The sequence below is a fragment of the Arthrobacter sp. YD2 genome, assembly GCF_030410475.1.
GTDB lineage: Bacteria > Actinomycetota > Actinomycetes > Actinomycetales > Micrococcaceae > Arthrobacter_B > Arthrobacter_B zhangbolii.
In genome coordinates this window covers 344,670-573,210 of the sequence record NZ_JAUHHB010000003.1, presented here as the reverse complement: position 1 = coordinate 573,210, position 228,541 = coordinate 344,670, and the positions used below count along the sequence as shown (strand labels likewise).

Genomic DNA, 228,541 nt, shown 5'->3' with positions numbered 1-228,541 from the left:
GGAAGAAAATAGACGTTACGGCTTAGGGCCCTAACGGGTGATTCTTTGGGCTGTTCCTTAAACCACCGGCGCATGAAAGATGTCGCCAGTTTTTCCTCCTGCCCAGATTCTGCCCAGGCCTTACGGCCAGCTTCTAGGACCTCGTGCAGGCCGGCTTTTTCTTCACGCCAACGGACCCCTGACTCGTCCAACGATGACATGTTGCGTGCGTACACGAGCATGTAGTCAGCCCCGTTGGATATGTAGAGCGAATCGTTTTTTCGCCCACCTTGCCACACAACGTCTGAGATGAAGTTTTGATCTCCAAAAACTTGGTCCATCAGCATCCGAAGGCGATGGTGTTCATCGTCGCCGATGGCGACGATGATGACCCCGGTTGGCTTGAGCAACTTCTTCGCGAGCGTCAGCCGGCGTTCCATGAAGCTCAACCACTTCGAGTGTCTGAAGCTGTCCTGTTCAGCTACGTAGTGATCGTTGTATAGCCATGTCTTGTTCCCAGTGTTGTAGGGGGGATCGATGTAGATCAGATCCACTGATTCCGCGTGGGTGTACCGGAGCATTTCGAGGGCGTGAAAGTTCTCCCCGTTGATCACCACATGAGCGGGATCTTCAGGATTGCCGGTGCGCACGGACCCCAAGGTCTTCAGGCCAGGGAAGACCACTTCACCAAACTGTCGAGCCGAGGTCACGTTCGAAAGCTCTTCTTCGACAAGGTCGCCGTGCTCATCGGCGAGACTCACCGCATCACCACTGATGGCACGGACCTTATAGAATTTTCCGTCTACTTCGCGGATAACAGTGTGGCCCCGTCGAACCTCAGACTTGGGCATCCGTATGCCTTCAGGAGAGTGGCGCTCAAAGACTAGACCGAACTTCTTTGTGGTGCGCTCGAACTCAGCTTTCAGTTTTGCTCGGAGCCCTTCGTCCGCCACCTCGTTCAAGTAGACCTCGAACATGCTTTTGGACATGAGAACCCCTTAGGAAACGGAGGGGCATGGACACCCCATCCTATTTCTACCAGCAAGTGGCTCGTGTAGATCAATTGTCCCGCTGTTGGAGCCGATGGCCCGCTCTGAGCGGCTTCCGATGGCTAGGCGACCAGTCTCATAACCCAGCACCTGCCCAGGTCAACTGCCACGGGAGAAGCTAGGATTCTGGCACGGCGGGGAGGAATCTGTTACCGCTGCGTTACCGCGCGGGCGCTTGGGGGCAAAGCAAAAGACCCCAGTTCCCTTGAGTTACAAGGGAACCGGGGTCTTTCTTCATTGGCGGTGACGGTGGGATTTGAACCCATTGTGCCGATCCTCGGCAAGAGAACCTTGACGTCATCGACCCGGTCGTCCAATAAGCGGACCTGGGACCACAGGAGGGTGGATGACCTTCGATTCGGCCCCCGCCCCGCCGTCTGGAAGGATACTGGTAAGCCTGCTGATAAAGGAGTCACCCATGCCTTCCCCCGCCCCTGCCGCCCCACAAGGCATCGCCTCCACCTACGGCGTCCACTCCGAGGTCGGCAAGCTCCGCAAAGTCCTGGTCTGCGCCCCGGGCCTGGCCCACGAACGGCTCACCCCCACCAACAGGGAAGACCTGCTCTTCGATGACGTGATGTGGGTGGAGAACGCCCAGCGCGACCACGCCGACTTCGTCAGCAAAATGACCGACCACGGCGTCGACGTTGTCGAACTGCACGACCTGCTCGGCGCCACCATGGACATCCCCGAAGCGCGGGCCTGGCTGCTGGACCGCAAGATCATCGCCAACCGGGTCGGCCTCGGGCTGGTCCCCGGCACCCGGGCGTTCCTGGATTCCCTCACCGGCGCGGAGCTGGCCCGCTACCTCATCGGCGGGCTCACGACGTCGGACCTCCCCGTCGACTACCTCAGCGGCTACGTGGGCCTGGTCCGCGAATCCACCGGCCGGCCCGAATACCTGCTGCCGCCGCTGCCCAACACCCTCTACACCCGGGACACCACCTGCTGGATCGGCTCCGGGCTGACCCTGAACCCGCTGTACTGGCCGGCCCGGCACGACGAAACCCTGCTGATGCAGGCCATCTACCGCTTCCACCCCGACTACGTAGGCTCGAAGATCTGGTGGGGCGACGCGGAGAAGGACTGGAGTCAGGCCTACCTGGAGGGCGGCGACGTCATGCCGGTGGGCAACGGCACCGTGCTGCTGGGCATGGGGGAGCGGACCTCGCGGCAGGCCATCACCCAGCTCGCGCAGGCCCTGTTCCAGGACGAAGCCGCGGAACGGATCGTCGTCGCCGGCATGCCCAAGCTGCGCGCCGCGATGCACCTGGACACGGTGTTCACCTTCGCGGACCGGGACCTGGCCACCATCCACCCGGCCATCGTGGACGGCATCCACCCCTTCACCATCCACCCCTCGGACAAGGCTCCCGGCCTGGAAATCCGCGACCACCGGGACCACCGCTTCACGGACGTCGTCGCCGAATCCATGGGCTACAAGAAGCTGCGCCTGGTGGAGACCGCCGGGGACTACCACGCCACCGAACGCCAGCAGTGGGACAGCGCGAACAACGCCGTCGCCCTGGAACCGGGCGTGGTGTTCACCTATGATCGCAACACCCAGACCAATGCGGCGCTGCGCAACGCCGGTGTCGAGGTTATCCCGATCGTCGGTGCCGAACTGGGCCGCGGCCGCGGCGGCGGGCACTGCATGACCTGCCCGATCATCCGGGATCCGCTGGACTGACCGGACGACGGTGGCGGCGGGCGCACGACGGCGGCGTGCCGGCCGCGGCGGCTGGCACTTGACGGGTACACGTTTTTCCACTCCAGGGCCCCTTCGGCAACTGTCCCGGTGTGCTGGCCGCCGATTCGGAGCCCGCCGTCTCCCTCTGAGAGGATTGTGGTGAGCCGCTGACGGAGGAGTTCCCCGCAGGAAGCGGTCGGTTTCTCCATCTGAGCGGTGTTGCCTAAGTGACCGCCACATCCGATTGGAAAGAACCGTGTCTAATGCGCCTGCTTCGGGGGACAAAGCCCCAGCGGCCAAACTCTCCCTGCTGACCCTCACGACGGTAGTGATCGGGTCCATGGTCGGGGCCGGGGTATTTTCCCTGCCCCAGCGCTTCGCCGAGGAAGCCGGGGTATGGGGTGCGCTGGTCGCCTGGCTGATTGCGGGGTCCGGCATGCTGATGCTGGCTTTTGTGTTCCAGCGGCTGTCCATGCGCAAACCGGCGCTTGATGCAGGGGTTTTCGCCTACGCCAAGGCCGGCTTCGGAAATTACGTGGGGTTCTTCTCCGCCGCGGGGTACTGGGCCAGTGCCTGTGTTGGAAACGTCACCTACTGGGTGCTCACCATGTCCACGCTGGGAGCCCTGTTTCCGCAGCTGGGCGCAGGGGACACGCTCCTCGCCGTCGTGCTGTCCTCGGCCGGGCTGTGGGGATTCTTCTTCCTGATCAGGCGCGGCATCAGGGAAGCCACGGCCATTAACCGGATAGTCACGATCGCCAAGGTTGTTCCCATCCTGGTCTTTGTGCTGTTTGCCGTCTTTCTGTTCGACCCCGCCGTCTTCGCGGGAAACCTGACCGGGGCGGACTCTACGGGGCCGCTGTTCGAGCAGGTCAGCAACACGATGCTGGTGACGGTGTTCGTGTTCCTCGGTGTTGAAGGTGCCAGTGTGTATTCGCGCCATGCCCGACGGCGGGAGGACGTTGGCCGAGCCACCATCCTCGGCTTTCTGAGCGTTTTTGCCATCTTTGCCTCGGTCACGATCGTTTCCTACGGCGTCCTGCCGATGGAACAGCTCGCCGAGCTGCGCCAACCGTCCATGGCGGGTGTCCTGGAAGCGGGAGTGGGGACCTGGGGGCTGGTGTTCGTCAGCGCAGGCCTGATCATTTCGGTGATGGGCGCTTACCTGGCCTGGAGCCTGATGGCAGCGGAGGTTCTGTATGTGGCCGCCCGGGAGAAGGACATGCCGCGGTTCCTGTCCCGGGTCAGCGATGACGACGTTCCGGTTAACGCCCTGCTGCTGAGCACCCTGCTCAGCCAGCTGGTCATGGTCATCACCTACTTCTCCGAGGACGCCTTCAACTTTGCCCTGGACATGACCGCGGTCCTGACGCTGTTTTCCCTCCTTTTCGCGGCCCTCTACGCCCTCAAGCTCGGCTGGACCGGCGAAACGTATGAAGGAGCCCCGAGCCGCATTCGACGGGGCGACCTGGCCATTGCCCTCATCGCCACCATTTACTCGGTGTTCCTGGTCTACGCCGCCGGACTGTCCCTGGTGCTGCTTTCGATGATCTTCTACGCCCCCGCCACCGTCCTGTTTGTGATCGCGCGCCGTGAACAAGGCAAACGCGTCTTCCGGGGAGGGGAGCTGGTTCTTTTCCTTATTACGTTGGCAGGAGCCGTCGCATGCGTGCTCGCCCTGGCCCGGGGCTGGATAGAGCTCTGAGTCAGCGGACTCGCGGGCTGGCCACACCATGAGGGCGGAGAACGCCCAGCGCTCCTGCGCCAGCGTCGACGTCGTGTTCACCTATGGCCGCAACGATTGTCGGCGCCGAGCTCGGCCGCGGACACGGGGCGGGCACGAAATGAACTGCCCGATCATCCGGGACGGGATCGAGTGACGACGACGGACGCCGGCGCCCGGTAAGTGGGCTTTGGGCGCCGCAGGATGGACAGAGGTTATTTAGCCCCGTACTCCCATTCCCAACCGGTGCCGCCGCCATTGCTGTAAACCAATGTCCCTGTTGCGTCCGGAACGTCAAGGACCACCTTGCCCACAACCTTTTCAGCGGCGCCGATCATTGCTGGAATGTGTTCGGCCGGGGTCAGGCAATAGCTGGAGGCATTGGAGACGACGGTGTTGACCGTCGTTCCGTTGGCTGCGATGACTTTCCAGGAATGAGCGTTAAAGGTGAGGCTTCCAACGACCTCCGAGAATATTGGTTCGGGAGCGGTGGCCGCTTCGACGCTTATCGCAATGAGATGCCCGTTCTCCGACGGTTCGGCCTGAGGAGAAGTGCACTGCGGATCAAGCTGAATATCTGTGACGGTGAAATTGACGGCCCAGTCGTCACTGCCTTCTTTAACGAGGATCCGTGAGGGTTCGCCGACTTTCTTCATCAGGGCGCCACGGGGACTGCGAGGAGCCTTGGTCGCGGTCGGAACTGCCGAGGCCGTTGTGGTGTCGCCCGTCGCAGGCTCTACCTGTACGCCGGTCAGTTCGGGTTCAGAGCCGCCGCAACCGCTGAGAGTCAAGGCGGAGGCGAGAAGAGCGGCGGTGATGACAATATTCTTTTTCAAGGTGATCTTTCGAGATGTCGCTCGGCGGTGTCGAGCTGAGCAATAGCGGGTCGAAAGGGTGAGAGGCCGATAACTGGACAACGATGAGCCAACGGTGGTTCGTTACCTCTCCCCAAAACGATTACCAAGGATATCTGCTAGAAGCAGCTGACTCGACCCATACATCCACGTTCGCGCAGCTGGTCACCGGTAGGCTGCATGGGTGGCCGAATACGCAGACGTAGACACTTTCCTGAAATGGGCAGCAGAACTTTCCGAAGAGATTCCTTGGAAAGAGGAGGAACGCCCGTACAAGATCGATCTGGCCGGACGGCTCGCGGCCGTCCGCCAGGATCTGATTGCGGGGGAATTGGGATGGCTCGACTCGCTTCTGGAGGCACTCGCTAACGGCAACCTCCTGGATTGGCGGTTCCTCGACAACCTGCGGAATACCGCCGCAAACCATAAGGATGATCTGCAGTCAGCGATCACCCAGCTCTGGGTTACAGATCCGACTTCTGCCGCTCTCTCCTCCTTCGTGGACCGCATTCGAGGATTGAATGACGGCCTCGCTCCCGGAAATGTGCTGGCGTTGGGCGTTGTCCTGCTGATGGGCGTTAGCCCTGAAGTATTCCCGCCGTACCGGGCCGTGCCTGCCACCAATTTCCTGAAACTTCTCGGGGCCACAGAAATCCCCTCCAACCGTGCCCCGGCCACTGAGCGCTATGAAGCCTTCCTTGCAGGCCTGGATGCGCTACGGAAAGCGGCTCCCGCTGCCGGCCTGGACCTGGCCGACCGGCTCGATGCGCAGGGCCTTGTCTGGCTCGTCACCAACTATTCGCCTCCCGACGCTTGGAGCCCTGCCCGCAAGCGGAAGTTCCTGGCCTGGCGAAACCATGAGCAACCGCTGGGCGAGGACGCTGAGGACCTGCGCTCAGGTCCCTACCCGCTTTTGGAACAGGCAGCCGCCTCCATCCTGACCCCCGGTGTGGCTGGCGAACCCTCTCTGTTCGACCCAGCCGTCGTCTCGTGGACGGAAGCCAACGCACGGGAACTCTACCGACGGGTCTACGAGGATTACGACGCCGGCGCGGGCAGCTTTATGCAAAAGCTCGAGAAACAGCTCGCCGGGGCGGACCGAGGTGTCGTGCTTCTCACCGCAGAGCTACTCGCACTCCAATGCTTGCCGTTGATCAATCTCAGACCGGACACCAAAATAGCGCGCGTTTCAACCGCATTGTCGTGGCTGGACGATGCTCCGGCCATCCCTGAAGTCCTCAAGGCCGGGCTGCTTGCCACCGGGGCATTCCACGGCGGCACCGGCTTCAACCAGCAGCAGTGGCGCCATCTGTGCTGGCTGTCCGAGCTGGTGGCCAGTCTGCGAGGCAGCGAGGAAACCGCGGCCCGCGCTGCGGCGAGCCCGCAGGGCTTCCACGACGTTGCCGAAGCAATCCCTGGCAACCTGCCCGCCATCAGGTACTCCATGGAATATTTGAGCTGGCCCGGCTTTTTTGAACCCATCGTCAGCTGGGAGCACCGAAAGAGAATCCGCAATGCCTTCGCACATGAAATCGAAGGCGCCTCGGGCGACGACGAATACTCAACGGCCAAGGACCTGCACCTGATTCGCAAGGCCCAGGAGGCCCGGACGGGCAGCCGCGTGGAATGGTATGAGGAACCCTATGTCAGCCAATGGCGTCCCAAAACCGAGCGCGCACCCCGCGCCTGGCTGGTCCGTCAGTCGCAGTCCGGGATCTCCTTGGCCGGGCAGTGGACCGAGGAAGGCAACGTCACCGTCGAAGCACAGCACCTGGACGGGGTGGAGCCCGAGGCCACCTTGGCGGAGCTACAGGGAGCTGTGGACGCCGGGTATAGCCACCTGGACTATTCAGAACGACGGTTGAGGGCACGTTCGTACCACCTGTTCCTGGCCCAGATGAAACCCGATGATGTAGTGGTCACGGTGGTGGGTCAGCGCCTGAAGCTAGGAGTTGTGACCGGTGCGCCGGAATACGTTCGCAACGGCGCTTCCTCGGCCACTCTGGTCTGCGACGTGGCATGGCAGACCAACGAGATCGCCACCGAGGGCCTACCGGCACCGTTTCCGCGATTGTTCGAGGAACAGGGAACAGTAATCGATATGACAGAGGCACTGCCGCTGATGCGATCCTGGCTGGAGAACGAAGATCCGGACGACGTCGACCCCTCATTTACTGTCCCCACCACTCTCGGCGTCCCCGCGCTCCCGGAAGCCAGCGACGAGTTGGCGGAGAAACTCTTTGTGGGCAGGAACGACCTGCAGGAAATCATCGATCTGCTCCAGTCCCGAAACCAGATTGTCTTCTACGGCCCGCCCGGAACCGGCAAAACGTTCCTTGCCGGCAAGCTGGCGCGGCACCTGGTGGGGGAGGAGCACGCCAATCACGTGACCACTGTGCAGTTCCACCCGTCCTACGCCTACGAGGATTTCTTCGAGGGGTACCGCCCCGTCAAGGGTACTGACGGGCAGGTGGCCTTCTCCTTGGTCTCGGGCCCGCTGCGTCGGATTGCCGGAGCTGCTGCGGCAGAGCGGGACAAACCGTTCTTCCTCATCATCGATGAAATGAACCGCGGCAACCTCGCCAAGGTCTTCGGTGAGTTGTACTTCCTCCTTGAATACCGGGACCAGAGCATCGATCTGCAGTACAACTCCGAAGAGAAGTTCGTGCTGCCACCCAACCTGTTCATCATCGGCACCATGAACACCGCCGATCGGTCCATCGCCACCGTGGACGCAGCTATCCGACGTCGTTTCGCTTTCGTGGAACTGCACCCGCAAGAGGGGATGACAAAGGGGGTACTGGAACGCTTCCTGGCGGCAAACGGCAGGGACCAGAAAGCGGCCCAACTCCTGAACGCGCTCAACAACGAAATAGACGCAGAAAAGCGGGACCTGATGATCGGTCCCTCCTACTTCATGAAGCCCGACTCCGTTTCTCCCGCCGGGCTGAAGCAGATCTGGAAATATGAGCTGCTGCCGCTGCTTGAAGAGCACTACTACGGCTCGATGAGCCGGCAGGACATACATGCCAAGTTCGGGCTTGAAGCAATCGAGCGCAGGATCGACAGGATCTCCCCGGTCGAACCGTGAGGCACATCCAAATAGGGGAATTGGAGAAGAATCACCGTGTCGGTGATCTCTCCGAGGTAGAGGCCGCCGGCCTTGGGAGCACTGGTCTGGTCCAGACCCAGCCGATAGGCAACGGTGAATGGCTGCTGACCCCCACCGATTTCGTGGGAGCAGCCGAGGTTGGGGACATCCTGCTGGATATCCAGCCGAAGGACAAAGTGGGCGTCAGCCAGCTGTTGTTCCTGCTCGGATATGCACGGAATCCCGGATTCCGCCCGGAAAACGTAGCGGGGAAAAGCACTTCCGATTTGTGGTCGGCGTTGGCAGAGTCCTTCGCGCGCCAGTGCGAGCAGGCGCTGGCCCGGGGCGTTTTGCACGGCTACGTTTCAGTAGACGACGCGCTTCGAACCGTTCGGGGACGTATCCGGATGGCGGACCAAATTTCCCGCCGGCCGGGCATGCTCCTGCCCCTGGAAGTGACCTACGACGACCACACCGCGGACATCGCCGAGAATCGCATCCTGCGTGCGGCGCTCCGACGGCTTCTGGGACTCAAGCGTGTGAGCCCGTCGGCGCGGCAGCGGCTCGCCCATCTGGACCGCACGCTCGACGGCGTTGTGCTCCTTCGTGCGGGTGTCCCACTGCCGCGGTGGCAGGAGAGTCGTCTGAACCAGCGGTACGTTCCTGCATTGCGGTTGGCCGAAATCATTCTCGAGAACTCGGCTGCTGAAACGAAGGACGGCCAAATCCGCGTCGCGTCCTTCAAGGTAAACATGGCCAAAGTTTTTGAGGACTTCGTTGAAGTGGCTCTTGCCGAAGCTGTCGCGGAGCTCGGTCTTGCGGGCAGTATTGCCGGGCAGCTTCCAGCAGGGCTGGACGCTCTGGACGCAGGCAGCAGGCACCGCATCAGTATGAAAATCGACGCCGTGTACCAATCAGCGGACGTCCCGTCGGTAGTGTTTGACGCCAAGTACAAGGTCGCTTCGCATACCGGCAATTACGCCAACGCGGATCACTACCAGATGCTGGCGTACTGCACGGCCCTGAACGCCCCCACTGCCTGGCTGGTGTTCGCCGGTGCTGGGAAACACCGTTCCGTGTCGATTGTGAACACCGATTTCACCGTCCATGAGTTTCCGCTGGACCTGTCCAAACACCCGGACGAGGTGCTGAAAGGCGTCCGGCGGTTGGCAGAACTGGCTGTGACGCCCTCGTCCTAGGTGGCAGGCTAATCCGAGTGGCACGCATCTGGCACCCAGCAGCCGCAAAGCGAGCCGGAGGTGCGTTCCTGCAGGAAGCGATCGGCCCTTCCCTTGATCGCTTGGGGCGGCCTACCTTGTTGGGTAAGGGCATCTGCTGGGGACGCTGAGCCCCCATTCCTTAGACGGCAAGGACACCCTTCGAGGAGGGGCAGTCAGGGCGACTTCCATAAGACTCCGGCGATGATGCTTCATCCGAGCCCGTCCTGTGGAGGCAGGCCGCCGGGCCAGTCCGGAATGAGGTAGATCATGAGCCACGAACCAGACTTCCCGCAACCCGATCCTTCATCTGCCCGTTCCAAACGACCCCGGTCGACCTGGATTGTTGTGGCAATTGCAGCAGTTTTTTTAGTTGCATTCGCCCTCACCGGCACGGCTGGCGTGGCAGTTTGGCTCATTTTTACCGGGCTAGCGGTGCTCCTTACCGCCGGCTACGCGTTGATCTTTAAGCGCCAAACGTGGGCCCGCGTTTCGAATGGCAAGAGGCGCCGCCAGCTACTTGCAGTTGGCGGAGGCCTTCTTATCGTCGGCTTCGTGGTTGCCGCAATTTCCGTTCCTCCGGACGCGTCGAGACAAGCAGGCAATGATCAATCACCTAGCGCCAGCCAGACGTCTCCGTCCGTTTCACCGTCTCCGACAGAGGAACGGCTAGCCAACAAAGAATGCACGGAGGAAGCCGATACGAGGTTGCAGGGGGACGTTGAGTACGTCTGCACACCGGACGACGGCGGAAAACTCATCTGGATGGATAAAGAGTCCTCGGCAAAGCTGGTGGAGGCACGGAAACAGGCAGATGCTCAGCGTCAGGCGGAGGAGGCTGCGGCTGCTGAGGAGGCTCAGCGTCAGGCGGAGGAGGCTGCGGCTGCTGAGGAGGCTCAGCGTCAGGCGGAGGAGGCTGCGGCTGCTGAGGAGGCTCAGCGCCAAGCAGAGGAGCGCGCCCGTCAACAGCAACAACAAGGTCAGCCGCCGGTGGATACTTTCACCTACCAGAATTGCACCGCAGTCCAAGAGGCCGGAGCCGCGCCCATTCGGAGAGGGGACTACGGCTGGCAAGATGGCTTGGACCGGGATGGAGACGGAGTGGCATGTGCCGGTGACTAAAGGTCATGTGCCGATCCACCCTACTGTCCGGCTTTCCGCCTAGGGTTCCTGGCACGTTCTCAGGGCGGAGGAGGGAGAGCTTGATTGGCACCCCGGATCAGCTCCCCTTGGAGCTAGAGCCCATCCGCGCGCTGCGGATGCACCGCAAATCAAGGTAATGAATGGTGAATCTCAATTGATATAGATTCGCAACATTGACCATCCCGAATATCAGAACAATGCGCGAGAAGCAAAAGGATCACATTTGGGATGCAGAATTTTGGAATTCGTTCGTTGGCACGTCCGCACTGACATAAAGTGGCCCGATGACTCAGACAACATCGAAAACAATTCGTATAGGTACGGTCATCACCATCATGGGTGCGATTGTCGCCTACCTGATCGGGTCCGGCTTCGCCACAGGCCAGGAGGGATTGCAGTACTTCGCGTCCTTCGGTGCAGCCGGAGCAACCGGTGCGCTGGTCATTACGTTTATTCTCTATTGCTACGTGGCCGCCGTAGTCCTCCGCGATGGACGCAACCTTCGGTTACAGTCGGGCAACAAAATCTTTGAGTATTACTGCGGCAGGTACCTTGGTAAATTCTTCGGTGTTTTCGCGCCATTGTTCTTCTTTTGCCTGTTTGCCGTGATGCTCTCCGGGGCCGGGGCAACCTTGAATGAGCAGTTCGGTTGGAACGGTCAGGTGGGAATCATTGCCATGGCGGTCGCAGTACTCGTGACAGTGATGCTGGGGCTGGACGGCCTGGTGGCCATTCTGTCCAAACTCGGCCCTTTCATCGTTGCCCTGTGCCTCATTGTTGGAGTCATAGGCATCGTCCGGACCCCGCAGGGCATCGCGGATTCAGCGGAAACCCTCCCCACTATCGATGTACTGGAGGCGGCACCGCACTGGGCAATTTCGGGATTCAACTTCCCGGCACTGGGAATCCTTATGCTCGTCCCGTTCCTGGCCAGTCTGGGCAGGAAGGTCCGCAATGACAGGGAAGCCGTCACTGCCGGTCTGGCCGGAGCCATCACGCTCGTGGTAGCCGTTGCGGTGGTGGCGTTCGGGCTGCTGGCAAACATTGGTGATGTCTATGACAAGCAGATCCCGATGCTGTGGATGGCAGACCAGGTCTTCTCCGGCGCCGGCAACATCTACTCAGTAATCCTCTTCGCGGGCATCTACACCACCGCCGTTCCGCTGCTCTGGGCCGTGGTGAACCGGATCGAGACCAATGACAAGAGCAAGCGGGCAAAGGTCTTGGCACTCATTGCGACTGTGATTGCGGTGCTGCTGGCACAGGTGCCGTTCGCGGAACTCGTCAACTTCCTCTACCCGGTTGCCGGCTACATGGGGCTGCTCCTGCTGGCCAGCATCATGGTTCGGCACATCCGCAACATGCGAAACAGTAAACAGGGAATCGATGTCTACGCCGTCGGGTTTGAGCAGCTGCCCGAAGAAACCCCGGCAGCGGCTCTCAAATAGGTCAATCAAATAGTGCCAGGGCAGCGCGTAGCCGGGCGCCGATGTGCCGCTCCTGCAAATCGCTGATGGGACCAGCAATCTAGCATGCCCATGTCACCGGGTCCTGCCGCGGCAGGACCTTCCTCCGGGGCCGCGGCCCGGCCGCCGGCCTGCTCCCGGCACAATTGTGCCTCCCAGTACAATCGACGGATGCCCGAAACCCTGCAGCCCGCCACATCCAGCGCACCGCGCCCCACCACCGCCTCCACCCGCCTGGCGCGCATCGTTACCGAGGTCACCGCACCAACCGTTCTTGTGGGAATCCTCCTGCTACTGCAGCCACTGCTCAGCCAGGACGTGACCTGGCTGCAGGGCATCACGGCGGCACTGTTCACGGTGGGGCTGCCCTTCGCCGCAATCCTGGTGCTGAAGCGGCGCGGCCGAGTGACCGACCATCACGTGGGCGTGCGGACCCAGCGGGCACCGATCCTGGCCGCCTCCGCGGTTTCCATGGGCATCGGCGCCCTGCTCCTGGTGCTGCTGGACGCCCCGGCGGCCCTGTTCGGCGAAATCGGCGGCGTGTTCATCGGCATGATGCTGTGTCTGGCAGCGAACCTGGTGTGGAAGCTGTCGGTGCATTCCGCCGTCGCCGCCTACGTCGGGCTGGCCCTGATCGCGCCCATCCCCACAGTCGGCGCGGCACTGGCCCTGCTGCTGGCCTCCGCCACGGGATGGTCCCGCGTGAAGCTCGGCGACCACACGCCCAGCCAGGTCCTCGCCGGACACCTCGCCGGCTGTCTGGCCTTCACCCTCGCCCTGCTGCTGCCCTAAGCCTCGCCGAAGCATCCCCGGATTGCGATAAAGTCAGGACAGTCTCTTCACACCAACGCAGCACGAAAAGTGTGGAAAACAACGATGGGGAAAGAATGACAATGCGTTTCGGGAAGTCCGCCGGGGAACGGGCCACCTCAAAAGCAGTAGTCGACGCCCTGAACCTGGGCGAGTACGTCACCTTTGATGACCTGCTCGCAGCCGTCACCAAGACACACGGCAAACCCATTGAACTGCGGGACATTGACTCCGCCGTCATTCCCTCCGTGACCGGGCTTTGGATCGAAAAGGACAAAAAATCCATCATCCTGCTGCCCTCCGGCGACAATAAACTGCACCGCACGCACGCGGCGTGCCACGAATTCGGCCACATCCTGCTGCGCCACCAGGGCTGCGGCGGCGTGGAAACCACCATGCCCTCCCTGTTCCAGCACATCGGCAGCCGCAAGGGCATCCGCCGGATGCTCGCCCGGTCCCTGACCTGGAACGAGACCGAACGCGCCGCCGAACAGGTGGCCTACCTGCTCTCCCTGGCCCTGCTGCCCAAGGAACCCGAGAGCCCCAGCAGCTTTGAACGGACGTTCCTGTGATCACCCTGCAGATGCTGCCGGCCGCTGCGCTCTGGACGCTCGTGGTCATCCGGCTGATCGGCCTGCGCTTCGGCTGGAAGCCCGGCATCCTGCCCGGCATCGCCGCCGTCGCCACCGGCGCAACCCTGAACATTGACCAGGTATACCTCTACGTTGATTCCCTGCTGGGGGAGCGGAACCTGCTCAACCTGATCGTGCACCTGATCATGGGCGCCGGCATGACCGAACTGTGCCGGCTGCTGCTCAAGGCCACCGGCAGGACGGACGACGACGGCGGGCGGCACGTCAGGGTACTGGTCGGCCTGGGTATTGTCCTCGCGGTGATCCAGACGACCCTGCTGCTGGTGTCCGAGACCCCGGGCTCCGCCACCAACTTCACCGACGCCTTCGCGTCCATCCCCACGATCGCCCCCTACCAGGCCAGCTTCTTCGCCTGGATAGGCGTGGTGCTCGGCTACACCGGCATCGAGTGCCTGCGCCGGGACAAGGCCGGGGAATCCCGGGAATTCGGCATCGGCGTGCGCATCCTCAGTGCCGGCTGCCTCGCCGGCGTGGGCGCCGTGGCGGTGAAGATGGTGCTGATCGGGATGGAGTTCTTCGGCGTGCAGGCGCCCTTCGGCCTCTACATCGGCTACCGGGTCCTCATGGCACTGACCATGCTCGGCTTCGCCGTCGGGTTCGCGGTGCCGTCCTACGCCCGGATGAAAAACGCCGCCGCCGCCCGCCGTCGTCGTGCCGAGGACCTGGACGCCCTGCGGCCCATCGTGCGTCGCCTGATGACGACCTGCGAAGGCACCCGGGCGCTGGAAGCAGCCAACGTGTCCCTCGCCGCCCGCACCTCCAAGACCCAGCTCTACCGCTGGTTCATCCTCATCGGCGATATCCGGGTCCTGGAACCCGGGCTGCTCTCGCCGGAGGAGACCCGCATTGTTGATCAGATAGGCAGAAGAATTGAAGACACTGGAACACCGGCCCGCCGCGCAGCGCTCTCCGGCGGCTAGCTGGTACTCCAAAATCCTGCCGCCGGCCCTGGTGCTGGCGGTCCTCATCATCACAGCCGGCATCGAGGCCGGGCTGCGGCTGCCGGGCGTGCTCCTGCTGCTGGTGGGCATAGTGGTGGTGCCCGGGGCGATCTACAAGGGCACCAAGGGATGGTTCCGGCGGCGCGGGATCTCGGACCGGTGGCGGGCCGCGATAGTGGCTGCGCTGATGCTGGCCGGCGCCGTGGTCTGCTACCTGCTGCCCGTGGCTTCGCCGGTGCCGCAAACGGTGACCGGGCTGCTGCTCGGCAACCTGGGGCTGGTGTTTTTCCGGCGCTGGCTCAATGTCTCGGCGCATGTGTCCGTGCTGACCTTCGGCGTGCTCTGGATGATGGCGACCTACGGGGCGGGCTGGGCGTGGCTGTTGATATTATCGCCGTTGATGATCCTCAGCCGGGTGTCCCTCGGCGAACACAGCCTGCGGGAGGCGCTGTCCGGCGCCGCCCTGGGGCTGGCAACCTTCTGCTGCTTCCTTGCAGTGATGACTTGGAGCTGACGCATGAACGATTTTGATCTTCCCCCGGAGCGCACTGCGGGCCTTCGGCGAGCCGAAACGCTGGCCCGGAAGATCAACCTTCTGCTGGACGTCATCATGTCCGAGTCCGGCAAGCCCTTTGACTACCCGGCTATCCGGGACGGGGCGCAGAAGGCCGGCTACTACCTCTCCCGCACCCGCTGGTCGCTGCTGAAATCCGGCAAGGAGCAGGTGGTCCCGGACGAAGCGCTGCGGGCCATTGCCGCCGTTTTCGATGTGGACCCGGACTACCTGCTGCTGGAGGACGGCAACCTGCCCGAACGGGTGGAGGCCGAGCTGGAACTGCTGCGCAGCATGCGCCGGGCCGAGGTGCGCAACTTCGCTGCCCGTGCCCTGGGCCCGGTGGACCCGGAGGCATTGAAGGCCATTGCGAAGATTCTGGACGAGAGCGACTAGGCCTTCCTTTCCCGGCGGGGATCAGGCGCGGATCAGCGGAATCGGCCCCAGCGAATAGTTACAGCCGCGAGAAAAACTTTGACGCCCCGTAAAGGGCAGTGGTACGCTCACAAACATGTTTCACACATGTGTGAGACGTGTTTGATAACTCGATAAACGCTGGACGGGGCAATCCTGGTCCGGGGATGTTCGTGCACCGTGACTGGGGGGTCACCGCCGAATCTCTCCGCCGCAGGAGTTCCGCTGGTTTCCGGTTGGTGGCTCGGTCCTTGATCGGGAGTGAATCAGCGGGGCGTGCCCCGTACGGCGTTTGTTGCGGATCGGATCAGGTGCCTCGGCGCCCCCGAGTCCGGATCATCCGCTGCCTGTGGGGGGACAGTGCGTGATGACAACAGAAGCCAGCGGATACCGTCCGCTGGCTTCGCTGTTTTCCGGCCGTAACTACCGCGAGCTGAAGGCCGCATCAAAGGCAGCGTCCGGCGGATCCATCGCCAGCGACTTCACAAAGGCCAGCGCCTCCGGGGCACCCACCAGCCGGTCCATCCCGGCGTCCTCCCATTCCACGGAGATGGGCCCCTCGTAGCCGATGCTGTTGAGCATCCGGAAGGCATCCTCCCACGGCACGTCTCCATGCCCGGTGGAAACGAAGTCCCAGCCGCGCCGCGGGTCCGCCCAGGCCAGGTGCGAGCCCAGCCGGCCGTTGCGCCCGTTGGACATGCGCTTCTTCGTGTCCTTGCAGTCCACGTGGTAAATCCGGTCGGCAAAGTCCCAGAGGAAGCTGACCGGATCCAGGTCCTGCCAGACAAAGTGGCTGGGGTCCCAGTTCAGGCCGAAGGCCGGCCGGTGCCCGATGGCTTCCATGGCCCGCTGCGTAGTCCAGTAGTCATAGGCAATTTCGCTGGGATGCACCTCGTGCGCAAACCGGACGCCTACCTCGTCAAACACGTCCAGGATGGGGTTCCAGCGGTCGGCGAAGTCCCGGTAGCCGGCGTCGATCGCTTCGGCGGAGACCGGCGGGAACATGGCCACGTATTTCCAGATCGAGGAACCGGTGAAGCCCACCACGGTCTTCACCCCCAGGGCGGCGGCGAGCCGGGCGGTGTGCTTCATTTCCTCGGCGGCCCGCTGCCGGACACCTTCGGGCTCCCCGTCGCCCCAGACCTGGTCCGGCAGGATGTCCCGGTGCCGCTGGTCAATCGGGTCATCGCAGACTGCCTGGCCCTTGAGGTGGTTGGAGATGGCATAGACCTTCAGGTGGTACTTCTCCAGGATGTCGCGGCGGCTCTGTACGTACTCTTCGTCATCCCACCGCCACGGGTCCAAATGATCGCCCCAACAGGCGATCTCCAGGCCGTCGTAGCCCCACTCCGAGGCAAGGCGGGCCACTTCCTCCAGCGGCAGGTCGGCCCACTGGCCGGTAAACAGGGTGACAGGACGAGGCATGGCTGGCTCCTTCGGGACGGGGATTATCGACGGTGACTAACTGGGTCAGGCGACGGGGGTCCAGACACTGGACTTGCCCGCACTGCGGGATACGGCGTCCAGCACTTCCTGGATCTGCAGGCCGTCAGCGAACGACGGCGACGGGTCGGTTCCGGCGGCAACGGCCTCAACAAAGTCCTTCGCCTGGTGCACAAAACCGTGTTCGTAGCCCAGCGAATGTCCGGCGGGCCACCAGGCCTCCATGTAGGGATGGGTGGGTTCGGTGACCATGATCCGGGTGAAGCCCTGCCGGTCAGCCGGAGCGGTGTAGTCGTAGAAGTCCAGGAAGTTCAGGTCCTCGAGGTCGAAGCTGAGCGCCCCGCGCGTGCCGGAGATTTCCACGCGCAGTGCGTTCTTGCGCCCGGTGGCCATCCGGCTGGCTTCAAAGCTGCCCAGCACCCCCGTGTCGAAGCGTCCGGTGAACAGGGCGACGTCATCGACGGTCACCGGACCGCGTTCTCCACTGCCACCGGCCGTCCCGCCCAGCCCGCCGCCGCGTGCCTTCCCGCCGGCGTCGTCTGTTGCAGAGGAGTCCACAGCGGGGGAGTCCGCAGCGAGCGGGCGGGTGGGCACCAGGGTGTCCAGGGTGCCGCTGACCTCGGACAGCCGGAGCCCGGTGATGTACTGGGCCAGGTCCACGGCGTGGGCGGCCAGGTCTCCGAGCACGCCGGAGCCCGCCTGCTCCTGCTGGAGCCGCCAGGTCAGCGGCGCGTCCTCGTCCACCAGCCAGTCCTGCAGGTAGGCCGCCCGCACCTGGCGTACGTCGCCAACGGCCCCGGCGGCCACGAGGTTCCGGGCATGGGTGGTGGCGGGCAGCCGGCGGTAGGTGAATCCGACCATCGCCCGTGCACCGGAGGAGGTCCGGGCAACCCCAGCTGCCTCGGCCATGGCGCGTGCCTCATCGGCCGTGTTGGCCAGCGGTTTTTCGCACAGCACGTGCTTGCCTGCCTGCAGCGCCGCAATGGCGATCTCCGCGTGCGAGGCGCCGGGGGTGACAATATCGATCACGTCGATGTCCTCCCGCGCCACTGCCTCGCGCCAGTCGGTGGCGGTTTCCGCCCAGCCCCATTTCGCGGCGGCAGCGGCGGTGCGGCCGGCATCCCGGCCCACCAGCAGGGCAGGCTCCGGCTGCAGCGGCAGGTCAAAGAACCGCGGTGCCACCCGCCAGGCCTGTGAATGGGCGGCACCCATAAAACCGTGCCCGATCATGGCCACTTTCAGGGGCTTGTTCTCCTGCATGGATTTCCTCTTTCCGGGCCGTACGGGTGCGGCTGGGTAGTGCGGGCAGTGCTGGGTACTGCGGCCGACGGCGGGACGCGTGTGTCGGGGCGTCCCGCCGTCGGGCTCTCCGGGTCTGGCCGGGATCAGGCAGTCTCACGATTCGAACGGTCAGGATTCGAACGCGGTGGGCAGGTACTGCTCCACGTTCTCCGAGGTCACCACCGGGGCGTTGAGGACCACCCGGTTGGGTACTTCGATTTCCACCAGATCGCTCATCGCCTTGTCCTGCACCAGCAGCCGGGCCAGCCGGATGCCGTCCGCTGCCTGGGTGTGCGGATAGATGATGGTGGCCTGCATAACGCCGTCGCCGGACTGGATCTCGCGCATCGCGTTGGCCGAGCCTGCGCCGCCCACCATGATGAACTCGTCGCGTCCGGCGGCGTCGATGGCGGCCAGGACGCCGATGCCCTGATCGTCGTCGTGGTTCCACAAGGCATCGATTTCGGGTGCGGCGGAGAGCAGCTGGGATGCTGCGGCCTCGCCGCCCTGGACGGTGAAGTCCGCGGCCACCCGGTTGCTGACCTCCAGCCCGCAGCCGGCCAGGGCGTCCTCGAAGCCCTGGCTGCGGTCCTGGGTGAGCGGCAGCGAGTCGATGCCGGCAATCTCCGCCACAACGGCGTCGGGGTTATCGCCCACCTGTTCACAGATATAGGTGCCGGCGCTGACGCCCATGCCGTAGTTATCACCCAGCACGGTGGCGCGGGCGGCAAACGGGCTGGAGAACTCCCGGTCCACGTTGATCACCGGAATCCCTGCCTCCATGGCCCGCGTGGCGACGTCGGTCAGGGCGGCTCCGTCCGTTGGCAGGAGGACAATCGCGTCCACCTGGTCATTGATGAACTGTTCCACCTGGCTGATCTGGAGGTTGGCGTCATTGGTGCCCTCCGCCACGCGCAGGTCAATGTCCGGGTATTTCTCCGCTTCTGCCAGGGCCGCCGAGTTGATGGCGCCCAGCCAGCCGTGGTCTGCCGCGGGGCCGGAGAACCCGATGACGGCGGTTTCGCCCTCAGCCTGGTTGCCCTCGGCCGAGTTGTTGGTTGGTTCGCTGTTGCTTTCATCGCCGCTGGTACATCCGGTGAGGACCAGCGCGCCGGCGGCAATACACGCCGCGGTGGCCGCGAACTGCCTCCTGCCCGTCATGCGTCCATGCATGGTGTTCTCCTCTGTCGATAGAGCACTACTGGGGTGACATGCGTCACAGTAACAGAAGTCCGGCGATAAAGCGCCAAGATACTACTGGCAATCGACATAAGTGTGTAAGCTCCGTCACATGGCCGCATCCCACGTCTCCTCCGAGCCCGCAGTTGCGCTGCTCGAGGTTCACAATCTCAGCAAGAGTTTCGCCGGAGTCCGCGCGCTCAAAGGAGTGAATCTGCAGGTACTTCCCGGTGAGGTGCACTGCGTGCTCGGCCAGAACGGTGCCGGCAAGTCCACCCTGATCAAGGCCCTCTCCGGTGTGCACCAGCCGGATTCCGGCGAGATCCGCTGGAACGGGGAACCGGTGACGCTCTCCGGCCCGACGGCGGCGCTGGAGCTGGGCATTGCCACCATGTACCAGGAACTGGACGTGGTGGACGGGCTGAGCGTCGCGGAGAACATCTTCCTCGGCCACGAGGACTCCCGGGCCGGCGTACTGCGCGTCCGGGACGCCCGCCGCCGGGCCCGGGAACTGCTCGCCCGGCTCGGGCACACCGACATTTCACCGTCCGCCGAAGTGGGCAGCCTGTCCGCGGCCGGCAAACAGATGGTGAGCATGGCCCGGGCCCTCTCCCGCAACGCCCGGCTGATCATCATGGACGAGCCCAGCGCCATCCTGGATGTGGGGGAGGTGGCCAACCTGTTCCGGGTGATCCGCGAACTCACCGGCCAGGGCATCGCCATTGTCTACATCTCGCACCGGCTGGAGGAGATCCGGCAGATCGGCGACCGGATCTCGGTGATCAAGGACGGCTCCAGTACCGCCTCCTCGCTGCCGGTGGAGGGCACATCCCGGGCGGACCTGGTTCGGCTGATGACCGGGCGCGACGTTGCCCACGCCTTTCCGCCGCGGATCCCCGTGCCCGGTGCGGCGCCCGTGGTGCTCGAGGTCGAGGACCTGGGCCTGGCCGGCTCCTTCACCGGGGTGAGCTTCACCGTCCGCGCCGGCGAGGTGTTCGGCCTGGCCGGACTGGTGGGCTCGGGCCGCTCGGAAATCCTGGAAACCATCTACGGTGCCCGCCGTGCCACTGCGGGAACGGTGCGCGTCAACGGCACCACCCTGCAGCCCGGCTCCGTGCCGGCGGCGATCGGCGTGGGCCTCGGCCTGTCCCCGGAGGAACGCAAAAGCCAGGGCCTACTGCTGGAGGAGCCCATCTACCGCAACGCCACGCTCTCCACCTTCGCCCGGTTCGCCCGGCGCGGGCTGCTGAACGAGCGGCGGGAGAAGGAAGCCACCCGCACCCAGGCGGCCGCAGTGCAGCTGCATCCGGCGGACCCGGACCGGCCCGCCCGCACCCTCTCCGGCGGCAACCAGCAAAAGGTCCTCCTGGCCCGCTGGCTGCTGCACGGCACTAAGGTCCTGCTGCTCGATGAACCCACCCGCGGCGTCGACGTCGGCGCCAAAACAGAGATTTACGCACTGATCCGCAACCTGGCCGCCGACGGCGTGGCCGTGGTGGTGGTCTCCAGCGAACTGGAGGAGGTGCTCGGGCTGGCGGACCGGGTGCTTGTGCTTGACGCCGGCCGGGTGCTCGCCACCGGCAATGCCACTGATCTGGACGAGCACGCCGTGCTTGACCTCGTGCTGAAAGGAAACGCGCAGTGAGTGAGTCCAAAACGGCGGCGGTCCAGCCGCCCCCGGCCGACGGCGCCACCGCCCCGGCCATCCGGCAGAACCCGATGCGTACCTGGCTCGGCGGCTCCGCCGGGCGCAACCTGGGCCTGGCGCTGGCCGTGGTGCTGCTGTGCGTAGTGGGCGCGGCAACCAGCGGGGACCGGTTCCTGAACCTGGAAAACATGCTGACAATCCTTCGCTACGCCTCGATCACCGGGGTGATCTGCATCGGCATGACGTTTGTGATCACCGCCGGCGGCATCGACCTCTCCGTGGGCTCGGTGATGGGCCTGACCACCGTGGTGGCGTCGCTGACCGCGGTGCAGCGCACCGCCGGGGAGACCAGCTGGCTGCTGATGGTGGCGGTGGCGCTCGCCGTCGGAATGTTTGCCGGGCTGATCAACGGGGTGATCATCGCCTACGGCAACGTGGTGGCGTTTATGGCCACCCTGGCCATGCTGGTGGCCGCCCGCGGCGCCGCGGAACTGATCTCCGGGCGGCGGACGCAGATTGTCATCGAACCGGACTTCCTGTCCGTAATGCGCTCAAACTTCCTGGGCGTGCCCCTGCTGATCTGGATCTTCGCGCTGGTGGCTGCCGCCGGCTGGTTCCTGCTCAACCGCACCACCTTCGGCCGCCGCACCGTGGCCATCGGCGGCAACCTGGAGGCAGCCCGGCTGGCCGGCATCAAGGTCAAACGGCACATCGTCTGGCTGTACGTACTCTCCGGCACCACCGTGGGTATTGCCGGGGTGATGATGATGGGCCGCACCACCGCAGGCACCTCCACCCACGGCCTGCTGTTCGAGCTGGACGCGATTGCCGCCGTCGTGGTGGGTGGCACGCTGCTGATCGGCGGACGCGGCACCATTGTGGGCACCGTCCTCGGTGTGCTGCTGTTCAGCATCCTCATCAACGTGTTCACACAGAACAACCTGGACACCTCGGTACAGCAGGTGGCCAAGGGCGCCATCATCGTGGCCGCCGTCCTGCTGCAGCAGCGCTTCGCGGTGCGCGGCACCCGGCGCAAGGGCGCCCTATGAACCGCCGGGCCGGGAACACGGGGGAGCGCCCGGCGGGAACTGCGGGGAGCTGCGCCCCGGCTGCCGGGTTACGGACGCTGCCGGGTAACGCCGGTCACTATGCTTCAATTGGCCAGTGGTCGATATAAGGAAAACCGCGTCGGCTCCGGCCGGCGCCAGCGAACTCTTCCAGCTGCTGCGCGACGGGCAGCCCCGCACCCGGACCGAGCTGGCGGACCTGGTGGGAGTGGCCCGTTCCACCGTGGCCCTGCGGCTGGATGCGCTGATGGACCTGGGCCTGGTGGCCCCGGTGGAGGACGCCATTTCCACCGGCGGCCGGCCCTCGGCGCAGGTGGCGCTGCAGACCGACACCCGGCTGGTCCTGGGCGTGGACATCGGCGCCTCGCATCTGCACGTGGGACTGACCGATCTCTCCGGCACCGCGCTGGCGGACGCCTTCCGGGACGGACTGCTGGTCAGCGCCGGCCCCCGGACCGTCCTGGATGCCGTGGTGGAACTGGCCACCACCGTGCTGGCGGAGGCCGGCCGGTCCGCCGCTGACCTGCTGGCGGTGGGCGTGGGCCTGCCCGGACCGGTGGAACACAGCACCGGACGCCCGATCAACCCGCCCATCATGCCCGGCTGGCACGGTTTCGACGTGCCCGGCTACCTGCACGGGCACTTCGGCGTGCCGGTGCTGGTGGACAACGATGTGAACGTGATGTCGGTGGGGGAGCGGGAAACCGCCTGGCCCGACGTCGAAAACCTGATCTTCGTGAAGGTGGCCACCGGCATCGGCGCCGGGATCATCTGCAACGGTGAGCTGCTGCGCGGCGCCGACGGCGTGGCCGGGGACATCGGGCACATCCGGGTGGCCAGCGGCGAGGAACTGCTGTGCCGGTGCGGCAACGTCGGCTGCCTGGAGGCACTGGCCTCCGGACCCGCGGTGGCCCTGAAACTGCAGGCCGCCGGACACGACGCCGAGGACAGCCGCGACGTCGTGGACCTGGTAAACCGGGGCGACCAGGACGCGGTGCGCGCGGTCCGCCAGGCCGGCCGGGACGTGGGCGAGGTGCTCTCGGCCTGCCTGAGCATGATGAACCCCGCCGTCATTGTGATCGGCGGGTCCATGGCCCTGACCGGCGAGCACTTTATTGCCGGGGTCCGGGAAGCGGTGTACTCACGCAGCATGCCGCTGGCCACCCAGCACCTGCAGATAGTCCAGTCCGCCTCCGGGCCGGATGCCGGCATGCTCGGAGCGAGCATGCTGGCCATCCACCACGCCCTCTCACCGGAGAGCGTGGACGGCATGCTGGCCGCCCGGGTGGGGTAGGGTGCGCCCGCGCGGGGCCCTATAGTTCCCCTCATGACAAAACCCTCGAATTACGAGATCCACGCCTGGCGCCGGCTTCAGCGGGTCCGGTCCCGTCCGGTCTCGCGGGTGATGAAACAGGCCAGCGGGCAGGTGGCCGACGGCGCGGAAGGGCTGGGCCGGCGCGCCGCCAAATACCTCGGGGACCGCCCCGGTGCCAAGGCGGCCGTCTCCCGTGGACAGGAACTCTTCGGCCGGGGTGCCGAGGCCCTGCGCGCCGGAGCACGCAGAACCGCCGGGTCCGTGCCCGAGGCCGTGGCCGGCTGGGGCGGAAGCGCCGTCGACTCCGTGAACCGGGTGCTGGCTCGTGCCGGGCGGGCGGAACTGAATCCGCGCTGGGTGCTCGAGGCCCACCGCAAACGCGGCCACGAAGTGTCCTCCCTGGCGGACCTGCGCCGGCTGGACCTGGCGCAGATCGACGCCGTGCGCGGACGGGGAGTGAACCTGTACTACCCGATTGCCGCCGCAGTGTCGGGGATGGGCGCCGGACTGGTGATGTCCGGCGGGGCACTGTTCGCCGCCGCCACCGGTACCGCTGCGGTACCTGCCGGGGGAAATGTTCCCGGCGCCGAAGGCGACGCGGCAGTGCTCCTGAAACTTGCGCAGCGTTCGGCGGGGCATGTGGGGCTGTTCTACGGCTATGACCCCGAGGAGCCGGCCGAAAAGCTGTTCATCCTGGCAGTGGTGAACGCCGGCACGGCCCTCTCCGCCAGCGCGAAAACCGCCGCGGTGGCTGACGTGTCCCGGCTGACCCAGGCACTGGTCCGCCGCACGGCGTGGGCGGACCTGCAGGCGCCGGTGGTTGACCGGGTCTCCGCGGAGTTCACGAAGGCCTTCGCGATGCGGATCAGCAGGCAGTCCCGGGGCAAGGTGGTGCCGGCGGCCGGCATCCTGGTGGGCGGCGGCTTCAACTGGGCCACCCTGGAATCCGTGGTGGACGCGGCCGACGCCGCTTACCGCCGCCGCTTCCTGCTGGAGAAGTACCCGCAGTTCGGTGCGGAGGACGCCCCCGGCGTGGTGATTGACCCGGAGGCGGACGAGGACGCCGACGAAGCCATCAGCGTGCTCGCCGAGCTTGCCCGGGTGGGCGGGCCGGAGCTCACCTAACCGGCTTATCCGCTGGCCCGGACCACCAGTTCCGGGGCCAGCCGCAGGCTCTCCGCGGTCCCGCCGCCCATCAGCGACTGCAGTGCCAGCAGTCCGCGCCGGCCCATTTCATGCATGGGGGAGCGGATGGTGGTCAGGTTGATCCCGCCGGCCAGCGGGGTGTCATTAAACCCGCCCACGGCCACGTCCCCGGGAACGCTGAGCCCGCGCTCGCGGAATACACCCATGGCGCCGATGGCGGCAAAGTCATTCACGGCAAACACGGCCTCGGGCACCCGGCCGGAGGCAAGGATCCGCCGGGCGGCGTCCTGGCCGGCGGCCGCGTCAAAACCGTTGTGGATGATCCACTCTTCCGGAACCTCCATGCCGGCCTCGGACAGCACGTCCAGGAAACCGCCGGTACGCCCCTGCGAGGTGGAGGTATTCGCGGAACCGGCCACCAGGGCAAAGGACCGGCGGCCCGAGGCCAGGAAATGTTCGGCCATCAGCCGTCCGCCGGCGTAATCGTCGCAGGTCACGCTGACATGCCCGGCGGAGGACCGGCTGACCAGCACCAGCGGCACCCCGCGGCCGGCCAGCTCCTGAAGATACGGCTCATGCAGATGGGCGTCGCCGAAAATCAGCCCGTCGGAACGCCGCCCCAGCAGCATCTCGGCCTTGGCCCGCTGCTTGCCGGGATCATCCAGCGAGTTGGCCACCACGGCGAACAGCCCGTTTTCGGCGGCGGCCTCGTCAACGCCCTCGTAAATGGTGGCCAGGACAAAGTCCTGCAGTCGGGGAACAATCACGCCCACAATGTCCGAGCGGGAGGTCCGCAGCGAGGCCGCATGCGGATTACGGCTGTAGCCGCGCTCCCGGGCAAGGCTGAAAATCCGCTCCGTGGTGGCCGGCGCAGCCCACTTGGACTCGGTTCCGGCCGGATCATTCAGGACGCGGGAGACGGTGGAGACGTTCAGGCCGAGCTCCTTGGCCAGCAGCTTCAGCGTGACCTGTCCTGAGGATGGCATGTTTCCGTTTCGTTTCGTATGTCGGGGAAATGTAACGAGTGTGTGAATGTGTTGCGCTTCACATGATCTGCCCCATAGTATCTCTTCCAGCGGTTACACAAACGTTTGCGGCAATCGTATGCGGCAATCGTTCGGCCGGCCAGAGGCAATCAACGAACGGAACTGGGCAGTGGCTTCAATTGTGGTTTTGGGTACAGGCGGCACCATCGCCTCCCGCGGACAGGGTCCGGAGGGAGCCGTGGCTGCCGACGGCGCGGCGTCACTCGCCGCGTCCCTTTCCGGCCGGCACACGGTGACCACCCGGGACATCCTCACCACGGGCAGCTACCGGCTGGACCTGGGCAACCTGCGGACCATTGCCGAAGCGGCCTCCGCCGCCGTGGCGCAGGAGGACGTGGACGGCGTTGTGGTCACCCACGGCACCGACACCATGGAGGAAACGGCGTTCCTGCTGGACCTGGTGCATGCCGGCTCCAAACCCGTGGTCTTTACCGGCGCCCAGCAGCCGGCCGACAGTGCCACCCCGGACGGCCCGCAGAACCTCGCCGAAGCCGTGGAGGCCGCTGCCGAGAAGCAGCTGCACGGCACCGGAGTGCTGATCAGCTTCGCCGGAACCGTCCGCACCGCCCGCGGCGCCCGCAAGGCACACACCACTGCGGCCAGCCCCTTTGCCGGCGGCACGGAGGTGGCGCACCTGGCCGGGAACGACGTCGTCGTCGCCGCCCGCCCGGACCGCTGCCCGCCGCTGCCCCTGCCCGGCGCCGCCTTTGATGCCGCCCGGGTGGAGATCATCACCGCCTACCCCGGGGCCACCCCGAACCTGCTGCGCCATGCGGCAGCCGACGGCGCGCAGGCCGTGGTGCTGGCCGGGACCGGCATCGGCAACGCGGGACCCGGCTTCGCCGAAGCCGTGGCGGACCTGACCGGGGCAGGCGTCCACGTGATCCTGGCCAGCCGCACCCCGTGGGGCCCGGTGATCCCGACCTACGGCAACGGCGGCGGCAAGGACCTGGTCCGCGCCGGAGCCGTCACGGCCCGCACCCTGAACCCGTTCCAGTCCCGCATCCTGGCCGCGCTGCTGCTGGCCCTGGACCCGTCGCCGGAGACGTTCCCCGAACGCTTCTCCGCCTACGCCTAGACCACCCCGTCCCTACTTCCACCCCCACCACGCACGAACCCAGGAGGAACACCATGAGCAAGAAAATCCAAGTTTCAGTCGGTATCGACGTCGACGCCGTGGGCGGCTGGCTCGGCTCCTACGGCGGCGAGGATTCGCCCGGCGATATTTCCCGCGGCATCTTCGCCGGCGAGGTGGGCGTGCCCCGCCTGCTCAAGCTGGCCACCGACCGGCAGATGCCGGTGACCTGGTTCTGGCCCGGCCACTCCATTGAAACCTTCCCGGAGCAGTTCGAAGCCACCGTCGCCGCCGGCCACGAGGTGGGCGTGCACGGCTACAGCCACGAAAACCCGATCGCCATGACCCGCGAGCAGGAAACCGAGGTGCTGGACCACTGCATCGAGCTGTTCACCACCCGCACCGGCAAAAAGCCGGTGGGCTACGTGGCCCCCTGGTGGGAATTCTCCAACGTCACCAACGAGATCCTGCTCGAGCGCGGCTTCCTCTACGACCACTCGCTCATGCACAACGACTTCACCCCGTACTACGTCCGCGTGGGCGATTCCTGGACCAAGATCAACTACGACGCCGCGTCCGCGAAGGAATGGATGAAGCCGCTGGTCCGCGGCGAGGAGACCGACCTGATCGAAATCCCGGCCAACTGGTACCTGGATGACCTGCCTCCCATGATGTTCATCAAGGGCAGCGCCAACAGCCACGGCTTCGTTTCCCCGCGGGACATCGAGCAGATGTGGAAGGACCAGTTCGACTGGGTCTACCGCGAAATGGACTACGCCGTCTTCCCGATCACCATCCACCCGGACGTCTCCGGCCGGCCGCAGAACCTGCTGATGCTCGAGCGGCTCTTCGACCACATTGCCGGCCACGACGGCGTGGAGTTCGTGAACATGGAAACCATTGCCCGGGACTTCGCCGCCCGCAACCCCCGCACCACTTAACCCCCACTCAAGATCCCTCTGGTACAGGATAGGACCCCCCTCAATGAGCGCTGCACCCCATAAACGCCCGCCCACCGGAACCGGCCGCCGAGCCGGCGACGTCGCCCCCTGGGACGTGGAGATCACCCCCAAGGTGGTCCGCAAGGTTTCGCTGGTCTGCTTCATCGCCTGGGTAGTGTCGGTCTACGACTTCACCCTCTTCGGCACGCTGCTGCCGGTCATCGCCGAGGACTTCGGCTGGACCGCCGCGGAATCCACCGCAGTGAACACCATTGCGCACGTGGGCATCTTTATTGTGGCGCTCGTGGTGGGCACCATCATTGACCGGCTCGGCCGCAAGAACGCGCTGATTGTGCTGATGCTCGGCGGCGCCGCCGCGGCAGGCTTCACCGGCCTGGCCGCCGGCGCCGTCAGCCTGATCATCATCCGCTCCTTCTCCGGATTCTCCATGTCCGAGGAAGTGGTGAACGCCGTCTACCTCAACGAGATCTACAAGAAGGTCAAGAACCGCGGCCTGATGTACTCGATCGTCCAGGGCGGCTGGCCGGTGGGCGCACTGCTCTCCGCCGGACTCTCCGCAGCCCTGCTGCCGGTTATCGGCTGGCGCTGGAGCTTTGTGGTGGCCGCCGTTATGGCGCTGCTGGTGGCCGTGATGGCCTCCCGGCTGCCCGAATCACCCACCTTCGCCGCCATCAAGGAAGTCCGCCGCCGCCAGGACGCAGGGGACGTTGAAGGCGCACGGGCGCTGGCCGCCGAGCACGATCTGGAAGAGGGCAGCCAGCACAAGACCGGCTTCAAGGACGTCTTCACCCCCGAGTTGCGCCGCCACACCACCCTGCTCTCCCTGGCCTGGCTGTTCAACTGGGCCGCTATCCAGGTCTTCTCCGTGCTGGGCACCACCGTGCTGGTGGAAGCCAAGGACGTCTCCTTCGAAAACGCCCTGCTGATCCTGGTCCTGGCCAACGCCGTGGGCTTTGCCGGCTACGTGTTCCACGGCTGGCTCGGTGACCGCATCGGCCGGCAGAAGACCGTTATCCTCGGCTGGTTCGGCGGCGGCGCCGCCAGCCTGATCATGCTGCTGGGACCCAGCAGCGAGGTCTTCATCATCATCATGTACGCCCTGACCCTGTTCTTCCTCACCGGCCCCTACGCCGCCCTGCTCTACTACATGGGCGAGTCCTACCCCGCGCACGTCCGCGGCATGGGCACCAACGTGGCCCACGTGATGGCGCCGCTGGGCGGCATCGCCGGCTCCGGCCTGCTCAGCCTCTTCCTCTTTATGGGACTGGGCATGCAGACCGCAGCCATCATTACCGGCACCGGCGGCCTGGTCATCTCCGCACTGTGCATGATCGGCACCCGCAAGGTGGACCAGGCCACCGGCAAAGCGACCGAAAAGAAGGTAACCGCATGAACCGCGATGACGGATTCGAAGGCAAAACAGCAGTAATCTCCGGCGGTGCCTCCGGCATCGGCCAGGCCCTGGCCGTGGCCTACGCCCGGGCCGGAGCCAACACCGTGGTGGGCTACCTGGAAAACGATCCGCACGACGTCGGCGAAACGGTGGCGCTGGTGGAGGCCGCAGGAGCCAAGTGCGTTCCGGTGCCGGTGGATGTGCGCAGCTACGCGGACACCGAAGCCCTGGCGCAGGCCGCGCTGGATACCTTCGGCCGGCTGGACATTGCCGTGGCCGCCGCCGGGATCCTGCGCCGCGCCTCGTTGGCGGACATGACCGACGAGGCGTGGGAGGACATGATGGCGGTGGACCTGTCCGGCGTGATGCGCACCTTCCGCTCCTGCGCCGCCCGGATGGAGCACGGCGGTGCCATGGTGGCTACCTCCTCGATTGCCGGCGGGGTTTACGGCTGGGAGGACCACAGCCACTACGCCGCCGCGAAGGCCGGCCTGCTGGGCATGTGCCGTTCCCTCGCCGTCGAACTGGCGCCCCGGAAAATCCGGGTAAACGCCGTCATCCCCGGGCTGATCGAAAGCCCGCAGTCCCTGGACGGCGTGAACTCGCTGGGCAAGGACGGCCTGGAGGCGGCCGGCAGCATCATTCCGTGGGGCCGGGTAGGCAACGTGGATGAAGCCGCCCGCGTGATCCGCTTCCTCACCGGCGATGACTCCGCCTATGTCACCGGCCAGCAGCTGATTGTCGACGGCGGACTCACCGTCCGCTGGCCCAGCTAGGCCGCACGCCAGGCCTTCCCCCGGGAGGCCCCCTCAACCCTCCGGCCGTGGAGTTTCCCCCGGCTCCGCGGCCGGAGCCTCAACTTTTGCAAAGGATGTATCCATGAGCTCACTTCGCGGCAAGACCGCCGTTATCACCGGAGCCGGCAGCGGCATCGGTGCCGCCATTGCCCGGCTTTTCGCTGCCGAAGGCGCGGACCTGGCCCTGCTGGACCTGGATGAGGCCCAGGCCGGCGCCGTCGCCGCCGCGTGCACCGCCCTGGGCGTGAAAGCCACTGCCCGGCGCGTGGATGTAACGGACAGCGAGGATGTCCGTGCCGCCATGGACGCCGCCGCCGGGGTGCTGGGCGGACTGGACATCCTGGTCAGCAGTGCGGGCATCCTGGACGAAACCCCGTTCCTGGAACTGAGCCCGGAAACCTTCGACCGGACCCTGGACGTGGACCTGCGCGGCGTGTTCCTTGCCGCCCGGTGGGCCGCGCCGCACATGGTGGAACGCGGCGGCGGGCGGATCATCAACATTTCCTCGCAGCTGGGCATCAAGGGCGGCACCGGGCTGGCGCACTACGTCTCCGCGAAGGCCGGCGTCATCGGCCTGACCAAGGCGCTGGCCCTGGAACTGGCACCGCACTCGATCCTGGTCAACGCCATTGCGCCGGGCCCGATCTTCACGCCGCTGATCGACGGGCTCTCCGAGGACTGGAAAGCCGCCAAGCAGGCCGAACTGCCGGTGGGCCGGTTCGGCACGGCGGAGGAAGTGGCACCCACCGCGCTGCTGCTGGCCTCCTCGCCCGGCGGCAACCTGTACACCGGGCAGACACTGGGCCCGAACAGCGGCGACGTGATGCCGTAGGTCCCGAAACCCCATCAGCAGGTCCAGCAACAGGAAGGCAGAGCATGTGCGGAGCATGTCCCGGCGGGACGGTAATCCCACGGCTGTCGGCGTATGCCGCGCTGGCCGGAATCCGCTCCTCCGTGGCCGGGGTGCTGCAGGAGATTGCCGGCCGGCGGCTGACCGTGCGGGCCTTCGGCGATGCCTGGACTGTCCGCGACCGGCTCGGGAAGCAGCAGGTGCTGCCCGGGCTGGAAGAGGTTGCCGCAGCGGTGGCGGCGGGTCCGCTGGACTGGGACACGGTTGCCCGGCTCACCGGCCAGGAGGTTACCGGCAGGGCCCCGGACCTGTCCTGCCCGGCGCTGCCCGTGCTGCAGGAGATTGCCGCCGCCCCGCTGTCCCCGGATGCTCCCCGGCCGGAACTCACCGCCGGGGAGTTTGCGGCGGGGCTGCTGGTGCATGCGGCCAACCGTGCCGGCTCAGGTGCCGGCGCTGTAGCCCGGGACTGAGCCAAGGACGGGTCCGGCAGCAGGGGAGTGGCTGGAACCGGGTGCTGGGCCGGAACCGGGTACTGGACCGGAATCGGGTGCGGTGCCGACGGCCGGAGTGGGGCCGGAGCCAAGTGCGGGGCTGGAACCGGGTGCTGGGTCAGGGCCCGGGTCAGGTTCCGTGGAAGTACCCGGCGTCGGCGTTGTCCCCGGCGTCGCTGAGTGCGGCCGGTCCCGGCGGCCCGGAGCTTCGCCAGGGCTGAGATAACGGATGTCCCGGCGGCCGTCGGTCAGTATCCGCAGGTCCTCGTCGAGGTTCCGGCGCAGCTCCATCAGCTCAAACTGGTACTGGTGTGGCTCCGCTGCAGTGATGCGCAGGTAGCGGTTGCAGGCTGCGGACATACGCATCAGGACCTCGCCTGCGGTGGAACCGGGCTGAAGCCGGGCGAGGGTTTCCATCAGGTTTTCCCGGATATCGTGCACCGAGCTGCGGAACCTCGGTTCCAGGGCCGCAGTTTCCGCGGAACGGGGATCCATCGGGGCAAGCATCCGTTTCAGGTGCAGATATGTGACCAGTTCATTGAGCGCCCGGGCTTCCTCCCTGCGGGCCAGGCCGCGTTTCGTCAGCCATCCGGCGGCGAATCCGAGCACCACGCCCGTCACCGGCATCACGACAATCCAGATCCAATCCATCCCAGCCTCCTGTCGATGCATGGAGAGGCTACGGCTGCGCGCCGGTATCAACCAGAGGGGACGGCCGGTACCGGGCCCGCTACCCGGTTTCAGCTCAAAACTACTGGCGAGCCCTGGTCAACTGGTCCTCCACAGGTGCGGTAGCGTGTGCCTCGATGCATTCGCATCGACTTTCGCTTTTCTGTCCATGGGGGACCTATGCCTGCTTTGCCCGGCGTCCGCATCGCTTCGATGACGGAACACATCTCTTCTTCTCGCCGCACCAGGCCGTTGGCCTTCGGGGCTGTGGCGCTGAGCGCCGTCGTCGTTCTCACCGGCTGCGGAGGGGGTGAGATGGAGCAGGCTGCTGCGACGCCCTCGCCCGCCAAAACGACGTCGTCCCCCTCGCCGTCTCCTACGCCCACCGTCACGCAGATCGCGAACAAGGCCTGCAACTCGGCGGGCTCCACGCAAACGGTGAAGCAGGCTACGGCCAGCCCCACGCCGACGCCGTCAAAGACCTCGGCAAAGGCCTCGCCGTCCTCCTCCCCGAGCACCACGGCGGCCTCACCCTCGCCGACCACCACCGTCCAGAGCACCGTCTACGTGTGCACCGAGAACGACAACGGCAAGCTGATCTGGATGGAGAAGGACGAGTCGGAGAAACTGCTCGCAGACCGGAAGGAGACCGAGGAACGGAAAGCCGCCGAGGACAAAAAGAAGAACTCTGAGCAGGCTCCGCCGCCGGTTGATCCCGGTCCGGCTCCGGCTCCGGCTCCACCTGCCCCGGCTCCGGCACCGCCCGCTCCCGCACCGGGTCCTCCTGCCCCGGCACCAGCACCTCCTGCCCCGGCACCTGCACCGCCCGCACCCGCCCCGGTGATTCCGCCGCCCGCTCCGGCCCCGGCCTACTATCCGAACTGTTCCGCGGCCCGCGCCGCCGGTGCAGCGCCGGTACGGATCGGCCAGCCCGGTTACGGCACCCACCTGGACCGCGACGGCGACGGCGTGGGCTGCGAGTAAGTCGGCCGGACCCGCGCCGGGGTTTGCGTTAGCTCTGGATGTTGCCCTCGGACCCGCCTAGCGTTGTTTCGAGGGCAACATCCGCCGGAGCGAAAACGGGCCACAGCGTCCGGGCATGTTGCCGCATCAGAAGCCGGACCGGGGCCCTGCCACGGCAGGCTCCGGCAGATCCCCGCTGAGGCGCCATGTCCCACCACGCAGACCCCGTCCCATCTCCTTCTGATTCTCCGCGGCCGGGACAGTGGCCGGGACAGCGGCCGTCCGGAGAGCCGGCGTCGAGCCGCCGGATACCGGAGCCGCGGGGGCCGCGGCGAAGTCCCAGATCAGCCTGGCTTGTGCTGGGCCTGGCCGCAGTGCTGCTTTGTGTGTTGGCGTTGCGGGGAACGGTGGGGATTGCCGCGTGGATGCTGGCCGTGGGGCTGCTGCTGCTGGTCACCGCGCTGTACTCGCTGGGATTTCGCCGCCGCAGTTGGGCGGCGCTGGACACCGTGCAGCAAAAACGCCTGGCCCTGACCGGCAGCGGTCTGGTGCTGGTGGCGGGCATGGCTGCCGGCGCGGTGGCGGCACCGCAGCTTCGCCCCGCCCAGCCCACAGCGGAGGACGTTCCGCAGGAAGAGTGGCCGAAGTCCGAACCGTTGCCGCCCCCGCTCCCTATCCCGGCGGAGCCGCCTGCGGTGGCACCGGATCCGGACCTGGCGGAGACCAACGTTTTGAGCGGGATGCCGCACTCCGGTACGTCGCTTGCCGGTGCTGCCTGTGCCACGCCGGGGGATGCCCGCGGCCAGGGCGATGCGGACTACCGGTGCACGCAGGACGACGCCGGGCGCCTGGTGTGGATGGAGCGGGCCGCCGCCGAACGGCTGGCAGCGCAGCGGGCGGAACGCGCCGCCCGGGACGCAGTACAGCAGCCACCCGCGGCACCCCGGCCGGCGAATCCACCACAGCAACCCCCGGCCGCGCCGGCCCCGGCACAGAAACCTCCGCAAACCCCGTCCGAGCCGCCGGAACCGCCGTCGGCTGAACCCTCGGAGCCTGCACCGTCCCCGTCGGCTCCGCCCACCATTCCTGCGCCGGACCCGGAACTGCCCACGCCGTCGCCGCCGCCGGTAGCCCCGGAGCCCTCGCCCACGGCCCCGGGGACTCCCCGGATTCCGTCACCGCAGCCGCCTGCGCCGGTGCCGAGCCCGCCGTCGTCGCCGCGGATCGCCGAGCCGGCAATCCCGCCCGTTCCCGCGCTGGCACAATCTGTCAGCTAGGCCCGGGTCCAGCGGCGGCCGCCCTGATCTATACGGTTGTTGGCGTGAACGCTCCCCGATAGCGGCTGCCCGGGTGGCGCGACGGCAGCCGGGCACCGTCTTCGAACAGCTTTTCCCGCAGGGTTCCGGGCCGGTATTCGGTCTGCGCCAGGCCGCGGCGCTGCAGCTCGGGCAGCACCCCCTCGATGAAGTCCGTGTAGGAGCCGGGCAGGATCTGGTTGATGATGTTGATGCCGTCCACACCCGCGTCCTGCCAGGTTTCCAGCTGGTCCGCGATCTGCTCCGGGGTGCCGGCAATCTGCTGGTTGTAGGCACGGTAGCGGGCAATATCGGCGATGGTCGGATTCCCGCCGGGCACCGAGGCGAACAATGCCTCCAGCACTCCGCGGGCTCCCTCGGTGCGCAGGTCCCCAAGCGTGGTGTCCAGCGGCAACCCGCCCAGGTCCACACCGATGCCCCCGCCCACATGCGCCACAATTGCGTCCAGGTCCAGGTATTCGTCAAACTCGGCTTGCTTGGCTTTCACTTCGGCTTCAGTGGAGCCGACGACAAAGGACAGCCCGGCAAAGAACTTGATGTCCTCGTTCCGCCGGCCCAGCGCCCGGGCCTGTGTGCGCACCGAGTCGGTGGTCTTTTTCGCGTACGCCGTGTTGGGGGCAAACACGAATACGGCCTCGGCGTTGGCGGCTGCGAACTGCTGGCCGCGCCCGGAACTGCCGGCCTGGAACAGCACCGGTGTGCGCTGCGGCGACGGCGCCACCAGGTGCGGGCCCTCCACGGAATAGCGCGGTCCGCGGTGGTGGATCTTGTGCACCCCGGCCGGGTCGGCATGCAGGCTGGCGGCTTTGTCCTGACGCAGCGCCCCCTCATCCCAGGAGCCCTCCCACAGCTTGTAGCAGACCTCCAGGTATTCATCGGCCCAGTCATAGCGGCTGTCGTGCTCGGCGAGGCCGTCGCCGCCGAAGTTCCGGTGCGAGTTCTCCAGCACGCTGGTGACAATGTTCCAGGCCACCCGCCCGTTGCTCAGATGGTCCAGGGTGGAGAGCTGGCGGGCGAACTGGAACGGCTGGGCCTGCACCACGGAACTGGTCAGCGCCAGGCCCAGGTGTTCGGTGCGGGCGGCCAACGCGGACTGCAGCACCAGCGGATCATTGGCCGGCACCTGGAAACCGCGCTCCACGTGCGAGGCCCAGCCGCCGTTGTGGTCCCCGTAGAGCCCGACGACGTCGGCTAGGAAGAGGGCGTCGAACTTCGCCTCCTCGAGCCGGCCGGCCAGATCGGTCCACAGGTCCAGCTCGTTGAACCGGTGCTGCTGGGCGTCGGGATGGCGCCACAGTCCGCCCAGGATGTGGCTGGTCGTGTTCATGGCGAAGGCGCTGAGCAGCAGGCGCGGGCGCGGGGTGAAAGTAGCCATTAGTTGGTTGCTCCAGACGTGGAAGGGGTAGGGGAATCGGAGGCAGGCGCCGCCTCTCCGATGCTGTGCAGGCCCTCGGGGAGGGTCCCGTTGATCAGATAGTCACCCACGGCGCGGGCCTTGAAGATGCGCGGGTTGTGCGTGGCGACCGTGCGGGCATTGCGCCAGTGCCGGTCCAGCGCCTTGTCCCGGCCGACGGCGGAGGCACCGGTGACCTCGAAAAGCCCGCCCGCGACGTCGAGCACGAGCGGCGGCACCACTACGTGTGCCTGCTGGACGGCCAGTTCGGCGCGCAGGAACGCGTCCTCGGGGGACAGGCCCAGATCCGGATCCGACGCCGCGTCCAGGTCCCGGGCGGCGGCGGCCACCACCGCTTCGGCCGCGTAGGTCTTGGCCGCCAGGGTGCCCACATGCTCCTGGATCTGCGGGTCATCGCGGAACAGTGCACCGGACCCGGTATTAAAGGTGCGGGTGCGCCCCTGCACCAGGGTGGTGGCGTCCCGGACCGCGGCCCGTCCAATGCCGGCCAGGACGGCCAGCAGGCACAGCTGGAAAAACGCCGGTTCCAGGGTACTGGTGATCCTGCGCGTCAGGATGTCCTCCGCCTCCACCGGAACGTCCGTGAACACGGCGGACCCGGTGCCGGTCAGCGGCTGGCCAAAGCCGTCCCAGTCATCCAGGATCCGCACTTGCGGTGCGGACGCCGGGACCACCGCGTACTGCCGGCCGGCCACCCCGGCGGTGCTGGCCATCACCACCACCCAGTCCGCGAAGATGCTGCCGGTGGTGTAGTACTTCTCCCCGCTGAGCAGCCACTGCCCGTGCTGCCGGCGCAGTTTGGTGGTGGTGGTACCCAGTGCGTTGCCCCGCTCGGAGGCGGCGTTGCCGAAGATCTGCCCGGCCAGGATCCGTGGGAACCAGCGGTCCCGGAACGGTTCGGGTTGCAGGGCCACGGTTTCGCCGAAGGAAAAGTGCGAGCGGAGCAGATGGGCAACGTTGGGGTCCGCTTCGGCCAGTTCCACCAGCAGCCGGAAGAGGTGCTCGTGGCTGACCGGGTCCCCGCCGTAGGCGGCCGGGACACGGAGGGCGGTGAACCCGGCGTCCTTGAGCCAGCCCACCTGCTCGAAGGGCAGGGTCCGGGTTTGCTCCCGGTTCAGGGCGCCCTCGGCGATCCGGTCGAACACCGGCCGGAACCGGGCGGCAAGGGCCGCATAGCGGGCTTCACCGGCGGCGGGAAGAGCGGACGTGGCGCCGGCTGCGCCGGCGGTTCCGATATCAGGGAATGCAGTCATTGAAAGGTTCCTTGGATAGGGGTCATCGGTGCGGAGGGCTTGGGTGGAAGGGAGCTTGCGCTGGGTCAGCGGGCCGGGACGGGTGCGGGGAACGGCTGGCTGCCGGACAGCAGGGGAGCGGCATAACCGGAGCCGGCGAGCCGGTGCAGCCGGTGACCTGGATTGGCCGCCAGCAGGCGCCGGGTATAGGGATGGGCCGGCGCGCTGAACACATCCGCGGTGGGACCGGTTTCCACCAGCTGCCCGTTCTGCATTACGCCTACGTCATCGGAAATCCGCTCCACCACGTGCAGATCATGGGAGATAAAGAGGTAGGACAGTCCCAGTTCCCCCTGCAGGGACTGCAGCAGGTCCAGCACCTGGGCCTGGGTCAGCACGTCCAGGGCGGAGAGTGCTTCGTCCAGCACCAGCGTTTTCGCGCCCAGGGCCAGCGCCCGGGCGATGGCTACCCGCTGACGCTGCCCGCCGGACAGCTCCAGCGGACGGGCGCGGGCCGTGTGGGCGGGTAGGTTCACCTGGTCCAGCAGGTCGGCAACCCGCGCCCGGCGCTCCGTGCGGGAGCCGACACCGTAGTTCAGCAGGGGTTCGCCGATAATTTCGCCCACGCGCAGCCGCGGGTCCAGTGCGGTGTCCGGATTCTGGTAGACCAGCTGCAGGCTGCGCCAGAGTTCACGCCTGGCCCGGCCGTCCGCGCGGGTCACGTCCCTGCCGGCCACCCGGACGGTGCCGGACGTCGGGTCCAGCAGCCGCATGGCCAGCCGCGCGGTGGTGGTTTTCCCCGACCCGGATTCGCCCACCAGTGCGAAGGTGGTGCCCTGCCGGAGGACCAGGGAGACATCATTGACGGTTCGGTGTTCCCCGTTGCGGGCGAAGACCTTCACCAGGTTCCGCAGTTCCAGCGCCGGCACAGGCGAAGCAGCGGGGGCGGACGGCGGAATGGCCGACGCCGGAGCGGGCGCGGGCGACGGGCGCGCGGCGGGGAGGGTCCGCTGCCCGGCCCCGGCTTCGGCCAGCAGCTTCACGGTGTAGGCATCCTCGGGTGTGGTCAGGATGGCGTCCACGCTCCGGTCCTCCCGGATGCGCCCGCCCTGCATCACCACAATGCGGGAGGCGCGGTCCGTGGCCACGGCCAGGTCATGGGTGACAAACAGAACCGCGGTACCGTACCGGCCGGTGAGCCGCTCGAAGACCTCCAGCACACGGCTCTGCACCGTGACGTCCAGGGCGGAAGTGGGCTCGTCGGCAATCAGCAGATCAGGTTTCAACGCAAATGACATGGCAATCAGCACCCGCTGTTTCAATCCGCCGGAGAGCTCGTGCGGGTACTGCCGGAGGCGCTCGCGGGGACGGTCAATCCCCACCTGCTCCAGCAGTTCGGCCACCCGGTCCTCGAGCTCCCGGCGGCCGGGAGGGCCGCCGAGCCTGCGGCCGCCCTCCGGGTGCAGCCGGAAAACCTCCGCCACCTGCGAACCGATGGTCTGTACCGGGTCCAGCGAGGCACCGGGGTCCTGGGGCACCAGGGCAATCCGCCTGCCGCGCAGCGCCCGGAAAGCGCGGTCCGGCAGGCCGGTGAGCTCCCGGCCGTCGAAGGTGATGGAACCGGCGGAGACCTGTCCGGCGGCGGGCAGCAGCCCGATCACCGCCTTGGCCAGGGTGGACTTGCCGGAGCCGGATTCGCCCACCAGCGCCACCACTTCGCCGCGCCGGATGCTCAGGTCCACGTCCGCTACCGCCGGGGCAGTGACGGAATCCCGGCCGTAGGCCACGGTGAGGCCGCGGACGTTGAGCAGCGGGGCGCCGTCGTCGTTCTTGGTGTTGTTAAGGTCTGGGGAGGAAGTCATGGTTCTGCACCGCTTTCGCTAGTACCGGAGGAGGGTGAGCAGCCGCCGGCCTAGGGCGGCCAGCAGGAGAACGGTGAGCACAATGACCAGGCCGGGCAGCGACGTCATCCACCAGGCGGTGCCCAGATACTGGCGGCCTTCGGCGATCATCAGCCCCCATTCCGGTGCCGGGGGCGGGGCGCCGAAGCCCAGGAAGCCCAGCGAGGAGATCACCAGGATGGCCGCCCCCAGATCCACCGCCACCAGGGCCAGCACCGGACCGGCGGCGTTGGGCAGCAGGTGCCGGCGCAGCACGCTCCAGTAGGTGCCGCCGTTCAGGAAAGCCGCCTCCACAAATTCCAGGTTCCGTACCCGCAGCACCTCGGCACGCACCACGCGGGCGAAGGAGGCAATGGAGGCAATGCCGACGCCGATGCCCAGGGACACCGGGCCGGGCGAGGACGCGGTGACAATGATCAGGGCGATCAGGAAACCCGGCACGGCCAGCAGGACGTCCACCAGGCGCATGGCCACGGCGTCGGCCGCGCGTCCGGCCGTTGCCGCGAACAGGCCCACCGCGGTGCCGGCCAGCAGGCCGATGGACACGGCCAGCCCCGCGGTCAGGAAGGTCTGGGCGGTGCCATGCACTACGCGGGCGAAGACGTCGCGGCCAAGGTGGTCCGTGCCGAACCAGTGTCCGGCGCCGGGCGGCAGGAACTTTTCCTGCGGTACACCGCTGATCGGATCCTGGCCGGTGAACAGCCCCGGGGCCACGGCCCACGCAGCGATCAGCAGCAGCGGCAGGACAGCCAGCAGCAGTGCGGGCCGGACGCCCGGTTTGCCCGGACGTCGGGACGGCGCGGGCGCGGCGGTCGATGCGGCTGCGGCGGGCGCGTGTACGGGAGGAAGAAGTGTGGTCATCGGTTCGCCTTTTCGGTTTCAGGCAGCGAGGGCACGGGCAGAGCCCTGCTGTGCGTCGGTGAGGATGCGCGGATCCAGCAGCGGGTGGATCAGGTCCACCGCCAGGTTGACTGCCACAAAAACCGCGGCGGTCAGCAGGACGAGCCCCTGGACCAGCGGCACGTCCTGAGCGGTCACGGCCTGCAGCACCACGGACCCCAGCCCGGTGCGGGAAAACACGGTTTCGGTGATCACGGACCCGGCGAAGAGGGTGCCCACCGTGATGCCCAGGATGGCCAGCGCGGGACCGGCGGCGTTTTTGAGCACGTGCCGGAAAAAGATCCGGGCCGGGGAAGCGCCCTTGGCCCGCAGCACGTCGATGAACGGCAGCCGGTAGACCTGGTCCGCGCTTTTCAGCAGCACCTGTGCCAGCGGCGCGGAGACGTGGACGGCCAGCACAAACACCGGCACGGCCAGGGACAGGAACGAGCCGTCGGGGAAAATGGAGAGCACACCCAGCCGGATGGAGAGCAGCTCCAGCAGGACCAGGCCCAGCCAGAACACCGGCACCGCCGAGAACAGCGGCGGCAGGTTCGCCAGGATCCGGCGCACCCGCCCGGACGGTGCCAGCACCGCGGCGGACACCACTGCCAGGGCAATAACGACGGCGGCCGCCAGAGCCGATCCGGCCAGCGCCAGCGTGGAGCCCAGCGCCCCGCCGATCCGCTGCATCACCGGTTCCCCGGAGGTCAGCGAGTACCCGGCGTCGCCCTGCAGCAGGGCGCCGAGCTGGTGGAGGTACTGCACCGCCAGCGGCTGGTCATACCCGTACTGGGCCTTCATGGTGTCGATGGCGGCCTGGTCCACGGCCGAATCCGCGGTGAGGAAAATGGTGACCGGATCGCTGGGCAGCAGCTGCACGGCAAGGAAAATCAGCGTGTACGCCAGCCACACCACCAGGACGGCCTGGCCGGTGCGCAGCAACAGATAACGGGTCACGGCTTAGCTCCCCGCCGTCCAGGCGCCCTGGAAGATGGGCGCTGTTCCGGACGTGAAGTCAATGTGCGTGTCCGGGCCTGCGCCGTAGACCTGCACCTCGTCCCACAGCACCAGGGAGTAGGCCTGCTCCAGGACCAGGGCACGCTGCTCCTCGGCCAGGATCCGGTCCCGGTCCGGTCCGGGCCCGGCTGCGCGCTCGGCGGCGAAGAGCTTATTCAGTGCCGGGTCCGAGGTGTGGGTCATGGTGTTGTTGTCCGGTTCGAAAATGGGCCCGAGTCCGCCGTATATGAACTGCCGGGTGCCGAAGAGTTCGACGGCGGGGTCCGGCATGGCGGTGGCCAGGAACGTGTTGTCCGCCGCCCGGTTCTTCAGCTGCACGCCGATCTGCCGCCACTGCTGTTCGATCAGTTCGAAGGCCGGTTTGATCACCACGGAGTTGTTGGAGCTGGTGACGGTCAGGGCCAGCTTTTCGCCGTCCTTATCGCGGATGCCGTCAGCGCCCACCGTCCACCCGGCGTCGTCCAGCAGGGCCTTGGCCTGTTCCGGGTCATAGGCCAGCTCAGCGCTGAGGTCCACGAATCCCGGTGCCCCGTGGTTCAGCACGGAGGCGGCGATGGTGTAACTGTCCGAAAGCACGGTGTCCTTGATGGACTGCCGGTCGATGCCCAGCTGCAGTGCGCGGCGGACCTGCGGATCTGCGAGCCGTCCGCTGCCGGTCCGGACAGCGGCCATGTTTGACGTCAGGTCGGTTCCCGCCGGCGCCAGGACCTGGCTCCCGCTGGCGGCCAGTGCGGCTTCGTCTGCCGGCTGCAGTCCGCGGACCAGGTCCACCTGACCGGATTGCACGGCACCGGCCCGGTGCGCCACCTCGGGCAGGTACTTGATGACCACCCGGTCCAGATACGCTGCGCCCTGGTTGTCCGCGGTCTCGGGTGCCCACGCGTAGTCCCCGCGCTTGGCCAGCACCACCTCCTCGTCGGGTTTCTCGGATTCGAAGACAAACGGGCCGGAACCGGAAATGCGGGACAGGGCGGACTGTCCGGCGGCGTCAAGGCCCAGGGTGGCCGGGGAGACCAGACCGGCGGTGACGGAGGAGGTGGCCCGCAGGAAGTTGGAATTCGGAGCGGCCAGGGTGACCTTTACCTGGTCCGGGGCCGTCACTTCACTGGAGGTATAGCCGGCGAAGTCGACGTTCGGCTGGATCTGGGCAGCGGGAATACCGAATCCGAAACTGTCCAGATTCGCTTTGACCGCGGCGGCATCCAGCGGCGTGCCGTCGCTGAAGGTGACACCGGGGCGGATGGTGAAGATGAACTCGGTGTGCTCGGCGTTGGCTGAGAATTCGGAGGCGAGCCACGGCACCAGATCACCTGACTCCGGATCGAAATAGGTCAGCCGGTCCAGCACGCTGTTCAGCACGTTGGCTTTTTCGTAAAACCGGGCGGACTGGGTTTGCCAGTTGTTGATCGGCGTGACCTCGGCGTAGATCAGGGTGCCGCCCTCCACCGGGGTTCCGGCGGCCACCCGGGTTCCGGGGCCCTGGTCCGACGCCGCCTGCTGGCAGCCGGTCAGGGCCAGGGCTGCCGCCGCGAAAGCGGCGGCGATCTTCAGGGCGGTGCGCCGCCGCAGCAGCGCCCCGGTATCGGGGGTGGCCCCTGGTCCGGGGTGAGGGTCTGTCTGGTTCAGGTAAAGCATGGGGCGGTCCTCTCAGTCATCACCGAGGCACACCGCATCCAGGCACGTTGGAGGCCATCACCGCATGGCAAAGCAGCGGTCATGGACCAACGGTGAATGAGGTTTCTCCATCGGTCCTGGCATTAGCACCGTCCCCCGAAGGGTGGTTGCTGCGACGTCAACGAGCCAGGTCTCTCAGCCGCTCTGGATGGTAAGTCGTCCAAAACAGGTTGTGCGGACAGGACCCATACAAACCCGCCCGGACCCGGTCCGCAAGGCCGGTGACGAAATATTTCCCTTGATGACAAAGACAGTTTTTGATGGGCCCTTACCGCGCGCGCGAAGGACCTGGCGGAGGATTGTTTTGTTCCTTTTTGCCGGGCCCGGCCGGGCTTGACAATGCGGTGCCGGCTGGGAGTACGGTTCTGCACATCCCGTTTCCGCCGGACCCCGGATATCTCAGCTGCCTCGCTGGAACTAGGGGTTTATGAATAGCGGGAAATATATCCCCGGCGGCTGTTTGTAAACCATTGTGACCGCCTGCTGAAGTTATTCTCTCCGGTCGTTTCGTCCCTGCCGACAGCAAGGCGAAAGCCGGTACCGGCCGGTTGCCGTTCACCGGCTTCAGGGGTGGGGAATCCGCCGCCGTCATGCGGACCCGCCGGGCCGGACGCGAAGGCTGCGCAAAAATCAACCACATTTTTAAAACCCTTTTATAAACGTCAGGATTGGTGCTAAATGGGTATATCCACCGCCCCGGAAATATGCTGGAAGATTCCAGGCCATCGCGTGTATTCGGTCCATGAAACGGCAGCCTTGGTACAGCTGGAATGGCCCGCTGAATTGGATGAAAAGGACCTGCTGGAAGGAGGGCACGTTGCTGTTTCCGCTGCCGCCGCAACGGGGGTGCATACCAGCTATTTTGCGGTGCTGTCCGTAGACCGCGGGAGCCGCACCATGACCCTCTACGTGAAGCGGAGCGCACGCGGGCTGGTCAGCGCGGCGATGCTGGACCCGGCAGGCGGTGCGGTGCTGTCCATCTCCCGGCCGGGCCCGGGCATCCTGCTGCCCGGCTCCGTCCGCCGCCCCCTGTTCGTTGCCGCCGGTTCCGGTCTGGCCTCCGGTCTGGGCCTATTGGGGAGGCTGCTGCGGGACCCGGCACGGCAGTATGAACGCGCCGCCCTGTTTTTTGTAGGCCGCAGCGATGAATGCGACACGGTCCGCGACGTTCTTGCAGCCGGCGGGCTGGCAACCTCCGTTGAGTTGCGGCTGTGGGATGCCGGCAGCCAGGGCCGGCGCGTCACCGCTCAGGATCTGCTGGGCGTCCTGGCTACCCTGCACCCGGATTGGATTTACGTCTGCGGACCCGCGTCCTTTGCCGGGATGGTCCGGGAAGCTGCTGCCGCAACCGCCGGACCGGCTGCGGCGGTGGTGGCCGAGTGCTACGACCCGCCTCTGGAACCGGCCCGGCCGGAGTGAGGCAGGAACCGGAGAATCCAGCCGGCGCGCACGGCGTCCGGTGATCCGCCGCACCCCGGATCGGGCAGGCTTCGCCGGGGGCGGTACATGTACTGTTTATCCTGCGGCTCAGAAGCGGAAGTGCTTGCCGGGGGATGGGGGATCCTGAAATGGACTTTGATGCTGGCACGGCTGACCAGCTCATAGCGGCCTGTGACGAGGCCGCCGCTGCGTTGGGTGAGCAGCGCGGTCCGCGGGCCTCGGCTACGGGAGAAGCGCTGGAAGAATTCCGCGGCCCGTTCGCGGACTCGTACCGCCGGAATGCCGCAGCGCAGCTGGCAGCACGGAACATCCTGATCGGCGCGCTGGAGGATGTTGCCCGTCAGGTTCGGTTCGCGAAGACCCAGGCCGAACAGGCCCGTCAGGACCTCAAGGAAAAGCAGGCGAGGACCCTGTTCAAGCTGCTTGAGGAGGGCATGGTAGCCGCTGGCGCCGATTACCTCCGGGACCGGCTTCCGGGGTTTTCAGCCCCGGGGGAGTTGTTCGAGTCCGAGGTGCCCCGCCCCGAGGTGGCCTTCCCATCGATGGTCTTCCAGCTCCACAATTGGGCAGTCAGCGGGACGCCGGGCACGAGTTCCGCAGTGCCGGATGCCCTGAAGAAGGCAGCATCGCTGATCTTTGACCAGGAGGATGCGGCTGAACCGGTCTGCCAGGATGTTGTCCGGGCTTTGGACAGCTTCCGGAACTCGTGTTCCTGGGTGGTGATCGACGTCGGCACCTTCGGGCCGGCGGTCTCCCAATACAACCAGGATGACCGTGACGACGCAGGAAAGCTGTGGCAGATCGGGCAGGCCTTCAGCACCGCAGGGCAGGACGGTGACCTGGCCGGTTCGGTGGAGCTGTCCTCCACGGCGTTGGCCCTGGCCATTTCCCCCGGATCCGTGCGCGGGGAGGCACTTCTGAAGTTCTTCGAAACGGCCTCGCCGGTTGACCTCGAAGTGGCGTCGAAGAATCCGGCGTGGCTCACACACCTGCCGTCGGTGTCAGCAGAACGCATCGCCGAGTGGTGGGCCGAGTTGCAGGCCTCGGGCAACGCGGCCAACGGCTTCACGGCTCAGCAGCTGGTGCTGCTGGAATCGGCGCCGAAGGTCTTCGGGTCCCTCGACGGGGTGCCGGCACTGGCCCGCGTGCACGCCAACAGCATCGCCGCGGTCAAGGACATTGAAATTGCCGAGGCGCAGCTGGCCCGTCTGCGGGAGATCGGCGGCGACTCCGAGGCACGCGAGGCGATGCTGATGAAGGAAATCGAGTACCTGAAAAGGGTCGAAGCCGGCCAGGTGCAGCTGTATCTGTACAACCGCGGCGAATCGCGGATCATTGAAATGCTCGGGACCCCGGGCCCGGACACGCAGCGCACGATCACGTATGTTCCCGGCACGTTCACGAGCATGAAGAGTTTCTATACCGGAGGAGTCCAGGACTTCGCGAACTACATGGTGGGTATGGCCCCGAATACGGTGGCATTTGTGTATAAGGACGGGCTTTTCCCCGGGGAGAATCAGGAGGAAGGCGGGGAGGACCTCCGGCGACTCCTGGAAGCCAATGATCCGCAGATGGGTTACGACGCCGGCAGACAGCTGGCCGGCTTTCAGCACGGAATGCTCACCGACCCGGCCTTGCAGGGCACCGAGCAGGTTGGCATCGGTCACAGCTGGGGCTACGTCAACCTCACCAGTTCGGAAATCCACGGGGCGGAATATGACAAGTCCCTGTCCCTGTCCGGGGCGGGGATGCACGAAGAATGGGAGCCGGACGAGGATACTAGTTATTCGAATTACGTTTACGGTACGGATGCCCTGCTCTGGGCACAAAGAAGGGGATTGGTCTGGGATGACAAGATTCCCAGCGAACATGATGCATTCACCAATCACGAGTATGCCGTCCCCAATGAGGGGACCTTCTGGCCTGACAGCACTCCGATTGAGGACCATTCGCTCCCCACAACGAACAGCAAGGACAATGCGGAATTGCTGGAAGATGCGCTCCGAGAGGTAATGCAATGACCCGAGCCAGATGCACCGCCGCAGCAATGATCCTGCTGCTAGGCCTCGTCGGCTGTGCAAGCAACGCGGCGGAGACGCCGACACCAGCAAGTCCTACCGAAGGGAACACATCCGTGGCATCAGAGCTGACCTGGCAGGACGCAAAGGCCCGAACACAGGCCATGGAATTGGAGATCGCCGATTCGCTTCCTTTGGACTTAGTGGCCGGGATCGAGCAAATGCCGGACGGGGTTCTGATCAAGTGTGGTGACTCTGCTGTGAACTGGCACGGCGCGACCACCGTTACTTTGAGTGAGGGAACTGAGCCGGACCCGCTCGTTCGGGAGTTGGAGGCGAAGTACCGGGACAGCCGCTTCCAGATAAAGGTGCGGGACCCCGCACCGGCGGGACATTACGAAGTTCAGCTGCGCTCTCCGGATACGGCCGAAATCTATATCATCGGCGAAGGACTTGATCCCTCCACGATTCGTATTGCCTCCGGTTCTGATTGCTTCCCTTGGCCTGAGGACGAATACATGGGCGGTAAGTTCTAGACGGCGGCCTTCTGGTGCGCAACGGAATGATTCGGGGGCAAGCGGCGGTCGTAGGTGTGATTCTCCTGCTTAACCTTGCAGGCTGCGGTGAGGATTCGTCCGCGCCCGCCGGAGGGGACGAGCTGACCTGGCAGGACGCTAAAGCCCGGACACAGGCCATGGAATTGGAGATCGCCGATTCGCTTCCGCCGGACGTGGTGGCCGAGGCCGAGCAAATGCCGAAGGGGGGTCTGATCGAGTGCGGTGACTCTTCCGTCAACTGGCATGGCGCGACCACCGTGACTTTGACTGAGGGGACTGAGTCGGAGCCGCTCGTTCGGGAACTGGAGGCGAAGTACCGGGACAGCCGCTTCGAGATAAAGGTGCGGGACCCAGCTCCGGCAGGACACTACGAAGTTCAACTGCGCTCGCCGGATACGGCCGAAATTTACATCATCGGGGAAGGATTTGATCCCTCCACGATCCGTATCGCTTCCGGCTCCGAGTGCTTTCCCTGGCCTGCGGACGAAACGATCCGGGGGGATTTTTGAGTTCCCGGGCTTTGAAAGGTGGAGGTGTGGCTCGGACACGGTCCGTTGCATCGCTGGTGCTGGTGCTCTGCGTCATGGGCTGCGCTGAGGATTCGTCCGCGTCGGCCGGAGGGGACGAGCTGACCTGGCAGGACGCTAAAGCCCGGACACAGGCGATGGAATTGGAGATCGCCGATTCGCTTCCGCCGGACGTGGTGGCCGAGGCCGAGCAAATGCCGGAGGGGGTTCTGATCAAGTGTGGTGACTCTGCAGTGAACTGGCACGGTGCGACCACCGTGACCTTAAGTGAGGGAACGGAGCCGGAGCCGCTCGTTCGGGAGTTGGAGGCGAAGTACCGGGACAGCCGCTTCGACATCAAGGTGCGGGACCCAGCTCCGGCAGGACACTACGAAGTCCAGTTGCGTTCTCCGGATACAGCGGAGATCTACTTCATAAAAAGGGGAGTGGAACCCGGCACGATTCGTATTGCCTCCGGTTCTGACTGCTTCCCCTGGCCTGAGGACGAATACATGGGCGGCAAGTTCTAGCGGCGGCCTACCGGAACGCGCCGATTCCGGTGATGTGCTGGCCGAGGATCAGGGTGTGGACCTCATCGGTGCCCTCATAGGTGCGGACGGATTCGAGGTTATTGGCGTGCCGCAGCGGTGAATAGTCCAGCGTGATGCCGTTGCCGCCCAGAATCGCCCGGGCGTCGCGGCAGATTGTGATGGCCTCGCGCACGTTGTTCAGCTTGCCTACGGAAATCTGGACCGGTTCCAGCGTTCCTGCGTCCTTCATCCGCCCGGTGTGGATGGCCAGCAGCACGCCCTTCTGGATCTCCAAGAGCATGTTCACCAGCTTCTCCTGCGTGATTTGGTAAGCCGCCAGGGGCTTGTCGAACTGCAGCCGCTCCAGTGAATAGGCCAGCGCCGCCTCATAGCTGTCCCTGGCCGCGCCCATGGCACCCCACAGGATCCCGTAGCGGGCCTCGTTCAGGCAGGAGAACGGTCCGCGCAGGCCCTTCGCGCCGGGCAGTACCGCCGTCTCCGGCAGCCGGACATCCTCCAGGAACACATCGCACTGGATGGAGGCACGCATGGACAGCTTCGGTTCAATCGGCACAGCCGTGAATCCGGGGGTATCCGTGGGCACCAGGAACCCGCGGATCCCGTCAGCGGTCTGCGCCCACACCACTGCAAGGTCCGCAATGGAAGCCAGCCCGATCCAGCGTTTGGCGCCGCTGAGAACCCACCCCTCGCCGTCGTGCTCCGCGAAGGTGGCCATGCTGGAAGGATCCGAGCCCGCGGTGGGTTCGGTGAGTCCGAAGCAGCCGATCAGCTCGCCGGCGGCCATGCCGGGCAGATACCGGTTCTTCTGCTCCTCCGAGCCAAATTTGTGGATAGCGGTCATGGCCAGTGACCCCTGGACGGAGACGAAGGTGCGCAGCCCGGAATCCCCGGCTTCCAGTTCCATGGCAGCCAGGCCGTATTCCACGGCGGAGCGGCCCGGGCACCCGTAGCCCTCCAGATGCATGCCCAGCAGGCCCAGGCTGCCCAGCTCCCGGACAATCTCCACGGGGAACACCGCGTCCTCGTACCAGTCCTTGATGTTGGGCCGGATACGCTCGTCCACGAAGCTGCGCACCTGCTCGCGCAGCGTGCGTTCCTCCGCGGTCAGCAGCGCGTCCAGTCCCAGCACATCGGACGCGGTCCGCAGGGCGTCTGCCGCGGACGGGGATGTTTCCCCGGTATCAGTGCCTGCGGTAGGAATGCCGTCTGCTGCGGAAATGCTCATGTGCCGATCCTCCTTGGGTGCCGGGCATGGGGTGCCGGCTCCCGAACGCGTTAACTGTCGTCTGGATCACACTACTATTTGAGGCGAAGTAGTATTCGTGCATGACTGAGGCCTATTTGATTTCCGGTGTCCGCACGCCCGTGGGCCGCTACGGCGGCTCCCTGTCCGGGGCCCGGCCCGACGATCTGGCCGCGCTGGTGCTTGGCGACGCCGTTGCCCGTGCCGGCGTGAACCCGGCCGATGTGGACGAGGTGATCCTGGGTTGCACCAACCAGGCCGGGGAGGACAACCGGAACGTGGCCCGCATGGCCGCACTGCTGGCCGGATTCCCGGAGACGGTACCGGCCATGACGGTGAACCGGCTTTGCGCCTCCGGGCTCAGTGCCATCCTGATGGCGTCGCAGATGGTGAAGTCCGGGGCGGCGGACATTGTGGTGGCCGGGGGAGTGGAGTCCATGTCCCGTGCCCCCTGGGTGCTGGCCAAGCCGGAGAAGGCCTTCGCCAAGCCCGGGGAACTGGCGGACTCGGCCATCGGCGCCCGGTTCACCAACCCGAAGTTCTATGACCTGCCCGGCACCACCTATTCGATGCCGGAAACGGCCGAGGAGCTCGCCTCCCGGGAAGGGATCTCCCGGGAGGATTCGGATGCGTTTGCGCTGCGTTCCCACACCCGGGCGCTCGCCGCCGTCGACGAAGGCCGCTTCGCAGCCGAGATTGTGCCGGTGGAAACCAGGAAGGGCGTGGTGAAGACCGATGAAGGCCCGCGCCGGGAAACCAGCCTCGAGGCGCTGGCGAAGCTGCGGCCCATCGTGCGGCCCGACGGCGTGGTCACCGCCGGGAACGCCAGCTCACTGAACGACGGCGCGTCCGCCGTCGTTGTGGCCAGCGCCCACGCGGTGCGCAGGCTGGGCCTGGACGCCCGCGCCCGGATTGTCGACGGCGCGGCCGCCGGGGTGGCACCGGCGGTCATGGGCATCGGCCCGGTGCCGGCCACGAGGAAGGTGCTGGAGCGGACCGGCTGGTCGCTGGCGGACATCGGCGCGGTGGAGCTGAACGAGGCCTTCGCTGCGCAGTCCCTGGCCTGCATCCGGCAGCTGGGCCTGGACGAGGACGTGGTGAACCGCGACGGCGGTGCGATTGCCCTGGGGCACGCGCTCGGTTCGTCCGGGGCGCGGATCACGGTGACGCTGCTGAACCGGATGGAGCGCGAGGGTGCATCGCGTGGCCTGGCCACTATGTGTGTGGGGCTCGGTCAGGGCGTGTCGATGCTCCTGGAGCGGGTCTAGGGGTGCCCTGTCTCGAGTCGCGGGCTGCGGTCCGGGCCGGGCCCGGGGAATCCACAGGATGCGGGAATCCCGCTGGCCGTCCCGCGGAAGGTCCGCTAGTCTTCGCGCGGGTCTGGGAGGCGGGGAAATGAATATACGACGGCGGCGGATGGTGCTGCTTACCTACATCGTGGCGGCGATTGTTGTCGCTGTATTTGTGTCGCTGCTGGTAGGCGATGCGTCCTGGCTGATTGCGGCCGGTGCAGGAATGGGTGTCACCTTGGGCGTGTACTTCGGCAACAGGAAGGCGCGTGAAGTTGATGCGTACCGTCGGGAATGGCTGGGCAAACGGGCCAGCGGCGGGAAGGGGGCCGGGCCTGACGGCGGGGAGGACTCCGCAGGGGACGAGCGGTGATTACCCCCATTAGCTCCATCGAGTCGGCAAGACTTACGGTTTTTGCGCCGGAAATCGGTCAATTGTGCCGACTCGATTCCTGGCACGCCCGGACCGGGGCGCGCTGCCCGTAGGCTTCGGGCCATGACTGCGATGATCTCTCACACCACGTTCGACAGCCTGGATGCCTACGCCCAGTCAGTGTTCTGGGCGAAGGTGCTGGATTTTTCCGAAGACCCGCAGGATCCCAACCGGCCCGGGGATGAGGAATGCATGATCTTTTCTCCCGACGGCGGGCAGCGGCTGCTGTTCATCAATGTTCCGGACACGAAGCACGTCAAGAACCGGCTGCATCTGGACCTTCAGCCCGCCGAGGTGGGCGGCCGGGACCGGGAGCTGCAGCGCCTGCTGGAGCTGGGAGCCACGCAGGTGGATGACCAGCGCCGTGAGGACGGAACCGGCTGGGTGGTCCTGGCCGATCCGGAGGGCAACGAGTTCTGCATCCTGCGCAGCGAGGCCGAACGGTATGCGCAATAGGCCTAGCGGCATAGGCGGATAACAGTTCTGTCTATGTTGAGATGGTTTCTACATTAGGGTCCCCGGTGACCCGAAATAAATCCTCTTGAAAGTCGGATAGTCTGTAAATTCATTTGTTCAAAAGGGTTGGGGAAAATGCGTAAGCAATATGTCGCAGGAATATTGGTTCTGAGTGCTCTCGGTTTCGTAGGTTGTTCGTCCGATAGTGACGCAGCGTCGCCATCGGAGCCTGTGATCGCCTCACAAGCGACGAAGTCCACAGAATCCGCCGCTACGACTGTGCCGAGCGAAGCACCCACCGAACCCGAAACGGCAATGAGCGTGGCCGCAAAGTTGCAGGCGCAAGTGCCCACTATCAGCGCCGTCACTGAAGTAACGGAGCTAAACGATACAAACGGACTTATCGGACGCCCGGGACAGTACATCAGTGCTGCATGGATTTCTGATACCGCTGCGGATCCCGCAGAGACCGGTATTGATGGAGGCGCTGTCGTCGAGGTGTTCGCCGACGAGGCGGACGCACAGACACGCTCGGACTATATCCAGGGGGTCCTGGAGGGTATGGGACCGGCGTTCGGAACTGAGTACCACTACATGGACGGTGCCGTCCTGCTGCGCGTGTCCGGGGTGCTGATGCCCAGCCAGGCGGCTCTATATGAACAGGCTTTTGCGGGATAATTCCACATCACGCATCTTTGGCTAGGGGCGCGCCGGGAGTACTTGCTACGGCCTAGGCTGTCGCCCGTAAATAGGTCGCTGGAGCTGGGAGCCACGCAGGTGGACGACCAGCGCCGTCCCGACGGCACCGGCTGGGTGGTCCTGGCCGATCCGGAGGGCAACGAGTTCTGCATCCTGCGCAGCGAGGCCGAACGCACCGCCTGAATCCGCTGCACAGCCCTGTACCTCGGGCGTAGGCTGACCGGCGAACGGACAGGACATGGAATGCGGTACATCCCGGAGGAAGGGGACGGCGATGGGGTTGTTCAGCAGTGACCCGATAGTGGCGAAGAAGGAACACTGGGCATCGCCGCAGCCGCCGCACGTGGTGCTGCATGCGCTGACCCAGGCCTTCTCCTCCCACGGGGAGAGACTGCGGCATGTGGGTCCCCGCCTGGAAGTGCGGCTGGGCTCGCTCCGGAAGTTCCGGAACTGGGGCCACATCTTCGCTGAAGGCCGCGCGAACATGCCGCTGGCACTGATCTTCAGCACGGCCCCCTCCGGCTACGGCACTGCCATCACCGTCCACGCCTTTGACGAGTACGGTTTCCGGCTGGCCGATGGATCCCTGTTTGGCGTGCCGGAGGCCTTTGACCGGCGGCTGGAGGAATTCCTTACCTACGCCGCCGGGGTGGTGGGCGTCCACCGGCCCGGCCCTGCAGCTAGGCCCGCACCAGGTCCAGTACCCGGCGCAGAATCTCTTCCCCGGCAAGAACCCCGCGGGTTTCAGTGACCTGCAAGTGCGAATCAACCCAGCCGGCGTCGTCCAGTTCGCCGTGCGCGGGACGGAAGGCGACATCGGCGGCCTCGAGCATAGGCCGGTCCAGCAGCGAATCCCCGGCAGCAACAATGCGGTCCGATCCGGTGCGCCGGGCCACCTCGGCCACGGCATCCTGCTTCGTCACCGGCACCGGCACGCAATAGAGCTTCCGGCCCTGCAGCGACACGGTCCAACCCCGCTCCGCGCACCACGCTTCCAGCTCCAGCAGGAACTCTCCGGGCAGCGCCGCCCGGTCCACTACGGCGTAGGCGAACAGATCCTCGGCGGTGCGCAGCTTCAGCGTCCAGGCCGCGAACTCCGGCCGGGCCAGGTACGCGGACACTTCCGCCAGCGGCGCACAGCCGCCGGCCACCAGTGAGCGGACCTTCTGCTGCCAGTCGGCATCCGGAACACCGTGGTGCAGCAGCACCCCGCCGTTGGTGGTGACGGCATACTCAGGTGCGGGACCGGGCAACCGGATCCGCTGGTACTGCGCCACCGTACGGGTGGTCACGGGCATAAACACGCACTCGGCGGCAGCGGTGACCAGCAGCTCTTCGGCAGCCCGGGTCATAAAGGACAGCGGCTTACCTTCATAGACCTCGGCCACCACCATGGCCGGTGCGGCAGCGTCTTCGGTGTCGAGGAACAGTGCGTTGGCCGAATAGATCAGCGTCCGGTCCAGGTCCGAGGCGAAAAGGGTCCTCACTCGCCGGCCCCCACGGAAGCCGCGTCGCTTGCAGCCGTATCGCCGGCTTCAGAAGCAGCCACGGCCTTGCCGTCCGCGCCCACGGCGCCGGCGGTGAACCGCGGATGGATCAGCCCCACGCAGCTGAACGGCAGGTCCGGCACCTCTTCCACCGGCACGCCGCGCTGTTCGGCCAGCAGCAGCACGTGCGCCACCTCGGAACGCGCCGCCGGATGCACCAGCACCTTCCACGGCACCCGGCGCAGCAGCACCCGCGTGGTTTCGCCGACACCTGGCTTCACCAGGTTCACGTTATGGATGCCGTATTCCTCGCTAAGCCGCTCCACGGCCTGCCAGCCCACCCAGGTGGGCGTCCGGTCCGCGGCAGCCAACGAGGCGGCAGCGGCGACGGCGTCGGAGCGCACGGCGTCGAACTGCGCCTCCACGGCGGCCAGGAACTCCCGCGACACATCCGCGGAGGCCAGATGGGCGTAGAACTTTGCCCCGTGGAAATCCTCCGGCCCAATCAGCTCCTTGTTGAACACGGTGCGGGACACCAGCCCGGACACCGTCGAATTCAGGCAGGCCGAGGGGATCAGATAATCCTCCCGGGTGCCGAACAGCTCCACGGAGTGCCCCGGATCGGCCAGCACCGCCAGCTGCGCGGAGAACCGCACGCCGTCGCTCTGCTCGAACTTCTCCAGTGCGGCGGTCAGCTCCCGGGTGATGGCGCCCTTGCCGGTCCAGCCGTCCACAAACAGGATCCGCTCCGGGTCACACCGGGCGGCCAGATAGCGCAGGGCCGTTTCATCCATACCCACCCCGCGCACAATACTCATGGTGTAGTGCGGCAGGTCCAGGCCGTGCATCCGCTGCGCCCAGCGGCGCATCAGGATGCCGATGGGAGTGCCCGCGCGGGCCAGCGAGACCAGCACCGGCTCGTTGTTCCGTGCGGCCAGCGCCATCTCGGTCACGGTGCCGACGGCGGCAGCGACCCGGGGTGCGGACCGGACCAGTGCCTCCGCATAGAGGTCCTGGTACTGGGCCGAGGGCAGGTACTCCATGGGGAGCGATTCGGCGTAGTTCGCCCCGCCGGACTGGATGGCCGCTTCCCGCTCGGCGGTGGGTGCTTCCAGCTGGGCGTCACGCAGGTCCTTGAGCAGCCAGGTGACATCTTCTGCGGCGTAGGAACCGAACTCCGGGCCGGTCAGCGGCACGGCAGCGGGCGGGGCAGGCCAGGCGTCCGGGGCGGGGACGTCCGCGGGCATCAGCACCACAACGACGGCGCCGGTCACCGCACGCAGCGCCTCGGTGACGCTGCCGGGCCCGGTGATGGAGGCAAGCTCGGTGCCGGGCTCGGGCAGGAGGACGATGCTGCCGAAACCCGCCGCCACGGGAGCCGCCGTCCCGGCCCCGGGATCCACGCGCCCGGCAGGTCCCCGGCGCGGCCCCACGTTGTAGGCGTGCCGCGGGCCGGGACCGTCCTCGGTGACATCATGGCTGGCGAAGTCCACCGAGGTGTTGATGGCGTAATCGGGCCGGTCGATCGGCACGATGGGGGAGCGGGTGGTGGTGGAGAACCGGACCTGCCCGCTCTGCAGGGCTTCGGCCAGCGCGTTGGCGACGGTGAGCGGTACGTGGATGAATTCCTCGCAGCCGAGCACCAGCACCGGGGCATCCGAGTCCGGGAGCATATCCCGGATCCGGGCCGCAATGTAGGCCAGGTGTTCCCCGGACACGGCACCGGGGAGTGCTTCGGGCAGGGTGCCAAGGTAGTCGGAGGATACTCCGGCGGGGTTGCCGAACCGGTCGCTGCGCAGCCGGCGGGTGGTAATGGCGCCCAGATCCAGCACGTCCACCGTGCCCGGCGCTTCGGGGGAGGCGGTCGCTTCGGGGGAGGCGGTCGCGGCGGCAGCCGGTTCCGTGGCCGTGCCGGGCAGCGTACTGATGAGCTCCTGCGCCCGGGCCAGGATGTCCTCACCGAGTTCGATCCTGCCGGTGCCCAGGGCCACGACCTTGATCTCGCAGTCCAGGCCGGCGGCGAGCTCATCAAACCGGGCACGGTCCGGGTCGGAGCGCAGGTCAATGAGGGTAGCCACCACGTACAGCGGGTGCGGGGCGGCGGCGTGCAGCTCGGCGATGGTGTTGATGACCGTGGCCCCGGTGCTGAGCTCGTCATCGACCAGCACCACGGGGGCGTTGCTGTTCAACGCTGCCGGGTCGGTGGGCAGCAGCCGGTGTGAGGTGGCGTGTGAGTGGGCTTCCTCGAACGCCCCGTAGGCCACCGCGCCGGCCGGGGCGTGCCTGGTGGAATGGATGTAGTAGGAGCCCAGGGTGTCAGCCACCAGCCGGCCCAGCCCGGTGGCGGTTTCGGCGTAGCCGATGGTCACCACCTCGGGGTGGGAGACGGGCAGGTCCCACAGGGTTTCGCGGGCGTACTGCAGCCGTGTCCGCGGCGGGCGGACTGCGCCCGGCCCCGCGGCGTCGTCGTGCGCCGTGGTGTCCTCGCCCCGCAGCACCTGCTGCAGATCGGCGGCGACGGAACGGAGCACAGCGGAGTCCACCGTGCTGCCTAGGGCAGCGCCGGCGAGGGTGCCGAGCAGCTCGCCGGCGGCCAGTACCAGGGCAGGTTCGGTGGGGACGTGCTTGGCCAGCACCCGGGAAACCAAGAGGTGCGCCCGGCGCGGGTTGCGGCGCAGCGCCAGTCCCACCAGGTCCTCCACCGGCAACAGCGCAGAGGGGTCGGAAATGATCCGGACGCCCAGGGCCTCGTGGACAAAACCGCCGGTCCAGGGGTGCTGGCTCAATTCATGCTCGCTTCCAGGAGATCTACGTAAGTGGTATCGGGTGCGGCGACGCCAAAGGCGGCGGCACGGACGAGGGTGGAAGCAGCCCACGCCTGATGCGGTTTCATTTCATTCATCTTGTTCCGGTACGGCGATGCCGCTGCCCCGCCGCCGGCCTCGCCGGAAATGTGCAGGGCATCCAGATACGCCTCGTGGCTGATGACGGACATGGCGTGGACCAGCGGGACGTGGGAGGGGTGGATCACTGTTTTGCCCAGCAGGCCGTTGGCCAGGTCCAGTTCGATTTCCCGGATCAGTCCGTCCAGGTTCGCGGTGAGCAGCCGTTGCCGCAGTCCGAGTTCGTCCGCTTCGGCGAAGGGTGTGGCGCGCAGCTGGGGCCGGAGCAGGCGTTCGCCGGAACTGTAGTGTTCCCAGACCGGACCGCTGATCACAAAACCGTTCGGGCGGCCCAGTACGTTCACAATGTCGCCGATAACGGCGGAGACCACCTTGACGTCATAGATGGTCAGGTCGCGGGAACGGCGCAGGCCGAAGGCGCTGGACATGTCCGTGGCGCCGATCCGGACCGAGAGGATATCCGCCCGGTTCGCCTGCAGCACCTGGTAAATGCCGGAAAGGGTCTCCGTACGGGTTTCGGCATGGATCATCAGCGGGGATTCCAGGATCGGCATGATCCGCAGCGGACGGGCAGCCGGGTTGCCGGAACGGCGGGAGGCATTAACGCTGTGCAGCGCATCGAGGAAACGCTGGGCCGCCCCGCTGCTGTTTTCGAACTTGGGGATGACGAAACCGGTCAGCACGTCGAGGGCGTCACCGCAGCGTTCAGCGAGGCTGAGCAGCTGCTCCGGGCTGCGGACGCGGACAAACAGCATCAGTCCGACGGCGTTGCCGGCCTTGGTTTCGGCGTGCAGCTGGCCAAGGGCCGCCACCACGTTGGTCTCCGCCGCCGGGACATCGGCGTCGGCAATGGAATCCTCCAAGCAGAGGACCATGCTCAGCGCCCCGCGGGTGCCCTGCTTGCGGATGTCCTTGACCAGCTCGGTCCGGGTGGCAGGGCAGTACAAGGTGGCGCCCAGCGCGGTGGCGAGCAGTCCGGGTTCGGAGGCGAGGCTCAGCTCCTGCGGCGGAAGGTGGAACAACCGTCCGGTTTCGGCCTCGCTGAGGTAGGCAAAGTGGCGCACCCGAGCTCAGTTTCCCCGGAAGGGGAACTCCGAGGACATGGTGAATCCGAAGGCCTCCCAAATGGCCTTGAGTTCCATCCCGTACGGAATCACCTCCGCCCGGAGTTCCAGCACGTTGCCGATCCGCAGTACCGAAAGCACGTAGAAACTGCGCTCGCCGGCCTTGGCCGGGACGGTCAGTGACCTGCCGTTATAGATGCCCACGCTCATGGGCTGTTTCGGCTTGGGGAAGAACAGGGCGCGGCGGAGCATGGATGACCGGCGCAGCGGAATGAGCGCCAGTTCCTCTTCGTAACCCACCAGCGGCCGGTTGCCGGGGGTGTCCACGATGACGCCGGAGAGGTTCTCGCGGCGCAGTTCCCCGGATGATACCGATCCGGTACGGAAGTCCGCGGCTTCCCACACCGCGCGCATGGAACCGGCGACGGCGAGGGTGCCCACTGCCGATTCCATCGGCGTCAGGCGGACCACCGGGTTCTGCTTGTCCAGGGTGCGCACCTCCTGCATCCCGGGAGCCGGGAACAGCTTGGTGTGCAGCGGTGCGCGTCGCTGCGGGGTGCCGGCAGGTGCGCTGCCCTGGCCTGCGGCGGCAGCGGGCCGGGACGGCGGGCCGGCTGCCGGGGTCGGCTCGCGGGAGTTCCCGAGCGAGAGTGAGGTGGTGACCGGCGGCGGTCCCGCTGCCGGCCGGGAGGGCGAGGAGAGGGTCAGCGAGCCGGGCGGCGGCGTTGTCGGCGTCGTCGCAGGGGCCGGCGTCGTGCGCGGCGGTGCAGCCGGTGCGGCCGGTGCGGCGGCCGACGGCGGGGGAGTGCTTGGGCGGGCGGGCGCAGGGGCAGCTGCCGCCGGAGCCGGTTGCGCGGGCGGAGCCGGGCGCGGTTTGACCCGGCGGCTCAGGAAGGGGAGGTCGGTGCGGGGAGCCGACGATCGGTTGACGGCCATCGCCTAGAGATCGAATCCGAAGTCGGCGGCCAGCCCGCGCAGGCCAGTGGTGTACCCCTGTCCGAGGGCACGGAATTTCCAGTCCTCCCGGTGCCGGTAGAGCTCACCGAACATCATGGCGGTGATGGTGTCCCGGTTGGCGGCGGGCAGGTCGAAACGGACCAGTTCGCTGCCGTTGGGGCGGGCCACACGGATGTGGGCGCTGCGGACGGCGGCAAAGTTGCCCGGTCCGCGCATTTCCGGATCCGCGTAGACGGCAAAAACAATCTTGGACACCTGGGCGGGCACGCGGGAGAGGTCCACGTCGATCTGCTCGTCATCCTCCTCGCCGAGGAACTGCACGGAGGCTTCCGGGCTGGCGATCTGGTTGAAGAACACCAGATGGTCATCGGAGAGGACACGTCCGTCGGGGCCGCACAGCAGGGTGAGCGGGACCAGCTCGGACTGCGGCCCGCGGCTGGGAATCACATCCCAGCCCATGCCCACCAGGATGGAGGTCAGGCCGGGGTTCTCCGCGGTCAGTGCGGCGTTGGCGCCGGCTACCAGGGTGCCCATCAGCGGTCTCCGAAGGTCAGTGAAGAGGGGGAGAACTTGTCGTCCAGGAACCGGCCGTGGGTGGACAGTTCAGCGATGGCACCGGTGCGGACCTGGTTTTCCAGGTCCCGGGCGATGCCCTCGAGGATGGTCAGTTGTTCAACGAGCAATGCAGTGGCCTCGGAATCGTCGGTCCGCTCCCGTTCGTTCAGGGCCACGTAGGCCCGCAGGGGAGTGGGGAGGTAGCTGGTAATGATGGAATTCAGCAGCACCCGCTGCTCGGTGGAGGCCCCGTTGCTGCCGATGTACTCCACCAGCGGCGCCAGGATGTCATCGATCTGGCGTACCTGGGAGGAAATCAGTGTGGGCATGGCAGCTCCGGCGCGGCGGACGGCGGTACGCAGGTTCACCAGGGAGCGTGCGGTCTCCCGGTGCTCGGCGTCCGGACCCGACGGCGGCTGGGCGGCAAGCTGTGCCTGCTGCGCCTGGCCGTCCGCGGGCCCGGACTCGGATGAGTTGCCAAAGAGAGATCCGATGAACCTGCCGATTACCACGTGGATGTCCTTTGCCTCGGAGCTGCCGTGCCCGGCACCTAGCGGGACTCGCTCTGGCGGGAGCGCTCCAGGTAGGGCTTGGCCTGGGTAATGGTGGACTCCAGCGACTTCACGGTGCCCTCCATGTTGCGGGCGGCCTCGGAACGGAAGGTGTCAATGGCGTCCATGGTCTGGAACACGTTGTCGAACGCCTTCTGCAGCGTTTCCACGCTCACGCCGGAGCTGGAGGCCTGCTGGTGGATCCGGGCCGTCTGGTCCTTGAGCATTTCGCTGGTGCTCAGGATCATGTTGTTGGTGGTGGCGTTCACGGCGTCGATCTGGTCCAGGACCATCTTCTGGTTGGCCAGGGCCTGGGCCACGATGACGGCGGTGCGCAGCGCGGAAATGGTGGTGGTGCGGGCGCGTTCCACGCCCTTGATCAGTTCCACGTTGTTCTTGCGGATCAGGTCCATGGCCAGGTAGCCCTGCACGGAGACGGCCAGCTGGGTGAGGATGTCCTGGCGGCGCTGGCGGATGGGGAACAGCACGTCCGCTTCCAGGGCGTTGGCCTGCTCAATCTGCCCGGAGTTCTTGAGCTTGTCCACCTTCTCCACGCACGCGGCGTCCAGGGATTCGGCCAGCACCGAGTATTCGCTCAGGGTCTGCATGGTCTTCCACAGCTCAACCTTTTCCCCGGCAAGGGAAGCGTTGTCCTTGAGCAGTTCATCCTGCCCGGCCATCAGGGACTTGATGATGTGGTCCAGCTGCACCTGGGCGGATTCGTACTTCTGGAAGTACTTGGCCAGCTTGTTGCCGCCCGGGATCAGGCCCAGGATCTTGCGGCCGGTGCCCAGGTTCGCCTGGTTGGGGGTCAGGTCCTCCACCGTGCTGCGCAGGTCGCCCAGTGTTGAGGCCACCTTCTTCTGTGCGTCGTCACCGGAGCGCTTGGCGCCGGCCACCGAGGTGGAGGAACGGTCCAGCAGGCGGGTGGAGTACCCGGCAGAGGCGGTCATTTCCGCGCCGGCGAGCTTGTTGATGGAGTCCACCTGCGCCGTAAACTCCGGGCTGCGGGCATCAAGCTTGGAGACCTCCTCCATGAAGGACCGGGCCTGTGCGGCGATTTCCTGGCGGCGTTCCTCCGGGACCGGGACCATGCCCGGGGCGTCGGCCGGAGCAACCGGGGCGGGCGGTTCGGGCGCCTGAAGCACCAGGGAGGCTTCGGAGGCGTCCGGAGGAGTCAGCGGTGAGGTCATTATTCAGCCTTTTCGTAGGTGAACTGCGGTATGGGTGCGGGGAGTGTTCCGGCCCGCGGAACACTCCCCGCAGGGTAATGCCAAGAAGGCGAGCCTAGCTGAGCTGCACGCCGAAATCGGTCACGATGCCGGCCAGTCCGCTGGCGTAGCCCTGGCCAACGGCCTTGAACTTCCATTCGCCGTTGTTGCGGTAGATCTCGGCAAAGATCATCGAGGTTTCCGGTGCGGCGTCCTCGCTCAGGTCAAACCGGACAATTTCGCTGTCGCTGTCCTGGTTGACCACGCGGCAGTAGGCGCCGCGGACCTGGCCGAAGTTCTGGTTGCGGACATCGGCCTGGTCGATGGACACCACAATAACCACGCGCTCGACGTCGGCGGCCATGGTGCTGAGATCGATCAGGATCTGCTCGTCGTCGCCGGCGCCCTCACCCGAACGGTTGTCACCCAGGTGGGTGACGGATCCGTCCTTGGCGGCGGGCTGGTTGTAGAAGATGAAGTCATCCGAGGACCGCACCTTCCCGTTGGCGGCGATCATCAGTGCCGAGGCATCCAGATCGAAGGGCTCGCCCGTGGTGGTGCGGGGATCCCAGCCAAGGCCCACGAGGGCCTTCTGCAGTCCGGGATCGGTTTTGGTGAGGGAAAGGTTGTTGCCCTTGGAGAGGGACAGACCTGCCATGGTGTTCAGCTCCTTGTAACGAGGTATGGGGAATTAGTCGAGGACGACGCCGAAGTCGGTGGCGATGCCGTACAGGCCGGAGGCGTAGCCCTGGCCGATGGCACGGAATTTCCATTCGCCGCGGTTGCGGTAGACCTCGGCGAAGATCATGGAGGTTTCCGCTGCAGCGTCTTCGCTGAGGTCGTAACGGACCACTTCGGCGTCGGTGTCCTGGTTGACTACGCGGCAGTACGCATCGCGCACCTGCCCGAAGTTCTGGTGCCGGACATCGGCCTGGTCAATGGAGACCACAATGACCACGCGGTCAACGTCGGCGGGCAGGAGGCTGAAGTCAATCAGGATCTGCTCGTCGTCGCCGTCGCCCTGGCCGGTGCGGTTATCGCCCTGGTGGACCACCGAGTTGTCCTTGGCCGCCAGCTGGTTGTAGAAGATGAAGTCGTCCTGGGAACGCACCTTGCCGTCGGCGCCCAGCAGCAGTGCCGAGGCATCCAGGTCAAACGGGTCCCCGCTGGTGGTACGCGGGTCCCAGCCCAAGCCCACCAGGGCCCGTTCCAATCCGGGATCGGCTTTGGTCAGGGATAGGTTGTTGCCTTTGGTCAGTGTCAGGCTGGACAAGGTGCGCTCCTTCGCGACGTTCGGTTTAGAGTGTGCGGGCTGCCGTGGGAATCAGGTCCATGACAGTGCGGCCCTGGGCGCGCTCGCCGAGGGCCTTGAAGGTCCAGCCTGATCCTTCGCGGGCAACCTTGGCCATGATCATGGCGGTGTGGTTGCCCGAGTCGGTCAGCTGGTAGCGGGCGATTTCCGGGCTGCCGGGAGTGGAGTCATCCACCAGCCGGCAGAACGCGTTCTCCACCTGGTCGAAGGTCTGGCGGCTGTAGCTGGAGATGACGAAGACAATCTGCTGCACGGCCGGGGATACGGCCTGCAGGTTGACCAGGATGACTTCGTCGTCGCCCTCGCCGGCGCCGGTCAGGTTGTCTCCGGTGTGCTTGGAGGAGCCGTCCTTGCTGGCCAGCTGGCCGTACCAGACCTGGTCCAGGGCGTTGCCGTTGGCATCAAAGAAGATGGCCGAGGCATCGAGGTCCACTTCAGCGGCCTTCTTCGTGCCGAAGAGTCCGCGCTTGACCGGGGCTGCGGAATCCCAGCCCAGTCCCAGGCGCGTCTTGCTGAGTGCGCCGCCGTCCTTCTTCGTCAGTGACAGCGACTGACCTTTTTGCAGGCTCAGGCCCATGATTCTCCCTTGTTAGTTCGAGTAGACAGGTTTTGTGGGGGTGCCGGAGGACGCGCTGCGCTTGTTGCGCACGATCGAGGAGATCAGGGACGCCAGAATGAAGACGACGCCGATCAGGCCGGTGATGATCTCGTTGATTTCCAGTTCAATGGTCAGCAGCAGGATGGCGGCGAGGGCGCCGATGGCCCAGTGCGCACCGTGGTCCAGGTAGACGAACTCATCCAGCGTGCCCTGCCGGACCAGGAAAACGGTCAGCGAGCGGACAAAGATCGCACCGATCAGGCCGAGGCCGAGGGCGATGATGATCGGATCCGAGGTGATGGCGAAAGCGCCGATGACACCGTCGAAGGAGAAGGACGCGTCGATCATTTCCAGGTAGAGGAAGAGCATAAACGCTGCCTTGCCGGTGGCCTTGACCAGCTCGCCGTTGCCGGACTTCTTTTCCACCCGCTTGATGGCGTCTTCGTCATCGAAGTCGCCGTCGCCGTCGACGTCAAACAGGCCACCCAAACCGGTGACAAGAAGGTAGGTGATAAGGCCTGCGGAACCGGCGACAAAAATATCGGTGGTGTGCTCGGCGTCGGCCAGGCTGGCAGCTGCCAACAGGACCGCAAGGCCGGCAATCAGGGACGCACCGTTAAGCTTGCCGATTTTGGCCAGCGGGGCCTCGATCCAGCGCAGCCAGCGGATGTCCCGGTCCTCGAACATAAAGTCCAGGAAGATCATCAGCAGGAACATGCCGCCGAAGGCAGCGATCTGCGGGTGCGCCTCGTGCAGCAGGTAGCCGTAAGTGCCCGGCTGCTCAGGGTCGCCCTTCTCCAAGGCCAGCCGCAGCGCTTCAATCGGGTTCATGCTGGCTGTGACGCCCACAATGACCAGCGGGAACACAATGCGCATACCCACCACGGCAATCAGAATGCCTACGGTGAGGAACATTTTCTGCCAGAAGGGGCTCATTTTTTCGAGGATGCGGGCGTTGACTACCGCATTATCGAAGCTGAGGCTGATCTCAAGAACACCGAGAATGGCACAGAGGATGAGTGCCTCTATCCCCCCGTAGAAGAACGCTGTGACCAGCGCGGCGGCCGTGATGGCGAATGACCAGCCGAAAGTCTTGAAAAACACTCTGCCTTGCAGCTCCTTCAGTTCCTGCACGCAGCCGGCGGCCGGATAAGGCAAAAACTTTGATAGAGGATTGCTCGATCCAAGAACGAATAGGCTTCAGTATGTCGCACCCCGGACACCGTGGGCAACTATCTCCGGCCGCTGCCGCGCGGAATCCTAGCCTGCGCCGGGGGCGCCGGGCCAGAGCCCGGGCCGGTTTCGGCAGCATCCGGGTGCGTCTTTGTCTTCTCCCGTCCCCGATCAGCGCTGCCGGTGCGGACGGTTTGGGCTTGGTGCCGGGGTCTGCAAGGATGATTGAAAGCCTACTGATAAAGGCCCGCGTTTGAAGGAGGACTGCATGCAGGACGAGATTCAGAAGCCAGGACACCGGACGGCAAGCCCGGTCATGAACATTCCCGCTGCCGATGTAGTGGCGGATGCCGGTGCCTCCGCCGCCCCGGCCTCCCGGGTGAATCCCGCGGAAGTGGCTCTCCTGGCGCAGGCCGAGGATCCGGGGACCAGCTCCCTCCGGCTGCAGGAGCTGGCCACCGATCACCCGATGGTGCGCCCTGCGGTGGCGGCAAATCCGGCAGCCGGGCCGGAGCTGCTGAGCTGGCTGAAGGCGCTGAACGACGACGGCGTGAACGCCGCCATCGCCCGCCGCGGCGCGTAGCCGCCGCCGGCGAGGCTGACGGCGGCTTCGGCCGCACCTGACGGCGCGTTAACAGGGGGCGGGCGCAGCTTTTGAAATACGTAATCCGCAGCATTCCGGGCTCGGCGGATGGAACCCTCATGCCCGTTTCGGGGGCGCGTGGAGATAGTCTTCCCTGGTAAGAATTACTGACGCGCATTCGGCGCGGTTGTGGGGGAAGTAAAGATGGCAGACGCCAAGTATGAAGCGCGACTGGCTGTGCTGGCAGGGTGGGCCCGGGAAGCGGCCGGCATGGGACACACGGTTCCTTCCGATGAGGACCTGGAAAAGATCAGCCTCCTCAAGGACGCCAAGACGCAGGAAGTGGACCGGAGCACGGTGGAACCGTGGCTGCCCACTATCCAATGGCTGTTGAAGCAGGCGGCCTTCGGCGTTGCCGAGCCGCACCGGCAGTTGCCCGTAGAGCTTGGACACCCGCTGGGGTTCACGGGGTTCGCCGCCGAGCCCGCGCCCGCGGCTGCTGTTCCGGAAGCGGAGGAAAAAGCGCCTGAAGAACCGGCCGCTCCTGTGCCGGCTGCTGCGGAAGTCAGCCTGGTCGAGGTGGCACCGGCGCAGACCGGCGAGCCCGAAGGCACGGTCACTGTGGTGACTAAGATTAAGCCCGCCTCATCGTCCAGCAGGACACCGAAGTGGGAATCCGATGCGCACGAGCAGGTTCACGCCGCCGTCAAGAAGTTCGCAAAGCCGCTGCGGAACCTCTTGGACCGGGACGCCAACGAAGGTGACACCCGGCTGGTAGTCACGGATCTGCTCTGTGAAGGGTTGGGATATGACAAATTCCGCGACCTGACAACGGAGTACATGGTCAAGCAGGACTTCGCGGACTACGGAGTGCGGATCGACAAGCAGTTGGTCGGCTTTATTGAAGTAAAGCGGATCAGCCAGAAACTCAACGAACGTCATCTCCGCCAGGTGCAGATGTATGCCGTAAATGAGGGCGTGGAGTGGATGATCCTGACCAACGGTCAGGTCTGGCGCGCCTACCACCTGACCGGTGGACTGCCCGTGGTGGTGGATCTGGCGTTCGAAGTGGATCTGCTCGGGCCCGAAACCGTCGAGGAGAAGGCCGAGAAGCTTTTCTACCTGCACCGTGAAGCGCTCAAGCGGCGCCGCATTGATGATCTCTGGAAGCACCGGGCGGCAACCTCGCCGGAGGCGCTGCTGGACATCCTCATGTCGGACACTGTCCTGGATGCCATCCGCAAAGAGGTCAAGCGCAACAGCGGAATCTCCACCACCGTGCAGGATCTCGCGACCGTCCTCCGCACCGAAGTGGTGGACCGGAAACTGATCGCCAAGTAGGCCCGGCTGACGGCGGCTCCGGCCGCCGTCAGCGCCTGTCTACAGCGCCTGCCTACAGCTCCGGCCTACAGCTCGGCCGAGGCCAGCAAAGGCAGCGTGGGGGTTTCCGAGCCGCCCTCCGGTTCCACCGTCATGGCCACAGCTCCTGCATCGGCGACGTTGCCGCTGAGCCAGATGCGGACGTCGTCCCCGCCGTCGAAGCGAACATTCGGGATCGGGGTCTCTTCCTCCAGCAGCCACAGCTGGTATTCCCGGCCCTCGCCGGGATCCGGAAGGTCTCCGGCAACAAACAGGGCAGAGTCCGCGTCCCGGGAAACCACCAGGGTGGCCGGAACACCGTTGACGTCCAGCTGGCGGGTGGTGACGTCCGGTGCCGCCAGCAGCCGGTTCTCCCGACCCTGCTCGGCAGCCGCGATCTGCTCCTGTTCCCGCTGTTCGGACTGGACGCCCAGCGCCCAGCCGCCCAAGGCAATGCCCGGCACCAGCACGGCAGCCGCTGCCGCGGCGAGCACCGTACGGGTCCTGCGCCGCCGCCGGTCCGAGAGGGAAGTGACTTCCTCAGCCGGTAGTGGGCGGGTCCCGGAAATGGCGGAGAGCACGGCGGTGCGCAGCTCCGGCGGTGCTTCCTGCGCGGCTCCGGCTGCCAGGGATGCTCCGACCTCCGAGTAGTCCTCCACCTCCGCACGGCACTGCGCGCACCCGGCCAGGTGCTGTTCGAAATCGGCCCGCTCCTGCGGGTCCAGGGCGTCCACTGCGTACAGCGGCGCCAGATCATGGGGGCTGCCGGCGTCATGGAAGCCTCCGGATCCCGGCGAATGGTTGTGGCTGCTCACCGTTCACCTCCCAGTGCTGAGCGGAGACTTTTCAGGCCGTCCCGGATGCGGGCCTTGGCCGTTCCGAGGGGAATATCCAGGTATTGGGCCACCTGGCGGTACGTCCGGCCCTGATAGTAGGCCAGCGAAACTGCCTCCCGTTGGAGGGGGCTGAGGGTATCCAGCCCGTCGCGGACCTCATGGGTGTCCATGCTCTGTTCCACTTCCTGCCAGGTCTGGTCAACCGGTGTGTCTGTCCGCTGGTCCTCGTACGTCTGTTCCCGCTCACGTTCCCTGGCCACCTGGCGGATCCGGTCCACGGCCCGCCGGTGGGCGATGGTGCACAGCCACGCCAGCACCGAACCCCTGGATGCATCGAACCGCGCCGACTGCTGCCAGGCCATCAGATAGACCTCCTGGACAACTTCGGCGGCAATCTCCGGCGACCGCGTCACCCGCACGGTGAGGCCGTAAACCTTCGCCGAGGTGGCGTCATACAGGGCGGCGAAGCTCGCCTCATCCCCTTCACCGCTGCGGCGCAGCAGGCGGGCCAGCTCGGCAGCCTGATCCTCCCGGCCGGTCGCGGCGACGGGCTCCGGAACGCCGGGCGGCGAACCGGCGCGAAAAGCATCAGGGGAGGGCAGCTCAGTCATGCGCTTCCAAGGACGTTCCCTTCGACGACGGCGCCCCGCCGGGTCGGCGAACGGGGACATTCCCGGGGAGAAGACTGCCACATCTTCGCTCGGGGCCGCCAGCCGGGGCAGCACCGGGCCGGCCGGAGCCGGGCTTCGGTGATGCAGGGGAATGTCCATACCTGCTGTTCGGTGCGGGTGGCGGAACGGACGGGTGCCCGTCGCTGTGCACGTGTTTCAAAACTTTTTTCAGGTATTTCGATCCGGGACACATCCGCCCGGCGCTCAGCTCCGAACCTGTGGTGTTGCTAGAGAACCCACGACGAAGGACACGATGATGAATAAGAAGATGCGTCTGCTTGCCGTCCCCACACTGGCCCTGGGAGCCCTGGCTCTTTCCGGCGGTCCCGCCATGGCACACGGCGAAGATTCCTGGAGCAGCCAGGCCACGCTGAACACCATGAACAATTCCGGCACCACCGGACAGGCCATGGTGGATGTGCACGGCACCGAGGCAGTTGTAACCGTCAACGTTTCCGGTGCAGCGGAAACCTTCATGGACGGTCCCTTCCCGCACGCCCAGCACATCCACATCGCGGCGCAGGGAACCTGCCCCGGCCCGGAAGCGGATACCGACGGCGACGGCGTGGTGAACACCACCGAGGGCCACCCCTTCTACGGCCACATCGGCACCTCGCTGACCACTGAAGGCGATTCCAGCCCCGATTCCGCCCTGGCGGTTGAGCGCTTCCCGGGCGGATCCGCCTACACCTACGAGCGGACCCTTGAACTGAGCCCCGAGACCGCTGCGTCGCTGAAGGACGGCAGTGCGGTAGTTGTGGTGCACGGTGTTGATCCCACCAAGATGCCTGCTGCGGCGGCTGAGAAGATGTCGGACCTGGATCCCAGCCTCCCGGCAGCGGCCACCCTTCCTGCAGCCTGCGGCACCCTGGTCGGTTCCCAGATGGCTGCCATGCCCGAGGGCGGAGCTGACACCGGTGTGGAGACGGCCTCCGACAACGGCGTTGCCGGCACTGCAGTTGCCGGTGCGGGCGTTCTGGCCCTGGCCGGTGCGGCAATGGTGGCCCTCCGCCGCCGGGCCCGCGCCTAGGGAACCCGTGAGTAGCTGAGGCGATCCCCATGAAGGAATCCCCGAACGGCCGCCGTGCAGGTCTGCTGACCTGCGCGGCGGCCGCGCTCCTCCTGTTCACCGGGTGCAGCACCGCGTCCGCGCCGGAGGCCGGAGCCCCGACGAGCGCGTCAGCGACCGCATCCTCCGCCGCGCCGTCAGCCCCCGCGCCCACAGCGGCCACTCCGTCGCCGGGGACCGCTGCACCGGCTGAAACGCCGGCCGCCGCGCCGCCTGCCTCCCTGTCCATCCCGTCCACCGGAACGGAATCCGCGCTCCTTCACCTGGGGTTGCGCGAGGACGGTTCCCTGGAAGTGCCGCCCGAACCGCCCGGCTCACCGGCCAGCTGGTTCACCGGCTCGCCGGCTCCCGGCGACCAGGGGCCGGCGGTACTGCTGGGCCACGTCAATGCCACCGGCGGGGGACCGGGCGTGTTTGCGGACCTGCGGGCCCTGAAACCCGGGGACCGGATCAACATTGCACGCGAGGACGGCTCCACGGCGGTATTTGCCGTGGACAAGGGGGAGCAGTACGGAAAAACGGACTTTCCCACCCTTGAGGTTTACGGAAACACCGAGCAGCCCGAACTGCGCCTGATAACGTGTGACGGTTTTGATGCCGCCAGCGGGGAATTCGAGGATAACTACGTTGTGTATGCCACGCTGATCCCGTAATTCCCCTCCGCGGACATTCGCCCCGGGCCCCGTCATAACCGGCGGTGCATATATGCCCCGTGTTAGGGTTTTATGCGAACGTATCTGTTGGCTCGGGGGGACCATCACTTACTCCTTCCGGGCGTTTACTACCTGGGGGAGAATTGAAGAACTGCACGTCCTGCGGCGCTGAACTACAGTCGCACTGGAAATTCTGTACCAATTGCCAGGCGCCGCAGCCGGCACAGAGCGGCGGCAGTGCTGCCGCCGAAACCACTCAGCCGGACCACGACGCCGTCCGCAGCGAGCAGCCCACGCAGCGATTTGAGCAGGCACCCGGCCAGAGCGCCGCAGACGGGCAGCCGGGGCAGCGGGCAGAGAGCACCGCAACGTCCACATCGGTTTTTGATCCGCCCGTTATGGCGCCGGCCGCCAAGTCCGCCGACGCGACGGGTACCAGCGGTTCCGGCTTCGCCGCTCCCGGCGCCCCCGCCGGTCCCGGCGGCACGGGCAACAACGGTCCCGGCGGCATGGGCAACAACGGCCCATCCGGTCCGCAGGGCCCCGGCGGAACGAACACGCCGCCCTCCGCCCCGAAGGGACCCAGGAAACGGTCCCGCAAGGTCATCATCCTCGTCTCCGTCCTCGTTGTCCTGCTGGCAGTGGGGATCGGGGCCTTCTTCTACGTCCAGAACCTGATCCGCGGCGGAGCCAGCTCCCCGCAGGGTGCTGCAGACCAGCTGATGGAGTCCATTGAAACCAAGGACATGATCGGTCTTGCCACGCTGGTCCCGCTGGAAGAGCGCGAACCCATCCAGCGGATCCAGGAGCACCTGGCGGACAAGATGGAGGAGTTCAAGCTCGAGGAAGCCCTGACGAAGGTGGGACGCGATGAAGAGCTCAGCGAGGACGAGTTCTCCTTCGACGGCGTCACCATTTCCATGGAAGGCGTCGAACCCGAAATTAAGGAAATCGACGAGAGCACCGCGCTGATCAGGTACGCCAGCGGCGAGGTCAAGGTCGACATCGATCCGGCGGCAACCACCGGAACGCTGCGCACCATCTTCGATTCCCTGGAAGAGGAAGAAAAGGTCAGCGAGACCATCGAACTGGGCGAACTGGGCCCGGACGGATCCCCGCTGACCCTGGTCGCCACCGAACGCGACGGCCGCTGGTACATCAGCCCCATGTACAGCGTTGCCGAAATGGTCAACGCCAGCGAAAGCTATGACCGCGGCAGCGTCCCGGAGGCCTCCACCGGCAGCAACAGCCCGGCCGAAGCAGCCAAGGCCATGGTCGAAGCCGTGCCCTCCGTGATCTCCGAGGGAAGCCTCAGCCCGCTTGCCGGCACGCTCTCCATTCATGAAGGCAGCCTGCTCTACCTCTACCAGGACATGTTCGACGACGCGATGTCGGGCATGAACGGCGAAGAGATCAGCGTCAGCGACGTCCGTTTCACGGAAGGCGAGAAGGACGGCAACCGTGCCACCGCCGTCGTCGACAACATCAGGCTGGAAAATGACTACGGCGACGAAATCACCCTGACCAGCGAGTGCATCAAGGGTGAAAGCGATTCGGACAGCTTCTGCCTCAACGGGTCCGGTTACACGGTTGAACCGTCAGCCCAGATGTTCGGCGGCCTGCAGAATCTGTCGGTGACCACGCTGGAGGAAAACGGCAAGTGGCGGGTCAGCCTGGGCCACACCCTGGCCGACGCGGTTATTGACTGGACCGATTCCCTCACCCGCGAGCAGGCACTCGCGCTGCTCTCCCTGGCACACAGTGAAGATGCCTCCGGCGACATTGCCGTGGATGACTCCACTGACGTGACCTTCAATTCCGCCGGCTTTGCGGTACTGAACCTCCGTGTTGACGAGGAAATGAGCCTGGCCGCCGAAGACGAGTACGACTTCGGCGACATGACCGTCTACTCCAAGGACGGCAAAGAGGAAATCACCACTCTCGGCTACGGCGACGAGATCCCTGAAGGGGACTACAAGCTCGTGGTGTTCGCCGGCCCGGAATGGGATGAGGAACGCGCTGAAGACGGCGGCGACATTGACTACTCCAAGGAACTGACGCTGGTGGAGGATTCGGGTACCTCCTTCTCGGACTCCTACCTGGACCCGGGCAAGGATTACTTCTACGGCCTGCTGTCCCTGAGCGGGGAGGCCATGACCCACACGCTGAAGGGCATTGAGGACGACGGCGAGCTGATGTTCGAGGTGTCAGGTTCGGTGCTGCCCATCGGTACGCCCGGCACAGTGGTAGTGACCATGGACGGTGAGGAACACGAACTGAAGCTCGTGGCCGGCGAGCCGGCCACCGTAACCATCCCGTACCCCGGTGACGGTGAGGAACACGAGGTCACGGTAGAGCTGTTCCCCGGTGAGGGAGCCACCACCGCGTTCCTCAGCTACAACGGCGAGCTGAGCGCAAACTAATACCCAGGGACGGTCCTGCCGCAGCGCGCGGCGGGACCGTCCTGCCCTTTGCCGGCTACGGCATCCACAGTTTTCGAAAATCCAAGGAAGGCACCATGAAATTCTGTCCCGAATGCGGCAAACAACAGGAACCCGGAGGCCGGTTCTGTCCGGAGTGCGGGTTCGCGATGGGCACTGATGCCTCTGCCGCGCCGTCAGGGGCGCACGCTCCCGCCACGGCATCACCGGCTGCGTCACCGGAAGCGGCACCGGAACGGCAGCCCGAGTTCGCAGCAGCCGGCCACCCCGGCCAGGGCATGAGCCAGCAGCACCAGGACCAGCACCTGGGCCAGGGGCAGCCGTACTCCGGGACCCCCGCCCCCGGTAATTCCCTCTACGGCCAGGCGCAGGCTCCGGCTCAGCCGGCCCAGAAGCGTCCCTCAGCCTTCGCCGGCGTTCCGGTCAGCGACTACGTGAGGGACGGTATTGCCGTCCTGCTGCTGTTCTTCTCCCTCTTTATGACCTGGACCTTTGGCTCCGGAAGCTACTACGGGGCCGAGTCGACGGCGGGCACCCGCCTGGACGTCCTGCTGATTACCCTGCTGAGCATCTTCTCGGTGGGCGTGAGCTACCTCTGGCGCGCCGGGGTCTTTGGCCCCAAGATCGGCTACCGGCAGGTCCAGGACATCAAGGCACTGGCCAACCTGCCCTACCTCATCCTGGTGGTGGTGTATCTGGTGATGAGCATGGCGGCAGCGGGTTCCTTCGACTCGAGCCTGAGCATCCTCGATGCCGCTCCGGCCTTCGGGCTGGCAGGCGCCATCATGGCGGCACAGCCCCGCCGCGGCGAAATTGCCCCCGGCACCGTGGACGCACCCCGGAACCGGCGCTGGGTCTTCGTCACCATGGGAATCGCCGGCCTTGCCGCAGTGACGGTCCTGGCACAGATCATCATCCGCATTGTGGAGGTTGCCGGCCGCGGCGACGATCCCATCTACCAGTCCCTGGGACTGGGCAACCCCTGGATCCCCACCCTGCTGCTGTCCCTCGTTGGCCTGGTCTCCGTAGCCGTCCTGGCGCTCGTGGCACTGAACGTCTTCCGCGGATCCGACACCTGGCTGTTCACCGGAGTCTGCATCGGCGTCGGCGCCTTGTTCCTCGGCCTGATCTCCCTGATGGGCGCCTACGGAGTATCCCTGGACTACTACGCCGGCTCGCCGTCCTTCTCGCTGATCTTCTGGATGGCCTTCGGCGCTGCCGTTTCGGCGCCGTCGGTCGCACGCCTGACCCAGCACACGCAGGCAGCTCCGGCGGACCGGCTCACCGCGCTGAAGCCGGCGATCCTGCTCACCCTCATCCTGACGTCCGCACTGGCCGCCCTGTCCCTGTTCTCCATGGTCTGGACGCTCGTTGAAGATTACGACGGCGCCGCCACCTGGGCCATCTCCTTCGTCTTCGCGCTGGTTATGGTTGCCGGCGCGGTCATGCTGCCCAAGGTAGCTGCCCGCGAGCAGCGTTCCGCCTACGTGATGGGCAGTGCCTACGCAGGCATCCTGTTTGTGCTCGGACTCATCCTGATGATCATCCGGATTGTCCGCAACGACGGCTCGGCAAATGAGGTGGGCACCGGCAGCACAGCCACCATCATCATGGTGCTCACCTGGGTCATGCCGTTTGTGATCCTGGCTGTCCTCTGGCTGGACAAGGCGGCCAGGGAACACTTCAAGACACTGGCACCGACCGGCGGCGTTGGCGCCGGCTTCACGTTCGACGCCGCTCCGCAGCAGCAGGCGCCGGGTCACAACGCACCGGTCCAGCACGTACCGGGTCAGCCGGTTCAGCAGACTCCGGTCCAGCACGCACCGGTTCAGCCGTCGTCGGCCCCGGCCAGCCAGGCAGCTCCGGCCGCCTCGGTCGCAGGACAGGGTGCTGGCGTGGAAGCCCCGGCTGCCGGATCCCCGGTTGCCGGCACCGGCAGCACCGCTGACGAGAGTGTTCAGCCCGCCGCAACAGGAACGGCTCCGGAAGCCGAAAACGCTGCCGAAGCCGGAACAGCTGCGGACCCGGATGCCGCACTGATCGCCGAGGCCGCTGATCCGGCCACGGCTCTGGCCCGGCTGCAGGAACTGGCCACCCACCCGCGGGCACGGGTGGCCGTTGCCGGCAACCCGTCCACCTACCCGGATCTGCTCAACTGGCTGGGCCAGCTGGGGGATCCGGCAGTGGATGAGGCACTGCGGCGCCGGCAGTAAGCATGAAACGGCTGGCGGCGGGTGTCGTGGCAGCGGTGGTAATCCTCACCGCCTGCACGGCGACGCCTGCCGCCGGCCCCTCCGGCCCGGCCGGAGAAACAACAACATCGGGGCTGTCACCATCGGCGGCAGCCCCGGTGTCGCCGTCGGCGCCCGTACCGTCGGCACCCGTACCTTCAGCATCGGAGCCTGAACCCTCCCGTCCCACCGGGTGGCTGGCCGCCGTCACCGGCGACACCGGGCGCCTGGCCATCCTGGGGGATTCCTTCGCCTCCGGCGAGGGCGCCGGCAGCTACCGGCCCGCCGGCGACGCTCGCCGGGATTCCTGCCACCGCAGCACCTACGCCGTGGCCTCCGAGCTCTTTCCCCCGGACAGTATTGCCAACCTGGCCTGTTCCCGGGCGACCACCGGGCATCTCACCGCCCCGCAGACGCTGGCGTTCCGTGAGCCCACACAGCCCGGCGCCGGGCCCGGGTCCGTTCCGCCCCAGCTGCAGCAGCTGCAGGGCTTCGACCCCACGCTGGTGATCCTTTCCGTGGGTGGCAACAACCTGGATTTCGCCGGTATTCTGCAGGCCTGCCTGCTGGATACCAGGCCCTGCACCGAAAACCCCGCCCTGCGCGCGGATGCCGCTGTGCAGCTCGCGGCGCTGCAGCCGGACCTTGAAGCGGCCTATTCAGCACTGGCCAGCGCCGTTGCCGCACCCGTCCTGGTGCTTCCGTATCCCCAGCTTTTTGATGCGCCCGACGGCGGCTGCGGGCGCCTCAGCGTCGAGGAACAGGGGTTCGCCCGGGAACTGGTGGGAGAACTGAACACCGTGATCCGTGCGGCGGTAAACAATGTCCCGCAGGCAAACGTGTATTTCGTGGAGACCGCGCAGGACGCCCTGGCCGGCCACGGTGCCTGCAGCGAGGAACCCTACCTGCATGCCGCCAATGTCTCCGGCCTGCTGCAGGCCGCCGATTCGCCCACCGCCAACCAGGAACTGCTGCACCCCACCCGGCAGGGATACCGGGCCATGACCGATGCCATCGTCGAATGGGCTGCGGCGTACCCCGTCGCAGCCGGATAACCGGCCCCGCCCTCTACCAGGGACTGCCGCCGTCACCGCCGGAAGGACTGCCGCCATCGCCGCCGGGAGGACTGCCGCCGTCGGCAAGGGACCCGGCAACCACAGGACCCGACAACCACAGGACCCGACAACCACAGGACCCGACAACCACAGGACCCGGACAACCACAGGACCCGGACACGGAAAGACCCCCGGGACGTGATGTCCCGGGGGTCCGGTAAAGCCGTGGGGCGGACTATGCCTGCGTTGCGGCCTTGCGGGCGTCCTGCCCGGCAGCGTCCGGCAGTTCGTCCTGGGTGCTGAAGCTGTCCGAGCTGGCGTACCCGTCGCCCATGTTCCTGGACCGGGCCAGCAGGCCCAGCACACAGCCGATGGTCAGGCCCACGTGCACCAGGGCCAGGGCGACCACCGCCAGGATGGAGCCGCTGACGTTGAGCAGGTACTGGCCCATCATGGGCGCCGTCCCGGCAAACAGGGTGGAACTGAGCTGGTAGCTCAGGGAAATGCCGGTGTAGCGGATGTTCGGCGGGAAGGATTTGGCCAGGATCCCGGCCAGCGCGGCGTAGTACATGGAGTGTGGGATGGTGGCCACCGCCATGCCCACCACGGCCAGCAGGTAGTTCCCGGTCCCGATCATGATGAACATCAGCGGCATAAAGACCAGTTCCGGCACCAGCAGCAGCAGGACGGCCTTGCGCAGGTCCATCTTCGAGGCGATGAGCGCGCCGAAGGGCTGCACGCAGAACTGCACCACCAGGGCAATGGTGACGATGGTCAGGAAGGTGGAGCGGTCAAACAGCCCGCTGTCCACGGCCCAGGCCAGGGCGAAGGTCCCCTTGAAGTAGGTGGCGGAGACGGCGATGATGCAGGCGCCGATGCCCAGGACCACAATGCCCTTGGAATGGCGCAGCACCTCGGTGAACGGGGTCTTGGCGACGGTCTTGGTGACCATCATTTCCTTCATGGCCGGGGATTCCTCGATGCTCAGCCGGATGAACAGGCCAATGCCCACCAGGACGGCGGAGAGCAGGAACGGAATGCGCCAGCCCCAGGAGAGGAACTGTTCGTCCGGCAGCTGTGCCACGGCGAGCCACACCAGGGTGGAGAGCAGGTTGCCCATGGGGGAGCCCTGCTGGGCGAAGGCGCCGTAGATGATGCCCTTGCCCTTGGGGGCGTGTTCAGCGGCCAGGACGACGGCGCCGCCCCACTCGCCGCCCATCGCGATGCCCTGGATGAGGCGCAGGAACACCAGGATCACGGCGGCCCACATGCCGATCTGTCCGTACGTGGGCAGCAGCCCGACGGCGGTGGTGCAGATGCCCATCATCAGCAGGGTGGTGACCAGCGCCTTCTTGCGGCCGAACTTGTCACCGAAGTGGCCGAACACCACGCCGCCCAGCGGGCGGGCCAGGAACCCGACCCAGAAGGTCGCGAAGGCGGCAAGCGTGCCGACGGCGGCGTCCTCGGCCGGGAAGAAGATCTGCCCGAAGACCAGGGCCGAGGCGGTGCCGTAGGCGTAGAAGTCGTACCACTCGACGGTGGTTCCGGCGAAGGAGGCGAAACCGGCCTTCTTTGCCATCCGGGTGCGCGTTTCCGCGTCAACCGCTGGGGTTTGATTTGTGCTCACAACAGCTCCGGTGTAAGTGATGGGGGGGGTGTGTGACAGGCCACACATGAAGATTTCCTCACTCACCTTGCCAGTACGTACTGAGAGCGTCCAATAACCAATCTGACCAACAGTAGGACGAAATATTACTGAATTCCTGAGGGAAGCCGGCTTTCCTCGGGAATCGGGGTGGGAAGGACTTCTTCGGCAATCTTCAGCACCGCCTGAACCGCTGCGGAAGCATTGTCCTTCCGCCAGGCCAGGACGGCGGCCATCTCCGGAATATCGTCATCGAGATTCCGATAAACCAGTCCGGGGGTATTGATGTGCTGGACCGAAGAAACCGTAATTGTTACGCCAACGCCCGCCGCCACCAGGCCCAGGATCGTGTAGGAATCCGGAGCCTCCTGCATGATGCGCGGCGTGAAGCCGGCATTCATGGCCACCTGGATCAGGGCATCCCGGACGGTGGAGCCGCGGGTCCCCGGGAACGTCACAAAGGGTTCCTCGGCCAGGTCCGCTGCACTGATGCTCTCGCGGCCGGCGAGGGGGTGGTCGCTCGGCAGGGCAGCGACCAGCCGCTCGTATTCGTACACCCGGGTGCTCAAGGCCGAATCACGCACCGGCAGCCGGGCAAAGCCGATGTCCAGGGTGCCTGCCGTGACTTCAGCCAGGGCCGCGCCGGCGTAGGTCTGGCCCTGCAGGACCAGCTCGATGCCGGGTTGTTCGGCGCGTACGGCCCGGGCCAGCTTGGGCAGTGCGGCACGGCTGCTGGCGCCGGCGAAACCCACCACCACCCGGCCCACGATTTCCGAATTGCCCAGCACCGCTGCGCGCTTGGCCATTTCGACGTCGGCGAGCACCTGCCGGGCCGGGCCCAGCAGTGCCGCACCGGCGTCACTGAGCGTCACGGACCGGGTGTTGCGGTGGAAGAGCTGGACCCCGAGTTCCTTTTCCAGATGCCGGATCTGCTGACTCAGCGCCGGCTGGGCCGTGTGCAGGCGCGCGGCGGCCCGGCCAAAATGCAGTTCCTCCGCCGTTGCCACAAAGCCGATCAAATGCCGAAGTTCCATGGTCCGTCCCGCCACTAGGCAATCATTGAGATCTATTTCTTATCACACAAGGCATTTCTAGGTATTGGACCGTTATAGATCGGCGGTGCCAGTATGAGGGGCACCACAAAAACCCGGAGGCCGTACAGAAATGATCCAAAAGCAGTATTCCCTTCAGGATGCCGTTGCCGAATTCGTCAAAGACGGGGACACGGTGGCGCTGGAGGGATTCACGCACCTGATTCCCTTTGCCGCCGGGCATGAAATCATCCGGCAGGGCCGGACCGGACTGACCCTGGTGCGCATGACACCCGACATTGTGGCGGACCAGCTGGTGGGTGCCGGCGCCGTGGACAAAATGATCTTCGCCTTCACCGGCAACTCGTCGGTGGGCTCCCTCTACGCCATCCGCCGTGCCGTGGAGGCAGGCGGTCCCGGCTCACTCACGCTGGAGGAATACAGCCACTACGGACTCCTGGCCCGCTACCAGGCCGGCGCTGCGGGGATCCCGTTTATGCCGGTGCGCTCCTACGCCGGCAGCAGCCTGCCGGAGGTGAACCCCAATCTGCGCAAGGTTGCCTCGCCCTTTGACCCAGGGGTGGAGACCTACGTGGTTCCGGCACTGAATCCCGACGTTGCCATCATTCACGCCCAGCGCGCGGACCGGCACGGCAACATCCAGAGCTGGGGCATTCTCGGACCGCAGCAGGAAGCGGCGTTCGCCTCCAAACGCACCATTGCCCTGGTGGAGGAGATAGTGCCTGACGAGGTGATCCGCTCGGATCCGAACCGCACCGCCGTCCCGGGGTTCGCCGTCGACGCCGTGGTGGAGGTGCCCTACGGTGCCCACCCCTCCTTTGTCCAGGGCTACTATGACCGCGACAACACGTTCTACCGCTCCTGGTCGGCCATCAGCAAGGACCCTGAACGCCTTGAGGCCTGGCTGCAGGAATGGGTCCACGACACCGGAGACCACGCCGGCTACGTCGCCAAACTCGGCCCGGACTTCTTTGCTCCGCTGACCCCCGAACCGCACCTGTCCACCCCGGTAAATTACGGAAGCGTCCGATGACACCCTTCACCGCCCTCCCGAACAACACCGCCGCCGCAGACGACGCGGCCGCACCCGCATACACTTCCAGCGAACTGCTGGCAGCGGTCAGCTGCCGTTACCTGCAGGGCACCCGCCGGGTCTTTGCCGGCATCGGACTGCCCACCCTCGCCGTGGCCCTGGCCCAGAAGTCCACCAGCCCGGACATTGAGCAGGTCTATGAATCCGGCGTCTGCGGCGCCCATCCGCCCCGGCTGCCGGAAACCATTGCCGATGCCTCGCTGGCCACCGGTGCCGAGGCCATCCTCACCATGCCCGTGCTGTTCGGCTACGTGCTCCAGGGCGGCTGGATTGACGTGGGGTTCCTGGGGGCGGCGCAGATTGACCGGTTCGGCAGCCTGAACTCCAGCGTCATCGGAGACTGGGAGTCTCCGGACGTCCGGTTGCCCGGTTCCGGCGGCGCGGCCGAAGTGATGGCCAACTCCGCCGAGGTTTTTGTGGTGATGCGCCGGCACAACCCCACCTCCTTTGTCCGCGAGCTGGATTTCTGCACCAGCCCCTCACCCCGGATTGCCCGGGAAAAAGACCCGCTGGTTCCCGCCCAGGGCCGCGGGGTGACCACCGTCATCAGCGATCTTGGCGTGCTTAAGGCGGATGAAACCGGTGAACTGTGCCTGGCCACGGTGCACGAGGGCGTCAGCGTGGAACAGGTGATCGAGGCCACCGGCTGGCCGCTGAAGGTGCTGCCCGGCTTGTCCGTGACCCCCGCGCCCACCGCGCAGGAACTGCACCTGCTGCGCAATGAGATCGATCCCGGCCGCGTGTACCTGCGCTGATCACGGACAAGGAGACCAGCATGTTCAGTACCCCCGTTTTCGCCGGGCGCACCGCCCTGGTGACCGGCGGCAGCGCGGGCATTGGCCTGGCGATCGCCGGGACACTCGCCGGCCTCGGCGCGAAGGTAGCGGTGGTCGGCCGGAACAAGGACCGGTTGGACGACGCCGTCGAACAGCTCCGCGCCCACGGCGGCCAGGTGCGCGGCTACGCAGTGGATGTCCGGGACGCCGCGGAAGTGGCAGCTGTGGTGGACGCCGTCACCGGCGACCTTGGCCCGGTGAGCCTGCTGGTGAACAACGCGGCGGGCAACTTCCGCGTGGACCCGCTGCAGCTCTCGCCCAACGGATGGGCCGCCGTCGTGGACATCGTCCTCACCGGAACCTGGAACGTCACCTCCGCGGTGGCCCGTACCGCCGTGGATACGGGCACCGGGCTCTCCGTGGTCAGCATCGGGACCTCCGCCGCCGTCACCGGCAGTCCCAGCACCGTCCACTCGGCCAGTGCCAAGGCCGGGGTGGAAGCCATGACCAAGTCGCTGGCCAAGGCCTGGGCGCCGCACGGTTTCCGGCTCAACGTCCTGACCCCGGGACTCACCGAGGGCACGGGCGGCACCACGGCGCTCTACCCGGACGCGGACGCGGTGCAGGAGCATGTGCACCGGATTCCGCTGCGCCGGCTGGCCCGCCGCGAGGAAATAGCCGATGCCTGCGCCTATCTGCTCAGCGATTACGCTTCCTACATCACCGGCACCACACTGCTGATCGACGGCGGCCGGCAGCTGGGCGACCAGTGAGCCCCGCACCCGTTCCTGTTCCACCGACCCTAAGCGAGACCTGACAATGACGTCCCTTTTTGCCGAGACCGCGTTCACCACGCTGCTGGTCACCGAGACCGAAGACCGGATCCAGGTCCAGCTGAACCGGCCCGAGGTGCGCAACGCCATCGACGCGGCCATGGTGGAGGAACTGCACGCGGTCTGCGCCGTGCTGGAGCGCCACCCGCGGATCCTGATCCTCTGCGGCACCAGCGTGGGCGGCCGCGGGGTGTTTGCCTCCGGCGCCGATATTTCCCAGCTGCGCGAGCGCCGCCGGGATGACGCGCTGGCCGGCATCAACTCCAGCGTTTTTGCCCGCATTGCCCAGCTGCCGCTGCCGGTGATTGCCGCCCTGGACGGTTTCGCCCTGGGCGGCGGCGCGGAACTCGCGTACGCCGCCGACTTCCGGCTGGGCACACCCACGCTGAAAATCGGCCAGCCGGAGGTGGGCCTGGGCATTATGGCCGCCGCGGGGGCCACCTGGCGGCTGAAGGAACTGGTGGGGGAGCCGCTGGCCAAGGAACTGCTCCTGGCCGGCCGCATCCTCAACGCGGAGGAAGCCCTGCAGGCACGCCTGGTCACCGAACTGCACGAACCCGCGGACCTGCTGCCCGCCGCCCATGCCCTGGCGGACCGTATTGCCGCACAGGATCCGCTGGCCGTCCGGCTGACCAAAAGCGTGTTTGCCGCCCCGCGGGAGGCACACCCGATGGTGGAAACCCTCGCACAGGGCATCCTCTTTGAATCCGAGGCCAAGTTCGAGCGGATGCAGTCCTTCCTGGACCGCAGTGCCGCCCGGCAGGCCGCCAAGCAGGCAGCGGCACCCGCCGCATCCACTTCCACACTCGCACCCGCACCGAATTCCACTCCCGCACCGAAGGACAACGCATGAGCACCGCCGAGAATCTTTCCTCCCCGACCAACCCGTCCGCCGAAACAACCGAGGCCGGCACCGCTGCCGTGCCCGCCGTCGTCGGCGTCCTGGGCGGCGGCCGGATGGGCGCCGGCATAGCCCATGCGTTCACCGTCGCGGGTGCGGACGTGGTGGTGGTGGAGCGGGACCAGGCCGCGGCCGACGCTGCCCGTGAAAGGGTGGCAGCCGCGCTGGCCAAGAGCGTGGAACGCGGTACCACCACACACAGCCTCGATGAGCTGACCGGCCGGCTGAGCGTCTCCACCGACTACGCGTCCTTTGCCGGGTGCGATCTGGTGGTTGAGGCCGTGCCCGAGGACTTTGAGCTGAAGTCCTCGGCCCTGAAAGCTGTGGAGGAACATTTGGCCGACGGCGCCTGGCTGGCCACGAATACGTCCTCGCTGTCCGTGGCGAAACTGGCTGCCGGCCTGGCCCGGCCCGAGCGCTTCTGCGGCCTGCACTTCTTCAATCCGGTTCCCTCCTCGCTGCTGGTGGAGGTGGTGCTGACGGATAGCACGTCCGCGGAACTGGGGGAGGCCGCCCGGGAGTGGACCGCCGCGCTGGGGAAAACCGCCGTCGTTGTCCGGGACGCCCCCGGCTTCGCCTCCTCCCGCCTGGGGGTGGCCATTGCGCTGGAAGCCATGCGGATGGTCGAAGAGGGCGTGGCCTCGGCCGAGGACATTGATGCGGCCATGGTGCTGGGCTACAAACACCCCGTGGGACCGTTGCGCACCACCGACATGGTGGGCCTGGATGTGCGGCTGGGCATCGCGGAGTACCTGCACGAGACGCTCGGAGAGCGGTTCGCGCCGCCGCAGATCCTGCGGGAGAAGGTGGCCCGCGGGGAACTGGGCCGCAAGAGCGGACAGGGCTTCTTCAGCTACTGATCCGCGTCTTCAGGTACTGATCCGCGTCTTCAGCTACTGATCCAGGGCCAAAAGTAAGGGCCGGGGCACCATGCCCCGGCCCTTCCTTTATGTGCGCTGCGCTGCTGCTGCCTACTCGCCCTTGAGCGCGTTGATGCCGGTGATTTCGCGGCCGATCAGCAGGGACTGGATGGAATCCGTTCCTTCATAGGTGTAGACCACCTCCATGTCCGTCATGTGCCGGGCCACCTGGTACTCCAGCAGCAGGCCGTTGCCGCCGAGCATGTCCCGGGCCTCGGAGCAGATCCAGCGGGCCTTCTTCGCGGTGTGCATCTTGGCCATGGAGGACATGGGGCCGGTGAGCTTGCCGGCCTCCTGCAGGTTGGTGATGCGGAAGCAGATCAGCTGCATGGCAGTCAGCTCGGCCAGCATGTTCGCCAGCTTGTTCTGCACCAGTTGGAACCCGGCAATCTGCTTACCGAACTGCCTGCGCTGCAGCGAGTAGGCCAGTGCTGCTTCATAGGCCGCCATGGCGTGGCCCAGTGCTTCCCAGGAGGCGTTGCCGCGGGTGGCCATCAGCACCCGGCTGACATCGCGGAATCCCTTGGAATCCACCAGCACGTTCTCCGCCGGGATGCGCAGGTTGGTGATGGTGATGTCGGGCTGCAGGATGGCCCGCTTGCCCACCTTTCCGGTGATGACCTCCGCCTGGTATCCCTGCGGATAGGTGCCGTCCGCGTTCTTCTCCATCACGAAGCCCTTGACCTTGCCGTCGGCTTCATCCCGCGCCCAGATCACGACGACGTCGGCGAAGCTGGCATTGCCGATCCACCGTTTTTTGCCGTTGAGGATGTAGGAATCCCCGTCCCGGCGGGCCGAGGTCTCCAGCCCCACCGAATCCGAGCCGTGGTCCGGTTCGGTGAGGGCGAAGGAGCCGATGGCGTCCAGGTTCGCCATGCGCGGCAGCCAGCGGTTTTTCTGTTCCTCGCTGCCCAGCAGGTTGATTGAGCCCATGGTCAGGCCGGACTGCACACTCAGGAAGGTGTTGACGCTGCCGTCCACCCGGGACATCTCCATGGAGACCAGGGCGGAGGAGAGCCGGTCCATGCCGGGGCAGCCATAGCCCTCAATGGTGGTCCCCACCACGCCCAGGCCGGCCAGCTTGGGAACCAGCTCAAAGGGGAACTCGGCACGGTCCCAGTAGTCGTTGATGATCGGTGCCACCTGCTCGTTCGCGAAGGTGCGAACCCGCAGCTGCACCTCGCGCTGCTCATCGGTCAGGGATTCCTCGAGGAGGTAGAAATCGGTTGCGTCGGTCATTGCTTCTCCGTAGTTCTGCCGGGGCGAGCCGGGTGGTTATCGTGGGGGTTCGGTAGGGGAAAGGTAGCGGGACAGGTAGTCCGTTTCGGCCGGCCGCAGCGTGCGCGAGGTTCCGGCTGCCGGGTCCAGCGGCACCAGGACGGTGCTGCCGGTAAAGCAGACCTCACCGGACTGCAGCGCCCGGTAGGCAATGGTGAAGGACCGCGAGCCGATCCGGCTGATCCACAGTTCCATCTCCAGCTGCCGGTCATATTCCACCGGGCGGCGGTACTCCACGTTCAGGGAGGCCACCACCTTGGGATCGCTGAAGCTCCCGACGCCGGCGGAAGCTGCCTGCCGGTTCAGCCACAGGATGCGTGCCTCTTCCATGAGGGTCACAATCCGGGCGTTGTTCACGTGCCCGTTCAGGTCCTGGTCCGACCAGCGCAGCGGCAGGACACAGGTGAACATGCCGGCGTCGGCTTCTCCTGGTGAGGCTGTCCCGGGTGAGGCCGTCCCGGGTGCGGCTGTCCCGTGCGGGGGCGCCTGGTCATGCGCGGCGGAAGTGCCATTCATGGGAGTGTCCTTTGGTGATAACCGGTGGGGTCGATAACCGGTGCGGCCAGGGATAGGTGAACAGAGGAACCGGTGGACTTAGCGGCCGGTGAATCCGGGGGAGCGGCGCTCGCGGAAGGCAGCCTTGCCCTCGGCGAAGTCCGCGGTGAAAAACAGCTTGGGCTGGTGTTCGGCCTCTGCTTCCAGCGCGGCTTCCAATGTGGGTGTTCCGGAGGCCAGAACGGCCTTCAGTGCGGCGACCGCCAGCGGTGCCTGTCCGGCCAGGCTCTCTGCCTGCGCCAGGGCAGCGGCGGGCAGATCGGCGGCGGGATGCACGGCGTCGGCCAGCCCGGCTGCCAGGCACGCGTCCGCATCCAGGACGTCGGCCTCCAGCAGAATCCGGCGTGCACGGGAGGCGCCCGCCCGCTGCGCCAGCGTGGCCAGCAGGCCGCCGTCCGGGATCAGGCCCAGACGGGTGAACGGGAAGAGCAGGCGCGCGTCCGCAGCCATCAGGACATAGTCGCAGGCCAGGGCCAGGCCGGCGCCCATGCCCGCGGCAGCCCCCTCCACCACAGCGATGGTGGGAACGGGGAAGCCGGCCAACAGCCGGATCATGTCCCCAACGTCGCGGAGCCGCCGGGCGGCGGTGGCCGGGTCTTCGGGCGGCATGGCGGTGAGATCGCCGCCGGCGCAGAAGCTGCCCTGCGCCCCGCGCAGCAGCACCACCCGCACCTGCGGGTCCCCGGCGGCCGCCGTCAGTGCGGCAGTGAGCTCCTCGCGCATGGCATTGCCCATGGCGTTGCGCCGTGCCGGGTCATTGAGGGTCAGCGTCAGGATGTGATCCTGCCGGTCCGCTTTGATGAGCAACTGCGTCTCCTGTTTTATTTAAACCGGATGTGTCCGCTGCCACTCTTCCAAACGCGATTATAAATATCCAATACTTATTGCCTATCCGATTTATCGGTAAATCAGCTTAGTGAGGAATCATTCATGCACTCACCGGTACCTGTTAAGCACGTGGCGGTCCTGGGCGGAGGCATCCTAGGGGTTTCGACGGCGGTGCACCTGCTCCGGGACGGCGCCTCCGTGGTGCTGGTGACGGAAGCAGGCGTGGCCAGCGGGGCCTCGGGGCGGTCCCTGGCATGGCTCAATTCCGCCGGCACCCGGCCCGAGGCCTATCACCGGCTGCGGATGGCCGGCATTGACCGGTACCGGACCCTGCTGGAGCAGCATGCCGGGATTGACTGGCTGGGATTCGGCGGCGGCATCCACTGGGACGGACCCGGCAGCGGGGAGGCTCTCCGGGAGCGGCACGACGCCGAGACCGGCCATGCTTATGCCTCCCGTCTGCTCCGCGAGGGCGAGGTTGGGGAAGCTCTGGCCGGAATTGATCCCGCGGTGGACCCCGGATCGGTAGCCGGTCCGGCGGTGTCCAATCCCGGCGAGGGATGGGTCAGCCTTCCGCACCTGATCCGGCACCTGCTCGTTGAGTTCCGGGCCCTGGGCGGCGAGCTGCATGAGCATGCCGGCAAGGCCGCCGTCGCCATCGAAAACGGCCGGACCGTCGGGCTGCAGCTGCCCGGCGGCGGTACCGTGCGCGCGGACGCGGTGCTGGTGGCCGCCGGTGCCGACACCCCCGCCGTAGTGGGGGAGCTGGGCATCAACCTGCCCGACGCCTCGGACCTGGCCATGCTGGTGATTACCGAACCCGCCGGCACGCCGCTGTCCTCGGTGCTGAACACACCCCGGGTTTCGGTGCGTCCGCATCCCGGCAACCGCCTGGCCATGGACCATACCTGGTATCTGGACCGCATCATCCGGGATCCCTCCGGCGGCTACAGCATTGATCCGGCCACCGTGCAGGAACTGGCCGATGAAGCCTCCCGGGTCCTCGCCGGGCACCCGGCCCTTCATCCGGCGGAGTATCTGATCGGCCGGAAACCGGTCCCCGGAGACGGGCTTCCGGTGCTGGGGGAACTCGAGAGTGCACCCGGATGCTTTGTGGCGTTCACGCACTCCGGTGCCACGCTGGGGCTGATTGCCGGCGAGCTGCTGGCGCAGGAGATCCTCACCGGCCGGCGGCATCCGATGCTGGCGGAGTTCCGGGCGGAGCGGTTCAGCTAGCTTCGGTGGCCGCTATCCCGTGCGAGGGGGCGGCCAGCAGCGGGGCAAAGGCCAATTCGGCGGCCCCCACCAGTAGTAACTCGGAGCGGAGTTCGGCCCGGCGCAGGCTCACCCGCTTACCCAAACCGGCAATGGCCTCTGCGGCCACGGCATCGGCAAGCCGCTCCGGTGCGCAGGAAAACAGGGTGCCCAGGAAGCCGCCCAGCACCACGGTTTCCGGGTTGAAGATGTTCACGAAGTTCGTCAGCGCCACGGCCAGGTAATCAAGCTGCCGTTCCACCTCCGTCTGGAGTGCCGGGGTGCGGGGGCCGGCCACCGCGGCGTCGAGCGCGTCCTGGTCAGCGCGCTGAAGTCCCAGCACCTCCAGCAGCCGGGCGAGGCTCACTTCGGTTTCCAGGCAGCCGCGGCGGCCGCAGTGACACCGTGCGCCATCGGTGCGGACCAGGGTATGGCCCAGTTCCCCGGCATACCCGTCGGCACCGCGCAGCGGACTGCCCGCTGCCATGATTCCGCCGCCGATGCCGCTGGCGCTGCCGTTGAGATATACCGTGTTCCCGGCGTCGGCGGCAGCGCCGAAGAGGCTCTCTGCCAGTGATCCCAGGGTGGCGTCGTTGCCGGCAGCCACCGGCAGCTCCAGTGCCTCGGCCAGCGGCGCCGCCAGCGGTTCCTGCCGCCAGCCCAGATGCGGAGCCAGCAGGACCAGCCCGTCGGAGGTGCGGGTGAGTCCGGGAACGGCGACTCCTACGCCAACAATCCGGTCCATGGCGGCCAGATCGGTGGACATTCCGGCCAGCACGGCCCGGGTGATGGTGACGGTCTCGGCCACGCTCGGAGCGGCGGCGGTGTCGTGCCGGACTCGCCGGTGCACACGCCCGCCCAGTCCCACGAGGCCCACCGTCACGGCGTCCACATCCGGATGCACCACGACGGCGGAGACCTGCGAATTCGGGTGCACCAACGGGCTCGGCCGGCCCACCCGGCCGGCAGGGGAATCGGTTTCGTAGGCCAGTCCCATGGCCGCAAGCTCTGCGGCCAGGGCGCCGACGGTGGAGCGGTTGAAGCCGGTCAGCCGGGTCAGTTCGGCCCGGGAGAGCGGGCCGCGGCGGTGCAGCAGAGTCAGCACCCGGGAAAGGTTGGCGGTGCGCAGGCTGTCGGAGCCGCCCCCTGCAGGCACCGGTGGGGTGCCGCCGTTGCTACCGTCCATCGCCGTACCTTCCCTGAATCCGTTGCGTCAGCCTCCACAGTACCTGTCCCGGAAGCGGATTAGTTGGGATGGCAAACAAATAGGGCTGTCACCGGCTGTGTCGTGCGGCGGAGTACTGGGGGCGCGGCCGAAACGGCGGAGCGGCCAGTTGAGAAAACCATTGACAGGCCGCGCGTCCGCCAATATGTTGTGGCTACCAACTAATTCTGTGATCTGGAGCTAACGTGACAATGACGCCATCGCCTTCCGACCGGTTTACCTTCGGCCTCTGGACCATCGGCTGGACAGGAACGGACCCCTTCGGCACCCCCACCCGTGCGGATCTGGACCCCGTCGAGGGCATGCACAAACTCGCTGAACTCGGCGCCTACGGGGTGACCTTCCACGACAATGACCTGGTTCCCTTCGACGCAACGCCACAGGAACGGGACCTGATCCTGAAGAACTTCACCAACGCGCTGGCCGAGACCGGTCTCAAGGCACCCATGGTGACCACCAACCTGTTCACCCACCCGGTGTTCAAGGACGGCGGCTTCACCTCCAATGACCGCTCGGTCCGCCGCTTCGCGCTGCGCAAGGTACTGCGCAACATCGATCTCGCCGCCGAACTCGGGGCGGAAACCTTCGTGATGTGGGGCGGCCGCGAAGGCAGCGAATATGACGGGTCCAAGGACTTCGCCGCCGCCTTCGAGCGGATGAAGGAAGGCGTGGACACGGTTGCCGGCTACGTCAAGGACAAGGGCTACGGCCTGCGCCTGGCCATTGAACCCAAGCCCAACGAGCCGCGCGGTGATATTTTTCTGCCCACCATCGGGCACGCCCTGGCCTTTATTTCCCAGCTGGAGCACGGCGACATTGTGGGCCTGAACCCGGAAACCGGGCACGAGCAGATGGCCGGGCTGAACTTCACCCACGGCATCGCCCAGGCCCTCTGGTCCGGGAAGCTGTTCCACATTGACCTCAACGGGCAGAAGTCCATCAAGTTCGACCAGGACCTGGTCTTTGGCCACGGCGACCTCACCAGTGCGTTCTTTACCGTGGACCTGCTGGAAAACGGCTTCCCCAACGGCGGCCCGCGCTACGAGGGTCCCCGGCACTTTGACTACAAGCCCTCCCGGACCGAGGGTTACCCCGGCGTGTGGGAATCGGCCAAGGCCAACATGGAGATGTATCTGCTGCTCAAGGAACGGGCCGCGGCCTTCCGGGCCGATTCCGAGGTGCAGGAAGCGATGGCCTACGCGGGCATCGGTGAGTTGGCCGAACCTACGCTCGCCGCGGGTGAAACAGTCGGCGATTTCCTCGCCGACGCCGCCTCCTTTGTAACCTTCGACGCGGCTGCCGCTGCGGAGCGGGATTTCGGTTTTGTGAAGCTGAACCAGCTGGCACTGGAACACCTGATGGGTGCCCGCTAGGCTGCCTCCACCACTCAGCACCGGGAGTAAAAGACTGCTGCCGCCCGGCCTGTGACGGGCCGGGCGGCAGCACCCGTGGAAAAGCAGCACCCGTTGAAAGGCACCGCCCGTTGAAGGGCGCCCTCGTTTGAAAGGCACAGCCATGCCCCTTGTCGCCGGAATCGACAGCTCAACCCAGTCCTGCAAGGTTGTCATCCGCGACGCCGCAACCGGCGCGCTGCTGCGTGAGGGCTCGGCCCGCCATCCCGCCGGTACCGAGGTGGACCCCGAGGCCTGGTGGACAGCCCTGCAGCAGGCCGTGGCCGCGGCCGGCGGCCTTGCTGATGTTGCCGCGGTATCCGTGGGAGGGCAGCAGCACGGCATGGTCTGCCTGGATGAGACCGGCGCCGTCGTCCGCCCGGCGCTGCTGTGGAATGATGTCCGTTCCGCTGCCGCGGCGGAGAAAATGGTGGCCGACGCCGGCCCGGACGGCGCTCGCTACTGGGCGGAGCGCACGGGGTCGGTGCCGGTGGCCTCGTTTACCGCTGCGAAGCTGCGCTGGCTGGCGGAAAACGAACCGGCGAACGCCGCGCGCACGGCTGCGGTCTGCCTGCCGCACGACTGGTTGAGCTGGCGGCTGGCCGGCTACGGGCCCGGATCAGGTGCTGACGGCCTGGCCGCACTCACCACCGACCGGTCCGATGCCTCCGGCACGGGCTACTGGTCACCGGCCAGCGGAGAATACCTGCCCGACGTCCTGGAACAGACCCTGGGCCATGTACCCCGGCTTCCCCGGGTGCTCGGGCCGCTCGAGGCGGCGGGACGGACCCCCTCCGGCGCCCTGATCGGACCCGGTGCCGGTGACAACGCTGCGGCCGGGCTGGGTGTTGCCGCCGGTGTGGGAGACGTTGTGGTTTCCATCGGCACGTCCGGCACGGTGTTCGCCGTCGCCGATGCCCCTACGGCGGATTCCACCGGGCTGGTGGCCGGCTTCGCTGATGCCGGCGGGAACTTCCTGCCGCTGGCCTGCACTTTGAACGCCTCACGGGTGCTGGATGCCACCGCCGGGATGCTCGGCGTCGACCTGCCCGAACTGACCAGGCTGGCACTGACCGCGCCGAGCGGGGCGGAAGGCCTGGTTATGGTGCCCTATTTCGAGGGGGAGCGGACCCCTAACCTGCCCGATGCCACCGGCTCGCTGCACGGGATGACGCTCACGAACTTCACCCCCGCCAACCTGGCCCGTGCCGCCGTCGAGGGTGTGGCCTGTTCGCTGGCGGACTGCTTTGCCGCCCTCAGCGACACCGGCGTCACACCAGAACGCGTGATCCTGGTGGGCGGGGCCGCCCGGTCCGCGGCGATGCAGCAGATGATCGCGGCAGTCTTTGAGCTGCCGGTGAGTGTGCCCCCACCCGGGGAGTACGTGGCCGACGGCGCCGCCCGGCAGGCCGCCGCCGTCCTCACCGGTGCCTGGCCGGCCTGGGATGACGCGGCGTCCACCACCGTGATCACTGCCGATCCCGCGCCGGCGGTGCTGCGCCGCTACCGGCAGGTGGCCGGACACGCGGGACTGCCCGCCACCCGATAGGCTCGATGCCATGACTACTTCCTTCGGCCCCAACGGCACCCCCGTGGAACTGTCCGCCGGCCCGTACCGCGCCACCGTTTTCCCCGTCGGCGCCACTCTGGCCGCCCTCACCCGCGACGGCCGGCACGTGGTGCTGCCGCTGGCCGAGGACACCGTGCCGCACGCCTATACCGGCAAGGTGCTGATGCCCTGGCCCAACCGGACCACCGGCGGCCGCTACTCCTTTGAGGGCACCGACTACCAGGTGCCGGTTAACGAGCCCGAGACGGCGATGGCGCTGCACGGGCTGGTCTGCTGGAACGAGTGGGAGGTCGCGGACTCCGCGCAGGACCGGGTGGTGCTGAAGCACCGGCTGATGGGCCAGCCCGGCTATCCGTTCCCGCTGGAGCTGGAAGCGGTCTACACGCTCGACGCCGACACCGGGCTCAGCGTGGAACTGGCTGCACGGAACGCCGGCACCTCTGCGGCCCCGTACGGTGTCTCCACCCATCCGTATCTGACCGCAGATCTGGCGCCGGTGGACCGGTGTGTGCTGGAGGTGCCCGCCGCACGGGTGCTCGGCACCGTGGACCAGCCGGGACGTCCCCTGGACCTGTCCGAACTGCAGGATGTAGCGGGCAGCCCGCTGGAGTTCACCTCCGACGAGCCCATCGGCAGCCGCACCGCCGATCACGCCTATGCCGGCCTGCCCGACGGCGAGTGGCAGGTGCGCCTGACCGATCCGGAAACCGGCATCGGGTCCGTACTGTCGGCGGACGGTAAGTCCGCGCCCTGGCTCCAAATCTACTCCGGCGAGCAAATGGGCCGCCTCGGTGTTGCCGCCGAACCCATGACCTGCCCGCCGGATGCCTTCAACTCCGGCGAGGGCCTGATTGTGCTGGCCCCCGGGGAAGAACACCGGCTCGGATTCCGGATCGCCGGGATCTAAGCGCCGGCCTCTGCTCCCGGCAGCCCCGGGCAAGTCAGTACCCTGCCCGGGGCGGACGTAGACTGCTCCGATGCTGACCCTCGAAACCCGCCGGCTGCTGCTGCGCCCGTATATGTCCGCAGACGCGGACTTCGTTCTGGACCTGTACTCGCGAATGGAGGTCCAGCGGTACATCGGCAATCCTCCAAAGCTGATGCAGAACCGGTCCGAGGCACTGGCCCTCATCGAAGCATGGCATCGACGGGACGACGGAACCTGCGGGATCTGGGCCGTGCAGGACAAGGGCGCCGGGAAGCTGGCCGGCACCCTGCTGCTCAAGCCTATTCCGGCGTCGGGCCCGGAACGGCAGCCGTCCGGGGATATTGAAATCGGCTGGCATTTCCATCCGGGCAGCTGGGGAAAGGGATACGCGTCGGAAGCGGCAGCCGCTGTGTTGCAGCATGCGTTCGATGCCGGGCTGCCGCGCGTTGTGGCGGTGACCAACCCTGCAAACTCGGCGTCGATGAGGGTCTGCGAAAAGATCGGTCTGCAGCACCACGGCCCCACCGATCGGTATTACAACACTGTGTGTGAGTTTTTTACCGCTGATGCTCCGCGCGCTTAGCTCCTGCCCCCGCCCTACCCGTCGCCGAGCTCTCTCTGCAGGAAGTCCAGCGCCGCCAGCTCGTCCTCGATGCCGCCGGCCTCGTGCCCGTTGAACGGCCACACCTCCAGATCCTTGGGACCGGCATAGTTGTTGTATGCGGCGTAGACCGTGGACGGCGGAGTGATCGTGTCCATCAGACCTACGGAGAACAGCGCCGGCGCCTTGGAGCGCCGGGCCAAATGGACGGCGTCGAAATAGCGCAGTGTTTCCATCACCCGGTCGGTGGACCCGCGATGGACGGCAAGGAAGTCACAGACTTCCCGGAAAGGGTACGCATCTGTGACGCTCACCGCCCGCGGAATGTCTGCGAGGTACGGGACAAAGGCGACAACGGCCGCCACTTCGGGGCAGAACGCGCCCGCCGCCAGAGCCACGGATCCTCCCTGGCTCTGCCCCAATACGGCCACCCGGTCCGGATCCACGACGCCGCGCAGGTCAGCAGCACCGTCCGGACCGCCAATTTCGGCTGAATCCAGTGAACGCAGGGACTGCACCGCCCGTACGGCGTCAGTAAACAGCCGTCGGTAGTAGTAGGTCTCCGGATCCAGTATCCCGCGGGTCATCACACCGGGACCCTGCGGGCCGGCGCTGCCCGCGCCGTCGGGCGTTGCGCCCTTACTCCAGCCGGCGCCCTGGCCGCGGGAATCCATGTGAAGATGCGCGAAGCCGGCGGACGCCCAGAACAGGTTCTCGTGTGCGTCGCCGCGGCCACCGCCGTACCCCGCAAACTGCACCACACCCGGGATAGGGCCCTCGGTGCGCAGTGGCTGGGCCGGCAGCCGTAGCCAGGCGAGGATCAGTTCACCGCCGAAGCCGGAAAAGACGACGTCGTACAGTTCCACCGTGCGCAGTGTTGCCGGGCACGGGGTGACTTTCAGTGCCAGCGGGTAGAGCCGGGCATCGTCCAAGGTGTCTTCCCAGAACGCATCAAAGTCCTTGGGCTCGCTGGTGGTGCCGCGGTACGTGGCGAGCTGGTCGACAGGCAGATCGGAGTACATCGGCGGGTCCTCGTTTTCAGTGCTCGTTCCGGCGCTGGTGTCAGGCCGGGGTCACGGCCGCAGGGCAGTGCAGCCGCCGGGTGTGGTCCACCTCCCGGACTGTTCCGATCAGGCTAACCGGCAGGGCGGCCCGGATGTCGGCGCTGGAGGCCCCGAGTCGCAGTTCCAGCTCTCCGGGCTCCACAATACGGTGCCCGTCCCGGCCGGTGAAGGACGCAGCGTCTGCGGGCACAGTGAAGGACACCCGTGCCGACGCACCCGCGGCCAGCGGAATCCGCACAAATCCGGCCAGGCGCTGCACCGGACGGACCACGGAGGCCACCGGATCATGCAGGTAGAGCTGGACGATCTCCGCGCCGTCGCGTTCGGACGTGTTGGTGACCGTCACGCCAACCGAGGTTTCGCCGTCGACGCCGAACTCCGCCGGACCTTCCAACGCGGCATCGGACCAGGCGAAGGTGCTGTAGCCCAGCCCGTGGCCGAACGCGAACGCGGGCGTCGGGTCAATGCTGGAAACGTCACTGGACTGTGCCAGCGGCGCCGCCAGGTAGGTGGAGGGCTGGGCGCCGGGGGAGGCCGGCACACTCACCGGCAGCCGGCCGCTGGGATTGACCCGGCCGCTGAGTACCCCCGCCACGGCTGGTCCGCCTTCCTCGCCAGGGAAAAAGGCCTGCACTATTGCTGCTGCCCCGGTTACTGCACGGCCCAGCGCGTAGGGACGGCCGGTCAGCAGCACCAGGACCACCGGGGTCCCCGTGTCCAGCAGCGCTTCGAGGAACTGCTGCTGCACGCCGGGCAGTACCAGCGATTCGGTGTCGCAGCCCTCCCCGCTGGTGCCGCGGCCAAACAGTCCGGACCGGTCACCCAGGACGGCTACGGCAACGTCCGCGCCCCGGGCCGCTGCGAGCGCGGCAGCGAATCCGTCGGCTTCCGGCCCGTCCACGCTGCAGCCCTGGGCCACGGTGATCTCGCTGTTCGGGAACTCGGCCCGCAGCGACGCGGCCACGGTGGGCAGTTCGATTCCGGCGGCTACTTCCGGATGCTGCACTCCCACGTGGGCGGGGAAGGAGTAACAGCCCAGGAAGGCCATGGGGTTATCCGCATTGGGCCCCACGACGGCGATCCGTCCCGGCGCTGTCAGGGGCAGGATGCCGTGGTTGGCGGTCAGCACCAGTGCCTGTTCGGCCACTTCGGCGGCGAGGGCACGGTTCTGCGGCCCGTCCAGGTCCACGGAACCCCGGACGGCGGCGGGGTCCGGATCCGTACCGGACAGGACCGGGGGTGCGGGGGACCAGTCCGGGTCCAGCAGGCCCAGCTGGATCTTCTGGGTCAGGACGCGGTGCAATGCCGTGTCGATGACGGCTTCGTCCAGCCGGCCGGACTCCAGCTCGGCCAGCAGCGGCTCGCCGAAGGCATCCACGGTGGGCAGTTCGACGTCGACGCCGGCGGTCAGCGCCGCCGCGGCGGCCTGGCCCATGGTGCCGGCCACGCGGTGCAGCTCCTTGAGGAACCCGACCCCGAAGTAGTCCGCTACCACGGTGCCCTCGAACCCCCACCTGTCCCGCAGCAGCCCGGTCAGCAGGTCCCGGTCCGCGGCGGAGGGCACGCCGTCGACGTCGGTATAGGCGTGCATCACCGAACGCACCCCGGTTTCCCGCACCGCCATTTCAAAGGGGACCAGCAGGACATCGTTGCGCTCGCGGACGCCGATGGACACGGGGGCGAGGTTGCGCCCGGCCTTGGACGCCGAATAGCCCACGAAGTGTTTGAGGGTGGCCACTACGCCGGCGCCTTCCAGGCCCCGGATGTAGGCGCAGGCGATACTGCCCACCAGATAGGGATCCTCGCCGATGGTTTCCTCCACCCGTCCCCAGCGGGCGTCGCGGACGACGTCGAGCACCGGGGCCAGGCCCTGATGCACGCCCACCGAACGCAGGTCCGTACCGATGGCGGCCCCTACCCGGCCAATGAGCTCCGGGTTGAAGGTGGCGCCCCAGGACAGCGGCACCGGATAGGCGGTGGCACCCCAGGCAGCGAAGCCGGCAAGGCATTCCTCGTGCGCCATGGCCGGGATGCCGAACCGGTTGGCTGCGGCGATCCGCTCCTGGGTGCGCATCAGGGACAGGGCCCCCATCCCGGCATCCACCGGATGTGTGCCGAACGGCCGGGTGAGCTGGCCGAGTCCGTCGGGGAGCAGGTCCTCCAGCGGTACGGGTTCCTTCATGTCGTGCTGGTGCGGAGCCACCTGGCCGCCTTCGCTGGAGGCTCCCACCCAGACGCCGAAGAGCTGGGCCACCTTCTCGCGAAGGGTCATCTGTGCCGCCAGCAGGGAAGCACGGTCCTCAGCGGTCCGGGAGGTGTCCCGCCAGGGGAGGTAATCAACGGTTGTTTCGCTCATGTCTACTTTCCGCCCACGCCCATAAGGCCCTGGACCAGCGCTCGGCGCGCGAAGAGGTACACCAGCAGCACCGGAACCATGGAGAGCATCACTGCGGCGAGGATGCCCGGCACGTTGATGCCGTACTGGGTTTGGAAGTTGAAGAGGCCCAGGGTGACCACCTTCGTGGCATCGGACTGGGTCAGGATCAGCGGCAGCAGGAACCCGTTCCAGCCCTGCAGGGCGGCAAAGACGGCAATGGTGGACAGCCCGCCCTTGGACAGCGGCAGCACCAGGCGGATAAAGGTCCGCCAGGTGCTCGCACCGTCCACTGACATTGCCTCATAAAGCTCGGGGGTAATGTCCCGCATGGTTCCCGAAAGGATCAGCGTGCAGATGGGCAGGGCAAAGGCCGCAGTGGGCAGGATGATGCCCAGCAGCGTGTCATACAGGCCCACCGAGTTGATCAGATAGAACATCGGCACAATCACGGCCTGGACCGGAATAGCCAGGCCCAGCAGGAAGAACCGGAAGATCAGTGTAGTGGCCCGGGACTGGCTGCGGACAATGGCGTAGGCCAGCGGCGGCACCACCAGCAGCACAATGCCCACCACACCGGCGGTAACCAAAAACGTGTTCAGGAAATACCTGCCGAAACCGCTGTTGAACACCTCCAGGAAGTTGTCCAGGGTCAGGTTCGTGGGCAGTGCCACCGGTCCGTTGGCACTGAAATCGGAACGGGTCTGCACGCTGGCCGCCACCATCACGTACAGCGGCAGGGCCACGATCAGGAGCCAGACGGTGACCGCAGCCCCGGCAATGTAATTGGGTCGGGTACGCATCAGACTCCCTCCATGGTGCTGCGCATCTTGTCGTAGCCGGAGAGCTTGACCATGATCAGCGAGATGGCGGTGGCCACCACCACCAGGACCAGCGCAATGGCCGAACCCATGCCGAAGTTGTAGCGGCGGAAGGCTTCCTCAAACATGTAGAAGGCGGTGATGGTGGTATCCGTGCCGGGACCGCCGTTGGTCAGGATCAGCACCGTTTCGAAGGTGGTCAGTCCGCCCACCACCATCAGGATCACTGAGGTGATCATGCTGTTGCGCAGCTGCGGAAGCGTGATGGAGAAGAACTGCCGGATCCGTCCGGCCCCGTCCACCTCCGCGGCCTGGTACAGCACGGGTGGAACGGACTTGGCGGCGCCCTGGTAGATCAGCGTGTGGAACGGGGTGAACTGCCACATGCTCACAAAAATGATCACTCCGATGGCGGTGGACTGGTGGCCGAACAGGTTGCCGTCCCCGAACAGCCACCGGAACTGGGCCGGTACACCGAAGTTCGGGTCCAGCAGGGCGCGCCACAGTACGGAGATGGCGGCCGAAGAGAGCAGCAGCGGAAGGAAGAAGATGGCGCTGAGCACTGCACGGTTTCGCTGCGGGCCGGCGGCCCAGACGCCCAGCAGGATACTCACCGGCGTCTGGGTCACCACCCCCAGCACAATGAACAGCAGGCTCAGCCACAGGCTCTTGAGCATCACCGAATCACCGGCGAGCGTCTGCCAGTTCTCCATGCCCACAAACTTCGGTTCCCCCAGCCCCGTCCAGGTCATAAAGGACAGCACAACGACGGCGACCAGCGGCACTGCGGCGAATAGCAGGAAAAAGATGGTGGCCGGCAGGGTCCAGGCCACGCCCGGACGGTTGAGCCGGGCCCGGCCCGGCCGCACCGGAGAACCCTTGCCGGGGTTATCCGATGCGGCCGGAGGCCGGGGTGGAAGCAGAGTAGTCATGGTTCGGCCTTCGCTCCGGCTACTTCTTCAGGGACTGCATGGCGGCAATAAAGCCGTCTTCGTCGATACTTCCGGCGAAGAAATCGGACACGGCGCTATGGATGGTGGGCGTTGCCGCCGGCGGGTACGCCTGGTCCCAGGAGAGCTGGAAGTTCGGGGCGTCCTGCACCAGGCCGAACTGGAAGCTGGCATAGTCCGGGTTGGCCGCCTGGTCCAGGAACTGCTCGGTGTTGGTGGTGGTGGGCAGGTTGCCGATGGCCATGTGCTCCTGGACGAACTCATCCGAGTACATCAGTTTCAGGAAGTCGCGGGCGGCGTCCGGGTACCGGGTGTCCTTCAGGACCGAGTAGTAGTTGTTGGTGTTGCCGACCAGGTTGGCGGCGTCGCCCTTGCCGCCTTCGATCTCCGGGAATTCGCTCCAGCCCAGGCTCTTCTCCGCAAACTCAGGGTTGATGTCCTGGATGGTGGAGTACTCCCATGAGCCCATCAGCTCGAAGCCTGCCTCGCCGCTGGAGAGCAGGGTGTGGGAGCCGCCGTCGGTGAACTTCACCGACTGGAAGTTGGTGCCGAACGCCCCGGAATCCACGAGGTCGCGCAGCATGCCCAATGACTCCCGGCTTTCCTCGGAGTCCCAGACCTCGGTGTCGCCCTCGAGTGCGGAGGCGAAGAGTTCGGGACCGGCCACCCGGTCATAGACGTAGGAGAACCACATCTGGGTGGGCCATTCGTCGCCGCCGCCCAGGGCGATCGGAGTCTTGCCGGCGGCCTTGAGCTTATCCACGGCGTCGAGCAGGTCATCCCAGGTCTGCGGGGGCTCGGAGATGCCGGCGGAAGCCAGAACCTCTTTGTTGGAGAAGAGCATGACCGGCTGGGTTCCCCGCATCGGAATGCCGTACGGGGTGTCATCCACCCTGGCGACGTCGAAGACTGAGGGCAGGAACGCCTCCTCGAGCTGCGGGTCCTCCTCGATGAAGTCATCCAGGGGCATCAGCAGATCGGCCTCCACGAAGTCGGAGATGCTGCCGCCGCCCCAGTTGAAGAAGATGTCCGGTGCTGCATCCGTGCTCATGACGGTTTGCAGCTTCTGCTGGTATTCCGCGCCCGGGATGGTGTCCAGCACAACCTTCACATCGGAAGTTTCGTTGAACTTGTCGACCATGGCGTTTTCAACGTCGTTGCTGGCATCGCCGTACACCAGGACGTGGATCTCGTTTTCAGGACGGTCTGAGCCTGCGGAGTCACTGCCTCCGCAGCCTGCCAGGGAGAGGCCGAGCGCCAGTACACCGGCGGCGGCCAGGACCGGGGTCCGTAGCGATGGGTTGTTCCTCATTGAACACCTTCCGAAAGTTTCGGTATATTGATCGAAAGTTACTTGACGCCGTCAGCATAAGTTGCGCGTAATGTGATGCGCAACACTTTCTATAAACTCATTTCCGCTGTGTTGTTTCGAAGACTCTAAGGATCCCCATGCCGCCAACTGCGCCGCAGAACCCCGTCACCCTGGCGGACCTCGCTGCCGAAGCCGAGGTTTCGCTCTCGACGGTTTCGAAAGTCCTCAACGGCAGGACCGACGTTTCCCGGCACACTCGCGCGAAAGTGGAGGCCCTCCTGGAGGATCACGGCTACCGCCGGAAGGGCGGAGCCAAGTCCCGGCTGCTGGAACTGGTGTTCCATGAACTCGAGAGCGCCTGGGCGCTGGAAATCATCCGCGGGGTGGAAAACGTGGCCCGTGAAAAAGGGCTGAGCGTGGTCCTGACCGAAAGCGGCACCCGGCATGCGCCCTCGCCCGAGTGGGTGGAAGGGGTGATTGCCCGCCGGCCGGTCGGCGTCGTGCTCGTTTTCTCCGACCTGGCGCAGGATTCGCGCCGCCAGCTGGAGGCCCGGTCCATCCCGTTTGTCATCATCGACCCGGCCGGGGACCCTGCCCCGGACGTGCCCTCGGTGGGCTCGGCAAACTGGTCCGGCGGCATGATGGCCACCCGCCACCTGATCGAGCTGGGACACACCCGGATTGCCGCCATCACCGGCCCCGAGGACATGATGTGTTCCCTGGCCCGCATCGACGGCTACCGGTCAGCGTTGAACGCCGCCGCGCTGCCCCTGGACAAGGACCTGATCCGTTACGGCAATTTCCATGTGGACGGCGGCCGCGACCACGCCCTGGAGCTGCTGTCACTGCCGGACCGGCCCACCGCAATCTTTGCCGGCAGCGACCTGCAGGCTCTCGGGGTGCTCGACGCCGCACGGCAGCTGGGCATTGCGGTTCCGGAGGAACTGTCGATTGTCGGGTATGACGATCTGCAGGTGGCGCAGTGGTCCAGTCCGGCGCTCACCACGGTGCATCAGCCGCTGATCGAAATGGCCGAAGAGGCGGCGCGAATGGCGGTACGCCTGTATGAGGGGGAGCGGCCGAACAACCTGCGCCTGGACCTGGCCACCTCACTGGTGGTGCGCCAGAGCACGGCGCCCGTGGCTGCCTCGGTGGCGAAGCGGTAAATCCCTAAGCCGGCTCAGACCGCCGGAGGGGACAGGACTTCCACCCGGTTCCCGAACGGGTCCCGGCAATGGAAGCGTTCATATCCCTCGAAGGTGTGCCGTTCCGTCCAGGAGACCTCGAAGCCGTGGGCCTGAAGCCGGCCGCCGAGTTCCTCCAACGCTGCCGCCGAGTCAAGGACGAATGCGGGATGCGCCTTCTTCGCCGGGACAAAGGGGGAGTCAACACCCAGGTGGATTTCCGCCACCACCGCGTCGCCGTCGAACGCCCGGAACCAGCAGCCGCCCCGCCCGGCCAGCGACGGCGGCTTGGGCACCTCGGTCAGTCCCAGTGCATCGGCGTAGAACCGCCGGGCTGATTCCTCGCCGTCGCTGGGTATTGATACCTGGACATGGTGTAACCGCACATTTCCCCCACTGCATAAAGGTCGTATTTCCTACGCCGGAGTTTTCCTCCGCCGTTAGCCTACTGTTCCCCGGCACGTAAACTGCACCGTTTAGCGTGGCACACATATAGTCGTGGGCCTCGGCACGTATTTACGGTCAAAGTGCGAATCGGGCCTACCATCGACGAGGACAGGTCCCCGGCGCGGGGGCGGACAAACCAAGCGGAAGTGGTCCCGGCAGGTGGCAGAAAAAGCAGAATCTAACGTTCCGGGACGGCATATTCCGCTGGTGGTGGGGCACCGCGGCAACAGCGGGTTTGCGCCGGAAAACACGGCGGCCGCCTTTGCACAGGCCGCTGTGGCCGGGGCAAATATGATTGAAACCGATGTCCGGCTTACCGCCGACGGTGAATTGTTCCTTTTCCATGACGAAACCGGCGTCCGCACCACCAACGTGGCGCAGGTATACCCCCTGCGCGCCGAGGATCCCATCACCTCTTTCACCGCCGGGGAATTGCGCAGGCTCGACGCCGGAGCCCATTTCGGCCCGGAGTACGCGGGCGAGCCGATTGTGTTCCTCTCCGAGCTGCCTGCAGCGCTCGGCTTTGAGCTCGGCGTTAACCTTGAGATCAAGTCACCGGCCAGTTCACCGGGGGTGGAGCAGGAACTGGCCCTGATGCTGGCGGGGAACCCGGACTGGGTGCAGCTGCTCGAAACACAGCAGCTGGCCGTGAGCTCCTTTGACCCCGCCTCCGTCAGCAGGCTGGCCGACCTGCACCTGCCTGCCTGGCAGCTGGTCTCCACCGATCCGGACGCCGTGCTGCTTGCGGGCACGGACCCCCGGGTCAGGGGAGTGGTGGCTGATCACCGGTGCCTGACCGCACAGGGTGCAGCGGCCGTCCGTGCCGCCGAACTGGGGCTGTGGGTCTACACCGTGAACTCGGATGCCGACACGGCTGCCGTCCTTGCGCTGGGCGTGGATGCGGTCATCACGGATTTCCCGGGGAACCTGCTGGCGCCGGCTGTTGCGGGCGGACCCGCGGATGCAGGCCGGGACACCAGCGAGGAGCCGCCGGCCGTCCCGGTTGTCCGATAGCCCGGGCCCGCCGAAACGCGCCTCCGTTGACCCGGCCAGGGGCAGGTTTCAGACTGGGTGAAGAGCACGTTCGCTGTCCGTCACCGACCAAAGGCGGGTTCCATGGACAAGAACTTCCTGAGCTTTCCCGACTGGCAGGCCACTGCGGACACACTGCATCTGTATCTCCAGGTGGCGGGCAAGGTGAAACTGCAGCGCGGCTATCCCGAACCTGAATGGGGGCACGTGCGGATGCCGCTCACCGTGCAGGGCATCGGCACCGGCGTCATTCCCGGCCCGGACACAAACTTCGAAATCTACTTCAACCTGCGCCGGCACCACGTGGACGTCCAGGACAGCAGCGGCATCCGCACCAGACTGGACCTGAATGACGGCCTGAGTGTTGCAGACTTCTACCAGCAGCTGATGGCGGCCCTCGAGTTCATCCAGGCGCCCACCGCAGTCAACACGCAACCGCAGGAATTCCATGACCCGGTGCCTTTTCCCGAAGACACCAGGCACCATACCTATGACCGGCATGCCGTGGAGTTGTTCCTGGACAACCTGCACTTCGCACAGCGCGGCCTGACACAGTTCCTCGCCCCGCAGCGCGGCAAAGTGCACCTCCCGGCCTATTGGTTCGGAACCATGGACCTGTCCGGAGCCCTCTACAGCGGGCAGTCCGCCCCCTATCCGGGCCGCGGACGGATCTCGGCCAACAGCTTTGATGAGAGGTTCTGCGAGTTCGGTTTCTGGCCCGGGGACCCGTCCTTCACTGACCCGGCCTTTTACGTTATGCCCTATCCGTTCCTCTCCGACATCGGCAGTTACGTCAGTATGCTCTCCCCGTCCAAGGCACGGTTCCTGGCCAAATCCAGCGAATTTATCCTTACCCTCGAGGACGCCTTTTCCTATCCCCATCCGCAGCAGGCCGTGGTGGATTTCTGCCGCACCTGCTTTGACATCCTGCAGCGGATGGATCCGTGGAATGACATCGAGTGGATTACGGAACCGCTGACCTACGCGCCGTCAGGGTAAACCCGCGCCTGTGACCGCCGTCGCGGTCCGATCCCGCGGCCCTGACCCGCGACCTGGGCAAGGTGGGGGCCGGGCAGCTGGCCGCCACCGGATACCGCCGTCGCGGCAGCCTTTTGTGTTGGCGGGTAATACGCGATATCCGTCGCGAGTGTTCATCAGGTGTTGGTCCTGCGTTTATTGTCTAGTCCGGAAAATTCGCTAGTGTGACACATGTAACACCAATATCTCGGTGCCCAACGCACCGCATAAGCATGGACGGAAATAACTGATGAGAATTTTATGGGGTGAATTGCTGCAGCTGGACGGAACCGTCCAATGTCCGCGCAGCACACAAACAGCCGGGTTCCCCAATCCCGGCACGGGTGCATGAGCGCCGTCAGTAAACCGGCAGGCACCACCCGGAAAACAGCCAAAACGCAGCTGGACCGTCAAACGGATCGTGGCAGTTTCAAGGCTCTGTGGTACCTCGTGCCAGCCCTTGTGGTTTTCGCGGCATTTCTTTTCTATCCCCTTCTGCGCTCGGTGTTCCTGTCATTTCAGGGCAGCGACCTGTTCGGGCGCCCCTCGGGATTTGTCGGGTTCGACCAGTACACACGCCTGTTCACGGATTCGGGTTTCTGGACGGTTATGTGGGTAACCCTGGCCTTCACCGTCATGACGGTGGTTCCCTCCATCGCCCTGGCGCTGGGCCTGGCCCTGCTGCTGCATCAAAAGATCAAGGCGGTGCGGTTTTTCCGTACGGCCTTCGCACTTCCCTTCGCCTATTCCGTGGCCACCGCCTCGGTGATTTTCGGGGTGATGTTCAACCAGGCCACCGGCGTACTCAACGGCATGTTGGGCTTCTTCGGGCTGGACCGCGTCGGCTGGCTGACGGACCCGGCCTGGGCGCTGCTCTCGGTCTCGCTGGCCACGGTCTGGATGCAGCTTGGCTACAACCTGCTCGTCCTGTCCGCCGGCCTCGGAGCGGTTTCCGAGGACGTGGTGGAAGCGGCCCGGCTGGACGGAGCCCACGGCTGGCGGATGCAGCGCTCCATCATCATGCCGCTGCTCACGCCACAGCTGTTCTTCCTGCTGGTGACCGGCACCATCCACGCCCTGCAAAGCTTCGGACAGATCCACATCCTTACAAAGGGAGGCCCGCAGGACAGCACCACCACGCTTGTTTACTCCATTTACGAGCAGGCCTTCGCCAATAACAACTCAAACTTCGGCTATGCCTCCGCCCAGGCCGTAGTCCTGCTGATCATTGTGGTGGCGGTATCCGCCATCCAATTCGGCGTCCTGGAACGAAAGGTGTTCTACCGATGAGCAGCACTGCAGTCCCGGCCGCCGAGAAACCCCGCGCCGCCGCACCCGCACGGCGCGAGCAACGCGCTGCTGCACCGAGGGCACGGCAGCGGCGTCCGCTGACCCTGGGACGGGTGCTGACCTACCTGGCGCTTTCGCTTGGTGCGGTTATTGTTCTCTTCCCGGTTTACTTTGGCTTTGTCGGCGCGTTTATGGGGCCGGCGGACATCAACGCCTACCCGGCGTCGCTCTGGCCCTTTAACGGTTTCCGGGCCGAGAACTTTGCCGGTGCGCTGAACACCATTCCGCTGGGCCGGCAGTACGTGAACTCGGTGGTGATGGCAGGACTGATCACTCTGGGCCAGCTGGTCACCTCCCTGCTCGCCGCCTACGCCCTGGTGTTCCTGAAAGTACGCTGGCGGTTCTTCTGGTTTGCCCTGTTTATGTGCAGCATGATGGTGCCGTCCGAGGCCATCATCATTCCGAACTACCTGACCATGTCCAATGCCGGACTGATCAATACGGTTCCTGCCCTGGTGCTGCCGTTCCTGGCCCACGGATTCGGCATCTTCCTGCTGCGGCAGGCTTTTATGTCCTTTCCGGTGGAACTCTGGGAAGCCTCCCGGATTGACGGCGCCGGCCACATGCGCTTCCTGCGTTCCGTACTGGTGCCGCTTTCCAAGCCCACATTGGCTGCCCTGGGAATCTGGTCCTTCCTCTCTGCCTGGAACATGTACTTCTGGCCGCTGCTGGTCACCCAGACTCCGGAAATGCAGACCATCCAGATCGGCATCACCCAGCTGCGGTCCGCGGACAACTTCAACGCGGGGCTGGTGCTGGCAGGAACGGTCCTGGCCATCATTCCCACCCTCATCCTGGTCATCTTCGGACAGCGCTTTATTGTCCGCGGCCTCACTGCCGGCTCGATCAAGTAACCCCGGCAACCAATCACTCAGCATCCTCCGGCGGGCACACCGCCGGCCGAACCTTGAAGGGAATTCAATGCGAACCACACCACGAGCACTGCGCCTGTCGCTGCTGGCAGGCGCCGCCGCTCTCGCCCTGGCACTGTCCGCCTGCGGCGGCGGAAGCGAGGGGGCGGCCGGCGAAGCGCCTGCCGCTGACGCCCTGGAACAGGCGGAAGGGGTAACCGAGGTCAATTTCTGGCACTCCATGGACGGCACCAACGGTGAAACCCTGGACAAGCTGATCGCAGAGTTCAACGCTGCCAACGAGGGCAAGGTTGAAGTCAAAAGCGTCTACCAAGGTGATTACGACACCACCATCACCAAGTACAAGGCTGCGGTGCAGTCCAACAGCACGCCCAGCATGGTGCAGATCTATGACATCGGCACCCAGTTCATGATTGATTCCGGCGCCGTACTGCCCACGCAGGCGTTTATTGACCGGGATGAATATGACGTCTCGGACCTGCAGCCCAATATTGCCGGCTACTACACCATCGATGACGAGCTGTGGTCCATGCCGTTCAACACCTCCATGCCGGTGCTCTACTACAACAAGACCCTCTTCGAAGCAGCAGGCCTGGACCCGGAGACGGCGCCGGCAACGCTGGATGAAGTCGGGGATGCAGCCAATAAGCTGTCCAAGGTCAACGGCGGCCCCGCCGAGTTCGGCTTCAACGCCGCCATTTACGGCTGGCTGCTGGAGCAGGAAATTGCTGCCAACGGCGAGCTTTACTGCGGCCCGGACAACGGCCGGTCAGGCGAGCGGGCCGGCGAATACACGTTCAACAATGACACCGCCGTCCAGTTTGTCGACTGGTGGAAGGAACTGGTGGATACCGGGGTAGCCGGCAACACCGGCCGGGTCACCGCAGACGCGCAGAATGCCTTCAAGAGCGGCACCATCGGCATCACGCTGGAATCCACCGGCGCCCTGGGCGGTATGCAGAAGGCAGCCGACGAACAGGGCTTTGAGCTCGGCGTGGGCTTCTACCCGAAGATCGAGCAGAACGATTCGGGACCCATCATCGGCGGAGCATCGCTCTGGGTCTCCGACGAGGGTCACTCGGAAGCGGAGAAGCAGGCTTCCTGGGAGTTCATGCAGTTCCTCGCCCAGCCGGAAAGCCAGGCAACCTGGCACACCGGCACCGGCTACTTCCCGATCTCCAAGGCTGCACTGGATGAGCCGAAGGACGTGGAGTGGCGCGAGCAGCACCCGCAGTTCAACGTGGCCGTGGACCAGCTGGAAGCCACCGAGCTGACGTCGGCCACCCAGGGCTGCTCGGCCGGCACCATGCCGCAGGCACGGGAGGCAGCAGAGAACGCCCTCGAAGGTGCACTGCTTGGCGGAGACAGCAAGTCCGAGCTCACGGATTCAGTGACTGAGCTGAAGGTTGAAGTGGAGAACTACAACAACTCGGTGAAGTAACCACCCGCACCGGCCGCCCCGGCCGGAGGGCAGCAGGACCCGCGGCACAGACATTGTGCCGCGGGTCCTGCTGCGTCGGCGGGATTCGCATCCACCGACGGCATCCTGACATACTGTTGGTAAATCTCTGCAGAAGGTGGTTCCCGCATATGACCCCCCGCAAACTCTTCCGCGCACTGGCCTTCGCGGAGGCGGTGACCTGGACCCTGCTGATCGCAGCCCTGGTATTCAAGTACGGCTTCGACAATGAGAGCTTTACGCCCATTGCCGGCGGCCTGCACGGTTTTGTCTTCCTGGCCTACGGTGTGGTCACCCTGTTTGTCTGGGCGAACCAGAAGTGGCCGGTACGCACCGGCATCCTGGGCCTGGTCACCACCGTGATCCCGTGGGCGACCATTCCGTTCGAAAAGTCGGTGGACCGCCGCGGACTGCTGGACGGCGGCTGGCGCATGGCGCCGGGCGGCGAAAAGCCAACCAACACCGTCGACAAGGTTGCCGCCCTGGTGCTGCGCCGTCCGATAGCCGCCGGCGCCGTGGCGCTGGTGGCCGTGGCCGTGGTCTTCAGCGTCCTGCTGATCCTGGGTCCGCCCATCCCGAAGGGCTAGCTGAGGCCCGGCGCCGGGGGAAGTCCTCAGACGGCTCCGGGCTTCGTTCCCTGCCGCAGCCGGCGCCGTCCGGGCCGGTTGGAGGCGTCGCCGCGGTACGCCGTCGTCGCCGTGGCCAGGATCAGGACGATCAGTGCCGCGCAGCCGATAATCACTGAGACCATCGCCATCGCGCCGCCGCCCAAAAGGCCTACCAGCGGGCTGATGAGTCCGGCCAGCCCCACCTGCAGGGCACCGATCATGGCGGCGGCACTGCCGGCCATGTGGCCGTAGTCGGCCAGGGCCAGCACCGAGGAGTTCGCGGCAATAAAGCCGTGCATGGCCAGTACCAGCCACAGGCCGGCGGTCAGGCCCGCCACGCCGCCAAGGCCGGTCACCAGAATGACCGGCAGCAGCACCGCCAGGCCCAGCAGCACAATCACGGCAACCCGCAGAATGCCCATGGGGGAGTACCTGCCCACCAGCCAGGCGTTGAGCTGGGCGGAGATCACCATGCCGACGCCGTTGATGGCGAACACCAGCGCGTACTGCGCGGGGCTGAGCTCGTACTCGTCCTGGAAAACAAAGGGCGATCCCACCACGTAACTCATGATCACCGCCATGCCCAGGCCGGGAATGACGGCCAGTGCGAGGAACCTGCGGTCCCGGAACAGGACCCGGAAGCCGCTGAACGTGCTGGCTCCTGCCTTGGTCCTGCGCCGTTCCGGCGGCAGGGTCTCGGGCATCCACCGGAGCACAATCGCCCCGAGGACGACGCCGATCAGTGCCAGCGCGAGGAACACCGCCCGCCAGTTCCACAGGCCGGACACCGCCTGGCCGATGGACGGTGCCAGCAGCGGGGCTAGCCCGATTATCAGCATCAGCCGCGACAGCATGGCGGCGGCGGTGGAACCGGTGAACCGGTCGCGGACCACGGCCAGCGCCACCACGCCGGCGGCGGCATTAAAGAAGCCCTGCAGCAGCCGGAGGACAATCAGGGCGCCGATGTTCGGGGCCAGGAAACAGGCCAGGGAAACCAGCACGTGCAGGGCGATGCCGATGATCAGCGGCAGCCTGCGGCCGAACCGGTCCGAGAACGGTCCGATCACCAGCTGTCCCACTGCGGCCCCGAGCAGCGTCCCGGACAGGGTGAACTGCGCTGCGGCGGCACTGGTATGCAGGTCCTCCGCCACCTGGGGCAGTGCCGGCAGGTACATGTCCGTGGTGACTGCCGGCAGCGCGGCCAGGGCGCCGAGCATCAGGATGTACTTGATGCTGGTGCGGCTGCCCGTGCGTGCGGGCCGGGCGGAGGCGTCGGCTCCAGATGAAGTAGAGCCGGGCGGTACGGTTTCGGGCGGTGTTTCGCTCACTCGGCACTCCTGGTGCGGTTACTGTCGGAACGGAAAAAGCTATGGATGCCGGACTCCGGTGCCGGCCAGGACGGCCCGGTACCCTTCGCGGAACGTGGGGTAGGCGAACTCGAATCCGGTGCCGAGCAGTCTCCGGTTGCTGATCCGGCGGTTGCCGCCGCGGCTGCTTCCGGAGTCGGACGGGGCGGGAAGCTCCGTACGGAGTTCGGCGGCCAGGAACTGCAGTACATCGGCCAGTTCCACCGGCTCCTCATCTACTCCAACATAGAGCGGGTCCGGATGTGAAACCTGTGTGCTCAGATGCACTATGGCGGCGGCTGCATCATCCCGGTGGATGCGGTTGGTCAGCCGGGTCCCGGCGGGGACGACGGCGGTGCCTGCGGACACGGTATCGATCAGGCGGGTGCGTCCGGGTCCGTAGATGCCGGCCAGTCGCAGCACCACGGCATCGGGGCGGCGGTCGTGGAGGAGCCGCTCGGCTTCCAGGATCACTTCACCGGTCACCGAGGCAGGAGCCGGCGGGGTGTGCTCATCCACCTCGCCGCCGCCGGCGTCGCCGTAGACCGCGGTGGAGGAGACAAACAGGATGCGCCGGGGCCGGACGCCGTCGCGCTCCAGGGCGTCCAGCACGTTGGCGGTCCCGTCCACATAGGCGGCCCGGTAGGCCGCTTCGCTGCGTTCGCCGGCGGCCACGGCAATCACCACTACGTCGGTGCCCGCGGGAATCCGGGGCAGTTCGCCCGTCCTGCCGGTCAGGTCCGCGGCCTGGCCGGTAATGGGAGCGGGGAGGTTTTCCGGGGAGCGCCGCCAGCCGAGCACGGAAAAGCCGGCTGCGGCGAACCGCAGGCCGGCTTCCGTACCCAGATCGCCACAGCCGGCGATCAGGACTCTCACGTAGTTACTCGGCCAGAGCGGAGATGACGGCCTTGGCCACATCTTCGCTGGACTGGGGGTTCTGGCCGGAGATCAGGTTGCGGTCGCGGACCACGTAGCTGGTCCAGGCCGGTCCGGTCTCCACTTCGGCGCCCTTGTTCCGCAGGACTTCCTCGACGAACCAGGGGGTGTTCTCCCCGGTGCCGCCGTTGAGTTCTTCCTCGTCGGTGAAGACGGTGACCTTGCGGCCGGCGAAGACAAAGTCGCCGTTGTCGGTCTCGGCGCTGAGCAGGCCGGCCGGGCCGTGGCAGAACGGGGCAATGATCTTGCCGGCGGCGTCCGCCTCGGTGAGGATCCGGCCCAGGTCCTTGTCGAAGGCGAGGTCGCTCATGGGCCCGTGCCCGCCCGGCATGACCACGGCGTCGTACTCGGTCAGGTCCGCGTCAGCGAGCACCAGCGGGTTGGACAGCTCGGCGTCGATGAACGCAATGTACTGGGTGAAGGCGGCGGCCTTTTCGGCGCTGCCGGCGGACTCGGGGGCCAGGGATACCTGGTCCACGGTGGGCTTGGCGCCCCCCGGGGTGGCGATGCGGACGGTGTGCCCGGCTTCGCGCAGGACGCGGTGGGACTCGACGAGTTCCTCGGCCCAGTAGCCGGTGGGATGCTCGCTGCCGTCCCGCATGGTGAGGGAATCGGCGGCGGATACGACCATCAGAATGTTAGCCATGTGTTGTGTCTCCTTGGTGCTGTGGAAAAAAGATAAGAGGCGGGAAGGTTACTTGGCGTCCGCGGCTGCGGCGGCACCGGCGGCGTCGAGCTCCGCGAAGGTGGCGTCGTCAAGGGAGATGTTCGCCGCTCCCAGGTTGTCTTCGAGGTGCGCAATGGAGCCCGTGCCCGGAATCGGCATCATGACCGGCGAGCGGCGCAGCAGCCAGGCCAGGGCCACCTGCGATGTGCTGGCACCCAGGCGCTTGGCCGCTTCATCCACCGGGCCGCCCTGCTTCGCCAGTTCGCCGGCGGAAATCGGTGCCCACGGAATGAAGCCGATGCCGTTGTCCTCGGAGTACTTCAGTACGTCCTCGGAGGAACGGTCGGTGAGGTTGTAGCGGTTCTGCACGGTGGAAACGGTGAAGAACTTCGCGGCGGCCTCCAGGTCTTCAACGGAGACCTGGGACAGGCCGAGGGCCTTGACCTTGCCTTCCTGCTGAAGGTCGCGCAGTACGGCGAACTGCTCGTCGCGGTCCACCTTGGGGTCGATGCGGTGCAGCTGCAGCAGGTCCAGGGAGTCCACCTTCAGCTTGCGCAGCGACAGTTCGGTCTGCTGGCGCAGGTACTCCGGGCGGCCCACCGGCACCCAGACATCCGGTCCGGTGCGGACAAAGCCGACCTTGGTGGCGATGCGCACGCCGTCCGGGTAGGGGTAGAGCGCTTCGGCGATGATCTCTTCGCTGATGTTCGGGCCGTAGGAATCGGCGGTGTCGATGAAGTCGACGCCCAGCTCGACGGCGCGGCGGACCACGTCAACGGCGGTGCCGCGGCTTTCGGGCTCGCCCCAGACACCGGGTCCCACAATCCGCATGGCGCCGAAGCCCAGGCGGTGTACGGTGCCGAGATCCAAGAGGTCGATGGTGGGGGACAGGGCGGGTGAAGTATCCGTCGTATCAGTCATGTAAGCGCCAACGTGCCGTGCAGCCGGCTTATTCCTCAGCAGGCTTACAAGCACCGCGGGGGATACCCTTGCAGCGAGGGGGAATTGCCGCGTGAGTGCAACGAAGTGGAACGTCGAACGGAATCTGCGTGCCGGAATGGTGCTGCTGCCGGCAGGAATGTGCGTCCTGTACTTCGGGCAGGCCCTGGCCGAAGCATTGGCCTTCTTCCTGCTGGGGGCAATCTACGGCGCCCTTCTGTATCGGGTGGTCAACCTGTCGCAGCGGGCCTTTATGGTCATGGGAGCCCCTGCATTCCTGCTCATCCTGGGAAGCCTGATACTGCTTCAGCAGGACGTGGGAATCCCTGCGGCGGGTCCGTGGATTTTGGGCTTCATTGCCGGTGGCATCATGGGCGGATATGTCTGGCTTGGCCCGCGGGCCGGAGCGGAGTTCCGCCGGAAAAACCCGCGCCGCCGCAATGCAGAGGGCAGCTATCCGGGAGGCTGGCAGCCGGCGGCCGTCAATGCCGTGAGCGCTCTGCTGCTGCTGGGGCTGGGGACTGCCCTCTTCCTGCTCGCATCGCCCACGATCGGGGTGGGTGCGTGCCTGGTCGGCGGGGTCCTTGCGGGGTGCGCGCTGATGCGTTGGCCAAAGACCCCGGAGCAGAGGTTCCTGGCGTCGCTTGCCCTGCCGGTACTGTTCCTCGTGTTGCTCCTGGCTGGTCAGACCGTTTTTGGGCTGGTATTTGGTTTCGGAGTGTCGGCCGGTGTCCTCATCGGCGGGCGGTTCTGGACCGGTCCCCGGTTCGGTGAGCCGCGACCGCCCATGAGCGGCCAGGGACCGCGGCGGCAGAAGAAACGGCGTCCCAACCCCCGGCCCGAGGCCGCGAAGAAGGCCGGGAAGACGGCTGCGCGGTAATCCGCTCTGCCGCCAAGGACATGCCTTGTCCGCAAAGGGGGTTCCGGGGCTGTTCGGGCCGGTCTAGCGTGGCGCCATGGACTGGAAAATCGAACTTGTACCGGTGCCGGTGTCCGACGTCGATGCCTCCAAAAACTTCTACGTGGACCAGGTGGGCTTCACCGCCGATTTTGACGAACGGGTGGATGAGAGCCTGCGGTTTGTGCAGCTGACTCCGCCGGGATCAGCCTGCTCGGTGGTGATTGGCCCGGGCACCACGGACATGGTGCCGGGGACCCAGCGGATCCAGGTGGTGGTGCCCAGTGCGGCCGAGGCGCGGCAGCACCTGGTGGATCACGGGGTGGCCGCCAGCGAGATTACCCCGCTGGATTGGGGAACCTTCGTGTATTTCAGTGACCTGGACGGCAACCAGTGGTCGCTGCAGGAGCTCCCCGCGATTCCGCCCACGCTGCCGTCGGAGTCCTAGCGGCCGTCTGCCGGGCGCCGCTTCTTCCTAAAGCTCCGCCGCCACGGCGTTCAGCACCTCGGTCAGATCGGCCTTGCCCTGGCCGTAGTCAAAGATGGTGGTGGCCAGCTGGGGTGTGCTGGTGGCGAGGACCCGCGTGGTCCCGGCGTCGATCGGCTCGAAGCTCAGGACAATGTCCTCGCCGAAGCTCTTCCACGTGGTCCCCGCCGTGAGTTCCGCCCGTTCCATCCAGATTCCGGTAACGGTCATCCGCGGAAGCCTGTAGGAAGCGCGTTCGACGGCGGCGGGCAGTTCGGCCACCGGCGCCTGGACCACCAGCTCGCCACGGGCACGGGCCCGTTTCGAGGTGACGTTGAGACTGATTGTTTTGGTGTTCCCCATAGTCATGCATCAGAGAATAGCGCAGGCCGCAGGCACCCGCTGCGGAGGCTGAAACTACCTGCTTGCCGGCTCAGGCATACCAATGACGGGGAGTATGTTTGAAGATGGTCAGACAATGCGGGCCGCCGTCAGGCCGGCCCCGCAACAGGCCGTTGACAGTACGCCGAAGGGCAACCAATGAAGATTGCACTTTTCGCCACCTGCATTGTGGACGCGATGTACCCCTCCACGGCGCGCGCCACCGTGTCCATCCTCGAGCGGTTAGGCCACACCGTGGTGTTCCCCGCGGGACAGGCCTGCTGCGGCCAGATGCACATGAACTCCGGATATTTCCCGGAGGCCATGCCGGTGGTCCGCAACCACGTGGCAGCCTTCGAAGCGGAGGATTACGACGTCGCCGTGGCACCTTCCGGCTCCTGCGTTGCCTCCGTGAAGCACCAGCACGCGATGCTGGCCCGCACCATGGGCGACGCAGACCTGGAAACCCGTGCCAACGCCGTCGGCGCCCGGACCTATGAGCTTTCCGCACTGCTGACCGATGTCCTGGGCGTCACCGATGCCGCCGCGGAACTGGGCTCCTGGTATCCCCACCGGGTGACCTACCACCCCAGCTGCCACGGTATGCGGCTGCTGCGGCTGGGAGACCGGCAGGCGGACCTGTTGCGCACGGTGGAGGGCCTGGAACTGGAACCGCTGCCGCAGGCGGACCAGTGCTGCGGCTTCGGGGGAACCTTCTCGATGAAGAACGCCGATGTCTCCTCGGCCATGCTGGCGGACAAAAACGCCAACATCGCCGCCACCGGAGCCGGGCTGTGCACCGGGGGAGACGCATCCTGCCTGCTGCACATCGGCGGCGGACTCTCCCGGCAGGGCAGCACCATCTCCACCCTGCATTTCGCCGAGATCCTCGCCAGTACGCGGGACAACCCGGCACCAGCACCGGACCGGATCGGCAGTGCCGCCGGCATCAGCGGAAAGGCCGGCCGATGAGCTCCACCTATCTGGGTATGCCGGGACGGCCGGTTTTCGGAGACGGCAACCTGCACGCAACGGAAGCGTTTCCCACGGCGGCCCGGCGGGAACTGGGCAACGCCCAGCTGCGCGCGAACCTGGGCCATGCCACCCACACCATCCGGGACAAGCGGCTGCGGGTGGTGGCGGAACTACCGGACTGGGAGGAGCTGCGGGACGCCGGAAGCGCAATCAAGGAATCCGTTATGGCACGGCTGCCCGAACTGCTGGAGGAGTTCGAGGCGAACTTCACCGCCCGGGGCGGGAAAATCCACTGGGCGCGGGATGCCGCTGAAGCGAACAAAACCGTGCGGGACCTGATCCGCGACGCCGGTGCGGACGAAGTGGTCAAGGTCAAGTCCATGGCAACGCAGGAAATCGGCCTGAACGAATACCTCGAAGAGCAGGGCATCGCCGCGTTCGAAACCGACCTGGCGGAACTGATTGTCCAGCTGGACCATGACAAGCCCAGCCACATCCTGGTCCCGGCCATCCACAAAAACCGCACCCAGATCCGGGACATCTTCCTGCGGGAAATGCCGGATGTGGATCCCGGCCTCACCAACAACCCGGCCAGGCTGGCCGAAGCGGCCCGCGTGCATCTGCGCCGGAAATTCCTGTCCGCCAAAGTTGCCGTTTCGGGCGCGAACTTCGCCATTGCCGAGTCCGGAACCCTCGCCGTCGTCGAATCCGAAGGCAACGGCCGGATGTGCCTGACCCTGCCCGAGACCCTGATCACCGTGATGGGCGTGGAGAAGCTGCTGCCCTCCTGGCAGGACCTGGAAGTTTTTATGCAGCTGCTGCCGCGTTCCTCCACGGGGGAGCGGATGAACCCGTACACCTCGCTGTGGACCGGGGTGACGGAAGGTGACGGACCGCAGAACGTGCACCTGGTGCTGCTGGATAACGGACGCAGTGCTGCCCTGGCCGATGAAATGGGACGGTCCGCCCTGCACTGCATCCGCTGCAGTGCGTGCATGAACGTCTGTCCTGTCTACGAGCGCACTGGCGGGCATGCTTATGGCTCCACCTATCCCGGTCCCATCGGGGCCATCCTCTCGCCGCTGCTCACCGGGATTACCTCCGAGGAGAACGCCTCGCTGCCCTACGCCTCCTCGCTGTGCGGCGCCTGCTACGACGCCTGCCCGGTGAAGATCAACATCCCCGAAATCCTGGTTCACCTGCGGGCCGAGGACGTGGACAGCAGACGCGGAACCAGAAAAATCCCCGGGCAGATGGACGTAGCCATGAAAGCGGCGTCCTGGGCCATGGGTGCGGGCCGGCGTATGGCCTTGGTGGAAAAAGCCCTTCCGCTGGGGAAGCTGGCCGCCGGTCCGGACAGGAAAATCAAAAAGCTTCCCGGCATTGCTGCCGGATGGACGCAAAGCAGGGATATCCCCGCACCGCCCGCACAGTCCTTCAGGGACTGGTGGGGGAAGGAACGCGGGAAGTCCGCCCCAGGGGAGAACGCCCCCACCATCACCAGGCAAAAGGAAAAGGAATGAGCGCCCGTACTGAAATCCTGGACCGGCTCCGGTCGGCTCTCCATGATGCACCGGCAGCTCCGGACATTCCGCGCCATTACCGGCACGAATCCGGCCTGCCCGGGGATGAACGCATCGAACTGCTGCGCGACAGGCTGCTGGATTACAAGGCCGGCGTCTGTGTAGTGGATGAGCCCGACGTGCCGGCCCGCGTGGCCGAACTGCTGGGGGAGGGCACCACCTATGTGGTCCCGCCGGGACTGGAGGAAGCCTGGACCGCGCTCGCTCCCGGCCGCATCACCGATTCTGCGGAGGAACCGCTCTCCGTTGCTGAGCTGGATGCTGCGGACGCCGTGGTCACCGGATGCGCCGCAGCCGTCGCGGAAACCGGGACCATCATCCTGGATGGCAGCCCCGATCAGGGACGCAGGGCCATCTCCCTTATCCCGGATCACCACATCTGCCTGGTCCGTGCCGGGGACATTGCAGGTGTGCTGCCCGAAGCCCTGCGCGGGCTGGACGGTACCCATCCGCTGACCTGGATCAGCGGTCCCAGCGCCACCAGCGACATTGAGCTGGAACGGGTGGAGGGCGTCCACGGCCCGCGGACCCTCGACGTGGTGATTATCCGCGGGTGAGGGACGCGCCCGGGCTAGAACGAGCCGGAGCTGCCTGAACCCGAGAAGCTGCCGCCGCTGCTCCCGTAGCCGGTGGTGCTGGAGGTGTCCGAGCGCACCGAGCTGATCTCGGCTGTACCGTTTTCCAGATCCGTGTTGAACGTGGCCACTGAGTAGAAGGCGTAGTACGGAAAGACCGTGTCCAGGATGCCGGGCCGGTAGCCGTCCCTGTGGCCGGGCCGCCGGGCGCTGTCCTGCTCGAAGGCGTTGCGCAGAAGCTCGCGTTCCTTCTCGTTCTTCGCATAACCGGCAATCACGGTTTCGGAGTGGTTCCTCAGCAGATCGGAAAGCTCGCCGCGGGCCGACCGCAGCCGGTCCAGGGCCGTTTCGGGACTGATGGATCCCTCCGACAGTTCCGCAGCCCAGGAGCGCAGGTCCTGGCGGACCCGGGTGCGGAAGGCGGTCAGTGCTGCGGCGGTGGCGGAATCCTTTTCCCCCGTCTCGGACTGAAGCAGATCATCGAGCCGGTCCAGGTCTTCGTTGAACGGGCTGACCTGGCGGTCCCAGGCCCGCTCCCATCCCGGCGCCTTGTTCAGCAGGGAATTGGTATCCGCAATCACGTCATCCAGGCCGTCAAGCTCCGTGGCGGTGTCTGCGTATTCTTCGATCACGGCCGTACTGCTGCGTTTCCGAAGGTCCTTCGCCGTCAGGTCATGCGCGGCATTGTTCTGCTGGGTGGCCTTGGCATACCTGGTCATAAAGGTCCGGTACTGTTCCAGGACCTTGGCTCCGTACGTGGAATCCGCAGGAATGGTGCGGGCATCCACCTCGGTGGCGTCCAGATCCCGGGCGACACTGGAATACGCGGCGTCTGCGGTCTTCAGGAGTGCGGCATTCTTCGTGCCGCGGCGGCGCCGGAGTCCGACGGCGGTGCCGGCTCCGGCCAGTACGGCGGCACCTCCTACGGCGGAGGCTCCGATGAAGACGGGACTCGCGTACCAGGGCCGGTTGATACGTTCGGCGGCCTCTTCGACGGCGGCAATCGTGCCGTCCGTCCACTGTGCTTCGCGGAAAAGGTCATTGACCTCTTCCCGGATGTCTTCCTGCTGGTCCAGGGGGATCTTCCGGTCTTCGCCGAAATAGGTGCCGGTATGGCGGCCCACCGGGTCCAAGGCAAAGATGAACAGCCCGTCCGCCCACTTCTGGCCGTCCCCGCTGATCCACTCCGGGTGCTCGGCACGGGCGAAGTTCAGCACATCCTCATTGATGTTTGCCTCTTTGCTGCCGTTGTAGGTATACACGGCCACCGTGGTGGGTTCACGGAAATCAATGTCCTCGAGGGCAGGCAGCAGGGTGTTGGCGTCGAGCACCCCTGCGGTGTCCTCGACGATGACCTCCTGCGGCGCCACGGCCGAGGCAGGCGCGGCGCCGAAGGCAAGCATGGTCAGCAGGAGCAGCAGGACAGAGAGTACGCGGCGCACGGGCTTTCCCTCCGGGTCTGAGATGTAATGCCCACGAGCGTAGCGGCTGGTTGTGCGCGCCGCGACCTGTCAGGGTAACAAGGCCCCGGCAACAACCCCGCCGCGGCGTCCACTGCAACGACCCCCGTGGCAACAACTCCGCGGCGTCTCCGGACGGCAGCGCCTTCCCGGTTAGGCGTTGAGCAGGATCCTGGCGCGCTTACGGGCCGGGGCCGGTACCGGCGGCAGTACCGGGAGTGGATCCGCAGCCGGGGCCTGAGCCCGGGTGACCGTAGTCAGGAACCGGACCGTCTCACGCAGCGTCTGCAGGGCCTCGGGCCGATGCAGCCGGAACTGGTATTCATGGCCGAGTACCGGTTTGTGGTCCCGGGGCCAGAACCCGCGGGTTACCGGAACCCCGAGCGCCTCCAGCCGGTCCGCCAGGGGAACGGATTGGCTTGCCGTCAGCGGATCCCCGTTGCCTGCGGCAATATAGGTGGGCGGGAACCGGGCATCCACATGCTCGAAGATGGACATGTGTTCTGCCGCCTCCGTGGCTGCCCAGTCCTTGGACCCGGTATAGGCCCAGAGCGCTTTCCTCAGGCCCCACCCGAACGTGCCGCTGAGGCTGGCTACGGACTGAAAATCGTAGACCCCGCAGTGAAGCAGGATGCCGCGCAGATGCTCGGGTGCAGCGGCGGGGGAAATGCCGGTCCGGCGGGCATAGGCGGGATTGGTGATGCCCAGGGCCAGCTGCGCAGCCAGCTGCGCTCCGGCGGAGTCCCCGGCCAGGACAATCCGGTCCGGATCCAGGCCGTATTTATCTGCGTGTTCCCGCAAATACCCCAGCGCCGCGTTCAGTTCCCTGACTGCCGTGGGGTAGCTGACCTTGGGGGAAACGGAGTAACCGACGCCCACCACGGCATAGCCGTAGCCGGCCAGGACACGCAGATACGGCTCCACGTCCTTTTTCGACCCCGAGATCCAGGCACCTCCGTGGATCCAGACCACCAGCGGTAGCGGTTTGCTGGCGGACGCAGGCAGGAACAGGTCAAGGGTTGGGTTGACGGCGGCACCCAGATAACGAAGTCCCTGGTGCCCGGTGATACTTACGTGGGGAAGATGCAGCCGCGGGCGCGGATACTGCAGTTTCCCTGCGCCGGAGAAAACACTGCGGATGAGCAGGGCCGAGGGGCGGGGGTCCCGCTGCAGGGTGATGGCAGCTACGGTTCCGGCAACGGCGGCTGCCCCGGCAAGGACCCCCGCTGCCGCTGGAGAGAGGATCTTCACGATTTCAGGCTAGGACGGCCAAATGAGCACGTTTTTCGGCATTCGCCGCCAGCACGCGGTTCTGTCCTACGCGCCGGGACGCATCTCACGGCCTCTGGTGAGGCGGCTTACCGGTGTACGGCGGACCCACGGTGTCCGGGGGCGCGAGGGGATCGGGGGAGTGATGCCTTCAGCTAGCCGGCCGTGACCTCATCGGCACTGCGTTCGCGATGGTGACGAACGTAGCCGGCAGTTGCCACGGCAATTGAAATAGCGGCAGAGATTGACAGTCCCAGCCAGAGGCCCACCTTCAGTGCAGCGGCCCCGGCCACGGCTCCGAGCATAATCAGAGCGATTGCCAGGGCGCGGCGCAGCCAAAACCGGCTGTTGCCGCCGGCGAGCCGGGAATCGGAGGCCAGACCGGTGATGGTGGAGGTCACCACCACCGTGGTGATCTCGGCAACTGCCAGGCGCTTGGCCGTTGCAGCCTGGACGCCCATGGCAGTGGCTAGCGACGACGTCGTTATGCCGCCGAGTACCTCGTTGCCCTGGACATCGGCCAGCAGGGAGAAGACGGCCAACGCGGTAATGACAGCGGCCACCACGATCAGCGCAACCGAGGTCCGCGAACTCCAGCCCTGGGGCCCCTTGCGCAGCATGCGCCCGGCCAGGGCGGCACCGAGCATAAAGAAGATCAGCGCCAGCACCGGCCGGAGGACCGGCAGGCCGGTCCCGCCGGCAAACGCCATGCCCAGGAGCACCACGTTGCCTGTCATGTTTCCGGTGAAGACCTGGTCCAGGCCCAGATATCCGACGGCGTCCACCACTCCGGTGGAGAAGGTCAGGGCCAGCATCAGCCACAAATGCACCCGTTCGGTAGGCACGGCGTTCAGTCGCTTCACGGGCGGGCTGTCTCCTCAGGCAGGTGCCCGGCCACCTCTGAACACGGCCGGGCAGGAAGTCCGATTGTATGCAAATGGGACCGCATGGGTGCAAAGATTCCCCTGACACTCTTCCGGCAGAAAGCGATCCCGTGACCTTTACTCCGCCCGCGTCCTTTACTACCCGCCCCACGCTGCAGGGAACGTTCGGCATGAGTGCCTCAACCCACTGGCTGGCCACGGCCTCCGCGCAGGCTGTGCTGGAGCGCGGTGGCAACGCCTTCGATGCCGCGGTGGCCGGCGGGTTTGTGCTGCATGTGGTGGAACCGCACCTGAACGGTCCCGGGGGCGATATGACCGGTGTGTTCGCCACAGCGGACAATCCCGGACGTCCCGTGGTCCTCATGGGGCAGGGGCCTGCCCCCGCCGGTGCCACGCGTGAGCATTACCTCACCGAAGGCCTTGAGCTGGTGCCCGGCGCCGGCGCCCTCGCCGCGGCGGTTCCGGCGGCGGTGGACGCGTGGCTTCTGCTGCTCCGCGACCACGGTTCCTGGGAGCTCGGCGAGGTGCTCGCCTTCGCCGTTGATTACGCCCGCAACGGCCACCCGGTGGCGGGCCGGGTGGGAGCAACCATCCAGGCCGTGGCAGAGCTGTTTACCGACCACTGGCCCACGTCCGCGGCGCAGTGGATGCCCGGGGGAAGAGCGCCCCGGGAAGGGGAAATCATCCGTAACCAGGCGTACGCGCAGGTGCTGGAGCGGATGGTGGCTGCCGGCGCGGGGGAATCCACCCGGGAAGGGCGGATTGATGCCGCGCGGAGGGAATGGCGTGAAGGGTTCGTGGCCCGGGCCGCCGTCGAATTCCTCGCCGGACCGCACCGGCATTCCTCGGGGACGAACCATGCAGGTGTCATTTCACTGGCCGACTTTGCCGGGTTCGAGGCGTCCTTTGAACCTGCCGTGACATTCAATTTCCGCGGCTACACCATCGCCAAGACCGGTGCCTGGGGGCAGGGCCCGGCGCTATTGCAGACCTTGGCCATCCTGGCAGGGTTCGGGGACGAAAGGCTGGACCCCTCCACCGCCTTGGGTGCCCACACCATCCTGGAGGCGCAGAAACTGGCCATCGCGGACCGGGAAGCCTATTACGGAGATGCGCAGGTTCCGCTGGAGCACCTCCTCAGTGAGGACTACGCGGCCGCCCGGCGGACGCTGATCGGTGATACTGCGTCCCACGAGTTCCGGCCCGGCACGGTGCCCGGCCGCGTGCCCTTCATGCCGCCGCTGCGCACGGAGTACCAGCCACCGGCAACCGACGGCGGCGGCTTTGCCGGGGTGGGCGAGCCGACGGTGGCGCCCACCGGGGAAGTGCGGGGCGACACCTGCCACATCGACGTGGCGGACCGGTGGGGAAACATGGTGTCCGCCACCCCGTCCGGCGGCTGGCTGCAGTCCTCACCCACCATCCCTGAACTTGGTTTCTGCCTGGGCACCCGGCTGCAGATGACCTGGCTGGAGGAAGGCGCCCCGTCCACCCTGACACCGGGCAAGCGTCCGCGCACCACACTGACCCCCACACTCGTGCTGCGGGACGGCCATCCGGTCTCCGCGCTGGGGTCCCCCGGCGGAGACCAGCAGGACCAGTGGCAGCTGCTTTACCTGCTGCGCACCATTGTGGGCGGGTACACCCCGCAGCAGGCCATCGACGCGCCTGCCCTGCACACCACCTCCATCCCGGGATCGTTCTGGCCCCGCACCTGGACCCCGGGCGGGGCAGTGGTGGAGGACCGGCTGGGCGGGGACGTCATCGCGGAGCTTGAAGCGCGTGGCCATGTCGTGAGCAGGGCTGGGGACTGGACGCTGGGGCGCCTCTCTGCAGTGACGCGTGAACCGGGAACCGGCCTGCTGCAGGCTGCCGCGAACCCCCGGGGGATGCAGGGATACGCCGCAGGACGCTGACGACGCACCGCATCATGCCCGGAAGAGGCCGGACACGTCCGTACTCCGTTCCGTTGCCGGAGGTGCCCGCCTATCGTGGGAGAGGGGAAACCCTTCCTACTGTGAGCGAGGCAGCGCCATGGCCAACATCACCACCCGACCCGTCACCAAACTCGGAATCGTAGGTGCAGGCAGCGTCGGCACCTCGTTGGCCTACGCAGCCATCATCAGGGACACCGCCCGCGAGATTGCCATCTATGACATCGATGCGGTCAAGGCGGAGGCCGAATCGCTGGACCTGGCCCACGGCACCCAGTTCACCGGGGCCAATACGGTTACCGGGGGCGGGAACATTGAAGCGCTCGCAGGATCCGACGTCATAGTGATAACCGCCGGGGCCCGGCAGCAGCCGGGCCAAAGCCGGCTGGACCTGGCCGGCACCAATGTGCGGATCCTGGAGTCGCTGATGCCGCAGCTCATGGAACAGGCCCCGGACGCGGTGTATATCCAGGTCACCAATCCTGCGGATGTCCTGGCAGTAGCGGCGCAGAAGATCGGCGGCCTGCCGCGTAACCGCATCTTCTCCTCCGGCACTGTCCTGGATACCTCGCGCCTGCGCCTCCTGCTGGCCCGTGAGGCACATGTGCTGATGACCAGCGTGCATGCCACCATCATCGGGGAGCACGGAGACTCGGAATTCCCCGTCTGGTCCAACGCAACCATCGGACCGGTCCCCATCCGGGAGTGGCAGGTCAGCGGGCGCCAGGTCTTCACCGACGAGTTCCTGGCTGCTGCCACCCATGATGTGATCAACGCCGCCTACCGGGTGATCGAGGGCAAGGGCGCCACGAACTACGCCATCGGCCTTGCCGGTGTGCGGATTGTGGAAGCGGTCCTGAACGCCGAAAACGCCGTCCTCCCGGTATCGGCCACGCTCGCCGGGGAGTACGGGATCCGGGGAGTTGCCCTGTCGCTGCCCTCGATCGTGGGGCACAACGGCGTCTACAAGATGCTGGAAATGCCGCTGGATGATGCGGAGAAGAACAAGCTGATGGATTCGGCGGAGACCCTGCGCAAAACCCTGGACTCACTGGGGATTTAGAAACCGGGCATTAAGCAGGTTCGGCGGCGCCGTCCCGGAAGGGGACAACGCCGCCGACTGCCGTGGGACCTAGCTGGCGGGTACGGTCTCGGAGACGGCTGCTGCCGGCTCCTTCGCCAGCCGCACGGCGTCGTCGAACTCCGCCTCAACCTCCGGAGAGGGTTTGTGCGTGAACAGGCTGACCACCACGGCCAGGATCACGTTGATGAAGAAACCGGGCACAATCTCGTACAGCGTTCCGGACAGGGCGTCGATGCTGCCCCAGATGTAGGCGGTCAGCGCGCCGGCGATCATGCCGGTCAGCGCGCCGGCAATGCTCAGGCGGCGCCAGAACAGGGCCAGCAGGATGGTGGGGCCAAAGGCTGCCCCGAAACCGGCCCAGGCGAAACCGACGAGGTCCAGGATGGTGGAGTTGCGGCCCAGGGCGATGAGGATGGAAATCACCGACACCACCAGCACGCCGAGGCGGCCCAGCATCACCAGGGACTTCGATGAAGCGTCCCGCTTCAGCACAATCTTGTACAGGTCCTCCACCAGGGCCGAGGACGTCACGATGAGCTGGGAGGAAATGGTGCTCATGATCGCGGCCAGCACTGCTGCCAGGACGAAACCGGCCACCAGCGGATGGAAGAAGATCTGCGCGAGGCTCAGGAACACGGCTTCGGGATCGTCCAGGGTCAGTGCGTTCTGCTGGAAGTAGGCCACGCCCACCAGGGCCGTGAACATGGCACCGACGACGCTGAAGAGCATCCAGCCGACGCCGATGCGCCGTCCTGCCTTGGCATCGGCAGGGGAGCGCAGTGCCATGAACCGGACAATGATGTGTGGCTGGCCGAAGTAGCCCAGGCCCCAGGCCAGCGCCGAAATAATGCCGAGCGCTGTGCCGCCGGCGATCGGGTCGAGCATGTCCGGGTTCACCTCGCGGATGGAGTCGACCATGCCACCGAAACCGCCCACCTGTGCCAGTCCCACCGCCGGAACGAGGATCAGCGCCGCAACCATCATGAGTCCCTGCACCACGTCGGTGTAGCTGGCGGCGAGGAATCCGCCGAAGAGCGTGTAGGCGATGGTCACGACGGCCACGATCAGCATTCCGGTGACGTACGTGGAGCCGAAGGAGCTTTCAAAGAAGACACCGCCGGCCACCATGCCGGAGGAAACATAGAACGTGAAGAAGACCAGGATGATGATGCCGGAGACTACACGCAGCGTCCGGGAACGGTCCCGGAGCCGGTTTTCCAGGAAGCTGGGAACCGTAATCGAGTTGTTGGCGACCAGGGTGTAGGCACGCAGCCGCGGAGCGACGAACTTCCAGTTCAGCCAGGCGCCGACGGTGAGCCCGACGGCGATCCAGCCTTCCACGAGGCCGGAAACGTAGATGGCGCCGGGCAGCCCCATCAGGAGCCAGCCGGACATATCCGAGGCACCGGCGCTCAGGGCGGCGACGCCCGGTTTCAGGTCCCGGCCGGCCAGCATGTAGTCGTCGAGGCTGTTGGTCTTCCGGTAGGCCCACCAACCGATAGCCAGCATCGCGAGCATGTAGACCGCCATGGCGATCACCTTGTACGTCTGGTCTGTCATTATCTTGGATTGCCGTTCATTAGGGGGTGGATCAGGGGTTACGGCATCCAAGTATGTCAGACGTCACATGGACATCAGTTCCCGCAGGCGCCACGCGTTCCGCACGGCATGGCCCTCGCCGTCGTTGTTGAAGTACGCATACACGTCTTTTCCCGACTGGTCCCATTCGCGGATCCGTGCCGCCCACCACGCCAGGTCCTGTTCCGAATAGGATCCCGCGTACAGGTGCTCCGGGTCCGGGCCGTGCAGCCGGACGTACACAAAATCCGCTGTCGCGCGCAGGGTGCAGGGAAGGTGGGCGCCGCTCATCACCGTGTACGCAGCGTTGTGCCGCTCCAGCAGGCTGAAGACGTCCTCGGAATCCCAGCTGTCGTGTCGGAATTCCACCGCCACCCGGATGCTTCCGGGCAGCTGGGAGAGCACGTAGTCCAAACGTTCGTCGTTGCGCTCCATGTCGGGGGAAAGCTGGAACAGCAGCACACCGGCGCGGTTTCCCAGCACCTGGAAACAGCGGTCGATGCGTCCAATCCACTCATCCGGATCCCGCAGCTTGCGGGCGTGGGTCAACCCGCGCGGGGCTTTCACGGAAAAAACGTAGCCCTCCGGCAACCGGTCCCGATAGGCAGCGAACGCTTCTTCCCTGGGCCAGCGGTAGAAGCTGCCGTTCAATTCCACGGTGTCGAATTCCTCCGCGTACTTTTCCAGCCATATGCGTGCCGGTACGCCTTTGGGGTACAGCACATTGCGCCAGTGGTTGTAGGCCCAGCCCGATGTTCCGATATGGATGCTCACGTCATCCAACCTAGCTGCCGGATCCGGACCCCGGCGGGATTGTGCCCGTCCGGCAGGGGTTCCACACTGGAAGGAGATCCAGCCGCGCTGTCCGTACCCCCGCGCTAACCACCCGCCCCCGTGCCGCTAGGAGCGTCCCATGGATGACGAGCTTCCCGATGACGGGGTGGACTTCCTGCACATGGTGCGGGATCTGCCTTCCGCTCCTGCTGCCATCTACTCTGCGTGGCTGGACCTCTCCCGGATTACGTCGTGGTGGGGAGCCGAAGGTTTTGTGGTTCCGCCGGACCGAATCGTAGCCAATGCCCACGAAGGCGGGAACTACCAGGCCTGTATGGTTCATACCGCCACGGGCGACGAGATGTGGTGGGCCGGCGAATACCGGGTACTGGAACCGCCGCACCGCTTGGAGGTGACAATGCAGTGGAGGCAAGCGGACGGCACCCCCGCAGGCCCGGTGCGGCTGATCAGCATGGCGCTGCAGCCCCTGCCGGACCTGGATGGTGAAGCGCTCACCCGCATGACGTTCCGGGCAGGCCCGTTCATCGGGGACAGGGAGCTGCGGGCTCATGAAACCGGGTGGGGTGAGTCCTTTAGCCGGCTGGCCGGCTACCTTGCACGCCACGGCGGCCGCTCCTAATGCTGTCCCGGGCGCGGCAAAGACGCTAGCCCAACATACGACCGGATGAAATAAGCCGGCGGCCGCCGCGGTTGTATCTGGCGTGCCCGGACAAAACTGCCGGCATGCAGGCAACTGAAAGGCAAGCACCCCCATGACTGTCCCGCTCTCCATTCTCGATCTCGCCATCATCGATGAGGGCGAGAGCGCGAGGGATTCCTTCGCTTCCTCGCTGGCGCTGGCCCGGAAGGCGGAAAAGGTCGGTTACACCCGCATCTGGTACGCCGAACACCACAACATGCCCACCATCGCTTCCTCTGCCACCAGTGTGCTGATTGGCTACATTGCAGCGCACACCGAGAGCATCCGGCTGGGCGCCGGCGGCGTGATGCTGCCCAACCATGCGCCTTTGACCATTGCCGAGCAGTTCGGCACCCTGGAAACGCTGTTCCCCGGCCGCATCGACCTGGGGTTGGGGCGTGCACCCGGTAGTGACCAGAAGACCATGCGCGCACTGCGCCGTGACCCCATGTCGGCAGACAGCTTCCCGCAGGACGTCCAGGAGCTGCAGGGTTACCTGACCGGCAACACCCTGATTCCCGGGATCAGCGCGACGCCGGGCGCCGGCACCAACGTGCCGCTGTACATCCTTGGCTCCTCACTCTTCGGCGCCAAGCTGGCCGCAGCCCTGGGCCTGCCGTACTCCTTTGCCTCGCATTTTGCCCCGCAGGCCCTGCAGGACGCCGTCAGCATTTACCGGCGGGACTTCAAGCCCTCGGCGCAGCTGGCAGAGCCGTACGTTATTGCCGGCGTTAACGTCATTGCCGCAGATACCACCGAAGAAGCCCAAGAGCTGTTCGCCGATTCAATGCGCCGCCGCGTGACCCAGCTCTTCGGCCGCGACCGCACCTTCACGGACGAGGAAGCCGACGCGATCCTGCAGTCCCCGGGCGGACAGCAGGTCAAGCAGATGGGCCGCTACTCCGCCGTGGGCAATCCCGGGGAGGTCCGGGACTACCTGGACTGGTTCACCGGGCATGCGCAGGCGGATGAGCTGATTGTCGCCACGCAGACGGCCACCTTGGAGACCCGCCTGCGCTCCTTCGAACTGCTCGCAGAGGCAGCGCTGCCCGTCGGCGCCTAGGCCTTCCCTGCACCGGGCCTGTGCTAGATATGAAGGATGAGCACTAACCCCGGGGTTGCACCCTCCGCCCTCCATTGTCCGGTTCCCATGCGCTGGGGCGACATGGATGCCTACGGGCATATCAACAACGTGGAAATAGTGCGCATGCTGGAAGAGGCACGCGTGCATGCGTTCGGTCCTCCCGGCGGCACGGGAGGACCGGGCATCGCGCCCGCCGTGCCGCTGTTCACCGATGTTCCCCCGGGCACGCAGTCCCTGGTGGTGGAACACCGCATCCGTTACGTCGCCGAACTGACCTATCGGAACATTCCGGCCGACGTCGATGTCTGGATCAGTGCGCTCAAGGGCGCCAGCCTGACCCTCGCCTATGTCATCTCCGATCCGGTCACCGGCAAACCCTGCGTGCGCGCGGAGACCACCCTGGCCTTCGTAGACGGCACCACGGGCGGGTTGCAGCGCCTGACACCGGAGCAGAAGGAGATGGCAGCGGCCTACATGGGCGATCCGGTCTTCGCCTGAGGCCCCCAAGGGTCCGGTCTGTTCTGAGGCTCGCCTGGTCCGCAGGTCTGCTCCGGGCAGGCCGGGGCTTCTGCCGGGTCCGGGCCCCGCGCTAGCATCGGGGGACACCCGCACTCGAAGATTTCCTTATAGAAGGAGCTACGCCGTGTGGCATAACCTCGGCATCACCCCGTTGGAAGCACTTTGGGTAGTCCTGGGGGCCGTGGGCATCTACGCGGCCTTCTATCTTTTGGTCCGGGCCTTCGGACTGCGCGCACTGGCCACGTGGTCAACCTTGGACAAAGCCGTGGTGATTGCCCTCGGTTCGCTGCTGGGCCGCGTGGTCCTCGGCTATACCCCCACCCTCAGCGCCGGCATCATCGGCTTGGCCACACTGTTCGCGATGCTGCGCCTGGAGCGCTGGTGCCGGGAGAAGGACATCCGGTTCTTCTCCAGCCGGCCGATACTCCTGATGGCCGGCAGCGAGATACTTCCTGAGGGCCTGCGCCGCGCGCGGGTGGTGGAGGATGAGCTGTACTTCAAGCTGCGGCAGGCGGGAATCTGCAATCTTTCTGAAGTGGCGGCTGCCGTTCTGGAAACCACGGGTGATGTGACCGTCCTGCGGAGGGGGCAGCGGATAGATCCCCTGCTGGTGCGCCGGGTGCCGAACCGGGAGCGGATTCCTGCGGATCTGATGCTTCCGGATTAGACAGGCAGAGGGGCAGTTTGGTCTTATGGCCAACCTCGTGTAGGCTGAAACGCAGTTGTTGTGTTGCGCATTTTGTATTTCAAGCGGCGAAACCCACACGGGCTAGCCGCTTTTCTGTAAAAGCGGTAAAGGAACACCGCGACTGAAACCTCCCGAAAGTCGGGAAGTGTTTCAATCCAGAAGGAATATTAAAATGGCTACAGGTACCGTGAAATGGTTCAACTCCGAAAAGGGCTTCGGCTTCATTGAGCCCGACGACGGCAGCGCCGACGTCTTCGCTCACTACTCCGCTATCAACTCCAACGGCTACAAGTCGCTGGACGAGAACCAGAAGGTTAGCTTCGACACCGAGCAGGGCCCCAAGGGCCCGCAGGCCTCGAACATCCAGGCCCTCTAATTTCTTAGAGACTTTGTAACGGCTTCAGCGCCGTAACAGTAAAAAGCAGGACGGGTTCGCCCGTCCTGCTTTTGCGTTAACCGGCGCACCCGCCGAGACCCGGTTGTAGCCGGATCCCCGGGGTTGCGTCCTTCCCCTCGCTGCGAAGGGAAGGACACAAACCTAGTCGTGAATCCGCACGGCAGCCTCGCGCAGGTACTGTTCCACGCGGGTGTAGGCATCCTGGGTCAGGGCCTTCCAAAGATTCATGCTGAGGATCGGATCCTTGACCGCCAGTTCATCAATGGAATCGGCGGTCAGGACCATAACCTTCAGCGGCCCGGATGCCTTGACCGTGGTTTCCTGCCGCTTGTCCTCGCCCATGGCCATTTCACCAAACGTCATGCCGGGCCCCAGCGTGGCAAGCTTCACCCTGCTGCCGTCCGGCCCGGGCATGGAGGTGGTGATGTGCCCCGAGACGATGAAGAACACGCCTCCGAAACGCTGGCCCACGCGCCGGACAACGTCGCCGTCGTCGTAGGTGCGCTCCTCCATCATGTCCTGCAGCAGCCCGGCTTCCTCCGGCCGCAGGGGACTCAGGGCAGGCGAATCCGCCGGATTGATGCTGGCCGGCAGCACCAGCTCGGAGCCATGCCCCTCCAAAAGCCTGTTCTCGCACCATTCAACGGCGGCGGAACGGGTGGTGAAGGAGGCGGTGTCCCGGCCAAGCTCCTGCAGCGCATCGGTAACCGATCCCTCCACGTCCACCAGGGCCAGTTCACGGCCGTCACGGCGGAGCATGTCCTCCGCCTCGGCAATCAGCCGGATGGCGACGTCGGAGACTTCATCAACACTGCGCAGATCGGCGACGACAATTTCCACCTCGTCCGGCAGGTCGCTGAGGGCGCGGACCATGGACTCCGCCCCGGCGAAAAGGAGATCGCCGTTGAGCTCGATAACCTGCACCCGGTGCCCGTGTCCGGCAAGGATTTCGGCCGCCTCATCAGTGCGGCGGATGCCGGAGGGAGTGGCCGTAATGTCGTAAATAGCCCGGATGGCCGAACGGCCGGTCCGGGCGGCCCGGACAAAATGGAGGCCCAGATCAGAGGACAGCCGCTGGCTGACGGCAACGCCGCGCACGCTGTTGCCGTGCTCGTCCAGGGGAGGGGAGTAGACGGCCAGGCCCACCTGCCCGGGCAGGACAGCCAGGATGCCTCCGGCCACACCTGATTTGGCGGGCATGCCCACGTTGCTGATCCAGGAGCCCGCGTCGTCGTACATGCCGCAGGTGGTCATGACCGAGAGGACGCGTTCAACGGAGAAAAGGTCCAGCACTTCATCCCCGGAGAGGGGATGCCTGCCGCCATTGGCGAGCGTCGCTGCCATCAGGGCCAGGTCCCGGGCATTGACCAGCACGGAGCACTGCCGGAAATAGTCCTCGATGATGGGTTTGGGATCGGATTCAATAATGCCGAAGGAGCGCAGCAGGTACGCCAGCGCAGTGTTGCGGTGCCCGGATTTCAGTTCGGAAGCGTAGATCCGCTCGCTGACGTCCAGGCTCCGGCCGGCGAAGGCGGAATAGGTATCCAGGATCCGTTTGAACCGGGACCTGCCGCCGGACCCTTTGACCAGGGACGTTGCGGTAAGGGCGCCGGCATTGATCATGGCATTGGCGGGCCGGCCGGTACCTTCAGCCAGGGAAATCTCGTTGAACGAGTCGCCGGAAGGTTCCACGTCCACTTTTTCGTCCACCGCGTCCATGCCCAGATCAGACAGGGCCAGCCCGTAGGTGAACGGTTTGGAAATGGATTGGATGCTGAACTCTTCGCGGGTGTCGCCCACCTCATAGACGTACCCGTCGGCGGTAGCCAGCGCTATGCCGAAGTGGTCGGGGTCAACGTTGGCCATGGCCGGAATGGCGCTGTACGGTTGGCCGTCTTTCATGCCCGCTATCTCGGCGTGGATCCGGCGCAGGTAGTTCTCAATCGGGGAGTCCATACTTCCACCCTATGGGGTCACGGAGGGGTGACTCTCCCGGGGGTGCGTTATATACTTTGAGCAGTTGCGGTGTTGTGCAATGTGTATGTTCAAGCGGCGGAACCCAGATCCAGGGCGAGCCGCTTTTTCTGTACTTGTCCAAAAAGGCAGCGCGACGTGAAACTCCCCGAAGGTCGGGGCAGGTTTCGTTAAGAAGGATGATTAAAAATGGCAACAGGTACCGTGAAATGGTTCAACGCTGAAAAGGGCTTCGGCTTCATCGAGCCCGACGACGGCAGTGCCGATGTTTTCGCTCACTACTCCGCTATCAACGCCAGTGGCTACCGGTCGCTCGAAGAAAACCAGAAGGTTAGCTTCGATACCGAGCAGGGTCCGAAGGGCCCGCAGGCGGTTAACATCCAGGTCGTCTAACCAGACTTTCAGGTCCGTTTCACGGGCCGGCTTGAATCAGGAGCAGGACGGGATTTCCCGTCCTGCTTTTGCGTTCCCTGCGGCGCGGCAGGGTGCGGCTACACCCATCGGTCCAGGGCGCTTTCCAGGAGCTCCAGGTCAATCCGGGCGTGCTCGCGACCGATCCTTTCGGCGTCGGCGGCACGCTGTTCGATAATTGCCGCAACCAGGAGTTCATGGTCTGCCAGTGACCTTTTCTCCATGTCCCGCATGCCGGCGGCATCTCCCCAAACATGTGACGGCGCCGCGATGCTGACCCGGCCTTCCACTTCGGCAAGCACAGCCTGCAGGGTGGCGTTGTGCGCGGCGGCGCTGATTGCCAGGTGCAACTGGCCGTCGGCCTGCTGGGATTCCAGGCCGGAGGCTGCCGCGCGGAATGCTTCAAGTCGCCGGGCCAAAACGTCTATGTCCGCTGCCGTCCGGTTCACCGCCGCTGCCCGGCAGACGGTTCCCTGCAGCAGTGACACTGCCTCGCAGGTATCCCGCAGAGCCTCCCACCGGCTGGAAAGGATTCTGCGGACGGCCGGGCCCGAGGAGGCCGGAGGCTGCTCCTGACAGACAAACGAGCCGCCGTTCCGGCCCCGCTGGGTGCGCAGCAGGCCCTGGTCCACGAGCCGCGCAATGGCGGCCCGCACTGTCATCCGGCCCACCTGCAGTGAGGCGGCGAGGTCGCGTTCGGCAGGGAGCCTGGAACCGGGCAGGTACTCGCCAATCGCAATGGCTGTCACCAGGCGGTCCACTATCTCATCCACCCGGGACGAACTCTCAAGCGGGGTGTCCAAGCCGCCAACGGTGCCGGTCATTGCTGTCCTCCTGGTCAGCCTGACTCCTGGCGGAGAGGCGTCGATGCGTAACAAACATACTAATCGGCTTATTGGTCTTGTTTCGATACCTTTCCTCGGTAATGATGATTTTCGCCGGCCCCGGCGGCATCTCCATCGCCGGGTTTCCATGTCGGCTCCTCCGAGCCCGAAAGCACAATGCCATGAACCGTTCCCCCCGCTCCCCGGAGCGCGATTCCCAGCAGGAGCTGGAATCCCTGGGTTACAAGCAGGAACTCCGCCGGTCAGTTTCCACGGCCGATCTCCTTATTTACGGCCTGATTTTTATGCTGCCCATCGCGCCGTGGGCCATTTTCGGCACGGTGTACAACGCTTCCGGCGGCATGGTGCCGCTTGTGTACCTCATCGGGCTCATTGCCATGATCTTCACGGCTCTCGCGTATGCGCAGATGGCCAAGCACATTCCGTTGGCCGGGTCGGTGTTCTCCTACGTGGGCCGCGGAATCCATCCGAACGTGGGGTTCTTCGCCGGATGGGCCATTCTGCTGGACTACCTCCTGGTGCCGACCCTGCTCTACGTTTTCGCGGCTGAGTCCATGGTGGGCATTTTCCCGGAGACGCCCCGCTGGATCTGGGCCGTCGTGTTCGTTGTCATCAATACCGTGGTCAACCTCGCCGGCATCAGTTCCATCAAGCTGATGAACCGGGTTTTCCTGGCCATCGAACTGCTGTTCATCGTCATCTTCGTGGTCATTGCAGTTACGGCCCTCAACGGCGGCACGGTTCCCGGAGCAGAACTCACCTGGGCTCCGCTGTGGGATCCGGAAACAGTCTCCGGACCGCTCATTGCCTCGGCCCTGTCCATCGCAGTGCTCAGCTTCCTGGGCTTCGACGGCATCTCCACCATGGCCGAAGAATCCACCGGCGGCCGGAACAGCGCCGGCAAGGCCATGATCACCGCGCTGATTATCGTGGCGTCCTGCTTTATCCTGCAGACCTGGCTGGCCAGCGCACTGGCCGGCGGACGTGAGTCCTTCGGGGATGACGAGGTAGGCAACGCGTTCTTCACCATTGTCGAGGCCGCCTCCAGCAGTGGCTGGGCTACCGCCTTCCTCGCAGTGAACGTGGTGGCCGTCGGCATCGCAAATGCCATGGCCGCTCAGGCAGCCACCTCGCGCCTGCTCTATTCAATGAGCCGGGACCGGCAGCTGCCGGCAATGCTGAGCCGCATCAATTCCCGCCAGGTGCCCAAAAACGCCATCCTGCTTGTCTCGGGAATCTCCGCCGTCCTGGTCCTGTTCTTCGTGGGCCAGATCGACCTGATTTCCTCGCTGGTGAACTTCGGCGCACTGTTCGGCTTTATGCTCCTGCACCTGTCGGTGATCGTACTGTTCATCGTCCGGAAGAAGTCCCGGAACTTCCTGCTGCACCTGGCCGTGCCCGTAATCGGGTTCCTCATCATCGGTTACGTTTTGTTCAACGCGAACACGGAAGCGAAGGTGGGCGGACTGGTCTGGCTGCTCATCGGCGCGGGCGTGTTCATTTACTACCGTGCCACGGGGCGGAAGACGGATCTCTCCGGCGACGGGGACGCCGTATCAGTAGCCGCACCGGGCCAGGGAAAGGCATAAACACATGGATCACTTTCTGGACAAAACCCACGGCAGGTTCGGTTTTGCCGCCACTGAAAGCCCTGCGCTGAAAATCGCGCCCGGGACAGGCGAAACAATCGGCTTTGAAACCAGCGACGAGGTGTACGCCCAGCTCCACGAGTTCCGCGACATGGACAAGCTCACTGTCGGGATCAACCCGGTCACCGGGCCCGTCTACGTTGAGGGTGCCATGCCGGGCGATGCCCTGGCGGTCACCATCCACGAGATCCGGCTCAAGGACCGCGGCTGGTCCGTCAGCCTTCCAGGGTCCGGTGCCCTGCAGCATGTGATGGGCGAGGAGATGTTCACCCGGCGCATCCCGATTGACGACGACGGCGTGCACGTCACCGAGCGTCACACCTTTGCCCCGCGTCCCATGATCGGCTGCATCGGCACCGCCCCGGCGGAGGGCAGTAACTCAACCATCATGCCGTCCACTCCGCAGGGCGGAAACATGGACCTGGTCCAGTGCCGGCCCGGCTCAACCGTCTATCTGCCGGTGATGGTAGAGGGTGCCTACCTCTCCATCGGTGATATCCACGCCATCATGGCCGAGGGGGAGTCCTCCTTCGTGGCCATCGAGGCGGAAGGCATCGCCGTCGTCAGCGTGGACCTGGTCAAAGACATGACCCTGCGTGCCCCCCGGGTCGAGACTGAGGATGAATGGATCTTCGTGGGATTGGGGGATCCGGTACAGGAGAGCATTACCCGGGGGTATGAGGACATGTTCAGCTTCCTTGTGTCTGACCATGGGTGGGACCGGGGGGATGCCTACGCGGTCATGAGCGCTGTGGCGGATTCCCAGCTAGGCGGCCCGACGGGGTCGGCAGAGCCGGATCCGCTGCATCCCTTCACCGCCGTGGGCGCGGTCACCATCCACCGCCTGCCCAAGGCGGTCCTGACGCAAACCGGCAGCCCGGCCTAACAGCTGAAGTCACCGGATGCAGGGCCCGCCGCCGTACCTTGGCGGCGGGCTCTGTGCGTGTTGCCCCACGTTTCCCGACGGCGGGCTCACAACGGCAGGAACCGCGCCGTGCCGGGTTTTGCGGCGGGCCAGTTTAGCGCAGTTTCGGGGCATCCACGAGGGGTAAATCCAAGCGAAAAAAAAGTCGTTACGGGCCATCTACGCCACGAATCTGCTCCGCTACGCTGGAGAGGGCGAGAGAAGGTTGCAGCATGGAAATCAGCGCAACGGGTGGCCTGGACAGGCTCATTGCAGGCCGATACCGTCTCATCGAACCCATCGGGCATGGTGGGATGGCCACCGTCTACCGGGGCCGGGACGACGCACTCGGGCGAAGCATCGCGGTCAAGCTGTTCCGGGCCAGCGCTGTTGCTCCGGACGACGTCGGGCGGCAGGAAAACGAAATGCGGCTCCTGGCCTCACTCTCGCATCCGGGGCTGGTGACTCTCTTCGACGCGGGCAAGGACGACGGAGTGCGGGCTGACGCTGAAGCCGGCGAGCCGCGGACCTACCTCGTGATGGAGCTGGTGGACGGAACGGATCTGCGGAAGCGGCTGCGCGACGGCGGGGTCCGGCAGGCCGACGTCGGCTTCATCGGGGCCGAGCTGGCGGGTGCGCTGGCATATATCCATCAACGCGGGGTGGTGCACCGGGACGTAAAACCGGCGAACATCCTGCTGCCCCCGGCCATTGAGGGCACGGCGCCGCGGGCTAAGCTGACCGATTTCGGCATTGCCCGGATCCTCGACGGAGCCCGGATCACCGCTGCAGGTGCCACGCTTGGCACCGCGAACTACCTCAGCCCGGAGCAGGCGTCCGGGATGGGCGCCGGCGCGCCCAGCGACGTGTACTCCCTGGGGCTGGTCCTGCTCGAATGCCTCACCGGAAAAGTGGAATTCGGCGGCAGCGCCATCGAATCCGCGGTCGCCAGGCTCAGCCGGGACCCGGACCTGCCCTCCTTTCTCGACCGCCACTGGCGCGACCTGCTCGCCGCCATGACCAGCCGTGATCCGGACGGGCGTCCGACGGCGGCGGAGGTCTCGGCGGCACTGCTCGAATCGCGCCGTGATAGGGGAGCGGTCCGTGCAGCCGGGACGTCGGGCCCCCCGCCCATCTCGGCGGAAATGTGGAACGGGCCGGTGACCGCCCCCGGTGTGGAACCGCCGGCTGCAGCACCGATTCATCCCTCGGCCCCGCTTCCCTCGGGTCCGCTGTCTGCGCAGCCGGAGCTGCCCGGCACCTCGATGGAATCGGCTGCCCTGCCCCTGACCTCCGCGCCCAAGGTCCCTCCGCGGGTGGGGGCTGCCACCGGTTCGGCCCCACGCGCCGCTACCTCTCCGCGGGTACAGGTGGTCGCTGATCCCAGGCCCGCCTCAGGCAAACGTGCGCTGCTCGCCCTGCTGGTGGTGACCGTGCTGACAGCCGCGGTTGTCCTGGTCCTCGGCCGGATGGGGGCACTGCCCGAAGGCGGGGCTCTTCCCGGCAATATCGGGCACAACCTGGAACGCCTGCAGGAGAGTTTCGGCCCGTAGCCGCTGCAGAACGCGGGATACTGGTGAGATGAGTTCTGCCACCCCCACACCGGCCCTTCCCGTGTCCTCACGCTGTCCCTGCCTCAGCGGCGAAACCTATGGCGAGTGCTGCGGCCGCTTCCATGCCGGGCGGGCATCCGCCCCCACCGCCGAGGCCCTGATGCGCTCACGCTACAGTGCATTCGCTACCGGGAACGTGACCTACCTGCTGGCCACCTGGCATCCGGACCACCGCCCCGCGGACCTGGAACTGGACCCGGACCTCGAATGGCGCAGGCTGGACATCCTGGCGACAACCGGTGGAGGTCCGCTGGATTCGACCGGGACGGTGGAATTCCGGGCCCACTACCGGCAGGACGGTATTCGCGGCACGCAGCAGGAGCTGAGCAGCTTTGTCCGCGAGCACGGCAAATGGCTGTATGTGGACGGACGATAGCCCCCGCCTTCTTCTCACGTCCCGGGCCAGGACCTAGGCTGGAAAGCATCCGACGGCTGCCTGCAACCACGGCAGGCATGTTCCGGGAAGCTCCCGAAAAGCAGGCACATCAATGGCCCTGCTTGTGGTCGGATGACCAGGCGAGGACATTATGAAAGCACTCGTTTACGAAGGTCCCGGACAGAAGTCCTGGAAGGATGTTCCGGATCCGCAGATCCGGGACACACGCGACGCGATCGTCAAGATTGATTCCACCACCATCTGCGGCACCGATCTGCACATCCTCAAGGGCGACGTACCGGCCGTAACACCGGGGCGGATCCTCGGCCATGAGGGAGTCGGCACCGTCACCGAAACCGGCAGCGGCGTCACGAACTTCAAGGTGGGGGACAAGGTCATTCTCTCCTGCGTCTCCGCAGACGGATCCTGCTCGTTCTGCCGCGACGGCCTGTACTCGCACTGTCTCGGCGAGGAAGGCAGTGTTGGCATTGGCTGGATTTTCGGCCACCTGATTGACGGCACCCAGGCCGAATACGTGCGGGCCCCGTACGCGGATACCTCGCTCTACCACCTGCCGGACAACGTATCCCAGGAACACGGGGTGCTGCTCAGCGATATTTTTCCCACCGGCTTTGAGATGGGTGTCCAGTACGGGCGGACCAAGCCCGGTGACGTAGTAGCGGTGATCGGCGCCGGACCCGTGGGGCTGGCAGTCATTGCCACGGCAAAGCTGTACGGGGCTGCGAAGGTCATTGCCGTGGACCTGGACGCGAACCGGGTGGAGCAGGCCCGCAAGTTCGGGGCTACCCACGGGGTGAATTCCGGCGACGCGGACTGGCGCGATCAGATTATGGCCCAGACGGACGGCTGGGGCGTGGACGTAGCGGTGGAAGCGGTAGGCATCCCCACGACCTTCGACATGTGCACCAGGATTGTCCGGCCCGGCGGAAATGTGGCCAACGTGGGAGTGCACGGCAAACCGGTGAGCCTGGAACTGGACCGGCTGTGGATCGAGAACATCGATATCAGCATGGGCCTGGTGAATACCAATACCCTGCCCATGCTGCTGAAGCTGGTGGCCGAGGGGAAGCTCCCGGCCGAGGAATTCATCAGTCACCGGTATCCGCTGCATGACATTATGCAGGCCTACGACACTTTCTCCCGGGCAGCAGAAACAGACGCCCTGAAGGTCATCCTGCAGGCGTAACCCTGCAGGCATAACCCTGCGGACAGGGGCAGGCGGGCAGCACCCGGTGCTGCCCGCCTGCTTTTTTGCGCATTCCTGACGCGGGCAGATAATGGGAGCCGCGGCCGCATTTGCCCCCGCAGTTTCCGCTCAAAAGAGGTTTTCGATGTCTAACGGCACTACCGACACTTCTTCCGGCACCATGATCGCCGGACGTCTCAATGTTGAAACAGGCACTTTCGCCATGAAGGAAGTCCCGATTCCCGAACCCGGACCGGGTTTTGTCCGGGTCCGGGTCGGAGCTGCCGGCGTCTGCCTCTCCGATGTCCACCTGATCCAGGGGCTGCTGCGCCCGCAGTTCCTCAAAGGCAGCGAAGTCACCCTCGGCCACGAAGTAGCCGGAACCGTGGATCTTCCCGGCGCGGGCGTCACCTCCGTGGCACCCGGTGACCGCGTGGTGGTCCAGGCCGGCTACGAGCACAACGGGGTCACGCTCACCATGGGGGTGGACTACGACGGCGGCTGGGCGGAGTACCTTGTTGTTCCCGCCGGTGTGCTGGTTCCGCTGGGTGAGGACATTCCCTTTGACCAGGCCTCGATCATTCCCGACGCCGTCTCCACCCCGTGGGGTGCCATTGCTTCCACTGCGGATGTCCGTGCCGGTGAAGCCGTGGGTGTCTGGGGCATCGGCGGACTGGGTGCCCACGGCGTCCAGCTGCTGCGCCTGATCGGCGCCGCTCCCATCATTGCGGTGGACCCGATTCCCGAGGCCCGTGAGCGGGCGCTGGAGTTCGGTGCCGATATTGCACTGGACCCGATGGCGGAGGATTTCTCCGCCGCCATGAAGGCAGCCACCGGCGGCCGGGGCCTGGACGTTGCCCTGGACTTTGCCGGTGTCGACGCCGTGCGCAGCCAGGCGATTAACTGCCTGGGCCTGCGCGGCCGGCTGGTGCTGGTGGGTCTGAGCGGAAAGCCGATGACCATCAATGACAGCACCGGGTTCTCCTACGCCCGCAAGCAGATCCGCGGGCACTACGGTTCCGAAGCCCACCACGTGCCGCAGCTGGTGTCCCTGACCCGGCTGGGCCGGCTGGACTTCGCCAAATCCGTCAGCGCCCGCATCCCGCTGGCCGACGCGGAGGCGGCAGTAAAGGCCCTGGACGCCAAGGAAGGCAACCCCATCCGGCTGGTGCTGATCCCGTAGCGCTGTCCCGCGCACACCGCACGGCAAAGAAGCCTCCCGCCAATAGGCGGGAGGCTTCTTTGCCAAGGCTTCAGTGCCGGTCAGGCCATGTCCGCGTAGCGGCGGGCTTCGGCAAGTGCCTGCTCCATACCCTTGGCATCCAGTGCGCTGACGTAGGCGGGAGTATCCCGCTGCCACCGCCAGCCCTCGGCGAGCGGTCCGGCATCCACCACGTCGAAGCCGAACTCATTGATCAGCGAGCCCACCAGCTCCTTGGCCGCGGCATCGTCACCGGCAATGGGCAGGGCCCGGCGGTTGGGCGTGCCCGCCGGCGACCCCTGACTGGTGAGGTGGTCGGACATGATGTTGTTGAACGCCTTCACCACGTGCGAGTCCGGCAGGTGCGCCTGCAGCAGTTCGCTGGTGGTAGTGGACTCATCATCCAGTTCGGGAATGCTGCCGTCCCGCTGCGGGTAGTAGTTCATGGTGTCAATAACGGTTTTGCCGCGCAGTTCCTCCACCGGAACATCCGCATAGTTCTTCAGCGGAATGGTCACCACCACCACATCTCCGGCGGTCGCGGCCTCGGCAGGGGTGGCCGCCCGGGCATGGTCACCGAGCTCCATGATGAGCGGCTGCAGCGTTTCGGGTCCCCGCGAATTGCTGAGGACGACGTCGTAGCCCTGCTTGATCGCCAGTCGCGCCAGCTGCGATCCAATGTTGCCGCTGCCGATAAGTCCGATGGTCCTGATCTGCGGTGTGCTCTCATGTGTGCTCATGCTTGCTACAACCAGCAAGCATGCTGATTATTCCGCGCCGGGGGCAGCAGTTGTTCCGCGGACAATCAGGCGGGTGGGCAGCACCGTCACCGGTTGTTCCACCGAACCGGTTTCCATGGCCTCCAGGGCCATCTGCCCGCCAATCCGGCCCTGCTCGCGCACCGGTTGGGCAACGGTGGAGAGATCCATCAGGTCCGCCATGCTGTGATTGTCAAAGCCCATCACCGAGATGTCCCTGCCCGCGACGAGGTTGGAGCGGCGCAGCGTGCGCAGGGCGCCGATGGCCACCTCGTCCGACTCGGTGAAAACCGCGGTGGGGATGTCGGCGGAACTGAGCAGGGCGGCCATGGCCTCGCTGCCGCCTTCCATGCCCCACGGTGCCGAGACCACGTACTCCGGCGGCACGGGCAGCTTCCGTTCCTCCATGGCCTGCCGGAATCCGGCAAACCTGCTGGTGGACGCCGAGCCAAAGGATCCGGTGGCGTTGGTGGAACGGATCACCGCGATGCGCCGGTGCCCCAGATTGGTCAGGTGCCGGACGGCGCCCGCAGCGCCGGCGCCGTCGTCAATCCCGACAAACGGGGCCCCGGGGATCCGGCTGCTGACGGCCACCACCGGGACCCCGTGGCCGGAAAGTGCGGAGCTTTCCTCCGCCGTCAGCGACACGGCAATCACCACCAGGGCGTCCACCCGGCGGCGGAACGGCAGGCTCTGGAAAAACGCCGCCCTTTCGGCGGCACTCTCGGCGCGGTACAGCAGCACGTCCAGGCCGCTCCCGCGCAGGGCATCTTCCAGCCCGGCCAGGGCCGTGGAATGGAACCACTGGTCAATGTGCGGCAGCAGCACGCCGACGGCGCCGGAGCGCCCCGTCACCAGGCCGGAGGCGGCGGGGGAGACGGCATAGTGCAGTTCGCGCGCCACGGCGCGGATCCGTTCGGCCTGGGCCGGGGACACCCCGGGGCGGCCGTTGAGTGCCCGGGAAACGGTGGAGAGGGCAACCTGAGCGCGGGCGGCAACGTCGGCCATGGTGGCGGGGCGGCGGGGAACTGTCACACCGGTAAGCCTAGCGAACTCGCAAGCGTTTGCGTTATTTCCTCCCTTTATTCCTCGGTTGCGGGCATGCTACGTTGACGGGCAAGCTCCGATCGGCGTGGATAGGGCATAATCCGCGTGTTGACCCGGGGTTGTTCAACGCAAACACTTGCGCAACGAATGGGGAAACGAGTGAAGCATCCACTTGCACACCAACTGCGGACCACCGCAGTGCTGGGTACTGCCGGCCTGCTGCTGGCCACCGCTGCCTGCGGTTCACCCGGTGAGGAAGACCCGGCTGCCGGGCAGAGCGCCGAGGAACCTACCTCTCCCGTGACCCTCACCTGGCAGGCGGCTCCCTTTGGAAACCGCGCCGATGATGCTCGGGTCTGGCTGGTGGAGGAGTTCGAAGCAGAGCACCCGAACATCGACATTGAGGTCATTAGCGCGCCCACCAACGTGGATACCAACCGGGCCAGCCTGGCTACCCAGATCATGGGAGGTGCCTCCACTCCGGACATCTACAACGGCGATGTCGCGTGGGCGGCCCAGCTGGCGGATAACGGGCTGGCGCTGCCGGTGGACCGGTACCTCTCCGAGGACTACTTCGACGGCTTCGATCCCGCGGTAGTGGAGGGAGCCACCTTCGAAGACCAGGTGTTTGGAATTCCGCTGACCCTGGACCAGTCCTTCCTGTATTACCGCAAGGACCTGCTGGAGAAACACGGGCTGCCGGTGCCCGGCACCTGGCAGGAGGTGGCCGAGCAGGCCCGGACGCTGCAGGACGCAGGCGAGGTTGCCGAAGGCATCACCTGGCAGGGCGCCTCCTACGAGGGACTGACCGCCGTGACCAACGAGTTCGTGGCCTCGGCCGGCGGGTCCCTGGTCAACGAGGACCTCTCCGAAGGGCTGATTGATTCCCCCGAAGCCACCGAAGCCGTGGAGTTTATGCGCGGCCTTGTGGCGGACGGGACGAGCCCCCGCGGTGTGCCCACCTACCAGGAACCGCAGTCGCTGCAGACCTTCACCAACGGTGACGCCGCCTTTATGCGCAACTGGGCCTACGCCTACGCCACCGCGGAGAATGAGGAAACCTCAGGCATCGCCGGGAAGGTGGGCGTCACCTCCATGCCCGCGTTCGGTGACGGGGATACCAACGCCGCGTCCGTGGGCGGCTGGAACGTGTACGTAAATCCGCATACCGAACAGCTCGGTGCCTCGCTGACCTTCCTGAAATGGCTCACCAGCGCCGAAACCCAGACGGACCTGGCCAAGCGTTCATCCACTATCCCTACACTGGACGCTGTCCGGGAGGCCGCTGACGTGCAGGCACTGTCCCCGGTGATTGTGGCCAGCGCCGGCAATGACCTGGTGGCGCGTCCCACGGCGTCGCCCTATTACCCGCAGATTTCCCAGTCCATCTACGGACAGGTCAACGGCATCCTTGCCGGAACCACGGATACCGGCGCCGGCCTCGAAGCCGCGCGCAACGGAATCCGGTCCGCCCTGGAAGGCAGGAGCCTCTGATGGCCGTTACCACGCCCCTGAAACCCTCCACCCCGCAGCCACCGGCACCCAAGCGGCGGCGCCGCGGGCTGAGCAGCTCTGCTGCCCGCACCGGCTGGATCTACCTGACCCCCACCCTGGTGGTCGTAGGGCTGATCACCCTGTTTCCCATCGCCTTCTCGGTGGTGATGAGCTTCTCCAAGGTGGAGCTGGGCTATTCCGGGTTTGAGCTGACCGGCTTCTCCGCGGATAACTACATTGCCCTGTTCTCCAGCCCGCGGTGGGCGCACGCCGCACTCTTTACGGTGTTCTACACCGTGGTCACCGTGGTCATCGAACTGGTGCTGGGCACCCTCGTGGCCCTGGTGCTGGAACGGCTGGCCAACTGGCGCGGCTGGATGATGGCGCTGCTGCTGATCCCGTGGGCCATGATTACCGTGATCTCCGCCCAGCTCTGGTCCTACATGTACAACGCCTCCTACGGTGCCATCTCCTGGTTCCTGGGCCTCTTCGGTGCCGACCCGGTGATCCTGGGCGAACCGGCGTCGGCCATCACCGCCATGATGGTGGCAGACATCTGGAAGACCACACCGTTTGTCGCCATCATTGTGCTGGCCGGGCTCGTGGTCATTCCCAATGACCTCTACGAGGCAGCCGAACTGGACGGGGCCAACGCCTGGCAGACGTTCTGGCGGGTAACCCTTCCGCAGCTCACCGGCACGCTCGCCATCGCCGTCCTGTTCCGTGTCCTGCAGGCCTTCGGCGTTTTTGACCTGCCGTTTGTGCTCACCGGCGGCGGGCCGGGAACCTCCACGGAATCCCTGGCCCTGCTGGGGTGGAAGGTGATGTTCCAAAGCCTGAACCTCGGTGCCGGCGCCGCCATTGCCGTCACCACCGGAGCACTGGTGCTGTTTGCCTGCCTGCTCTCGCTCAAAGCCTTCCGCTCCCAGGTCAGTGAGGAAAAGCCATGAGGAACCGCACCCGCAAAGGATGGCGCAAGTACGTCAACACCATCAACATCAGCGCCGTGGTGATCGCCCTGCTCACGGCCCTGCCCATCTACTGGCTCTTCGCCAGCTCCTTCAAGCCCACCGGGGAACTGGGGGCCCTGCCGCCGAGCATCCTGCCGCAGAACCCCACCCTGGACCATTACCGCGAAGCCTTCGGGCAGTACTCCTTCTCCACCTACATGCTCAACAGTGTCCTGATCGCCAGTGTCACCACCGCCGTCGTCCTGGCCCTGGCGCTGTTCTCCGGCTACGCCCTGGCCCGGATGCCGGTGCGCGGCAAGGCGCCCCTGCTGGTGGGGCTGCTGGTGATCTCGGTGTTCCCGACCATCGCGGTACTGACCCCGCTGTATCTGCTGGAGCGCAGCCTGGGCATGCTGAACAGCTACCACGGCCTGATCCTGCCCTACATCGCCTTCAACCTGCCGTTTGCGGTGTGGATCATGCGCAACTACCTCAAGGACCTGCCCTTCGAGCTGGAGGAATCCGCGCGGATGGACGGGGCCTCCAGCACCCGGACGGTGCTCTCGATCATCCTGCCGGCCGCCCGTCCGGGCCTGTTCACGGCCGGCATCTTCACCTTCACGGCCAGCTTTACCGAATTCCTCATGGCCATGACGTTCAACTCGGAAGACAGCTTCCGTACGGTCCCGGTGGGCATTGCCCTCTTCGGTTCGGAATTCGACATACCGTACGGCACCATTTTCGCCGCCTCCGTGATAGCCATCCTGCCCATCGCCATCCTGGTGCTGGTGTTCCGCAAATCTGTGGTCTCAGGCATGACGGCCGGCGCGGTAAAGGGATAAGGCGCAGTACAGGGGTAAGCGCAGTACAGGATAGGAGCAGTACATGGACAACAGCAGGACTCAGTGGTGGCGGGACGCCGTGATTTACGAGGTGTACGTGCGCAGCTTTGCGGACAGCAATGGCGACGGCATTGGGGACCTTCCGGGCATCACCGCCCGCCTGGACTACCTCGCCTCGCTGGGGGTGGACGCCCTGTGGCTGACCCCGTTCTTCCCGTCGCCGCAGGCCGACGGCGGCTACGACGTCAGCAACTACCGGGACGTTGACCCCATGTACGGGACGCTCACGCAGTTCCGGGAACTGCTCGAGGCCGCCCACGCACGCAGCATCCGGATGATCGTGGACATTGTGCCCAACCACTGCTCGGACCGGCATCCGGACTTCCAGGCTGCGCTGGCTGCCGGGCCGGGGTCACCGGAACGGGAGAAGTTCATCTTCCGTGACGGGCTGGGTGAAAACGGTGAGCTCCCGCCGTCGGACTGGCAGTCCAAGTTCGGCGGCCCGGCCTGGGAACGCGTGCCGGACGGCCAGTGGTACATGCACATCTTCTCCAAGGAGCAGCCGGACTTTAACTGGCGGCACCCCGAGGTGCGGGCCGACTTTGAACGTACGCTGCGTTTCTGGTCCGATCTGGGCGTGGACGGGTTCCGCATTGACGTGGCCCACGGCCTGATGAAGGATCTCGAACTGCCGCTGCGCAACACCTACGGAGCCGACATTGCGCCGCTGCTCTCGCCCCCGGAAGGGGACAACCACCCCTTCTGGGACCGGGAGGACGTGCACGAGGTCTACCGGCAGTGGCGCAGGGTCCTGGACGAGTATGACCCGCCGCGGCTGGCAGTGGCCGAAGCGGGGGTCAGCCTGGACCGCCTGCCGCTGTACGTGCGGCAGGATGAGCTGGACCAGGCCTTCAACTTCTTCTATCTGCGCAGCCCGTGGGAGGCAGGCGAACTCCGCCGGGTCATCGACGCCGCGCTCGCCGGGGTTGCCTCCGTGGGCGCCGCCACCTCCTGGGTGCTCTCCAACCATGACGTGGTCCGGCACCGCACCCGGTACGGGCTGCCCGCCGGGACGGACCTGCTCCGCTGGCTGGCGGACGACGGCGCGGATCCGGTTCCGGACGACGCCGTCGGGGAACGCCGGGCACGGGCGTCCCTCCTGCTGACCTATGCGCTGCCCGGCGCTGCATACCTGTATCAGGGCGAGGAACTGGGCCTGCCCGAAGTGACCGATCTGCCGGCTGCTGCCCTGCAGGACCCGATCTTCGAGCGGACCGGCGGCCTGGAAAAAGGCAGGGACGGCTGCCGCGTTCCCCTGCCCTGGGACGGTGACGCGCCGGGCTACGGGTTCAGCACAGGAAAACCGTGGCTGCCGCAGCCTGAGTACTGGGGGAAATATGCCGCCTCGGCGCAGGAGGGCGACGCCGGGTCCTTCCTGGCGCTCTACCGGCAGGCCGGTGCGGTGCGGCGCGGGTTCCTGGCCACCGATCCGGGATCCGAGATCCATTGGCTGGATGCGGGGCCCGAGGTTTTGGCGTTTCGGCGCGGGGAGCTGATCTGTGTACTGAACCTCGGGTCCGAACCCGTCCAGCTGCCGGACGGGACACTGATCCTGGCCAGCGAACCCGGGATTCAGGGCCGGTTGGAAACCGACCAATCGGCATGGATCCGCTGTCCGTAAAACCCGGCCGGCTGCCCGGCGCCGTCCTCGAATCCGGCGACGGCGTCACGGGCACACCCGGGGAAGGCGTAACACGGGTTCACCGTAACGTTGCGGAAACCTGCCCGCCCTAGGCTCGGGCGCAGAATCTGTTCCCGTCTGAATGGTTGGCCCGCATGATCGGTTCCTCGCCCGCAGCCGCACGTCCCGCAGCTCCTTCCGCCGTTTCCGGCGTCCACAACCGGGGCGGCAGAGCCCTCTGGGGTATGGGGCTGGGCATCCTGGCCCTGCACCTGCTGGGATGGGGCGGATTTGCCCTGCTGGTGTTGCCGCATGACTACACCGCTGCCGGCGGGGCCGGCTTCGGCGTCGGCCTCGCGCTGACCGCGTACCTGCTGGGTGTACGCCACGCCTTCGACGCGGACCATATTGCCGCCATCGACAACACCAGCCGCAAACTTGCCGCCGGCGGAAAAGCCCCGGTCACCACCGGTTTCTGGTTTGCCCTGGGGCATTCCACGGTGGTGCTGGTGGCGGTAGCGCTGTTGGCCGCCGGCGTGAACGCCCTGGCCGGTCAGCTATCCGACGACGGATCGGTGCTGAAGCAGGTGGCCGGCGTGTGGGGGCCGGCGGTGTCCGGCTCGTTCCTGCTGTTGATCGGTGCCATTAACCTGCTGGCCCTGCGCGGAATCGTCCGCGCCTACCGGAAGCTGCGGTCCGGCGGCTACAGCGAGGATGAGCTTGAACGTGCGCTGGACCAGCGGGGGCTGATGGCCCGCCTGCTGGCACCGGTGTCCCGGCGCGTGGATAAGGCTTGGAAGCTCTACCCGCTGGGATTCCTGTTTGGCCTCGGGCTGGATACCGCCACCACCATTGGCCTGTTTGTGGTGGCCGGCGGCGCCGTTGTCCTGCTGCCGTGGCAGGCGGTGATGGTGCTGCCGCTGCTGTTCACCGCGGGCATGGTGCTCTTCGATTCCCTGGACGGGATTCTCATGAGCCGGGTGTACCGGTGGGCGTTCGACTCCCCGCAGCGCAAGGTGTTTTACAACCTGGTGATCACGGCAGTGTCGGTGCTGGCCGCGTTTGGTGTCGGCCTGGTCGTGCTGGGTGGTCTGCTGACGGAAACCCTGGCTTTGACCTCGGGGCCGGTGGCCTGGCTGGGGAACCTGGACCTGGAATACTTCGGGTTTGCCGTGGTGGGGTTGTTTGCGGCGGCGTGGATTGGCGCGTATGCCTTCTGGAAGGTCGCAGGTGAACGGAACGGCACTGCGGGAACGGCTGCCGAAACCGGCTGAGCAGGCAGCCGCCTTCCTCAGGCGGGGCCGCGGGCGTGCTTCAGAGCCTGCGCAGGTACCGCTCGGGAGCGTCAAAGAAGCCTTGCCAACTGCTGACCAGGTCCAGGTCCTCCCACTGCTTTTCGCGGAAACCCCACGGCCCCAGTTCCAGGATGCGCGCCCCGGGGAGCGCCGCGAGCAGCGGGGAGTGGGTCGAAAGCAGCACCTGGGACCGGCCGTCGGCCACCAGGTCCTTCAGCAATCCCAGCAGTGCCAGGCAGCCGGAGAAGGAGAGCGCGGATTCCGGCTCGTCCAGCACCCACAGGCCGGGACCGCGAAACCGGTCCACGGCCAGGGACAGGAAGGATTCCCCGTGGGAGAGGGAATGGAACTCGGTGTCCATCCGCGAGGTTGACGGGTTCTGCTCCAGATAGGTGAAGAAGCCGTGCATGGTTTCCGCTCGCAGGAAGTATCCCCGTTTGGTGCCGCCGGGGTTGCGGACCAGCTGCAGGTGTTCACTCAGCACCGATTCCGTGGACCGGGTAGTGTGCCGGGCTCCGGTGGATCCGCCCTCGGGGGAGAGCCCGAAGGCAAGGGCAACGGCTTCCACGAGGGTGGATTTTCCGCTGCCGTTCTCACCCACAAACACGGTGGCCGGGGCAAGGTCGAGCCCCGAATCCAGCAGCTGGGCCACCGGAGGCAGGGTGGCAGGCCACGTTGTCCGCTCAAGTGGCTCCAGCGGATGTTCCCTCACCTGTCGGATCGGGTACCGGTTGCTCAACATGTGCAGATTCTTTCATGGCTTTGACCGCCTCCCACTAAGGGTTCCGGTCCGTCCCGGCCAGCAGCCCGGCCTTCCACTGCGCGTACACCGGTTCGAGCAGGCGGTCTGCCGCGTGCGCAGTCCCGGTCAGGGCGCGTGTCACCGCACCGGGCTGCGCCAGCTCGAACCTCCGGGCGCCCGGCGCCGATGTTCCGGCGCACTCTTCGCTCAGCGGTTCCGGCCGCCAGCCGGCCGCCGTCACACTGCCCATCACCTTGGAGCCGCCCAGGATGCCGACGGCGCGGTGCCGCATTCCGTGCAGGTCCAGATCCTCGTAGAGGTAGTCGGTCTCCGGGCCGGACAGCCGGGTGATGCTGCGCAGCGGACCGGCAGCCTCCCCGGAACGGCCCAGCACCAGGGTCTCCCGGAGCAGGAACCGCGCCCCCGGGCCCATCCGCACCCGGGTTTCACGCAGCACGTTGGACCCTTCCGCTCCCACAAAGGCGGCACCCTCCCAGATCAGCACGGCGCCCTCGCCGAGCACCGCGTCCAGGCACCAGCGGGACTGCCGGCCCTCGGCGTCGTACGCCACCATCCCGGCAGGCTCGATCACCTCCAACGTGACACCGGCACCCACTGCAATCTCGATCCGCACATCATCGCCGCCCAGCAGCATCATGTGGATGCCGATCAGGGCCACGCGCAGGTGCCGCTGCCCCGGTGCCGAACCGCCGGCTACCGGCCGGGGCGCCAAATAGAGGCCCTGGTCCAGCAATGCGAAGCGCGCCCCGTCGCCGGATGCCTCGACGGCAATCCGGGTGGGCCGGGGCGGGGCGGCGGGCCGGTCGGCGGCCTGGGGAGCCGCGGCGCCTGCCGCCCTGTGGGCCTCAGTGCTGGTGGCGGACAGCGTCGGCACCTTCGGCGTCGTCATGGGTATGGATGTAGCCGCCGTCTTCATCGGCGTGGAAATGGGGCGCCATGGGGCCCGGATCCTGCGGGGTGTGGCTGCCCGCGCGGTGCTTGGCCACCATTTCCCGGACCCAGGCGCTGAGCCGGTCCACGGTGTCCTGCTGCTTGCGGGACAGCGCCAGCACCGGGCCGCCTTCCCGGGCGTCAACGGCGTCGGCGAGCATCTGCTCCACGTCCACGTCCACGTACGGTGCCAGGTCAATCTTGTTGATGACCAGCAGATCGGCGCGGGCAATGCCGGGACCGCCCTTGCGGGCCACGTCCCCGCCGCCGGCCACATCAAGCACAAAGATCTGTGCATCCACCAGCGCGGGGGAGAAGGTGGCGGTCAGATTGTCGCCGCCGCTTTCCACCAGCACCAGGTCCAGGGGTGCGAAATCGGATTCCAGATCCTCCACGGCCAACAGGTTGGCGGTGACGTCATCGCGAATGGCGGTGTGCGGGCACGCCCCGGTTTCCACCGCACGGATCCGTTCCTCCGGCAATACGCCGGCCGAGCGCAGGAAGCGGGCGTCCTCATCGGTGTAGATGTCATTGGTGATCACGCCTATCTGCAGTTCCTCCGACATGGCACGGCAGATGGTGGCGATCAGTGAACTCTTGCCGGTTCCCACCGGCCCGGCAACGCCCAGGCGCAGCGACCGGGTGGACGCGGCTGCGGCGGGGATGGTCTCTTGGGTCAGGTTTTCAGGCAACGAACAGTCTCCTTGTTCTGGTGGTGTGGTCTTCGGCCCAGTGCTCCATCCAGGGGGCACTGAGGGCGGGAATCTCCTCGGGGGTCTGCACCCGCAGGGACTCCTGTGCGACGGCCTCAATCTCCTCCGCAGCGGCCAGAATCCAAGCGGTCGCGTCCATCGGATCAATCGGCAGAAGTTTCAGGGCGGCGGCCACCACGGACTGGGCGTCGTCGTAGCAGCACAGCCGGGCGAGCGGTAGTTCGCCCACGCCCAGCGCTGCGGCAGTGACTCCCAGGGCTACCGGGCGCGTGGGTTTGGGAACGGTCCGCAGCAGTTCGACGACGGCGGGATGCCCGGGCCGCAGCCGGCCGGCCAGGCGCAGCATGCCCCGGCCCAGGCGGCGGGAGGCGTCCCGCTGCGCGGCGGAGGGCGTGCGCGCGTCCAGGGCCGCCTCAATCCGGTCAAACCCCGAATCCGTCCGGTGCGCCAGCACCGCCGCGGCGGTTTCCACGCGGACAACGGTGTGCAGCCGGGAGCGCAGGTAGGGATACACCCCGTCCACGCCCAGCCCGGCAATCACTGCCGGTTCCAGGCCGGCCGAGTGCGAGTAGGCCCCGGAGGGCAGGCGGGAATCGGCCAGCAGAAACGCGGCAATTCCGGTGTCGTCGGGCACGCTCGTCATGTCAGAACAGCGAGTAGCGCTGGGTCAGGGGCAGGTCGGAAACGGGGGCCGGTTCAATGACCTGCCCGTCGATGCTGACCATAAACGTTTCCGGGTTCACCCGGATGTCCGGCAGCGCCGTGTTGTTGGGCAGTGACGCCTTGGTGACGTTCCGGGTGGAGCGGATGGGGGACAGGGAACGGACCAGGCCCAGCCTGTCGGCCAATCCGTCCTCGAGGGCCGCCGGTGCCACAAAGGAGGTGGACAGGTGCGGTGCAGACGACGCCGTCCCGGCCAGTGCCTCGCGCATCCAGACCGGCTGCGGCGTGGGCAGCGTGGCGTTTGGATCACCCATCTGCCCGGCCACAATGGCGCCGCCCTTGATCACCAGGGCCGGCCGGATCCCGAAGAACGCCGGTTCCCAGAGCACCAGGTCCGCCATTTTTCCGGTCTCGATGGATCCCACCTCGTGGTCAATGCCGTGCGCCACCGCGGGGCAGATGGTGTATTTGGCAATGTACCGGCGCACCCTTTCGTTATCTGCCGGCAGCGCGGATTCCGCCGCACCCATGTAGTCCTTCATCACGTGGGCCACCTGCCAGGTGCGGGTGATGGTTTCCCCGATCCTGCCCATGGCCTGGGCATCCGAGGAAGTGATGGACATGGCGCCCAGATCCTGCAGCACATCCTCGGCCATCATGGTGTTGGCCCGGATCCGGGACTCGGCAAAGGCCAGGTCCTCGGGGATCCTCGGGTTCAGATGGTGGCAGACCATCAGCATGTCCAGGTGCTCGGCCACGGTATTGACCGTGAAGGGCAGTGTGGGGTTGGTGGAGGCAGGCAGCACATTCGCGGCGGCCGCTACCGTAATAATGTCCGGGGCATGGCCGCCGCCGGCACCCTCGGCATGGAAGACGTGGATGCCCCGGCCCTTGATGGCGGCAAGGGTGTCCTGGACGTAACCGGCTTCGTTGAGCGAGTCCGCGTGCAGCGCCACCTGGACGCCCCACCGGTCCGCAGCGGTCAGCGCGGCGTCGATGGCGGCCGGCGTCGAGCCCCAGTCCTCGTGCACCTTGTACCCGGCGGCGCCCGCGAGTGCCTGTTCCCCGAGGGCCGCCTGGCTGACGGTGTTGCCCTTGCCGTAGAGCAGGAAGTTCATGGGCAGGTGATCCAGCGCCCGGTGCATAACCTGCAGGTTCCAGGCTCCGGGGGTCACGGTGGTGGCCTTGGATCCTTCCGCCGGGCCGGTTCCGCCACCGCCCACCGTGGTGATGCCGGAGGCCAGCGCCTCGCGCAGCGCGTCGGTGCCCAGCAGGTGTACATGCGTGTCGATGCCGCCGGCGGTGAGAATGCGTCCCTCTCCGGACACCACCTCGGTGCCCGGACCAATCACCAGGGCCGGATGGACGTTGTCCATGATGTCCGGATTGCCGGACTTCCCGATGCCGGCAATCCGGCCCTGCCGCACACCTACATCGGCGCGGACAATGCCCCAGTGGTCCACAATCACCACGTTGGTAATGATCAGGTCCGGGGCTCCCTCTGCCGAGGTGCGGGTGGACTGGGCCATGGATTCGCGGATGTTCTTGCCGCCGCCGAATACGGACTCGTCACCGCCGAAGGTGTAGTCCTTTTCCGGGCTGATCCACAGATCAGTGTCTCCCAGCCGGATGGAGTCGCCGACGGTGGGTCCGTAGAGATGGGCGTATTCGTGCCTGCTGATGTGCATGCCTAGGCGCCTTCCTGCAGTGTGTCGGGCCGAAGCCGGAGGCCGGGAACGGTGCCGGTGCCTGCCAGCCGGACGAGGGTGACCTCACGGGAGGCGCCGGGCTCGAACCGCACGGCAGTTCCTGCAGGCACACCGAGGCGGAAGCCGACGGCGGCTGCCCGGTCGAAGGTCAACGCGGCGTTAACGTCTGCGAAGTGGAAGTGGGAGCCGATCTGCACCGGACGGTCGCCGTCGTTGGTAACAACCAGCGTGCGGGTTTCCCGGCCGGCATTGATCTCCAGGGCGCCGTCGGCGGTACGGATTTCGCCGGGAATCATGCGGCCGCTCATGAGATCGGGTCCGTGATGGTGACCAGCTTGCGGCCGTCCGGGAACGTGGCTTCAATCTGCAGGTCCGGGATCATTTCCGGCACCCCCTCCATCACGTCGTCGCGGCGCAGCACCTGCCGGCCCTCACTCATCAGGTCGGCTACCAGCCCGCCTTCCCGTGCCCGTTCCATGACCCAGCAGGAGAGCAGGGCCACGGCTTCGGGGTAGTTGAGCCGGATGCCGCGGGCGCGGCGGTCGCGGGCAACCATGCCTGCCACGCTGAGCAGCAGCTTGTCCTTGTCTGCGGGGGTGAGGAACATGCGGCGATTCTGCCACCGGGTTGTTTCCGTCGTGTTGCGCAGGGGGTGTTTGTGACAGATTGCGAATTGGGCGGGGCCCGTGCCCCGCCATAGACTGCGGCGGTGAGTTCCGGACTGCTGCTAACCGTGCTGATTGCCGTCTTCATTGGTGGCATCGCCCAGCGTGTGGCCGGCATCGGTTTCGGCCTGCTGCTGGCACCGTTCCTTATTGTTGCCCTGGGCCCGGCTCCGGGCGTCGTCGTGACGAATGTGTGCGGGGCTGTCGCTGCCGGACTGGTGATCCGTTCAGTGTGGCGGCGGATCGACTGGCGGATGTATCGGTGGCTGATGCCGCCGGCGGCTGCCGGGGTGCTGCTGGGTACCTATGCCGCCTCACAGCTGCCCGCGCCGCCGCTGGAAATAGGTGTTGGCGTTTTTATGCTCGCCGCCCTGACCTCCTCCCTGCTGCTAACGCGGACCGACGTGGTGCTGCGCGGCGGGCCGCCGAAGCTGGCCGCGGGCCTGCTCGCCGGTCTGAGCAATTCCATGGCCGGTGCCGGCGTGCCGGCAGTGAGCGCCTACGCCGTGCTGGCACGCTGGCCGCAGCCGGCATTTATGGCCACCATGCAGCCGTTCCTGGCGTCCCTGAGCTTGGCGACCATTCTGGTCCATGCCGTCCTGGATCCCGGCCAGTGGCCGGATCTGCAGTGGTGGATCTGGCTGTTGCTCCTGGTGCTGACGCTGGGCGGGCTGCGGACCGGAGCGGCGCTGGCACAGCATGTACCGCAGGCTGCTGCACGGCGGGCCGTGATTGTGCTGGCCTACCTCGGCGCTGCGTCTGCCGTGGTGAAAGGCGTCATCGGTTTGCAGTAACGGAACCGGCCGTGGCCGTAACTGTGCGGGCCGCCGCCCGCCGCCCGCCGTCTAGTTCTTTGCTGCCTTGTCCTTAACCGCCTTACCCGCGGCCGCTGCGGCTTTGCCGGCTGCTGTGGCCTTGGCAGCTTTGGCTGCGCCCTTGGAAGCCTTCCCCGCTGCCTTGCGGGCAGCCTTGCCTGCTGTCTCCACACCGGCCACGGCGGCCGCCGCCTTCACGGGGGTCGGAACCTTCACCACTTTGACCTTGGTCTTCTTCTTTCCGCCGTCCAGGAGCAGGGCGGCGGCAATACCGGCCATCCACGTGTCCTTGGCCAGGCCGGTACCCGCAGCCGTGGGACGGATCCCGTCCTCCTCGGTCATGCCGGGGGTTTTGAGGTACATGCGGATCATGCCGCCGGAGAATGCGCCCAGAATCAGGCCCGCCAGCCGGCTGGGAATGAAAGGCAGCAGGAGGGAAAGGCCCACACAGATCTCGGCATTGCTCAGCAGTTTGCCGAACCGCGCCGCATCAAGGTCCTGGACCTGCGGAAAGGCGTTTGCGGCCATCTGCTGCAGGCCGGCGGCCGATTCGGCATCGAGGTTGCGCTTGTTGAGGCCGGAATTCAGGATGAAAGCGCCGGTGGTGAGCCGCAGGGGGAGATGGCTGAGTTTCATGGACGTTCCTTCGCAGACGTAAGGGTACAAACCTGCCACCGAGCCTACGGCCGGTCCGGTCCCGCGCGCCAGAGCAGTTCCTTCCGATTCCCGTGGCCGGCAGCCAAAACCCGGCGAAACGCGCCCGTGCAGGTTACTCCGGGGCCGCGATGTCTGCTTGTATGGAAGAGGTACGCAGTAGCAGCTGTCGAGTCGAGAAGGTTCTGATGGATTTCCGCCCGGCCGAGCATCCCCGTCCGCGCCACTTCCTCCTCCACCTAAGCGATACCCACCTGCTGGGAGGTGAAGCACCTCTCTACGGTGCCGTGGACAGCCACGCCAACCTCCGGAACCTCTTCGCCCGGCTGGAAGACAGCGGGCAGCGGCCCGACGCCCTGGTGTTCACCGGCGACCTTGCCGACAAGGGTGAAGCCGGGGCCTACGCGCGGATCCGTGACATTGTCCTGCCTGCTGCGGAGCGAATGGGCGCCCAGGTCATCTGGGCCATGGGCAACCACGACAACCGGGCCCGCTTCCGGGAAATCCTGCTGAACGATGCCCCGGAGATGTCTCCGGTGGACCAGGTGCACCATGTGGGCGGGCTGCGCATCATCACCCTGGACACCAGCGTCCCGGGGCGGCATTACGGCGAACTGGCGGACACCCAGCTGGCCTGGCTCCGCCGGGAACTGGACACTTCCGCTCCGGACGGAACCATCCTTGCGATGCATCACCCGCCCGTGCCGAGCGTGCAGGACCTTGCCGTGCTGGTGGAACTCCGCAACCAGCGGGACCTGGCGTCAGTGCTGTCCGGGACGGACGTGCGTGCCATTATTTCCGGGCACCTGCACTACTCCACGTTCAGTACCTTCGCCGGCATTCCAGTGTCCGTGGCCTCCGCCACCTGCTACGCACAGGACCTTTCCACCCCGGGGACCCGCGGGCAAAACGCGGGTCAGGGGTACAACATGGTGCACCTGTATGAGGATTCGGTGGTGCACTCGGTGGTTCCCCTGGAGGAAAGTACCACGGTAGGCGAGCGGGTGGGGCCCGAGGAGACTGCTGCCCGGCTGGCTGCTGCGGGAATCCGTATTCCCGAGGACCGCCGGCTTACCTCAGCCTGAACCCTCTGCGGCCCCACGCTGGCCGGATCACTCCGGTTCCGGCCCCAGATTGAAGAATCGTCCCGAGAGGGTTTCCGGAGTGAGCTCCACAAAGCGGTATTTTTCGGTCCGGACCCAAGGCTTCAGCGGCAGCTTTTCGGCAGCCTCGATCTCCGCGGAGGTCTCCAGTTCCCGGGTGGTGCCCTGCACGATGACGGACCAGGCCTGGTCACTGTGGACGCCGTCCGCTTCGAATGCCACGTACGAGTTGACCGTGAGCTCCGCGAGCTTGGTGCCGGGCGCCGTCCGGAAGAGAATCACGCCGTCGTGCGCAAAATAGTTGATCGGAAAGATGTTGGGCCGGTTGGCGACACTGACCGCCAGCCTGCCGTGGAACGTGTGTTCGAGGTACTTCCAGCTTTGCTCGGAGGTCAGTTCCACTACCGGGGGGCGCTCGTCACTTGTCATGTTTCCAGTGTGCCAAGGGCGACCCCCGGCCGCTACTATCAGGCTGCTTACGAACTTGACTGGCTGCGGGGTTTTGAAGAGAGTTGAGAGGGTAGTTATGCCAGCCAGCTATGGACCTCACACACTCAGAGAGCACGTGATGACAGAAGCAGATACGCAGAATCCCGGTAACGGCCAGAACAATGCCGAGGCCCCCAAGACACTGACCACCCGGCAGGGACACCCGGTCTACGACAACCAGAACACCCGTACGGTGGGCGCCCGCGGACCGGCCACGCTGGAGAATTACCAGCTCTTGGAAAAGATCAGCCACTTCGACCGTGAACGGATTCCGGAACGCGTGGTGCACGCCCGCGGTTTCGTTGCTTACGGCGAATTTGAGGCTTCCGGCAAGTGGGGCGACGAGCCCATTGCCAAGTACACCCGCGCCAAGCTCTTCTCCGAGCCGGGCAAAAAGACCGACGTCGCGATCCGGTTCTCCTCGGTGATCGGCGGCCGCGACTCCTCCGAAGCCGCCCGCGATCCGCGCGGCTTCGCCATCAAGTTCTACACCGAGGACGGCAATTGGGACCTGGTCGGCAACAACCTGGGCGTCTTCTTCATCCGCGACGCCATCAAGTTCCCGGACGTGATCCACTCCCTCAAGCCGGACCCCGTCACCTTCCGCCAGGAGCCGGCGCGCATCTTCGACTTCATGTCGCAGACCCCGGAGTCGATGCACATGCTGGTGAACCTGTTCAGCCCGCGCGGCATCCCCGCCGACTACCGGCACATGCAGGGCTTCGGCGTGAACACCTACCGCTGGGTCAACGCACAGGGCGAGTCCAAGCTGGTTAAGTACCACTGGCAGCCGCAGCAGGGCGTGAAGTCCCTGACCGAGGAAGACGCCGCGAACATCCAGGCCAATGACCTGGGCCATGCCTCCAAGGACCTGTACGAGGCCATCGAACGCGGCGACTACCCCAAGTGGGACCTGTACGTGCAGCTGATGGATGACCACGATCATCCTGAACTGGACTTCGATCCGCTCGATGACACCAAGACCTGGCCGGAGCAGGACTTTGAGCCCAAGTACGTGGGCACCATGACCCTGAACCGCAACGTCACCGATCACCACAACGAGAACGAGCAGATCGCCTTTGGCACCGGTGTGCTGGTGGACGGCCTGGAATTCTCCGACGACAAGATGCTGGTGGGCCGTACGTTCAGCTACTCGGACACGCAGCGCTACCGCGTGGGCCCGAACTACCTGCAGCTTCCGGTGAACTCCGCGAAGAACGCCCGGGTGGCGACCAACCAGCGCGGCGGCCAGATGTCCTTCGGCACCGACCTCGCGCCGGGCCAGAACCCGCACGTGAACTACGAGCCGAACATCACCGGCGGCCTGCAGGAAGCCCCCAAGCCGGAGCAGGCCGAGGTTGGCCCCGAGCTGGAGGGCCGCCTGACCCGTGCCCGCCTGCCGCGCACCAATGACTACATGCAGGCCGGCCAGCGCTACCAGCTGATGGAGCAGTGGGAGAAGGACGATCTGGTCGCCAACTTCGTGGCCAACATCGGCGAGGCGGTCCGGCCGGTGCAGGAGCGGATGCTCTGGCACTTCTACATGTGTGACGACGAGCTGGGCGCACGCGTGGGCGAGGGCCTGGGCATCAGCCTGGAGGAGATCAAGGATCTTGGCCCGCTGGCTACCCAGACGCTCAACGAGGAAGAAACCGAGCGGATGAAGAACCTGGGCCACAACGGTCCCCGCAACGTCGAAGGCCTCACCATGACGCACTGCGTGCCCAATGAGCACGTGGTGGTCACCCGCTAGGACGGCACGGCTGCCTCAGCGAACAACGACGGCGGCAGCGCACTTTTGGTGCGCTGCCGCCGTCGTCGTTTAAGCAGTAGCGCTGCTCAGCGCTCCCAGGGCGCTTTGACCGGGAAGTACTTCTCCAGGAAATCGGTGACCCGTTCCGCACGCTCACCGGCGGGAACCTCCGGGAAACTGCCGTCATTGAGGCAGAACATGTCCATGTTCCGCTTCGCGAGCAGCCGCTCCAGGACTTCCAACCCGGCGTAGGACGTGGTGTCCACGTACTTCACCTTCGCCGTTTCCTGAGTGACGGCACGTCCGGTCAGCAGTGCGTAGTAGTGGTACAGGGAGTTGGTCACCGAGATGTTGTCCTTGGCCCGGAAGGTGCTGGCGGCGGTGGCTGCGAACTCCTCGGGGAATTCCTCCTCCATCTCCAGCAGGACACTGCGGCGCAGGGGAGCGGCGGTGTGTTCCAGGTGCCTGGTGGTGATGCGGCCGAACCGTTCCCACAGCAGCCGCCGGTTCACCCGGGCCGCGTTTTCGAACCCGCTGCGCTCCGCGTCGTTGGCGCCTAGGCCGATCCGGGTGCTGGCCTCGATGAACTTGGTGATCCCGCCGGGGGAGAAGAACAGGTCCGGAGCCACCGGGCGGCCGAAGAACATATCGTCATTGGAGTACAGGAAATGCTCCGCCAGCCCCGGAATGTGCTGCAGCTGCGCCTCCACGGCCTGGGAATTGTGTGTGGGGAGCACTGACGGATCCCTGAAGTGCTCCGTAGCCGGCACAAAGGTGACCGACGGGTGCTCTGCCAGCCAGGCCGGCCGAGGGGAATCAGAGGCAATAAAGATGCGCCGTATCCACGGCGCGAACATGTGTACCGAGCGCAGGGCGTACTTGAGCTCGTTTATCTGGCGGAAGCGGGCCTCATGGTCGTCGCCTTCACCCACCACGGCGTCCTTCATCCGGGCGGCACGGGCTGCCTGGAACTCGGCTGAGCTGCCGTCCACCCAGGAGAACACCAGATCAATGTCGAACCGGATGTCCGTGGCATGGTCGGCGAACATGTTTTCAATGGTCGGCCAGACGAGTCCGTGCTTTTCCACCGTTCCGCGCACCACTTCAGCGGCTGGAAGGGTGCGGCGGGTGAGGGAATTCTCCACCGGCAGGGTGATCTCGGCTCCTTCCAGGTCCCACAGCTCGAGCTGGACGCCTGCGGCGGCTGACAGAACCAGGTTTGTGCCGCTGAAGGCCCGCGGGCGGTAAACCCTGATGATCCGGGTTTTTTCCGTGGGGGCCAGACTGCCGTCGGCAATGAGCAGGGTGCGGCTCTTTTTGGTATCCACGCTGCGGGCATAGAACGGCTCGTCTCGGCAGGCTTCCACCATTGCCTTGCGCAGGGCGGCCCGCATGCGCAGGTCGACGGCGATCACCGGCCGCTGGTCATTGCCGCGTACCAGCAGATAGGGGATACCGGCGTCTTCGAGGACCTTCCGCACAAAAAGCAGATCCTCCACCATGGCCTCATGAGCAGTGCGGCCGGTGTCCATCAAGGCCAGACGGCCCTTGACGAGGGCGATGTCGGGGCGGTCCCTGACCCGCTGAACTACGGCAAGGGACGCGGTCTTCAGGTTCTCCGGCTCGAAGTCCGGCTCCGGGGCTCCGAAGTAGACATCGTGTTCGGCGGCTGTATCTGTAATGGGAACCTCCAACAACTGGTGGGCGCCCACGGGTGAGGCGCTGGGATGATGTGCAGCGCTGCACTGGGGGAACCGGCGGAAGTCGGCACGGCACCGTCAGGTATACCGCAGCGGACGGCCTGCACGCTATGTGCTCAGCTGCCTGCCGCCAGTAGCATGGGTTCGGACACGGACATTCCGGGAGCCGCTGTGGGATACCGTAACACCGCACGACGCATCACCGCCCGAAACACCCTGCTGGCCGGGGCTCTATTACTTCTGGCCGGTACGTCCTCCTGCGCCCAAGTGCCGGATCCGCCGTCGTCGTCCTCCGCCACGTCCCGCCCGTGGTCCGGATACACCACCGCTGACGGTTCACTGAGGTTTGAGCACCCGCAGGACTGGAAAGTCACCGAACTGCCGGCGCTCGCCAACGATCCGGCCGGCGGGATTTCAGTTGAGGTCGCCGAGGGCTCCGGCAGGGTAGTGGCACGCCTGGATACCGGCATCATTGCGGATTTGAGCTGCACCGCGCCGGCAGGGGCGGCCTCCTATACCGAGTACGAAAGCGTGCCGATGCCGGAACTGGACTCGGCGCAGGGATCCGAGCAGCGGTTCGTCTACCGGTCCCTGGCCCCCTCCGGAACGCGGAGCGCCCAGGCCACCTATGCCGTGGTGAGCGGACGGCAGGATGGCAACTGCGGACTGTTCGATTTCTTCACGTTGACGGAAACCAGTGGCGGCCGCTTCGCGGGGGAGTATCCGGCCGCCGATGCGCAGGGCGATGCACAGAGCTACCTCGACGGCGCCGCCCGGTATCCGGATACGCAGGAATACCGGGACCTGCGGCGCATGCTGACATCGCTCCGGAACGCCGGGTGAGCGGACCGTTGGCGGGACGGCTATCTCGGAACCGGGCCGGCGCCGGGGCGCAGCCGCGTGCGTTTGCCCGTGGCTGAGACGGCGAAGCGCGCCCGGTGTTGGCGCGGAATGAGCGGCAGGTATTCGGGCCTGGCAGCAATATAGGCCCGGGTCCGCGGGCAGAAGGGCAGCAGCGCGATTCGGCTCCTGCGGGCATCAGCGAGCACTTCCTCGATAAGGAGCGTCTCGGCTGTCCGCTGCCGGTATGCCGGATCCACGATGATGCGCAGGGCCCAGAGCTCCCCGCCGTGCATTTCATACTGCAGGTAAGCAGCCATGGTGCCGTTCACAAACAGCTCGAACCGGCTGTGCAGGTGGTTGTTGTAGACGGTCGCGTTGGCCATGCCGGTTTTTCCGACCTTTGGAGCCGGTTTGCGGCGCTGGGCCCTGCCTCGGGAACCGGCCGGAGCGGCGGGGCCGGGTTCCGGTGCGGTTTCCGCGGGCGCCGGCAGATCCGGCTGGACAGCGTCGCTGGTTGGTCGGGTTTTGGGATTCACGGCAGGCTCCACACTAGAAACTGGGTGGACAGCTGCTGGACCACGATGACATGAGCATAGCGGTGAATCTGTGCCGCTCAAATTCACGGTAACCCTCCGGTTCCGGATTCCCGCCGACTGTCCTGTGGATAACGGGCTGGGGGCGCGTGGGGCTGGCTAGGATGGCCGGACTGACAGTCTTGCGGGTTGCCCGACCGGGGGTTACAGATGACCAGAACCATTGCGCGGCGTGTTGCATCCTTGTTTGGTGCGGGGGTGCTTTTGTGTGGGCTGGTCGCCTGTTCCCAGGCTGCGGGGGATCCCGGCGGTGGATCACCGTCGCCTGCCCCGCCTTCCGTCTCTGCTTCTGCCACGCCGACGCCTACACCCACCCCGTCGGCGACCTACGAGCCGGCTTCGGCTGATGGTCCGGCGGAGAATGTGCCTGTGCCGGTGATGCCGGAGGAGGCGAAGCTGGAGTCCAAGGAAGGGCTGGAGGCATTCGCGCGGTACTGGTACGAGGCTGCGAACTACGGATATGAGACTGGGGACGTGAGCCTGGTGAAGGCGATTAGCGGTCCCGAATGCGTTGCATGCCTCAAATACTACGAGGTTGTCGAAAACGGCTTCATAGACGATGACTGGATGGCTGGTGCAAAAATCGATATACAAGACGCATATTCGGAATATGTATTGACGCCTGAAGGAAGGTATCAGGCCCTTGCGCAGCTTCAGCAAGATGGAATTGAGTATTATGGCCCGGAGGGCCTTCAAGAAGCCGAGGAGGCGGATTTTCAGCCTATAGTGCAGCTCTTTGAAGCTACTTGGACTAACGGTCAATGGTTGACCGCGGCAATCATAACCATAAAGCAATGAACAAAATTACTTTGTCTATTTTGCGTTCTCTGATATTGGGAACAGTTTGCAGTGTGTGTCTCTTGATATTCGCTAATTCGGGTGTGGCGCAAACGAGTGGTGGTGAAGGCAAAGTTGGTGGTGTCGGGAAGGTCGCTGGCTCGGCGTTTGTCCGAGATCCGGAAAGCGGAATGTGGACGATTATGCCTGTCGGAGTCCCGGATGATCCCTTCGGATATCGTTTTCAACCCGTTTGCTTCGATGATATGGCTGGCCACGTCGAATGCTTGGCTGCGAATCAGGCTGCATGTACTGAAGGTGAAGACGGCCAGTTGGTCTATTGGTACCGAGGTCTCAAGAGCCGGGATCCAAGTCTCTGGGAAAGGGTCAGTGACACGCCGTCGTGCATTTACTCCGAGGAACCGGTTGATATTGGTGAGCAGATCCGGGCGCAAATCCTTACCGCGTTTCAGGAACGGCCCATAGTTCCCGGCGGGCTGGTGTTGCAGCCGAGCCCGCATACGTTGGTCGGGATGGAAACGAACGTGTATATCGAAGCAACTGAGCAGGTTTTCGAGATGGTCCTGCTGGAGCAGAGCATCCGGATTGTGGCCACACCGACGGAATACGAGATCAACTACGGGGACGGCACGGTGTACGGTCCCACTCCGGTGCCGGGAGGTCCGTTGGGCCAGGACCGGTGGGGCGAGGCGACGCAGACCAGCCACGCGTATGCGGCCAGCGGGGATTATCAGGTGGGTGCAACGGTGTATTTCTCCGGCACGTATTCGGTGAACGGGGGAACCGTGATTCCCATCGACGGGCGGGCAACGGTGTCTTCACCTGCCCAGACCCTGCGGGTGTGGCGGTCGGAAACCCGCAGTGTGGCGGACAACTGCCTGGTGAACCCGAACGGCGTCGGATGCTAGTCGCACTCTAGTCGGCCTGACACAGCCCACGGTTCAGGCTTCCGGTGTACTGTCCTGTGGATAACGGGTTGGGGGCGCGTGTGGCTGGCTAGGATGGCCGGACTGACAGTCTTGCGGGTTGCCCGACCGGGGGTTACAGATGACCAGAACCATTGCGCGGCGTGTTGCATCCTTGCTTGGTGCGGGGGTGCTTTTGTGTGGGCTGGTCGCCTGTTCCCAGGCTGCGGGGGATCCCGGCGGTGGGTCACCGGTGCCTGCCCCGTCTTCCGTCTCTGCTTCTGCCACGCCTACGCCCACCCCGTCGGCGGCGTACAAGCCGGCTTCGGCTGATGGTCCGGCGGAGAATGTGCCTGTGCCGGTGATGCCGGAGGAGGCGAAGCTGGAGTCCAAGGAAGGGCTGGAGGCATTCGCGCGGTATTGGTACGAGCTAGTGAACTACGGTTTCGAAACCGGCGATGTGGAGCCCATCCGCGCCATCAGCGGCCCGGACTGCAAAGTATGCGGCACATTCTACAAAATGGTGGGCAAAGGATTTGAGAACGAAGATTGGATCGTAGGCGGAAAGATTGACGTTCAAGGGGTTAGCTCGGATTACATTCTCACTCCAGAAGGGCGCTATCAAGTACTGATTCAAGAACGACAAGAGGAGATTACCTTTCATGGTCCCGGAGAAATATACGGATCATACGAAGGTACAGAAGATTCCGGTGTTCAGATGATTGAGGCGCGCCATACAGGACATGAATGGTTTGCAGAAAATGTTGTAACTATTACCAGTCCCACAAAATGAAGTTTATAAAGGGTGCGCTTGCTGTCGTTGCACTGGTTCTTGCTACGGTGCCATACAGTACACCGGCGGTTCACGCCGCTGTCGTTGGCGGTGGATGGCATGAAGACGATTCGGTGTCAGGTGGAGCATATTCCCAGGATCCAGATTCCGGGGTGTGGACCACAGTGCCGGTGGGGATCCCGGATGATCCAAGAGGCTACCGGTTCGTACCGGTTTGTTTCGACGATATGGCTGGCCACGTCGAATGCTTGGCCGAGAATCAAGCTGCATGTACCGCCGGTGATGATGGGCGCCTGGTGTACTGGTTTTCGGGACTGAAAACCGTTGATCCGAGCACTTGGTCCAGAGTCAGTGACACGCCGTCGTGCATTTACTCCGAGGAACCGGTTGATATTGGTGAGCAGATCCGGGCGCAAATCCTTACCGCGTTTCAGGAACGGCCCATAGTTCCCGGTGGGCTGGTGTTGCAGCCGAGCCCGCACACGTTGGTCGGGATGGAAACGAACGTGTATATCGAAGCAACTGAGCAGGTTTTCGAGATGATCCTGCTGGAGCAGAGCATCCGGATTGTGGCCACACCGACGGAATACGAGATCAACTACGGTGACGGCACGGTGTACGGTCCCACTCCGGTGCCGGGAGGTCCGTTGGGCCAGGACCGGTGGGGCGAGGCGACGCAGACCAGCCACGCGTATGCGGCCAGCGGGGATTATCAGGTGGGTGCAACGGTGTATTTCTCCGGCACGTATTCGGTGAACGGGGGAACCGTGATTCCCATCGACGGGCGGGCAACGGTGTCTTCACCTGCCCAGACCCTGCGGGTGTGGCGGTCGGAAACCCGCAGTGTGGCGGACAACTGCCTGGTGAACCCGAACGGCGTCGGATGCTAGTCGCACTCTAGTCGGCCTGACACAGCCCACGGTTCAGGCTTCCGGTGTACTGTCCTGTGGATAACGGGTTGGGGGCGCGTGTGGCTGGCTAGGATGGCCGGACTGACAGTCTTGCGGGTTGCCCGACCGGGGGTTACAGATGATCAGAACCATTGCGCGGCGTGTTGCATCCTTGGTTGGTGCGGGGGTGCTTTTGGGTGGGCTGGTTGCCTGTTCCCAGGCTGCGGTGGATCCCGGCGGCGGGTCACCGTCGCCTGCTCCGTCTTCCGTCTCTGCTTCTGCCACGCCTACGCCCACCCCGTCGGCGGCGTACAAGCCGGCTTCGGCCGAGGGCCCAGCGGAGAATGTGCCTGTGCCGGTGATGCCGGAGGAAGCGAAGCTGGAGTCCAAGGAAGGGCTGGAGGCGTTCGCGCGGTATTGGTACGAGGCTGCGAACTACGGATATGAGACTGGGGACGTGAGCCTGGTGAAGGCGATTAGCGGTCCCGAATGCCAAACGTGTCAAAAGTACTATGACGTTGTTCTAAAAGGATTTATCGATGGTGATTGGATGGCCAAATCACAGATCGACGTTCAGGATGCTTATTCGGATTTTATACTAACGCCTGAAAATCGATACCAAGCACTAGTCCAGCTCGAGCAGGACGATATGGAGTATTACGGTGCGGAGGGGCACCTGGGGACCACCGAAAGGAGAACTCAACCATCTGTCCAACTTGTCGAAGCCACCTACTCTGATGGCGAATGGATCGCAGTGAACATAGCCACGATAAAGGCTGGATGAACGATGCGGTTGCTTAAAATCACCTGCACTGCGACGGCTCTGTCCATGTGCTTATTGTTGGTGCCGGCCAAGATGGCCAAAGCCGACATAGGAGGTGAGGGTGACATCGTTAACGATGGCAAGGTGTCCGGCTCAGCATTTGTCAAGGATCCGCAAAGCGGAATGTGGACGAATATGCCCGTGGGAATCCCAGATGACCCCTTTGGGTATCGCTTCCAACCGGTATGTTTCGATGATATGACCGGTCACGTGGAATGCCTTGCCGCCAATCAGGCCGCCTGCACCGCGGGGGAAGACGGTCAGCTAGTTTATTGGTACCGGGGGCTCAAGAGCCGTGATCCAAGCCTTTGGGAAAGAGTCAGTGACACGCCGTCGTGCATCTACTCCGAGGAACCCGTCGATATCGGTGAGCAGATCCGGGCGCAAATCCTTGCCGCGTTTCAGGAACGGCCCATAGTTCCCGGTGGGCTGGTGTTGCAGCCGAGCCCGCATACGTTGGTCGGGATGGAAACGAACGTGTATATCGAGGCAACTGAGCAGGTTTTCGAGATGGTCCTGTTGGAGCAGAGCATCCGGATTGTGGCCACACCGACGGAATACGAGATCAACTACGGGGACGGCACGGTGTACGGTCCCACCCCGGTGCCGGGAGGCCCGTTGGGCCAGGACCGTTGGGGCGAGGCGACCCAGACCAGCCACGCGTATGCGGCCCGCGGGGATTATCAGGTGGGTGCAACGGTGTATTTCTCCGGCACGTATTCGGTGAACGGGGGAACCGTGATTCCCATCGATGGGCGGGCAACGGTGTCCTCGCCTGCCCAGACCCTGCGGGTGTGGCGGTCGGAAACCCGCAGTGTGGCTGACAACTGCCTGGTGAACCCGAACGGCGTCGGATGCTAAAGGTCAAAGGACGCCGGGGACGCATCACAATAATGATGGCCTCGATAGGGGCGGCTGTCGGGTTTGCAGGGTGTGCCATAAACGACGGGGACGTTTTCGAGGGGGAGTCCCCACTAACGACGGAGTCATCCGTTACTCCCACCCCCATTCCCACCCCAGATATAAGCCTGGGTCCGCCAAGGGTCCGGCTGAAAATGTTCCGCTCCCAGTGGTGCCTGTCGAAGCCAAAACCGCGTCCAAGGTCGGTCTTGAGGCCTTCGCCGAGTATTGGTACGAGACGGCGAACTACGGGTACGAGACCGGCGATACCTCTTTGACTCAGGCTGTCAGTGGTCCCGAATGCGAAACCTGTGCGAACTATTTCGAGGTAGTCGAAGGCGGGTACATTGGCGACGATTGGATGGCGAACTCGGCAATAGAGGTTTTGCAAGTTCACTCTGACTACGTGCTCACACCCGACGGGCGGTACCAGGCGGTTGTTTACTTTAGACAGGAGGCGATGGAGTATTACGGCCCCGAAGGCCTGCAACTGGAAGGTGAGGCCGATTTGGGTGTTGTGCAACTCTTCGAGGCGGTATGGGAAGGCGATCATTGGGTTGCGGCGAACATCGCGACTATGAACGTCCTGGATAAATGTCAGTTCCACCCCGAAAATCCCGACTGCTAAAGGTTGGCAGGCCGCGGCACCGCAAACAGGGTCCGGGGATCCTGCAGCACCGCGGGATAGCTGAACGCAGACCGGGGAATGCTCCCGGAGAGTGCCACCGACCGCACGGCAGTGTCGTTTGTCAGTTCCACCGGACCGGCACGCCCCAGCAGCAGCCGCGACCTGTCATTCGGGGCTATTACGGCCACCGGATCGCCGTCGTCCATGTCCTCCAGCAGCCGCACCAGCTGCCGGCCACGCTTGCCGGTAATGGGCGTGCCCTTTGCGGAAAGCATCGGCAGGACGATGGTGGCAGCATCGCCGTCGGGCACTGCCCGAGCCACCCACAGCGCGTCCGCGGGGTCCGGATCCGCCGGATCCGGCAAATCGGCGGGGGAGGGCCACACATACGGCAGCCCGGCATCGGTATCCGGAAACAGCGGCCCGTAAACCTCGGGAGACTTCTCGATCAGATTGGACCGGTGGCTGCGGTGCAGCTCCTCGTCACCCAGCCAGGACGGCAGCTCAACCGCGCCGCCATCCCCGTCCACCCGGGGCGCGAACTCCAGGATCTGTTCGCGCACGGTATCGGCATGTCCGCGGGCAATCCACTCGTCCGTCATCGCCAGCCCGTAGGCAGTCAATGCGGGCACAAAGCCCTTCCACATCAGCAGTGCCGGGTGCCGCTGCCAGCCGTAGTCCGGAACCACCAGCCCGCGCAGCAGCTGCAGGGTCTCCACGCGCTGCTTGCCCAGCCGTGCCTGATCCAGCACCGCCGCACTGCGGGCGAAGCTCTCATAGGGGAGGAAGGTTTGCACCGGCCCAGTCTGTCACTGTTCGCCGGGACGGGCCGCTCCGGAAACAGCAGCGGCACCCGCATCCGGAGCTGCCACCAGCTGGCGGACCATGATCAGGTCACGGAAGGTATGGCTGCCTACCCGGAAGGACCGGCGGCCGGAGGTCTGGAACCCTGACTTGCGGTAGAAGGACTGCGCCCTGACGTTACGGTTGTTGACGCCCAGCCACATGGAGCGGGCCCCCACAGAAGCCGCGGCGCCGGCGGCCGCTTCAACCAGCTGGCCGGCCAGCCCGCTGCCGTGAGCGTCCGGGTGCAGATAGAACTTGTTCAGTTCAGCCGAAGGCCGCACCGCCCGGCCCTGATCCAGGGCTTCAAGCACCTCCGGATCCGACGGTGCCGCCAGGACCAGCAGGCAGTAGCCCAGCAGCCGGCCGGCGTCCCGGGCCGCCAGAACCAGCGCCTTCTCGTCATTCAGATAAGCGGCGAACCGCTCGGCGGACAGGTTCTCCGTGACAAAGGCGGTGCTGTCCTCCGGTGTGACCTCAGGCGGACACGCCAACGGGAACGTAAGGGCGGCCAGTTCGACGAGCCCGGGGATATCTTCTGGTGTTGCATGTGAAATCGAGGCTTGCACCACTCCAGCATAGGCATGCCCGGCAGATGCCTGCCCTTCGACCCGGGCATACCGCGGGTTTAGTACCGGGCGTAGAGCTCTCCGACCGGAAGCCCGGCGTCCACGGTGTTCTCCGGTCCGGGCAGGGGGCAGGCCCAGGCCTCGTCGTAGGCACAGGACGGGTTGTAGAGATAGTTGAAGTCCAGCACCAGGCTGCCGGGCCGTTCGCCCGCGCCCAGGTTGGCTCCCTTGATGGTGTCCAGCAGGTAGCGCCCGCCACCGTAGCTGCCGCCGTCAGCGCCGGAGGTTGCGTCCTTGACCGGAATGAAAATACCTCCGCCGTAGGAATCCAGGTTCCAGACCGCCAGGGAACCCACACCGTCAACGCTGACCGTGCCCAGCCGGGTAAACGGCACCACGCCGTCGGTGCCCGTGGCAACCTCCATGGACTGGCCGGCACCCACGTCCTCAATTACGGCCTCGAAGCGGAACGCAGGATCGTAGCGGGCGGTGCGGAGGCCGCGGAAGCGACGCCGCGTGGCTTCGGGGAGGGGCGACGCCGGGTGTGTACCGAAGAGCCGGTCCCGGCCGGTGGCCCACAGGGAATGGGCGTGTGACACGGAAATCGATTCGGATGCGCGCCGGGCCTGCTCGTAAAGGGCAAACACGTTACGGCGCCAGTCGGCGGTGGCAAGGGCAGTGACGGGGGATACCATCTGTCCAGCGTAGTGTGTTCCAGTGACTACCGGACTTCTTATTGTGGTGCTTGTCGCCATCTTCATCGGAGCGATCGCCCAGCGGATTGCCGGACTGGGCTTCGCGCTGCTGATTTCCCCGTTCCTCGTGATCATCCTCGGTTCGCACGGCGGGGTGATCATGGTGAATATCTGCGGCCTGGTGTCCTCGCTCCTGATTATGAGCCGCGTCTGGCGGGATGTGGACTGGTCAATGTACCGCTGGCTCGCCGTGCCCGCTGTGATAGCCAGCGTGCCGGCGTCGGCTGCCGCGGTGTTCCTTCCCGCTGCACCGCTGGCCGTGACGGTAGGCGCCGTCGTCCTGGTGGCCCTGAGTATCTCCCTGCTCCTGCAGCGGACCTCGGTGGTCCTGACCGGAAATGTTCCCAAGGCGGTGGCCGGTTTCGCATCCGGGATCACCAACGCCATGGCCGGCGTCGGCGGCCCGGCCGTCAGCGTTTACGCACTGCTGGCCCGCTGGCCGCAGCGGCCCTTCGCGGCCACCCTGCAGCCCTTCTTCGTCACCACGGCCGCCGTCACCCTGACCTCCAAGCTCTTCCTGGACCCCGGACAGATGCCGCCCTTCGAGGCCTGGGCCTGGGCCCTGGTGGCGCTGATGATTGTGGCCGGCATTTATGCGGGGGAGAAACTGCAGCGCTTTATCCGCGATGACCAGGCCCGCCTGGCCGTGATTGTGATCGCCTTCATCGGAGCAGCTGCGGCGCTGGTGAAGGGCCTGATCGACCTCTGACCCGGGGCTCCGTTAGCCGACTCACGCCGGAGCCTCGCCGGGCTGCGCGGGGCCGGGTGGCACGATAGAACCGATGAAGATTTTATTGCGGCGCAAGAAGCCGGGTATGCCGCCCATGCCGCTCTGGCTGCAGGGAACGTTTGAACTGGGCCAGGCTGCCCTGCTCTCGGCGCTGGTGGTACTGCTGCCGCTGGTCGGCGTCTGGTTTGCCAACGGTTTCACCGACCGGGAGTTCTCCTCCCTCGCCCGGCTGGGCGGCCAGGCCTGGCTGCTGATCCACGGCGTGCCGCTGTCCCTGAGCCTTCCCGCCGGGGAGCTCGGCGCAGCGCCCTCCACCGGCCTGCTCTCACTGCTTCCGCTCGGACTGAGCCTGATTCCGTTCTTCCTGTCCTGGCGGGCCGGACGCCGGCTGGCCCGGGCCTCCTACACCGACCAGCTCTGGCAGGCCCTGCTCGGGGCCTTGGGAACCTATGCACTGCTGGGCGCGGCCGCGGCATATTTCAGCAGTACGGACGGTGTCCGGATTTCGGTGACAGCCGGGGCGCTGCTGCCCCTGATTGCTGCCGGAGCCGGCCTTATTGTGGGTGCCCGGATCGAGGCCGGTTCGTGGGTGCGCCTGATCGGCATGGACCTTACCGACTGGATTGCCCGGACCAGCCAGCATTCGCGCTGGGCAGGTTCTTACCTGTGGTCCGCGCTGCGGGCCGGGGTGGTGGGAATCGTCGCCGCCCTGGGCCTGTCAGCTGTACTGCTGGTTGTTGCCCTGGCACTGAACTGGGCCACCATCGCGGCGGTGTACCAGCGGCTCGACGCCGGGATAATCGGCGGCGCGGTGCTCACCGTGGTGGAGCTGGGCCTGATGCCGAACTTTGTGGTGTGGACCCTTGGCTGGGCTTCCGGTGCCGGGTTCTCCATGGGCACCGGCAGCATCATCAGCCCGCTGGAAACCACCGTGGGTCCGCTGCCGGCGGTCCCGGTGCTGGCGGCCCTGCCGGCAGGCGGCATGGAATACGGCTACGTTGCCCTGCTGATCCCCGTGGCCGCGGGCATCCTGGCCGGCTGGTGGTTCCTGCGTGAGGGTGAGAACCACTTTGATGAGTGGCTGTCCATCAAGATCCGTGCCCGGTGGTTCACCGCTCCGCTATCCACCCTGGTGCTGGGCGCCATTGTGGGCCTGGTGTCCGGTGTGCTGGCGGCGGCAGCGGGCTGGCTTTCCCAGGGCTCACTGGGCGTGGGGCGTTTTGTCGGCCTCGGACCCGACCCGCTGTGGCTGGGCCTGTGGGTTGCCGCGGAGGTTGGGGTCGGCGTCGTCATTGGCTACGCCGTGGGCCCGTGGCTGGAACGCGAGCCGAAACAGGTACGCGAACCTGCGCTCAAGGCCTGAGGACGGTTACGGCAGCTCGAAGCTCAGGTACTCGGACTGGCAGGACTCGGATGCGTTCAGCGTGATGGCTGAACGCATGCAGGATTCGTAGGTCACCGTCCGGTCCCAGAGCATGGCCATGGCCGCCATGCCGAGCGTGGTGACGAACGTGATGACCAGGCCGATGGAGATCAGGACCGGCAGCACGGGCCGCATCTTGGCCCGGGCGGCTTTGACCAGCGCAATAATGCCTACTACGACGGCGGCCGTTCCGAGCGCTATCGGCACCAGCTTCCACGGCAGTACAAGATTGCTGCTCAGCAGTGTGGCGATTGCCAGCAACCAGAAGATCCGAACGTACTGAACCGCGTTGCGCTTCTGCTCGTCGGGAACATCCTGGCGGCTGCTGTCCGCCCCGGCCGGGGACTTGGTCTGGGTCTGGGCACCGTCGTCGTTCATGCGTTTAACCCTAGGCGACGCGGCACCCTATGGTTGACGCATGCGCATTGTAGTTCTTGTGTCCGGCACCGGATCCAACCTCCAGGCCGTGCTGGACGCCGTCCGGGACGGGCAGCTCGACGTCGAAATTGCCGCCGTGGGTTCGGACCGGCCCGGCACCTACGGTGTGGAGCGCGCCGCCGACGCCGGGTACCCCACCTTTGTGGTGAACTTCCGCGACTATCCGGCGCGGGCTGACTGGAACCGGGCACTCACCAGGGAAGTGGCCTCCTACGCTCCGGATCTGGTGCTCTCCTCCGGATTCATGCGGATAGTGGACGAGGAGTTCATCAACTCCTTCAACGGCCGCTACCTGAACACCCACCCGGCCCTGCTGCCCTCCTTCCCCGGAGCCCACGGGGTGCGGGACGCCCTGGCCTACGGAGTGAAGATCACCGGCTGCACCGTCCACTGGGCCGACGCCGGCGTGGACACCGGGCCGATCCTGGCCCAGGCGGCCGTCGAGGTGCTCGACGGCGACACGGAAGAGACCCTGCACGAACGCATCAAGGTGCAGGAACGCCGTTTGCTGCTGGAAACGCTGGACCGCCTCAGCCGCGAAGGGCTCTGAGCGGGTTCCGGAAGGCCCGGCCCACCGGCTCCCTGGCCGCTCAGTCCAGTGCCGCGCCCCCGAAAACCCGGCCCACCGGCTCCCTGGCCGCTCAGTCCAGTGCGGCGCCCTTGGTCTCGGGAGCGAAGCGGGCCATCCAGAGTACTGCCAGCAGCACCAGCACCCCGGCCAGCGCGAAGGACAGCGGCAGCCCGAGGTACGGCCACAGCACCGACACGAAAATCAAAGGACCGAACCCGGCGCCAATCCGCGAGACGGTGGACGCCCAGCCGAATCCGCTGCCGCGCAGCTCGGTGGGGTAGAGCTCGGACACGTAGGCGTAGAGCACCGGAATGGCCACCTGCACCACAAATCCGTAGGCCAGCAGCCAGATGGTGGCGGCCGTGGGTACGTCCACTACCAGGGCCACCACCACCAGGATCGCCGCGGACAGCGGCCCGGTCACTGCCAGGATCCACTTCCGCCCCACCTTTTCCACCAGCAGGGCGGCGGCAATCACGCCCAGCAGTCCGACGGCGGCCATGCCGGATGTGGTCAGGAACGCGCGGTATTCCGCGAACCCGGCGTCCACGAGGATCTTGGGCATCCACTGCAGGGCCAGGTAGTAGACCAGCAGGATGGTCAGGAACAGGGACCACGCTGCGATGGTGGTTTTGGTGCTGAACCGCCAGAGGTCGGCGAGCTGGGTGCCCATGGTGCGCAGTGTCAGCTTTTCCGGCTCCGCGGGTTCGGGCAGCCGCCACTCGGTTTTGGCGCCGCCGGTGCGCCGGATCAGATCCTCGATGACGGCGGCTGCTTCAGCGGTCCGGCCCTTGCGCACGAGGTAGAGCGGGGATTCCGGCACCGAGCGGCGCACCCAGAAGACCAGCAGGGCCGGCAGCACCATGATCAGCATGGTGTACCGCCAGTCGGCGAAGGTCGCCATGATCACCGCAGAGGTAATTCCGCAGAGCGCCGCACCCACCGGCCACCAGCCGTCCATCGCGGTGAGCACCCGGCCGCGTTGTTTTTTGGGCGTGAACTCTCCCACCAGGGCATAGTCCACGGGCACGCAGCCGCCCAGGCCGAACCCGGCCATAAAGCGGAAAATGCAGAACCAGACAATGTCCGGGGAGAAGGCGCCGAGCACGGTGAAGAGCGAGAAGACCAGCAGCGTGGCCGAGAACGCCCGCTTGCGGCCGATCGCATCAGCAATGGACCCCCAGACAAATGCCCCGATGGCCATGCCGAGCAGATTCGCGGTACCGATCCAGGCGGCCTGCGCCGGCACCAGGTCCCATTCCTTGGAGAGCAGGGGAATCAGGACGCCGTTCAGGGTCACGTCCCAGGCGTCGAACATAAAGCCCAGGCCGCCGATCAGGAAGATCCGGCCCTGAACGTTCCACCGCCAGGGCAGGTTTTGGACCACCTGGTCGCCGGTGGGCAGGGCATTGGTGATGGACATCTGGGCGGGGCCTTCCGGAGCTGGGCAGAAGATGGTGCAGGGGAGCGCTGATTGCGTCGGGGAAAACAGTACCGCGTGCAGGCGTATGCCTGTGGACAAAACCGGAGGAACCCGCGGAAGCAGGAAGTATGGGGCCATGGCTGACGCGCAGCGGGGTGAACAACCGGCCCTTCCAGGACCGGTGCTGCCCGGGTCCGTGTTCACCGTGGCGGAGGCACGGGCACGCGGTGTGCCGCCGGCGGCCCTGCGGAGGAAAGAGTACGACGCCGTCGGGTACGGCATCCGTGCCGTCACGGGGGTGGAGCCTTCCCTGCTGCACATCGTTCGTCCGCTTGCGCCTGTTGGCGGCCTTACCGTAGCCAGCCACACCACCGCCGCCGCCCTGTGGGGAATGTGGCTGCCGCGGCGCCTAGCGGACGGCCCGCTTCACCTCACCCGGCCGCTGCGGTTGTCACGGCCCCGGCGGAAGGGCGTTGCCGGGCATCAGGCTCCGCTCCTGCGGGAAGACGTAGTACGGATAGCCGGGATACTGATCACCTCTCCCGCATGGACATGGTGTGACCTCGCGGCCCTGCTCCCGGTCGCTGACCTGGTGGTGGCCGGCGACTCGGTGCTTCGACGGCTGGATGCCCCGGTGCGAGGCGGCTACCTTCCCCGGCCCGATCCGCTGTGCCGGGTCCAGGACCTGCAGGACCTCATCGACCGGAGATCGGGAAGCCGCGGCATTTCCACGGCGCGGACGGCACTTGGGCTGATGCGCCCGGGTGTCGATTCAGCCCCGGAATCGCGTCTGCGGCTGCTTATCCTGTCCGCGGGCCTGCCGGAGCCGGAGGTGAACCGGTGGATCATGGGTGCCGGCGGGCGGCCCGTGTCCCGGCCGGACCTGCAGTACCGGGCACTGCGGATTGCCCTTGAATACGAAGGGGAACACCATCTGCGGGATCCGGACCAGTGGCATCGCGACATTGAACGGGATGAGAGGCTGCGGCAACTGGGCTGGGTGGTGCTGCGCTTCAGCAAAAAGCACCTTCGCCCCGAGAATCGGGCAGCAACGGAGGAACGTATCCGTAGTACCTTGCGTGCGCGGGGCTGGTATCCCGGCAGAGCCGTGTAGACCAGACCGGGCTGCCGGTCCGGCCGGTCCCGGGTGCCGGTCCCGGGTGCCGGTCCCGCCGGTGGAGCGGGCCCGGGTGCCGGTCCCGCCGGTGGAGCGGGCCCCTTGATCCCGGTCCCGCCGGCCCCTGGGGTCCCTTGGTCCCGGTTCCTTGGTCCCGGTCCCGCCGGTGCGGGGGGTCCCCGGTGCCGCGGCACTGAATCGAGAAGGCACGATTTACCGAATTCGAGGCCGAAAACGGTAAATCGTGCCGTTTCGATCTGCAAAACGGTAAATCGTGCCGTTTCGATCCGCTGGAGCCCGCACCAGCCACACCGCCACACCGCACCCCGCACCCGCCACCCCGCACCCGCCACACCGCACCCCGCACCCGCCACCCCGCACCCGCCCCACCCCGCCACGCCCCGCAACCGCCCCAACCCCGCCCCGCATTCATCCCCCGAGACACCGTGTTACACCGCCCCGAGGCGGGGCGGAGGGCTCAAGGCATAAACTTCTTGTGGGCCGCACGGCCTGCGCACGCCGTTCATCGAATCCTTGGAGTGTCAGTTGTGAGCAACCCCGTCCTCGACCGTGTCCCTATCCGCCGGGCCCTGATTTCGGTCTACAACAAGACGGGGCTGACGGAACTCGCGCAAGGCCTCGCCGCAGCCGGTGTCAGCATTGTCTCCACCGGCTCCACGGCCAAGCAGATTGCTGCTGCCGGCGTCGCCGTCACCGAGGTCTCCGAGGTGACCGGGTTCGCTGAGTGCCTCGACGGCCGGGTCAAGACGCTGCACCCCCGCGTCCATGCCGGGATCCTCGCCGACCGCCGCCGGGATGACCATGTGGCCCAGCTCGAGGAAATGGAGATTGAACCCTTCGACCTCGTGGTGGTCAACCTCTACCCGTTCGTTGAAACCGTCCGCTCCGGCGCGGCGCAGGATGACGTGGTGGAGCAGATCGACATCGGCGGGCCCTCCATGGTCCGCGCCGCCGCCAAGAACCACCCGTCGGTGGCCGTGGTGGTTGACCCGGACAAATACTCCGACGTTGTCACCGCAGCGGCGGAGGGCGGCTTCGACCTGGCGCAGCGCCGCCGGCTGGCTGCTGAAGCATTCGCCCACACTGCCGCCTACGACAACGCGGTAGCCACCTGGACGGCCGAGCAGTTCGGCGACGGCACCGAGGACGGCGCCAAGTGGCCGGCCTACACCGGCCTCGCCCTGGAGCGCGCCGAAGTGCTGCGCTACGGCGAAAACCCGCACCAGGACGCTGCCCTGTACGTGGAGAAGGGAGGCCAGCCCGGCGTCGCCCAGGCCGACCAGCTGCACGGCAAGGCCATGTCCTACAACAACTACGTCGACGCCGACGCCGCCCTGCGTGCCGCCTTCGACTTCGATGAGCCCGCCGTCGCCGTCGTGAAGCACGCGAACCCGTGCGGTATCGCGGTGGCGTCCCCGAATGCGGCCGATCCGATTGCGGACGCGCACGCCAAGGCCCACGCCTGTGATCCGGTCTCCGCGTTCGGCGGCGTGATTGCCGCCAACCGCACGGTCACCGCGGGCATGGCGGAAACGGTGAAGGACATCTTCACCGAGGTGGTGATTGCTCCGGACTTCGAGCCGGCCGCCGTCGAGATCCTCAGCGCGAAGAAGAACATCCGGCTGCTCGCCCTGCCGGACGGATACGGCCGCAACACTGCCGAATTCCGGCAGGTCTCCGGCGGTGTGCTGGTGCAGAAGGCGGACCGGCTGCAGGCCGAGGGCGATGATCCGGCCAACTGGACCCTGGCCGCGGGGGAGCCGGCGGACGAGGCCACGCTGGCCGATTTGGCCTTTGCCTGGGCCGCCGTGCGGGCCGCGAAGTCCAATGCCATCCTGCTGGCAAAGAACGGCGCGTCCGTGGGTGTGGGCATGGGCCAGGTGAACCGGGTGGATTCCTGCCGGCTCGCCGTTGAACGGGCCAACACCCTGGGCGCCGGGGGCGAGGACCGCGCCCGCGGTTCCGTAGCGGCGTCGGACGCGTTCTTCCCCTTCGCGGACGGACTGCAGATCCTGCTCGACGCCGGTGTGCGCGCCGTGGTCCAGCCGGGCGGCTCCATCCGCGACAACGAAGTGGTCGAAGCTGCTGCCGCTGCGGGCGTGACCATGTACTTCACCGGCGCCCGGCACTTCTTCCACTAGCGAATACGCCGCAGGCCATACGAAAACGCGGGACGGTGCAGGTAATGTGCCGTCCCGCGTTTTAGGGCACAGATAGTGCGCTGTGGCATAGTTGAACTCAAATACAAGCCTAAAAAACGGGTTCCGTCATGCCACAAGACATGCTCCGGTGCCCACCAACACACAAGGAGACCGTGTGGCTGAGAAAATCAAGGTTGTGGGCTCTGTCGTAGAGCTCGACGGCGATGAGATGACCCGTATCATCTGGCAGTTCATCAAGGACCGCCTGATCAACCCGTACCTGGACGTAGACCTGAAGTACTACGACCTCTCCATCCAGAACCGCGACGCGACCGATGACCAGGTCACCATCGACGCCGCCAACGCCATCAAGGAACACGGCGTGGGCGTCAAGTGCGCAACCATCACCCCCGACGAGGCACGTGTCGAGGAATTCGGCCTGAAGAAGATGTGGGTCTCCCCGAACGGAACCATCCGCAACATCCTCGGCGGCGTGGTCTTCCGCGAGCCGATCATCATCTCCAACATCCCGCGCCTGGTCCCGGGCTGGAACAAGCCGATCATCATTGGCCGCCACGCCCACGGTGACCAGTACAAGGCCACGAACTTCAAGGTTCCCGGTGCCGGCACGCTGACGCTGACCTACACCCCGGCCGACGGCAGCGAAGAAATCAAGCAGCAGGTTGTGACGTACAACGAAGATGGCGGCGTCGCCATGGGTATGTACAACTTCAACGATTCCATCAAGGACTTCGCCCGCGCTTCCTTCGCGTACGGCCTGCAGCGCAACTACCCGGTGTACCTCTCCACCAAGAACACCATCCTGAAGGCCTACGACGGCCAGTTCAAGGACCTGTTCCAGGAAGTCTTCGACGCCGAGTTCAAGGACCAGTTCGAAGCAGCCGGGCTCACCTACGAGCACCGCCTGATCGATGACATGGTTGCCTCCGCAATGAAGTGGGAAGGCGGCTACGTCTGGGCCTGCAAGAACTACGACGGCGACGTCCAGTCCGACACCGTGGCACAGGGCTTCGGCTCGCTGGGTCTGATGACCTCCGTGCTGATGACCCCGGACGGCAAGACCGTCGAGGCTGAAGCTGCACACGGCACCGTGACCCGTCACTACCGCCAGCACCAGCAGGGCAAGCCCACCTCCACCAACCCGATCGCCTCGATCTTCGCGTGGACCCGTGGCCTGATGCACCGCGGCAAGCTGGACAACACCCCCGAGGTCATCAACTTCGCCGAGACCCTTGAAGACGTTGTCATCAAGACGGTCGAATCCGGCAAGATGACCAAGGACCTGGCACTGCTGGTCGGCCCGGACCAGCCGTACCTGACCACCGAAGAGTTCCTCGCCGCACTGGATGAGAACCTCAAGGCCCGCCTGGGCGCCGAGGTCGCAGCCTAACCGGCCCTCCTCACCGCGCCTTCCCCGCCCTGCTGCGGGGGAGTACGACGACGGCGCGCTGCCCCTTCGCGGGGCGGCGCGCCGTCGTCGTTTAATACGGAGGCCGCGTAATAAGTAGCGCGGAGGTACCCGCGGTGCCACCATGTGGGGATGTCGAATTCCACCACTACGCCGGCCCCGGCGGTTTCCGCTGCCGAAGAGCGCAGCGCCCGCATAGCGGTAACGGTTTTTCCTCTGCTTATTGTTGCCGGGGGAGTGATTGCGCTCTTCTTCCCGCAGCCCTTCACCGGGCTCTCCGCCTACATTAACCCGGGGCTGATGCTGATTATGTTCGGCATGGGCCTGACGCTGACTCTCCCGGATTTCGGGATGGTGGTCCGCCAGCCGCTTCCGGTGCTGCTGGGCGTGGTGGCACAGTTTGTCATAATGCCGCTGCTGGGCCTGGGGATCGCCTGGGCGCTGAATCTCAGCCCGGAACTGGCTGCGGGCGTGATCCTGGTGGGCTGCGCTCCTGGCGGCACGGCGTCCAATGTCGTGACTTATCTGGCCCGCGGCAACGTGGCCCTCTCCGTGGCCATGACCTCGGTGTCCACGCTGCTGGCGCCCCTGTTGACCCCGCTGCTGGCGCTCTGGCTCGCGGGCCGGTACATGGCAGTGGACGCGGGTTCCATGGCGTGGTCCATTGTGCAGATTGTCCTGATTCCGGTGGTGCTCGGACTGGTTATCCGCTACCTGATGCCGCGGCTGGTGGACCGGATCCTCCCCGTGCTGCCCTGGGTTTCCGTGCTGGCGATTACGTTTGTGGTGATCGCGGTGGTGTCCGGCAGCGCCCAGGCAATTTTCACCGCGGGCTGGCTGATCCTGCTCGCGGTGGTGCTGCACAACGCGCTGGGACTGGGACTGGGGTACGGCGCCGCCAAGCTGTTCCGGCAGCCGATCCCGTCACGCCGGACCATGGGTATTGAAGTGGGGATGCAGAACTCCGGGCTTGCTGCCGGCTTGGCGAAACAGTACTTCGCTCCGGAAGCGGCGTTGCCCGCGGCAGTGTTTTCGGTCTGGCACAACGTCTCCGGCGCACTGATGGCCGCCATCTGGCAGCGCCGGCCGGTGTCCTGACTGTCTGGAGGCGACAGGCCCTGAACAAAGGCGGCAGGCCTCGAACAAACGCGGCCTCAAACAAATGCAGCAGGCCCCGGACCGAAGTCCGGGGCCTGCTTCGCTTGCAGTTGAACGGCTAGATGCCGGCACCCTGATCGCCGGAGGAGGATGGCCCGGACGAGCCTGAGCCGCCGGAACCGGAGCCGCCGGAGCCCATTCCTGAACCGCCGCCCATGCCTGAGCTAGAACCGCCCATGCCGGAGCCCGAGCCCGAACCGCCGCCCATGCCGGAGCTTGAACTGCCGCCGCCCATGCCGGAGCCCGATGAAACGGACGCCGGCTCCGAGGAACTCTGGCCCGAGATCGTGTTCCCGTCCTTATACGCTGCGGAAACCTCGATCTTCCGCGGCTTCGAACGCTCGCTGACCGGGATGAAGACGCTCAGCACGCCGTTCTCGTACTTGGCTGAGATGTTGTCGATATCTATGCCCTGGCCAAGGTTCAGCTGCCGGAGGAAGCTGCCGCTTTCCCTCTCGCGGGTCAGCCAGGTCACCCCTTCGGTGGTATGGATGGTCCGTTCGGCGCGGATGGTCAGCAGCTGGCCATCCACGTCAACGTCCACCGAGCCGGGATCGATGCCGGGAAGATCTGCATTGAGGATGTAATGGTCGCCCTCGCGGTACAGATCGATGGGCATCAGCCGAAGCCGCTGGCGCGGGTCCAGAAGGGCGCCCGCAACCCGGTCCAGCTCACGGAATGGATCAAACTTCATCGCCATGTTCATCAACTCCTTTGTGCCACCGACGTCGGTCGGGCATCGGTGGTGGAAACGCCGATTGTGGAAGGGTCGATAAAGGTTGAGTCGCACTACCTCAACGATGAAATTACGCTAGCACTCGGGCATAGTGAGTGCCAGATCACATGGATAAAAACGGTCCGGGAGGACCGGTTTTTTCTGTCCTCAGCCCACCGGCCAGGCGTGCACGGCCGTATTGCTGTGCATGTTCTCCCAGTAGAGGCGGGACATTTCGGCCAGCGCGGCGCTGCGTGCCAGTCCGGATTCCTCCAGACGGCGAAGCGTGGCGATCTGCCAGGCTGCTCCGTTCTGCTCGGTCCGTGCCCGCTCGGAGACAACGTCCAGATAGCGGTCTATGAGCGTGGGGTCCACCTTCAGGGCGCGCAGCCCTTCGGCGGCCTGCGGGATCAGGTGCCGCACAATCAGCTCAGCAACCGGAATTTCGCCGATGCCCGGCCAATACACCGTGGCCTCCAGCCCGTGGCGGGCACAGGAGAGGAAATTGTCGGACGCGGTCTTGAAGGCAAGCCGGCTCCACAGTGGACGGTCTGCCGTGCGGATGTATTCCACCAGGCCGTAATAGAAAGCTGCATTGGCTACAACGTCAATGACTGACGGACCTGCCGGCAGCACACGGTTTTCCAACCGCAGATTGGGGGTGCCGCTGCCCGGGTCATAAATGGGCCGGTTCCAGCGGTAAACGGTCCCGTTGTGCAGCCGCAGTTCAGCCAGCAGCGGTGCACCTGCAGAGGTGGTTTCATCCCCTCGGCCCGAGAGCTCCGGGAGCAGCGCCGGGAAGTAGCGTACGTTCTCCTCAAACAGGTCGAAGATGGAGGTGATCCACCGTTCTCCGAACCAGACGCGGGGCCGCACCCCCTGCTGGCGCATTTCCGGGGGCCGGGTATCGATTGACTGCTTGAACAGTTCAATCCGGGTTTCATGCCACAGGACGTGTTCCATAAAGATGGGGGAGTTGGCCGCCAGCGCAACCTGGGGAGCGGCGATCATCTGCGCTGCATTCCACGCCGGTGCAAATTGCTCGGGTGAGACTTCCAGATGCAGCTGCACCGACGTACACGCCGCTTCCGGGGCGATGTTCTGAGCGTAGAAGGACAGAGGCTCCGGGCCGGAGAGATCCAGCAAAACGTCTTCACCGCGCGCCTGGAGTACCGAAGTGTTCAGGGCGGCATATCGCTGGCCGCTGCTGAGCCACTCCCAGCCATCCATGAACCCGGGCGTCAGGGTGGGCAGGATTCCCACCATCATGATGTCCGCGTCCTCCTGCTCCGCGCGTTGGTCAGCACGGTTCAGCTGCGTTCGCAGGCCGTCTTCGAGGTCCTTGAGTCCGAACTGCCCGATCGAAAGTGCGGGATGGTTCATCTCGATGTTGAAAGCGCCGATTTCGGTCTGGAAAGCCGGATCAGCGATGCGTTTCAGGACAGCCTGGTTGCGCAGGGCGGGGGAAAAGTCCCGGTTGGTGAGGTTCAGCTCGAGCTCCAGCCCAATGCTCGCCGTGTCGGCGAACCGGGCGGTGGACAGGTAATGGGCAAAATGGTCCAGGTTTTCCAGCAGCCGCTGCCGGTAGGCGGTCCGCTGTGCCCTGCTGAACGTCCGGCTCGTGACTTCGGCACCCATAACCCTGCTGCTCCTTTGGCCCTCATAAACCCTGGCGGTCACGCTGCATTCCCGGCACGGCTGGAAAACCGCAGCCTGCCGCCTGTTCTCAACGGTGCACATCAGACAACCATGCACGGGACGCATAAGCAAGGATGCTTACAACTCCTTCGCCGGGACGACGGCGGCCCCGCACCGGAAAAGGTGCGGGGCCGCCGTCGTGCGTTCTTCAGCGCGGTACAGCTGCTTCGTCGTTGCGGTAAAGCACACCCATCTGGGCGCGGGCGGCATCAAAGATGCGCATGGTGCGCAGCGAATCGGCCCAGGTCATGGTGGGGCTTTCGAGCAGGCCCGCCTGAATGCAGCGGGTCACCTCACGCAGTTCGTAGGTGTAGCCGTTGCCAACCTGCGGGAACCGTTCCGTCCGCGTCTCGCCCATATGCGGGGTAATCGTCAGTTCCACCGGGTTGTGCAGCGGGGACCCGGTGCGCAGCCAGCCCTTGGTGCCGGAGATGACCGCCGTCCGCGGGCACGAGGACACCAGCGAGGATGTCAGCTGAGCCATGCCGCCGGAGGCATAACCCAGCGTCAGGGCGTTCTGCACATCCACGCTATCCGCATTGACCGCGCCGATGGCGTGGACCGTCTCCGGGTATCCCAGGGCTCCGAGCGCAAAGGTCAGCGGGTAGACGGTGAGATCCAGCAGTGCTCCGCCGCCTGCAGCGGGATCCCAGAGCCGGTGCGACGGGTCATAGGCGGCTGGGAAGCCCAGATCGGCCTGGACCCATTGGATGTCACCCAGTTCACCGGATGCCACCAGCTCCCAGATGCGGTTGATGCAGGGCAGGAACCGTGTCCACACCGCCTCCATCAGGAACACGTTGCGGGAGCGCGCCAGCTCGATCAGGTCCTCGGCTTCCCTGGCATTGATGGTCAGGGATTTTTCGCACAGGACGTGCTTGCCGGCTTCCAGCGCCCGCCGGGTGATCTCATAGTGCTGGGCGTGCGGGGACGCAACATAAACAATGTCCACGTCCGGATCGGCAAACAGCAGGTCATAGCCCTTGCCCTCCGAGGAGTCGGAGTAGCTGGTGGCGAAGCCAAACCGCCGGGCAAAACCCTCGGCGCTGGCCTGGCCGCGTGAACTCACTGCCTGCAGGACGGCATCTTCAAGCCGGGCGATGTCTTCGGTGACCCGTTCGGCAATGTTGCCGGTGGCGACTACGCCCCAGCGAAGGGTTCGGCCGGTGGCCTGGACGGGGCTGGGGGCCCCGGGCTGCACACAGGGAGGGGTGGGAATGTGTTGAACAGCGGTCATTGTCCTCGTCTTCCGCGTCGTTGCAGGGAGTGTCCCTACTCTATGGTGGGCAGCGGCCCGAGCCTAGGGGGCGGCGCCAGTCCCAAAGGAACGGCCCGGGTCCCCGTCAGGGTCCCGGGCCGTTCCGCCCCGGAGGGCGGTAGTGCTACTTCAGGTAATGCTTATTTACTTGACCAGCTCGGAAAGCGTCGGATCGTTGGCGTAGGCTTCGCCGGCGTTGGCCTTGGTAACGATGACCGGCTCCAGCAGGTAAGCCGGAACAACCTTGGTGCCGTTGTCGTAGCTCTCGTCGTCGTTGATCTCAACATCCTCACCGGCGGCCAGGTTCTTGACCATCTCGATGCTGTGGTTCACCAGGTTGCGGGTGTCCTTGTTGATGGTGGAGTACTGCTTGCCTTCCATGATCAGCTTCACGGACTCAACCTCGGAGTCCTGGCCGGTGATGACGGGCAGCGGCTTGCCGGCCGCTTCAACGGAGGTCAGGACCGCGCGGGCCAGGGTGTCGTTGGGGGAGAGGACGCCGTCCAGTTCCACCGAGGCGTAGTTGGCGGAGAGCAGCGTATCCGCACGCTTCTGGGCGTTCTCAGCCTTCCAGCCCTGGGTGACAGCCTGGTTGAATTCCGTCTGGCCGGAAACAACCTTGAGGTTTCCTGCTTCGATCTCCGGCTTCAGCACGTCCATGGCGCCGTCGAAGAAGACCTGGGCATTGGCGTCATCGGGGGATCCGGCGAACAGTTCAATGTTGTAGGGGCCCTCGGGCTTCTTTTCCTTCAGCCCGTCCAGCAGCGCCTGGCCCTGCAGCTGTCCGACCTTGAAGTTGTCGTAGGCCACGTAGTAGTCCACGTTCTCGGTGTTGGTCAGCAGGCGGTCATAGGCGATGACGGTAATGCCGGCATCCTTGGCTTCCTGCAGCTGCGAGCCGAGCTGGCTGCCGTCGATGGCGCCGACAATCAGGACCTCGACGCCGTTGGTGATCATGGAGCTGATCTGGTTCTGCTGTTCGGAGACGCCGCCGTTGGCGAACTGGACCTGGCCTTCGAAGCCGGCTTCCTTGAGGCCGTCGTTGAACAGGGATTCGGCGAGGACCCAGTTTTCGGAGGTCTTCTGCGGCAGGGCAACGCCGATGGCGGCACCTTCACCGAAACCGGATTCGGATTCGGATGCTGCTTCTTCGGAGCGGCCGCAGGCGGACAGCGACAATGCTGCCACCGTTGCGACAACGGCGAAGGACTTTGCGAATTTACGCATGGTGTTCTCTTTCTTGATAGCGGTGCTGTGAGTAATGCCAGTCAGTGGAAAGGATTAGGCGTCGGTGGAGATGACGGTTTTGGTGCCCGTGGGCATTTCGGGGGTGGCATCCACGGCTGCGGGAGCCGGCGCCGGCTTGTTCCCACCGAAGTTGCGCATCAGGAGCCCGGTAATGGAGGGCCGGCCCTGGGTCTTGTTGTAGACATCCAGGGCGACGGCGAGCAGCAGGACCAGGCCCTTGATCATGGAGGTGGTATCCGCGCCGACGCCCAGCAGCTGCAGGCCGTTGTTCAGCACGGCCATCACCAGTCCGCCGACGATGGAGCCGACAACGGTGCCGACGCCGCCGGAGACTGCGGCGCCGCCGATGAAGACAGCGGCAATGGCGTCCAGCTCCCAGTTGGTTCCGTCAAACGGACCGGAGGCGGTGGAACGGGCCACGAAGATCATGCCGGCCAGGGCGGCGAGGATGGACATGTTCATCATGACCATGAAGTTCACCTTCTTGCCCTGCACACCGGAGAGTTCCGCTGCGTGCCGGTTGCCGCCCACGGCGTAGACGTGGCGGCCCAGGATGGTCTTGTTGGAGACGAAACCGTAGAACAGCACCAGTGCACCGAGGATGATGCCCGAGATGGGGAACGAGGTGCCGGGACGGCCGGTGGCGAAGAGGTACGTTGCGTAGAGGATAACGGCGCAAAGGAGGCCGATCTTCACCATGGGGACCCAGGCCGGCGGGTTGACGGTGCCCAGCTTGGCATTGCGGCCGCGCTTGCGCATTTCACCGTAGATGACGGCGGCACACAGGATCAGGCCGAGGAGCAGCGTGAGGTTGTTGTAGCTCGGGATGGGCCCGCCCTCGGGCAGGTAGCCGGCACCGATGAACTGGAATTCGGAGGGGACCGGCACGGTGTTGGACTTGCCGACCCACTGGTTGGCTCCGCGGAAGATCAGCATGCCCGCCAGCGTCACGATGAACGCCGGTATGCCGACGTAGGCGACCCAGAAGCCCTGCCAGGCGCCGATTGCGGCACCGACCAGCAGTCCCAGGATGATGCCGGCATACCAGGGCAGCCCCCAGTCACGCATGGCCATGGCCACGACGATGCCGGAGAACGCGGCCACCGAACCGACGGAGAGATCGATGTGCCCGGCGATGATCACAAAGACCATGCCCACGGCCAGGATGAGGATGTAGGAGTTGCCGTTGAACAGGTTGATCATGTTCGTGGACGTGAGGGTCTTGCCCCCGGTCAGTACCTGGAAGAGGACGACCAGGATGCCCAGGGCGAAGATCATCCCGAACTGGCGGCCGTTGCCGCTCAGGAGCTGCTTGAAGGCGTTCATGAAAGGGTTCCTTGAGTGGCGTAGGTTTTCTTGGTGGGGGAGGTCATGAGCCTCATGAGGTTCTCCTGGCTGGCTTCCGCCTTGGAGACCTCGCCGGTGATGGCCCCTTCAAAAATGGTGTAGATGCGGTCCGAGAGGCCCAGCAGTTCGGGCAGCTCCGAGGAGATCACGATGACTCCCTTGCCCTGGTTGGCAAGCTGCTGGATGATCCCGTAGATCTCATACTTGGCACCCACGTCAATGCCGCGGGTGGGCTCATCGAGGATCAGCAGATCCGGGTCGGTGAACATCCACTTGGCCAGCACAACCTTCTGCTGGTTGCCGCCGGAAAGCTTGGCGACGCCTTCATCCACCGTCGGTGCCTTGGTGCGCAGGTTCCTGCGGTACTCCTCGGCGTGGCGGAACTCGGCGTCGTCATCCACCACCAGGCCGTGGGTGATCCTTTTCAGGTCCGCCGAGACGGTGGTGGCCTTGATGTCATCGAGCAGGTTCAGGCCGAGTGTCTTACGGTCCTCGGTGACGTAGGCCAGGCCGTGGCTGATGGCGGAGTGCACGCTCTTGAGCGTGATTTCCTTGCCGTCCTTGATGATCTGGCCGGAGATGAAGTTTCCGTAGGAGCGGCCGAAAATGGAGCGTGCCAGTTCGGTGCGGCCGGCACCCATCAGCCCTGCGAAGCCCACAATTTCGCCGCGGCGGACGTGGAAGTCCGAGCCCTTGCAGACCAGCCGGTCCGCCACGGACGGGTGTCCCACGGTCCAGCCGCGGACCTCGAAGAAGGTTCCCCCGATATTGGGGGTGTGGTCCGGGAACCGGGATTCCAGGGAACGCCCCACCATGCCGCGGATGATCCGGTCCTCGTTCGCTCCTTCAGCGGCGACGTCGATGGTTTCCACCGATTTGCCGTCGCGGATGATGGTGATGGAGTCGGAGATCTGCTCGATTTCGTTGAGCTTGTGCGAAATCATGATGCAGGAGATGCCCTTGTCCCGCAGGCCGGACATCAGGCCCAGCAGGTGCTGGGAATCGGTTTCATTCAGTGCGGCAGTCGGCTCGTCCAGGATGAGCAGCTGAACCTTTTTGCTCAGCGCCTTGGCGATTTCCACCAGCTGCTGCTTGCCTACGCCGAGTTCCTTGACGGGAGTGGCGGGGTCTTCGCTAAGGCCCACGCGTTCCATCAGGTCCAGGGTTTCGAAGTTGATCCGGTCCCAGTTGATGACTCCGAAACGGGTGGGTTCGTTGCCCAGGAAGATGTTCTCGGCAATGGAGAGCTCCGGGATGAGGGCAAGTTCCTGGTGGATGATGACGATGCCGGCAGCTTCGCTGGAGCGGATGTCGCGGAACTGGACGGGACGGCCCTGGAAGGAGATCTCGCCGGTGTACGTGCCGTAGGGGTAAACCCCGGAGAGGACCTTCATCAGGGTGGATTTGCCGGCGCCGTTTTCGCCGCAGATAGCGTGGATTTCGCCGGCGCGGACCTTCAGTGAGACGTCGGACAAGGCTTTAACGCCGGGAAACTCCTTGGTGATGGAGTCCATTTCCAGAATGAATGGATTAGCCGACATGCAGGGTGTCCCTGCTGCCGGGGCAGGGCGCGCAGTATGCGTGTTCTGCCGGAGCTGCTGCTGCTCGCATGAGTGCCTCCGTGTGACCTCTTTGTCGTGAGATGACCCACATGTGGGTCGATAAGGCAGTTAACATGGTCATAGGCACTGTCGTCAAGTCTTGAACGCAATACCGCGTATTTCCGGGGGGTCAGCGGACCGGGGCGCCCTGTTCCTGCAGCACCAGGGCGGCTGCACCGAGGGCTTCCGCACGCTCCCCGAGCGAGGACATCATTACGGTGGAGGTCTCATCCACCATGGGCACGGCGTGGCGCAGCAGGCCGCGCCGGATCGGCTCCAGGAAGGTGTCACCGAGGTCCGCAAGGGACCCGCCCACAACGATTAGTTCGGGATTGAGCGTATTGGCGAGGTTGGCCGCGGCCCGCCCGACTGCCATGCCGGCGTCGTCGATGACCCGCAGGGTTGCCGGGTCCCTGGCGGCGGCGCGGGCGAGGATGTCCGCGGTCCCCACGGGTTCCTGGCTGCTGCGGCTGAGCAACTCGGTCATGATGGCGGTGGAGGCGATGGTTTCCAGGCAGCCGCGGTTGCCGCAGCGGCAGATAAGGCCCTGGTCGGAGATGGTGGCATGGCCGATTTCCCCGGTAATGCCCACGTTGCCGTAGTAGAGCGAACCGTTGATGATCAGCCCGGCGCCGATGCCGGTGGCCACCTTGATGAAGATCAGGTTCTCGGTGCCGCCGTGCGGACCCCAGGTCACCTCGGCCAGGGCGCCGAGGTTGGCGTCATTGTCGATGAAGACGGGGACGCGCAGCCGTTCGGCCAGGTCCTGCCGCATGTTGATGCCCACCCATTCGGGCAGGATGGCGCCCTGCACCACGGTTCCGGTACGCCGGTCGATGGGTCCGGGAATGCCGACGCCGGCGCCCAGTAGGGCGCTGCGGTCCACGCCCTGGCGTTCCAGCAGCTCCTCCAGCAGTTCCGTTGCCGCGTCCATGCCTTCAGAGGCGCAGTGGCCCAGCGGAAGCCGGACGGATTTCTCCTGCAGGATCCGGTAACTGAGCGAGGCCAAGACCACGCGGACGTGGCTCCGGCCGATGTCGATGCCTGCGGCCACCGCGCCGGTGTCATTGAGCCGGACGGAGAGGGCGCGGCGTCCGGAGCTGGTGGTGGGCTCGGTGCTCACCAGCCGGTTCTGGTGCATCAGCTTCACAATGTTGGACACGGTGGCGTTGGAGAGTCCGGTCTGGCGGGAAAGCTCGGCCTGGGTCTGCGGTCCGGAAGCAACCAGTGCCTCGATGATGCGCTGGCGGTTGCGGGCACGCAGGGCACTCTGGGAACCGGGCTTGGCGGTGACCGGTTCCGGAGTCAGGGGGTTCCTCGACGGTGAGGATAGGTCGGCTGGCATTAGTTCAGAGTGCTACATCACATCAGTTGGCGTCAAGAAGTGAACGCAATGACGGTGTCCGGCACTCGCGTCCCTGCCTCCGGGGCCACGGTTCAGCCAGCTGCCGGCGGCTGTGCGGCCGCGACGGCACTGCGGTGTTCGGCGGCAGTCTGCCGGTAGTTCTCGGCGTTGGCCCGGACGCCGGCAAACTCTTCGTCGGAGAGCGGGCGGCGCACCTTGGCCGGGACGCCGGCCACCAGGGAACGCGGAGGCACCACGGTTCCCTCAAGCACCAGGGCGCCGGCCGCCACGAGCGATCCCGCGCCGATGACGGCGCCGTTCATAACGGTGGCGCTCATTCCGATCAGGCAGTCATCCTCCACTGTGCAGCCGTGGACTACGGCATTGTGGCCCACACTGACGCGTTCCCCGACGGATGTAGGGAAGCCGGGATCAGCGTGCAGCACCACGTTGTCCTGCAGGTTGGTGCCCGCTCCCACCGTGATGCTGTTGGAATCGCCGCGAACGCACACGCCGTAAAAAGCGCTGGAATCCGGCGCCATGGTGACATCGCCAATCAGTGACGCGGTGGGGGCGAGGAAAACGGTGGGATCAACGGAGGGGGACTTGCCCCGGAACTCAATAATGTGTGCCATGGCACACAGCCTAGCCGGGGTGGACGGCGTCTTAGTTGAAGACGATGGTCCGCATGCCGTCCAGTAGGACGCGGTGTTCGGCGTGCCACTGCACGGCTTTGGACAACGCCCGCCCTTCAACGTCGCTGCCCAGGGCAGCGAGCTGGGCGGCGGAACGGGCATGGTCCACCCGGATCACTTCCTGCTCAATGATCGGGCCCTCATCCAGGTCCGAGGTGACGTAGTGGGCAGTGGCGCCGATGAGCTTCACGCCGCGGGCATGCGCCTGGTGGTAGGGCCGGGCGCCCTTGAACGAGGGCAGGAAGGAGTGGTGGATGTTGATTGCCCGGCCGGAGAGGTCGGCACAGAGCTCGTTGCTCAGGATCTGCATGTAGCGGGCCAGGACCACTAGCTCAATGTCCAGTTCGGCCATCAGGGCACGCAGGTGGTCCTCGGCCTGCTGCTTGGTCTCCGGTGTTACGGGAATGTGGTGGAAGGGCACACCGTAAAACTCTGCCAGCGGCTCAAGGTCGCGGTGGTTGGAGACAATGGCGGGGATTTCCACCGGCAGGGTGCCGGCCCGCTGCTGGAACAGCAGGTCATTGAGGCAGTGCCCGGATTTGGACGCCATAATCAGGGTGCGGACCCGCTGGCCGGCACGGTGCAGCTGCCAGGACATGGAGAAGCCGCCGGCAACGGCGGACAGCTCGCTGTGCACCTGCTCATAGGAACGGGGCGAGGTGAACTCCACCCGCATAAAAAAGGACCCGGTCTCCGGGCTGCCGTACTGCGCCGACTCGGTGATGTTGCCTTCCGCTGCCACGAGCGAGGCGCTCACTGCATGCACAATTCCCGGCCGGTCAGGGCAGGAAAGGGTGAGTGTGTAGGCGCCTGTACGTGCGCCTGCGGGCAGGGGAGGAATCAATTTGGTCACCCTAGCTAGGTTACCGGCTTTGCCGCCTTGGCTTAGGGTTGGGCTCATGGATGTGACGTTCCTGCCGCTTTCGGACAAGGATGAGGAGGAACTCGTCCGGTTCCTCACCACCAACAGTTTTCCCTACCACCGGATCAAGGCGCCTTCCGAAGGCCTGGTCCGGAGGCTGCTGATGGAAGGGCGCTTCGTTGGGGATACCGTGCGCACCTACTGGGTGATCGGAGACAACCACCGGCTGGGCCTGGTCATCCTGGAGGAACTGGATACCCCCACGCCCATGCTGGACCTGAGGCTGGTGGAACGGTTCCGGGGGCGGGGAAACGCGGTGCCCGTGCTGCAGGCACTGACGGAAAAAGTCTTCAGCGACTATCCCCGCATCCACCGATTTGCCGGCCGTACCCGCGAGGACAACGTGGCCATGCGCAAGACACTGCTGCGCTCGGGCTTCCTGAAGGAGGCACACTACCGGGAGGACTGGCCGCTCGAGGACGGCCGCCGGGTGGCCACCGTGGTCTACGCCATCCTGCGCCGGGACTGGGAGCGTGGAACGGTTACCCGCTTTGAGTGGGAAGAGCTGGAACAGCCGCGGTAGGGCTGCCTTCCGCTTCCAGCAGCCGCACTGCAGCCAGCGCGGCGGAACGGCCGGCCCGGGTGGCACCCAGTGTGGAGGAGGATTCCCCGTAGCCCACCAGGAACAGCCGGGGCTCACGCGCCACCCTGACCCCGTCCATCCGGATCCCTCCGCCGGGTTCACGCAGTCGCAGCGGGGCCAGATGCTCCAGCGCGGCACGGAACCCGGTGGCCCACAGGATCACGTCCGCTTTCTCCTCCGAGCCGTCCACGAAGCGGACCGTGTCCGTGCCCAGGCTCTCCAGGGGGCCGCGGGAGACCAGGATGCCGGCGGCAATGCCGTCCTGATACTCCTGCGTCAGCGGCAGTCCGGTGGCAGCGACCACGCTCAGCGGCGGCAGCCCGGCACGGGTGCGGGCACTGACCCGGGCCTCGACGGCCCGGCCCCACTCGGCGTCGAACGGCCGCCGGGTAAACTCCGGCGGGCGCCGGGTGGACCACAGGGTCTGCGCCCCGGCCCGGTGCAGCTGCAGCAGGAACTGTACGGCGGAGGTGCCGCCGCCCACCACCACAACGCGCCGGCCGGCAAATTCCGCGGCGCTGCGGAAATCATGGGTATGCAGCTGCCGGCCGCGGAAAAGATCCCGTCCCGGGTAATAGGGCCAGTAGGGGCGGTCCCAGGTGCCGGTGGCATTGATAACCGCCCGGGCGTCCCAGCTCCGGCCGTCGCCGTCGCCGTCGGGCACGGAAGCCACGGCCAGCCGGCCGCCGCCGCCGTCGGACACGGAAGCCACCGCCACCGGACGCACGACGTCGAACCCGAACTCCCGTTCATACTGCCCGTAATACCGGGTCACCACGGAGGAAGCAGGCTCTGCCGGATCCGGGGTGCCCAGCGGCATACCGGGGAGGTCATGCAGGGCGTGGGCGGCCCCGAACGTCAGCGAATCCCATCGGTGCCGCCAGGCACCGCCAGGTCCGGGATTGGCATCCAGCACCACAAATCCGGGACCGGGTTCCAGGCCGCGGCGGCGCAGGTGGTACGCCGCGCTCAGGCCTGCCTGCCCGGCGCCGATCACCACCACCTCCGTCTGCACGGATACCCCTTTCATTGCCATGCCTCAGATAACTTCCACGGCTCCGACCCTATTCCGGCAGGTTCGCCCGGCAGGAACGTGGTCGGTTTGTTTCGGTCACACAGCGGGGCAGCGGCGGCCGGGAGGTTAGGATGGGGGTGTCGCGACTGGCGTCGGGTGGGTCACCACCAGGAAGCGGCACGGGTGCCTGTTGTGGTGCCTTCGACCACGGATCGCACGCCTGGGCCGCGGGTCACGCAAGACTGTCTGTACCCGGAGTGTGTCCTTCGCCCGGGTGCCGGCAGGTAGCCTGACCTATAGAGACCCCGTTCCCAGGAGATCCACGTGAGAGTATCCACCCAGCCCGTCACCAACGCGCCCCTGTCGGATGTCGATCCCGAAATTGCGGCCGTTCTGAACGATGAGCTGTCCCGCCAGCGCAGCACCTTGGAAATGATCGCCTCGGAGAACTTTGCGCCGCGGGCGGTCCTGGAAACCCAGGGATCGGTGCTGACCAACAAATATGCCGAGGGTTATCCCGGACGCCGGTACTACGGCGGATGCGAGCATGTGGACGTAGCGGAAAACCTGGCCATCGAGCGGGTGAAGGCCCTGTACGGTGCGGAGTTCGCCAACGTCCAGCCGCACTCCGGTGCCTCCGCGAATGCCGCGGCGCTCGCCGCCCTGCTCCAGCCGGGGGAGAAGCTGATGGGGCTGAACCTTGCCCACGGCGGCCATCTCACCCACGGCATGAAGCTGAACTTCTCCGGCAAGCTCTACGACGTCGCCGCTTACGGTGTGGATGAGCAGAGCTACCGGGTGGACATGGACAAGGTCCGCGAGCAGGCGCTCGCCGAACGTCCGCAGGTCATCGTCGCCGGCTGGTCCGCCTACCCCCGGCAGCTGGACTTCGAGGCTTTCCGTTCCATAGCTGATGAGGTGGGTGCCTACCTCTGGACGGACATGGCGCACTTCGCCGGACTGGTCGCAGCGGGACTCCATCCGAACCCGGTGCCGGCCTCCGACGTGGTTACCTCCACGGTGCACAAGACCCTGGCCGGGCCCCGCTCGGGCATGATCCTCGCGAAGCAGGAGTATGCCAAGAAGCTGAACTCCGCCGTTTTCCCGGGCCAGCAGGGCGGGCCGTTGATGCACGTTATTGCCGCGAAGGCAGTGGCCTTCAAGATCGCCGGGTCGGAGGAATTCCGGGAACGGCAGGAACGTGTGCTTGAAGGCGCCAGAATCATTGCGGACCGGCTCAACGCACCCGATGTGGCCGAACACGGCGTATCGGTCCTGACCGGCGGCACCGACGTCCACCTGATTCTGGTGGACCTGCGGAACTCGGCACTGGACGGGAAACAGGCCGAAGACCTGCTGCACTCCGTAGGCATTACGGTCAACCGCAATTCAGTGCCCTTTGATCCCCGACCGCCCATGGTCACCTCCGGCCTGCGGATCGGAACCCCGGCGCTGGCAACCCGCGGCTTCGGCAGCACCGAATTCACCGAGGTTGCCGAAATCATTGCGGCCGCACTGAAGCCGGCCCCCGACGTCGACGCGCTGCGCGCCCGCGTGGCGGCGCTGGCGGAAAACTTCCCCCTCTACCCCGGACAGGAGCAGTGGTAACCGTGGAGAAAGGAACCAACATGGAGGGCAGTGTTGCCAAGACACCCGTCGCCGAAACACCCGCCGAAACCCCCGAGGAAACAGGCGTGAACCTGGGCTGGGATGTGAAGGAGAAAACGGAATTCGGCACCCCGGTAGCCGCCCGGATCCTGGACGGCCGGGCCGCTGCCCGCGATATTAAGGACGAGCTCAGCGAACGGGTCCGGCTGCTGAAGGATGAACACGGCATCACCCCCGGGCTGGGCACCGTCCTGGTGGGGGATGACCCGGCCAGCCACTCCTACGTGGGCGGCAAGCACAAGGACTGCAAGCAGGTGGGCATTAACTCCATCCGCCGCGACCTGCCCGGCGACATCAGCCAGGCGGATCTGGAAAAGGTTATCGACGAGCTGAACGAGGACCCGGCCACCACCGGGTACATAGTCCAGCTTCCGCTGCCGGCCCACATAGATACCAACGCCATCCTGGAACGGATTGCGCCGGAGAAGGACGCCGACGGGCTGCACCCGGTGAACCTGGGCCGCCTGGTGCTGAACGTCAGCGAACCCATGACCTCCCCGCTGCCCTGCACCCCGCACGGGATTGTGCAGCTGCTGGTGCGCAACGGCATTGCCCTGACCGGCAAGAAGGTGCTGGTGGTGGGCCGCGGCGTCACCGTCGGCCGCCCGCTGGGGCTGCTGCTGACCCGCCGGCCGATCAACGCCACCGTCACCTTGGCGCACACCGGGACCGTGGACCTCTTTGAACATCTGCGCTCCGCCGACGTTGTGGTGGCTGCTGCCGGCTTCCCCGAGATGATCAAGGCCGAGGACCTCAAGCCGGGCGCGATTGTCCTGGACGTGGGCGTCACCCGCGTCACGGATCCGGAGACCGGCAAGACCACGCTTACCGGAGACGTGGATCCCGCGGCCGCCGACGTCGCCTCCTGGATCTCGCCCAACCCCGGCGGTGTGGGTCCGATGACCCGCGCCATGCTGCTGGCCAACGTTGTGGAAGCGGCCGAGCGGAAGGCCGGAATCCTGGCCTAGGGAAGTTTCCGTAGGGATGTGTGACGGGCCGGTGCGTGCAGAGGCGCGCCGGCCCGCACTGCGTCCACTATGCTGTCTGAGTGTCGCAGATCACAGCAAGCAAAAAAGCCCCTGAAACCCGCTCCGACTACGTTATTTCCGCCCGGGACCTGACCAAGTCCTACGGCAGCTTCACAGCCGTTAACGGCATCTCCTTTGATGTACCCCCGGGGGAGTCCTTCGGACTGCTCGGCCCCAACGGTGCGGGCAAGTCCACCACCATGAAGATGATCGGCGGCGTCTCCCAGCGGACCTCCGGTGAGCTGAGCATCATGGGCCTGGACCCCAACACGTACGGACCCGAGGTGCGGGCCCACCTGGGCGTGGTCCCGCAGCAGGACAACCTCGATGAAGACCTGCGGGTACGGGACAACCTGCTGGCCTATGGGCGGTATTTCGGCCTGCCCAAAAGCTATCTCCAGCCCAAGGCGGACGAACTGCTGGAATTCGCGCAGCTCACCGATAAGGCCAAGGCCCGCGTGGACTCCCTCTCCGGCGGCATGAAGCGGCGCCTGACCATCGCGCGGTCCCTCATCAATGACCCGAAGATCCTGCTGCTGGACGAACCCACCACCGGCCTGGACCCGCAGGCACGCCACATCCTCTGGGACCGGCTCTTCCGGCTCAAGGAAGCAGGCGTGACCCTGATCCTCACCACCCACTACATGGACGAGGCAGAGCAGCTCTGTGACCGCCTGATTGTGGTGGACAAAGGCACCATCATGGCCGAAGGGTCCCCGGCGGCCCTGATCCGCGAGCACTCCACCCGCGAAGTGGTGGAGCTGAGGTTCGGATCGGAGCGGAACACCACCGTTGGCGCGGAGCTGGAGGGCATCGGTGAGCGGCTGGAAACGCTGCCGGACCGCGTGCTGATTTATGCCAACGACGGCGAGGCTGCCCTGGAGGCCGTGACCGGACGGGGACTGCGTCCCATCACCTCGCTGGTACGCCGTTCCTCCCTGGAAGACGTATTCCTGCGCCTGACCGGGAGGAGCCTCGTTGACTAAGCTGCCAACCCGGGACGCCCGGCATGAGGTGCTGGGGCTGCGATCACCGCTGACCCCGCTGCAGACGGCCGCCAAGGCGAGGCGTTTCGGAGCCTTCTACTACGCCGAAATGTGGATCCGCCGGATGCGCGGCTACCAGTGGACCGTGCTGATGACGGCGGTGGGGACCCCCGCGGTCTACCTGCTGGGCATGGGCACCGGGCTGGCTGTCCTTATCGACGGCAATTCGAACGCAGGTTTCCCCGGTGCCGACGGATCCACGGTGTCCTACCTGGTGTTCCTTGGCCCTGCCCTGGTGGCCACAGCGGCCCTGATGATCTCCAGTGAGGAAAACACCTATACCGTCATGGGCGGGTTCAAATGGCACCGGACCTACTACGGTCCCAATGCCAGCCCCCTCGCCAGCGGGCAGATTGCCATGGGCCATGTCCTGGGCCTGACCGTCCGCATCCTTTTCACCACGGTGATTTACTACCTGTTCCTGCTGCTCTTCGGCGCGGTGGTACAGCCGGCAACCGGCTGGCTTATGATCTTCACCGCCCTGCTGGCGGGCCTGGCTTTCGGCATGCCGCTGCTGGCGTTCAGCGCCACGCTGAAGGAGGACAAGGGGCAGTTCGCCATGGTCCAGCGGTTTATCGTTATGCCGCTGTTCCTGTTCTCGGGAACCTTCTTTCCGCTGGAGTCCCTGCCGCTGGGCGTTCGCTGGATCGGCTGGATTTCCCCGCTCTGGCATTCCACCGAGCTGGGCAGGCTGCTCAGCTACGGGCATCCCGAACCGCCGGCCCTGACGGTGCTGCATCTGGCCTACCTGCTGGCTCTCACCGCCGTCGGCCTGCTGCTTGCCCGCCGCAACTTCACGAGGAGGCTGGCCGGATGAGTGCGCACGCTGAAAACAGAACAGCGCCCACCACACTGGTGCCCAAGGACCGGTTCCTCGGATCCCTGTACGGACGGAACATCCGGGCAGTGATCGCCCGCGGACTGAAAGCCACCTGGGGCACCAACTGGTCCATCATGGTCAGCGGATTCGTGGAACCGGTGCTCTATCTGGTGGCCATGGGCATAGGCCTGGGTGCGCTGGTGGGCACGGTGGCCGGCCCGGGCGGACAGGAAATGAATTACGCGAACTTCATCGCGCCGGCCCTGCTGGCTGTGTCAGCGATGAACGGAGCCGTCTATGACTCCACCATGAACGTGTTCTTCAAACTCAATTACGCCCGCCTGTATGAGGGCATGCTGTCCACCCCGCTGGGGCCGCTGGATGTTGCCATGGGGGAGATCTTCCTGGCCCTGCTGCGCGGTGCCATGTATGCCACCGGCTTCACCGCAGTGATGGGAGCCATGGGGCTGATCACCTCGCCCTGGGCACTGCTGATGATCCCGGCAGCCGTAGTGATCGCTTTTGGCTTTGCCTCCTTCGGGATGGCCATCACCAGCTACATGAAGACGTTCCAGCAGTTGGACTGGGTGAACATGATCATGCTCCCCATGTTCCTGCTCTCGGCAACCTTCTATCCGCTCAGTGTTTATCCCGAGGCGGTGCAGTCAGTGATCCAGGCGCTGCCGCTATGGCACGGGGTGGAACTGCTGCGCCAGATCAGCGTAGGCATCTTTACCTGGGGAACGGCGGGGCATCTGCTCTACTTCGTTGTGATGATTGCCGTAGGCCTGACGATGACCACCAACCGGCTGAAAGCGCTGTTCCTGAAGTAGGAGCCGGCCCGGGCCGGGCATGCGGCACTGTTCGCGTGCCTAGCCTTCGGCCTGCTCGTACCTGCGGCGGAAAACACCGGCCAGCCGGTCATTGAACAGGACGAACTCCGCCCGTTCCAGGCTGCCCGGCCGGTGGGCGGCCACTTCCGCCAGAGCCACTTCAGCGACCGTCTCCGGGTTCCAGCCGTACACGCCGGCGCTGACGGCGGGGAACGCGATGCTGCGTGCCCCCAGTTCCTCGGCGGCTGTCAGCGCTGTCCGAAAACAGGAGCGCAGCAGCTCCGGGTCGGTCTCGCCCGCGGTCGCGTTGGGGCCCACGGTATGCACCACCCAGCGGGCCGGCAGGTCAAACCCCTCCGTTGCGACTGACTGTCCCGTGGGCAGCCCGTCCGGCAGCGTGGTGGCGCGCAGTTTCCGGCAGGCGGCCAGCAGGCCCGGCCCCGCCGCCCGGTGAATGGCGCCGTCCACGCCGCCGCCGCCCAGCAGGGAGGAATTGGCGGCATTCACAATAACGTCGGTGTCGCGTTCGGTGATGTCTCCGGTGAGAATCTCAATCTGCATCGGCCCAGTGTGCCACCGCTGCGCGGCGGGCACCACCGGCCCCGGACTCCCGTAGAGGCACGGAAAGCATGCCCGGCGGTCACCCTGAGCGAAACCGGAACCGGACCCCTGCGGAAGTTTGAGAGAATGAAACCATGCAGTCGATCCGAAACGGCAAGACGCCGTCGCCTTCGTCCACGCCCGGCCGCGGTGTCAGCCGCAAGATGGGTAACATCGGCATCACCGTGATGCTCATCGTGTTCCTCGTGGCGGTGGTTTTTGCCGCCAACCAGAATGACGTTATTGGCTGGCTTGTAGTCATCGTCTCCCTTGGCTGGCTGTGCCTGGCCACCTTTGTTGTTTTCTCCGTCCGCGGGGCCGCACGCAAGGCCACTGCGAAGCTGGCGGACGCCACCGCAGGACTTCGCCCCGCAGGCGCACCCGGGGTCTCCGTGGTGGATGAGGGCACCATTGTCCGCGATCGGAAACTGGACCACAGCTTCAAGATCATCCAGGTCCAGTCCAAGGTGATTCGCGAGAACTTGGACACAGACCGCGAGATGGTGGACCGTGCACTCGAGACCATCGAGATTACGGCGCACAACGCGCGTGGCATGATCAAGAAGGAGGATGGCGGGCCCGTCGAGGGCACCGTCGTCGATTAGCAAAAACGCAGCGTTCCCGGCGCCGCCAGTTTCCACGGCGGCAGGCCGGAGACGCTGTTCGGGGTGAGCAGCTACTGAGGAGTATGGTTATTCGCGTGAGTTCGGCATCAGAGGAAACAGCGTCAGCAGAGACTATGGACAGCTCCGGAAAAACGCTGCGCATTGCGTCAGTGAACGTCAACGGAATCCGTGCAGCCTACAAGCGCGGCATGGCCGAGTGGCTGGCCGAGCGTGACGTGGACATCCTCTGCCTCCAGGAAGTCCGTGCACCCGACGCCATCCTGCGCGGACTGCTGGGGGACACCTGGCACATCGAGCACGCCGAATGCGTCGAAGCCAAGGGTCGCGCCGGGGTAGCCATTGCCTCCCGGATGCCCCCCACGGCTGTGCGTGAGCACATCGGCGACGAGTACTTCGCGCTCTCCGGACGCTGGGTGGAAGCGGATTACAAGGTCACCGTGGACGGTGCCGAAAAGATCCTGACCGTGGTCAGCGCGTACGTCCACTCCGGCGAGGTGGACACCCCCAAGCAGGTGGACAAGTACCGCTTCCTGGACACCATGAGTGCCCGGCTGCCCGCCCTGGCGCAGGAAAGCGACTATGTACTGGTTGTGGGTGACCTGAACGTGGGACACACCCCGCTGGACATCAAGAACTGGAAGGGCAACGTCAAGCGTGCCGGCTTCCTGCCCGAGGAACGCGCCTACTTCGACCGTTTCTTCGGCGAGGAAATCGGGTACACCGACGTGCACCGCAAGCTGGCGGGCGACGTCAACGGCCCCTACACCTGGTGGTCCTGGCGCGGCCAGGCGTTCGACAATGACTCCGGCTGGCGCATTGATTACCACATGGCCACCCCGGAGTTGGCTGCCCGTGCCGCAAACGCCGTCGTGGACCGTGCACCCACTTACGACTCCCGCTTCTCAGACCACGCTCCGCTAGTGATCGACTACCACTTCTAAGGTTTTCTCCATGACTTCGAACTCCTCCACCGGCCGCGCGCGCATTCTTTCCGGGATGCAGCCCTCCGCCGACTCCCTCCATCTGGGCAACTACCTCGGTGCCCTGGTGAACTGGGTGCGGCTCCAGGACGAGTACGACGCCTACTTCTTCATCCCCGACCTGCACGCGATCACCGTCCCGCAGGACCCGGCGGACCTGCGCCAGCGCACCAGGGTCACCGCCGCGCAGTACATTGCCGGCGGCGTCGACGTCGAGAAGGCCACCCTGTTTGTCCAGTCCCAGGTGCCCGAACACGCGCAGCTCGCCTGGGTGCTCAACTGCCTCACCGGGTTCGGCGAAGCCTCCCGGATGACTCAGTTCAAGGACAAGCAGCAGCGTTTCGGCGCCGATTCGGCCAGTGTGGGGCTGTTCACCTACCCCATCCTGCAGGTGGCGGACATCCTGCTGTACCAGCCGCAGGGCGTCCCGGTGGGGGAGGACCAGCGCCAGCACGTGGAGCTGAGCCGGGACCTGGCCAAGCGCTTCAACACCCGCTTCGGCGAAACCTTCACGGTCCCGGAGGTCTTCATCCAAAAACAGGCCGCGAAGATTTATGACCTGCAGAACCCCGCGGCAAAGATGTCCAAGTCGGCAGCCTCGCCAGCCGGCCTGATCAACCTGCTCGACGAGGACAAAGTCATCGCCAAGCGGATCAAATCCGCGGTGACTGATGACGGCAGTGAGATCCGGTTCGACCGGGACACGAAGCCGGGCATCTCGAACCTGCTGTCCATCTACTCCCTGATCAGCGGACGCAGTGTGGAAACACTGGAAAAGGAGTACGAAGGCAAAATGTACGGACACCTCAAGGTGGACCTTGCGGACGTAGTCACCGAACATATCCGCCCCATCCGCGAGCGGGCGCTGCACCTGCTGGACGATCCCGCGGAGCTGGACCGGCTGCTGGCGGTCGGGGCCCGGAAGGCCCGCGAAACCGCATCAGTCACCCTGGCGGACGTATACGAGAAAGTCGGCTTCCTGCCCCTGGGCAGCGCCACGGTCTAGTGCCATGAGAATCTCTGAATCCCTCGACCAGATCCACGCCGCCGGTGTCCCCGACGACAGCAGGACGGTGGAGTGCGCTGCCCGCTGCGTGGGCATCGTTATTGCGGTTCCCGAGCCCATGGCCAGTGAGCTCCGGGCCGCCCGGGCGTCCTTCGGGGATCCCATGGCGGCAGTGATTCCCGCCCACATCACCCTTGTGACCACCACCGAGACCAGCGACTGGGATGCCACCGTGGACCATGTGCGGGAGGTGGCTGCGGCACAGGAGCCGTTCCGGGTCACTCTGCAGGGAAGCGCCTCGTTCCGCCCCGTGTCTCCGGTGGTGTACGTGAACGTGGACCAGGGCTTCGATGAGTGCATTGCCCTGCACAAGGAACTCCAGAGCGGCCCGCTGGCCCGCGATCTGGTCTTTCCCTTCCATCCCCATGTCACAGTGGCACACGATGTCAGCGAACAGAGCATGGATGAGGCCGTCAGGCGTCTGGATGACTACCAGGCATCCTTCACAGTGGACTGCGTTGGCCTCTATGAACACGACGCCACCGGGCTGTGGAAGCTGCACGAGCACGTGCAGCTCGGCACAGGGGCCTAAACCGCCACGCCCGCCTGCGGCCTCTGGCAGTGCCAGGCAGCGCCGAGCGCGTCTAGGGCTCGTCCAGATCCAGGTACGTACCTGCCCACGCGGCGATGATGGCAGCTGCGCGGGAGGTCTGGGCGCGCTCCACCATCAGATGGTCGCTGCCCTCCAGGGAAATAAAGTTGCGCGGATGCCGGGCCGTGGAGAAGATCTCGCTCGCGTTATCGATCCCCACCGTGTTGTCGGTGGGGGAGTGCATCACCATCAGGGGCAGATGCAGGTCCCGGATGTCCCCGGTGAGGTCATGGCTGCGCAGATCCTCGATCAGGTGCCGGCGGATTTCGAGTTCCCCGCCGCCCAGGTCCACCCGCGCCGATCCCTGTTCGGCAATCAGGTCCAGTTCGGACTCGAACAGGTGCACCACGTGGGAGGGCCTGAACGGGGCCGCGATGGTGGCTACTGCCCGCAGCCCGGAAATCTCCGACGCGGCGGCCAGAACGGCGGCTCCGCCCAGGGAATGGCCCACGAGCAGGGAAACCGGACGCCCGGATTCGGCCATAAAGGCTGCTGCATGCTGCAGGTCGGCGACCTTGGTGCTGAAGCTGCCGTCCTCCCAGTTGCCGGTGGAGCTGCCCAGTCCGGCAGCGTCATAGCGCAGCACACCGATGCCGTGACCGGCCAGCGCCTTCGAAATCCGGGACGCGGCAGCACTGTTCTTCCCCAGGGTGAAACCGTGGCTGAACAGTGCCCAGGCGCCGGTTCCGCCGTCGGGAATGTCGAGGGTACCGGCCAGGGTGGTGCCGTTGACACCGGGGAAGGAGACGGATTCAAACGTAGGCATGCCCTCAACTCTATCCAGTACGCAAAAGGCGCCGGTCCGCGGAAAACCGCGGACCGGCGCCTTTTGCGTTGATGCAGGTTACAGCGAGCGGGCCAGGATGGCCTGCTTGACCTCGGAAATGGCCTTGGTGACCTGGATGCCGCGGGGGCATGCTTCCGAGCAGTTGAAGGTCGTGCGGCAGCGCCAGACGCCTTCCTTGTCGTTCAGGATCTCCAGGCGCATGTCGCCGGCGTCGTCACGGGAGTCGAAGATGAAGCGGTGCGCGTTCACAATCGCTGCCGGGCCGAAGTACTGACCGTCGGTCCAGAACACCGGGCAGGACGAGGTGCACGCGGCGCAGAGGATGCACTTGGTGGTGTCATCGAAGCGCTCACGGTCCTCGGCGGACTGCAGGCGTTCCCTGGTGGGCTCGTGGCCCTTGGTGACCAGGAACGGCATGATCTCGCGGTAGGACTGGAAGAAGGGTTCCATGTCCACGATCAGGTCCTTCTCCACCGGCAGGCCCTTGATGGGCTCAACGAGGATGGGCTTGGACGTGTCCAGGTCCTTCAGCAGCGTCTTGCAGGCCAGACGGTTACGGCCGTTGATGCGCATGGCATCGGAGCCGCAGACACCGTGGGCGCAGGAGCGGCGGAACGAAACCGAACCGTCGTGCTCCCACTTGACCTTGTGCAGGGCGTCCAGCACACGGTCGGTGCCGTACATGGTCAGCTTCCACTCATCCCAGTAGGCTTCGTCGGAAACCTCGGGGTTGTAGCGGCGGACCTTGAGCGTGATCTCGAACGAGGGGATGTCCCCGCCCACAGATTCCGGGAGCTCGATCTTGGAGGCGGGCTCCGCGATTTCCGTTGTCATTAGTACTTCCTCACCATCGGCTCGTAGCGCGTGAAGATGACCGGCTTGGTGTCCAGTCGAATGCCGGCGGTGTGCTCGGCGTTCTCTGCTTCATCAACCTTGTACGCCATCGAATGCTTCATGAAATTCTCGTCGTCACGCTCGGGGAAGTCCTCGCGGAAGTGTCCGCCACGGGATTCCTCGCGGTGGAGGGCTGCCACCGTCATGACCTTTGCCAGTTCCAGCAGGAAGCCCAGTTCCACGGCTTCGAGCAGGTCCAGGTTGAAGCGCTTGCCCTTGTCCTGGACGCTGATCTTCTTGTACCGCTCTTCGAGCGAGGCAATGTCGGTCAGCACCTGGTTGAGCGTATCCGCAGTGCGGAACACCTGCATGTTGGCATCCATGGTGTTCTGCAGATCCCGGCGAATCTCGGCGACCCGTTCGGTGCCTTCGGAGTTGCGGACCACGTCCAGCAGCTCGATCGTGGCTGCTTCCGGGTTTTCCGGCAGATCCACGAAGTCAGCGGTCAGTGCGTACTCTGCGGCGTGGATGCCCGCACGCTTGCCGAACACGTTGATGTCCAGCAGCGAGTTGGTACCCAGGCGGTTGGAGCCGTGAACCGAAACGCAGGCAACTTCGCCGGCTGCGTAGAGGCCCGGGATCACTGTGTCGTTGTCCTGCAGGACCTCGGCCTTGATGTTGGTCGGGATGCCGCCCATGGCGTAGTGCGCCGTGGGGAAGACCGGCACCGGCTCGGTGTAGGGCTCCACACCAAGGTAGGTGCGTGCAAACTCGGTGATGTCCGGGAGCTTGGCATCAATGTGTGCCGGTTCCAGGTGCGTCAGGTCGAGCAGGACGTAATCCTTGTTCGGGCCGCAGCCGCGGCCTTCACGGACTTCGTTGGCCATGGAACGGGCAACAATGTCACGCGGGGCGAGGTCCTTGATGGTGGGGGCGTAACGCTCCATGAAGCGCTCACCCTCCGAGTTGCGCAGGATCGCGCCTTCTCCGCGGGCTGCTTCGGAAAGCAGGATGCCCAGTCCGGCAAGGCCGGTCGGATGGAACTGGAAGAACTCCATGTCTTCCAGGGGGATGCCGCGGCGGAAGGCGATGCCCATGCCGTCACCGGTCAGGGTGTGGGCGTTGGACGTGGTCTTGAAAACCTTGCCGGCACCGCCGGAGGCGAAGATGACGGACTTGGCCTGGAAGACGTGCAGTTCACCGGTTGCCAGGTCGTAGGAAACGACGCCGGCCACCCGCTTCTGCCCGAAGGTGTCCTCCACCGTCAGCAGGTCGAGCACGTAGAACTCGTTGTAGAACTCCACGTTGTGCTTGACGCAGTTTTGGTAGAGGGTCTGGAGGATCATGTGGCCGGTGCGGTCCGCGGCGTAGCAGGCGCGGCGTACCGGTGCCTTGCCATGGTCCCGGGTGTGCCCGCCGAACCGTCGCTGGTCAATGCGGCCTTCGGGCGTGCGGTTGAAGGGCAGGCCCATCTTTTCCAGGTCCAGCACGGCGTCAATGGCTTCTTTAGCCATGACCTCTGCTGCATCCTGGTCCACCAGGTAGTCACCGCCCTTGACGGTGTCAAAGGTGTGCCATTCCCAGTTGTCTTCTTCGACATTGGCCAGTGCCGCACACATGCCGCCCTGCGCCGCACCCGTGTGGGAGCGGGTGGGGTACAGCTTGGTCAGTACCGCCGTCCGTGCGCGCTGACCGGATTCGATGGCGGCACGCATACCGGCGCCGCCGGCGCCGACAATGACGACGTCGTACTTATGGACCTGCATACCAGATGCTCTTTCTGTTGAAACTACTAAAAACTCAGGGACTTACCGCACCGTGGGTGCCGTGCAGCTGCTACAAGGAGCTGCAGAAATCAGGGATCAGGTCAGCCGGAGCGTTTGCGGGGCAGGGATCGAAGGTGAAGATCACCAGGGTGCCGAGCAGGATGATCACAGCGGTTGCGACGTAAAGAACCGTCTTGAGCCACATACGGGTGGCTTTCTTATCCGCGTAGTCGTTGATGATGGTGCGCACGCCGTTGCCGCCGTGCAGCATGGCCAGCCAGAGCATGACCAGGTCCCAGACCTGCCACACGGGGTTGGCCCACTTGCCGGCAACGAAACCGAAATCCACCGCGTGGATGCCGTCGCCAACCACCAGGTTCACGAACAGGTGGGTGAAGATCAGGACGACCAGGATGACACCGGATACACGCATGAACAGCCAGGCCAGCATTTCAAAGTTGCCGCGGCCTGATCCGTTGCGGGTGTACTTGGGAGCAATGCGTCCGGAGCGGGGTGCTTCGAGGGCGTGCGCTTCGTTGGTTGATGTAGTCATTGCGTGCTAACCCCCGAAAACGTTCGGAATGTGGCGAATTGAGAAGCCGATGAGCGTCACTGCCCACAGGCCAACGACGGCCCAGAGCATCTGCCGCTGGTACTTCGGCCCCTTCTTCCAGAAGTCGATCAGGACCACGCGCAGGCCGTTGAAGGCATGGAACACGATGGCTGCGACGAGGCCAAGCTCGCCGAGTCCCATAATCGGGTTCTTGTAGGCTCCGATCACCACGTTGTAGGCCTCGGGCGATACTCGCACCAATGAGGTATCCAGAACGTGGACCAAAAGGAAGAAGAAGATCACCACGCCAGTGATGCGGTGGGCGACCCACGACCATTGGCCCTCACGGCCACGGTAGAGAGTGCCTGCTGGTAACTTCGACACTGAATTTTCCTCCCTGCATCGCAGCGGCGTTAGCGCGTCTTCCACGCAGTGATGACGCCGGTGCGACAGCGCTATAAGCTCTACCATAATCTAGGTGCGCGTGACCGCGGTTTCAATTTAGGTCCGCCTATGGTGTGACCCTGATTACATTGATTTGGCTCCGCAAACAGTGTAGAAAAACGCGGCTTCCCCGAAGAGCGGTCCCGGCTCGGCTAATCTTGGCTGTGATGAGTAATGAAAAGGCATACCCCGCACCTTCGTCCGCCGTTCTCGACCGTTTCTACGGCGTGATTCCGGCCGGCGGCGTCGGCACACGGCTCTGGCCGCTGTCACGGGCTGCCGCACCGAAGTTCCTTCATGACCTCACCGGCTCCGGATCCACGCTGATCCGTGCCACCTACGACCGCCTGGCGCCGCTGAGCGGGGACCGGGTCATGGTGGTCACCGGCGCGGTGCACCGGCAGGCGGTCCGCCAGCAGCTGCCCGAAATCTCCAACAAGAACCTGGTGCTTGAGCTTGAGCCCAAGGACTCCGCGGCGGCCATCGGCCTGGCTGCGGCCATTCTGTACAAGCGCGATCCGCAGATCATCATGGGTTCCTTCGCGGCCGACCAGGTGATCGCCCCGGTCGAGGTTTTCCAGCAGGCAGTCCGCGAAGCCGTGCACACTGCGGCGCAGGGCTACATTGTCACCATCGGCATCCAGCCCACCCATCCGTCCACCGGTTTTGGCTACATCCGGGCAGGGGCGCAGCTGAAGGTTGCGGGAGCGCCGAGTGCGCATTCGGTGGTGGAGTTTGTGGAAAAGCCCTCCGCCGACGTCGCGCAGACGTACCTCGCCAGCGGCAGCTACAGCTGGAATGCGGGTATGTTCGTGGCGCCCGTGGACCTGATGCTGAAGCATTTGGAAGCCAACGAGCCGGTCCTGTATGCGGGGCTGATGGAGATTGCCGACGCCTGGGACACCACGCGCCGCCGGGAGGTAGTCCGGCGGGTCTGGCCTACCCTGCCCAAAACAGCCATCGACTATGCGGTGGCCGAGCCTGCTGCAGCTGCTGGCGACGTCGCCATGATCCCGGGAGCCTTCAGCTGGGATGACGTGGGGGACTTCGCCGCCATCGGCCGGCTGAACCCGGCCGAGGAGAACAGCGACCTCACCGTGATGGGCGACGGCGCGAGGGTCTACTCGGAAAACGCCAGCGGGATTGTCGTTTCCGACACCAAACGCGTCATCGCCCTGATCGGCATCGAGGATGTGGTGATTGTTGATACACCCGACGCCCTGCTGGTCACCACCAAGGAACATGCCCAGGAAGTAAAGAAGGCCGTGGAGCACCTCAGGGCCAGCGGAGACACCGACGTCCTGTAGGGCGCGCGCGGACGCCGTCATAAGCGGTCGTATCCGGGGGCGCACATTCCCGTTTCCCGGGTGGAATTGGCTAACCTAGAAGTTGTGCAAACTATCCCGTTGAGCAATTCCCCCATCCCCTCGATACGGGGAAGTGTGGCTCCGCTGCTGGGTGGGTTGATCGACTTCCGGCGGGACCTCCATGCCCACCCCGAGCTGTCAACCAAGGAGTTCCGGACCACCGACCGGATCGTGGAAGCACTGGAAGCGGCCGGCCTCGCACCCAAGCGGCTGCAGAACACCGGTGTTGTCGTCGACATCGGAGACGGACCGCTTCGCCTCGCCCTGAGGGCGGATATCGATGCCCTTCCGGTCCTGGAGGAAACGGGGCTGCCCTATGCCTCGGAGCACACGGGCATAGCCCACGCCTGCGGGCATGACATTCACACCACCGTGATGCTCGGTGTTGCCCAGGTGCTGGCGAAGTTCGACGCCGCCGGTGAGCTCGGCGGGCGCGTGCGGGTGATTTTCCAGCCGGCCGAGGAAGTGATGCCCGGCGGCGCCCTGTCCGTCATAGAGCAGGGAGCCCTTGACGGCGTTCCCCGCATCCTTGCCCTGCACTGCGATCCGCGGGTGGACGTTGGACAGATTGGTACCCGCATCGGCGCTATCACTTCGGCGTCGGACACCATCCGGATCGAACTCAGCGGACGGGGCGGGCACACGTCCCGGCCGCACCTGACCGAGGATCTTGTTTTCGCCCTGGCCGAGATTGCCGTCAGTGTCCCAGCCGTGCTGTCGCGGCGGATCGATGTACGCAGCGGCGTTTCGGTGGTCTGGGGGCAGATGCATGCCGGCTCCGCCCCCAATGCCATTCCCGGCCACGGCTTCATGGCCGGAACCATGCGCTGCCTGGACGCCGAGGCCTGGTATGCCGCCGGTGAGCTCCTGGACAAAGTGGTGCGGGAAGTTGCCGCTCCGTTCGGCGTCGAGGTAGCCCTGGAGCACACGCGCGGTGTGCCGCCGGTTATCAACGCGGACGCGGAAATCAGCCTGCTTGAAGCCTCAGCCCGCGCCGAACTGGGTGAAGACGCCGTGGTCCTGGCCCCGCAGTCCATGGGCGGTGAGGACTTCGCCTGGATGACCCAGACTGTGCCGGGCGCCCTGATGCGCCTGGGTACGCGGTCTCCCGGCGGGGAGACCTTTGACCTGCACCGGGGGGACTATAACCCCGACGAACAGGCCATCAGCTGCGGCGTGAGCGTGATGGCAGCGGCTGCCCTGCGTGCCGCCCGCGGACTGCGCCACTAGGAAATTCCCCGCATCCGGGTGCTGATCCCCGGGTGCCACCCCGACGCGCGCACGGAGACTAGCAGTAGGCACCGGGACGGCCGGTGTCATTTGATAACAACATGTAAACAATTGTTCCGACAGGGCCGAAATGTGACTGGTGTCGCGTCGGAGACCTTATGGTTGTCTTGCTGCGGTCCAACGACGGACGGAGCGCCGCATCACACCGGGTACCGGTGCGCCTTTTCCGGCAGACCGGGATTGGCACCGAGTACCCACCTACGGCGAACGCCATTTTCTTTCCTGGAGGAACATTGAAGAATTTCCCGCGCAGCTTCAAGCGCAATGCCGGCGTCTCCGCCGCCATGCTCGGCGTGTCGGCGCTCCTGCTTTCCGGTTGCGGCGCTGCACCGGAAGAGGAGGCCGAGGGCAGCTCCGAGGCCGCTGCGAGCAGCGACTTCACCGGCTGCATTGTCTCCGACGCCGGTGGCTGGGACGACCGCTCGTTCAACCAGTCCACCTATGAAGGCCTGATGGCTGCCAAGGACGCGCTGGGCATTGAAACCCGTGAAGTCGAGTCCAAGGATGCATCCGACTACACCAACAACGTCAACAGCACGGTTGACGCGGGCTGCGACCTGACGGTCACCGTTGGCTTCCTGCTCTCCGACGCCACGAAGGACGCGGCGGAAGCAAACCCGGACACCAACTTCGCCATCGTTGATGACAACGCCATTGAGCTCGACAACGTCAAGCCGATCATCTACGACACGGCCCAGGCCGCGTTCCTGGCCGGCTACGTTGCCGCAGGCACCACCCAGACCGGCACCGTTGCCACCTACGGCGGCATGAACATCCCCACCGTGACCATCTTCATGGAGGGCTTCGCCGACGGCATCGAGTACTACAACGAAGAAAACGGCACCGATGTGAAGCTCCTCGGCAGCGATTCCTTCGTGGACAGCTTCGACAACCGCGCCGCCGGCAAGACGCTGACCCAGAACTTCATCAATGAAGGCGCCGACATCATCATGCCCGTCGCCGGTCCGGTAGGCCTGGGCACCATGGAAGCCGTTGTTGAAGCCAACGACGGCGGCAAGGACGTCAAGGCCGTATGGGTTGACTCCGACGGCTACGAGACCGCCGGCATCGGCCAGGAATACATCCTGACCTCCGTCATGAAGCTCATGGGCGACGCCGTAGAGAACATCGTCACCGAATCCGCCGAAGGCAACTTCAGCGCCGAGCCGTACGTCGGCACCCTCGAAAACGGCGGAGTGGACCTGGCTCCGTTCCACGACCAGGAAGGCAATGTGCCGGAAGAGGTCAAGACCGCGATTGAGGATCTGAAGGCCAAGATCATCGACGGCGAGATCAAGGTCGAGTCCAAGTCCAGCCCCCAGCAGTAACGGGTCCCGGACTGCCTGCAGACACCAACCGCCATGTCCCGCAGCCACGCTGCGGGGCATGGCGGTTTGTCTGTGCACACCAGGTTTTTCCTCCCAGGCTGCAGGGACGTCTCCCGCACTGCAGCTTTTACTCCCACACAGCACTTTCGAACAGATTGGTTGGGGTTTTGTGAAACTCGAACTCAAGGGCATCACTAAGCGATTCGGTTCGCTGGTGGCCAACGACCACATCGACCTCGTGGTCGAACCCGGGCAGGTGCACAGCCTGCTCGGTGAAAACGGCGCCGGTAAATCGACGTTGATGAACGTCCTTTACGGACTGTATGAACCTACCGAGGGGCAGATCCTCCTCGACGGCAAACCCGTGACCTTCAACGGACCTTCAGACGCGATGGCTGCAGGGATCGGCATGGTGCACCAGCACTTTATGCTGGTGCCCGTGTTCACCGTGGCGGAGAACGTCGCTTTGGGAAATGAATCGACGCGGCTCGGGGGCGCACTGAACCTGCAGACTACCCGCACACGCATCCGTGAAATCTCAGACAAGTACGGCTTCGACGTTGATCCCGATGCCGTGGTCGAGGACCTCCCCGTGGGTGTGCAGCAGCGCGTGGAAATCATCAAGGCACTGATCCGGGACGCCGAGGTGCTGATCCTTGATGAGCCGACCGCCGTCCTGACGCCCCGCGAAACGGACGAGCTGCTCGCCATCATGCGCCAGCTCACCAGCGACGGCAAAGGCGTGGTCTTCATTTCGCACAAGCTGCGCGAGGTCAAGGCGGTGTCCGATGTCATTACCGTGATCCGCCGCGGCAAGGTCATGGGCCAGGCTGAGCCCTCCGCGAGCACCACTGAACTCGCTGCCCTGATGGTTGGCCGCTCCGTCAGCCTGACCCTGGGCCGGGAGGCTGCAACGCCGGGCGAGGAAACCTTCCGCGTGGAGAACCTCTCCGTGCTGTCCGGGAATGGACAGGCGGTGGTGAACGGCCTCAGCTTCGGCATTGCCAAGGGGGAAATCCTGGCGGTCGCCGGTGTCCAGGGTAACGGCCAGACCGAACTGACCGAAGCGATCATGGGCCTCCAGGACCACGTCACGGGGTCCATCAGGCTCGACGGCCGGGAACTGGTGGGCATGAAAACCAGCCGGATCATCGACTCAGGCGTCGGCTTTGTCCCTGAGGACCGCTCGGTGGACGGCCTTGTTGGAACGTTCTCGGTTGCCGAAAACCTGGTCCTGAACCAGTACAACGAGCCGCCTTTTGCCCGCGGCCTGTCCATGAAGCCCTCGGTCGTCGCGGCCAATGCGGACGCGAAGATTACCGAGTTCGACATCCGCACACAGTCCGCTGCGGCCCTGGCCGGCACCCTTTCGGGCGGCAACCAGCAGAAAGTGGTCATGGCACGGGAGCTGTCCCGTCCGCTCTCACTCTTCATTGCCAGCCAGCCCACCCGCGGCGTCGACGTCGGGTCCATCGAGTTCCTGCACCGGAGGATCATCGCCGAACGTGATGCCGGCACGCCGGTGATGATCGTGTCCACGGAACTGGACGAAGTGCTGGAACTGGGAGACCGCATTGCCGTGCTGTACGGCGGACGTCTTATGGGCATTGTGCCCGGAGGCACCTCGCGCAACGTGCTGGGCCTGATGATGGCCGGAATGACGGCCGAAGAAGCACTGGCCCGCGAAGCAGCGTCAGAAGAGAACAATACCGAGGGAGGGGCCCTGTGAGCCCGGAAAAGTCCACCGAAGGTGGGCACAACGCAGACCGCGAAACGTCCGAAGCCGAAGAGCTTCGACTGGAAGCTGCGGCCGAAACCGCGGGAGGGCAGCTGCCTCCGCCCGCCGCTGCGGTAGGAACCACCATCAAGCCCGCCCCCGATGCGGCACCGGGAGTGCTTGAGCGCATCGTGACCGGCAGCGGTCTGGTGTCCGTGCTGGCTGTCCTGATGGCGCTGGTGGTCGGCGGGGTGCTGATCGCACTGACCGACGAGGACACCACCGCTGCGGCCGGCTACCTCTTCAACCGGCCCGGAGACTTCTTCGCCGCCGCGTGGGACGCTGCCGCCGGAGCCTACTATTCGCTCTTCCAGGGCTCGATTGTCAACGTTGAGGCTGAGAGCTTCACGCGAGCGATTTATCCCCTGACCCAGACGCTGACCACCGCCACTCCGCTGATCTGCGCCGGCCTCGGCGTCGCGCTGGCGTTCCGCGCCGGCCTGTTCAACATCGGTGCCCAGGGCCAGATCATCATCGGCGCCGCACTGGCCGGATGGGTCGGGTTCTCCTGGCAGCTGCCCATGGCACTGCACCTGCTGCTGGTGATCATCGCCGGCCTGCTCGGCGGCGCCATCTGGGGCGGCATTGCCGGCCTGCTGAAGGCCCGGACCGGTGCGCATGAAGTCATTGTCACCATCATGCTCAACTACGTCGCCATCCAGCTGGTGGCCTACCTGCTGACCACGCCGGGCTTCCAGCGCGAGGGATCGAACAACCCCATCAGCCCCCAGCTGAACGAAAGCGCCATGTTCCCCAAACTCCTGGGAGACAGTTTCCGGCTGCACTGGGGATTTGTGCTGGCGATCGCCGCCACCGTGTTTGTTTGGTGGCTGCTGAACCGCTCCACGGTCGGCTTTGAGCTCCGCGCAGTTGGCGCCAACCCCGACGCCGCCCGCAACGCCGGCATCAGCACCACCAAGGGCTACGTGGTGGTTATGCTGATCGCCGGTGCACTCTCCGGCCTGGCCGGCGTCTCGCAGGTTTCCGGCACCGAACGCGTGCTGACCGCCGACGTCGCCGCGAGCTTTGGCTTCGATGCCATCACCGTGGCGCTGCTGGGGCGTTCGACGCCGTGGGGAACCTTTGCAGCAGGCCTGCTGTTCGGCGCCTTCCGTGCCGGCGGCGTGGCCATGCAGACCAACACCGGGACCAGCATTGACATTGTCCTGGTGGTCCAGTCCCTGATCGTCCTGTTCATTGCCGCCCCGCCGCTGGTGCGTTCCCTGTTCAGGATCCCGCCACCCGGAGCCTTCCGCACCACCCGCAAGAGCGCCGAAGCCGCCGGAGGAGCAGCATGAGCACCGCAACCACCACAGCCCCCGCGCCGTCCCCGGCGCCGGAAACAGTAGTGCGCAGCTGGAAAACACCCATTCTGCTGGGCGTCCTGGCCATACTCGGACTGGTTTTCTTCGCCTTCCTCTCACCGGACACCGAGGTCACTTTCCGTCTCACCGACCCGGAAGCGGCCATCACGCTGCCTAACCTGGTCTTCTCAGCCCGGGCCTTTGGCTGGGCCGGCGCCATCGCGCTTGTCCTGCTTGCTGCCTGGTCCTTTGTCCTGGTCCGTTCGGGCCGGCGGCTGCCCCTGTGGCTGCCGATCATTTTCGGTGTCGTCTTCGTCTCGGGCTTCCTGGCCTGGTCCGTCGGCAGCACGGGTAACCCGAATGTTGCCCTGTACGGCCTGCTGGCCGGCAGCGTGACGCTGGCCGTACCGCTGGTCTTCGGTTCGCTTTCCGGCGTCCTCTGCGAACGCTCCGGCGTGGTCAACATTGCCATTGAGGGCCAGCTGCTCTTCGGCGCCTTTGCCGCCGCGGTGGCCGGTTCCCTTTCCGGCAACGCGTTCATCGGCCTGCTCGCCGCTGCCATCGCCGGTGTGCTCGTTTCCCTGGTCCTGGCGGTATTCAGCATCAAGTACATCGTGAACCAGGTGATTGTGGGTGTGGTGCTGAACGTTTTGGTCTCCGGCCTCACCGGCTTCCTGTTCTCCACGGTCCTGAGCAAGAACGCCGCCGAACTGAACACGGCCCCCCGCCTGCCGAACATCAGGATTCCGTTCCTGGCGGACATTCCGATCATCGGTCCGATCCTCTTTGACCAGTCCCTGATCGGCTACCTGATGTACTTCGCCGTCGCCGCCGTCTACTTCGGGCTGTTCCGCACCCGCTGGGGCCTGCGCACCCGCGCCGTGGGCGAACACCCGAAGGCAGCTGACACACTGGGCGTGAACGTCAACCGCACCCGCTTCACCAACGTGCTGCTGGCCGGCGCAGTTGCCGGCATCGGCGGGTCCTTCTTCACCCTGGTCTCCGTGTCCAGCTTCGGCCAGGACATGACCGGCGGCCAGGGCTACATTGCCCTGGCAGCCCTCATCCTGGGCCGCTGGAACCCGTTGGGCGCCGCCGCAGCAGCCCTGCTGTTCGGCTTCGCCACCAACCTGCAGTACGTGCTGGGCCTGCTGGGTACACCGGTGCCCAGCCAGTTCCTGTCCATGCTGCCGTACGTGGTGACCATCTTTGCCGTCGCCGGCGTGGTGGGCCGCTCCCGCGGACCGGCCGCCAGCGGCGTGCCGTACATCAAGGGATAACCGCAGCGGGACCGGCGGCCGGAACACCGGCCGCCGGTCCCGCCGTCGTTTCCGGTCCGCACCGGACCGGGGCGCAACCGGAAGGAAAGACATGACCGCTCAGACCCCCCAGGCGGACTGGGACGTGCTCCTGGAGCATGCCCGCGCAGCCCTCACCCACGCCTATGTGCCGTACTCGAAGTATCCGGTGGGTGCCGCGGCACTGACCGACGACGGCCGGATTGTTTCCGGCTGCAACGTTGAAAACGCCTCCTACGGACTGACGCTCTGCGCCGAATGCTCCATGATCAGCCAGCTGAACATGACCGGCGGCGGGCGCCTGGTGGCGTTCACCTGCGTAGACGGCGCCGGTGCGGTGCTGATGCCGTGCGGGCGCTGCCGGCAGCTGCTTTACGAATTCCGTGCTCCCGGAATGGAGCTGATGACCGTCAGCGGCATCCGCAGCATGGACGAGGTCCTGCCTGACGCTTTTGGACCGCAACACCTGGAAGGGTAAATGCACATGAACAGCACAGACTTTGATGCCGTAGACATCATCCGCACGAAGCGGGACAAGGGTGTCCTCTCGGCCGCGCAGATCGACTGGACCATTGACGCCTACACCCGGGGCACCATTGCCGACGAGCAGATGGCCGCCCTGAACATGGCGATCCTGCTCAACGGCATGAACCGCGAGGAGATCTTCCGCTGGACCGCGGCCATGATTGCCTCCGGTGAGCGCATGGACTTCTCCTCGCTGGGCAAGCCCACCGCGGACAAGCACTCCACCGGAGGCGTGGGGGACAAGATCACCCTCCCGCTGGCCCCGCTGGTGGCCGTGTTCGGCGTGGCCGTTCCGCAGCTGTCGGGCCGCGGCCTGGGCCACACCGGCGGCACCCTGGACAAGCTGGAAGCCATCCCGGGATGGCAGGCCTCACTGAGCAACAGCGCGCTGATGAACCAGCTGCGCGACGTCGGTGCCGTCATCTGCGCAGCCGGTGCGGGCCTGGCACCGGCTGACAAAAAGCTCTACGCGCTGCGGGACGTGACCGGCACGGTGGAAGCCATTCCCCTGATTGCCTCCTCCATCATGAGCAAAAAGATCGCCGAAGGCACCGACTCCCTGGTGCTGGATGTGAAGGTGGGCTCGGGCGCGTTTATGAAGGACGAGGCCATGGCCCGGGAACTGGCCGAAACCATGGTCGCCCTGGGCAAGGACGCCGGCGTCAACACCGTGGCCCTGCTGACCGACATGTCCACCCCGCTGGGATTCACTGCCGGCAACGCCATCGAAGTCCAGGAATCCGTGGACGTGCTGGCGGGCGGCGGGCCCGAAGACGTGGTGGAGCTGACTGTCCGCCTCGCCGAGGAAATGCTGACCGCCGCCGGGGTGCGCGACGCCGATCCCGCAGCAGCGCTCAGGGACGGCCGGGCCATGGACGTCTGGTGCCGGATGATCTCGGCGCAGGGCGGAGATCCGGATGCGAAACTGCCCGTGGCGAAGGAATCCGAAACCATCTATGCACCCGCCGACGGTGTGCTGGTGGAGCTCGATGCCTTGTCCGTGGGCGTCGCCGCCTGGCGCCTGGGGGCCGGCCGTGCACGCAAGGAAGACGCCGTCCAGGCGGGGGCCGGCGTCGTGATGCATGCGAAGCCCGGTGCCACCGTCCGGGCCGGCGAGCCGCTGATGACGCTGCTCACCGATACGCCGGAGAAATTTGACCGGGCCCGCGAGGCCCTGGCGGACGCCGTCGTTATTGCGCCCGAGGGCTCACGCCCGGCACGCCGGCTGATCATCGACCGGATCAGCTAGCAGCTTCCCCGGTTGCTGGAACCGCAGAGGTGCCGGTGGCGATCCGCCACGGGCACCTCTGCGTTCGTGGCATGCTTGTAGAGGATCGATAGCCCAACCCAAGGAGCGGCAACTGTTGGACTTTCTCAGTGTGACGGTGGACGGTATCAACAGTTTCATCCTCTCCACCGCGGGCTCCCCGTGGGTGTATATCGGTCTTTTCCTGTGCTGCCTGATTGACGGTTTCTTTCCGCCGGTCCCCAGCGAGTCCCTCGTGGTGGCCCTGGCCTCACTCGCAATGAGCGGCGCCGGCGTGAACATCTGGCTGATTATCCCGGCCGCCGCCCTGGGCGCGTTCCTGGGCGACAACCTCGCCTATCTGATGGGACGCGGGATCGGCATGGACCGGTTCGCCTGGATGCGCCGGCCCAAAACGCGCCGGTCCTTTGCCTGGGCCCGGCACGAACTGGAGAAGCGCTCGGTGTCCCTGATCCTCGTGGCCCGGTTCATCCCCGTGGGACGGGTGGTGGTGAACCTGACGGCAGGGGCCACCGGGTTCCCGCGCCGGCGCTTCGTTTTCCTGACCGCCATCTCCGGGGCCGTCTGGGCCGCGTACAGCGTGGCCATCGGCGCGATAGCCGGCGCCTGGTTCACCGAACACCACCTGCTGGGCGTGGTGGTCGGAGTCAGCGGCGCGCTGGTCCTGGGCCTGGTCATCGACCGCATCATCACCATGGTCCGCGGTACGGCGCCCGGAGCACCGCGCCCGGCGGAGGACACAGAGCAGGCCGAAGATGACGAAAGCACACGGAAGGCCGCCTGAAACGCCGTAGAGTTGCCGTGTGACTGAGCCTACAGATTCCTCCGTAAACACTTCCCGACTCGACGTACGCAGCCTGCCGAAGGTCTCGCTCCATGACCACCTGGACGGCGGCCTGCGCCCGGCAACAATCATCGAACTGGCTGCAGCCGTCGGCCACCAGCTTCCCGCCACCGACCCGGTGGCCCTGGGGGAGTGGTTCCGCGAGTCAGCGGATTCAGGGTCGCTGCCGCGCTACCTCGAAACCTTCGACCACACCATTGCCGTGATGCAGACCCGCGAGGGGCTGACCCGCGTTGCCCGCGAGTTCGTGGAAGACCTGGTGGCCGACGGCGTGGTGTACGCCGAGATCCGCTGGGCACCCGAACAGCACCTGAGCGGCGGACTGAGTCTGGACGAGGCCGTGGAAGCAGTCCAGGCCGGGCTCGAGGAAGGCGTGATGAACGCCGAAACGGCAGGCAGCTTCATCCAGGTGGGCCAGTTGATCACGGCCATGCGGCACGCGGACCGCGGCATGGAAATTGCCGAACTGGCCGTGCGGCACCGGGATTCGGGGGCCGTGGGCTTCGACATTGCCGGTGCCGAAGACGGTTTCCCGGCCTCCCGCTTCAAGGACGCGTTCACCTACCTGGCCGAAAACCAGTTCCCCGCCACGGTGCACGCCGGCGAGGCAGCAGGCATCGAGAGCATTGTTGACGCGCTGGTGCACGGCAGGGCCCTGCGGCTGGGGCACGGCGTGCGGATCGCCGAGGACATCACGGTTGAATTCGAAGCCGACGACGCCGCGTCCCCGGATGAGCCTGAAGTGGGCATGGTGAGCATTGGCCAGGTCGCCGGCTGGGTACGGGACCGCGGAATCGCCCTGGAGGTCTGCCCGTCATCGAACCTGCAGACCGGGGCCGTCGCCTCCTTCGGCGAGGACATCGAGACCCACCCCATTGACCTGCTCTACCAGACCGGCTTCGCCGTGACGGTAAACACCGACAACCGGCTGATGAGCAACGTCAGCCTCACCGGCGAGTTCGAGCTGCTGATGGACACCTTCGACTACGACCTTGATGACCTGCTGGAGCTCACCATGAATGCGGTGAACGCTGCGTTCCTTCCCCTGGATGAACGTGCCGCACTGTCCGCCTTCGTTACCGAGGGATTCAACCGCGCCCGTGGCTGAAACCGACCTCCCCGATGACCTGGGCGAACGGTTCAGCCGGCTCGCCCAGGTCATCGGCACCCTGCGTGAACGGTGTCCCTGGACCGCGGCGCTGACCCACGAATCCCTGCTGGAGTACCTGGTGGAGGAAAGCTACGAGGTCATCGAAGCGGTGGAAGGCGGTACAGCCGGCCCGGAACGGGCCGCCGAACTGCGCGGGGAACTGGGCGACCTGCTCCTGCAGGTACTGCTTCACGCCCGCCTGCAGCAGGAAACCGGCGGCTTTTCCGTGGCCGACGTTGTGGATTCGCTCACGGCCAAAATGATTCGCCGCAATCCGCACGTTTTTCACCCCGACGGCTCTCTCCGGGAGGGCGCAGGGTCAGCGGACACCGCAGCCATCGAAGCCGCCTGGGACGAGGCGAAAAAGACCGAAACCCCGGACCGGGCCTCGGCTTTTGAAGGTATCCCCGCGTCCATGCCGGCCCTGCTGCTGGCCGCCAAAACACTAAGCCGCGCCCGCAGGGCGGGCCTTCCGCTGCCGCCCGTCCCGGCGCCCGCCACGAACCCGGAAGCGCCGTTTGCCGGGGAAACTGAACTGGGGGATGCGCTGCTGGAGATGGTCCGCCGCGCATCGGAACAGGGACTGGATGCCGAGGCGGCGCTGCGTGCGGCAGTCCGCCGGTACACGGACACCGGCCGGGGCAAAGCGGACTGATCCACGGCCGCTGAGCGCACGTATTCGGCGCCCGGACCTTACCCGCGGCCCCGATTCTATTAGGCTAAGAGGCAGACACCGTGGCCTGCCGCATAGGCAGGACGTAAGTTCTTCCACCATCGTTCCAACGAACAGGAGCAATTCAATGGCCATCATCGATGCCATCCATGCCCGCGAGATCCTCGACTCCCGCGGTAACCCCACCGTTGAGGTGGAGGTGCTGCTCGACGACGACACCTTCGGCCGGGCCGCTGTTCCCTCCGGTGCTTCCACTGGTGCTTTCGAAGCCAACGAACGCCGCGACGGAGAGAAGAACCGCTACCAGGGCAAGGGCGTGCTGCAGGCCGTCGAAGCCGTCATCGAACAGATCCAGCCCGCGCTGCTCGGCTTTGACGCCGCTGACCAGCGGGCCATCGACCAGGCCATGATTGACCTGGACGGCACCGAGAACAAGTCCGGCTTGGGCGCCAACGCCATCCTCGGCGTCTCCCTCGCCGTGGCCCGCGCCGCTGCCGAGTCCGCCGCCCTGCCGCTGTACCGCTACCTCGGCGGCCCCAACGCGCACATCCTCCCCGTGCCGCTGATGAACATCCTCAACGGCGGCTCGCACGCTGACTCCGACGTCGACATCCAGGAATTCATGATTGTTCCCCTGGGCGCCCAGACCTACTCCGAAGGCCTGCGCTGGGGCGTGGAGGTCTACCACAACCTCAAGTCTGTGCTGAAGGAAAAGAACCTCTCCACCGGCCTGGGTGACGAAGGCGGCTTCGCACCGAACCTGCCCTCCAACCGTGCAGCCCTGGACCTGATTGTGGAAGCCATCCAGCGTGCCGGCTACGTGCCCGGCAATGACATTGCCCTGGCCCTGGACGTTGCCTCCTCCGAGTTCTACAAGGACGGCGCTTACGTCTTCGAAGGACAGAACCGCACCGCTGAGGAAATGTCCGCGTACTACGAGGAACTGGTCCGCGACTACCCGCTGGTCTCCATCGAAGACCCGCTGGACGAAGAGGACTGGGACGGCTGGCAGGCACTCACTGCCCGCCTCGGCGACAAGGTGCAGCTGGTGGGCGACGACCTGTTCGTCACCAACCCGGCCCGCCTGGAGACCGGCATCAAGAACAACGCCGCGAACTCCCTGCTGGTGAAGGTCAACCAGATCGGCACCCTGACCGAGACCCTGGACGCCATCACCATGGCCCAGCGTGCCGGGTACACCACCATCACCTCGCACCGTTCGGGCGAAACCGAAGACACCACCATCGCCGACATCTGCGTTGCCACCAACGCCGGCCAGATCAAGACCGGTGCCCCGGCCCGCTCCGAGCGCGTTGCCAAGTACAACCAGCTGCTGCGGATCGAAGAAGAGCTTGACGACGCCGCCCGCTACGCCGGGCGCAGCGCCTTCCCGCGCTTCAACGCCTAGCCCGTGACTACGCAACGCCTGCGGTAACCCGTGAACCGCAGGCGTTGCGAAACCGGCTGCAACACCGTGGGTGGGTAACCTCATTGGAGGAGACCCGCCCACACTGGTTTCCAATCCGCAGACCGCTTGGAACCGCTGATCAACGCAAAGAAGGACCCGCATGCCAACCCGACGTCCCAAGGTACCCAGGCCTGCTGCAGCCAAATCCGCCGGGACTGAGCCCACCGGAACCAAGTCCGCCGCACCGAAATCTGCCGCACCGAAATCTGCCGGAGCCAAGCCTGCCGGCAACAAATCCGGAAGGCCGGGGGACCGCCAGGGGCGCCCCAAGGCGGGAAGCGCGGCGGCAGCCTCTGACGCGCGCGCTGCCATTCGCTCCCAGCTCTCCGGCGATATCCGCCGGCAGGACGGCGCGGATCCGGACCGGAAACGGGCCGCTGCAGGAACCGGTGAAACCCCCGGAGCCGAACTGCGGCCGGTACCGGCCAAGGCATTCTCCGGCAGGCTGCTGGTGCTGGCCATGGTGATGGTGGCCATCACCGTGCTGCTGGCGCCCTCGGTGCGCACCTACCTGCAGCAGCGTTCGGATATTGCCGCTGCCAAGGCGGAAATTGCGCAGGCGCAGGAAGTGCAGGCTGACCTGGAGGTCCAGCTGGGCCGCTGGGAGGATCCGGCCTACATCAAGCAGCAGGCCAGGGACCGCATTTTCCTGGTGATGCCCGGCGAAACACGGTATCTGGTTAAGGGCGAAAATGGTGTGGAGGAAGCGGACCGCAAGGCCGCCGAAGAGGCACCCGAGGACCTGCAGTGGGTCGATTCGCTCTGGGACTCGGTCAAGAGATCCGCCACGGCACAGTAATCTGGAGGCTGATAGTACAAGCAGCCCGGGGCCGCGCAGGCCCCCACGGAAGGAACCACCTGCATGACCCAGGACCAGCTCACCCCCACCCAGGAAGACCTGGAAACGCTGAGCCGGCAGCTCGGCCGGCCGGTGCGCGACGTCGTCGAAATCGGCGCCCGCTGTGTCTGCGGCAACCCGCTGGTGGCCACCACCGCCCCCCGGCTGAGCAACGGCATTCCGTTCCCCACCACCTACTACCTGACGCACCCGGTGATCACGGCGGCCGTCTCGCGGCTCGAAGCGGCAGGCCTGATGACGGAGATGACGCGCCGGCTGGAGGAAGACCCGGAGCTGGCGGAGCGTTACCGGCAGGCCCACGAAAGCTACCTGCAGGTCCGGAACGAAATCGGTGAACGTACCGGCACCGGACCCGTCCCGGAGATCGACGGCGTTTCCGCCGGCGGGATGCCCAACCGGGTCAAGTGCCTGCACGTTTTGGTCGGTCATTCACTGGCTGCCGGCCCCGGTGTAAATCCGCTGGGTGACGAAGCCCTGGACGCCATCACCGAATGGTGGACGCGGGACCGCTGCTACTGCGACGGCGCCTGGGACACCGCTGCTCCGGCTCCTGCCCGGGACCTGAGCCGGCATACGAAAACCCAGGGCCTGAGCCCGGAAGAACTGGAACACAAAAAAGCGGCACGCCGGGGTGGCGAAGCCCAGGCCGGAACCGCCGACGACGCCGCATCAACCAAGGGGGAACTGTGACAGCTCAGGACCGGGAGAACGGCACCGCAGTGCGGGTGGCGGCTGTTGACTGCGGTACGAATTCCATCCGGCTCCTCATTGCGGATGTGGCCCGGGACGCGCACGGCAGCGCCCGGCTCACCGATGTGGTGCGCCTGATGCGCGTGAACCGGCTCGGCCAGGGCGTAGACGCCACGGGCCGGCTGGCTCCCGAGGCTCTGGAACGGACCTTCGCTGCGGCAGATGAGTACGCGGCCCTGATCAGTGAGCACGGGGCAACGCGGATCAGGTTTGTGGCGACCTCAGCCAGCCGTGATGCCGAGAACCGGCAGGAATTTATTGACGGCATCCGCGAACGGCTTGGGGTGGAACCCGAGGTGATCAGCGGTGACGAGGAAGCTGCGCTTTCCTTCACCGGAGCCGCCAGCGTCTTCGCCGAAACCAACGGCGTCAAAACACTGGTGGTGGACCTGGGCGGAGGCAGCACCGAATTTGTCCTGGGCGACTCCACCGGTGTGCTTGCAGCCAAAAGCACCGATATGGGCTGCGTCCGTTTCACGGAACGCCATCTGCGCTCCGATCCGCCCACCGAAGCCGAGATCACCGTGGCCCGGGCGGACATCCTGGACATGATCGCGCAGGCGCTGGCATCGGTTCCGCTGGCCGACACCGACCGGTTGGTGGGCGTGGCCGGAACCATCACCACCGTCACCGCCGCCGCACTCCACCTGCCCGAGTACTCCCCGGAGGCCATCCACGGGACCGAACTGACCCGCGAGCAGATCGACCAGGCAGCCGATGACCTGCTCCGGCAGGACCGCGCCGCACGTGCCGCCCTGCCCTACATGCACCCGGGCCGGGTGGATGTCATCGGGGCAGGCGCCCTGATCTGGCGCACCATCGTGGACCGGGTGGATGAGCTCACCGACGGGCGGGTAGCTTCGGCCGTGACCAGCGAACACGACATCCTTGACGGCATCGCCCTGAGCGTAGCCGAATGAGAAACACCGACGCCGCCCTGAACGGCCGCACGCCGGCGGCACGCCTTCGAATAGCTGCGGCAGCGCTTTGTGCTGCCGTAGCACTGCCACTCCTGGTACCGGCACCGGCACAGGCCGATGAATGGCGGGACAAACAGTACTGGCTGGCCGACTACGGCATCACCGAAGCATGGAAGACCAGCAAGGGCGCGGGGGTGAAGGTCGCCGTCATCGACACCGGTGTGGATGCCACCCATCCCGACCTGGCCGGCGCCGTCAGCGGCGGCGTCGACGTCTCCGGAGCCGGTGACCCGGACGGCACCAAAGGTCTTGGCAGCACGCCCGAACACGGCACTCTGGTAGCCACCCTGCTCGCGGGTCGGGGCCATGAAGCACCCGAGGACAAGAAGAAAGACGGGGAGAAGAAGGACGGCGACAAGGACGAGGAGAAAAAGGACAGCGACGCCGACAGGCCCGACGGAATCATCGGGGTGGCCCCCGAAGCGGAAATCCTCGCCGTGTCTGCCTGGATCGGCGGGACCAACCCCGGCGGCATTCCGATCGATACACAGATCCCCAACGCCGTCCGCTGGGCAGTGGACAGCGGAGCCAAGGTCATCAACATGTCTCTGGGCAGCACCTCCACCGCCTGGCCGGAAAGCTGGGATGACGCCTTCCTGTACGCCGAGCAGAATGACGTAGTGATTGTGGCTGCCGCGGGCAACCGGGGAGTCGGCATGGTGCAGGTGGGCGCCCCGGCCACCATTCCCGGCGTGCTCACTGTTGCCGGCCTGAACCGCGACGGTGAAGCCAGCTATGATTCGTCCTCCGAGGGCATCAGCATCGGTGTGGCAGCCCCGTCCGAAGACCTGATTGGCGGACTGCCGGAGGGCACCTCGCGGTACGCGGGCTGGGAGGGCACCTCCGGTGCGGCACCGCTGGTTGCCGGCGTCGCCGCGCTGATCCGTTCGGCCCATCCGGAGCTGAGCGCAGCTGACGTTGTCAATCGAATCGTCAGCACGGCTCGCGACGCCGGGGCTCCGGGGACGGACACCATCTACGGGTACGGCATCCTCGACGCCAACGCTGCCGTGAACGCGGACGTGGCTTCCGTGACCACCAACCCCCTGGGCACCATCGAGGAATGGATCCGGGTCCACCGGCGGGTCGCAGAGGCTCCCGGTGCTGCGGATATTCCGGCGCCCACGGTCCCGGACCTGCCCGAGCCCACCGTACCTGTGGCGGCTGAACCGGCAGTGGAAAACGATAACCTTCCCGCCACAGTGGTACTGGGCTCTGGCGCCCTGCTTGTCCTGGTGCTGGCGGCGGGAACCATTCACGTCACCCGGGTCCGGAAACGGGATGCGGCGAAAGCACCGGTGGAGAGCCCGGAAACCGGGCAATTGGACGAGGCCGGGATCCGCTGACACGCCGGACCGGCACGGGTTAATAGTTCGTGAAGACTTTCACAAAGTCGGGTAGGATGAGGGGTATGGCATCGAACAAACAGTTTTCTGATCGTCCCCGCGTTCTGGTGGTCGGCGGTGGTTACGTCGGTCTGTATGTAGCCAAGGATCTCCAGAAGAAGGTCAAGGCACAGGGCGGCATTGTTACGGTAGTGGACCCGCTGCCGTACATGACGTACCAGCCCTTCCTTCCCGAGGTAGCCGCAGGCACCATTGAAGCCCGCGACGCCGTTGTATCCCACCGCATGCACTTGAAGAACACCGAGCTGATCACCGGCAAGGTAACTTCCATCAACCATGCTGCCCGTACCGCCACCATTGAACCGGGCGACGGCAGCGAACCGTTCGAGCTGCCTTACCAGGACGTAGTCTTGGCCGCCGGTTCGATCACCCGCACCTTCCCGATCCCGGGCCTCGCCGAGGCCGGCATCGGTATGAAGAGCATTGAAGAAGCCGTGGCCACCCGCAACCACGTCCTCGAGCGCATTGAAACCGCATCGCTGATGCCCGCAGGCGCAGAGCGCGAGCGGGCCCTGACGTTCGTCGTCGTCGGCGGCGGCTTTGCCGGCATCGAAACCCTGACCGAACTTGAGGACATGGCCCGCGACGCGGTCCGCCTCAATGACCGGGTCCGGCAGGAAGACCTCCGCTTTGTCCTGATCGAGGCCATGGGCCGGGTTATGCCCGAGGTCAAGCCGGACCAGGCCGAGTGGGTTGTGTCCAGCATGCGTGCGCGTGGCATCGAGGTACTGCTTAACACCTCGCTGGCCTCCGCCGAAGGTGGCCTGCTGAAGCTCATCAACATGGCGGATAAGTCCCCGGCCGGAGAATTCGGCACGGATACGCTGATCTGGACCGCAGGTGTGCAGGCCAACCCGATGGTTCGCGGCACCGACTTCCCGATCGACGAGCGCGGCCGCGTCCGCGCCAATCCCGAACTGCGGATCACCGGCGACGACGGCCCCATCGACGGTGCCTGGGCTGCCGGCGACGTTTCCGCCGTTCCCGACCTCTCCGGCGGCGGCGTTGGCGGGTTCTGCGTTCCGAACGCACAGCACGCCGTCCGCCAGGCCAAGCTGCTGGCCAAGAACATCATGGCCGCCCGCTACGGCGTCGGCAGCGTCGAGGAATACAACCACAAGAGCCTTGGTGCCGTTGCCGGCCTGGGCCAGTACAAGGGCGTTGCCAACATCATGGGCTTCGGCATGAAGGGCTTCCCGGCCTGGCTGGCCCACCGCGGCTACCACGGCCTGGCCATGCCGATGTTCGAGCGCAAGTTCCGTGTGGTCTCCGGTTGGCTGCTGAACGTGGCCTACGGTCGCGACCTGACGGACATCCGCAACCTGAAGCACCCGCGCCGCGGCTTCGAGGAAGCTGCAACGCCGGCTAAGAAGCCGGCGGCGAAGGCCTAGGGTTCTTCCTAGTCAAAACACAGGAACGGCGGCTTCTCCTGCGGGAGGGCCGCCGTTCCTGTGTTTCCTGCCGTCCCGGGCTTTCCAGTAGGCTTGGGAAGGCGTAAAGCCGCGCCCCAGTAGCCCAATTGGCAGAGGCAACCGACTTAAAATCGGTGTGTTGTCGGTTCGAGTCCGACCTGGGGTACTCCGTTCCGTACAGGCATGCCACCGCGCCGTATCCGCTGCCCCGTCCCAGGCGCCTGTATGTGCGCCGGGAGGGCAGCAGCGGCCGGGATGACGCGTCGGTGGAGCCCGGACCCTGACCTAGCCGCGTGAGCGGCGGTTGCGGTGCCTGAGCAGGAGCGTGCCGGCCAACAGTCCCAGAATCACCACTGCCGCTACGGCGGGCAGCACCAGCGAGGTACGTTCCGTATCCGCTGACTCGGGTGACGGCGTTGGCGTGGAGCTGGTGGTGGTACTGGGCGACGGCGTGACAACGGGGGCGGGTGCCGGCTCCGGCCCACCGGCAGGAGCGGGGGCGGGGGCAGGTGTTGCCGGTTCCGGCGCCGCAGTGGTCGGCACCGGTGCGGGTGCCGCGGAAGGTTCCGCCGGAATGGGGACTGCCGGAACGGCCTCGTGGTATTCGCCGGTCTCGGGGTTGTAGTAGCTCTCGCCGGGATTGTAGGACGGCGCTGCGTCGCCCGGGCTGTACTGCGTGGGAGCGCAGATTTGGGTGCCGTTCACCACGGCGGGAGCGAGGCCGGGGCCGCATTCAAGTGCCTGCGCCTGACCTGCCGGGCCAAGCAGCAACAGGGCTGCCAGCGGAAGTGCGGATACAGCGGTGGCCAGGTGCGGAACGTGCATTTTTCCCCCAAGAGAACGTAATACGGCCATCATATAGGTCCGCAAGGCACAAACGGGCAAGGGTGGATAAGCCGTAATGTGACGAGCGTTACAAGGCTGTAACCCCAAACTCTTATATTCGTCACAATGTTCAACTAGCTTTTCTTCTAATCAGGAACACCTGGTATTCGCATCAAAGGCACCCGCCTTTCGATCGGGGAGATAACTTTTATGACTGCACTACGAAATGCAGGCCGTCTTGGGGTGGGTGAAGGCTATGCCCGCACCGCCAGGATTGCCGCCCTCGGTTTGGGTCTTGCCCTGTTTGCCAGCGGCTGCAGTGGCGGAGGACCAGATTCCTCCGCAGAAGAAACTTCGGGCTCGGGTAACGAGACCGAAGCGGTAGCGTCCGTTCTGACCTGCCCCGAAAGCCAAGGCGGTACGGGGGAGGACCCGGGTGCCAAGGGAGATCCGGCGGCCGTACCGGCTTCCACAGGGACCACCGAGACACCGCTGAAGATCGGGTCCCTGCTGCCTACCACGGGCTCCCTGGCCTACCTCGGCCCGCCCGAAATCGCCGGCGTGAACGTAGCCATCGAGGAAATCAATGAAGCCGGCGGCGTCCTTGGCAAGCCGGTAGAGGTGGTCCACCGCGATTCGGGTGACACCACAACGGATATCGCCACGCAGTCGGTCAACGATTTGCTCAGCCAGGGTGTCAGCGCCGTCGTCGGAGCCGCCTCATCGGGTGTGTCCAAGACGGTCATCGGCAACATCACCGGTGCCGGCGTTATCCAGTTCTCCCCTGCCAACACGTCGCCGGATTTCTCCACCTGGGATGACAACGGACTGTACTGGCGCACCGCTCCCTCGGATGTCCTCCAGGGGCGGATCCTTGGCAACTACATCATGTCCTGCGGCGCACAGACCGTAGGCATGATCGTGCTCAATGACGCCTACGGTACGGGCCTGCAGAGCAATGTGAAAACCTCCGTTGAAGAGGCCGGCGGCCAGATAGTGGCCGAGGAAATGTTCAACGAAGGCGACTCCCAGTTCAGCAGCCAGGTCGACTCGGTTGTGGCCGCAAAGCCGGACGCCATTGTGGTGATCAGCTTTGACCAGGCCAAGAGCATTGTGCCGCTGCTGACCGCCAAGGGTATCGACCCCAGCCAGCTGTTCTTCGTGGATGGAAACACGTCTGACTACAGCAAGGACCTGGACGCCGGAACCCTCGAAGGGGCACAGGGCACCATTCCCGGAACCTTCGCCTCGGAGAACTTCAAGGAGTCCCTGCTTGCGGTTGATCCGGCGCTGAAGGACTGGTCCTACGCCGGTGAAAGCTATGATGCAGTCACCCTCCTGGCGCTGGCAGCGGAGGCCGCCGGCAGCACGGACGGCAAGGCAGTAGCCGCCGAGCTGCAGAGCGTGTCAGGCGAAGGCGAGAAGTGCTACGACTTCGCGGGCTGCGTGACCATCCTGCGTGACGGCGGAGACGTTGACTACGACGGTTACTCCGGACCGATCACCTTCGATGAGAACGGCGACCCCACGGAAGCGTTCATTGGTATCTACCAGTACGACGGCGACAATGTGCCGCAGCCGAGCCGCTCCGAAGCGGGCAAGCTCTAGCACGAGCAACATAAAGAAAGCCCCTGCCGAATCGGCAGGGGCTTTCTTTATGCCGGTTGTTCCGAATGGCGCGGCCAGAGCGGGAACCCGGTGGGGCGGGGATGGAAAGCCGTCCGACGGCCCGCTCCGGGCCCCGGCGGGTGCCCGGGGCCCGGGGGTGCCCCGGCTGCTTCCCGGAAGCCGGAAGGCGGTCAGGCGGTGTCTGCCAGTGTGCCCAGGTAAAGCTGGATAACCTTGGGGTCCTTCATCAGTTCCCGTCCCGTGCCCGTGTAGGCGTCCTTGCCCTGATCCAGGACATAGGCGCGGTCACAGATCTGCAGGCAGCGGCGGGCATTCTGCTCCACCATGATCACCGACACGCCGGCCCGGTTGATTTCATGCACCCGCAGAAACGCTTCGTCCTGCTTGACGGGGGAGAGGCCGGCGGACGGCTCATCCAGCAGCAGCACTGCCGGATCCATCATCAGAGCCCGGCCCATGGCGACCATCTGGCGTTCGCCACCGGAGAGCGACCCGGCCCGCTGGGCACGGCGCTTGCGGAGTTCGGGGAAAACCTCGGAGACAAATTCGAAGCGGTCCTTGAAAGTCCTGGGTGCCTGGTACACGCCCATCTGCAGGTTCTCTTCGATGGTGAGGGAGGGGAAGACGTTGTTGTTCTGCGGAACGAAACCAACACCGCGGCTCACCAGTTTATTCGCCTTGAGCCCGGTAAGGTCCTGGCCGCGGACCACCACGGTTCCGGAATGCACCTTCACCAGCCCGAACATGGCTTTCAGAAGAGTGGACTTGCCGGCGCCGTTGGGGCCGATGATCCCGATGAGTTCTCCCCGGCGTGCCTCGATACTGCAGCCGTTGAGAATGTTCACTCCCGGAATGTAGCCGGCTACCAGGTCGGTTACCTTCACAACGGATTCTCCGTCGAATGCCTCGCCGGTCATGCCTGTTCCTTCCGTTCGTCAATCCGCCTGCCGACCACGCCGTCAGGTTCCATGCCCACCGAGGACTCGGCGTCGTGCTCCAGTTCCGCCTCGAGTTTCTCGAAGCCTTCGGAATCCGCGAGGTCGACGTCGTGATGGGCGCCCAGGTACGCGTCAATGACGGCCTGGTCCTTCATCACGTCTTCGGGCGGACCTTCGGCCACGACCTTGCCTTCGGCCATGACCACCACCCAGTCAGCGATGTGCCGGACCATGTGCATGTCGTGTTCCACGAACAGCACGGTCATACCCTCCGCCTTCAGGTTCTTGATGTGGTCCAGCAGGGACTGGGTCAGGGCCGGGTTCACGCCGGCCATGGGTTCGTCCAGCATCACCAGCTTGGGCCGGACCATTAGTGCCCGTGCCATCTCCAGCAGCTTGCGCTGCCCGCCGGAGAGCGAGGCGGCATAGTCGCTGCGCTTGGTATCCAGCTTGAACTTGGCCAGCAGGATATCTGCCTGTTCGGTGATTTCACGTTCCCGGCTGCGCCACAGCGGCGGCAGCAGTGCCCGCCAGAGGGATTCCCCGGGCTGCGATGCAGCGCCCAGGCGCATGTTCTCGATGACGGTGAGCTTGCCCATGACCTTGGTCAGCTGGAAGGTGCGCACCATGCCCAGGCGGGCCACTTTGTACGCGGATACCCCGGCGAGGCCCTTTCCCTCAAACTGCCACTCACCGGACTGCGGTGTATCGAAACCGGTCAGCAGGTTAAAGAGGGTGGTTTTGCCGGCACCGTTGGGGCCGATCAGGGCAGTGATCTTGTGGCGCGGGATTTCAACATGTTCCACGTCCACGGCATTGATTCCGCCGTAGGTCCGGGTCACATTCTTCGCCACCAGGATGGGATCGCGTTTGCTGCAGCCGGGTCCGATGTCTCCGACGGCTATGGGGCGAGTGTCGCTCATGTACTCGTTGACGCCGCCTGCCTGCGGGGTGCCGGCCTCCGTGGCCGCCGGCGCCCCGGCCGGGGACGCGGCATGGGCGCCCTTGGCCCGTACAGGCGTTTGGGGTTCGTTTGCCTGGTGGCTCATGCGAATGCCAGCTCCTTCTTGTTTCCGAGGATGCCCTGGGGTCTGAAGATCATCAGCAGCATCAGTGCCACACCCACCAGGATGTACCGGATCTGTCCTGCCTGGGACGTGGTGATGAAGGTGATGTACCCGGATTCAATGGCACCGTAGAGCACGCCCTGGGTGAGCGAAAGAATGGCCCAGAAGATCATGGACCCGATGACCGGACCCAGCACGGTGGACATGCCGCCCAGCAGCAGGGCGGTGTACAGGTAGAAGGTCAGTTCCGTACCGTAGTTGGCCGGCTGTACGGCGTCCCGGGGGAGGGTGAAGATGATGCCGGCCAGGCTGCCGAGCAGGCCGCCGATGATCAGCGCCTGCATCTTGTAGGCGTAGACGTTTTTACCGAGGGCGCGGACGGCGTTCTCATCTTCGCGGATTCCCTTCACTACCCGTCCCCACGGGCTGCGGATCAGCAGCCACACCAGGAGGCAGGCCACGATGACCAGGAACCAGGCAACGAGCCGGATCCAGACATCGCGCTCGTTCATGGCGAAGGGACCCATGTTGTAGCTGCCCGGGGGAACCGGGTTGAGGGCGTAGAAACTGCCGGTGAAGGCTGCCAGTCCGTTGGCGGACCCGGTGACGGGCGTCATGGAGTTTGTGGTCACGACGTACCGGACAATCTCCGCCGCGGCAATGGTGACGATCGCCAGATAGTCGGCCCGCAGGCGCAGGGTAGGTATGCCCAGGATGACCGCGAACACCACCGAACTCAGCAGGGCAATCAGCAGTGCCAGAGGCAGCGGGGCATTGAAGGAGAGGATGGGAATGGCGAAGCCGTAGGCTCCGATGGCCATGAATCCGGCCTGGCCGAAGTTCAGGAGGCCGGTGTAGCCGAAGTGCACGGCCAGGCCGAGGGCGGCCAGGGCGTACGCGGCCGTGGTGGGGCTGATTATTTCGTTCAGCGCGCCGAGAAGAATGTTGCTGAAATCCATCTGAACTAAGCCCCTAACCTATGCGCTCGCGGCGGCCGAGGAGTCCCTGCGGCCGGACCAGCAGGACAAGAATCATGATGACCAGGGCGCCCACGTATTTAAGGTCCGCCTCCAGCCAAAGAGTGGAGATTTCCACGAAAAGACCGACCAGGATTGACCCGATCAGGGCGCCGAACACGGTCCCGAGTCCGCCGAGCGTGACGCCGGCGAAGATCAGCAGCAGGATCTGCTGGCCCATGTTGAACGAGACGCCGGGGCGGTAGTACGCCCACAGGATGCCGCCCATGGCTGCCAGGGCACCTCCGATGACCCACACCAGCCGGATGACGGCGTCCACATCGATGCCGGATGCCGCGGCCAGTGCCGGGTTGTCGGCCACCGCGCGGGTGGCCTTGCCGATCCGGGTGCGAAGCAGCAGCAGCGCCACCACCAGGATGACGGCCAGGGAGACGATCAGTGAGACCAGCGTGTTCCGGGGAATGGAGATCGGGCCCAGCTCAAGGATGGGGCTTTGGGCGCCGGGCAGCTGCTTGGTGCCGCCGCCGAAGAAGAACAGGACGGTGTAGCGGACCGCCACTGCGAGGCCGATGCTGACAATCATCATGGGGACCAGGCCGGTGCCGCGCCGCCGCAGCGGT

General features: G+C 65.6%; 216 protein-coding genes, 1 tRNA gene, 2 pseudogenes and 1 riboswitch (2 of these 220 only partly in view). Of the genes and pseudogenes, 129 read left to right on the top strand and 90 right to left on the bottom strand.

Features of this window, described 5'->3' with window-relative positions; genetic code table 11:
* Positions 1-968, bottom strand: the start of a protein-coding gene (locus QWJ37_RS13655) for a site-specific DNA-methyltransferase (RefSeq protein WP_290245579.1). Its footprint begins 1,015 nt before the window's first position; the window shows 968 of its 1,983 coding nt (coding positions 1-968); it begins with the start codon at positions 966-968; its stop codon lies off the left edge, out of view.
* A gap of 478 nt (positions 969-1,446) precedes the next feature.
* Here QWJ37_RS13655 and QWJ37_RS13650 point away from each other — a divergent pair, with 478 nt between their 5' ends.
* Together QWJ37_RS13650 and QWJ37_RS13645 are read left to right on the top strand one after the other, a co-directional pair.
* Positions 1,447-2,718: an arginine deiminase gene (locus QWJ37_RS13650; protein ID WP_290245578.1), complete on the top strand. Its 1,272-nt coding sequence runs from the start codon at positions 1,447-1,449 to the stop codon at positions 2,716-2,718.
* A gap of 256 nt (positions 2,719-2,974) precedes the next feature.
* Positions 2,975-4,423: a basic amino acid/polyamine antiporter gene (locus QWJ37_RS13645; RefSeq protein WP_290245577.1), complete on the top strand. Its 1,449-nt coding sequence runs from the start codon at positions 2,975-2,977 to the stop codon at positions 4,421-4,423.
* 233 nt (positions 4,424-4,656) lie between these two features.
* Here the strand turns inward: QWJ37_RS13645 and QWJ37_RS13640 are convergent, their stop codons facing one another.
* A complete protein-coding gene (locus QWJ37_RS13640; protein WP_290245576.1) occupies positions 4,657-5,277 on the bottom strand; it encodes a hypothetical protein in 621 nt (206 codons plus the stop codon).
* 202 nt (positions 5,278-5,479) lie between these two features.
* On the opposite strand from QWJ37_RS13640, the gene QWJ37_RS13635 reads away from it, so the two are divergent.
* The 9 genes from QWJ37_RS13635 (at position 5,480) to QWJ37_RS13595 (ending at position 15,565) form a co-directional block, all read left to right on the top strand.
* Positions 5,480-8,386, top strand: a complete 2,907-nt coding sequence (locus QWJ37_RS13635) for an AAA family ATPase (RefSeq protein WP_290245575.1) — start codon at positions 5,480-5,482, stop codon at positions 8,384-8,386.
* A 20-nt stretch (positions 8,387-8,406) separates the two neighbouring features.
* Entirely contained in the window at positions 8,407-9,585 is a 1,179-nt protein-coding gene (locus tag QWJ37_RS13630; RefSeq protein ID WP_290245574.1) for a restriction endonuclease, read from the top strand.
* A gap of 288 nt (positions 9,586-9,873) precedes the next feature.
* A complete protein-coding gene (locus QWJ37_RS13625) occupies positions 9,874-10,725 on the top strand; it encodes an excalibur calcium-binding domain-containing protein (protein WP_290245573.1) in 852 nt (283 codons plus the stop codon).
* A gap of 305 nt (positions 10,726-11,030) precedes the next feature.
* A complete protein-coding gene (locus tag QWJ37_RS13620) occupies positions 11,031-12,194 on the top strand; it encodes a hypothetical protein (protein ID WP_290245572.1) in 1,164 nt (387 codons plus the stop codon).
* A 189-nt stretch (positions 12,195-12,383) separates the two neighbouring features.
* A complete protein-coding gene (locus tag QWJ37_RS13615) occupies positions 12,384-13,004 on the top strand; it encodes a phosphatase PAP2 family protein (protein WP_290245571.1) in 621 nt (206 codons plus the stop codon).
* Between the two features lie 101 nt (positions 13,005-13,105).
* Entirely contained in the window at positions 13,106-13,594 is a 489-nt protein-coding gene (locus QWJ37_RS13610) for a hypothetical protein (RefSeq protein ID WP_290245570.1), read from the top strand.
* Positions 13,591-14,595: a hypothetical protein gene (locus QWJ37_RS13605; RefSeq protein WP_290245569.1), complete on the top strand. Its 1,005-nt coding sequence runs from the start codon at positions 13,591-13,593 to the stop codon at positions 14,593-14,595. The genes QWJ37_RS13610 and QWJ37_RS13605 overlap by 4 nt, the downstream gene beginning before the upstream one ends.
* On the top strand, positions 14,546-15,130 hold the full coding sequence (locus tag QWJ37_RS13600) for a hypothetical protein (RefSeq protein ID WP_290245568.1): 585 nt from the start codon (positions 14,546-14,548) through the stop codon (positions 15,128-15,130). The genes QWJ37_RS13605 and QWJ37_RS13600 overlap by 50 nt, the downstream gene beginning before the upstream one ends.
* A 3-nt stretch (positions 15,131-15,133) precedes the next feature.
* On the top strand, positions 15,134-15,565 hold the full coding sequence (locus tag QWJ37_RS13595; protein ID WP_227905372.1) for a hypothetical protein: 432 nt from the start codon (positions 15,134-15,136) through the stop codon (positions 15,563-15,565).
* A gap of 441 nt (positions 15,566-16,006) precedes the next feature.
* On the opposite strand, the gene QWJ37_RS13590 is transcribed toward QWJ37_RS13595, so the two are convergent.
* The 3 genes from QWJ37_RS13590 to QWJ37_RS13580 all read right to left on the bottom strand — a co-directional run bounded on the left by QWJ37_RS13590 (position 16,007) and on the right by QWJ37_RS13580 (position 19,468).
* On the bottom strand, positions 16,007-17,008 hold the full coding sequence (locus QWJ37_RS13590) for a sugar phosphate isomerase/epimerase family protein (protein WP_290245567.1): 1,002 nt from the start codon (positions 17,006-17,008) through the stop codon (positions 16,007-16,009).
* Positions 17,009-17,053: 45 nt separating this feature from the next.
* Positions 17,054-18,256 (bottom strand): Gfo/Idh/MocA family oxidoreductase, encoded by a 1,203-nt coding sequence (locus tag QWJ37_RS13585; RefSeq protein WP_290245751.1) that lies wholly within the window; start codon positions 18,254-18,256, stop codon positions 17,054-17,056.
* A gap of 180 nt (positions 18,257-18,436) precedes the next feature.
* The gene (locus tag QWJ37_RS13580; protein WP_227905626.1) at positions 18,437-19,468 is read right to left on the bottom strand and encodes a substrate-binding domain-containing protein; all 1,032 of its coding nucleotides are present in this window, start codon (positions 19,466-19,468) and stop codon (positions 18,437-18,439) included.
* A gap of 130 nt (positions 19,469-19,598) precedes the next feature.
* Here QWJ37_RS13580 and QWJ37_RS13575 point away from each other — a divergent pair, with 130 nt between their 5' ends.
* From QWJ37_RS13575 to QWJ37_RS13560, 4 genes are all read left to right on the top strand, one after another.
* Positions 19,599-21,131 (top strand): sugar ABC transporter ATP-binding protein, encoded by a 1,533-nt coding sequence (locus QWJ37_RS13575; protein WP_290245566.1) that lies wholly within the window; start codon positions 19,599-19,601, stop codon positions 21,129-21,131.
* Between the two features lie 74 nt (positions 21,132-21,205).
* Complete coding sequence (locus QWJ37_RS13570; protein ID WP_227905624.1) at positions 21,206-22,183, top strand: ABC transporter permease; 978 nt, start codon at positions 21,206-21,208, stop codon at positions 22,181-22,183.
* A 115-nt stretch (positions 22,184-22,298) separates the two neighbouring features.
* Complete coding sequence (locus QWJ37_RS13565; RefSeq protein WP_290245565.1) at positions 22,299-23,495, top strand: ROK family transcriptional regulator; 1,197 nt, start codon at positions 22,299-22,301, stop codon at positions 23,493-23,495.
* Between the two features lie 33 nt (positions 23,496-23,528).
* Positions 23,529-24,641, top strand: coding sequence for an EcsC family protein (locus tag QWJ37_RS13560; protein ID WP_290245564.1), 1,113 nt, complete (start codon positions 23,529-23,531; stop codon positions 24,639-24,641).
* 5 nt (positions 24,642-24,646) lie between these two features.
* Here the strand turns inward: QWJ37_RS13560 and QWJ37_RS13555 are convergent, their stop codons facing one another.
* On the bottom strand, positions 24,647-25,648 hold the full coding sequence (locus QWJ37_RS13555) for a substrate-binding domain-containing protein (protein ID WP_227905362.1): 1,002 nt from the start codon (positions 25,646-25,648) through the stop codon (positions 24,647-24,649).
* A gap of 181 nt (positions 25,649-25,829) precedes the next feature.
* Here QWJ37_RS13555 and QWJ37_RS13550 point away from each other — a divergent pair, with 181 nt between their 5' ends.
* The 6 genes from QWJ37_RS13550 to QWJ37_RS13525 all read left to right on the top strand — a co-directional run bounded on the left by QWJ37_RS13550 (position 25,830) and on the right by QWJ37_RS13525 (position 31,255).
* The gene (locus QWJ37_RS13550; protein WP_290245563.1) at positions 25,830-26,786 is read left to right on the top strand and encodes an asparaginase; all 957 of its coding nucleotides are present in this window, start codon (positions 25,830-25,832) and stop codon (positions 26,784-26,786) included.
* A gap of 53 nt (positions 26,787-26,839) precedes the next feature.
* On the top strand, positions 26,840-27,724 hold the full coding sequence (locus QWJ37_RS13545) for a polysaccharide deacetylase (RefSeq protein ID WP_227905360.1): 885 nt from the start codon (positions 26,840-26,842) through the stop codon (positions 27,722-27,724).
* 43 nt (positions 27,725-27,767) lie between these two features.
* On the top strand, positions 27,768-29,138 hold the full coding sequence (locus QWJ37_RS13540) for an MFS transporter (protein ID WP_227929089.1): 1,371 nt from the start codon (positions 27,768-27,770) through the stop codon (positions 29,136-29,138).
* Positions 29,135-29,914, top strand: a complete 780-nt coding sequence (locus QWJ37_RS13535) for an SDR family oxidoreductase (RefSeq protein WP_227905358.1) — start codon at positions 29,135-29,137, stop codon at positions 29,912-29,914. The genes QWJ37_RS13540 and QWJ37_RS13535 overlap by 4 nt, the downstream gene beginning before the upstream one ends.
* A gap of 103 nt (positions 29,915-30,017) precedes the next feature.
* A complete protein-coding gene (locus tag QWJ37_RS13530) occupies positions 30,018-30,767 on the top strand; it encodes an SDR family NAD(P)-dependent oxidoreductase (RefSeq protein ID WP_290245562.1) in 750 nt (249 codons plus the stop codon).
* A 44-nt stretch (positions 30,768-30,811) separates the two neighbouring features.
* On the top strand, positions 30,812-31,255 hold the full coding sequence (locus QWJ37_RS13525) for a hypothetical protein (RefSeq protein WP_290245561.1): 444 nt from the start codon (positions 30,812-30,814) through the stop codon (positions 31,253-31,255).
* Here the strand turns inward: QWJ37_RS13525 and QWJ37_RS13520 are convergent.
* Positions 31,226-31,927, bottom strand: a complete 702-nt coding sequence (locus tag QWJ37_RS13520; protein ID WP_290245560.1) for a hypothetical protein — start codon at positions 31,925-31,927, stop codon at positions 31,226-31,228. The genes QWJ37_RS13525 and QWJ37_RS13520 overlap by 30 nt on opposite strands.
* A 198-nt stretch (positions 31,928-32,125) precedes the next feature.
* Here QWJ37_RS13520 and QWJ37_RS13515 point away from each other — a divergent pair, with 198 nt between their 5' ends.
* Entirely contained in the window at positions 32,126-32,929 is an 804-nt protein-coding gene (locus tag QWJ37_RS13515) for an excalibur calcium-binding domain-containing protein (protein WP_290245559.1), read from the top strand.
* Between the two features lie 335 nt (positions 32,930-33,264).
* On the top strand, positions 33,265-34,185 hold the full coding sequence (locus QWJ37_RS13510; protein WP_290245558.1) for a hypothetical protein: 921 nt from the start codon (positions 33,265-33,267) through the stop codon (positions 34,183-34,185).
* A gap of 28 nt (positions 34,186-34,213) precedes the next feature.
* Here the strand turns inward: QWJ37_RS13510 and QWJ37_RS13505 are convergent, their stop codons facing one another.
* From QWJ37_RS13505 to QWJ37_RS13480, 6 genes are all read right to left on the bottom strand, one after another.
* Positions 34,214-35,599: an LLM class flavin-dependent oxidoreductase gene (locus QWJ37_RS13505; RefSeq protein WP_290245557.1), complete on the bottom strand. Its 1,386-nt coding sequence runs from the start codon at positions 35,597-35,599 to the stop codon at positions 34,214-34,216.
* Positions 35,599-36,891, bottom strand: coding sequence for an acyl-CoA dehydrogenase family protein (locus QWJ37_RS13500; protein ID WP_290245556.1), 1,293 nt, complete (start codon positions 36,889-36,891; stop codon positions 35,599-35,601). Before QWJ37_RS13500 ends, QWJ37_RS13505 begins: the two co-directional genes overlap by 1 nt.
* A gap of 65 nt (positions 36,892-36,956) precedes the next feature.
* Positions 36,957-38,732 carry an ABC transporter ATP-binding protein gene (locus tag QWJ37_RS13495; RefSeq protein WP_290245555.1) on the bottom strand — a complete coding sequence of 592 codons (1,776 nt, stop codon included), beginning with the start codon at positions 38,730-38,732 and terminating at the stop codon, positions 36,957-36,959.
* Positions 38,733-38,750: 18 nt separating this feature from the next.
* Positions 38,751-39,632: an ABC transporter permease gene (locus QWJ37_RS13490; RefSeq protein ID WP_290245554.1), complete on the bottom strand. Its 882-nt coding sequence runs from the start codon at positions 39,630-39,632 to the stop codon at positions 38,751-38,753.
* Positions 39,633-39,650: 18 nt separating this feature from the next.
* A complete protein-coding gene (locus QWJ37_RS13485) occupies positions 39,651-40,610 on the bottom strand; it encodes an ABC transporter permease (protein ID WP_290245553.1) in 960 nt (319 codons plus the stop codon).
* A gap of 3 nt (positions 40,611-40,613) precedes the next feature.
* A complete protein-coding gene (locus tag QWJ37_RS13480) occupies positions 40,614-42,305 on the bottom strand; it encodes an ABC transporter substrate-binding protein (RefSeq protein WP_290245552.1) in 1,692 nt (563 codons plus the stop codon).
* Positions 42,306-42,409: 104 nt separating this feature from the next.
* Positions 42,410-42,499, bottom strand: a riboswitch (SAM riboswitch).
* Between the two features lie 574 nt (positions 42,500-43,073).
* On the opposite strand from QWJ37_RS13480, the gene QWJ37_RS13475 reads away from it, so the two are divergent.
* From QWJ37_RS13475 to QWJ37_RS13455, 5 genes are all read left to right on the top strand, one after another.
* The gene (locus tag QWJ37_RS13475; RefSeq protein WP_290245551.1) at positions 43,074-43,763 is read left to right on the top strand and encodes a hypothetical protein; all 690 of its coding nucleotides are present in this window, start codon (positions 43,074-43,076) and stop codon (positions 43,761-43,763) included.
* 149 nt (positions 43,764-43,912) lie between these two features.
* Entirely contained in the window at positions 43,913-45,805 is a 1,893-nt protein-coding gene (locus QWJ37_RS13470) for a hypothetical protein (RefSeq protein ID WP_227905328.1), read from the top strand.
* A gap of 113 nt (positions 45,806-45,918) precedes the next feature.
* Complete coding sequence (locus QWJ37_RS13465) at positions 45,919-46,338, top strand: hypothetical protein (RefSeq protein WP_227905326.1); 420 nt, start codon at positions 45,919-45,921, stop codon at positions 46,336-46,338.
* Between the two features lie 158 nt (positions 46,339-46,496).
* The gene (locus QWJ37_RS13460) at positions 46,497-46,868 is read left to right on the top strand and encodes a hypothetical protein (protein ID WP_290245550.1); all 372 of its coding nucleotides are present in this window, start codon (positions 46,497-46,499) and stop codon (positions 46,866-46,868) included.
* A 26-nt stretch (positions 46,869-46,894) separates the two neighbouring features.
* Positions 46,895-47,395: a hypothetical protein gene (locus tag QWJ37_RS13455; RefSeq protein WP_290245549.1), complete on the top strand. Its 501-nt coding sequence runs from the start codon at positions 46,895-46,897 to the stop codon at positions 47,393-47,395.
* A 7-nt stretch (positions 47,396-47,402) separates the two neighbouring features.
* Here the strand turns inward: QWJ37_RS13455 and QWJ37_RS13450 are convergent, their stop codons facing one another.
* A complete protein-coding gene (locus tag QWJ37_RS13450) occupies positions 47,403-48,563 on the bottom strand; it encodes an acyl-CoA dehydrogenase family protein (RefSeq protein ID WP_227905617.1) in 1,161 nt (386 codons plus the stop codon).
* Between the two features lie 179 nt (positions 48,564-48,742).
* On the opposite strand from QWJ37_RS13450, the gene QWJ37_RS13445 reads away from it, so the two are divergent.
* The 6 genes and pseudogenes from QWJ37_RS13445 (at position 48,743) to QWJ37_RS13420 (ending at position 52,287) form a co-directional block, all read left to right on the top strand.
* A complete protein-coding gene (locus tag QWJ37_RS13445) occupies positions 48,743-49,927 on the top strand; it encodes an acetyl-CoA C-acyltransferase (RefSeq protein ID WP_290245548.1) in 1,185 nt (394 codons plus the stop codon).
* 127 nt (positions 49,928-50,054) lie between these two features.
* Complete coding sequence (locus QWJ37_RS13440) at positions 50,055-50,321, top strand: hypothetical protein (protein WP_290245547.1); 267 nt, start codon at positions 50,055-50,057, stop codon at positions 50,319-50,321.
* A 123-nt stretch (positions 50,322-50,444) separates the two neighbouring features.
* Entirely contained in the window at positions 50,445-50,837 is a 393-nt protein-coding gene (locus QWJ37_RS13435; RefSeq protein WP_290245546.1) for a VOC family protein, read from the top strand.
* Positions 50,838-51,182: 345 nt separating this feature from the next.
* Positions 51,183-51,515, top strand: a complete 333-nt coding sequence (locus QWJ37_RS13430; RefSeq protein ID WP_290245545.1) for a hypothetical protein — start codon at positions 51,183-51,185, stop codon at positions 51,513-51,515.
* 78 nt (positions 51,516-51,593) lie between these two features.
* A pseudogene (locus QWJ37_RS13425) lies at positions 51,594-51,719 on the top strand (VOC family protein); the annotation flags it as partial.
* 91 nt (positions 51,720-51,810) lie between these two features.
* The gene (locus QWJ37_RS13420; protein WP_290245544.1) at positions 51,811-52,287 is read left to right on the top strand and encodes a hypothetical protein; all 477 of its coding nucleotides are present in this window, start codon (positions 51,811-51,813) and stop codon (positions 52,285-52,287) included.
* On the opposite strand, the gene QWJ37_RS13415 is transcribed toward QWJ37_RS13420, so the two are convergent.
* The 11 genes from QWJ37_RS13415 to QWJ37_RS13365 all read right to left on the bottom strand — a co-directional run bounded on the left by QWJ37_RS13415 (position 52,217) and on the right by QWJ37_RS13365 (position 63,278).
* Positions 52,217-53,023 (bottom strand): HAD family hydrolase, encoded by an 807-nt coding sequence (locus QWJ37_RS13415; RefSeq protein WP_290245543.1) that lies wholly within the window; start codon positions 53,021-53,023, stop codon positions 52,217-52,219. The two genes, QWJ37_RS13420 and QWJ37_RS13415, sit on opposite strands and share 71 nt — an antisense overlap.
* Entirely contained in the window at positions 53,020-55,809 is a 2,790-nt protein-coding gene (locus QWJ37_RS13410; RefSeq protein ID WP_290245542.1) for a phosphoribosyltransferase domain-containing protein, read from the bottom strand. The genes QWJ37_RS13415 and QWJ37_RS13410 overlap by 4 nt, the downstream gene beginning before the upstream one ends.
* On the bottom strand, positions 55,806-56,990 hold the full coding sequence (locus QWJ37_RS13405) for an HpcH/HpaI aldolase/citrate lyase family protein (protein ID WP_290245541.1): 1,185 nt from the start codon (positions 56,988-56,990) through the stop codon (positions 55,806-55,808). Before QWJ37_RS13405 ends, QWJ37_RS13410 begins: the two co-directional genes overlap by 4 nt.
* A gap of 6 nt (positions 56,991-56,996) precedes the next feature.
* Positions 56,997-57,926 (bottom strand): hypothetical protein, encoded by a 930-nt coding sequence (locus tag QWJ37_RS13400; RefSeq protein WP_290245540.1) that lies wholly within the window; start codon positions 57,924-57,926, stop codon positions 56,997-56,999.
* Positions 57,927-57,929: 3 nt separating this feature from the next.
* Entirely contained in the window at positions 57,930-58,481 is a 552-nt protein-coding gene (locus tag QWJ37_RS13395) for a TerD family protein (protein WP_227905296.1), read from the bottom strand.
* Positions 58,481-59,014 (bottom strand): hypothetical protein, encoded by a 534-nt coding sequence (locus QWJ37_RS13390; RefSeq protein WP_227905295.1) that lies wholly within the window; start codon positions 59,012-59,014, stop codon positions 58,481-58,483. The genes QWJ37_RS13395 and QWJ37_RS13390 overlap by 1 nt, the downstream gene beginning before the upstream one ends.
* A 38-nt stretch (positions 59,015-59,052) precedes the next feature.
* The gene (locus QWJ37_RS13385; RefSeq protein ID WP_290245539.1) at positions 59,053-60,246 is read right to left on the bottom strand and encodes a toxic anion resistance protein; all 1,194 of its coding nucleotides are present in this window, start codon (positions 60,244-60,246) and stop codon (positions 59,053-59,055) included.
* Between the two features lie 94 nt (positions 60,247-60,340).
* A complete protein-coding gene (locus tag QWJ37_RS13380) occupies positions 60,341-60,922 on the bottom strand; it encodes a TerD family protein (RefSeq protein WP_227905293.1) in 582 nt (193 codons plus the stop codon).
* Positions 60,923-60,955: 33 nt separating this feature from the next.
* Positions 60,956-61,537 carry a TerD family protein gene (locus tag QWJ37_RS13375; RefSeq protein ID WP_227905291.1) on the bottom strand — a complete coding sequence of 194 codons (582 nt, stop codon included), beginning with the start codon at positions 61,535-61,537 and terminating at the stop codon, positions 60,956-60,958.
* 25 nt (positions 61,538-61,562) lie between these two features.
* Positions 61,563-62,153, bottom strand: coding sequence for a TerD family protein (locus QWJ37_RS13370; protein WP_227905289.1), 591 nt, complete (start codon positions 62,151-62,153; stop codon positions 61,563-61,565).
* A 12-nt stretch (positions 62,154-62,165) separates the two neighbouring features.
* On the bottom strand, positions 62,166-63,278 hold the full coding sequence (locus tag QWJ37_RS13365) for a DUF475 domain-containing protein (protein ID WP_290245538.1): 1,113 nt from the start codon (positions 63,276-63,278) through the stop codon (positions 62,166-62,168).
* Between the two features lie 337 nt (positions 63,279-63,615).
* Between QWJ37_RS13365 and QWJ37_RS13360 the strand changes: the two genes are divergently transcribed.
* A complete protein-coding gene (locus tag QWJ37_RS13360) occupies positions 63,616-63,930 on the top strand; it encodes a hypothetical protein (RefSeq protein WP_227905284.1) in 315 nt (104 codons plus the stop codon).
* Between the two features lie 204 nt (positions 63,931-64,134).
* Positions 64,135-65,271 carry a type I restriction enzyme HsdR N-terminal domain-containing protein gene (locus tag QWJ37_RS13355; protein ID WP_227905282.1) on the top strand — a complete coding sequence of 379 codons (1,137 nt, stop codon included), beginning with the start codon at positions 64,135-64,137 and terminating at the stop codon, positions 65,269-65,271.
* A 65-nt stretch (positions 65,272-65,336) separates the two neighbouring features.
* Here QWJ37_RS13355 and QWJ37_RS13350 read toward each other — a convergent pair whose 3' ends face one another.
* Entirely contained in the window at positions 65,337-66,104 is a 768-nt protein-coding gene (locus tag QWJ37_RS13350) for an anti-sigma factor (protein ID WP_290245537.1), read from the bottom strand.
* Entirely contained in the window at positions 66,101-66,736 is a 636-nt protein-coding gene (gene sigK, locus QWJ37_RS13345; RefSeq protein WP_227905276.1) for an ECF RNA polymerase sigma factor SigK, read from the bottom strand. The genes QWJ37_RS13350 and sigK overlap by 4 nt, the downstream gene beginning before the upstream one ends.
* Positions 66,737-67,052: 316 nt before the next feature.
* Between sigK and QWJ37_RS13340 the strand changes: the two genes are divergently transcribed.
* From QWJ37_RS13340 to QWJ37_RS13320, 5 genes are all read left to right on the top strand, one after another.
* Positions 67,053-67,826, top strand: coding sequence for a hypothetical protein (locus QWJ37_RS13340; protein WP_227905274.1), 774 nt, complete (start codon positions 67,053-67,055; stop codon positions 67,824-67,826).
* A gap of 29 nt (positions 67,827-67,855) precedes the next feature.
* A complete protein-coding gene (locus QWJ37_RS13335; RefSeq protein ID WP_227905271.1) occupies positions 67,856-68,518 on the top strand; it encodes a class F sortase in 663 nt (220 codons plus the stop codon).
* 143 nt (positions 68,519-68,661) lie between these two features.
* A complete protein-coding gene (locus QWJ37_RS13330) occupies positions 68,662-70,941 on the top strand; it encodes a hypothetical protein (protein WP_290245535.1) in 2,280 nt (759 codons plus the stop codon).
* Between the two features lie 95 nt (positions 70,942-71,036).
* Entirely contained in the window at positions 71,037-73,172 is a 2,136-nt protein-coding gene (locus QWJ37_RS13325; RefSeq protein WP_290245534.1) for a zinc ribbon domain-containing protein, read from the top strand.
* Between the two features lie 2 nt (positions 73,173-73,174).
* On the top strand, positions 73,175-74,245 hold the full coding sequence (locus QWJ37_RS13320; protein ID WP_290245533.1) for an SGNH/GDSL hydrolase family protein: 1,071 nt from the start codon (positions 73,175-73,177) through the stop codon (positions 74,243-74,245).
* A 235-nt stretch (positions 74,246-74,480) separates the two neighbouring features.
* On the opposite strand, the gene QWJ37_RS13315 is transcribed toward QWJ37_RS13320, so the two are convergent.
* Positions 74,481-75,872, bottom strand: coding sequence for an MFS transporter (locus tag QWJ37_RS13315; RefSeq protein WP_227929063.1), 1,392 nt, complete (start codon positions 75,870-75,872; stop codon positions 74,481-74,483).
* A 125-nt stretch (positions 75,873-75,997) separates the two neighbouring features.
* A complete protein-coding gene (locus tag QWJ37_RS13310; protein ID WP_290245532.1) occupies positions 75,998-76,924 on the bottom strand; it encodes a LysR family transcriptional regulator in 927 nt (308 codons plus the stop codon).
* A gap of 130 nt (positions 76,925-77,054) precedes the next feature.
* Between QWJ37_RS13310 and QWJ37_RS13305 the strand changes: the two genes are divergently transcribed.
* Genes QWJ37_RS13305 through QWJ37_RS13285 form a run of 5 tightly spaced genes read left to right on the top strand, consistent with a single transcriptional unit; the run spans position 77,055 to position 81,405 of the window.
* Positions 77,055-77,975, top strand: coding sequence for a CoA-transferase (locus tag QWJ37_RS13305; RefSeq protein WP_290245531.1), 921 nt, complete (start codon positions 77,055-77,057; stop codon positions 77,973-77,975).
* Positions 77,972-78,790 (top strand): CoA-transferase, encoded by an 819-nt coding sequence (locus tag QWJ37_RS13300; protein WP_290245530.1) that lies wholly within the window; start codon positions 77,972-77,974, stop codon positions 78,788-78,790. The genes QWJ37_RS13305 and QWJ37_RS13300 overlap by 4 nt, the downstream gene beginning before the upstream one ends.
* A gap of 20 nt (positions 78,791-78,810) precedes the next feature.
* Positions 78,811-79,584: an SDR family oxidoreductase gene (locus tag QWJ37_RS13295; protein WP_290245529.1), complete on the top strand. Its 774-nt coding sequence runs from the start codon at positions 78,811-78,813 to the stop codon at positions 79,582-79,584.
* 46 nt (positions 79,585-79,630) lie between these two features.
* Complete coding sequence (locus QWJ37_RS13290) at positions 79,631-80,497, top strand: enoyl-CoA hydratase/isomerase family protein (protein WP_290245528.1); 867 nt, start codon at positions 79,631-79,633, stop codon at positions 80,495-80,497.
* Positions 80,494-81,405, top strand: a complete 912-nt coding sequence (locus QWJ37_RS13285; protein WP_290245527.1) for a 3-hydroxyacyl-CoA dehydrogenase family protein — start codon at positions 80,494-80,496, stop codon at positions 81,403-81,405. Before QWJ37_RS13290 ends, QWJ37_RS13285 begins: the two co-directional genes overlap by 4 nt.
* Before the next feature lie 111 nt (positions 81,406-81,516).
* Here QWJ37_RS13285 and QWJ37_RS13280 read toward each other — a convergent pair whose 3' ends face one another.
* The 3 genes from QWJ37_RS13280 to QWJ37_RS13270 all read right to left on the bottom strand — a co-directional run bounded on the left by QWJ37_RS13280 (position 81,517) and on the right by QWJ37_RS13270 (position 84,105).
* Positions 81,517-82,704, bottom strand: a complete 1,188-nt coding sequence (locus tag QWJ37_RS13280; protein ID WP_227904005.1) for an acyl-CoA dehydrogenase family protein — start codon at positions 82,702-82,704, stop codon at positions 81,517-81,519.
* Between the two features lie 36 nt (positions 82,705-82,740).
* Positions 82,741-83,259, bottom strand: coding sequence for a thioesterase family protein (locus tag QWJ37_RS13275; RefSeq protein WP_290245526.1), 519 nt, complete (start codon positions 83,257-83,259; stop codon positions 82,741-82,743).
* 78 nt (positions 83,260-83,337) lie between these two features.
* Positions 83,338-84,105: an enoyl-CoA hydratase/isomerase family protein gene (locus QWJ37_RS13270; RefSeq protein WP_290245525.1), complete on the bottom strand. Its 768-nt coding sequence runs from the start codon at positions 84,103-84,105 to the stop codon at positions 83,338-83,340.
* 123 nt (positions 84,106-84,228) lie between these two features.
* On the opposite strand from QWJ37_RS13270, the gene QWJ37_RS13265 reads away from it, so the two are divergent.
* The gene (locus QWJ37_RS13265; protein WP_290245524.1) at positions 84,229-85,362 is read left to right on the top strand and encodes an FAD-binding oxidoreductase; all 1,134 of its coding nucleotides are present in this window, start codon (positions 84,229-84,231) and stop codon (positions 85,360-85,362) included.
* Here QWJ37_RS13265 and QWJ37_RS13260 read toward each other — a convergent pair.
* A complete protein-coding gene (locus tag QWJ37_RS13260; protein WP_290245523.1) occupies positions 85,355-86,566 on the bottom strand; it encodes an ROK family transcriptional regulator in 1,212 nt (403 codons plus the stop codon). The genes QWJ37_RS13265 and QWJ37_RS13260 overlap by 8 nt on opposite strands.
* Positions 86,567-86,790: 224 nt before the next feature.
* On the opposite strand from QWJ37_RS13260, the gene xylA reads away from it, so the two are divergent.
* The 4 genes from xylA (at position 86,791) to QWJ37_RS13240 (ending at position 91,077) form a co-directional block, all read left to right on the top strand.
* Complete coding sequence (xylA, locus tag QWJ37_RS13255; protein WP_290245522.1) at positions 86,791-87,978, top strand: xylose isomerase; 1,188 nt, start codon at positions 86,791-86,793, stop codon at positions 87,976-87,978.
* 142 nt (positions 87,979-88,120) lie between these two features.
* Positions 88,121-89,545, top strand: coding sequence for an FGGY family carbohydrate kinase (locus QWJ37_RS13250; protein WP_290245521.1), 1,425 nt, complete (start codon positions 88,121-88,123; stop codon positions 89,543-89,545).
* Between the two features lie 10 nt (positions 89,546-89,555).
* On the top strand, positions 89,556-90,473 hold the full coding sequence (locus QWJ37_RS13245) for an aldose-1-epimerase (protein ID WP_290245520.1): 918 nt from the start codon (positions 89,556-89,558) through the stop codon (positions 90,471-90,473).
* A 70-nt stretch (positions 90,474-90,543) separates the two neighbouring features.
* A complete protein-coding gene (locus QWJ37_RS13240; protein WP_290245519.1) occupies positions 90,544-91,077 on the top strand; it encodes a GNAT family N-acetyltransferase in 534 nt (177 codons plus the stop codon).
* Between the two features lie 14 nt (positions 91,078-91,091).
* Here the strand turns inward: QWJ37_RS13240 and QWJ37_RS13235 are convergent, their stop codons facing one another.
* Genes QWJ37_RS13235 through QWJ37_RS13215 form a run of 5 tightly spaced genes read right to left on the bottom strand, consistent with a single transcriptional unit; the run spans position 91,092 to position 97,616 of the window.
* A complete protein-coding gene (locus QWJ37_RS13235; RefSeq protein WP_290245518.1) occupies positions 91,092-92,117 on the bottom strand; it encodes an acetylxylan esterase in 1,026 nt (341 codons plus the stop codon).
* A 40-nt stretch (positions 92,118-92,157) separates the two neighbouring features.
* A complete protein-coding gene (locus QWJ37_RS13230; RefSeq protein ID WP_290245517.1) occupies positions 92,158-94,515 on the bottom strand; it encodes a glycoside hydrolase family 3 N-terminal domain-containing protein in 2,358 nt (785 codons plus the stop codon).
* Positions 94,516-94,517: 2 nt separating this feature from the next.
* Positions 94,518-95,336: a carbohydrate ABC transporter permease gene (locus QWJ37_RS13225; protein WP_227904027.1), complete on the bottom strand. Its 819-nt coding sequence runs from the start codon at positions 95,334-95,336 to the stop codon at positions 94,518-94,520.
* Positions 95,336-96,286: a sugar ABC transporter permease gene (locus QWJ37_RS13220; RefSeq protein WP_227904029.1), complete on the bottom strand. Its 951-nt coding sequence runs from the start codon at positions 96,284-96,286 to the stop codon at positions 95,336-95,338. The genes QWJ37_RS13225 and QWJ37_RS13220 overlap by 1 nt, the downstream gene beginning before the upstream one ends.
* Positions 96,287-96,305: 19 nt before the next feature.
* Positions 96,306-97,616, bottom strand: a complete 1,311-nt coding sequence (locus tag QWJ37_RS13215; protein WP_290245516.1) for an extracellular solute-binding protein — start codon at positions 97,614-97,616, stop codon at positions 96,306-96,308.
* Positions 97,617-97,753: 137 nt separating this feature from the next.
* Here QWJ37_RS13215 and QWJ37_RS13210 point away from each other — a divergent pair, with 137 nt between their 5' ends.
* Entirely contained in the window at positions 97,754-98,782 is a 1,029-nt protein-coding gene (locus QWJ37_RS13210; protein WP_227904031.1) for a LacI family DNA-binding transcriptional regulator, read from the top strand.
* Between the two features lie 14 nt (positions 98,783-98,796).
* Here the strand turns inward: QWJ37_RS13210 and QWJ37_RS13205 are convergent, their stop codons facing one another.
* The gene (locus tag QWJ37_RS13205) at positions 98,797-99,186 is read right to left on the bottom strand and encodes a VOC family protein (protein ID WP_227904033.1); all 390 of its coding nucleotides are present in this window, start codon (positions 99,184-99,186) and stop codon (positions 98,797-98,799) included.
* 220 nt (positions 99,187-99,406) lie between these two features.
* Here QWJ37_RS13205 and QWJ37_RS13200 point away from each other — a divergent pair, with 220 nt between their 5' ends.
* From QWJ37_RS13200 to QWJ37_RS13175, 6 genes are all read left to right on the top strand, one after another.
* A complete protein-coding gene (locus tag QWJ37_RS13200; protein WP_290245514.1) occupies positions 99,407-100,261 on the top strand; it encodes a glycerophosphodiester phosphodiesterase family protein in 855 nt (284 codons plus the stop codon).
* A gap of 102 nt (positions 100,262-100,363) precedes the next feature.
* Entirely contained in the window at positions 100,364-101,278 is a 915-nt protein-coding gene (locus QWJ37_RS13195; protein WP_290245513.1) for a DUF5996 family protein, read from the top strand.
* Positions 101,279-101,746: 468 nt separating this feature from the next.
* Positions 101,747-102,586: a sugar ABC transporter permease gene (locus QWJ37_RS13190; RefSeq protein WP_290245512.1), complete on the top strand. Its 840-nt coding sequence runs from the start codon at positions 101,747-101,749 to the stop codon at positions 102,584-102,586.
* A complete protein-coding gene (locus tag QWJ37_RS13185) occupies positions 102,583-103,500 on the top strand; it encodes a carbohydrate ABC transporter permease (protein ID WP_227904041.1) in 918 nt (305 codons plus the stop codon). Before QWJ37_RS13190 ends, QWJ37_RS13185 begins: the two co-directional genes overlap by 4 nt.
* A 67-nt stretch (positions 103,501-103,567) precedes the next feature.
* The gene (locus QWJ37_RS13180) at positions 103,568-104,959 is read left to right on the top strand and encodes an ABC transporter substrate-binding protein (protein WP_290245511.1); all 1,392 of its coding nucleotides are present in this window, start codon (positions 103,568-103,570) and stop codon (positions 104,957-104,959) included.
* A gap of 149 nt (positions 104,960-105,108) precedes the next feature.
* Entirely contained in the window at positions 105,109-105,564 is a 456-nt protein-coding gene (locus QWJ37_RS13175) for a DUF3817 domain-containing protein (RefSeq protein ID WP_227929623.1), read from the top strand.
* Positions 105,565-105,590: 26 nt separating this feature from the next.
* Here the strand turns inward: QWJ37_RS13175 and QWJ37_RS13170 are convergent, their stop codons facing one another.
* Genes QWJ37_RS13170 through QWJ37_RS13155 form a run of 4 tightly spaced genes read right to left on the bottom strand, consistent with a single transcriptional unit; the run spans position 105,591 to position 109,455 of the window.
* Positions 105,591-106,913: a multidrug effflux MFS transporter gene (locus QWJ37_RS13170; protein WP_290245510.1), complete on the bottom strand. Its 1,323-nt coding sequence runs from the start codon at positions 106,911-106,913 to the stop codon at positions 105,591-105,593.
* Positions 106,914-106,952: 39 nt separating this feature from the next.
* Positions 106,953-107,807: an SDR family oxidoreductase gene (locus QWJ37_RS13165; protein WP_227904047.1), complete on the bottom strand. Its 855-nt coding sequence runs from the start codon at positions 107,805-107,807 to the stop codon at positions 106,953-106,955.
* A 4-nt stretch (positions 107,808-107,811) separates the two neighbouring features.
* The gene (locus QWJ37_RS13160) at positions 107,812-108,513 is read right to left on the bottom strand and encodes a type 1 glutamine amidotransferase domain-containing protein (protein WP_227904049.1); all 702 of its coding nucleotides are present in this window, start codon (positions 108,511-108,513) and stop codon (positions 107,812-107,814) included.
* A 48-nt stretch (positions 108,514-108,561) separates the two neighbouring features.
* Entirely contained in the window at positions 108,562-109,455 is an 894-nt protein-coding gene (locus QWJ37_RS13155; RefSeq protein ID WP_227904051.1) for an aldo/keto reductase, read from the bottom strand.
* A gap of 91 nt (positions 109,456-109,546) precedes the next feature.
* Between QWJ37_RS13155 and QWJ37_RS13150 the strand changes: the two genes are divergently transcribed.
* Positions 109,547-110,353 carry a hypothetical protein gene (locus QWJ37_RS13150; RefSeq protein ID WP_290245509.1) on the top strand — a complete coding sequence of 269 codons (807 nt, stop codon included), beginning with the start codon at positions 109,547-109,549 and terminating at the stop codon, positions 110,351-110,353.
* A 76-nt stretch (positions 110,354-110,429) separates the two neighbouring features.
* Entirely contained in the window at positions 110,430-110,819 is a 390-nt protein-coding gene (locus QWJ37_RS13145; protein ID WP_290245508.1) for a VOC family protein, read from the top strand.
* A gap of 27 nt (positions 110,820-110,846) precedes the next feature.
* On the opposite strand, the gene QWJ37_RS13140 is transcribed toward QWJ37_RS13145, so the two are convergent.
* The gene (locus QWJ37_RS13140) at positions 110,847-111,206 is read right to left on the bottom strand and encodes a hypothetical protein (RefSeq protein WP_227904057.1); all 360 of its coding nucleotides are present in this window, start codon (positions 111,204-111,206) and stop codon (positions 110,847-110,849) included.
* Positions 111,207-111,377: 171 nt separating this feature from the next.
* On the opposite strand from QWJ37_RS13140, the gene QWJ37_RS13135 reads away from it, so the two are divergent.
* The 3 genes from QWJ37_RS13135 to QWJ37_RS13125 are packed head-to-tail and all read left to right on the top strand — an operon-like array spanning position 111,378 to position 114,333.
* Positions 111,378-112,190, top strand: coding sequence for a (Fe-S)-binding protein (locus QWJ37_RS13135; RefSeq protein ID WP_290245507.1), 813 nt, complete (start codon positions 111,378-111,380; stop codon positions 112,188-112,190).
* Positions 112,187-113,716 (top strand): LutB/LldF family L-lactate oxidation iron-sulfur protein, encoded by a 1,530-nt coding sequence (locus QWJ37_RS13130; protein WP_227904060.1) that lies wholly within the window; start codon positions 112,187-112,189, stop codon positions 113,714-113,716. Before QWJ37_RS13135 ends, QWJ37_RS13130 begins: the two co-directional genes overlap by 4 nt.
* Positions 113,713-114,333 (top strand): lactate utilization protein C, encoded by a 621-nt coding sequence (locus QWJ37_RS13125; RefSeq protein ID WP_227904065.1) that lies wholly within the window; start codon positions 113,713-113,715, stop codon positions 114,331-114,333. The genes QWJ37_RS13130 and QWJ37_RS13125 overlap by 4 nt, the downstream gene beginning before the upstream one ends.
* Before the next feature lie 14 nt (positions 114,334-114,347).
* On the opposite strand, the gene QWJ37_RS13120 is transcribed toward QWJ37_RS13125, so the two are convergent.
* The 3 genes from QWJ37_RS13120 to QWJ37_RS13110 form a co-directional block, all read right to left on the bottom strand.
* On the bottom strand, positions 114,348-115,793 hold the full coding sequence (locus QWJ37_RS13120) for a DUF5129 domain-containing protein (protein ID WP_290245506.1): 1,446 nt from the start codon (positions 115,791-115,793) through the stop codon (positions 114,348-114,350).
* A 171-nt stretch (positions 115,794-115,964) separates the two neighbouring features.
* Positions 115,965-117,062 carry an alpha/beta hydrolase gene (locus QWJ37_RS13115; RefSeq protein ID WP_227904069.1) on the bottom strand — a complete coding sequence of 366 codons (1,098 nt, stop codon included), beginning with the start codon at positions 117,060-117,062 and terminating at the stop codon, positions 115,965-115,967.
* A gap of 173 nt (positions 117,063-117,235) precedes the next feature.
* Positions 117,236-117,943, bottom strand: a complete 708-nt coding sequence (locus QWJ37_RS13110; protein ID WP_227929632.1) for a YoaK family protein — start codon at positions 117,941-117,943, stop codon at positions 117,236-117,238.
* A 191-nt stretch (positions 117,944-118,134) separates the two neighbouring features.
* On the opposite strand from QWJ37_RS13110, the gene QWJ37_RS13105 reads away from it, so the two are divergent.
* Positions 118,135-119,880 (top strand): gamma-glutamyltransferase, encoded by a 1,746-nt coding sequence (locus tag QWJ37_RS13105; RefSeq protein WP_290245504.1) that lies wholly within the window; start codon positions 118,135-118,137, stop codon positions 119,878-119,880.
* 118 nt (positions 119,881-119,998) lie between these two features.
* Positions 119,999-120,961 carry an L-lactate dehydrogenase gene (locus QWJ37_RS13100; protein ID WP_227904073.1) on the top strand — a complete coding sequence of 321 codons (963 nt, stop codon included), beginning with the start codon at positions 119,999-120,001 and terminating at the stop codon, positions 120,959-120,961.
* A 69-nt stretch (positions 120,962-121,030) separates the two neighbouring features.
* Here QWJ37_RS13100 and putP read toward each other — a convergent pair whose 3' ends face one another.
* Together putP and QWJ37_RS13090 are read right to left on the bottom strand one after the other, a co-directional pair.
* Positions 121,031-122,542, bottom strand: coding sequence for a sodium/proline symporter PutP (gene putP / locus QWJ37_RS13095; RefSeq protein ID WP_227904075.1), 1,512 nt, complete (start codon positions 122,540-122,542; stop codon positions 121,031-121,033).
* Between the two features lie 63 nt (positions 122,543-122,605).
* The gene (locus QWJ37_RS13090) at positions 122,606-123,334 is read right to left on the bottom strand and encodes a DUF72 domain-containing protein (RefSeq protein ID WP_227929634.1); all 729 of its coding nucleotides are present in this window, start codon (positions 123,332-123,334) and stop codon (positions 122,606-122,608) included.
* A 139-nt stretch (positions 123,335-123,473) separates the two neighbouring features.
* Here QWJ37_RS13090 and QWJ37_RS13085 point away from each other — a divergent pair, with 139 nt between their 5' ends.
* The 5 genes from QWJ37_RS13085 (at position 123,474) to QWJ37_RS13065 (ending at position 126,701) form a co-directional block, all read left to right on the top strand.
* Entirely contained in the window at positions 123,474-123,974 is a 501-nt protein-coding gene (locus QWJ37_RS13085; RefSeq protein ID WP_290245503.1) for an SRPBCC domain-containing protein, read from the top strand.
* Between the two features lie 133 nt (positions 123,975-124,107).
* Positions 124,108-125,097: an LLM class flavin-dependent oxidoreductase gene (locus QWJ37_RS13080; RefSeq protein ID WP_290245502.1), complete on the top strand. Its 990-nt coding sequence runs from the start codon at positions 124,108-124,110 to the stop codon at positions 125,095-125,097.
* A gap of 36 nt (positions 125,098-125,133) precedes the next feature.
* Positions 125,134-125,616 carry an acyl-CoA thioesterase gene (locus QWJ37_RS13075; RefSeq protein ID WP_290245501.1) on the top strand — a complete coding sequence of 161 codons (483 nt, stop codon included), beginning with the start codon at positions 125,134-125,136 and terminating at the stop codon, positions 125,614-125,616.
* 145 nt (positions 125,617-125,761) lie between these two features.
* Entirely contained in the window at positions 125,762-126,304 is a 543-nt protein-coding gene (locus tag QWJ37_RS13070) for a YetF domain-containing protein (RefSeq protein ID WP_227904084.1), read from the top strand.
* A 193-nt stretch (positions 126,305-126,497) separates the two neighbouring features.
* On the top strand, positions 126,498-126,701 hold the full coding sequence (locus QWJ37_RS13065; RefSeq protein WP_146362594.1) for a cold-shock protein: 204 nt from the start codon (positions 126,498-126,500) through the stop codon (positions 126,699-126,701).
* 162 nt (positions 126,702-126,863) lie between these two features.
* Here QWJ37_RS13065 and glsA read toward each other — a convergent pair whose 3' ends face one another.
* Entirely contained in the window at positions 126,864-128,678 is a 1,815-nt protein-coding gene (glsA, locus tag QWJ37_RS13060; RefSeq protein WP_290245499.1) for a glutaminase A, read from the bottom strand.
* A 207-nt stretch (positions 128,679-128,885) separates the two neighbouring features.
* On the opposite strand from glsA, the gene QWJ37_RS13055 reads away from it, so the two are divergent.
* On the top strand, positions 128,886-129,089 hold the full coding sequence (locus tag QWJ37_RS13055) for a cold-shock protein (protein WP_227904088.1): 204 nt from the start codon (positions 128,886-128,888) through the stop codon (positions 129,087-129,089).
* A 98-nt stretch (positions 129,090-129,187) separates the two neighbouring features.
* On the opposite strand, the gene QWJ37_RS13050 is transcribed toward QWJ37_RS13055, so the two are convergent.
* Positions 129,188-129,931: a GntR family transcriptional regulator gene (locus QWJ37_RS13050; RefSeq protein WP_290245497.1), complete on the bottom strand. Its 744-nt coding sequence runs from the start codon at positions 129,929-129,931 to the stop codon at positions 129,188-129,190.
* Between the two features lie 182 nt (positions 129,932-130,113).
* Here QWJ37_RS13050 and QWJ37_RS13045 point away from each other — a divergent pair, with 182 nt between their 5' ends.
* From QWJ37_RS13045 to QWJ37_RS13020, 6 genes are all read left to right on the top strand, one after another.
* The gene (locus tag QWJ37_RS13045) at positions 130,114-131,541 is read left to right on the top strand and encodes an APC family permease (protein WP_290245496.1); all 1,428 of its coding nucleotides are present in this window, start codon (positions 130,114-130,116) and stop codon (positions 131,539-131,541) included.
* A gap of 4 nt (positions 131,542-131,545) precedes the next feature.
* Complete coding sequence (locus QWJ37_RS13040) at positions 131,546-132,487, top strand: acetamidase/formamidase family protein (protein WP_227904093.1); 942 nt, start codon at positions 131,546-131,548, stop codon at positions 132,485-132,487.
* A gap of 251 nt (positions 132,488-132,738) precedes the next feature.
* Positions 132,739-134,058, top strand: coding sequence for a serine/threonine protein kinase (locus tag QWJ37_RS13035; protein ID WP_290245495.1), 1,320 nt, complete (start codon positions 132,739-132,741; stop codon positions 134,056-134,058).
* Between the two features lie 28 nt (positions 134,059-134,086).
* The gene (locus tag QWJ37_RS13030) at positions 134,087-134,494 is read left to right on the top strand and encodes a YchJ family protein (RefSeq protein ID WP_290245494.1); all 408 of its coding nucleotides are present in this window, start codon (positions 134,087-134,089) and stop codon (positions 134,492-134,494) included.
* Positions 134,495-134,645: 151 nt separating this feature from the next.
* Positions 134,646-135,701 (top strand): zinc-dependent alcohol dehydrogenase family protein, encoded by a 1,056-nt coding sequence (locus QWJ37_RS13025; protein WP_290245493.1) that lies wholly within the window; start codon positions 134,646-134,648, stop codon positions 135,699-135,701.
* Between the two features lie 145 nt (positions 135,702-135,846).
* Positions 135,847-136,884, top strand: coding sequence for a zinc-binding dehydrogenase (locus QWJ37_RS13020; protein WP_227904101.1), 1,038 nt, complete (start codon positions 135,847-135,849; stop codon positions 136,882-136,884).
* Positions 136,885-136,964: 80 nt separating this feature from the next.
* Here QWJ37_RS13020 and QWJ37_RS13015 read toward each other — a convergent pair whose 3' ends face one another.
* Positions 136,965-137,615: an NADPH-dependent F420 reductase gene (locus QWJ37_RS13015; RefSeq protein WP_227929654.1), complete on the bottom strand. Its 651-nt coding sequence runs from the start codon at positions 137,613-137,615 to the stop codon at positions 136,965-136,967.
* A gap of 54 nt (positions 137,616-137,669) precedes the next feature.
* A complete protein-coding gene (locus tag QWJ37_RS13010) occupies positions 137,670-138,695 on the bottom strand; it encodes a LacI family DNA-binding transcriptional regulator (protein ID WP_290245492.1) in 1,026 nt (341 codons plus the stop codon).
* Positions 138,696-138,866: 171 nt separating this feature from the next.
* Here QWJ37_RS13010 and QWJ37_RS13005 point away from each other — a divergent pair, with 171 nt between their 5' ends.
* The 5 genes from QWJ37_RS13005 (at position 138,867) to QWJ37_RS12985 (ending at position 144,948) form a co-directional block, all read left to right on the top strand.
* A complete protein-coding gene (locus QWJ37_RS13005) occupies positions 138,867-140,201 on the top strand; it encodes an ABC transporter substrate-binding protein (RefSeq protein WP_290245491.1) in 1,335 nt (444 codons plus the stop codon).
* The gene (locus QWJ37_RS13000) at positions 140,201-141,151 is read left to right on the top strand and encodes a sugar ABC transporter permease (protein ID WP_227904107.1); all 951 of its coding nucleotides are present in this window, start codon (positions 140,201-140,203) and stop codon (positions 141,149-141,151) included. The genes QWJ37_RS13005 and QWJ37_RS13000 overlap by 1 nt, the downstream gene beginning before the upstream one ends.
* Positions 141,148-141,993 carry a carbohydrate ABC transporter permease gene (locus QWJ37_RS12995; protein ID WP_227904109.1) on the top strand — a complete coding sequence of 282 codons (846 nt, stop codon included), beginning with the start codon at positions 141,148-141,150 and terminating at the stop codon, positions 141,991-141,993. Before QWJ37_RS13000 ends, QWJ37_RS12995 begins: the two co-directional genes overlap by 4 nt.
* Positions 141,994-142,036: 43 nt before the next feature.
* Positions 142,037-143,674, top strand: a complete 1,638-nt coding sequence (locus tag QWJ37_RS12990) for a glycoside hydrolase family 13 protein (RefSeq protein ID WP_290245490.1) — start codon at positions 142,037-142,039, stop codon at positions 143,672-143,674.
* 155 nt (positions 143,675-143,829) lie between these two features.
* Positions 143,830-144,948: a HoxN/HupN/NixA family nickel/cobalt transporter gene (locus QWJ37_RS12985; RefSeq protein ID WP_290245489.1), complete on the top strand. Its 1,119-nt coding sequence runs from the start codon at positions 143,830-143,832 to the stop codon at positions 144,946-144,948.
* 40 nt (positions 144,949-144,988) lie between these two features.
* On the opposite strand, the gene QWJ37_RS12980 is transcribed toward QWJ37_RS12985, so the two are convergent.
* Genes QWJ37_RS12980 through QWJ37_RS12950 form a run of 7 tightly spaced genes read right to left on the bottom strand, consistent with a single transcriptional unit; the run spans position 144,989 to position 150,354 of the window.
* Positions 144,989-145,711, bottom strand: a complete 723-nt coding sequence (locus tag QWJ37_RS12980; RefSeq protein WP_290245488.1) for an ATP-binding cassette domain-containing protein — start codon at positions 145,709-145,711, stop codon at positions 144,989-144,991.
* Between the two features lie 34 nt (positions 145,712-145,745).
* Complete coding sequence (locus QWJ37_RS12975) at positions 145,746-146,621, bottom strand: urease accessory protein UreD (protein ID WP_290245487.1); 876 nt, start codon at positions 146,619-146,621, stop codon at positions 145,746-145,748.
* Entirely contained in the window at positions 146,578-147,354 is a 777-nt protein-coding gene (ureG, locus tag QWJ37_RS12970; RefSeq protein ID WP_227904118.1) for an urease accessory protein UreG, read from the bottom strand. Before ureG ends, QWJ37_RS12975 begins: the two co-directional genes overlap by 44 nt.
* The gene (locus QWJ37_RS12965; RefSeq protein ID WP_290245486.1) at positions 147,347-148,018 is read right to left on the bottom strand and encodes an urease accessory UreF family protein; all 672 of its coding nucleotides are present in this window, start codon (positions 148,016-148,018) and stop codon (positions 147,347-147,349) included. The genes ureG and QWJ37_RS12965 overlap by 8 nt, the downstream gene beginning before the upstream one ends.
* A gap of 1 nt (position 148,019) precedes the next feature.
* Positions 148,020-149,726: an urease subunit alpha gene (locus QWJ37_RS12960; RefSeq protein WP_227904123.1), complete on the bottom strand. Its 1,707-nt coding sequence runs from the start codon at positions 149,724-149,726 to the stop codon at positions 148,020-148,022.
* Between the two features lie 2 nt (positions 149,727-149,728).
* Positions 149,729-150,043: an urease subunit beta gene (locus tag QWJ37_RS12955; protein ID WP_227929655.1), complete on the bottom strand. Its 315-nt coding sequence runs from the start codon at positions 150,041-150,043 to the stop codon at positions 149,729-149,731.
* 8 nt (positions 150,044-150,051) lie between these two features.
* Entirely contained in the window at positions 150,052-150,354 is a 303-nt protein-coding gene (locus tag QWJ37_RS12950; protein ID WP_227904126.1) for an urease subunit gamma, read from the bottom strand.
* A 102-nt stretch (positions 150,355-150,456) separates the two neighbouring features.
* On the opposite strand from QWJ37_RS12950, the gene QWJ37_RS12945 reads away from it, so the two are divergent.
* A complete protein-coding gene (locus tag QWJ37_RS12945) occupies positions 150,457-151,206 on the top strand; it encodes a sulfite exporter TauE/SafE family protein (RefSeq protein WP_227904128.1) in 750 nt (249 codons plus the stop codon).
* Positions 151,207-151,257: 51 nt separating this feature from the next.
* Here the strand turns inward: QWJ37_RS12945 and QWJ37_RS16205 are convergent, their stop codons facing one another.
* A complete protein-coding gene (locus QWJ37_RS16205) occupies positions 151,258-151,863 on the bottom strand; it encodes a hypothetical protein (protein WP_356882412.1) in 606 nt (201 codons plus the stop codon).
* Positions 151,864-152,069: 206 nt separating this feature from the next.
* Here QWJ37_RS16205 and QWJ37_RS12935 point away from each other — a divergent pair, with 206 nt between their 5' ends.
* Positions 152,070-152,966 (top strand): phosphodiesterase, encoded by an 897-nt coding sequence (locus tag QWJ37_RS12935; protein ID WP_269436395.1) that lies wholly within the window; start codon positions 152,070-152,072, stop codon positions 152,964-152,966.
* A gap of 27 nt (positions 152,967-152,993) precedes the next feature.
* On the opposite strand, the gene QWJ37_RS12930 is transcribed toward QWJ37_RS12935, so the two are convergent.
* Complete coding sequence (locus QWJ37_RS12930) at positions 152,994-153,413, bottom strand: pyridoxamine 5'-phosphate oxidase family protein (protein WP_227904130.1); 420 nt, start codon at positions 153,411-153,413, stop codon at positions 152,994-152,996.
* A 139-nt stretch (positions 153,414-153,552) separates the two neighbouring features.
* Here QWJ37_RS12930 and QWJ37_RS12925 point away from each other — a divergent pair, with 139 nt between their 5' ends.
* Positions 153,553-155,226 (top strand): catalase, encoded by a 1,674-nt coding sequence (locus QWJ37_RS12925; RefSeq protein WP_227904131.1) that lies wholly within the window; start codon positions 153,553-153,555, stop codon positions 155,224-155,226.
* 86 nt (positions 155,227-155,312) lie between these two features.
* Here the strand turns inward: QWJ37_RS12925 and QWJ37_RS12920 are convergent, their stop codons facing one another.
* Positions 155,313-156,938 carry a stealth family protein gene (locus QWJ37_RS12920; RefSeq protein WP_290245485.1) on the bottom strand — a complete coding sequence of 542 codons (1,626 nt, stop codon included), beginning with the start codon at positions 156,936-156,938 and terminating at the stop codon, positions 155,313-155,315.
* Between the two features lie 159 nt (positions 156,939-157,097).
* Between QWJ37_RS12920 and QWJ37_RS12915 the strand changes: the two genes are divergently transcribed.
* Positions 157,098-157,769, top strand: coding sequence for a hypothetical protein (locus QWJ37_RS12915; protein ID WP_290245484.1), 672 nt, complete (start codon positions 157,098-157,100; stop codon positions 157,767-157,769).
* 20 nt (positions 157,770-157,789) lie between these two features.
* Here QWJ37_RS12915 and QWJ37_RS12910 read toward each other — a convergent pair whose 3' ends face one another.
* Positions 157,790-158,152 carry an N-acetyltransferase gene (locus tag QWJ37_RS12910; protein ID WP_290245483.1) on the bottom strand — a complete coding sequence of 121 codons (363 nt, stop codon included), beginning with the start codon at positions 158,150-158,152 and terminating at the stop codon, positions 157,790-157,792.
* Positions 158,153-158,512: 360 nt separating this feature from the next.
* Here QWJ37_RS12910 and QWJ37_RS12905 point away from each other — a divergent pair, with 360 nt between their 5' ends.
* The 7 genes from QWJ37_RS12905 (at position 158,513) to QWJ37_RS12875 (ending at position 164,099) form a co-directional block, all read left to right on the top strand.
* Positions 158,513-159,160, top strand: coding sequence for a DUF6318 family protein (locus QWJ37_RS12905; protein ID WP_290245482.1), 648 nt, complete (start codon positions 158,513-158,515; stop codon positions 159,158-159,160).
* Positions 159,161-159,684: 524 nt separating this feature from the next.
* Positions 159,685-160,068, top strand: coding sequence for a hypothetical protein (locus tag QWJ37_RS12900; RefSeq protein WP_290245481.1), 384 nt, complete (start codon positions 159,685-159,687; stop codon positions 160,066-160,068).
* Between the two features lie 139 nt (positions 160,069-160,207).
* Positions 160,208-160,858, top strand: a complete 651-nt coding sequence (locus QWJ37_RS12895; protein ID WP_290245480.1) for a DUF6318 family protein — start codon at positions 160,208-160,210, stop codon at positions 160,856-160,858.
* 506 nt (positions 160,859-161,364) lie between these two features.
* A complete protein-coding gene (locus QWJ37_RS12890; protein ID WP_290245479.1) occupies positions 161,365-161,748 on the top strand; it encodes a hypothetical protein in 384 nt (127 codons plus the stop codon).
* Between the two features lie 139 nt (positions 161,749-161,887).
* Positions 161,888-162,532, top strand: a complete 645-nt coding sequence (locus QWJ37_RS12885) for a DUF6318 family protein (RefSeq protein WP_290245478.1) — start codon at positions 161,888-161,890, stop codon at positions 162,530-162,532.
* A 504-nt stretch (positions 162,533-163,036) separates the two neighbouring features.
* A complete protein-coding gene (locus tag QWJ37_RS12880; RefSeq protein ID WP_290245477.1) occupies positions 163,037-163,432 on the top strand; it encodes a hypothetical protein in 396 nt (131 codons plus the stop codon).
* Positions 163,433-163,502: 70 nt separating this feature from the next.
* Positions 163,503-164,099 (top strand): DUF6318 family protein, encoded by a 597-nt coding sequence (locus tag QWJ37_RS12875; protein WP_290245476.1) that lies wholly within the window; start codon positions 163,503-163,505, stop codon positions 164,097-164,099.
* Here QWJ37_RS12875 and QWJ37_RS12870 read toward each other — a convergent pair.
* From QWJ37_RS12870 to QWJ37_RS12860, 3 genes are read right to left on the bottom strand one after another with little or no spacing between them, the layout of a single operon-like run.
* Entirely contained in the window at positions 164,096-164,896 is an 801-nt protein-coding gene (locus tag QWJ37_RS12870) for an MSMEG_6728 family protein (protein ID WP_290245475.1), read from the bottom strand. The two genes, QWJ37_RS12875 and QWJ37_RS12870, sit on opposite strands and share 4 nt — an antisense overlap.
* 12 nt (positions 164,897-164,908) lie before the next feature.
* Positions 164,909-165,511, bottom strand: coding sequence for a GNAT family N-acetyltransferase (locus QWJ37_RS12865; RefSeq protein ID WP_290245474.1), 603 nt, complete (start codon positions 165,509-165,511; stop codon positions 164,909-164,911).
* Positions 165,512-165,570: 59 nt separating this feature from the next.
* A complete protein-coding gene (locus QWJ37_RS12860; RefSeq protein ID WP_290245473.1) occupies positions 165,571-166,206 on the bottom strand; it encodes a DUF1684 domain-containing protein in 636 nt (211 codons plus the stop codon).
* Positions 166,207-166,228: 22 nt separating this feature from the next.
* On the opposite strand from QWJ37_RS12860, the gene QWJ37_RS12855 reads away from it, so the two are divergent.
* Together QWJ37_RS12855 and QWJ37_RS12850 are read left to right on the top strand one after the other, a co-directional pair.
* Positions 166,229-166,975 (top strand): sulfite exporter TauE/SafE family protein, encoded by a 747-nt coding sequence (locus tag QWJ37_RS12855; RefSeq protein ID WP_227928856.1) that lies wholly within the window; start codon positions 166,229-166,231, stop codon positions 166,973-166,975.
* 73 nt (positions 166,976-167,048) lie between these two features.
* Entirely contained in the window at positions 167,049-168,359 is a 1,311-nt protein-coding gene (locus QWJ37_RS12850) for a DUF6350 family protein (RefSeq protein ID WP_290245471.1), read from the top strand.
* A gap of 6 nt (positions 168,360-168,365) precedes the next feature.
* Here the strand turns inward: QWJ37_RS12850 and QWJ37_RS12845 are convergent, their stop codons facing one another.
* Positions 168,366-168,797, bottom strand: coding sequence for a hypothetical protein (locus QWJ37_RS12845; RefSeq protein ID WP_227904147.1), 432 nt, complete (start codon positions 168,795-168,797; stop codon positions 168,366-168,368).
* A 40-nt stretch (positions 168,798-168,837) separates the two neighbouring features.
* On the opposite strand from QWJ37_RS12845, the gene purN reads away from it, so the two are divergent.
* Positions 168,838-169,407: a phosphoribosylglycinamide formyltransferase gene (gene purN, locus QWJ37_RS12840; protein WP_227928858.1), complete on the top strand. Its 570-nt coding sequence runs from the start codon at positions 168,838-168,840 to the stop codon at positions 169,405-169,407.
* Between the two features lie 91 nt (positions 169,408-169,498).
* Here purN and QWJ37_RS12835 read toward each other — a convergent pair whose 3' ends face one another.
* Complete coding sequence (locus QWJ37_RS12835; RefSeq protein WP_290245470.1) at positions 169,499-170,851, bottom strand: MFS transporter; 1,353 nt, start codon at positions 170,849-170,851, stop codon at positions 169,499-169,501.
* Between the two features lie 136 nt (positions 170,852-170,987).
* On the opposite strand from QWJ37_RS12835, the gene QWJ37_RS12830 reads away from it, so the two are divergent.
* From QWJ37_RS12830 to QWJ37_RS12815, 4 genes are all read left to right on the top strand, one after another.
* Positions 170,988-171,965 (top strand): DUF559 domain-containing protein, encoded by a 978-nt coding sequence (locus QWJ37_RS12830; protein ID WP_290245469.1) that lies wholly within the window; start codon positions 170,988-170,990, stop codon positions 171,963-171,965.
* A 551-nt stretch (positions 171,966-172,516) separates the two neighbouring features.
* Positions 172,517-174,130 (top strand): bifunctional phosphoribosylaminoimidazolecarboxamide formyltransferase/IMP cyclohydrolase, encoded by a 1,614-nt coding sequence (purH, locus tag QWJ37_RS12825; RefSeq protein WP_227904151.1) that lies wholly within the window; start codon positions 172,517-172,519, stop codon positions 174,128-174,130.
* A 175-nt stretch (positions 174,131-174,305) separates the two neighbouring features.
* Positions 174,306-175,541 (top strand): NADP-dependent isocitrate dehydrogenase, encoded by a 1,236-nt coding sequence (locus tag QWJ37_RS12820; RefSeq protein ID WP_227904152.1) that lies wholly within the window; start codon positions 174,306-174,308, stop codon positions 175,539-175,541.
* 150 nt (positions 175,542-175,691) lie between these two features.
* Positions 175,692-176,657, top strand: coding sequence for a bile acid:sodium symporter family protein (locus tag QWJ37_RS12815; protein WP_290245468.1), 966 nt, complete (start codon positions 175,692-175,694; stop codon positions 176,655-176,657).
* 367 nt (positions 176,658-177,024) lie between these two features.
* Here the strand turns inward: QWJ37_RS12815 and QWJ37_RS12810 are convergent.
* The 9 genes and pseudogenes from QWJ37_RS12810 to purU all read right to left on the bottom strand — a co-directional run.
* Positions 177,025-177,417, bottom strand: a pseudogene (locus tag QWJ37_RS12810) (Hsp20/alpha crystallin family protein); the annotation flags it as partial.
* A gap of 183 nt (positions 177,418-177,600) precedes the next feature.
* Positions 177,601-179,070, bottom strand: a complete 1,470-nt coding sequence (locus tag QWJ37_RS12805) for a glutamate--cysteine ligase (protein ID WP_290245467.1) — start codon at positions 179,068-179,070, stop codon at positions 177,601-177,603.
* Positions 179,071-179,278: 208 nt separating this feature from the next.
* A complete protein-coding gene (locus tag QWJ37_RS12800) occupies positions 179,279-180,367 on the bottom strand; it encodes a Gfo/Idh/MocA family oxidoreductase (protein ID WP_290245466.1) in 1,089 nt (362 codons plus the stop codon).
* A gap of 165 nt (positions 180,368-180,532) precedes the next feature.
* The gene (locus tag QWJ37_RS12795; protein WP_227904160.1) at positions 180,533-181,615 is read right to left on the bottom strand and encodes a sugar-binding protein; all 1,083 of its coding nucleotides are present in this window, start codon (positions 181,613-181,615) and stop codon (positions 180,533-180,535) included.
* 54 nt (positions 181,616-181,669) lie between these two features.
* Positions 181,670-182,962 carry a multiple monosaccharide ABC transporter permease gene (mmsB, locus tag QWJ37_RS12790; protein WP_290245465.1) on the bottom strand — a complete coding sequence of 431 codons (1,293 nt, stop codon included), beginning with the start codon at positions 182,960-182,962 and terminating at the stop codon, positions 181,670-181,672.
* The gene (mmsA, locus tag QWJ37_RS12785; RefSeq protein WP_290245464.1) at positions 182,959-184,524 is read right to left on the bottom strand and encodes a multiple monosaccharide ABC transporter ATP-binding protein; all 1,566 of its coding nucleotides are present in this window, start codon (positions 184,522-184,524) and stop codon (positions 182,959-182,961) included. Before mmsA ends, mmsB begins: the two co-directional genes overlap by 4 nt.
* Positions 184,525-184,714: 190 nt before the next feature.
* Positions 184,715-185,929 (bottom strand): ROK family transcriptional regulator, encoded by a 1,215-nt coding sequence (locus QWJ37_RS12780; protein WP_227904163.1) that lies wholly within the window; start codon positions 185,927-185,929, stop codon positions 184,715-184,717.
* Between the two features lie 92 nt (positions 185,930-186,021).
* Positions 186,022-186,564, bottom strand: a complete 543-nt coding sequence (locus tag QWJ37_RS12775; protein ID WP_227904164.1) for a gamma carbonic anhydrase family protein — start codon at positions 186,562-186,564, stop codon at positions 186,022-186,024.
* A 31-nt stretch (positions 186,565-186,595) separates the two neighbouring features.
* Positions 186,596-187,477, bottom strand: coding sequence for a formyltetrahydrofolate deformylase (purU, locus tag QWJ37_RS12770; RefSeq protein WP_290245463.1), 882 nt, complete (start codon positions 187,475-187,477; stop codon positions 186,596-186,598).
* A gap of 46 nt (positions 187,478-187,523) precedes the next feature.
* Between purU and QWJ37_RS12765 the strand changes: the two genes are divergently transcribed.
* Positions 187,524-188,069 carry a GNAT family protein gene (locus tag QWJ37_RS12765; protein ID WP_290245462.1) on the top strand — a complete coding sequence of 182 codons (546 nt, stop codon included), beginning with the start codon at positions 187,524-187,526 and terminating at the stop codon, positions 188,067-188,069.
* Here the strand turns inward: QWJ37_RS12765 and QWJ37_RS12760 are convergent.
* Positions 188,029-189,165 (bottom strand): FAD-dependent oxidoreductase, encoded by a 1,137-nt coding sequence (locus QWJ37_RS12760; protein ID WP_290245461.1) that lies wholly within the window; start codon positions 189,163-189,165, stop codon positions 188,029-188,031. The two genes, QWJ37_RS12765 and QWJ37_RS12760, sit on opposite strands and share 41 nt — an antisense overlap.
* Before the next feature lie 297 nt (positions 189,166-189,462).
* Here QWJ37_RS12760 and glyA point away from each other — a divergent pair, with 297 nt between their 5' ends.
* The 5 genes from glyA (at position 189,463) to QWJ37_RS12735 (ending at position 194,539) form a co-directional block, all read left to right on the top strand.
* Entirely contained in the window at positions 189,463-190,752 is a 1,290-nt protein-coding gene (gene glyA / locus QWJ37_RS12755) for a serine hydroxymethyltransferase (RefSeq protein WP_227904188.1), read from the top strand.
* A gap of 20 nt (positions 190,753-190,772) precedes the next feature.
* Positions 190,773-191,780, top strand: a complete 1,008-nt coding sequence (locus QWJ37_RS12750; RefSeq protein WP_227904168.1) for a bifunctional methylenetetrahydrofolate dehydrogenase/methenyltetrahydrofolate cyclohydrolase — start codon at positions 190,773-190,775, stop codon at positions 191,778-191,780.
* An 80-nt stretch (positions 191,781-191,860) separates the two neighbouring features.
* Positions 191,861-192,826 carry an ABC transporter ATP-binding protein gene (locus QWJ37_RS12745; RefSeq protein ID WP_227904169.1) on the top strand — a complete coding sequence of 322 codons (966 nt, stop codon included), beginning with the start codon at positions 191,861-191,863 and terminating at the stop codon, positions 192,824-192,826.
* A complete protein-coding gene (locus tag QWJ37_RS12740) occupies positions 192,819-193,703 on the top strand; it encodes an ABC transporter permease (RefSeq protein ID WP_341482035.1) in 885 nt (294 codons plus the stop codon). The genes QWJ37_RS12745 and QWJ37_RS12740 overlap by 8 nt, the downstream gene beginning before the upstream one ends.
* Positions 193,700-194,539: an ABC transporter permease gene (locus tag QWJ37_RS12735; RefSeq protein ID WP_227904170.1), complete on the top strand. Its 840-nt coding sequence runs from the start codon at positions 193,700-193,702 to the stop codon at positions 194,537-194,539. Before QWJ37_RS12740 ends, QWJ37_RS12735 begins: the two co-directional genes overlap by 4 nt.
* A gap of 39 nt (positions 194,540-194,578) precedes the next feature.
* Here the strand turns inward: QWJ37_RS12735 and QWJ37_RS12730 are convergent, their stop codons facing one another.
* On the bottom strand, positions 194,579-195,100 hold the full coding sequence (locus QWJ37_RS12730) for an O-acetyl-ADP-ribose deacetylase (RefSeq protein ID WP_227928871.1): 522 nt from the start codon (positions 195,098-195,100) through the stop codon (positions 194,579-194,581).
* Between the two features lie 134 nt (positions 195,101-195,234).
* Between QWJ37_RS12730 and QWJ37_RS12725 the strand changes: the two genes are divergently transcribed.
* From QWJ37_RS12725 to QWJ37_RS12710, 4 genes are all read left to right on the top strand, one after another.
* Complete coding sequence (locus tag QWJ37_RS12725; protein ID WP_227904172.1) at positions 195,235-195,744, top strand: hypothetical protein; 510 nt, start codon at positions 195,235-195,237, stop codon at positions 195,742-195,744.
* 134 nt (positions 195,745-195,878) lie between these two features.
* Positions 195,879-196,706 carry an exodeoxyribonuclease III gene (locus QWJ37_RS12720; protein WP_290245750.1) on the top strand — a complete coding sequence of 276 codons (828 nt, stop codon included), beginning with the start codon at positions 195,879-195,881 and terminating at the stop codon, positions 196,704-196,706.
* A gap of 10 nt (positions 196,707-196,716) precedes the next feature.
* A complete protein-coding gene (gene trpS, locus QWJ37_RS12715; protein ID WP_227928873.1) occupies positions 196,717-197,751 on the top strand; it encodes a tryptophan--tRNA ligase in 1,035 nt (344 codons plus the stop codon).
* A 4-nt stretch (positions 197,752-197,755) separates the two neighbouring features.
* On the top strand, positions 197,756-198,343 hold the full coding sequence (locus QWJ37_RS12710) for a 2'-5' RNA ligase family protein (RefSeq protein ID WP_341482036.1): 588 nt from the start codon (positions 197,756-197,758) through the stop codon (positions 198,341-198,343).
* A 52-nt stretch (positions 198,344-198,395) separates the two neighbouring features.
* Here the strand turns inward: QWJ37_RS12710 and QWJ37_RS12705 are convergent, their stop codons facing one another.
* The 5 genes from QWJ37_RS12705 to sdhC all read right to left on the bottom strand — a co-directional run bounded on the left by QWJ37_RS12705 (position 198,396) and on the right by sdhC (position 202,727).
* Positions 198,396-199,169 (bottom strand): alpha/beta hydrolase, encoded by a 774-nt coding sequence (locus QWJ37_RS12705; protein WP_290245460.1) that lies wholly within the window; start codon positions 199,167-199,169, stop codon positions 198,396-198,398.
* 78 nt (positions 199,170-199,247) lie between these two features.
* Positions 199,248-200,024 (bottom strand): succinate dehydrogenase iron-sulfur subunit, encoded by a 777-nt coding sequence (locus QWJ37_RS12700; protein ID WP_290245459.1) that lies wholly within the window; start codon positions 200,022-200,024, stop codon positions 199,248-199,250.
* On the bottom strand, positions 200,024-201,790 hold the full coding sequence (gene sdhA, locus QWJ37_RS12695; RefSeq protein WP_227904176.1) for a succinate dehydrogenase flavoprotein subunit: 1,767 nt from the start codon (positions 201,788-201,790) through the stop codon (positions 200,024-200,026). The genes QWJ37_RS12700 and sdhA overlap by 1 nt, the downstream gene beginning before the upstream one ends.
* Before the next feature lie 70 nt (positions 201,791-201,860).
* Complete coding sequence (locus tag QWJ37_RS12690; protein WP_227904177.1) at positions 201,861-202,343, bottom strand: succinate dehydrogenase hydrophobic membrane anchor subunit; 483 nt, start codon at positions 202,341-202,343, stop codon at positions 201,861-201,863.
* A 6-nt stretch (positions 202,344-202,349) separates the two neighbouring features.
* A complete protein-coding gene (gene sdhC, locus QWJ37_RS12685) occupies positions 202,350-202,727 on the bottom strand; it encodes a succinate dehydrogenase, cytochrome b556 subunit (protein ID WP_227904178.1) in 378 nt (125 codons plus the stop codon).
* Positions 202,728-202,954: 227 nt separating this feature from the next.
* On the opposite strand from sdhC, the gene QWJ37_RS12680 reads away from it, so the two are divergent.
* The 18 genes from QWJ37_RS12680 to QWJ37_RS12595 all read left to right on the top strand — a co-directional run bounded on the left by QWJ37_RS12680 (position 202,955) and on the right by QWJ37_RS12595 (position 222,651).
* Entirely contained in the window at positions 202,955-204,094 is a 1,140-nt protein-coding gene (locus tag QWJ37_RS12680; protein ID WP_227904179.1) for a mannose-1-phosphate guanylyltransferase, read from the top strand.
* A gap of 99 nt (positions 204,095-204,193) precedes the next feature.
* Complete coding sequence (locus QWJ37_RS12675; protein ID WP_227904180.1) at positions 204,194-205,384, top strand: amidohydrolase; 1,191 nt, start codon at positions 204,194-204,196, stop codon at positions 205,382-205,384.
* 344 nt (positions 205,385-205,728) lie between these two features.
* Positions 205,729-206,772, top strand: coding sequence for a BMP family ABC transporter substrate-binding protein (locus tag QWJ37_RS12670; protein WP_227904192.1), 1,044 nt, complete (start codon positions 205,729-205,731; stop codon positions 206,770-206,772).
* A gap of 169 nt (positions 206,773-206,941) precedes the next feature.
* Positions 206,942-208,501 (top strand): ABC transporter ATP-binding protein, encoded by a 1,560-nt coding sequence (locus tag QWJ37_RS12665; protein ID WP_227904181.1) that lies wholly within the window; start codon positions 206,942-206,944, stop codon positions 208,499-208,501.
* Between the two features lie 134 nt (positions 208,502-208,635).
* On the top strand, positions 208,636-209,847 hold the full coding sequence (locus QWJ37_RS12660) for an ABC transporter permease (protein ID WP_290245749.1): 1,212 nt from the start codon (positions 208,636-208,638) through the stop codon (positions 209,845-209,847).
* The gene (locus QWJ37_RS12655) at positions 209,844-211,133 is read left to right on the top strand and encodes an ABC transporter permease (protein WP_227904182.1); all 1,290 of its coding nucleotides are present in this window, start codon (positions 209,844-209,846) and stop codon (positions 211,131-211,133) included. The genes QWJ37_RS12660 and QWJ37_RS12655 overlap by 4 nt, the downstream gene beginning before the upstream one ends.
* A gap of 91 nt (positions 211,134-211,224) precedes the next feature.
* Positions 211,225-211,629, top strand: a complete 405-nt coding sequence (locus QWJ37_RS12650; protein WP_227904183.1) for a cytidine deaminase — start codon at positions 211,225-211,227, stop codon at positions 211,627-211,629.
* A 6-nt stretch (positions 211,630-211,635) separates the two neighbouring features.
* Positions 211,636-212,925 carry a thymidine phosphorylase gene (locus QWJ37_RS12645; protein WP_290245458.1) on the top strand — a complete coding sequence of 430 codons (1,290 nt, stop codon included), beginning with the start codon at positions 211,636-211,638 and terminating at the stop codon, positions 212,923-212,925.
* A gap of 136 nt (positions 212,926-213,061) precedes the next feature.
* Positions 213,062-213,727, top strand: a complete 666-nt coding sequence (locus tag QWJ37_RS12640; RefSeq protein ID WP_227904552.1) for a DedA family protein — start codon at positions 213,062-213,064, stop codon at positions 213,725-213,727.
* Between the two features lie 19 nt (positions 213,728-213,746).
* Entirely contained in the window at positions 213,747-214,895 is a 1,149-nt protein-coding gene (locus QWJ37_RS12635; protein WP_290245457.1) for an adenosine deaminase, read from the top strand.
* Positions 214,888-215,592, top strand: a complete 705-nt coding sequence (locus tag QWJ37_RS12630; protein WP_290245456.1) for a MazG nucleotide pyrophosphohydrolase domain-containing protein — start codon at positions 214,888-214,890, stop codon at positions 215,590-215,592. Before QWJ37_RS12635 ends, QWJ37_RS12630 begins: the two co-directional genes overlap by 8 nt.
* Positions 215,593-215,737: 145 nt before the next feature.
* Positions 215,738-217,018 (top strand): phosphopyruvate hydratase, encoded by a 1,281-nt coding sequence (gene eno / locus QWJ37_RS12625; RefSeq protein ID WP_227904196.1) that lies wholly within the window; start codon positions 215,738-215,740, stop codon positions 217,016-217,018.
* Between the two features lie 160 nt (positions 217,019-217,178).
* Positions 217,179-217,877, top strand: coding sequence for a septum formation initiator family protein (locus QWJ37_RS12620; RefSeq protein ID WP_290245455.1), 699 nt, complete (start codon positions 217,179-217,181; stop codon positions 217,875-217,877).
* Between the two features lie 63 nt (positions 217,878-217,940).
* Positions 217,941-218,627 (top strand): DUF501 domain-containing protein, encoded by a 687-nt coding sequence (locus tag QWJ37_RS12615; RefSeq protein ID WP_290245454.1) that lies wholly within the window; start codon positions 217,941-217,943, stop codon positions 218,625-218,627.
* Positions 218,624-219,607, top strand: a complete 984-nt coding sequence (locus tag QWJ37_RS12610) for a Ppx/GppA phosphatase family protein (RefSeq protein ID WP_290245453.1) — start codon at positions 218,624-218,626, stop codon at positions 219,605-219,607. The genes QWJ37_RS12615 and QWJ37_RS12610 overlap by 4 nt, the downstream gene beginning before the upstream one ends.
* Positions 219,604-221,013, top strand: coding sequence for a S8 family serine peptidase (locus tag QWJ37_RS12605; protein ID WP_290245452.1), 1,410 nt, complete (start codon positions 219,604-219,606; stop codon positions 221,011-221,013). The genes QWJ37_RS12610 and QWJ37_RS12605 overlap by 4 nt, the downstream gene beginning before the upstream one ends.
* Positions 221,014-221,078: 65 nt before the next feature.
* Positions 221,079-222,464, top strand: coding sequence for an FAD-dependent oxidoreductase (locus QWJ37_RS12600; RefSeq protein WP_290245451.1), 1,386 nt, complete (start codon positions 221,079-221,081; stop codon positions 222,462-222,464).
* A 113-nt stretch (positions 222,465-222,577) separates the two neighbouring features.
* Positions 222,578-222,651: transfer RNA gene (locus tag QWJ37_RS12595), tRNA-Leu, on the top strand.
* Positions 222,652-222,770: 119 nt separating this feature from the next.
* On the opposite strand, the gene QWJ37_RS12590 is transcribed toward QWJ37_RS12595, so the two are convergent.
* The gene (locus tag QWJ37_RS12590; RefSeq protein WP_290245450.1) at positions 222,771-223,310 is read right to left on the bottom strand and encodes a hypothetical protein; all 540 of its coding nucleotides are present in this window, start codon (positions 223,308-223,310) and stop codon (positions 222,771-222,773) included.
* Between the two features lie 210 nt (positions 223,311-223,520).
* Here QWJ37_RS12590 and QWJ37_RS12585 point away from each other — a divergent pair, with 210 nt between their 5' ends.
* A complete protein-coding gene (locus QWJ37_RS12585) occupies positions 223,521-224,918 on the top strand; it encodes an ABC transporter substrate-binding protein (protein WP_290245449.1) in 1,398 nt (465 codons plus the stop codon).
* Positions 224,919-225,109: 191 nt separating this feature from the next.
* Here QWJ37_RS12585 and QWJ37_RS12580 read toward each other — a convergent pair whose 3' ends face one another.
* From QWJ37_RS12580 to QWJ37_RS12565, 4 genes are all read right to left on the bottom strand, one after another.
* Positions 225,110-225,856, bottom strand: a complete 747-nt coding sequence (locus QWJ37_RS12580) for an ABC transporter ATP-binding protein (RefSeq protein WP_290245448.1) — start codon at positions 225,854-225,856, stop codon at positions 225,110-225,112.
* On the bottom strand, positions 225,853-226,800 hold the full coding sequence (locus QWJ37_RS12575; RefSeq protein WP_290245748.1) for an ABC transporter ATP-binding protein: 948 nt from the start codon (positions 226,798-226,800) through the stop codon (positions 225,853-225,855). Before QWJ37_RS12575 ends, QWJ37_RS12580 begins: the two co-directional genes overlap by 4 nt.
* A 122-nt stretch (positions 226,801-226,922) precedes the next feature.
* Complete coding sequence (locus QWJ37_RS12570; protein WP_290245447.1) at positions 226,923-227,903, bottom strand: branched-chain amino acid ABC transporter permease; 981 nt, start codon at positions 227,901-227,903, stop codon at positions 226,923-226,925.
* A gap of 13 nt (positions 227,904-227,916) precedes the next feature.
* Positions 227,917-228,541, bottom strand: partial view of a branched-chain amino acid ABC transporter permease gene (locus tag QWJ37_RS12565; protein WP_290245747.1) — the 3' portion only. The gene runs 683 nt beyond the window's last position; 625 of the gene's 1,308 nt are visible here — the last part of the coding sequence; its start codon lies off the right edge, out of view; the stop codon is at positions 227,917-227,919.

Excerpts from the sequence above, each read along its gene's own strand:
- QWJ37_RS13590 (WP_290245567.1), bottom strand. The coding sequence starts at position 17,008 with ATGCCTCGTCCTGTCACCCTGTTTACCGGCCAGTGGGCCGACCTGCCG.
- QWJ37_RS12805 (WP_290245467.1), bottom strand. The coding sequence starts at position 179,070 with ATGGGTGCCGAAGTCACGAGCCGGACGTTCAGCAGGGCACAGCGGACC.
- QWJ37_RS12880 (WP_290245477.1), top strand. The coding sequence starts at position 163,037 with ATGGAAACGAACGTGTATATCGAGGCAACTGAGCAGGTTTTCGAGATG.
- QWJ37_RS13195 (WP_290245513.1), top strand. The coding sequence starts at position 100,364 with ATGGACAAGAACTTCCTGAGCTTTCCCGACTGGCAGGCCACTGCGGAC.
- QWJ37_RS13610 (WP_290245570.1), top strand. The coding sequence starts at position 13,106 with ATGCGTTTCGGGAAGTCCGCCGGGGAACGGGCCACCTCAAAAGCAGTA.
- QWJ37_RS12720 (WP_290245750.1), top strand. The coding sequence starts at position 195,879 with ATGGACAGCTCCGGAAAAACGCTGCGCATTGCGTCAGTGAACGTCAAC.
- QWJ37_RS13495 (WP_290245555.1), bottom strand. The coding sequence starts at position 38,732 with ATGACTTCCTCCCCAGACCTTAACAACACCAAGAACGACGACGGCGCC.
- QWJ37_RS12795 (WP_227904160.1), bottom strand. The coding sequence starts at position 181,615 with ATGCGTAAATTCGCAAAGTCCTTCGCCGTTGTCGCAACGGTGGCAGCA.
- QWJ37_RS12975 (WP_290245487.1), bottom strand. The coding sequence starts at position 146,621 with ATGACGACGCCGAAGGTGCCGACGCTGTCCGCCACCAGCACTGAGGCC.
- QWJ37_RS13225 (WP_227904027.1), bottom strand. The coding sequence starts at position 95,336 with ATGCGTACCCGACCCAATTACATTGCCGGGGCTGCGGTCACCGTCTGG.
- QWJ37_RS12645 (WP_290245458.1), top strand. The coding sequence starts at position 211,636 with ATGAACAGCACAGACTTTGATGCCGTAGACATCATCCGCACGAAGCGG.
- sdhA (WP_227904176.1), bottom strand. The coding sequence starts at position 201,790 with ATGCAGGTCCATAAGTACGACGTCGTCATTGTCGGCGCCGGCGGCGCC.
- QWJ37_RS13420 (WP_290245544.1), top strand. The coding sequence starts at position 51,811 with ATGGGGTTGTTCAGCAGTGACCCGATAGTGGCGAAGAAGGAACACTGG.
- QWJ37_RS13530 (WP_290245562.1), top strand. The coding sequence starts at position 30,018 with ATGAGCTCACTTCGCGGCAAGACCGCCGTTATCACCGGAGCCGGCAGC.
- QWJ37_RS13000 (WP_227904107.1), top strand. The coding sequence starts at position 140,201 with ATGGCCGTTACCACGCCCCTGAAACCCTCCACCCCGCAGCCACCGGCA.
- QWJ37_RS13220 (WP_227904029.1), bottom strand. The coding sequence starts at position 96,286 with ATGACTACTCTGCTTCCACCCCGGCCTCCGGCCGCATCGGATAACCCC.
- QWJ37_RS12570 (WP_290245447.1), bottom strand. The coding sequence starts at position 227,903 with ATGGATTTCAGCAACATTCTTCTCGGCGCGCTGAACGAAATAATCAGC.
- QWJ37_RS13595 (WP_227905372.1), top strand. The coding sequence starts at position 15,134 with ATGAACGATTTTGATCTTCCCCCGGAGCGCACTGCGGGCCTTCGGCGA.
- QWJ37_RS13185 (WP_227904041.1), top strand. The coding sequence starts at position 102,583 with ATGAGCAGCACTGCAGTCCCGGCCGCCGAGAAACCCCGCGCCGCCGCA.
- QWJ37_RS13435 (WP_290245546.1), top strand. The coding sequence starts at position 50,445 with ATGACTGCGATGATCTCTCACACCACGTTCGACAGCCTGGATGCCTAC.
- trpS (WP_227928873.1), top strand. The coding sequence starts at position 196,717 with ATGACTTCGAACTCCTCCACCGGCCGCGCGCGCATTCTTTCCGGGATG.
- QWJ37_RS13300 (WP_290245530.1), top strand. The coding sequence starts at position 77,972 with ATGACACCCTTCACCGCCCTCCCGAACAACACCGCCGCCGCAGACGAC.
- QWJ37_RS12845 (WP_227904147.1), bottom strand. The coding sequence starts at position 168,797 with ATGAACGACGACGGTGCCCAGACCCAGACCAAGTCCCCGGCCGGGGCG.
- QWJ37_RS13210 (WP_227904031.1), top strand. The coding sequence starts at position 97,754 with ATGCCGCCAACTGCGCCGCAGAACCCCGTCACCCTGGCGGACCTCGCT.
- QWJ37_RS12930 (WP_227904130.1), bottom strand. The coding sequence starts at position 153,413 with ATGACAAGTGACGAGCGCCCCCCGGTAGTGGAACTGACCTCCGAGCAA.
- QWJ37_RS13615 (WP_290245571.1), top strand. The coding sequence starts at position 12,384 with ATGCCCGAAACCCTGCAGCCCGCCACATCCAGCGCACCGCGCCCCACC.
- QWJ37_RS13305 (WP_290245531.1), top strand. The coding sequence starts at position 77,055 with ATGATCCAAAAGCAGTATTCCCTTCAGGATGCCGTTGCCGAATTCGTC.
- QWJ37_RS12655 (WP_227904182.1), top strand. The coding sequence starts at position 209,844 with ATGAGCACCGCAACCACCACAGCCCCCGCGCCGTCCCCGGCGCCGGAA.
- QWJ37_RS12580 (WP_290245448.1), bottom strand. The coding sequence starts at position 225,856 with ATGACCGGCGAGGCATTCGACGGAGAATCCGTTGTGAAGGTAACCGAC.
- QWJ37_RS13055 (WP_227904088.1), top strand. The coding sequence starts at position 128,886 with ATGGCAACAGGTACCGTGAAATGGTTCAACGCTGAAAAGGGCTTCGGC.
- putP (WP_227904075.1), bottom strand. The coding sequence starts at position 122,542 with ATGACAGACCAGACGTACAAGGTGATCGCCATGGCGGTCTACATGCTC.
- QWJ37_RS13500 (WP_290245556.1), bottom strand. The coding sequence starts at position 36,891 with ATGACTGCATTCCCTGATATCGGAACCGCCGGCGCAGCCGGCGCCACG.
- QWJ37_RS12765 (WP_290245462.1), top strand. The coding sequence starts at position 187,524 with ATGGATGTGACGTTCCTGCCGCTTTCGGACAAGGATGAGGAGGAACTC.
- mmsA (WP_290245464.1), bottom strand. The coding sequence starts at position 184,524 with ATGTCGGCTAATCCATTCATTCTGGAAATGGACTCCATCACCAAGGAG.
- QWJ37_RS13385 (WP_290245539.1), bottom strand. The coding sequence starts at position 60,246 with ATGACCTCACCGCTGACTCCTCCGGACGCCTCCGAAGCCTCCCTGGTG.
- QWJ37_RS12960 (WP_227904123.1), bottom strand. The coding sequence starts at position 149,726 with ATGCACATCAGCAGGCACGAATACGCCCATCTCTACGGACCCACCGTC.
- sigK (WP_227905276.1), bottom strand. The coding sequence starts at position 66,736 with ATGACTGAGCTGCCCTCCCCTGATGCTTTTCGCGCCGGTTCGCCGCCC.
- QWJ37_RS13290 (WP_290245528.1), top strand. The coding sequence starts at position 79,631 with ATGACGTCCCTTTTTGCCGAGACCGCGTTCACCACGCTGCTGGTCACC.
- QWJ37_RS13560 (WP_290245564.1), top strand. The coding sequence starts at position 23,529 with ATGACAAAACCCTCGAATTACGAGATCCACGCCTGGCGCCGGCTTCAG.
- QWJ37_RS13460 (WP_290245550.1), top strand. The coding sequence starts at position 46,497 with ATGGAATTGGAGATCGCCGATTCGCTTCCGCCGGACGTGGTGGCCGAG.
- QWJ37_RS12600 (WP_290245451.1), top strand. The coding sequence starts at position 221,079 with ATGGCATCGAACAAACAGTTTTCTGATCGTCCCCGCGTTCTGGTGGTC.
- QWJ37_RS12585 (WP_290245449.1), top strand. The coding sequence starts at position 223,521 with ATGACTGCACTACGAAATGCAGGCCGTCTTGGGGTGGGTGAAGGCTAT.
- QWJ37_RS13625 (WP_290245573.1), top strand. The coding sequence starts at position 9,874 with ATGAGCCACGAACCAGACTTCCCGCAACCCGATCCTTCATCTGCCCGT.
- QWJ37_RS12980 (WP_290245488.1), bottom strand. The coding sequence starts at position 145,711 with ATGTTGAGCAACCGGTACCCGATCCGACAGGTGAGGGAACATCCGCTG.
- QWJ37_RS13380 (WP_227905293.1), bottom strand. The coding sequence starts at position 60,922 with ATGGCAGGTCTGTCCCTCTCCAAGGGCAACAACCTTTCCCTCACCAAA.
- QWJ37_RS13325 (WP_290245534.1), top strand. The coding sequence starts at position 71,037 with ATGAAATTCTGTCCCGAATGCGGCAAACAACAGGAACCCGGAGGCCGG.
- QWJ37_RS13555 (WP_227905362.1), bottom strand. The coding sequence starts at position 25,648 with ATGCCATCCTCAGGACAGGTCACGCTGAAGCTGCTGGCCAAGGAGCTC.
- QWJ37_RS12985 (WP_290245489.1), top strand. The coding sequence starts at position 143,830 with ATGATCGGTTCCTCGCCCGCAGCCGCACGTCCCGCAGCTCCTTCCGCC.
- QWJ37_RS13520 (WP_290245560.1), bottom strand. The coding sequence starts at position 31,927 with ATGGATTGGATCTGGATTGTCGTGATGCCGGTGACGGGCGTGGTGCTC.
- QWJ37_RS12860 (WP_290245473.1), bottom strand. The coding sequence starts at position 166,206 with ATGGTATCCCCCGTCACTGCCCTTGCCACCGCCGACTGGCGCCGTAAC.
- QWJ37_RS12780 (WP_227904163.1), bottom strand. The coding sequence starts at position 185,929 with ATGCCAGCCGACCTATCCTCACCGTCGAGGAACCCCCTGACTCCGGAA.
- QWJ37_RS13585 (WP_290245751.1), bottom strand. The coding sequence starts at position 18,256 with ATGATCGGGCACGGTTTTATGGGTGCCGCCCATTCACAGGCCTGGCGG.
- QWJ37_RS16205 (WP_356882412.1), bottom strand. The coding sequence starts at position 151,863 with ATGAAACTCAGCCATCTCCCCCTGCGGCTCACCACCGGCGCTTTCATC.
- QWJ37_RS12850 (WP_290245471.1), top strand. The coding sequence starts at position 167,049 with ATGAAGATTTTATTGCGGCGCAAGAAGCCGGGTATGCCGCCCATGCCG.
- QWJ37_RS13540 (WP_227929089.1), top strand. The coding sequence starts at position 27,768 with ATGAGCGCTGCACCCCATAAACGCCCGCCCACCGGAACCGGCCGCCGA.
- QWJ37_RS13490 (WP_290245554.1), bottom strand. The coding sequence starts at position 39,632 with ATGACCACACTTCTTCCTCCCGTACACGCGCCCGCCGCAGCCGCATCG.
- QWJ37_RS13105 (WP_290245504.1), top strand. The coding sequence starts at position 118,135 with ATGAGTGCCTCAACCCACTGGCTGGCCACGGCCTCCGCGCAGGCTGTG.
- QWJ37_RS13035 (WP_290245495.1), top strand. The coding sequence starts at position 132,739 with ATGGAAATCAGCGCAACGGGTGGCCTGGACAGGCTCATTGCAGGCCGA.
- QWJ37_RS12650 (WP_227904183.1), top strand. The coding sequence starts at position 211,225 with ATGACCGCTCAGACCCCCCAGGCGGACTGGGACGTGCTCCTGGAGCAT.
- QWJ37_RS13250 (WP_290245521.1), top strand. The coding sequence starts at position 88,121 with ATGCCCCTTGTCGCCGGAATCGACAGCTCAACCCAGTCCTGCAAGGTT.
- QWJ37_RS13275 (WP_290245526.1), bottom strand. The coding sequence starts at position 83,259 with ATGAATGGCACTTCCGCCGCGCATGACCAGGCGCCCCCGCACGGGACA.
- QWJ37_RS13175 (WP_227929623.1), top strand. The coding sequence starts at position 105,109 with ATGACCCCCCGCAAACTCTTCCGCGCACTGGCCTTCGCGGAGGCGGTG.
- QWJ37_RS13340 (WP_227905274.1), top strand. The coding sequence starts at position 67,053 with ATGAATAAGAAGATGCGTCTGCTTGCCGTCCCCACACTGGCCCTGGGA.
- QWJ37_RS12710 (WP_341482036.1), top strand. The coding sequence starts at position 197,756 with ATGAGAATCTCTGAATCCCTCGACCAGATCCACGCCGCCGGTGTCCCC.
- QWJ37_RS13525 (WP_290245561.1), top strand. The coding sequence starts at position 30,812 with ATGTGCGGAGCATGTCCCGGCGGGACGGTAATCCCACGGCTGTCGGCG.
- QWJ37_RS13085 (WP_290245503.1), top strand. The coding sequence starts at position 123,474 with ATGGATGACGAGCTTCCCGATGACGGGGTGGACTTCCTGCACATGGTG.
- QWJ37_RS12620 (WP_290245455.1), top strand. The coding sequence starts at position 217,179 with ATGCCAACCCGACGTCCCAAGGTACCCAGGCCTGCTGCAGCCAAATCC.
- QWJ37_RS12955 (WP_227929655.1), bottom strand. The coding sequence starts at position 150,043 with ATGATTCCCGGCGAAATCCGTACCGCCGACGGCGCCCTGGAGATCAAT.
- QWJ37_RS13230 (WP_290245517.1), bottom strand. The coding sequence starts at position 94,515 with ATGAGCGAAACAACCGTTGATTACCTCCCCTGGCGGGACACCTCCCGG.
- QWJ37_RS13040 (WP_227904093.1), top strand. The coding sequence starts at position 131,546 with ATGGATCACTTTCTGGACAAAACCCACGGCAGGTTCGGTTTTGCCGCC.
- QWJ37_RS13440 (WP_290245547.1), top strand. The coding sequence starts at position 50,055 with ATGAATATACGACGGCGGCGGATGGTGCTGCTTACCTACATCGTGGCG.
- QWJ37_RS12605 (WP_290245452.1), top strand. The coding sequence starts at position 219,604 with ATGAGAAACACCGACGCCGCCCTGAACGGCCGCACGCCGGCGGCACGC.
- QWJ37_RS13280 (WP_227904005.1), bottom strand. The coding sequence starts at position 82,704 with ATGACCGACGCAACCGATTTCTACCTCCTCGAGGAATCCCTGACCGAT.
- QWJ37_RS13570 (WP_227905624.1), top strand. The coding sequence starts at position 21,206 with ATGCGTACCTGGCTCGGCGGCTCCGCCGGGCGCAACCTGGGCCTGGCG.
- QWJ37_RS13265 (WP_290245524.1), top strand. The coding sequence starts at position 84,229 with ATGCACTCACCGGTACCTGTTAAGCACGTGGCGGTCCTGGGCGGAGGC.
- QWJ37_RS13445 (WP_290245548.1), top strand. The coding sequence starts at position 48,743 with ATGACTGAGGCCTATTTGATTTCCGGTGTCCGCACGCCCGTGGGCCGC.
- QWJ37_RS13075 (WP_290245501.1), top strand. The coding sequence starts at position 125,134 with ATGAGCACTAACCCCGGGGTTGCACCCTCCGCCCTCCATTGTCCGGTT.
- QWJ37_RS13130 (WP_227904060.1), top strand. The coding sequence starts at position 112,187 with ATGAGCTCCACCTATCTGGGTATGCCGGGACGGCCGGTTTTCGGAGAC.
- QWJ37_RS12725 (WP_227904172.1), top strand. The coding sequence starts at position 195,235 with ATGCAGTCGATCCGAAACGGCAAGACGCCGTCGCCTTCGTCCACGCCC.
- QWJ37_RS12680 (WP_227904179.1), top strand. The coding sequence starts at position 202,955 with ATGAGTAATGAAAAGGCATACCCCGCACCTTCGTCCGCCGTTCTCGAC.
- QWJ37_RS12905 (WP_290245482.1), top strand. The coding sequence starts at position 158,513 with ATGACCAGAACCATTGCGCGGCGTGTTGCATCCTTGTTTGGTGCGGGG.
- QWJ37_RS12895 (WP_290245480.1), top strand. The coding sequence starts at position 160,208 with ATGACCAGAACCATTGCGCGGCGTGTTGCATCCTTGCTTGGTGCGGGG.
- QWJ37_RS13650 (WP_290245578.1), top strand. The coding sequence starts at position 1,447 with ATGCCTTCCCCCGCCCCTGCCGCCCCACAAGGCATCGCCTCCACCTAC.
- QWJ37_RS12750 (WP_227904168.1), top strand. The coding sequence starts at position 190,773 with ATGGAGGGCAGTGTTGCCAAGACACCCGTCGCCGAAACACCCGCCGAA.
- QWJ37_RS12830 (WP_290245469.1), top strand. The coding sequence starts at position 170,988 with ATGGCTGACGCGCAGCGGGGTGAACAACCGGCCCTTCCAGGACCGGTG.
- QWJ37_RS13545 (WP_227905360.1), top strand. The coding sequence starts at position 26,840 with ATGAGCAAGAAAATCCAAGTTTCAGTCGGTATCGACGTCGACGCCGTG.
- QWJ37_RS13050 (WP_290245497.1), bottom strand. The coding sequence starts at position 129,931 with ATGACCGGCACCGTTGGCGGCTTGGACACCCCGCTTGAGAGTTCGTCC.
- QWJ37_RS13235 (WP_290245518.1), bottom strand. The coding sequence starts at position 92,117 with ATGTACTCCGATCTGCCTGTCGACCAGCTCGCCACGTACCGCGGCACC.
- QWJ37_RS13400 (WP_290245540.1), bottom strand. The coding sequence starts at position 57,926 with ATGGCCGTCAACCGATCGTCGGCTCCCCGCACCGACCTCCCCTTCCTG.
- QWJ37_RS12990 (WP_290245490.1), top strand. The coding sequence starts at position 142,037 with ATGGACAACAGCAGGACTCAGTGGTGGCGGGACGCCGTGATTTACGAG.
- QWJ37_RS12700 (WP_290245459.1), bottom strand. The coding sequence starts at position 200,024 with ATGACAACGGAAATCGCGGAGCCCGCCTCCAAGATCGAGCTCCCGGAA.
- QWJ37_RS12835 (WP_290245470.1), bottom strand. The coding sequence starts at position 170,851 with ATGTCCATCACCAATGCCCTGCCCACCGGCGACCAGGTGGTCCAAAAC.
- QWJ37_RS13145 (WP_290245508.1), top strand. The coding sequence starts at position 110,430 with ATGGACTGGAAAATCGAACTTGTACCGGTGCCGGTGTCCGACGTCGAT.
- QWJ37_RS13215 (WP_290245516.1), bottom strand. The coding sequence starts at position 97,616 with ATGAGGAACAACCCATCGCTACGGACCCCGGTCCTGGCCGCCGCCGGT.
- QWJ37_RS12760 (WP_290245461.1), bottom strand. The coding sequence starts at position 189,165 with ATGGCAATGAAAGGGGTATCCGTGCAGACGGAGGTGGTGGTGATCGGC.
- QWJ37_RS13285 (WP_290245527.1), top strand. The coding sequence starts at position 80,494 with ATGAGCACCGCCGAGAATCTTTCCTCCCCGACCAACCCGTCCGCCGAA.
- QWJ37_RS13100 (WP_227904073.1), top strand. The coding sequence starts at position 119,999 with ATGGCCAACATCACCACCCGACCCGTCACCAAACTCGGAATCGTAGGT.
- QWJ37_RS12995 (WP_227904109.1), top strand. The coding sequence starts at position 141,148 with ATGAGGAACCGCACCCGCAAAGGATGGCGCAAGTACGTCAACACCATC.
- glsA (WP_290245499.1), bottom strand. The coding sequence starts at position 128,678 with ATGGACTCCCCGATTGAGAACTACCTGCGCCGGATCCACGCCGAGATA.
- QWJ37_RS13320 (WP_290245533.1), top strand. The coding sequence starts at position 73,175 with ATGAAACGGCTGGCGGCGGGTGTCGTGGCAGCGGTGGTAATCCTCACC.
- QWJ37_RS13505 (WP_290245557.1), bottom strand. The coding sequence starts at position 35,599 with ATGGCTACTTTCACCCCGCGCCCGCGCCTGCTGCTCAGCGCCTTCGCC.
- QWJ37_RS12925 (WP_227904131.1), top strand. The coding sequence starts at position 153,553 with ATGACAGAAGCAGATACGCAGAATCCCGGTAACGGCCAGAACAATGCC.
- QWJ37_RS13065 (WP_146362594.1), top strand. The coding sequence starts at position 126,498 with ATGGCTACAGGTACCGTGAAATGGTTCAACTCCGAAAAGGGCTTCGGC.
- QWJ37_RS13355 (WP_227905282.1), top strand. The coding sequence starts at position 64,135 with ATGGCAGACGCCAAGTATGAAGCGCGACTGGCTGTGCTGGCAGGGTGG.
- QWJ37_RS12670 (WP_227904192.1), top strand. The coding sequence starts at position 205,729 with ATGCTCGGCGTGTCGGCGCTCCTGCTTTCCGGTTGCGGCGCTGCACCG.
- QWJ37_RS12705 (WP_290245460.1), bottom strand. The coding sequence starts at position 199,169 with ATGCCTACGTTTGAATCCGTCTCCTTCCCCGGTGTCAACGGCACCACC.
- QWJ37_RS12575 (WP_290245748.1), bottom strand. The coding sequence starts at position 226,800 with ATGAGCGACACTCGCCCCATAGCCGTCGGAGACATCGGACCCGGCTGC.
- QWJ37_RS12815 (WP_290245468.1), top strand. The coding sequence starts at position 175,692 with ATGTCGAATTCCACCACTACGCCGGCCCCGGCGGTTTCCGCTGCCGAA.
- QWJ37_RS13515 (WP_290245559.1), top strand. The coding sequence starts at position 32,126 with ATGCCTGCTTTGCCCGGCGTCCGCATCGCTTCGATGACGGAACACATC.
- mmsB (WP_290245465.1), bottom strand. The coding sequence starts at position 182,962 with ATGAACGCCTTCAAGCAGCTCCTGAGCGGCAACGGCCGCCAGTTCGGG.
- QWJ37_RS12590 (WP_290245450.1), bottom strand. The coding sequence starts at position 223,310 with ATGCACGTTCCGCACCTGGCCACCGCTGTATCCGCACTTCCGCTGGCA.
- QWJ37_RS13025 (WP_290245493.1), top strand. The coding sequence starts at position 134,646 with ATGAAAGCACTCGTTTACGAAGGTCCCGGACAGAAGTCCTGGAAGGAT.
- QWJ37_RS13310 (WP_290245532.1), bottom strand. The coding sequence starts at position 76,924 with ATGGAACTTCGGCATTTGATCGGCTTTGTGGCAACGGCGGAGGAACTG.
- QWJ37_RS12965 (WP_290245486.1), bottom strand. The coding sequence starts at position 148,018 with ATGACGAGCGTGCCCGACGACACCGGAATTGCCGCGTTTCTGCTGGCC.
- eno (WP_227904196.1), top strand. The coding sequence starts at position 215,738 with ATGGCCATCATCGATGCCATCCATGCCCGCGAGATCCTCGACTCCCGC.
- QWJ37_RS13125 (WP_227904065.1), top strand. The coding sequence starts at position 113,713 with ATGAGCGCCCGTACTGAAATCCTGGACCGGCTCCGGTCGGCTCTCCAT.
- QWJ37_RS13295 (WP_290245529.1), top strand. The coding sequence starts at position 78,811 with ATGTTCAGTACCCCCGTTTTCGCCGGGCGCACCGCCCTGGTGACCGGC.
- QWJ37_RS13535 (WP_227905358.1), top strand. The coding sequence starts at position 29,135 with ATGAACCGCGATGACGGATTCGAAGGCAAAACAGCAGTAATCTCCGGC.
- QWJ37_RS13140 (WP_227904057.1), bottom strand. The coding sequence starts at position 111,206 with ATGACTATGGGGAACACCAAAACAATCAGTCTCAACGTCACCTCGAAA.
- QWJ37_RS13580 (WP_227905626.1), bottom strand. The coding sequence starts at position 19,468 with ATGACGGGCAGGAGGCAGTTCGCGGCCACCGCGGCGTGTATTGCCGCC.
- QWJ37_RS13030 (WP_290245494.1), top strand. The coding sequence starts at position 134,087 with ATGAGTTCTGCCACCCCCACACCGGCCCTTCCCGTGTCCTCACGCTGT.
- QWJ37_RS13135 (WP_290245507.1), top strand. The coding sequence starts at position 111,378 with ATGAAGATTGCACTTTTCGCCACCTGCATTGTGGACGCGATGTACCCC.
- QWJ37_RS13335 (WP_227905271.1), top strand. The coding sequence starts at position 67,856 with ATGAAGGAATCCCCGAACGGCCGCCGTGCAGGTCTGCTGACCTGCGCG.
- QWJ37_RS13160 (WP_227904049.1), bottom strand. The coding sequence starts at position 108,513 with ATGGCTAACATTCTGATGGTCGTATCCGCCGCCGATTCCCTCACCATG.
- purN (WP_227928858.1), top strand. The coding sequence starts at position 168,838 with ATGCGCATTGTAGTTCTTGTGTCCGGCACCGGATCCAACCTCCAGGCC.
- QWJ37_RS12735 (WP_227904170.1), top strand. The coding sequence starts at position 193,700 with ATGAGTGCGCACGCTGAAAACAGAACAGCGCCCACCACACTGGTGCCC.
- QWJ37_RS13620 (WP_290245572.1), top strand. The coding sequence starts at position 11,031 with ATGACTCAGACAACATCGAAAACAATTCGTATAGGTACGGTCATCACC.
- QWJ37_RS13395 (WP_227905296.1), bottom strand. The coding sequence starts at position 58,481 with ATGGGCACCCTGGTAGCCGGCGCCAACGCCGCACTGACCGCGGAGAAC.
- QWJ37_RS12885 (WP_290245478.1), top strand. The coding sequence starts at position 161,888 with ATGATCAGAACCATTGCGCGGCGTGTTGCATCCTTGGTTGGTGCGGGG.
- QWJ37_RS12775 (WP_227904164.1), bottom strand. The coding sequence starts at position 186,564 with ATGGCACACATTATTGAGTTCCGGGGCAAGTCCCCCTCCGTTGATCCC.
- QWJ37_RS13360 (WP_227905284.1), top strand. The coding sequence starts at position 63,616 with ATGCAGGACGAGATTCAGAAGCCAGGACACCGGACGGCAAGCCCGGTC.
- QWJ37_RS12935 (WP_269436395.1), top strand. The coding sequence starts at position 152,070 with ATGGATTTCCGCCCGGCCGAGCATCCCCGTCCGCGCCACTTCCTCCTC.
- QWJ37_RS13370 (WP_227905289.1), bottom strand. The coding sequence starts at position 62,153 with ATGGGCCTGAGCCTGCAAAAAGGTCAGTCGCTGTCACTGACGAAGAAG.
- QWJ37_RS13020 (WP_227904101.1), top strand. The coding sequence starts at position 135,847 with ATGTCTAACGGCACTACCGACACTTCTTCCGGCACCATGATCGCCGGA.
- QWJ37_RS13155 (WP_227904051.1), bottom strand. The coding sequence starts at position 109,455 with ATGACTGATACGACGGATACTTCACCCGCCCTGTCCCCCACCATCGAC.
- QWJ37_RS13180 (WP_290245511.1), top strand. The coding sequence starts at position 103,568 with ATGCGAACCACACCACGAGCACTGCGCCTGTCGCTGCTGGCAGGCGCC.
- QWJ37_RS13260 (WP_290245523.1), bottom strand. The coding sequence starts at position 86,566 with ATGGACGGTAGCAACGGCGGCACCCCACCGGTGCCTGCAGGGGGCGGC.
- QWJ37_RS13245 (WP_290245520.1), top strand. The coding sequence starts at position 89,556 with ATGACTACTTCCTTCGGCCCCAACGGCACCCCCGTGGAACTGTCCGCC.
- QWJ37_RS12800 (WP_290245466.1), bottom strand. The coding sequence starts at position 180,367 with ATGACCGCTGTTCAACACATTCCCACCCCTCCCTGTGTGCAGCCCGGG.
- QWJ37_RS12910 (WP_290245483.1), bottom strand. The coding sequence starts at position 158,152 with ATGGCCAACGCGACCGTCTACAACAACCACCTGCACAGCCGGTTCGAG.
- QWJ37_RS13240 (WP_290245519.1), top strand. The coding sequence starts at position 90,544 with ATGCTGACCCTCGAAACCCGCCGGCTGCTGCTGCGCCCGTATATGTCC.
- QWJ37_RS13045 (WP_290245496.1), top strand. The coding sequence starts at position 130,114 with ATGAACCGTTCCCCCCGCTCCCCGGAGCGCGATTCCCAGCAGGAGCTG.
- QWJ37_RS13470 (WP_227905328.1), top strand. The coding sequence starts at position 43,913 with ATGGACTTTGATGCTGGCACGGCTGACCAGCTCATAGCGGCCTGTGAC.
- QWJ37_RS13575 (WP_290245566.1), top strand. The coding sequence starts at position 19,599 with ATGGCCGCATCCCACGTCTCCTCCGAGCCCGCAGTTGCGCTGCTCGAG.
- QWJ37_RS13480 (WP_290245552.1), bottom strand. The coding sequence starts at position 42,305 with ATGCTTTACCTGAACCAGACAGACCCTCACCCCGGACCAGGGGCCACC.
- QWJ37_RS13080 (WP_290245502.1), top strand. The coding sequence starts at position 124,108 with ATGACTGTCCCGCTCTCCATTCTCGATCTCGCCATCATCGATGAGGGC.
- QWJ37_RS12730 (WP_227928871.1), bottom strand. The coding sequence starts at position 195,100 with ATGCAGATTGAGATTCTCACCGGAGACATCACCGAACGCGACACCGAC.
- QWJ37_RS12950 (WP_227904126.1), bottom strand. The coding sequence starts at position 150,354 with ATGTTCCTCACCCCCGCAGACAAGGACAAGCTGCTGCTCAGCGTGGCA.
- QWJ37_RS12690 (WP_227904177.1), bottom strand. The coding sequence starts at position 202,343 with ATGACTACATCAACCAACGAAGCGCACGCCCTCGAAGCACCCCGCTCC.
- QWJ37_RS12615 (WP_290245454.1), top strand. The coding sequence starts at position 217,941 with ATGACCCAGGACCAGCTCACCCCCACCCAGGAAGACCTGGAAACGCTG.